At 62.6% G+C, this 224,008-nt stretch carries 194 protein-coding genes and 8 pseudogenes; 101 read left to right on the top strand and 101 right to left on the bottom strand.

From position 1 onward, the window contains the following. The 5 genes and pseudogenes from C8K58_RS26275 to C8K58_RS26255 all read right to left on the bottom strand — a co-directional run. A pseudogene (locus C8K58_RS26275) lies at positions 1-188 on the bottom strand (arabinose ABC transporter substrate-binding protein); the annotation flags it as partial. A 37-nt stretch (positions 189-225) separates the two neighbouring features. After that, positions 226-1,089 carry an SMP-30/gluconolactonase/LRE family protein gene (locus C8K58_RS26270; protein WP_027603622.1) on the bottom strand — a complete coding sequence of 288 codons (864 nt, stop codon included), beginning with the start codon at positions 1,087-1,089 and terminating at the stop codon, positions 226-228. A 19-nt stretch (positions 1,090-1,108) separates the two neighbouring features. Next, entirely contained in the window at positions 1,109-2,689 is a 1,581-nt protein-coding gene (locus C8K58_RS26265; protein ID WP_027603621.1) for an aldehyde dehydrogenase (NADP(+)), read from the bottom strand. Positions 2,690-2,699: 10 nt separating this feature from the next. Further along, on the bottom strand, positions 2,700-3,692 hold the full coding sequence (gene araD1 / locus C8K58_RS26260; protein ID WP_027603620.1) for an AraD1 family protein: 993 nt from the start codon (positions 3,690-3,692) through the stop codon (positions 2,700-2,702). Between the two features lie 15 nt (positions 3,693-3,707). Next, on the bottom strand, positions 3,708-5,030 hold the full coding sequence (locus tag C8K58_RS26255; RefSeq protein WP_027603619.1) for an MFS transporter: 1,323 nt from the start codon (positions 5,028-5,030) through the stop codon (positions 3,708-3,710). A 192-nt stretch (positions 5,031-5,222) separates the two neighbouring features. Here C8K58_RS26255 and C8K58_RS26250 point away from each other — a divergent pair, with 192 nt between their 5' ends. Next, positions 5,223-6,959 carry an IlvD/Edd family dehydratase gene (locus tag C8K58_RS26250; protein ID WP_027603618.1) on the top strand — a complete coding sequence of 579 codons (1,737 nt, stop codon included), beginning with the start codon at positions 5,223-5,225 and terminating at the stop codon, positions 6,957-6,959. A gap of 48 nt (positions 6,960-7,007) precedes the next feature. Next, a complete protein-coding gene (locus C8K58_RS26245) occupies positions 7,008-7,730 on the top strand; it encodes a FadR/GntR family transcriptional regulator (RefSeq protein WP_027603617.1) in 723 nt (240 codons plus the stop codon). A 36-nt stretch (positions 7,731-7,766) separates the two neighbouring features. Here the strand turns inward: C8K58_RS26245 and C8K58_RS26240 are convergent, their stop codons facing one another. Next, on the bottom strand, positions 7,767-8,327 hold the full coding sequence (locus C8K58_RS26240) for a hypothetical protein (RefSeq protein WP_027603616.1): 561 nt from the start codon (positions 8,325-8,327) through the stop codon (positions 7,767-7,769). An 87-nt stretch (positions 8,328-8,414) separates the two neighbouring features. Between C8K58_RS26240 and C8K58_RS26235 the strand changes: the two genes are divergently transcribed. Next, positions 8,415-9,455, top strand: coding sequence for a hypothetical protein (locus C8K58_RS26235; RefSeq protein WP_027603615.1), 1,041 nt, complete (start codon positions 8,415-8,417; stop codon positions 9,453-9,455). A 215-nt stretch (positions 9,456-9,670) separates the two neighbouring features. On the opposite strand, the gene C8K58_RS26230 is transcribed toward C8K58_RS26235, so the two are convergent. Beyond that, positions 9,671-11,797, bottom strand: a complete 2,127-nt coding sequence (locus C8K58_RS26230; protein WP_108574609.1) for a TonB-dependent siderophore receptor — start codon at positions 11,795-11,797, stop codon at positions 9,671-9,673. A 282-nt stretch (positions 11,798-12,079) separates the two neighbouring features. Continuing rightward, positions 12,080-13,171, bottom strand: a complete 1,092-nt coding sequence (locus C8K58_RS26225; RefSeq protein WP_108574608.1) for an NADH:flavin oxidoreductase/NADH oxidase — start codon at positions 13,169-13,171, stop codon at positions 12,080-12,082. Positions 13,172-13,249: 78 nt separating this feature from the next. Here C8K58_RS26225 and C8K58_RS26220 point away from each other — a divergent pair, with 78 nt between their 5' ends. Further along, entirely contained in the window at positions 13,250-13,561 is a 312-nt protein-coding gene (locus C8K58_RS26220; RefSeq protein ID WP_027603612.1) for a helix-turn-helix transcriptional regulator, read from the top strand. Between the two features lie 8 nt (positions 13,562-13,569). Here the strand turns inward: C8K58_RS26220 and C8K58_RS26215 are convergent, their stop codons facing one another. Genes C8K58_RS26215 through C8K58_RS26205 form a run of 3 tightly spaced genes read right to left on the bottom strand, consistent with a single transcriptional unit; the run spans position 13,570 to position 15,946 of the window. After that, positions 13,570-14,028, bottom strand: coding sequence for a metallophosphoesterase family protein (locus tag C8K58_RS26215; protein WP_092359080.1), 459 nt, complete (start codon positions 14,026-14,028; stop codon positions 13,570-13,572). After that, a complete protein-coding gene (locus tag C8K58_RS26210; RefSeq protein ID WP_027603610.1) occupies positions 14,025-15,071 on the bottom strand; it encodes a GGDEF domain-containing protein in 1,047 nt (348 codons plus the stop codon). Before C8K58_RS26210 ends, C8K58_RS26215 begins: the two co-directional genes overlap by 4 nt. Then, positions 15,056-15,946 (bottom strand): hypothetical protein, encoded by an 891-nt coding sequence (locus C8K58_RS26205; protein ID WP_256221057.1) that lies wholly within the window; start codon positions 15,944-15,946, stop codon positions 15,056-15,058. The genes C8K58_RS26210 and C8K58_RS26205 overlap by 16 nt, the downstream gene beginning before the upstream one ends. 249 nt (positions 15,947-16,195) lie before the next feature. Here C8K58_RS26205 and C8K58_RS26200 point away from each other — a divergent pair, with 249 nt between their 5' ends. The 4 genes and pseudogenes from C8K58_RS26200 to C8K58_RS26190 all read left to right on the top strand — a co-directional run bounded on the left by C8K58_RS26200 (position 16,196) and on the right by C8K58_RS26190 (position 20,087). Next, positions 16,196-17,086 (top strand): bestrophin family protein, encoded by an 891-nt coding sequence (locus C8K58_RS26200; RefSeq protein WP_027603608.1) that lies wholly within the window; start codon positions 16,196-16,198, stop codon positions 17,084-17,086. 144 nt (positions 17,087-17,230) lie between these two features. Then, a pseudogene (locus C8K58_RS33200) lies at positions 17,231-18,310 on the top strand (cache domain-containing protein); the annotation flags it as partial. 327 nt (positions 18,311-18,637) lie between these two features. Further along, positions 18,638-19,174 (top strand): annotated as a pseudogene (locus C8K58_RS33195) (methyl-accepting chemotaxis protein); the annotation flags it as partial. A gap of 91 nt (positions 19,175-19,265) precedes the next feature. Further along, complete coding sequence (locus C8K58_RS26190) at positions 19,266-20,087, top strand: DeoR/GlpR family DNA-binding transcription regulator (RefSeq protein ID WP_092359084.1); 822 nt, start codon at positions 19,266-19,268, stop codon at positions 20,085-20,087. Positions 20,088-20,404: 317 nt separating this feature from the next. Here C8K58_RS26190 and otnI read toward each other — a convergent pair whose 3' ends face one another. From otnI to ltnD, 5 genes are all read right to left on the bottom strand, one after another. Next, positions 20,405-21,190, bottom strand: a complete 786-nt coding sequence (gene otnI, locus C8K58_RS26185; RefSeq protein ID WP_092359086.1) for a 2-oxo-tetronate isomerase — start codon at positions 21,188-21,190, stop codon at positions 20,405-20,407. Between the two features lie 15 nt (positions 21,191-21,205). After that, the gene (locus tag C8K58_RS26180; protein ID WP_092359088.1) at positions 21,206-22,666 is read right to left on the bottom strand and encodes an SLC13 family permease; all 1,461 of its coding nucleotides are present in this window, start codon (positions 22,664-22,666) and stop codon (positions 21,206-21,208) included. Between the two features lie 96 nt (positions 22,667-22,762). Next, complete coding sequence (locus tag C8K58_RS26175; RefSeq protein ID WP_092359090.1) at positions 22,763-23,407, bottom strand: aldolase; 645 nt, start codon at positions 23,405-23,407, stop codon at positions 22,763-22,765. Further along, the gene (gene otnK, locus C8K58_RS26170) at positions 23,404-24,696 is read right to left on the bottom strand and encodes a 3-oxo-tetronate kinase (protein ID WP_092359092.1); all 1,293 of its coding nucleotides are present in this window, start codon (positions 24,694-24,696) and stop codon (positions 23,404-23,406) included. Before otnK ends, C8K58_RS26175 begins: the two co-directional genes overlap by 4 nt. A gap of 10 nt (positions 24,697-24,706) precedes the next feature. Next, on the bottom strand, positions 24,707-25,681 hold the full coding sequence (gene ltnD, locus C8K58_RS26165) for an L-threonate dehydrogenase (RefSeq protein WP_338137025.1): 975 nt from the start codon (positions 25,679-25,681) through the stop codon (positions 24,707-24,709). Between the two features lie 184 nt (positions 25,682-25,865). Between ltnD and C8K58_RS26160 the strand changes: the two genes are divergently transcribed. The 6 genes from C8K58_RS26160 (at position 25,866) to C8K58_RS26135 (ending at position 30,754) form a co-directional block, all read left to right on the top strand. After that, positions 25,866-26,456 (top strand): amino acid synthesis family protein, encoded by a 591-nt coding sequence (locus C8K58_RS26160; protein WP_027603604.1) that lies wholly within the window; start codon positions 25,866-25,868, stop codon positions 26,454-26,456. A gap of 39 nt (positions 26,457-26,495) precedes the next feature. Further along, the gene (locus tag C8K58_RS26155; RefSeq protein ID WP_108574607.1) at positions 26,496-27,329 is read left to right on the top strand and encodes an alpha/beta fold hydrolase; all 834 of its coding nucleotides are present in this window, start codon (positions 26,496-26,498) and stop codon (positions 27,327-27,329) included. Then, positions 27,326-28,807, top strand: coding sequence for an aldehyde dehydrogenase (locus tag C8K58_RS26150; RefSeq protein WP_108574606.1), 1,482 nt, complete (start codon positions 27,326-27,328; stop codon positions 28,805-28,807). Before C8K58_RS26155 ends, C8K58_RS26150 begins: the two co-directional genes overlap by 4 nt. A 12-nt stretch (positions 28,808-28,819) precedes the next feature. Continuing rightward, positions 28,820-29,305 carry a flavin reductase family protein gene (locus C8K58_RS26145; RefSeq protein WP_027603601.1) on the top strand — a complete coding sequence of 162 codons (486 nt, stop codon included), beginning with the start codon at positions 28,820-28,822 and terminating at the stop codon, positions 29,303-29,305. A 130-nt stretch (positions 29,306-29,435) separates the two neighbouring features. After that, the gene (locus C8K58_RS26140; protein ID WP_027603600.1) at positions 29,436-30,188 is read left to right on the top strand and encodes a GntR family transcriptional regulator; all 753 of its coding nucleotides are present in this window, start codon (positions 29,436-29,438) and stop codon (positions 30,186-30,188) included. Between the two features lie 2 nt (positions 30,189-30,190). After that, positions 30,191-30,754: an NUDIX hydrolase gene (locus C8K58_RS26135; protein ID WP_108574605.1), complete on the top strand. Its 564-nt coding sequence runs from the start codon at positions 30,191-30,193 to the stop codon at positions 30,752-30,754. Between the two features lie 139 nt (positions 30,755-30,893). Here the strand turns inward: C8K58_RS26135 and C8K58_RS26130 are convergent, their stop codons facing one another. Then, positions 30,894-31,187, bottom strand: coding sequence for a DUF1330 domain-containing protein (locus C8K58_RS26130; protein WP_027603598.1), 294 nt, complete (start codon positions 31,185-31,187; stop codon positions 30,894-30,896). A gap of 69 nt (positions 31,188-31,256) precedes the next feature. On the opposite strand from C8K58_RS26130, the gene ribBA reads away from it, so the two are divergent. From ribBA to C8K58_RS26105, 5 genes are all read left to right on the top strand, one after another. Continuing rightward, positions 31,257-32,366, top strand: coding sequence for a bifunctional 3,4-dihydroxy-2-butanone-4-phosphate synthase/GTP cyclohydrolase II (gene ribBA, locus C8K58_RS26125; protein WP_108574604.1), 1,110 nt, complete (start codon positions 31,257-31,259; stop codon positions 32,364-32,366). A gap of 228 nt (positions 32,367-32,594) precedes the next feature. Then, on the top strand, positions 32,595-33,620 hold the full coding sequence (locus tag C8K58_RS26120) for an ABC transporter substrate-binding protein (RefSeq protein ID WP_027603596.1): 1,026 nt from the start codon (positions 32,595-32,597) through the stop codon (positions 33,618-33,620). Beyond that, positions 33,617-34,534 carry an ABC transporter permease gene (locus C8K58_RS26115; protein ID WP_053139514.1) on the top strand — a complete coding sequence of 306 codons (918 nt, stop codon included), beginning with the start codon at positions 33,617-33,619 and terminating at the stop codon, positions 34,532-34,534. The genes C8K58_RS26120 and C8K58_RS26115 overlap by 4 nt, the downstream gene beginning before the upstream one ends. Positions 34,535-34,540: 6 nt before the next feature. Continuing rightward, the gene (locus tag C8K58_RS26110) at positions 34,541-35,350 is read left to right on the top strand and encodes an ABC transporter permease (RefSeq protein WP_108574602.1); all 810 of its coding nucleotides are present in this window, start codon (positions 34,541-34,543) and stop codon (positions 35,348-35,350) included. A gap of 17 nt (positions 35,351-35,367) precedes the next feature. After that, positions 35,368-36,522: an ABC transporter ATP-binding protein gene (locus C8K58_RS26105; protein ID WP_027603594.1), complete on the top strand. Its 1,155-nt coding sequence runs from the start codon at positions 35,368-35,370 to the stop codon at positions 36,520-36,522. 115 nt (positions 36,523-36,637) lie between these two features. Here C8K58_RS26105 and C8K58_RS26100 read toward each other — a convergent pair whose 3' ends face one another. Genes C8K58_RS26100 through C8K58_RS26090 form a run of 3 tightly spaced genes read right to left on the bottom strand, consistent with a single transcriptional unit; the run spans position 36,638 to position 39,053 of the window. Next, the gene (locus C8K58_RS26100; RefSeq protein ID WP_027603593.1) at positions 36,638-37,378 is read right to left on the bottom strand and encodes a PAS domain-containing protein; all 741 of its coding nucleotides are present in this window, start codon (positions 37,376-37,378) and stop codon (positions 36,638-36,640) included. Continuing rightward, complete coding sequence (locus C8K58_RS26095) at positions 37,379-38,038, bottom strand: response regulator (protein ID WP_027603592.1); 660 nt, start codon at positions 38,036-38,038, stop codon at positions 37,379-37,381. It abuts the gene before it with no gap. Beyond that, the gene (locus C8K58_RS26090; protein WP_027603624.1) at positions 38,007-39,053 is read right to left on the bottom strand and encodes an ATP-binding protein; all 1,047 of its coding nucleotides are present in this window, start codon (positions 39,051-39,053) and stop codon (positions 38,007-38,009) included. The genes C8K58_RS26095 and C8K58_RS26090 overlap by 32 nt, the downstream gene beginning before the upstream one ends. 249 nt (positions 39,054-39,302) lie before the next feature. Between C8K58_RS26090 and C8K58_RS26085 the strand changes: the two genes are divergently transcribed. The 9 genes from C8K58_RS26085 to folD (C8K58_RS26045) all read left to right on the top strand — a co-directional run bounded on the left by C8K58_RS26085 (position 39,303) and on the right by folD (C8K58_RS26045) (position 50,224). After that, positions 39,303-39,749: a dimethylamine monooxygenase subunit DmmA family protein gene (locus tag C8K58_RS26085; RefSeq protein WP_027603591.1), complete on the top strand. Its 447-nt coding sequence runs from the start codon at positions 39,303-39,305 to the stop codon at positions 39,747-39,749. Then, on the top strand, positions 39,746-40,675 hold the full coding sequence (locus C8K58_RS26080; protein WP_027603590.1) for a PDR/VanB family oxidoreductase: 930 nt from the start codon (positions 39,746-39,748) through the stop codon (positions 40,673-40,675). The genes C8K58_RS26085 and C8K58_RS26080 overlap by 4 nt, the downstream gene beginning before the upstream one ends. Positions 40,676-40,686: 11 nt before the next feature. After that, positions 40,687-41,703: a DUF3445 domain-containing protein gene (locus C8K58_RS26075; RefSeq protein ID WP_027603589.1), complete on the top strand. Its 1,017-nt coding sequence runs from the start codon at positions 40,687-40,689 to the stop codon at positions 41,701-41,703. Between the two features lie 30 nt (positions 41,704-41,733). Then, positions 41,734-42,864, top strand: a complete 1,131-nt coding sequence (locus C8K58_RS26070) for an aminomethyltransferase family protein (RefSeq protein WP_027603588.1) — start codon at positions 41,734-41,736, stop codon at positions 42,862-42,864. 30 nt (positions 42,865-42,894) lie between these two features. Further along, entirely contained in the window at positions 42,895-43,761 is an 867-nt protein-coding gene (purU, locus tag C8K58_RS26065) for a formyltetrahydrofolate deformylase (RefSeq protein ID WP_108574601.1), read from the top strand. Positions 43,762-43,781: 20 nt separating this feature from the next. Next, on the top strand, positions 43,782-45,149 hold the full coding sequence (locus C8K58_RS26060) for an NAD(P)-binding domain-containing protein (RefSeq protein ID WP_108574600.1): 1,368 nt from the start codon (positions 43,782-43,784) through the stop codon (positions 45,147-45,149). Between the two features lie 2 nt (positions 45,150-45,151). After that, a complete protein-coding gene (locus tag C8K58_RS26055; RefSeq protein WP_108574614.1) occupies positions 45,152-47,461 on the top strand; it encodes a DUF1989 domain-containing protein in 2,310 nt (769 codons plus the stop codon). Positions 47,462-47,535: 74 nt separating this feature from the next. Further along, positions 47,536-49,215, top strand: coding sequence for an APC family permease (locus C8K58_RS26050; RefSeq protein WP_098479811.1), 1,680 nt, complete (start codon positions 47,536-47,538; stop codon positions 49,213-49,215). Positions 49,216-49,231: 16 nt separating this feature from the next. After that, positions 49,232-50,224, top strand: coding sequence for a bifunctional methylenetetrahydrofolate dehydrogenase/methenyltetrahydrofolate cyclohydrolase FolD (gene folD / locus C8K58_RS26045; RefSeq protein ID WP_108574599.1), 993 nt, complete (start codon positions 49,232-49,234; stop codon positions 50,222-50,224). A gap of 541 nt (positions 50,225-50,765) precedes the next feature. Here the strand turns inward: folD (C8K58_RS26045) and C8K58_RS26040 are convergent. The 5 genes from C8K58_RS26040 to glnT all read right to left on the bottom strand — a co-directional run bounded on the left by C8K58_RS26040 (position 50,766) and on the right by glnT (position 56,558). Further along, positions 50,766-52,091: an ammonium transporter gene (locus tag C8K58_RS26040; RefSeq protein WP_108574598.1), complete on the bottom strand. Its 1,326-nt coding sequence runs from the start codon at positions 52,089-52,091 to the stop codon at positions 50,766-50,768. A gap of 181 nt (positions 52,092-52,272) precedes the next feature. Then, positions 52,273-53,595, bottom strand: coding sequence for an FMN-binding glutamate synthase family protein (locus tag C8K58_RS26035; RefSeq protein WP_027603581.1), 1,323 nt, complete (start codon positions 53,593-53,595; stop codon positions 52,273-52,275). Between the two features lie 14 nt (positions 53,596-53,609). Continuing rightward, entirely contained in the window at positions 53,610-54,284 is a 675-nt protein-coding gene (locus C8K58_RS26030; RefSeq protein WP_108574597.1) for a protein glxC, read from the bottom strand. An 11-nt stretch (positions 54,285-54,295) separates the two neighbouring features. Continuing rightward, the gene (locus C8K58_RS26025; RefSeq protein ID WP_027603579.1) at positions 54,296-55,201 is read right to left on the bottom strand and encodes a glutamine amidotransferase family protein; all 906 of its coding nucleotides are present in this window, start codon (positions 55,199-55,201) and stop codon (positions 54,296-54,298) included. Between the two features lie 22 nt (positions 55,202-55,223). Then, positions 55,224-56,558, bottom strand: coding sequence for a type III glutamate--ammonia ligase (glnT, locus tag C8K58_RS26020; protein WP_108574596.1), 1,335 nt, complete (start codon positions 56,556-56,558; stop codon positions 55,224-55,226). A 282-nt stretch (positions 56,559-56,840) separates the two neighbouring features. Between glnT and C8K58_RS26015 the strand changes: the two genes are divergently transcribed. From C8K58_RS26015 to C8K58_RS25985, 7 genes are all read left to right on the top strand, one after another. Then, on the top strand, positions 56,841-57,440 hold the full coding sequence (locus tag C8K58_RS26015; RefSeq protein ID WP_053139883.1) for a helix-turn-helix domain-containing protein: 600 nt from the start codon (positions 56,841-56,843) through the stop codon (positions 57,438-57,440). 344 nt (positions 57,441-57,784) lie between these two features. After that, positions 57,785-58,651 (top strand): formyltetrahydrofolate deformylase, encoded by an 867-nt coding sequence (gene purU / locus C8K58_RS26010; protein WP_027603576.1) that lies wholly within the window; start codon positions 57,785-57,787, stop codon positions 58,649-58,651. Beyond that, positions 58,648-59,553, top strand: coding sequence for a bifunctional methylenetetrahydrofolate dehydrogenase/methenyltetrahydrofolate cyclohydrolase FolD (folD, locus tag C8K58_RS26005; RefSeq protein WP_108574595.1), 906 nt, complete (start codon positions 58,648-58,650; stop codon positions 59,551-59,553). Before purU (C8K58_RS26010) ends, folD (C8K58_RS26005) begins: the two co-directional genes overlap by 4 nt. After that, positions 59,535-60,776: an FAD-dependent oxidoreductase gene (locus C8K58_RS26000; protein ID WP_108574594.1), complete on the top strand. Its 1,242-nt coding sequence runs from the start codon at positions 59,535-59,537 to the stop codon at positions 60,774-60,776. The genes folD (C8K58_RS26005) and C8K58_RS26000 overlap by 19 nt, the downstream gene beginning before the upstream one ends. Before the next feature lie 13 nt (positions 60,777-60,789). Then, the gene (locus tag C8K58_RS25995) at positions 60,790-61,089 is read left to right on the top strand and encodes a sarcosine oxidase subunit delta (protein WP_027603573.1); all 300 of its coding nucleotides are present in this window, start codon (positions 60,790-60,792) and stop codon (positions 61,087-61,089) included. After that, a complete protein-coding gene (locus tag C8K58_RS25990) occupies positions 61,086-63,983 on the top strand; it encodes a 2Fe-2S iron-sulfur cluster-binding protein (RefSeq protein ID WP_108574593.1) in 2,898 nt (965 codons plus the stop codon). The genes C8K58_RS25995 and C8K58_RS25990 overlap by 4 nt, the downstream gene beginning before the upstream one ends. A 3-nt stretch (positions 63,984-63,986) precedes the next feature. Continuing rightward, a complete protein-coding gene (locus C8K58_RS25985) occupies positions 63,987-64,553 on the top strand; it encodes a sarcosine oxidase subunit gamma (RefSeq protein WP_108574592.1) in 567 nt (188 codons plus the stop codon). Here C8K58_RS25985 and C8K58_RS25980 read toward each other — a convergent pair. Continuing rightward, positions 64,541-65,947: a cytosine permease gene (locus C8K58_RS25980; RefSeq protein WP_027603570.1), complete on the bottom strand. Its 1,407-nt coding sequence runs from the start codon at positions 65,945-65,947 to the stop codon at positions 64,541-64,543. The genes C8K58_RS25985 and C8K58_RS25980 overlap by 13 nt on opposite strands. A 322-nt stretch (positions 65,948-66,269) precedes the next feature. On the opposite strand from C8K58_RS25980, the gene C8K58_RS25975 reads away from it, so the two are divergent. Beyond that, entirely contained in the window at positions 66,270-66,755 is a 486-nt protein-coding gene (locus tag C8K58_RS25975; RefSeq protein ID WP_092359108.1) for a flavin reductase family protein, read from the top strand. Between the two features lie 194 nt (positions 66,756-66,949). After that, positions 66,950-67,993 (top strand): LLM class flavin-dependent oxidoreductase, encoded by a 1,044-nt coding sequence (locus tag C8K58_RS25970; protein ID WP_108574591.1) that lies wholly within the window; start codon positions 66,950-66,952, stop codon positions 67,991-67,993. A gap of 28 nt (positions 67,994-68,021) precedes the next feature. On the opposite strand, the gene C8K58_RS25965 is transcribed toward C8K58_RS25970, so the two are convergent. Continuing rightward, positions 68,022-69,242, bottom strand: coding sequence for an MFS transporter (locus C8K58_RS25965; RefSeq protein ID WP_108574590.1), 1,221 nt, complete (start codon positions 69,240-69,242; stop codon positions 68,022-68,024). Continuing rightward, entirely contained in the window at positions 69,239-69,913 is a 675-nt protein-coding gene (locus tag C8K58_RS25960; protein ID WP_108574589.1) for an RraA family protein, read from the bottom strand. Before C8K58_RS25960 ends, C8K58_RS25965 begins: the two co-directional genes overlap by 4 nt. A gap of 313 nt (positions 69,914-70,226) precedes the next feature. On the opposite strand from C8K58_RS25960, the gene C8K58_RS25955 reads away from it, so the two are divergent. The 4 genes from C8K58_RS25955 to C8K58_RS25940 all read left to right on the top strand — a co-directional run bounded on the left by C8K58_RS25955 (position 70,227) and on the right by C8K58_RS25940 (position 76,077). After that, positions 70,227-71,204: a hydroxyacid dehydrogenase gene (locus C8K58_RS25955; protein ID WP_108574613.1), complete on the top strand. Its 978-nt coding sequence runs from the start codon at positions 70,227-70,229 to the stop codon at positions 71,202-71,204. A gap of 82 nt (positions 71,205-71,286) precedes the next feature. Then, the gene (locus C8K58_RS25950; protein ID WP_027603564.1) at positions 71,287-72,612 is read left to right on the top strand and encodes an MFS transporter; all 1,326 of its coding nucleotides are present in this window, start codon (positions 71,287-71,289) and stop codon (positions 72,610-72,612) included. Between the two features lie 100 nt (positions 72,613-72,712). Next, entirely contained in the window at positions 72,713-73,459 is a 747-nt protein-coding gene (locus C8K58_RS25945; RefSeq protein ID WP_027603563.1) for an IclR family transcriptional regulator, read from the top strand. A gap of 209 nt (positions 73,460-73,668) precedes the next feature. Further along, a complete protein-coding gene (locus tag C8K58_RS25940) occupies positions 73,669-76,077 on the top strand; it encodes a glucose/quinate/shikimate family membrane-bound PQQ-dependent dehydrogenase (RefSeq protein WP_108574588.1) in 2,409 nt (802 codons plus the stop codon). Between the two features lie 86 nt (positions 76,078-76,163). Here C8K58_RS25940 and C8K58_RS25935 read toward each other — a convergent pair whose 3' ends face one another. Both C8K58_RS25935 and C8K58_RS25930 read right to left on the bottom strand, forming a co-directional pair. Further along, positions 76,164-76,835 carry a hypothetical protein gene (locus C8K58_RS25935; RefSeq protein WP_133822149.1) on the bottom strand — a complete coding sequence of 224 codons (672 nt, stop codon included), beginning with the start codon at positions 76,833-76,835 and terminating at the stop codon, positions 76,164-76,166. A 189-nt stretch (positions 76,836-77,024) separates the two neighbouring features. Beyond that, entirely contained in the window at positions 77,025-78,251 is a 1,227-nt protein-coding gene (locus tag C8K58_RS25930) for a XylR family transcriptional regulator (RefSeq protein ID WP_108574587.1), read from the bottom strand. A gap of 139 nt (positions 78,252-78,390) precedes the next feature. On the opposite strand from C8K58_RS25930, the gene xylA reads away from it, so the two are divergent. The 4 genes from xylA to C8K58_RS25910 all read left to right on the top strand — a co-directional run bounded on the left by xylA (position 78,391) and on the right by C8K58_RS25910 (position 83,795). After that, positions 78,391-79,707, top strand: coding sequence for a xylose isomerase (gene xylA / locus C8K58_RS25925; protein WP_108574586.1), 1,317 nt, complete (start codon positions 78,391-78,393; stop codon positions 79,705-79,707). Between the two features lie 399 nt (positions 79,708-80,106). After that, a complete protein-coding gene (gene xylF / locus C8K58_RS25920; protein WP_027603560.1) occupies positions 80,107-81,108 on the top strand; it encodes a D-xylose ABC transporter substrate-binding protein in 1,002 nt (333 codons plus the stop codon). A gap of 5 nt (positions 81,109-81,113) precedes the next feature. Beyond that, a complete protein-coding gene (gene xylG / locus C8K58_RS25915; protein WP_098480007.1) occupies positions 81,114-82,658 on the top strand; it encodes a D-xylose ABC transporter ATP-binding protein in 1,545 nt (514 codons plus the stop codon). Continuing rightward, positions 82,659-83,795, top strand: coding sequence for a sugar ABC transporter permease (locus tag C8K58_RS25910; RefSeq protein WP_065939703.1), 1,137 nt, complete (start codon positions 82,659-82,661; stop codon positions 83,793-83,795). It begins immediately after the preceding gene. 5 nt (positions 83,796-83,800) lie between these two features. On the opposite strand, the gene soxR is transcribed toward C8K58_RS25910, so the two are convergent. After that, the gene (soxR, locus tag C8K58_RS25905) at positions 83,801-84,253 is read right to left on the bottom strand and encodes a redox-sensitive transcriptional activator SoxR (protein WP_027603557.1); all 453 of its coding nucleotides are present in this window, start codon (positions 84,251-84,253) and stop codon (positions 83,801-83,803) included. A gap of 88 nt (positions 84,254-84,341) precedes the next feature. On the opposite strand from soxR, the gene C8K58_RS25900 reads away from it, so the two are divergent. Continuing rightward, positions 84,342-85,760 (top strand): MFS transporter, encoded by a 1,419-nt coding sequence (locus tag C8K58_RS25900; RefSeq protein ID WP_027603556.1) that lies wholly within the window; start codon positions 84,342-84,344, stop codon positions 85,758-85,760. Between the two features lie 73 nt (positions 85,761-85,833). On the opposite strand, the gene C8K58_RS25895 is transcribed toward C8K58_RS25900, so the two are convergent. The 6 genes and pseudogenes from C8K58_RS25895 to C8K58_RS25875 form a co-directional block, all read right to left on the bottom strand. Then, positions 85,834-86,754: a substrate-binding domain-containing protein gene (locus tag C8K58_RS25895; RefSeq protein ID WP_027603555.1), complete on the bottom strand. Its 921-nt coding sequence runs from the start codon at positions 86,752-86,754 to the stop codon at positions 85,834-85,836. 17 nt (positions 86,755-86,771) lie between these two features. Continuing rightward, entirely contained in the window at positions 86,772-87,527 is a 756-nt protein-coding gene (locus C8K58_RS33190) for a methyl-accepting chemotaxis protein (protein WP_371263347.1), read from the bottom strand. Positions 87,528-87,629: 102 nt separating this feature from the next. Beyond that, positions 87,630-88,049 (bottom strand): annotated as a pseudogene (locus tag C8K58_RS33185) (HAMP domain-containing protein); the annotation flags it as partial. Between the two features lie 920 nt (positions 88,050-88,969). Next, positions 88,970-90,220 (bottom strand): glycoside hydrolase family 68 protein, encoded by a 1,251-nt coding sequence (locus tag C8K58_RS25885; RefSeq protein ID WP_027603553.1) that lies wholly within the window; start codon positions 90,218-90,220, stop codon positions 88,970-88,972. Positions 90,221-90,471: 251 nt separating this feature from the next. Continuing rightward, positions 90,472-91,410, bottom strand: coding sequence for a pectate lyase (locus C8K58_RS25880; RefSeq protein ID WP_027603552.1), 939 nt, complete (start codon positions 91,408-91,410; stop codon positions 90,472-90,474). A 238-nt stretch (positions 91,411-91,648) separates the two neighbouring features. After that, positions 91,649-93,148 carry a CoA-acylating methylmalonate-semialdehyde dehydrogenase gene (locus C8K58_RS25875; protein WP_027603551.1) on the bottom strand — a complete coding sequence of 500 codons (1,500 nt, stop codon included), beginning with the start codon at positions 93,146-93,148 and terminating at the stop codon, positions 91,649-91,651. Positions 93,149-93,255: 107 nt separating this feature from the next. Here C8K58_RS25875 and C8K58_RS25870 point away from each other — a divergent pair, with 107 nt between their 5' ends. The 10 genes from C8K58_RS25870 (at position 93,256) to C8K58_RS25825 (ending at position 105,004) form a co-directional block, all read left to right on the top strand. Next, positions 93,256-94,194, top strand: coding sequence for a LysR family transcriptional regulator (locus C8K58_RS25870; protein ID WP_027603550.1), 939 nt, complete (start codon positions 93,256-93,258; stop codon positions 94,192-94,194). A gap of 141 nt (positions 94,195-94,335) precedes the next feature. Continuing rightward, on the top strand, positions 94,336-95,328 hold the full coding sequence (locus C8K58_RS25865; protein WP_027603549.1) for a transporter: 993 nt from the start codon (positions 94,336-94,338) through the stop codon (positions 95,326-95,328). Between the two features lie 39 nt (positions 95,329-95,367). Then, on the top strand, positions 95,368-96,564 hold the full coding sequence (locus tag C8K58_RS25860) for an MFS transporter (protein WP_027603548.1): 1,197 nt from the start codon (positions 95,368-95,370) through the stop codon (positions 96,562-96,564). 25 nt (positions 96,565-96,589) lie between these two features. After that, on the top strand, positions 96,590-98,035 hold the full coding sequence (locus tag C8K58_RS25855; RefSeq protein ID WP_027603547.1) for a carotenoid oxygenase family protein: 1,446 nt from the start codon (positions 96,590-96,592) through the stop codon (positions 98,033-98,035). Positions 98,036-98,226: 191 nt separating this feature from the next. Next, entirely contained in the window at positions 98,227-99,078 is an 852-nt protein-coding gene (locus C8K58_RS25850) for a fumarylacetoacetate hydrolase family protein (RefSeq protein ID WP_027603546.1), read from the top strand. 3 nt (positions 99,079-99,081) lie between these two features. Further along, a complete protein-coding gene (locus C8K58_RS25845) occupies positions 99,082-99,909 on the top strand; it encodes an IclR family transcriptional regulator (RefSeq protein ID WP_027603545.1) in 828 nt (275 codons plus the stop codon). Positions 99,910-99,930: 21 nt separating this feature from the next. After that, complete coding sequence (locus C8K58_RS25840; RefSeq protein WP_027603544.1) at positions 99,931-101,592, top strand: bifunctional 3-(3-hydroxy-phenyl)propionate/3-hydroxycinnamic acid hydroxylase; 1,662 nt, start codon at positions 99,931-99,933, stop codon at positions 101,590-101,592. Then, positions 101,589-102,437 (top strand): VOC family protein, encoded by an 849-nt coding sequence (locus C8K58_RS25835; RefSeq protein WP_027603543.1) that lies wholly within the window; start codon positions 101,589-101,591, stop codon positions 102,435-102,437. The genes C8K58_RS25840 and C8K58_RS25835 overlap by 4 nt, the downstream gene beginning before the upstream one ends. Before the next feature lie 49 nt (positions 102,438-102,486). Continuing rightward, entirely contained in the window at positions 102,487-103,965 is a 1,479-nt protein-coding gene (locus tag C8K58_RS25830) for an aldehyde dehydrogenase family protein (RefSeq protein WP_027603542.1), read from the top strand. Positions 103,966-104,023: 58 nt separating this feature from the next. Next, positions 104,024-105,004, top strand: a complete 981-nt coding sequence (locus C8K58_RS25825) for a helix-turn-helix domain-containing protein (RefSeq protein WP_027603541.1) — start codon at positions 104,024-104,026, stop codon at positions 105,002-105,004. 16 nt (positions 105,005-105,020) lie between these two features. Here C8K58_RS25825 and C8K58_RS25820 read toward each other — a convergent pair whose 3' ends face one another. Then, positions 105,021-105,644 (bottom strand): TetR/AcrR family transcriptional regulator, encoded by a 624-nt coding sequence (locus tag C8K58_RS25820; protein ID WP_027603540.1) that lies wholly within the window; start codon positions 105,642-105,644, stop codon positions 105,021-105,023. Between the two features lie 150 nt (positions 105,645-105,794). Between C8K58_RS25820 and C8K58_RS25815 the strand changes: the two genes are divergently transcribed. The 6 genes from C8K58_RS25815 (at position 105,795) to C8K58_RS25790 (ending at position 114,444) form a co-directional block, all read left to right on the top strand. Continuing rightward, the gene (locus C8K58_RS25815; protein WP_051429292.1) at positions 105,795-107,006 is read left to right on the top strand and encodes an efflux RND transporter periplasmic adaptor subunit; all 1,212 of its coding nucleotides are present in this window, start codon (positions 105,795-105,797) and stop codon (positions 107,004-107,006) included. An 18-nt stretch (positions 107,007-107,024) separates the two neighbouring features. After that, positions 107,025-110,186: an efflux RND transporter permease subunit gene (locus tag C8K58_RS25810; RefSeq protein ID WP_108574585.1), complete on the top strand. Its 3,162-nt coding sequence runs from the start codon at positions 107,025-107,027 to the stop codon at positions 110,184-110,186. Position 110,187: 1 nt separating this feature from the next. Further along, the gene (gene adeC / locus C8K58_RS25805) at positions 110,188-111,639 is read left to right on the top strand and encodes an AdeC/AdeK/OprM family multidrug efflux complex outer membrane factor (protein ID WP_108574584.1); all 1,452 of its coding nucleotides are present in this window, start codon (positions 110,188-110,190) and stop codon (positions 111,637-111,639) included. A gap of 113 nt (positions 111,640-111,752) precedes the next feature. Further along, positions 111,753-112,688 (top strand): ornithine cyclodeaminase family protein, encoded by a 936-nt coding sequence (locus tag C8K58_RS25800; protein ID WP_092359150.1) that lies wholly within the window; start codon positions 111,753-111,755, stop codon positions 112,686-112,688. Beyond that, entirely contained in the window at positions 112,685-113,818 is a 1,134-nt protein-coding gene (locus tag C8K58_RS25795) for an FAD-binding oxidoreductase (protein ID WP_108574583.1), read from the top strand. The genes C8K58_RS25800 and C8K58_RS25795 overlap by 4 nt, the downstream gene beginning before the upstream one ends. Then, on the top strand, positions 113,818-114,444 hold the full coding sequence (locus C8K58_RS25790) for a transcriptional regulator (RefSeq protein WP_027603534.1): 627 nt from the start codon (positions 113,818-113,820) through the stop codon (positions 114,442-114,444). Before C8K58_RS25795 ends, C8K58_RS25790 begins: the two co-directional genes overlap by 1 nt. Positions 114,445-114,499: 55 nt before the next feature. Here C8K58_RS25790 and C8K58_RS25785 read toward each other — a convergent pair whose 3' ends face one another. Next, the gene (locus C8K58_RS25785; RefSeq protein ID WP_027603533.1) at positions 114,500-115,276 is read right to left on the bottom strand and encodes an ABC transporter substrate-binding protein; all 777 of its coding nucleotides are present in this window, start codon (positions 115,274-115,276) and stop codon (positions 114,500-114,502) included. Positions 115,277-115,539: 263 nt separating this feature from the next. Here C8K58_RS25785 and C8K58_RS25780 point away from each other — a divergent pair, with 263 nt between their 5' ends. Further along, positions 115,540-117,222, top strand: a complete 1,683-nt coding sequence (locus tag C8K58_RS25780) for an AMP-binding protein (RefSeq protein WP_092359158.1) — start codon at positions 115,540-115,542, stop codon at positions 117,220-117,222. Between the two features lie 53 nt (positions 117,223-117,275). On the opposite strand, the gene C8K58_RS25775 is transcribed toward C8K58_RS25780, so the two are convergent. Then, positions 117,276-118,550, bottom strand: a complete 1,275-nt coding sequence (locus C8K58_RS25775) for a glucarate dehydratase family protein (RefSeq protein WP_108574582.1) — start codon at positions 118,548-118,550, stop codon at positions 117,276-117,278. After that, on the bottom strand, positions 118,547-119,911 hold the full coding sequence (locus C8K58_RS25770; RefSeq protein WP_108574612.1) for an MFS transporter: 1,365 nt from the start codon (positions 119,909-119,911) through the stop codon (positions 118,547-118,549). The genes C8K58_RS25775 and C8K58_RS25770 overlap by 4 nt, the downstream gene beginning before the upstream one ends. 106 nt (positions 119,912-120,017) lie before the next feature. Here C8K58_RS25770 and C8K58_RS25765 point away from each other — a divergent pair, with 106 nt between their 5' ends. Then, on the top strand, positions 120,018-120,920 hold the full coding sequence (locus tag C8K58_RS25765) for a LysR family transcriptional regulator (protein WP_027603529.1): 903 nt from the start codon (positions 120,018-120,020) through the stop codon (positions 120,918-120,920). A gap of 152 nt (positions 120,921-121,072) precedes the next feature. Here the strand turns inward: C8K58_RS25765 and C8K58_RS25760 are convergent, their stop codons facing one another. Then, positions 121,073-122,902 carry a methyl-accepting chemotaxis protein gene (locus tag C8K58_RS25760; protein WP_371921658.1) on the bottom strand — a complete coding sequence of 610 codons (1,830 nt, stop codon included), beginning with the start codon at positions 122,900-122,902 and terminating at the stop codon, positions 121,073-121,075. 488 nt (positions 122,903-123,390) lie between these two features. On the opposite strand from C8K58_RS25760, the gene C8K58_RS25755 reads away from it, so the two are divergent. The 5 genes from C8K58_RS25755 to C8K58_RS25735 all read left to right on the top strand — a co-directional run bounded on the left by C8K58_RS25755 (position 123,391) and on the right by C8K58_RS25735 (position 128,409). Then, the gene (locus C8K58_RS25755) at positions 123,391-123,849 is read left to right on the top strand and encodes a (2Fe-2S)-binding protein (protein ID WP_027603527.1); all 459 of its coding nucleotides are present in this window, start codon (positions 123,391-123,393) and stop codon (positions 123,847-123,849) included. Next, positions 123,849-126,080, top strand: coding sequence for a molybdopterin cofactor-binding domain-containing protein (locus tag C8K58_RS25750; RefSeq protein ID WP_108574581.1), 2,232 nt, complete (start codon positions 123,849-123,851; stop codon positions 126,078-126,080). The genes C8K58_RS25755 and C8K58_RS25750 overlap by 1 nt, the downstream gene beginning before the upstream one ends. Positions 126,081-126,096: 16 nt before the next feature. Next, entirely contained in the window at positions 126,097-127,437 is a 1,341-nt protein-coding gene (locus C8K58_RS25745; protein ID WP_108574580.1) for a cytochrome c, read from the top strand. A gap of 339 nt (positions 127,438-127,776) precedes the next feature. Next, entirely contained in the window at positions 127,777-128,058 is a 282-nt protein-coding gene (locus C8K58_RS25740) for a BrnT family toxin (protein ID WP_027603524.1), read from the top strand. 3 nt (positions 128,059-128,061) lie between these two features. Then, positions 128,062-128,409: a BrnA antitoxin family protein gene (locus tag C8K58_RS25735; RefSeq protein WP_027603523.1), complete on the top strand. Its 348-nt coding sequence runs from the start codon at positions 128,062-128,064 to the stop codon at positions 128,407-128,409. 41 nt (positions 128,410-128,450) lie between these two features. Here the strand turns inward: C8K58_RS25735 and C8K58_RS25730 are convergent. Then, positions 128,451-128,609: pseudogene (locus C8K58_RS25730) on the bottom strand (C4-dicarboxylate transporter DctA); the annotation flags it as partial. A 169-nt stretch (positions 128,610-128,778) separates the two neighbouring features. Here C8K58_RS25730 and C8K58_RS25725 point away from each other — a divergent pair. Next, on the top strand, positions 128,779-129,030 hold the full coding sequence (locus tag C8K58_RS25725; RefSeq protein ID WP_108574611.1) for a hypothetical protein: 252 nt from the start codon (positions 128,779-128,781) through the stop codon (positions 129,028-129,030). 105 nt (positions 129,031-129,135) lie between these two features. Here C8K58_RS25725 and C8K58_RS25720 read toward each other — a convergent pair whose 3' ends face one another. From C8K58_RS25720 to pstS, 15 genes are all read right to left on the bottom strand, one after another. Next, on the bottom strand, positions 129,136-130,632 hold the full coding sequence (locus C8K58_RS25720) for an aldehyde dehydrogenase (RefSeq protein ID WP_098479836.1): 1,497 nt from the start codon (positions 130,630-130,632) through the stop codon (positions 129,136-129,138). Next, a complete protein-coding gene (locus C8K58_RS25715) occupies positions 130,632-131,534 on the bottom strand; it encodes a dihydrodipicolinate synthase family protein (RefSeq protein WP_098479837.1) in 903 nt (300 codons plus the stop codon). Before C8K58_RS25715 ends, C8K58_RS25720 begins: the two co-directional genes overlap by 1 nt. A 36-nt stretch (positions 131,535-131,570) precedes the next feature. Beyond that, on the bottom strand, positions 131,571-132,902 hold the full coding sequence (locus C8K58_RS25710) for an MFS transporter (protein WP_098479838.1): 1,332 nt from the start codon (positions 132,900-132,902) through the stop codon (positions 131,571-131,573). Positions 132,903-133,063: 161 nt separating this feature from the next. Next, entirely contained in the window at positions 133,064-134,383 is a 1,320-nt protein-coding gene (locus C8K58_RS25705) for an FAD-binding oxidoreductase (RefSeq protein ID WP_098479839.1), read from the bottom strand. 84 nt (positions 134,384-134,467) lie between these two features. Continuing rightward, the gene (locus C8K58_RS25700) at positions 134,468-135,190 is read right to left on the bottom strand and encodes a GntR family transcriptional regulator (RefSeq protein ID WP_098479840.1); all 723 of its coding nucleotides are present in this window, start codon (positions 135,188-135,190) and stop codon (positions 134,468-134,470) included. 222 nt (positions 135,191-135,412) lie between these two features. Continuing rightward, positions 135,413-136,258, bottom strand: a complete 846-nt coding sequence (locus C8K58_RS25695; protein WP_098479841.1) for a proline/glycine betaine ABC transporter permease — start codon at positions 136,256-136,258, stop codon at positions 135,413-135,415. Continuing rightward, complete coding sequence (locus C8K58_RS25690) at positions 136,255-137,103, bottom strand: proline/glycine betaine ABC transporter permease (RefSeq protein WP_098479842.1); 849 nt, start codon at positions 137,101-137,103, stop codon at positions 136,255-136,257. The genes C8K58_RS25695 and C8K58_RS25690 overlap by 4 nt, the downstream gene beginning before the upstream one ends. Further along, the gene (locus tag C8K58_RS25685) at positions 137,100-138,212 is read right to left on the bottom strand and encodes a glycine betaine/L-proline ABC transporter ATP-binding protein (protein WP_108574579.1); all 1,113 of its coding nucleotides are present in this window, start codon (positions 138,210-138,212) and stop codon (positions 137,100-137,102) included. Before C8K58_RS25685 ends, C8K58_RS25690 begins: the two co-directional genes overlap by 4 nt. Before the next feature lie 88 nt (positions 138,213-138,300). Beyond that, on the bottom strand, positions 138,301-139,149 hold the full coding sequence (locus C8K58_RS25680) for a glycine betaine ABC transporter substrate-binding protein (protein ID WP_098479844.1): 849 nt from the start codon (positions 139,147-139,149) through the stop codon (positions 138,301-138,303). Positions 139,150-139,556: 407 nt separating this feature from the next. Then, complete coding sequence (locus C8K58_RS25675; protein ID WP_098479845.1) at positions 139,557-140,153, bottom strand: hypothetical protein; 597 nt, start codon at positions 140,151-140,153, stop codon at positions 139,557-139,559. Continuing rightward, the gene (locus C8K58_RS25670) at positions 140,153-140,851 is read right to left on the bottom strand and encodes a hypothetical protein (RefSeq protein WP_027603520.1); all 699 of its coding nucleotides are present in this window, start codon (positions 140,849-140,851) and stop codon (positions 140,153-140,155) included. The genes C8K58_RS25675 and C8K58_RS25670 overlap by 1 nt, the downstream gene beginning before the upstream one ends. A 55-nt stretch (positions 140,852-140,906) precedes the next feature. Continuing rightward, the gene (pstB, locus tag C8K58_RS25665; protein ID WP_010210300.1) at positions 140,907-141,668 is read right to left on the bottom strand and encodes a phosphate ABC transporter ATP-binding protein PstB; all 762 of its coding nucleotides are present in this window, start codon (positions 141,666-141,668) and stop codon (positions 140,907-140,909) included. 76 nt (positions 141,669-141,744) lie between these two features. Next, entirely contained in the window at positions 141,745-142,656 is a 912-nt protein-coding gene (gene pstA, locus C8K58_RS25660; RefSeq protein WP_027603518.1) for a phosphate ABC transporter permease PstA, read from the bottom strand. Beyond that, positions 142,656-143,621 (bottom strand): phosphate ABC transporter permease subunit PstC, encoded by a 966-nt coding sequence (gene pstC / locus C8K58_RS25655; RefSeq protein ID WP_027603517.1) that lies wholly within the window; start codon positions 143,619-143,621, stop codon positions 142,656-142,658. The genes pstA and pstC overlap by 1 nt, the downstream gene beginning before the upstream one ends. A 74-nt stretch (positions 143,622-143,695) precedes the next feature. Further along, entirely contained in the window at positions 143,696-144,724 is a 1,029-nt protein-coding gene (gene pstS / locus C8K58_RS25650; RefSeq protein ID WP_027603516.1) for a phosphate ABC transporter substrate-binding protein PstS, read from the bottom strand. A 188-nt stretch (positions 144,725-144,912) separates the two neighbouring features. Between pstS and ppk2 the strand changes: the two genes are divergently transcribed. Beyond that, positions 144,913-145,830: a polyphosphate kinase 2 gene (ppk2, locus tag C8K58_RS25645; protein WP_065939673.1), complete on the top strand. Its 918-nt coding sequence runs from the start codon at positions 144,913-144,915 to the stop codon at positions 145,828-145,830. Between the two features lie 923 nt (positions 145,831-146,753). Here ppk2 and C8K58_RS25640 read toward each other — a convergent pair. The 10 genes from C8K58_RS25640 to C8K58_RS25595 all read right to left on the bottom strand — a co-directional run bounded on the left by C8K58_RS25640 (position 146,754) and on the right by C8K58_RS25595 (position 158,288). Beyond that, positions 146,754-148,553, bottom strand: coding sequence for a glycosyl hydrolase family 28 protein (locus tag C8K58_RS25640; RefSeq protein ID WP_108574578.1), 1,800 nt, complete (start codon positions 148,551-148,553; stop codon positions 146,754-146,756). 42 nt (positions 148,554-148,595) lie between these two features. Next, the gene (locus C8K58_RS25635) at positions 148,596-148,964 is read right to left on the bottom strand and encodes a 5-carboxymethyl-2-hydroxymuconate Delta-isomerase (protein WP_092488313.1); all 369 of its coding nucleotides are present in this window, start codon (positions 148,962-148,964) and stop codon (positions 148,596-148,598) included. Between the two features lie 61 nt (positions 148,965-149,025). After that, positions 149,026-149,937, bottom strand: a complete 912-nt coding sequence (gene kdgD, locus C8K58_RS25630) for a 5-dehydro-4-deoxyglucarate dehydratase (protein WP_027603513.1) — start codon at positions 149,935-149,937, stop codon at positions 149,026-149,028. 197 nt (positions 149,938-150,134) lie between these two features. After that, positions 150,135-150,911 carry an ABC transporter ATP-binding protein gene (locus C8K58_RS25625; protein ID WP_065939670.1) on the bottom strand — a complete coding sequence of 259 codons (777 nt, stop codon included), beginning with the start codon at positions 150,909-150,911 and terminating at the stop codon, positions 150,135-150,137. Between the two features lie 11 nt (positions 150,912-150,922). Continuing rightward, the gene (locus C8K58_RS25620) at positions 150,923-151,762 is read right to left on the bottom strand and encodes an ABC transporter ATP-binding protein (protein WP_065923972.1); all 840 of its coding nucleotides are present in this window, start codon (positions 151,760-151,762) and stop codon (positions 150,923-150,925) included. Positions 151,763-151,776: 14 nt separating this feature from the next. Further along, positions 151,777-152,694, bottom strand: a complete 918-nt coding sequence (locus tag C8K58_RS25615; protein WP_027603510.1) for an ABC transporter permease — start codon at positions 152,692-152,694, stop codon at positions 151,777-151,779. Between the two features lie 42 nt (positions 152,695-152,736). Next, on the bottom strand, positions 152,737-154,347 hold the full coding sequence (locus C8K58_RS25610) for an ABC transporter substrate-binding protein (RefSeq protein WP_108574577.1): 1,611 nt from the start codon (positions 154,345-154,347) through the stop codon (positions 152,737-152,739). A gap of 45 nt (positions 154,348-154,392) precedes the next feature. Next, positions 154,393-155,430 carry an ABC transporter permease gene (locus C8K58_RS25605; RefSeq protein WP_065923970.1) on the bottom strand — a complete coding sequence of 346 codons (1,038 nt, stop codon included), beginning with the start codon at positions 155,428-155,430 and terminating at the stop codon, positions 154,393-154,395. A 20-nt stretch (positions 155,431-155,450) separates the two neighbouring features. Continuing rightward, positions 155,451-157,061 carry an ABC transporter substrate-binding protein gene (locus tag C8K58_RS25600; protein WP_027603507.1) on the bottom strand — a complete coding sequence of 537 codons (1,611 nt, stop codon included), beginning with the start codon at positions 157,059-157,061 and terminating at the stop codon, positions 155,451-155,453. A gap of 72 nt (positions 157,062-157,133) precedes the next feature. Beyond that, on the bottom strand, positions 157,134-158,288 hold the full coding sequence (locus C8K58_RS25595; RefSeq protein WP_027603506.1) for a mandelate racemase family protein: 1,155 nt from the start codon (positions 158,286-158,288) through the stop codon (positions 157,134-157,136). A gap of 359 nt (positions 158,289-158,647) precedes the next feature. Here C8K58_RS25595 and C8K58_RS25590 point away from each other — a divergent pair, with 359 nt between their 5' ends. Together C8K58_RS25590 and C8K58_RS25585 are read left to right on the top strand one after the other, a co-directional pair. Beyond that, positions 158,648-159,373 (top strand): oligogalacturonate-specific porin KdgM family protein, encoded by a 726-nt coding sequence (locus C8K58_RS25590; RefSeq protein WP_027603505.1) that lies wholly within the window; start codon positions 158,648-158,650, stop codon positions 159,371-159,373. Positions 159,374-159,454: 81 nt separating this feature from the next. Then, entirely contained in the window at positions 159,455-160,288 is an 834-nt protein-coding gene (locus C8K58_RS25585) for an NAD(P)-dependent oxidoreductase (protein WP_108574610.1), read from the top strand. On the opposite strand, the gene C8K58_RS25580 is transcribed toward C8K58_RS25585, so the two are convergent. Then, positions 160,228-161,007 carry a FadR/GntR family transcriptional regulator gene (locus tag C8K58_RS25580; RefSeq protein WP_027603503.1) on the bottom strand — a complete coding sequence of 260 codons (780 nt, stop codon included), beginning with the start codon at positions 161,005-161,007 and terminating at the stop codon, positions 160,228-160,230. The genes C8K58_RS25585 and C8K58_RS25580 overlap by 61 nt on opposite strands. Before the next feature lie 221 nt (positions 161,008-161,228). On the opposite strand from C8K58_RS25580, the gene C8K58_RS25575 reads away from it, so the two are divergent. Beyond that, positions 161,229-162,092 carry a sensor domain-containing diguanylate cyclase gene (locus tag C8K58_RS25575; protein ID WP_027603502.1) on the top strand — a complete coding sequence of 288 codons (864 nt, stop codon included), beginning with the start codon at positions 161,229-161,231 and terminating at the stop codon, positions 162,090-162,092. Positions 162,093-162,154: 62 nt separating this feature from the next. Here the strand turns inward: C8K58_RS25575 and C8K58_RS25570 are convergent, their stop codons facing one another. The 6 genes from C8K58_RS25570 to hpaA form a co-directional block, all read right to left on the bottom strand. After that, complete coding sequence (locus C8K58_RS25570; protein ID WP_043293242.1) at positions 162,155-163,603, bottom strand: amidase; 1,449 nt, start codon at positions 163,601-163,603, stop codon at positions 162,155-162,157. A 16-nt stretch (positions 163,604-163,619) separates the two neighbouring features. Next, positions 163,620-164,852: an MFS transporter gene (locus C8K58_RS25565; protein ID WP_027603500.1), complete on the bottom strand. Its 1,233-nt coding sequence runs from the start codon at positions 164,850-164,852 to the stop codon at positions 163,620-163,622. Positions 164,853-164,862: 10 nt separating this feature from the next. Further along, on the bottom strand, positions 164,863-165,795 hold the full coding sequence (locus tag C8K58_RS25560) for a transporter (RefSeq protein ID WP_027603499.1): 933 nt from the start codon (positions 165,793-165,795) through the stop codon (positions 164,863-164,865). A 68-nt stretch (positions 165,796-165,863) separates the two neighbouring features. Beyond that, positions 165,864-166,844, bottom strand: a complete 981-nt coding sequence (locus tag C8K58_RS25555; RefSeq protein ID WP_027603498.1) for a helix-turn-helix domain-containing protein — start codon at positions 166,842-166,844, stop codon at positions 165,864-165,866. 167 nt (positions 166,845-167,011) lie between these two features. Beyond that, on the bottom strand, positions 167,012-167,434 hold the full coding sequence (gene hpaR, locus C8K58_RS25550; protein ID WP_027603497.1) for a homoprotocatechuate degradation operon regulator HpaR: 423 nt from the start codon (positions 167,432-167,434) through the stop codon (positions 167,012-167,014). Between the two features lie 173 nt (positions 167,435-167,607). Then, positions 167,608-168,513, bottom strand: a complete 906-nt coding sequence (hpaA, locus tag C8K58_RS25545) for a 4-hydroxyphenylacetate catabolism regulatory protein HpaA (protein WP_027603496.1) — start codon at positions 168,511-168,513, stop codon at positions 167,608-167,610. A 161-nt stretch (positions 168,514-168,674) separates the two neighbouring features. Here hpaA and C8K58_RS25540 point away from each other — a divergent pair, with 161 nt between their 5' ends. From C8K58_RS25540 to hpaI, 8 genes are read left to right on the top strand one after another with little or no spacing between them, the layout of a single operon-like run. Beyond that, a complete protein-coding gene (locus C8K58_RS25540) occupies positions 168,675-169,343 on the top strand; it encodes a fumarylacetoacetate hydrolase family protein (RefSeq protein ID WP_065939659.1) in 669 nt (222 codons plus the stop codon). Then, positions 169,340-170,110, top strand: a complete 771-nt coding sequence (locus C8K58_RS25535) for a fumarylacetoacetate hydrolase family protein (RefSeq protein WP_027603494.1) — start codon at positions 169,340-169,342, stop codon at positions 170,108-170,110. Before C8K58_RS25540 ends, C8K58_RS25535 begins: the two co-directional genes overlap by 4 nt. Before the next feature lie 5 nt (positions 170,111-170,115). Further along, positions 170,116-171,576, top strand: a complete 1,461-nt coding sequence (gene hpaE, locus C8K58_RS25530; RefSeq protein ID WP_027603493.1) for a 5-carboxymethyl-2-hydroxymuconate semialdehyde dehydrogenase — start codon at positions 170,116-170,118, stop codon at positions 171,574-171,576. Positions 171,577-171,622: 46 nt separating this feature from the next. After that, positions 171,623-172,480, top strand: coding sequence for a 3,4-dihydroxyphenylacetate 2,3-dioxygenase (hpaD, locus tag C8K58_RS25525; RefSeq protein WP_027603492.1), 858 nt, complete (start codon positions 171,623-171,625; stop codon positions 172,478-172,480). Positions 172,481-172,525: 45 nt separating this feature from the next. Then, on the top strand, positions 172,526-172,918 hold the full coding sequence (locus C8K58_RS25520; protein ID WP_108574575.1) for a 5-carboxymethyl-2-hydroxymuconate isomerase: 393 nt from the start codon (positions 172,526-172,528) through the stop codon (positions 172,916-172,918). A 51-nt stretch (positions 172,919-172,969) separates the two neighbouring features. Then, entirely contained in the window at positions 172,970-174,274 is a 1,305-nt protein-coding gene (locus C8K58_RS25515; protein WP_108574574.1) for an MFS transporter, read from the top strand. Positions 174,275-174,286: 12 nt separating this feature from the next. Beyond that, positions 174,287-175,090: a 2-oxo-hept-4-ene-1,7-dioate hydratase gene (gene hpaH / locus C8K58_RS25510; protein ID WP_027603489.1), complete on the top strand. Its 804-nt coding sequence runs from the start codon at positions 174,287-174,289 to the stop codon at positions 175,088-175,090. A 13-nt stretch (positions 175,091-175,103) separates the two neighbouring features. Further along, positions 175,104-175,907: a 4-hydroxy-2-oxoheptanedioate aldolase gene (gene hpaI, locus C8K58_RS25505; RefSeq protein WP_108574573.1), complete on the top strand. Its 804-nt coding sequence runs from the start codon at positions 175,104-175,106 to the stop codon at positions 175,905-175,907. Between the two features lie 41 nt (positions 175,908-175,948). Here the strand turns inward: hpaI and hpaR (C8K58_RS25500) are convergent, their stop codons facing one another. Further along, positions 175,949-176,371, bottom strand: coding sequence for a homoprotocatechuate degradation operon regulator HpaR (gene hpaR / locus C8K58_RS25500; protein WP_027603487.1), 423 nt, complete (start codon positions 176,369-176,371; stop codon positions 175,949-175,951). Between the two features lie 239 nt (positions 176,372-176,610). On the opposite strand from hpaR (C8K58_RS25500), the gene C8K58_RS25495 reads away from it, so the two are divergent. The 6 genes from C8K58_RS25495 (at position 176,611) to C8K58_RS25470 (ending at position 181,486) form a co-directional block, all read left to right on the top strand. Beyond that, entirely contained in the window at positions 176,611-177,909 is a 1,299-nt protein-coding gene (locus tag C8K58_RS25495) for an FAD-binding oxidoreductase (RefSeq protein WP_027603486.1), read from the top strand. Between the two features lie 31 nt (positions 177,910-177,940). Continuing rightward, entirely contained in the window at positions 177,941-178,306 is a 366-nt protein-coding gene (locus C8K58_RS25490) for a cupin domain-containing protein (protein ID WP_027603485.1), read from the top strand. Between the two features lie 57 nt (positions 178,307-178,363). Beyond that, positions 178,364-179,023, top strand: a complete 660-nt coding sequence (locus C8K58_RS25485; RefSeq protein ID WP_065923952.1) for a LuxR C-terminal-related transcriptional regulator — start codon at positions 178,364-178,366, stop codon at positions 179,021-179,023. Between the two features lie 85 nt (positions 179,024-179,108). Next, the gene (locus tag C8K58_RS25480; protein ID WP_065923951.1) at positions 179,109-179,930 is read left to right on the top strand and encodes a molybdenum cofactor biosynthesis F family protein; all 822 of its coding nucleotides are present in this window, start codon (positions 179,109-179,111) and stop codon (positions 179,928-179,930) included. Next, complete coding sequence (locus C8K58_RS25475; RefSeq protein ID WP_027603482.1) at positions 179,923-180,723, top strand: SDR family NAD(P)-dependent oxidoreductase; 801 nt, start codon at positions 179,923-179,925, stop codon at positions 180,721-180,723. The genes C8K58_RS25480 and C8K58_RS25475 overlap by 8 nt, the downstream gene beginning before the upstream one ends. After that, on the top strand, positions 180,716-181,486 hold the full coding sequence (locus C8K58_RS25470; protein ID WP_027603481.1) for an SDR family oxidoreductase: 771 nt from the start codon (positions 180,716-180,718) through the stop codon (positions 181,484-181,486). The genes C8K58_RS25475 and C8K58_RS25470 overlap by 8 nt, the downstream gene beginning before the upstream one ends. Positions 181,487-181,509: 23 nt before the next feature. Here the strand turns inward: C8K58_RS25470 and C8K58_RS25465 are convergent, their stop codons facing one another. The 4 genes from C8K58_RS25465 to C8K58_RS25450 form a co-directional block, all read right to left on the bottom strand. After that, positions 181,510-182,139 carry a TetR/AcrR family transcriptional regulator gene (locus C8K58_RS25465; RefSeq protein WP_065923948.1) on the bottom strand — a complete coding sequence of 210 codons (630 nt, stop codon included), beginning with the start codon at positions 182,137-182,139 and terminating at the stop codon, positions 181,510-181,512. Between the two features lie 15 nt (positions 182,140-182,154). Further along, positions 182,155-183,117 (bottom strand): transcriptional regulator FeaR, encoded by a 963-nt coding sequence (gene feaR, locus C8K58_RS25460; protein ID WP_065939648.1) that lies wholly within the window; start codon positions 183,115-183,117, stop codon positions 182,155-182,157. A 116-nt stretch (positions 183,118-183,233) separates the two neighbouring features. Next, positions 183,234-183,854: a DUF3156 family protein gene (locus C8K58_RS25455; RefSeq protein WP_108574572.1), complete on the bottom strand. Its 621-nt coding sequence runs from the start codon at positions 183,852-183,854 to the stop codon at positions 183,234-183,236. Next, the gene (locus C8K58_RS25450) at positions 183,799-185,298 is read right to left on the bottom strand and encodes an APC family permease (protein ID WP_108574571.1); all 1,500 of its coding nucleotides are present in this window, start codon (positions 185,296-185,298) and stop codon (positions 183,799-183,801) included. Before C8K58_RS25450 ends, C8K58_RS25455 begins: the two co-directional genes overlap by 56 nt. A gap of 291 nt (positions 185,299-185,589) precedes the next feature. On the opposite strand from C8K58_RS25450, the gene C8K58_RS25445 reads away from it, so the two are divergent. Continuing rightward, complete coding sequence (locus C8K58_RS25445; RefSeq protein ID WP_092359662.1) at positions 185,590-186,918, top strand: hypothetical protein; 1,329 nt, start codon at positions 185,590-185,592, stop codon at positions 186,916-186,918. 46 nt (positions 186,919-186,964) lie between these two features. Here the strand turns inward: C8K58_RS25445 and C8K58_RS33180 are convergent. Beyond that, a pseudogene (locus C8K58_RS33180) lies at positions 186,965-187,246 on the bottom strand (methyl-accepting chemotaxis protein); the annotation flags it as partial. 15 nt (positions 187,247-187,261) lie between these two features. Beyond that, positions 187,262-187,504 (bottom strand): annotated as a pseudogene (locus C8K58_RS33175) (PAS domain-containing protein); the annotation flags it as partial. Positions 187,505-188,188: 684 nt separating this feature from the next. Between C8K58_RS33175 and C8K58_RS25435 the strand changes: the two are divergent. The 4 genes from C8K58_RS25435 (at position 188,189) to C8K58_RS25420 (ending at position 192,507) form a co-directional block, all read left to right on the top strand. Further along, positions 188,189-189,166 carry a helix-turn-helix transcriptional regulator gene (locus C8K58_RS25435; RefSeq protein ID WP_108574570.1) on the top strand — a complete coding sequence of 326 codons (978 nt, stop codon included), beginning with the start codon at positions 188,189-188,191 and terminating at the stop codon, positions 189,164-189,166. 132 nt (positions 189,167-189,298) lie between these two features. Further along, a complete protein-coding gene (locus tag C8K58_RS25430; protein ID WP_092359667.1) occupies positions 189,299-190,180 on the top strand; it encodes a transporter in 882 nt (293 codons plus the stop codon). Between the two features lie 22 nt (positions 190,181-190,202). Further along, the gene (locus C8K58_RS25425) at positions 190,203-191,366 is read left to right on the top strand and encodes a nitrate/nitrite transporter (RefSeq protein WP_108574569.1); all 1,164 of its coding nucleotides are present in this window, start codon (positions 190,203-190,205) and stop codon (positions 191,364-191,366) included. Positions 191,367-191,400: 34 nt separating this feature from the next. Next, the gene (locus tag C8K58_RS25420) at positions 191,401-192,507 is read left to right on the top strand and encodes a class II histone deacetylase (protein WP_108574568.1); all 1,107 of its coding nucleotides are present in this window, start codon (positions 191,401-191,403) and stop codon (positions 192,505-192,507) included. A gap of 50 nt (positions 192,508-192,557) precedes the next feature. Here C8K58_RS25420 and C8K58_RS25415 read toward each other — a convergent pair whose 3' ends face one another. Both C8K58_RS25415 and C8K58_RS25410 read right to left on the bottom strand, forming a co-directional pair. Next, the gene (locus C8K58_RS25415) at positions 192,558-193,490 is read right to left on the bottom strand and encodes a p-hydroxyphenylacetate 3-hydroxylase reductase component (protein ID WP_092359673.1); all 933 of its coding nucleotides are present in this window, start codon (positions 193,488-193,490) and stop codon (positions 192,558-192,560) included. A 56-nt stretch (positions 193,491-193,546) separates the two neighbouring features. After that, entirely contained in the window at positions 193,547-194,716 is a 1,170-nt protein-coding gene (locus tag C8K58_RS25410) for a p-hydroxyphenylacetate 3-hydroxylase oxygenase component (RefSeq protein WP_108574567.1), read from the bottom strand. A gap of 261 nt (positions 194,717-194,977) precedes the next feature. Here C8K58_RS25410 and C8K58_RS25405 point away from each other — a divergent pair, with 261 nt between their 5' ends. From C8K58_RS25405 to C8K58_RS25395, 3 genes are all read left to right on the top strand, one after another. Further along, positions 194,978-196,465: an aldehyde dehydrogenase family protein gene (locus C8K58_RS25405; protein ID WP_108574566.1), complete on the top strand. Its 1,488-nt coding sequence runs from the start codon at positions 194,978-194,980 to the stop codon at positions 196,463-196,465. A gap of 137 nt (positions 196,466-196,602) precedes the next feature. Further along, positions 196,603-197,664: an aromatic ring-hydroxylating dioxygenase subunit alpha gene (locus C8K58_RS25400; protein WP_027603468.1), complete on the top strand. Its 1,062-nt coding sequence runs from the start codon at positions 196,603-196,605 to the stop codon at positions 197,662-197,664. 29 nt (positions 197,665-197,693) lie between these two features. Then, a complete protein-coding gene (locus C8K58_RS25395; protein ID WP_108574565.1) occupies positions 197,694-198,644 on the top strand; it encodes a PDR/VanB family oxidoreductase in 951 nt (316 codons plus the stop codon). 6 nt (positions 198,645-198,650) lie between these two features. Here C8K58_RS25395 and C8K58_RS25390 read toward each other — a convergent pair whose 3' ends face one another. From C8K58_RS25390 to C8K58_RS25365, 6 genes are all read right to left on the bottom strand, one after another. Continuing rightward, on the bottom strand, positions 198,651-199,364 hold the full coding sequence (locus C8K58_RS25390) for a GntR family transcriptional regulator (protein ID WP_108574564.1): 714 nt from the start codon (positions 199,362-199,364) through the stop codon (positions 198,651-198,653). Positions 199,365-199,431: 67 nt separating this feature from the next. Next, on the bottom strand, positions 199,432-201,174 hold the full coding sequence (locus tag C8K58_RS25385; RefSeq protein ID WP_108574563.1) for an acyl-CoA dehydrogenase family protein: 1,743 nt from the start codon (positions 201,172-201,174) through the stop codon (positions 199,432-199,434). A gap of 35 nt (positions 201,175-201,209) precedes the next feature. Beyond that, complete coding sequence (locus C8K58_RS25380) at positions 201,210-202,451, bottom strand: thiolase family protein (protein WP_108574562.1); 1,242 nt, start codon at positions 202,449-202,451, stop codon at positions 201,210-201,212. Next, the gene (locus tag C8K58_RS25375; RefSeq protein WP_108574561.1) at positions 202,448-204,322 is read right to left on the bottom strand and encodes a feruloyl-CoA synthase; all 1,875 of its coding nucleotides are present in this window, start codon (positions 204,320-204,322) and stop codon (positions 202,448-202,450) included. Before C8K58_RS25375 ends, C8K58_RS25380 begins: the two co-directional genes overlap by 4 nt. Positions 204,323-204,384: 62 nt before the next feature. Continuing rightward, a complete protein-coding gene (locus C8K58_RS25370; protein ID WP_027603462.1) occupies positions 204,385-205,833 on the bottom strand; it encodes an aldehyde dehydrogenase in 1,449 nt (482 codons plus the stop codon). A gap of 76 nt (positions 205,834-205,909) precedes the next feature. Next, on the bottom strand, positions 205,910-206,740 hold the full coding sequence (locus tag C8K58_RS25365) for a p-hydroxycinnamoyl CoA hydratase/lyase (RefSeq protein WP_010567568.1): 831 nt from the start codon (positions 206,738-206,740) through the stop codon (positions 205,910-205,912). Between the two features lie 213 nt (positions 206,741-206,953). On the opposite strand from C8K58_RS25365, the gene C8K58_RS25360 reads away from it, so the two are divergent. Continuing rightward, positions 206,954-207,442, top strand: coding sequence for a MarR family winged helix-turn-helix transcriptional regulator (locus C8K58_RS25360; RefSeq protein ID WP_108574560.1), 489 nt, complete (start codon positions 206,954-206,956; stop codon positions 207,440-207,442). Between the two features lie 5 nt (positions 207,443-207,447). On the opposite strand, the gene C8K58_RS25355 is transcribed toward C8K58_RS25360, so the two are convergent. Continuing rightward, the gene (locus C8K58_RS25355) at positions 207,448-208,773 is read right to left on the bottom strand and encodes an OprD family porin (protein ID WP_178087841.1); all 1,326 of its coding nucleotides are present in this window, start codon (positions 208,771-208,773) and stop codon (positions 207,448-207,450) included. A gap of 308 nt (positions 208,774-209,081) precedes the next feature. On the opposite strand from C8K58_RS25355, the gene mhpT reads away from it, so the two are divergent. Beyond that, complete coding sequence (gene mhpT, locus C8K58_RS25350) at positions 209,082-210,290, top strand: 3-(3-hydroxy-phenyl)propionate transporter MhpT (RefSeq protein WP_108574558.1); 1,209 nt, start codon at positions 209,082-209,084, stop codon at positions 210,288-210,290. Here the strand turns inward: mhpT and C8K58_RS25345 are convergent. The 3 genes from C8K58_RS25345 to C8K58_RS25335 form a co-directional block, all read right to left on the bottom strand. Next, positions 210,268-211,215, bottom strand: coding sequence for a transporter (locus C8K58_RS25345; protein ID WP_108574557.1), 948 nt, complete (start codon positions 211,213-211,215; stop codon positions 210,268-210,270). The two genes, mhpT and C8K58_RS25345, sit on opposite strands and share 23 nt — an antisense overlap. Positions 211,216-211,296: 81 nt before the next feature. Next, positions 211,297-212,064, bottom strand: a complete 768-nt coding sequence (locus C8K58_RS25340; RefSeq protein ID WP_027603457.1) for a coniferyl-alcohol dehydrogenase — start codon at positions 212,062-212,064, stop codon at positions 211,297-211,299. Between the two features lie 37 nt (positions 212,065-212,101). Beyond that, complete coding sequence (locus C8K58_RS25335; protein WP_027603456.1) at positions 212,102-213,577, bottom strand: benzaldehyde dehydrogenase; 1,476 nt, start codon at positions 213,575-213,577, stop codon at positions 212,102-212,104. A gap of 270 nt (positions 213,578-213,847) precedes the next feature. Here C8K58_RS25335 and C8K58_RS25330 point away from each other — a divergent pair, with 270 nt between their 5' ends. Next, positions 213,848-215,605 (top strand): sigma-54-dependent Fis family transcriptional regulator, encoded by a 1,758-nt coding sequence (locus tag C8K58_RS25330; RefSeq protein ID WP_108574556.1) that lies wholly within the window; start codon positions 213,848-213,850, stop codon positions 215,603-215,605. 98 nt (positions 215,606-215,703) lie between these two features. Then, positions 215,704-216,315: a TetR/AcrR family transcriptional regulator gene (locus tag C8K58_RS25325; protein WP_027603454.1), complete on the top strand. Its 612-nt coding sequence runs from the start codon at positions 215,704-215,706 to the stop codon at positions 216,313-216,315. A gap of 19 nt (positions 216,316-216,334) precedes the next feature. Here the strand turns inward: C8K58_RS25325 and C8K58_RS25320 are convergent, their stop codons facing one another. The 5 genes and pseudogenes from C8K58_RS25320 to C8K58_RS25305 all read right to left on the bottom strand — a co-directional run. Beyond that, on the bottom strand, positions 216,335-216,814 hold the full coding sequence (locus C8K58_RS25320) for a DUF3237 domain-containing protein (RefSeq protein WP_027603453.1): 480 nt from the start codon (positions 216,812-216,814) through the stop codon (positions 216,335-216,337). Positions 216,815-216,856: 42 nt separating this feature from the next. Beyond that, on the bottom strand, positions 216,857-217,960 hold the full coding sequence (locus C8K58_RS25315; protein WP_027603452.1) for a polyamine ABC transporter substrate-binding protein: 1,104 nt from the start codon (positions 217,958-217,960) through the stop codon (positions 216,857-216,859). Between the two features lie 40 nt (positions 217,961-218,000). Further along, entirely contained in the window at positions 218,001-219,338 is a 1,338-nt protein-coding gene (locus C8K58_RS25310; RefSeq protein WP_108574555.1) for an alginate export family protein, read from the bottom strand. A gap of 99 nt (positions 219,339-219,437) precedes the next feature. Next, entirely contained in the window at positions 219,438-219,539 is a 102-nt protein-coding gene (locus C8K58_RS33170; RefSeq protein ID WP_368961871.1) for a hypothetical protein, read from the bottom strand. Next, positions 219,533-220,579: pseudogene (locus tag C8K58_RS25305) on the bottom strand (serine hydrolase domain-containing protein); the annotation flags it as partial. The pseudogene C8K58_RS25305 and the gene C8K58_RS33170, both read right to left, overlap by 7 nt. Positions 220,580-220,969: 390 nt before the next feature. Between C8K58_RS25305 and C8K58_RS25300 the strand changes: the two are divergent. After that, positions 220,970-222,112 carry a polysaccharide lyase family 1 protein gene (locus C8K58_RS25300; RefSeq protein ID WP_027603449.1) on the top strand — a complete coding sequence of 381 codons (1,143 nt, stop codon included), beginning with the start codon at positions 220,970-220,972 and terminating at the stop codon, positions 222,110-222,112. A gap of 52 nt (positions 222,113-222,164) precedes the next feature. On the opposite strand, the gene gspF is transcribed toward C8K58_RS25300, so the two are convergent. Continuing rightward, positions 222,165-223,376 carry a type II secretion system inner membrane protein GspF gene (gene gspF, locus C8K58_RS25295; RefSeq protein WP_027603448.1) on the bottom strand — a complete coding sequence of 404 codons (1,212 nt, stop codon included), beginning with the start codon at positions 223,374-223,376 and terminating at the stop codon, positions 222,165-222,167. Then, the coding region (locus C8K58_RS25290) for an ATPase, T2SS/T4P/T4SS family (RefSeq protein WP_166655330.1) at positions 223,376-224,008 on the bottom strand (633 nt) is incomplete at its 5' end. The genes gspF and C8K58_RS25290, both read right to left, overlap by 1 nt.

The raw sequence follows: 224,008 nt of genomic DNA, 5'->3' as shown, positions 1-224,008 counted from the left end.
AAGCCATGTTCCTTGCCGGCTTTTTCGGCAAAGGCCCATTCGGTCTGGAACCACGGTTCCTCGGCCTGCTTGACCAGGAAACCGATCTTCACTTCTTCAGCGGCCAGCAACAGCCCGCTCAAGCTCATGGCCGAGACCGCCACAGCGGCGCAGCACAGGGAACGGATACCACGACGACGATGATTCATACGGGTGACTCCTTGTTGTTGTTTTTAAGTCTTGGGGTTAACCGGCAAAGCGATGGCAAGGCATGCCGGGTACATCGACTTCGATGGCCAGCACCGCGCCGTCCAGAGGGTGATCCAATGGGCTGGCGGCGCTGGTGATATACAAAGTGGTGAGGTTGGGGCCACCGAATACGCAACTGGTGGGGCGACTCACGGGCAACTCGATAATGCGGTCCACCTCCCCCTCGGGCGTCAGGCGCAGCAGGCAACTGCCGTCCCAACGGGCGTTCCAGATGTAGCCTTGACTGTCCATGGCCGAGCCATCCGGCCCGCCGCGCAAGTGCGGCCCGAACCACGGCGTTGCGGGCTCGAGTTGGCCGTCGGCCTGGATCGAATACTGGTAGAGCGTGGCGTCCAGGCTGTCGCCGAAATGCACCTGGCGGCCGTCCTCGCTCCACAGCAAGGTGTTGGGAATGCCCAGGCCGTGGAGCAACGGCGTGACCTGGGCATCCGCATCGATGCGAAACAGGCCGCCGGAGCGCCGCGTGATCGGCAGGTCTTCGCCGTGTTCGCCGATGTTGTTCTGCATGGTGCCCAGCCACAGGCGGCCCTGGGCATCGCAGCGCGCTTCATTGCCACGGTTGCCCGGTTGTGGGTCGGCCACGCACAGCAGGGTCAGGGCTTCGGTGGCCAGGTCCAGGCGGTAGACACCGCTGCTCAAGGTCACCAGCGCATCACCGCGTTCACACGGGATAAACGCCGAAACGTGCTCGGGCAACTGCCAGATCTGCAGCTGTCCGCCCATCAGGCGCAGGGCCTGTTTGCCGGCGATATTGACCCAGTACAGCGCCTGGGTCGGCACGTCCCAGAACGGGCCTTCCCCCAGTTGCGCACGGTGCTCAGTGACAGCGGTACACGACATGACGCCTCCTGATAAGTGTTTACAGCGAGTCGCGGGATGGCGTGCCATCCACCAGGCGCTGGATGCGCAGGGGGTTGGCGTTTTTCAACGCGTCGGGCAGCAGGCTATCCGGGTAGTTCTGGAAGCACACCGGGCGCAGGAAACGGTCGATGGCCAAGGTGCCGACCGAGGTGCCACGGGCATCCGACGTCGCTGGATAGGGGCCGCCATGCACCATCGAGTCGCAGACTTCAACGCCGGTCGGGTAGCCGTTGAGCAGGATGCGCCCGACTTTCTGTTCCAGCAGCGGCGTGAGTTCGGCGAACTGTTGAAAGTCTGCCGGTTCGCCAATGATCGTCGCCGTGAGCTGGCCGTGCAGGCCGTGCAAGGCAGCGCTGAGCTGGGCTTGATCAGCCACTTCGACAAACACCGTGGTAGGACCGAAGACTTCTTCCTGCAGCACTTCATCGCCCTCGAGCAACAAGCGCACATCGGCCTTGAACAGCTGCGGTTGCGCCTGATTGCCCGCCTGGGTGCTACCGGCCACATGCTGAATGCCAGGGTGCGCCAGGAGTTTTTCCAGGCCTTTGCCGTAGCTGCTCAGGGTGCCGGCATTGAGCATGGTTTGTGCCGGTTGCTCACCGATCAGTTGAGCGACCTGTTGGGTAAACGCGGTGAACTGCGGCGAGGCGATACCGATCACCAGGCCAGGGTTGGTGCAGAACTGGCCGCAGCCTTGCACCACCGACGCGGTCAGATCCCGCGCGACCGCTTCCGCTCGCGCTTGCAGTGCTTGGGGCAGCACGATCACCGGGTTTATGCTCGACATCTCGGCAAACACCGGGATCGGCTGCGGGCGTGCCGCGGCCATATCGCACAAGGCGCGACCGCCCTTGAGCGAGCCGGTAAAGCCCACTGCCTGGATCGCCGGGTGCTTGACCAGCGCCTCGCCGACGCCGCCGCCGAAGATCATGTTGAATACACCCGCCGGCATCTCGGTTGCTTCTGCCGCACGAATGATTGCATTGGCCACCTGTTCAGCCGTGGCCATATGCCCGCTGTGGGCCTTGAATACCACCGGGCAACCGGCCGCCAGTGCCGCTGCGGTATCGCCGCCGGCGGTGGAAAACGCCAGGGGGAAGTTGCTCGCGCCAAACACGGCCACCGGGCCCAGGCCGATGCGGTATTGGCGCAGGTCCGGGCGTGGCAGTGGCTGGCGGTCGGGTAACGCCTTGTCGATGCGTGCGCCGTAGAAATCACCGCGACGCAGCACCATGGCGAACAGGCGCATCTGGCCACTGGTACGCCCACGCTCGCCTTTGATACGTGCGGCGGGCAGCGCGGTTTCGCGGCAGACCAGCTCGATGAAGTGATCGCTCAGGCCATCCAGCTCGTCGGCGATCGCGTCCAGGAACTGCGCACGGCGCGCGGCACTCAACGCACGGTAAGCCGGATACGCCGCAGCGGCGGCCTTGGCAGCGGCGTCGACTTCTTCCGGCGTGGCCTGGTAGAAATCCTGCGGCAAGGTTTCGCCCGTGCTGGCATCGACGCTGTGCAGCTTGACGCTGCCGTTGGCGCTGCGCTGGCCGCCGATGTAGTTGTGGCCGAGGAACTGGGTCATGTTGATCTCCTTAAAGGGGGGTGACTTGGCCGGGTTCAAAGGCCGCCTCGCTGCTGCCGACACCATTGACCAACGGCGCGCCGAACTCGGCCTGGCTGATCTCGAACACATCGCCCGGTTGGGAACGTATACCATCGGCGAATGACAGCGTGGCGGTGCCGAAGAAGTGAATGTGCACATCGCCCGGCTTGAGGAACTGGCGGTATTTGAAGTGGTGGTACTCGAGGTTTTCCAGGCTGTGGCACATATTGGCCTCGCCACTGAGGAATTCGTTCCGCCAGATTTCCTCGCCGTTACGCAGGATGCGGCTGGTGCCGGCCAGGTGCTGGGGCAACTCGCCCACGCGCAGTTCGGGGCCGTAGCTGCAACTGCGCAGCTTGGAATGGGCCAGGTACAGGTAGTTCTTGCGCTCCATGATGTGGTCGGAGAACTCGTTGCCCACTGCAAAACCCAGGCGATAGGGCTGGCTGTCCGGGCCGATCACATACAGGCCGCCGATTTCCGGTTCTTCACCGGCGTCTTCGGCAAACGGTGGCACCGGGAAGGCTTCGCCTGGGCGCACGACGATGCTGCCGTCGCCCTTGTAGAACCATTCCGGTTGCACACCGGCCTGGCCGGCAGCGGGCTTGCCGCCCTCGACGCCCCATTTGAAGATGCGCATGGTGTCGGTCAAGGCGCTCTCATCGCCGGCCTGCTGGTGCATTTTGTCCCGCGCCGAGGCGCTGCCCAGGTGGGTCAGGCCGGTGCCGCTGATGAGCATATGGGCCGGGTCCGGGTGGTCCAGCGGCGGCAAAATCTTCAGGTCGGCCAACAGTGCGGCGTAGTCATGGCTGTCGCCCAGGCCCAGGCTCTCGACCTGCTGCTGCAACTTGACGCCCGCCTCGATGGCGGCCAGCGCCAGTTCGCGCACGCTGCGCGCGGTACGCACTTCGCGCACTGTGGCGCCTTCTACAACGCCGACCCGGCGTTCACCGTTGCTTGACTCGAACTGAACTAAACGCATCAGACTTCTCCCAGATTAAGTACGTGTGGCGCCACGGGCGCTGGCGGCGAATTGATCGGCGGGCAGTACGTGCTTGCGCTCCAGCACGCGGTAGACCACGCCGGTCAGGACCAGCCCGAACACCATGACCGCGGACAGGAAGTACAAGCCCGAGGCGAGGTTGCCGGTGTATTCCTTGAGCGCACCGATCACGAACGGACCGATATAGCCGCCGAGGTTGCCCACCGAGTTGATCAAGGCAATGCCCGCCGCCGCACTGGCGCCGGCAAAGAAGCGCCCCGGCAAGGTCCAGAACACTGCGGTGCAGGAAAACAGCGCAAACGCCGCCAGGCACAGCGCGGCCATTTGCAGCACCGGCACACTCAGCCAGGCACTGCAGAACAGGCCGATGGCGCCGAGCACATACAGCACCGCCAGGTGACCGTAGCGATCATTCAGGCGGTCCGAACTGCGCGGGATGATCAGCAGGCCGATGATGCCGAAGATGTACGGCACGGCGGAGATAAAGCCGGTGACCAGGTCGGTGCCGCCGAACTGTTTGATCAGGGTCGGCAGCCATAGGCCCAGGCCATAGATGCTCAGGGTCACCGGCAGGTAGAACAGCGCCAGCAGCAACACGCGTTTGTCCTTGAGGGCATGCAGCGGGTTGCCGTGGCGGGTCTGGCCGTAGGCTTGCAGGTCTTTGTCCAGCTCACCGGTGAGCCAGGCCTTTTCGTCGTCGCTCATCCATTTGACCTGCCTGGGGCCATCCGGCAGGTAGCGCAGCACCGGCCAGGTCAGCAGGATCGCCGGGGTGCCGATCACGATGAACAGCCACTGCCAGCCATGCAGGCCGAGGATGCCATCCATGCCCAGCAGGCCGCCGGACACCGGGCCGGTGATCATCATCGCAATCGGTTGGGAGAGGATGAACAGCCCGAGGATCTTGCCGCGATGGCGCACCGGGAACCATTGGGTGATGTAGTACAGGACGCCGGGAAAGAATCCGGCTTCGGCCGCGCCGAGCAGGAAGCGCATCACATAGAAGCTGTGCGGCCCTTGCACGAAGGCCATGCCGATGGTGATCGCGCCCCAGGTGATCATGATCCGCGCAAACCAGCGCCGTGCGCCGAAGCGGTCGAGCATCAGGTTGCTGGGGATCTCGAAGAGGAAGTAGCCAATGAAGAACAACCCCGCGCCCAGGCCATAGGCCGCATCGCCGATACCGACGTCGGCGCCCATGTGCAGCTTGGCAAAACCTACGGCGGAACGGTCCACGTAGGCGATCAGGTACAGCAGGATCAGGAAGGGAATCAGTTTCAGCGTGATGCGCCGAATAAGCCGCAGTTCCTGGCTCATGGGGTCGATCTCCGATTGTTGTTTTTATAGAAGCTCGGGGGACGCCTCTCGCGGAAATCCGCCAGGGTCATACCTCAGTTATGCCAGACTATATAGTAGGACTATTTGCAAAACAACTCTTCCAAAGCATCGATTTTGCGCTTATGTTTAAGCACGCATAGAACATATAGTCATACAATAAGAGAATCGATCATGTCTGATAAAAAGCCCGGCCTACGCTCCGCCCAGTGGTTTGGTACCGCCGACAAAAACGGCTTCATGTACCGCAGCTGGATGAAGAACCAGGGCATCGCCGACCATCAGTTCCATGGCAAGCCGATCATCGGCATCTGCAATACCTGGTCGGAGCTGACCCCGTGCAACGCGCATTTCCGCCAGATCGCCGAGCACGTCAAACGTGGCGTGATCGAGGCCGGTGGCTTCCCGGTGGAATTCCCGGTGTTCTCCAACGGCGAATCCAACCTGCGCCCCACCGCCATGCTCACCCGCAACCTGGCGAGCATGGACGTGGAGGAAGCCATTCGCGGCAACCCGATTGACGGTGTGGTGCTGCTGACCGGCTGCGACAAGACCACCCCGGCCCTGCTGATGGGCGCCGCCAGTTGCGACGTGCCGGCCATCGTGGTCACCGGTGGGCCGATGCTCAACGGCAAGCACAAGGGCCAGGACATCGGCTCGGGTACCGTGGTGTGGCAGCTCAGCGAACAGGTCAAGGCCGGCACCATTACCCTGGATGATTTCCTCGCGGCCGAAGGCGGCATGTCGCGTTCGGCGGGCACCTGCAACACCATGGGTACTGCGTCGACCATGGCCTGCATGGCCGAGGCACTGGGCACGTCCCTGCCCCACAACGCGGCGATCCCGGCGGTGGATGCGCGGCGTTATGTGTTGGCCCATATGTCCGGCATGCGTGCGGTGGAGATGGTGCGCGAAGACTTGAAGCTGTCGAAGATCCTCACCAAGGAAGCGTTTGAAAACGCCATCCGCGTGAACGCCGCCATCGGTGGTTCGACCAACGCCGTGATCCATTTGAAAGCCATCGCCGGGCGCATCGGTGTCGAGCTCGACCTGGACGACTGGACCCGCATCGGTCGCGGCATGCCGACCATCGTCGACCTGCAACCGTCCGGGCGCTTCCTGATGGAAGAGTTCTACTATGCCGGTGGCCTGCCCGCCGTGCTGCGTCGTCTTGGTGAAGCCAACCTGATTCCGCACCCGAACGCCTTGACCGTCAACGGCAAGACCCTCGGCGAGAACACCAAGGACTCGCCGATCTACGGCCAGGACGAAGTGATCCGCACCCTCGACAACCCGATCCGCGCCGACGGTGGCATTTGCGTGTTGCGCGGCAACCTGGCGCCACTCGGTGCGGTGCTCAAGCCGTCGGCCGCCAGCGCCGAGCTGATGCAGCATCGCGGGCGTGCGGTGGTGTTCGAGAACTTCGACATGTACAAGGCGCGCATCAACGATCCGGAACTGGATGTGGACGCCAACTCGATCCTGGTCATGAAAAACTGCGGGCCCAAGGGTTACCCAGGCATGGCCGAAGTCGGCAACATGGGCTTGCCGGCCAAGCTGCTGGCCCAGGGCGTGACCGATATGGTGCGGATCTCCGATGCGCGCATGAGCGGCACCGCCTACGGCACCGTGGTCTTGCACGTGGCGCCGGAAGCCGCGGCAGGTGGACCGTTGGCCACGGTGAAGGAAGGTGACTGGATCGAACTCGATTGCGCCAACGGTCGCCTGCACCTGGACATCCCCGACGCAGAGCTGGCGGCGCGCATGGCCGACCTGAAACCGCCGCAGAACCTGATCGTCGGCGGCTACCGCCAGCTGTATATCGACCATGTGCTGCAGGCCGACCAGGGTTGCGACTTTGACTTCCTGGTGGGTTGCCGTGGTGCTGAAGTCCCCCGGCATTCCCACTAATTGGGATGCTATGATGCCGCGAATTTAAGTCGGAGCATCCCTGTCGTTATGGATCACCAGCCGTCCAAGCCGCGCAAGAGCATGCATGCCCAGATCGTTCAGGACTTGGGCATGCACATCGTTTCAGGTCGCTTCAAGCCCGAAGAACGGCTGCCCATGGAGGCCACGCTGTGCGAGGAGTACAAGGTCAGCCGTTCGGTGTTGCGCGAAGCGACCCGGGTGCTCAGCGCCAAGGGCCTGGTGTATTCCAAGCCACGGGTGGGTGCAGTGGTGCGGCCGCGCTTGAAATGGCACCTGCTCGACCCGGACGTATTGTCCTGGTTGATGCAGTCCACGCCCCACAGTGAATTCTTCAATACCCTGGCCGGTGTGCGGCGCATCCTCGAGCCGGAGATCGCCGCCATGGCCGCGACCACCGCCACCGATGAAGACATCGCCACCATCGAAAAAGCCTACCAGGGCATGGAAACCGCGCAGACCCACGAACAGCTGCTGCAGGCCGACCTGGACTTCCACCGCGCCATTGCCGATGCCACCCGTAACGACCTGCTCGCCTATATGTGCAACATGCTGTCGTTGCCGCTGCGCGAGTCGATCAACATCACCAACCGCCGCCCGGACATCCAGGGCCTGAGCCTGCCCCGGCACAAGGCGATCCTCACCGCGATCCAGAACCGCGACGCCCTCGGCGCGCGGCATGCGTCGCTGGTGCAGCTGGATGACACGCGGGTGGCGTTGGATACGGTGATGAATGTGCTGACGCCGCTATAACCCGATTGAGCCTCCACGCTCAACTCGGCGCAAGGGTCAACGCGTCGACATCACGGCCGACTTGACCGGTAGCTCGGAATATTGCGGGTGCTGCTTGACGAAGGTGCGAACGGACTGCTCCTGTCGATCCACCACACAGATGCCAATGCTGGGGTAATCAACGGTGCAGGTCCCCAACGCAAGGAGTCCGCAGTTTTTCACGCCATAGATCGCGGCCGGGCGAGCCGCGAGCGGGCAACCATAGGTCATTTCGCCCACGTAATTGATTTGTCCATTGGTGACGGTAAAGCGCAGCGGCTTCGAGTAGGGCCCCATCACGCCACGACGCGAGCCAAGGTCACTGACTTCATAGGTGCCTCCAGGCAACCATGCCGAGTAGTAGTCCTTGGGGCCCCAGCCATAGTCTTTTCCGGTGTCCACATTGTGAAAGCTCATCCAGGTTCCGTAGGGCCCACCCTCGATCAGTGCGCCCAGGACAAGACCTGCGTTTTCGGCGGAATAGACTTTCGAATCCAATGCCATTTCAGGTGGCAATGCCGAGCAGGCACTCATCAAGGCCACGGTTCCGATCACAAACAACTGACTTATTTTGCGCATTCAATCCTCGGTCCATCGAAAAAAGTTCAACTTTGCCAGTATCATGCGGCACTTCTCAACATCGGTGTTAAGGATGACCTCCCTTCCATGAGTAATTTATTTGCAGGCCGTGCGCTCGGCGCAACATTTTTCGCGTTGATATTGAGCGGCTGCAGCGTGTCGGGTACGTACCCCGATGCCACCGGACCGGATGCTGCCAAGCTACGATTTGTCAGCGACATGAGCAGTGCCACGCTGAGTGTAATAGATGCGCAACATTGCGATGGACAGACCACCGGCATCCTTAACAATCTGTTCCTGGCCAACACCCGCAGGCGGGCGGACATGTCGATGCCGCCGGTCTCCGAAAAAACGCCCTACCTGGAAATCCGCTTGCCCGCCAACAAAGAACTGTTCCTGCACTTGAATACCCAAGGCACAGGTTCGGTGTGCGGCATGGCTTTCACCCTCACTCCGCAAAACGGCGCGGAATACGAGGTGACGTTCACTGGCGCAGGAAGCCAGTGTGTGACGACACTCAAACGTCTGCATTCAGTAAAAGGCCAGGTGGTGCGCTCACCGGTCCCGGTGATCAATAAAGGACTGCCCAGCTGCGTAGGTGCCAATGCGCTGTTCCCCGCGCCGCCGAAAGGCCTCCCCGCCACCCCGGAGCGTGATGCCTTGGCCGAGCAGATTATCGCCCCGAGCATCATCGCGGAAATGAAACCCCAGGCCAGCCCGCTGGACGACAGCGCGCGCGATCACGCAACTGATCTGGTGGTCAACAAGCGCAAGGCCCAGATGAACCTTGATCTGCCGGATGCCTATTGGGCGCAGTATCGTCAGAACGTCGTGAACTACCTGGTCCAGGCTCAGGGCGTAAAGGCCAAGGCACTTGAGCAGTACAAGGTTGAGTACCGTGCGCGCCTCTCACGACTGGACACGCCCACATTAAGAACCCTGGTGCCCGATACCCCGGCCACCGACATCACTCAGGCATTGGCTGTCAACGGTGCGATGCTGCAGTTCTACCGCAGGCTCAATGAAGTGCTGGAAAAGGAAGCAATGGCCGACAACTGGGCACACATGGCCGAATTGGACAAACGTTATAGCGTGTGTGAGCGCTATGCGCAGTGCTGGCAGAATTGATAACAGACGCGGGATAGAAGATTCGACGGCGCCTGGTGAAACGCGCCGCCCCTGCCCTGAAATCAGGTGAAAGAACATGTGGGAGGGGCGGTGCGAGGATCTGACTTGCCCCCCACATTTGACTCCCATCTATCGGGTAGATCTTAGTGCCTTTTCTGCCGGGGCTGTGACGTGGCTTGCAATCACCTGGGCCATTGCAAGCCAATCAGGCGGCGTTACAGGGTATAGGCAATGCCTACCTGCACCGTGCGCGGTTCGCCGGGGTAGGCGTACACATTGCCGAACGCACCTTCTTCATACTCTCGATTAAACAGGTTTTTCACGTCCAGGTTCAGCCGCACCTTGTCGTTGACCTTGTAGTAGCTGAGCAGGTCGACCACGGTGTAGGCGTCCATCGAGAAGGCGTTGTTGGCGGTCTGCCCGGCCCGTTCATCCACATACTTGCTACCCGCGCCGAGGCCCAGGCCCTTGAGGGCGCCGTCCTGGAACTCGTAGACGTTGAGCAGGCTGAAGCTGTTGCGCGGGATGTTCAGCAAGCGCGTGCCGCTGCGCAGGGTGTTGTCCTTGGTCACTTCGGCATCCACGTAGGCGTAGCCACCGATCACACGCCACTCGGGGGTGATATTGCCCGCCACGTTCAGGTCGAAACCAAGGCTGCGCACCTGGCCGGCGGCGACGCTGAAGGTGGAGTCGAGAGGGTCGGTGGTGAGCACGTTTTTCTTCTCGATCTGGTAGATCGCGGCGTCGACACTCAGTTGACGGTCCAGGGCTTCCCACTTGATGCCCATCTCGTAGGATTTGCCTTTCTCCGGCTCAAAACCACCGCCCTGGCGACTGGCGCCGGTGTTGGGCTTGAACGAACGCGCGGCGTCGGCGTAGACCGCGACGGTGTCGGTGAGGTCGTAGATCACGCCCACGCGTGGGGTGACGGCGTTGTCGCTGGATTCCCAGCTTTTACCGCCCGGCACGTAGGTGTGGTAGTCGTGCTCGAAGCGCTCGAAGCGTGCGCCGGCGAGCACTTTAAGGCGCTCGGTCAGGGCCACCTGATCCTGCACGAAGGCCGCGTAGGTCTTGAGGTTTTCCTTGTCGTGGGTCGGCGTACGCGTGAGGTTCGGGCGCGCCTGGCCGTAGACCGGGTTGAAGATATCGATTGCATAAGCACCCACTGCGCCGCTGGAGCGCTGGATGATCGACTTGTAGTCGTAGTCTTCGAATTCGACGCCGGTGAGCAAGGTGTGGTCGAAACCACCGGTGGAGAAATGCCCGGTGAGGTTGAGCTGAGTGTCCTTGTCGGTCCACTCCAGTTTGCGGTAGTTGAAGTTGCGGCCCAGGGTGCGACCGTCGGCGGCCAGGCCGTTGGCTTCAATGGCATTGCCTTGCAAGGTGCCGTCCAGCCATTGGAAACCACCGCCCAGGGTCCAGCTGTCATTGAGCAGGTGCTCGAAACGCAGCTGGGCCATGCTGTTGTCGTTGTGCAGTTTGCCGGCGTCTTTTTCACCCCAGAAAGTGTCACGCGAGGCGGTGCCTTTTTGATTGGGGTAGCGCGTCAGGCCACGGTCCAGCGGGTGGTTGTTGCGCATGAAGTCGCCTTCGAAGATCACCTTGGTGTCATCGCTGGCCTGCCAGGTGATCACCGGGGTCACGCCATAGCGTTCGGTTTCGACATGGTCACGGAAGGTGTCACCGCCCTCGCCCACCACGTTCAGGCGATAGGCCAGGCGACCTTGTTCGTCCAGCGGGCCGGAAGCGTCGAGGGTGGCGCGCTGCATGCCCTGGTCATCCAGTTGGCTGCCGAGGGTCACGGTCGGCTCGGCCAGCGGTTGCTTGGACACCACGTTGAAGGTGCCGCCGGGATCGCCACGGCCATACAGCATGGTTGCCGGGCCGCGCAGCACTTCGAGGCGTTCGATGGTGTTGGCGTCGGGCATGTTCGGGTAGCCGCGGTTGATCGGGAAACCGTTGCGGTAGAACTCGCCGGTGGTGAAGCCACGTACGGTGAAGGTGGTGAGCCCCTGGCCGCCGAAGTTGTTGGCACGACCGACGCCACCGGCGTAGTCCAGGGCATCCTGCAAACGGGTGGCGCCGATGTCTTCGACCACATCCTTGGACACGACGCTGATGGACTGCGGGGTTTCATGAATCGAGGTGTCGGTGCGCGTCGCACTCGCCGAACGTGTGGCGTGGTAGCCCTTGACCGGCCCTTGCGCCGTCTCGTAGTCCGCCTCGCCAGTGACATTGGTGGCTTGCAGCTCAAGACTGGCCTTGTCGGCAGGGACAACCTCGGCCCAGGTAAACGGGGAAAACGCCTGAAGCACGCAGAGGGAAATCAGGGTACGACGCATGGATGTTGAACCTAGTGAATGAGCCAGATGGGGCGGCAAACCTGCCAAAAAACGCGGGAATGGTATATCAATCCATTCGCGTTTGACATCTATTCTCATTCACTATTTTTCAGGTAACAGCTTTGTATCGATCTGTAGGAAATTGGACGCGAGCCAAACGTGGGAGGGGGCTTGCCCCCGATATCGGTGTATCAGTCACAGCAACATCGACTGGTCTACCGCTATCGGGGGCAAGCCCCCTCCCACATTTGGATTTTTATACAACTTTAGAAATGGATCCGATCAGCGATAGCGCTCCAGCCAATGGGCGTAAGGCGCCGGCAAGGTCCAGGAGGATTTTTCCACGCCCAGCTCCTTGGCCGCAAAGTACGCCCAATGCGGGTCAGCCAGGTGCGCACGACCGACCGAGACCAGGTCCAGGTGCCCCGCCTGCAACGCACCTTCCGCCAGTTGCGGCGTGCCAAAGCCCCAGGCTGAGGTCACCGGGATGCCGGCTTCGCGGCGCACGCGCTCGGCGATCGGGCCCATGAAGGCCGGGCCCCACGGGATATTGGTGTCGGGGATGGTGAAACCGACGCTGACGCTCAGCAGGTCCAGGCCGCCGGCCTTGAAGTTGCGGGCCAGTTCGATGGATTCGGTCAGGGTCTGTTCGTCACGGCCGTCGTATTCGATTACACCAAAACGCGCGGTCAGCGGCAGGTTTTCCGGCCAGACCTCGCGCACGGCAGCGAGGGTTTCCAGGAGGAAACGGCTGCGGTTGTCGAAGCTGCCACCGTAGGCGTCGGTGCGCTGGTTGGAATGCTCGGAGAAGAAGCTCTGGCCCAGGTAGCCATGGGCGAAGTGCAGTTCGATCCATTCGAAGCCGGCGTCACGGGCACGGCGGGCGGCGTCGACGAAGTCCTGCTTGACCCGAGCGATGTCGTCCAGGGTCATGGCCCGTGGCACTTGCGGCAGGTTGGCACCGAAGGCGATGGCCGACGGCGCGATGGTTTCCCAACTGCGTACATCGGAGGCAGGCATATGGTCGTCCCCTTCCCACGGGCGGTTGGCGCTGGCTTTGCGACCGGCGTGGCCGATCTGGATGCCGGGCACCGAACCGGCGGCCTTGATGGCCTTGACCATGGGTACGAACGCCTGGGCGTGGGCGTCGCTCCAGAGACCGGCGCAACCTGGGGTGATACGTCCCTCAGGTGCTACAGCGGTGGCCTCGACCACCAGCAAACCGGCGCCGCCCCGGGCCATGCTGGCCAGGTGCACGAGGTGCCAGTCGTTGACGATGCCGTCATCGGCCATGTATTGGCACATCGGCGGGATGGCGATGCGATTGCGCAGGGTGACGTCTTTGAGTGTGAACGGTTCGAACAAAGCGGGCATTGAGAACTCCGGGAGCGAGTGGATGATTCGATAGTTCGATGGTAATCGAACTATGGTATTCGATGATAGCCCCCTGTTATGATTCGTTTCATGCGAGCCTTTAAACACCCCACCCCGGAAGACCTGACCCTCGAGCGCCTGTTGTACGCGCTGAGTGATCCGGTGCGCCTGGAGATTGTCCGCTGCCTGGCCGGCGTGCCCGAGGCCAGCTGCGGCGAACTGGACGGCGGGCGCCCCAAGTCCAGCATGTCCCACCACTTCCGGGTCCTGCGCGATGCCGGCCTGGTCCACACCCGCAGCGTGGGCACCACCCATATGAATTCATTGCGCGGCGAGGTGCTTGAGGAACGGTTTCCGGGATTGTTGCAGAGCATCCTGACGCAACGATAAAAGCCGGATCAGTCCAGCAGCGCGATCAGCCGCGACTCGATCGTCATGTCCCGCACGTCCAGCACCGCCAACGTCACCGGCAACTTGAAGCGCCGCCGCCCTGCACTGCCGGGGTTTACGTACAGTGTTGCGCCCCGCCATTCGATCAGGGGCTTGTGCGAATGGCCGGTGATCACCAGCCGAGTAGACGTGTCGAGTAAGGCGGGTACGTCGGCGATATCATGCACCACCAGCGTCCGCCATCCGTCCACCTCCAGCATCAGATGATCGGGCACCTGCTCCGCCCACGCCGCGTCCTGGTCATTGTTGCCACGCACCACGTGCAGGGGCGCGATCTGTGCCAATTGCTGAAGAATCTCAGGGCTACCGATATCACCGGCATGGATGATCTGCTCGCATCCCTGCAAGGCAGCGACAGCCTCAGGGCGCAGCAGGCCGTGGGTGTCGGAAATCACGCCAACTTTCATAGGGCCTCCGGGGTGGACATCGAACGGTGAAACACCGGCGCGCCATCCAGATATACACGGTCCTTGCCGTTGCCCTTGGAGGCGTAGAGATTGCGGTCGGCACGCTTGAGGACCGCCGACATATCGGCCCCGGTCGTAAAGCGTGTCATGCCCGCACTGCAGGTGTAGTGATGGGGCGGCGCGACACTGCAGCGGATCGCTTGCAGCAGGCGCAGCGCGTAATCGGTGGCGAGATCGGGGTCATCGACCAGCAGCAGCACGCCGAATTCCTCGCCGCCAATCCTGCCGAAACTGTGGCTGCCGGGGGTGGATTTCAGGCACGCGGCCATGGCGCAGAGAATCCGGTCGCCGACATCATGGCCGAACTGGTCATTCTTCAATTTGAAACTGTCGATATCCAACATCATGAAGTAACCGGTATCACCGGCCGCAATCAGTTTGGCGAAGCCCTCCATAAAGGCGCGCCGGTTCAGGATGGAGGTCAAGTAATCCGTCTCGGCCAATTCCCGAAACTCACTCTCGACCAGTAACACGGAGCGCAGGTTTTTCAGGTAGTAGACATTCAAGATAAAGCCGATCGACACCGACGCCGCACAAAAAATAAACACATAGGTGTCGACCCCGTCATAAAGGCTCAGCTGAATGTTGGGCCACGTCAGTAACCAGACCAGGGCGGCGCAGACCAGAAAATCCTGGACCACGATAAACAGGATTGCGCTGCTCATCACCAAGGTCACGGCCAGCGGCAAGGCGAACACCTGCAACGCGGGGCGGGTGTGCACCACATAGGCAAAACCTGCGGACAGCAGCACCATGTAGAACCCGCCCAGCGCCCGCCACAGCACATAATGCGTCACCACCCGGTGAACCCCATACACCACGCACAGCCCCAGCGTGACCAGCACCACCGGCCAACCGAACATCCCCCCACGATCCACCAGCAACACCGCCAGCCAGGCGAAAATCCCGATCAGTTCGGCCTGGGCGATGGCGGGCGACAACAGCCTCTGCATCCGAGGCCTGAGTTTCACATTTGCCGGCATCCCGTCACTCCCTGTGCATGGGTGGCCGTTGTGTCATCGGCATGACTCAGTTGAAGACTGTGCAGGCAGATCGCAAACGAATAGGCCATGAACCGTCTTACCAGCACGACAAAAGGTGGCAGGACCTCAAGTTGCGTCTTGGAATGAATCTTGAAATAGCCCCGCTCGGCCCCCTCTTGCACCAGACGAATGACGTGGGTCTTGGACACCGAAAGTTGCTCAGCGATGGAAAGATAGGACGATGACCTGAAACTTGCGCCCTGGTTATCCCGCGTACACGCATCGTTATAGATCGCCAGCATCAACATATGCCCGGCATCGCGTTTTACCAGCCAATAACAATCCGGTATCAACAGGTCAATGCTCAGGTTACGGCAGAGAAGCACCGAAAACCCTTTGAAATACCGGGCCAGATAGGCGCGATCATCCAACCCGGCCATTGAGGCGCACACCGCGGGTTCGGGGCACATCACGCCCAGCGGCTCGACCATGGACGTGAGCATCGGCCGGATCTCCGCGCAGGCTTGGGACGATGGGCTGAACAGCCGCAGACGGCTGTCGTCCGGATGCCTCGACACCGTCATGAACCCCAGTGCCCTGAACAGCAGGAAGATCGACTCCAGGCTGTTTCGCGAACAGAACCCGCGCGCCACACAAAACGCTTTCACCTCGGACAGCAAGGGGACCGGCTTGGTGAAATACGTGCTCAATAACGTAAAGGACACCATCAAGCGACTGAATTTCAGCGCCGTCTTGTAGAAAAACGGTCTTTTTGAATAGCACTCCAGCAGAGCCGAATAATGGGTACGAATACACCCGTCAAAATCCATATGGCGCTCAAACGCCCGCGCCGACTGTTCAATCGCCAGCTTCAACGAACCACTGCACATGAGAAAGAGCCCTGATCAAACAACTTGGATTCACTGATCTCAATTGCAGCACCGGTAATGGCGTTTTGCCTTGAGCGCAATCTAGCGTGATTAGCTCAGGGGACATCGTCGTTACCAAAATTGTTCCAAAAAACCCAGGCGGCTTAACCGTTTCAGTCGCCGCGGCGAACCTTCCCCGCAAGCCGGCGTCCGAGCTAAGGCACTGTTGCCTACCGTTCGCCGCGAGGTTGTCGTTTGAAAGCCGCCATCATCAAAAAGTACCGCCTGATCATCAAGACCATGGGCTATGTGGGCTGGTCACTGTTCTGGCTGTTGCTGTGGGACGTCGCCGTCACCGTGGACTTCATGCTGTTCCTCACCGCCAAGATCAATTTGCCGCTGATGCCCCTCACCCTGCTGGGCTCGGCACTGATCGTGCTCATCAGCTTTCGTAACAGCAGCGCCTATAACCGCTGGTGGGAGGCCCGCACGCTGTGGGGCGCGATGGTCAACAATTCACGCAGCTTCGCGCGGCAGGTATTGACCCTGCTGGACGACCCCGACGGCGAAGTGAACCCGGTCAAGGCCACCCTGCTGCGCCGCCACGTGGCCTACGTGAATTGCCTGGCTGCGCACCTCAAGGGCGAGCCGTGCCCTGATGAAGTACGCGCCTTTATCCCCGCCGAGGAATTCGCCCGCAACGGCGCCACCAATAATTTCGCCAATGACATCCTCACCGGCTCGGCGGCGTTGCTGGCCAGGGAATACAAGACCGGGCACCTGGACAGCATTCGCCTGGCACGGCTGGAATCGACCCTGGTGGATTTGTCCAATGCCCAGGGCGGCATGGAGCGGATCGCCAACACGCCACTGCCCTACCCCTACGTGTATTTCCCACGCCTGTTTATCTCGCTGTTCTGCCTGATCGTGCCCGTGGGCCTGGTGGAATCCCTGGGCTGGTTCACCCCGCTGGCGTCCACCGTGGTGGGCTTTATGCTGCTGGCCATCGAACGCATCGGCACCGACCTGCAAAGCCCGTTCCGCTCCAGCGAACACCAGATCCAGATGGAAGCCATCTGCGAAACCATCGAGAAAAACCTGCAATCGATGCAGCGTGATGCGCTGGGTGGCGAGCGCATCGGATAAACACGCCCTTCGGCCTAAAGTGCGTGCTCCCGCAGTCGATACAAAGGGAGTACGCATGGGCCACATCCCCTCAAAACAACACATGCGACGCTCGACGCCACTGTTTTCTCCTTGCCAAAAATATAAATACCCGCGGGTGAAGTCATGAATATCAAGCAAAAGTTGACCTGGGCGTTTGCCGCTATCGCGTGCCTGCCAGTCATCCTGGTGGCCGTTATGGTTGTGCTGAACTTGCGCGAGGGGGCCCTGGCCAATTTCCTCGACAGCAGCGGTCGCGAGATCCGTCAGATCGACAACGGCATGAAGCAGTTTTTCGATGGCATCAGCCAGAACGTCGACTTCGTCGCCAAGGACCCGCGCGTTGTCGCGGCCAAGGACCTCAAGAGCTACGCCGGCGCCGACGCCGCGCAAATCCCCCTGACCCAGACCAACAAAGACCTGCTGGCGATTTTCGATCAGTTCGCCAAGAGCCACCCGAGCACCGCCTACTTGTCCTTGGGCCTCGCCGACGGCGGTTATGCCAGCTGGCCTGACGACACCAAACTGAACAACTACGACCCACGCGTACGCCCCTGGTACAAGGCCGCCATCGCCGCCCCAGGCGCCACCGTGCGCACCGGCGCCTATTACTGGGCACCGGACGACGTGGTGCTGATCGGCACCGTGCACACCGTCGCCGACGCCACCGGCAATATCCTTGGCGTGGTCGGCCTGGACGTGTCGCTCAAGCAGCTCACCGAGCTGGTGCGCAACATCAAGCTGGGCGACAGCGGCTACCTGATGCTGGTGGAAGCCAACGGCAACGTGCTGGTGGACCCCAGCGACGCCAAGCATAACTTCAAGCCGATGGCCGACCTGGGCCCCAACTACGCCGAACTGGCCAAGCGCGGCGACGGCGTGACCCAGGTCGACATCAACGGCGTGGCCTACATGGCCAACGTGGTCAGCTCCAAGGATCTGGGCTGGCGCTTTATCGGCCTGATCAAACGCGATGAAGTCATGGCCGGCGCCACCAGCCTCACGTGGTTGATCGCCGCGATTGCCGCCGCCCTGGCCGTGGTGTTCGCGATTGTCGGCGCCAGTTTTGCGAGCATGATCGTGCGCCCGATTCGCGGGGTGGCCGACGGCCTGCAGGAGATTGCCGAAGGCGAAGGCGACCTGACGCGCCAACTCAAGGTGCAAGGCAAGGACGAAACCGCCAGCCTGGCGGGCTGGTTTAACCAGTTCCTGAGCATGATCGCGCAACTGGTGCAGCGCATCGGCAACGCCTCTTCCGACCTGCAAACCGCCGCCGCCGACACCAGCGAAGTCGCCAACAACATGAACCAGGCCGCCGGCCGCCAACGTGAAGCCGTGGAGCTGGTAAGCACCGCGTTCAACGAAATGGTGGCCACCGCCAACGAAGTCGCGCGTTCCTGCAGCGCCGCCGCCGCGAGTGCCGACGAAGGCTACCGCGACGTGCACAATGGCCAGCAGCACATCGGCGAAGCCACCGGCAGCGTGCTCAAGCTCAGCGAAGACCTGCAAAAGTCGACCCAGACCATGCAGTTGCTGGAGCAGGACAGCCAGAACATCAACACCATCCTCGACACCATCCGCTCGATCGCCGAACAGACCAACCTGCTGGCGCTCAACGCCGCGATTGAAGCCGCGCGCGCCGGTGACCAGGGCCGCGGTTTTGCCGTGGTCGCCGACGAAGTCCGCGCCCTGGCACGCCGCACAGCCGACTCCACCGGTGAAATCGACAGCCTGCTGGGCAACCTCGCCCGCCGCACCCAGGAAGTCACCCAGCAGATGCAGGGCAGCCTGCTGGTGTCCCACACCAGCGTGGAACGCATCCAGCAGGCCCGCGACAGCTTCGACAAGATCCAAGGCTCGGTGGACTCGATCCGCGACCAGAACACCCAGATCGCCACCGCGGCCGAAGAACAGCACCAGGTGGCCGAAGAGATCAACCGGCACATCGCGCAGATCCATGCCGATGCGCAACTGGTCGAAGGCTTTGCCCACTCGGCGCAGACCGGATCGGGGCGGTTGACGGATATTTCCGGTCAGCTCAAGGGGTTGGTGGGGCGGTTCAAGTTCTGACCGCTGTCACACCGGGGTCGCCGGCGGGGGCGTGTATTGGCTACTATAGCCACGCACTCCCCGCCTCTTACCCAACCACTGCGGAGCCTTAATGCCCAACCCGAAGGACACGGCCACCGACAGCAGCACCCCGATGATTCCCGAGCAGCGTCGCGAACAGATCCTGCGACAGTTGCGCAAGCATCAGGTGATGAGCGTGCACCAGTTGATGGAGATGTTCGACTGCTCGCACATGACCGTGCGCCGCGATATCGCCCTGCTGGAGCAGGAAGGCCGGGCGTACTCCGTCACCGGTGGGGTCAGGATCGCCAGCCAGATGCACAGCGAACCCAGCCATCAATCCAAAGCCGTGGTGGAGTTGCCGCAAAAGCAGGCCATGGCACGACTGGCCGCACGGTTGCTGCACGCGGACATGACGGTGTACCTGGATGCCGGCACCAGCACCCTGGAGATCGTCCCGTATATCAAGGCGCTGTCGGGGATGACGGTGGTCACCAACGACTTCGGGATCGTGCAGGCCCTGATGGATGCGACGCAGGTCACGGTGATCCACACCGGCGGCCAACTGGACCATGACAACCATTCTTCCGTCGGCGGGCTGGCCGTGGCGACCCTGCGCCAGGTGGTCACGGACATCGCCTTTGTCTCCACCAGCTCCTGGGATCTGCACCGAGGCATCACCACCCCCTCGGCGCTGAAAGTCGAGGTCAAGCAAGTGGCGATGCAATCGGCGTCCCAGGTGGTGTTGGTGGCGAGCAGCTCCAAATACGGCACCTTCAGCATGTACCGCATCGCCGGGCTGGAACCGTTCGACGTGATCATCAGCGACGACGCCCTGGCCCCGGCAGCGGCAGATGGCATCCGCAAGCGCGGGATTGAATTGATGCTGCCGGGTGATCCGTTGCCGGCCTGATCCCCTTCCTTTGTGGGTGATGTCGAGCTTTAGCTAGGCTTCGATAGCGGCGGCAGGGTTGGCAGATGTGTTGGCTGACACACAGCTATCGGGGGCAAGTCGAATCGTCGCACCGCCCCTCCCACATTTGATTGAGGTTGGCAGGTGGGAAGTTGGCCACCGCTGGTCCCCTGTGGGAGATGTCGAGCTTTAGCGAGGCTTCGATGGCGGCGGCATGGTTGGTAGTTGTGTTGGCTGACACACCGCTATCGGGGGCAAGTCGAATCGTCGCACCGCCCCTCCCACATTTGAACCTAACCAACACAGAGGCTCGTCGACTACCGAGCCGCTTTCCAGTCGCGCAACCACTGCAGGCCGGCCGAGGTATCGGCCTTTGGCCGGTATTCGCAGCCGATCCAGCCGTCGTAGCCCAACTGGTCCATCAGTTCGAACAGGAACCCATAGTTCAGCTCGCCCAGGTCTGGCTCGTGACGGTCCGGTACCCCGGCAATCTGGATATGGCCAATGCCATCGAAGTCGCGGCGCAGTTTGGTGGCCAAGTCGCCTTCGACGATCTGGCAGTGGTAGCAGTCGAACTGCACCTTGAGGTTGCGCGCGCCGACCTCCCGGCAGATGGCCTGGGCCTGGGCCTGGCGATTGAGGAAAAACCCCGGCATGTCGCGGGTGTTGATCGGTTCCAGCAACACGGTGACGCCGACCTTGGCCGCCGCCGCGCTGGCGTAGGCGAGGTTTTCCAGGTACACGGCCTGGTGGCGCTGGCGCAGGCTTTCCGAGGGCAGCAGGCCGGCCATGACGTGCACGCGGTCGTTGCCGAGCACGGCGGCGTATTCCAACGCGCGGTCGAAGCCACTGCGAAACTCCGCCTCACGCCCCGGCAGCGTGGCGATGCCGCGCTCCCCCGCCGCCCAATCGCCCGGTGGTGCATTGAACAGGGCCTGGACCAGGCCGTTGTCACTCAGGCGTTGCTTGAGTGCCTCGGCGCTGTAGTCGTAGGGGAACAGGTATTCCACCGCGTCGAAACCATCGGCCTTCGCCGCCGCGAAGCGCTCGAGAAAATCATGTTGCGGGTACAGCATGCTCAGGTTGGCAGCAAAACGAGGCATAAAAGCTCCCAAGAGTCAGACAAAAGGCCAGATCAGCAGGGTAATCAAGAAACCCAAGGTGCCGAGCAAGGTGGTGATCACCGTCCACGTGCGCAGACCGTCGGCCACGTTGAGCCCGGCGAGCTTGGTGAAGATCCAGTAGCCGGCGTCGTTGATATGCGACATCGCCAGCCCGCCACCGCCCATGGCCAGGCACAGCAGCGCCAGGTGGTTGGGCGTAAGGTTGAGGGTCACGATCAGCGGGCTGATGATCCCCGCCGTGGTCACCAGGGCCACGGTGGTCGAACCCTGCACCGCGCGCAGCAGCATGGTCAACAAAAAGCCCAGGGCCAGTACCGGCAGGCCGGTGGTGCGCAGCATGTCGGAGACTACCGCGCCGATGCCGGTGTCCACCAGCACCTTGCCGAACACACCACCGGCGCCGGCGATCAGGATCACCATCGCCACGCCCGGCAACGCCGAGCCGATCACGTCAGAGACCTGGCTGCGGCTCCAGCCACGGCGCGAGCCGAGCAGCCAGGCACACAGCAAGGTGTCGATCAGCAGCGCCACCAGCGGCGCGCCGAGTACGGTCATCACCCCACGCAGGGTCGAGTCGACCGGCAGCAGCGACGTGGCCAGGGTGCCCAGCAAAATCAGCACAATCGGCAGCAGGATCAGGCTGACAATCAGGCCAAAACCGGGCGCAGGCGCCGCCGGCAGCTTGGCGGCGATGGCGCTGGTGGACTCTTCCAGGCCCATAGGGGACTCGGCCACAGCGCTCTGTTGCACCGCCTGGTGATTGCCGTTGGTCCAGGCCCGCAGGTCTTCATTGGTCACGTGAGGGCCATAGACTTCGGCACGGATATCGTCGGTCATCGGATAGAAGCGTCGGGTCATGCGCCCCGCCACGCGGTAACCGATGTAGCACAGCAACGCGGTGATCGGCAGGCCGAACATCAGCACCCGGCCCAGGTCGGCGCCCAGTTGGCTGGCGGCGGCCACGGCGCCTGGATGGGGCGGCAGGAAGGCATGCACGGTGAGCAGCGCCGCACACATCGGCAAGGCGAACACCAGCAGCGGCTTGCGCGCCCGGCGTGCCACGCCATAGGCCAACGGCATCAGGATGATCACCCCGACTTCAAAGAACACCGGCACGCCGATGATGAACCCGGCGATGGTCAGCGCCAGCGGCGTACGGCTGTTGCCGAAGCGCTCGATCAGCGACTTGGCCAGGGCCTCGGCACCGCCGGACAGCTCGATGATCCGCCCGATCATCGCGCCCAGGGCAATGATGATCGCGATATGGCCAAGGGTCTTGCCCATGCCGCCCTCGATCGTCGCCACCAGGTCAGCCGGTTTCACCCCGGCCACCAGCGCCACCACGATACTCACCAGCATCAACGCGACAAACGGCTGGAATTTGTACCTGAGGACCAGAAACAGCAGCAGCGCGATACCCGCGCCAGCGGTCAACATCAAAATCAGTGGGCTCATTCAAGAATGTCCTGTTGTTATTGTTTTTCAGGCAAGCCGGGTCCGTCGAGCGTCAAACCAGGCACTCGGGCAGCACTTGCCGTGTCGTCTTGCGGGTTACCAGTGCGCGCCGAAGGTCTCGCGCAATTCATCCAGTGCCGCCTGATCCAGCGGCGCCGGCCGAGGGTTGCTCATCAACCACAGCCGTGCGGTTTCTTCCAACTCTTCCAGCGCGTAGCTGGCCTTGGCCACCGAGCTTTCCCAGACCACCGGACCGAGGCGTTCAAGCATCACCCCACGCACGCGGTTGGCCAGTTGCGCGACTTGCTCGGCGACGTTGGGCGAACCCGGACGCTGATAGCCGATCAAGGGAATGTGACCGACCTTCATCACCTGGTAAGGCGTGAGCGGCGGCAAGATATCCTCCGCACTCCACACGCCTGCCAGGGTCAGCGCAACCAGGTGGGTGGAGTGGGTGTGCACCACACCGCCCACCGAGGGGTTGCGGTCATACACCTGGCGATGCAGGGCCAAGGTCTTCGAAGGTTTGTCCCCGGACACCCACTCGCCTTTCAGGTTGACCTTGGCAATAGCACCTGGCACGAGGCGCCCGAGGCAGGCATCGGTGGGGGTGATCAGCCAGCCATCGTCGAGGCGCGCACTGATATTGCCGGCGCTGCCGACGGTGTAGCCACGTTGATACAGGCTGTGGCCGACATCGCAGATTTCTTCGCGCAGGGCCTGTTCGTCGATGCCAGTCACTGGGCACCTCCGGCCAACTGCGCGAGGGCTTTGGCGAAGAACTCACGGCCACCGAAGTTGCCGGATTTGAGCGCCAGTGCCAGGGGCTCGGCGGAACTGCTGACGGTGGCCGGCACACCAGGGTCGATCTGCGCACCAATCTGCAATAGGTTGACGCCGAGGGCCTTGACCACCGCGCCAGAGGTTTCGCCGCCGGCGATCACGAAACGCCGCACGCCTTGCTCGCGCAAGCCCGAGGCGATCTCGCCCAAGGCGTTCTCCACCAGGGCGCCAGCGCGTTCGACACCCAGCTGTTGCTGCACCGCCTTGACCTCAGCCGGGGTGCTGGTGGCGTAGATCAATACGGTGTGTGCACTGTCGCGGGCAAACGCCAGGGCCTGCGCCACCACCGGCTCACCGGCAGCCAGGGCCAACGGATCAATGCGCAACGCCGGGCGACCCGCCTCTAACCAGGCCGCAACCTGGCCGAGGGTCGCCACCGAAGCACTGCCGGCGAGCACCACCTCGCCACCGCTGATAGTCGGCAGCGTCGCCGCATCGAAGTCGCGCAGCTTACCGGCACGGCGGAAATTGCCTGGCAAACCCAAGGCCAGGCCCGAGCCACCCGTGAGCAAAGGCAAGTCGGCGCAGGCGCTGCCGAGGGTGTAGAGGTCTTGATCGGACAGCGCATCGGCGATGGCAATGCCCACGCCTTGCTCGCGCAGTTCGGCGATTTTTTTACGGGTCGCCTCGACGCCCGCGGCGATGCTGTCGTACCGCAGCAGCCCGACCGGCAGTTGCGTCTGGCTCTGCAGCACGCGCACCAGATTCGCGTCGCCCATGGGCGTCAGCGGGTGATGTTGCATGCCCGACTCATTGAGCAGCTGGTCCTGCACAAACAGGTGGCCACGGAAAATCGTCCGGCCGTTTTCCGGGAACGCCGGGCAGGCCAGGGTAAAATCACTGCCCAGCGCCTTGAGCAAGGCCTCGCTGACCTGGCCGATATTGCCGGCGGCAGTGGAGTCAAAGGTGGAGCAATACTTGAAAAAAATCTGTTCGCAGCCCTGCTCGCGCAGCCAGTCCAGCGCGGCCAGGGATTCCTCGACAGCCTCTGCGACCGGCGTGGTACGCGACTTGAGGGCGATGACGATGGCGTCCGCATCCAGCCCGTCCGCGACTTCGCGGCTGGGGATGCCAATGCTCTGCACCGTGCGCATACCGCCGCGCACCAGCATGTTGGCCAGGTCGGTGGCGCCGGTGAAATCGTCGGCGATGCAGCCCAGCAACGGGCGCGTGGTGTGATTAGTCATAAAGCGTTCCTTACACCGGCTCGGGCTTGGCGGTCGGCAGGTCGATGCCGGGGAAAATCTTGATCACCGCCGAGTCGTCCTCGCGGCCAAAACCGGCGCTGGAAGCCTGCATGAACATCTGGTGCGCAGTGGCCGACAACGGCAGCGGAAACTTGCTCGCACGCGCGGTATCCAGCACCAGGCCGAGGTCCTTGACGAAAATATCCACCGCCGACAGTGGCGTGTAGTCGGCCTTGAGAATGTGCGGCACGCGGTTTTCGAACATCCAGGAATTGCCGGCGCTGTGGGTGATCACCTCGTACAAGGCATCGGCGTCCACCCCTTCGCGCAGGCCCAGGGCCATGGCTTCGGCGGAGGCGGCGATATGCACGCCGGCGAGCAACTGGTTGATGATCTTGACCTTGGAGCCCAAGCCATGGACGTCGCCCAGGCGATACACCTTGCCGGCCATGCCCGCCAGCACTGCATCGGCCTTGGCATAGGCGGCCTGCGGGCCGGAGGTCATCATGGTCATCTCACCGGCGGCAGCCTTGGCCGCACCGCCGGAAATCGGCGCATCCAGGTACAGCAGGCCGTGTTCGCCCAGGCGCCGGCCGAGGTCCACGGCGTAGGTCGGGGCCACGGTGGCACAGCCGATCACCAGGCTGGCGGGACGCAGCGCCGCCACGGCACCGCCCTCACCGAACAGCACGGTCTCGGTCTGCTCGGCGTTGACCACCACGGTGATGATCACATCACAGGCCTCGGCCATCTGCGCCGGTGACGCGCACGCCACCCCGCCTTCGCTGGCGAACTGCTGGGTCACCGCGTCGCGCACATCACAGGCATGCACATTAAAGCCTGCGCGCAACAGCGAGCGGGCAATGCCCAGCCCCATCGCGCCCAGACCGATCACACCGACATTCTTATTATTCATGGGGTACTCCAGGGGTAAACGGCGGCTGACACCACACCGGCGAGCCGCGTTGGAATTGGGATCGATCATCCACCAATGAACAGATTATGTGAAGTATTTTTTCAATCTAACATTTTTTAACATCGCCCCAAGAAGAGTTTCACCCCCCCTTTATCGCCGTCCCCCACGCAAACTCATTTGCGACCCTTGTGCTTTGCGTATTATGGTATACCATCATACGAAATCCACTCCCCCACACCTGATGGAGCCGCTCATGAGTTTCGAAATCCGCAAGATCGTCAGCTACGTAGAAGAAACCTTTATCGAAGGCGGCAAGGCCTCGGACACCCCGGTGAAGATGGTCGGCCTCGCCGTGGTGCTGAAGAACCCATGGCTGGGTCGTGGCTTCGTCGAAGACTTGAAGCCCGAGATCCGGGCCAATTGCTCCGACCTCGGCGCGCTGATGGTCGAGCGCCTGGTGGGCATCATCGGCGGCGCCGAAAACATCGAGGCGTATGGCAAGGCTGCCGTGGTCGGGGCCGATGGCGAGATCGAACACGCGAGCGCGATCATCCATACCCTGCGCTTCGGCAATCACTACCGTGAAGCGGTCAAGGCCAAGAGCTACCTGAGCTTCACCAACAAGCGCGGCGGGCCGGGCACCTCGATCCAGATCCCGATGATGCACAAGGACGACGAAGGCCTGCGTTCGCACTACATCACCCTGGAAATGCACATCGAGGATTCGCCGCGCGCCGATGAAATCGTCGTGGTATTGGGCTGCGCCGATGGCGGCCGCCTGCACCCTCGTATCGGCAACCGCTATATCGACCTGGAAGAGCTGGCCGCTGAAAAAGCCCAGTAAGCAAGACCGGCCAAAACAAAAAGCATGCAGGAGCGCTCCATGATTCGGCTCACCGCTGAACGCACCCCGGCTGGCACCAGTTATCTGGCGACCGGCCAAGGCCAGCCTGTGGTTTTGATCCACGGCGTGGGCCTGAATAAAGAAATGTGGGGCGGGCAAGTCGTTGGCCTGGCCACGAATTACCGCGTGATCACCTACGACATGCTCGGCCATGGCGCCAGCCCGCGCCCGGCCGCCGGCACGCCGCTGCTGGGGTATGCCGACCAGTTGCTGGAGCTGCTCGACCACCTGCAATTGCCCCAGGCCACGGTGATCGGTTTTTCCATGGGCGGCCTGGTCGCCCGGGCGTTTGCCCTGCACTACCCCGAGCGCCTCACATCCCTGGTAGTGCTCAACAGTGTGTTCAATCGCAGCCCCGAACAGCGTGCCGGCGTGCTCGCACGCACCGCCCAGGCCGCCGAACACGGCCCGGATGCGAATGCCGAAGCTGCGCTGTCGCGCTGGTTCAGCCGTGAATACCAGGCGGCCAACCCGGCGCAGATCGCCGCCCTGCGTGAAACCCTGGCGGGCAATGACCCCCAGGGCTACCTGACCACCTACGAACTGTTTGCGACCCAGGACATGTACCGCGCCGACGACCTCAAGGGCTTGCGCGTACCGACCCTGGTCGCCACCGGCGAACTCGACCCCGGCTCAACCCCGGAAATGGCCCGGCAACTGGCCGATCGTATTCCCGGCGCCACCGTTGCGGTGCTGGCCGAGCAACGGCATATGATGCCGGTAGAATCGCCACGCCTGGTCAACCAGCTGCTGCTGGGCTTCCTCGACACGGTGTACGCCCAAAACAATCCAATCAAGGGGATCGTTGCATGACACTCGCACGCTTCCAGATGTGCATCGGCGGTGAATGGGTCGATGCCCTGTCCGGCAAGACTTTCGACAGCCTCAACCCGGCCCTGGCCGAACCCTGGGCGCAACTGCCCGACGCCGATGAAGCCGATGTGGAGCGCGCCGTGCAGGCCGCCCAAACCGCCTTCGACAGCCCGGCCTGGCGCGGCCTCACCGCCACCGCACGGGGCAAATTGCTGCGCCGCCTGGGTGACCTGATCGCCGAGAACAAGGAGCAACTGGCCCAGCTGGAAAGCCGCGACAACGGCAAGTTGATCCGCGAAACCCGTGGCCAGGTCAGCTACCTGCCGGAGTTCTTCCACTACACCGCCGGCCTGGCCGACAAGCTCGAAGGCGGCACCCTGCCGCTGGACAAGCCGGACCTGTTCGCCTACACCGTGCACGAAGCCATGGGCGTGGTCGCCGCGATCATTCCGTGGAACAGCCCGCTGTACCTGACCGCGATCAAACTTGCGCCGGCCCTGGCGGCGGGCAATACCATCGTGATCAAACCGTCGGAACACGCCTCGGCGACCATCCTCGAACTCGCGCGCCTGGCCCTTGAAGCCGGGATCCCAGCGGGCGTGGTCAACGTGGTCACCGGCTACGGCCCCAGCACCGGCGCCGCCCTCACCCGCCACCCACTGGTGCGCAAGATCGCCTTCACCGGCGGCGCGGTCACGGCCCGCCATGTGGTGCGCAGCAGCGCGGAGAACTTCGCCAGGCTGTCCCTGGAACTGGGCGGCAAGTCACCCAATATCATCTTTGCCGACGCCGACCTCGACAGCGCCATCAATGGTGCGATTGCCGGGATTTATGCGGCGTCCGGGCAGAGCTGCGTGTCCGGTTCACGCCTGCTGGTGCAGGATGAAATCTACGACGAATTCGTCGAGCGCCTGGTGGCACGCGCCCAGCGCATCCGCATCGGCAACCCCCAGGACGACGCCAGCGAAATGGGGCCCATGGCCACCGCGCAGCAACTGGCCGTGGTCGAGGGCTTGGTCGCCGATGCCATCGCCGAAGGCGCGCGCCTGCGCACCGGCGGCAAACGCCCGCAGAACCTCGGTGAGGGCTGGTTCTATGAGCCGACCTTGTTCGAGTGCGACAGCAACTCGATGAAGATCATGCAGGAAGAAGTGTTCGGCCCGGTGGCCTCGGTCATCCGTTTCAAGGACGAAGCCGAAGCGCTGGCCATCGCCAACGACTCGCAGTTCGGCCTCGCCGCCGGCATCTGGACCCGCGATCTCGGCCGCGCCCACCGCCTGGCGCGGGACGTGCGCTCGGGGATCATCTGGGTCAACACCTACCGCGCCGTGTCGGCCATGGCGCCTATCGGCGGCTTCAAGAACAGCGGCTACGGACGCGAAAGCGGCATCGATTCGGTGCTCGCCTACACCGAGCTGAAGACGGTGTGGATCAACCTCTCCCAGGCGCCCATGCCTGATCCTTTTGTGATGCGTTAAGAGACCCCGACCATGATCGAACCCGGCATTTACAAAGACGTCATGAGCTCATTCCCTTCGGGCGTCACGGTGGTCACCACCCTCGACCCGGACGGCGGCATCGTCGGCATTACCGCCAGTGCGTTCAGCGCGCTGTCGATCGACCCGGCGCTGGTGCTGTTCTGCCCCAACTATGGGTCGGACACCTACCCGATCCTGCGCGACAGCAAGCGCTTCGCGATCCACTTGCTGTCCGCCGACCAGACCGCCGAGGCCTATGCTTTCGCCAGCAAAGGCAAGGAAAAGGCCAAGGGTATCGAGTGGCACCTGAGCGAGTTGGGCAACCCGCTGCTGGCCAAGGCCACGGCGATCATCGAGTGCGAACTGTGGCGCGAATACGACGGCGGCGATCACGCGATCATCGTCGGCGCGGTGAAGAACCTGATCCTGCCCAAGGAACCGGTCACGCCGATGATCTACCACAAGGGCAAGCTGGGCCCGCTGCCGGCCCTGGCCTGAGGCGCGCGGGGGCCGTGAGGGTTTGTCGCTTAAGGAACGCAGCATGATAAACTTGGGCACGATTTTCGGCCCTCAATCGGCCCCGGCCGGCCGAGGCCTCCAGTTAACCGCCAAATTCAGAGCAGACCCCATGAAACGCGCGCCCCTCGACGACAGCTTCAAGGTCAATCACAACCCGGTCACCCTGCGCGAAATCGTGCTGGAAAAACTGCGCAGCGCCATCATGAACTTCCAACTGCTGCCCGGTGACCGCCTGGTGGAGCGCGACCTGTGCGACCGCCTCGGCGTCAGCCGCACCTCGGTACGCGAAGCCTTGCGTCACCTGGAGTCCGAAGGCCTGGTGGAATTCGCCGATGCCAAGGGCCCGCAGGTGGCGATCATCACCCTGGCCGACGCCGTCGACATCTATGAACTGCGCTGCGTGCTCGAAGGCTTGATCGTGCAATTGTTCACCCTGCGCGCCAAGGCCAAGGACATCAAGGCCCTGGAAAAAGCCCTGGAAGAAAACCGCAAGGCCCTCAAGGACGGTGAGCTGCAACAGGTCATCGACTCGGTCCAGGGCTTCTACGACGTGCTGCTCGAAGGTTCGGGCAACCATGTGGCGGCCACCCAGTTGCGCCAGCTGCAAGCGCGCATCAGCTACCTGCGCGCCACCTCGGTGTCCCAGGAAAACCGTCGCGGCACCAGTAACCAGGAAATGGAACGCATGGTCCAGGCGATCAAGAGCGGCGACCCGCTGGCGGCCCACCAGGCCTGCGTCGATCACGTGCGTGCGGCCGCCGCCGTGGCCCTGGACTACCTCAAGCGCAAACAGGAAGAAACCGGCAAGATTCCGGAAATCACCCTGCCCATCGCGCTGAAAGAACCGCGCATAGGTCACTGACCTTGGCCAGCCCCAGCTTTTGCCCGACATGCGGCGGCAGTGACCTCGGTCACCAGCTGCCACCGGGCGATACCCATGAGCGCCTGATGTGCCGGGGCTGCGGCTATATCCACTACATCAACCCCAAGATCATCGCCGGCTGCATCATCGAGCAGGACGGCAAATACCTGCTGTGCCAACGGGCGATCCCGCCCCGCCCGGGCACCTGGACCTTGCCTGCCGGCTTTATGGAAGGTGGCGAAACCACCGAGCAGGCGGCGTTGCGTGAAGTCTGGGAAGAAAGCGGCGTACGCGCCGAGATCGTATCGCCCTACTCGATCTTCAGCGTGCCGAAAATCAGCGAGGTGTACATCATCTTCCGCGCCATCGCGCTGGAGATCACCGGCCAGTTCGGCCCGGAAACCCTCGACTACAAGTTCTTCGCGCCCGAGGAGATTCCCTGGGAGAGCATCTACTACCCGGCGATCCGGCAGATTCTCGAACGGTATATCGAGGAACGCCAGGCTGGGGTGTATGGCATTTACATCGGCAATGATGACAGCGGCAAGATTCATTTCATCCGCTGACCGCACGGCCAAACACGGATCAACATGTGGGAGGGGGCTTGCTCCCGATAGCGGTGTATCAGTCAGCATCCTTGTAGCTGACAGATCTCTATCGGGAGCAAGCCCCCTCCCACATTTGGCCCATGTTCGGCCTGATGACCTAGGGCGCCAGCCCTTCCACGATGATGATCTGCGCCAGCCCCACCCCTTCACGGTGCGCCTTCGCCTCCTGATATTCAGCGGACTCATAACACGCCACCGCCTGCTCATAGCTCTCAAACTCAATCACCACATTACGCTGACGTGCCGGCCCGCCTTCCATTGCCTCGCTGCGCCCGCCCCTGGCCAGGAACCGTCCGCCAAACTTTGCAAACGCCGCCGGCGCGCGCTGGGTGTACTGCGTGTATTGCTCGGCATCGGACACATCCACATGGGCAATCCAGTAGGCCTTCATCGTGACATCCTCTTGTTGAGTTTTTGTGGTATACCATAATACATACAACCAACAAATCGAGCACTCTCCATGTCCTTCAACAGCATCGCAGACATCATCGAAGACTACCGCCAAGGCAAGATGGTGCTCCTGGTGGACGACGAAGACCGGGAAAACGAAGGCGACCTGTTGCTGCCTGCGGCCTGCTGCACCGCCGAGACTATCAGTTTCATGGCCCGCGAAGCCCGTGGCCTGATCTGCCTGACCCTTACCGACGAACACTGCCAGCGCCTTGGCCTGGAACAGATGGTGCCGAGCAACGGCAGCGTGTTCAGCACCGCGTTTACCGTGTCCATCGAAGCCGCCAGCGGCGTGACCACCGGCATCTCCGCCGCCGACCGCGCACGCACCGTGGCAGCGGCCGTCGACAGCAATGCCGGGCCGGCCGACATCGTGCAGCCGGGGCATATCTTCCCGTTGCGCGCCAAGGACGGCGGCGTGTTGACCCGCGCCGGCCACACTGAAGCCGGCTGCGACCTGGCGCGCCTGGCCGGGCACACCCCCGCATCGGTGATCGTCGAAGTGATGAACGATGACGGCACCATGGCCCGCCGCCCCGACCTGGAAATCTTCGCGCGCAAGCACGGCATCAAGATCGGCACCATCGCCGACCTGATCCACTACCGCCTCAGCACCGAACGCACCGTGGTGCGCATCGGTGAACGCGACCTGCCCACGGTGCACGGCACGTTCCGCCTGATCACCTTTGAAGACCGCATCGACGGCGGCGTGCACATGGCAATGGTGATGGGCCAGTTGCGCCGCGATACCCCGGCGCTGGGGCGCGTGCATGTGATCGACCCGCTGCGCGACCTGGTCGGTGCCGACTACAGCGGCCCGTCCAACTGGACGCTGTGGGCGGCCTTGCAACGTGTCGCCGCTGAAGGCAGCGGCGTGGTGGTGGTGCTGGCCAACCATGAGTCGTCCCAGGCGCTGCTGGAACGCGTGCCGCAACTGACCCAGGCACCGCGCCAGTTCAACCGCTCGCAGTCGCGCATCTATTCCGAAGTGGGCACCGGGGCGCAGATCTTGCAGGACCTCGGCGTCGGCAAGCTGCGTCACCTCGGCCCGCCCCTCAAATACGCCGGGCTGACCGGCTACGACCTGGAGGTGGTCGAGAGCATTCCCTTCACCGAATGACGGATAACCGGTAAGGCAAAATGCTTGCACAAAGTTTGGAATACCATAATATGATATTCCATAGACCGAACGCTTCCGCCAAGTGCGCCCGCCAGGGAGAGCACCAATAACAGCCCTTGGCACGGTCGCCTTTCGGGGTCTCGATTAGAGGCCCCCGATGGACCTACTGCTCCCGATAGGCGGGCATTACCAAGCCCGCTCAATAACAAAACAAATGAGGGCGTGAAAATGGTGTTGAACAAACGTGCAACCGCGGTGCTGTTCGCGGGTTTATTGGCCACGGCCACTCACGCGGCCATGGCGGCCGAAAGCGTCAACTTCGTGAGCTGGGGCGGTAGCACCCAGGATGCGCAGAAGCAGGCCTGGGCCGACCCGTTCAGCAAGGCCAGCGGCATTACCGTGGTCCAGGATGGCCCCACCGACTACGGCAAACTCAAGGCCATGGTCGAAAGCGGCAACGTGCAGTGGGACGTGGTGGATGTCGAGGCCGACTTCGCCTTGCGCGCCGCCGCCGAAGGCCTGCTCGAACCCCTCGACTTCTCGGTGATCCAGCGCGACAAGATCGACCCGCGCTTCGTCTCCGACCATGGCGTGGGCTCGTTCTTCTTCTCTTTCGTGCTCGGCTACAACGAAGGCAAGCTCGGCGCCGGCAAGCCCCAGGACTGGACCGCGCTGTTCGACACCAAGACCTACCCCGGCAAACGCGCCCTCTACAAATGGCCAAGCCCCGGCGTGCTCGAACTGGCGCTGCTGGCCGACGGCGTCCCGGCCGACAAGCTCTACCCCCTGGACCTGGACCGCGCCTTCAAGAAACTCGACACCATCAAGAAAGACATCGTCTGGTGGGGCGGCGGTGCGCAGTCACAACAGTTGCTGGCGTCCGGCGAAGTCAGCATGGGCCAGTTCTGGAACGGTCGCATCCACGCCCTGCAGGAAGACGGCGCGCCCGTGGGCGTGAGCTGGAAGCAGAACCTGGTCATGGCTGACATCCTCGTCGTGCCTAAAGGTTCGAAAAACAAAGCGGCTGCGATGAAGTTCCTGGCCAACGCCAGCAGCGCCAAGGGTCAGGCGGATTTCTCCAACCTGACCGCCTATGCACCGGTGAACATCGACAGCGTGCAGCGCCTGGATTCGGTGCTCGCGCCGAACCTGCCGACCGCCTACGTCAAGGACCAGATCACCCTCGATTTCGCCTACTGGGCCAAGAACGGTCCGGCCATTGCGACACGGTGGAATGAATGGCTAGTCAAATGAAAATGACGGCAACCACACCGACCGGGAGCGCCCTCGGCGCTGCCGGCGCGGTTTCGCCCAAGGCCGGGGCGCCCTCCCTGGCGCAGCGTTGGCGGGGGTCGAGCAACCTGATCCCGGCCCTGCTGTTCCTCGGCCTGTTCTTCCTGGCGCCGCTGATCGGCCTGTTGCTGCGCGGCGTACTGGAACCCACGCCGGGCCTGGGCAATTACGAACAGCTGTTCGCCAACTCGGCCTATGCGCGGGTGCTGCTCAACACCTTTTCGGTGGCGGGCCTGGTGACCCTGTTCAGCCTGCTGCTGGGCTTTCCGCTGGCCTGGGCGATCACCCTGGTGCCGCGCGGCTGGGGACGCTGGATCCTGAATATTGTGCTGCTGTCGATGTGGACCAGCCTGCTCGCCCGCACCTATTCCTGGCTGGTCTTGCTGCAGGCCTCCGGGGTGATCAACAAGGCGCTGATGGCCATGGGCATCATCGATGTGCCCCTGGAGATGGTGCATAACCTCACCGGCGTGGTGATCGGCATGAGCTACATCATGATCCCGTTCATCGTGCTGCCGTTGCAGGCGACCATGCAGGCCATCGACCCGATGATCCTGCAGGCCGGCTCGATCTGCGGCGCGAGCCCGTGGACCAACTTCTTTCGCGTGTTCCTGCCGCTGTGCCGGCCGGGGTTGTTCTCCGGCGGCCTGATGGTGTTCGTGATGTCCCTCGGTTACTACGTCACCCCGGCGCTGCTCGGCGGTGCGCAGAACATGATGCTGCCCGAGTTCATCATCCAGCAGGTGCAATCGTTCCTCAATTGGGGCCTGGCCAGTGCCGGCGCCGCGTTGCTGATCTTCATCACCCTGGTGCTGTTCTACTTCTACCTGAAGCTTCAGCCGGAATCCCCGGTTGGCGCCAGCAACGCGAGGTAAGCCGTCATGCTCCTGACTCCCAATGCCATGAGCCGCAGGATGCGCTTGGGCCTCTACACCACCACCGGGTTGATCGGCCTGTTCCTGCTGCTGCCGATCGTGTTTATCGTGCTGCTGTCGTTCGGCTCGTCGCAATGGCTGGTGTTCCCGCCGCCGGGCTGGACGCTGAAATGGTACGGCCAGTTCTTCTCCAACGCCGACTGGATGAACGCGGCCATGGCCAGCCTCAAGGTGGCCGTGCTGACCACCGTATTCGCCGTCGCCCTCGGCCTGCCCACCGCCTTTGCCCTGGTGCGCGGGCGCTTCCCCGGCCGTGAATTGCTCTACGGCCTGTTCACCCTGCCAATGATCGTGCCGCTGGTGATCATCGCCGTGGCGGTGTACGCGCTGTTCCTGAAGCTTGGCTACACCGGCACGCTGTTCGCCTTTGTGGTCAGCCATGTGATCGTGGCGCTGCCGTTCACCATCATCTCGATCATCAACTCGCTGAAACTGTTCGACCAGTCGATCGAAGACGCGGCGGTGATCTGCGGCGCCTCGCGGTTGCAGGCAGTGTTCAAGGTGACCTTTCCGGCGATTCGTCCGGGGATGGTCGCCGGTGCGCTGTTCGCTTTCCTGGTCTCGTGGGACGAAGTGGTGCTCAGCGTGATGATGGCCAGCCCGACCCTGCAAACCCTTCCCGTAAAAATGTGGACCACCCTGCGCCAGGACCTGACGCCTGTGATCGCCGTCGCGTCGACGCTGCTGATCGGCCTCTCGGTGCTGGTCATGGTGATTGCCGCCGCCGTTCGCCGGCGTACCGAAACCCGCGCTTGAGCGCCGAGGAGAAGAACATGAGTGCAGTGATCAACGATGTCGCGCAGAGCCATGGCCAACCCCTGGTCAGCCTGCGCAACCTGAACAAGCACTACGGCGAATTCGCTGCCGTGGACAACATCTCGCTGGACATCCGGGACGGCGAATTCCTCACCTTCCTCGGCTCCAGCGGCTCGGGCAAAAGCACCACGCTGTCGATGCTTGCCGGCTTCGAAACCCCAAGCAGCGGCGAGATCCTGGTCAGCGGCCAATCGCTGGTCAACGTACCGCCGCACAAGCGCGACATCGGCATGGTGTTCCAGCGTTACTCGCTGTTCCCGCATTTGTCGGTGCGCGACAACATCGCCTTCCCCCTGGCGATTCGCAAACTGGCCAGCGCCGAACGCGACAAGCGCGTCGACGCCATGCTCAAGCTGGTGCAGTTGGAACAGTTCGCCCATCGCCGCCCTTCGCAATTGTCCGGCGGCCAACAGCAACGGGTCGCCATCGCCCGCGCGCTGGTGTACGAACCACGCATCCTGCTGATGGACGAACCCCTCGGCGCACTCGACAAGAAGTTGCGCGAAGACCTGCAGGACGAACTGCGTCAACTGCACCGGCGCCTGGGCATCACCATCGTCTACGTGACCCACGACCAGGAAGAAGCCATGCGCCTGTCCCAGCGCATCGCGATTTTCAGCCACGGCAAGATCGTCGGCCTGGGCAGCGGCTTCGACCTGTACCAGAACCCGCCGAACGCGTTCGTAGCGTCGTTCCTCGGCAACTCCAACTTCCTCAAGCTCAAGGCCCAGGGCAATGCCGTGGCGGCGTTCGAAGGCCAATCCGTGTCGATCCGCCTGACCAGCGGGTTGCACACCGAGCAGGAGGTGCTGCTGATGGTACGCCCGGAAAAAGCCCTGGCGCTGAGTGTCGAACAGGCCGCAGAGCAATCGTTGGCAGCGGGCTGGAATGAAGTGTCGGCGATTGTGGGTGAGGTGCTGTTCCTCGGCGAGAGCCAGACCTGCACAGTGAAAACCCTCGGCGGCACATCGATGACGGTCAAGGCGCTGTCCGCTGCGGGCATGCCCCTCAAGGCCGGCGACCCGGTGCGTGTGCGCTGGGCGACGGCGGATGCGTGCGTGTATACGCAGTGGGCGGAGAGTGATCTGAACAAGGCCGCAGGCGCGCATTGAATTCCATGTGGGAGGGGGCTTGCCCCCGATAGCGTTGTGTCAGTTAAAGATGCATTCACTGACACGCCCTCATCGGGGGCAAGCCCCCCTCCCACATTTGAAGCGCGTTTATCCGTCAACTCTTGCGCTCGAAAATCGCCCCCTCGATCCCCAACACCTCACGGGTATCCGCATAAATCCCCACGCCCTTCTCCCACACGTGCTTGATCGAGCGGTCGGCGCAGCGAATCCGGTAATTGAGCTCGAACGGCTCCTGCCGTGACAACGCATATTGCACCTCGCGCCACACATAATCGGCGTCCTGCGCCAGGATCAGGCTGTTGTAGGTGAACTCATGGTTGTCCACCAGTCGCTCAGCGGGGTAACCGGTCAACTCCAGGCAGCCGGCGCTGACGAATTCCATGGTCCAGTCGCGGTTGTTGCGGCCGCGATAGATCAGGCCCGGCATGCTGTCGAGCAAGCTCATGCTGCTGCGCTGGCTGGCCTGCCAGGCGATTTCGCGGCGCTTGTGGGCAGTAACGTCCCCGGCCACCAGGTAGAAGCCTTGGGGGCCGCGCTTGAGGCTGATCTCGAACCAGCGCAGTTCGCCACTGGGGTGCACAAAGCGCAGCCGCTGGTTGAATGAGGTGTCGGGGCGGCGACGCAGTTCATTCAGGGCCTGGCGCCATAGCGGGCGGTCTTCCTGGTGCACGTAGTCCATCAGGTTGCGCTCCGCGCCCGGCGCGCCCATCAACTCGGCCCAGGCCAGGTTGAAGTGGGCGATCTGACCGTTGTCGCGCAGTTGCAATAAGGCGGCGGGAAAGCAATCCATCAGGTCAATCGGCGGCGGCGCAAACGCTTCGGGGCTGTCCCTCATCTAGTGGCGCTCCTCGTGTTTCATCAAGGCACCGCTGTGCACCCAGGCCGCCAGCTCCAGGCGCGAATGCAGGCCGAGCTTCTGCAACAGGCTGCGCACGTAGATTTTCACCGTGCCGTCGCTGATCCCCAGTTCCCTGCCGATCTGTTTGTTACTCATGCCGGCGGCGATCAGCGCCAGGGTCTGGCCTTCGCGCTCGGTGAGGTTTTCGCTGCCCACAGCTTCACACGCTTGCGTGGGCTCGGCCTGGTCGGCGAGCAAGGCAATCAGGCTCGAGTCCAGTACGATCGCGCCCTTGTGGCAGTTGCGCATATACGCCAGCAACGCATCCGGCTCGGTTTCCTTGAGCACATAACCGCTGGCGCCCAGGCGCAAGGCCGTGAGCAACTCGGCGCGGTCCATGGAGGCGGTGAGCACCACCACCTGGCAATCCAGATGCAACTGGCGCAGTTCATCCAGCACCTGCAAACCGCTGAGGCCAGGCATGTGCAAATCCAGCAGCACCTGTTGCGGCGTCAGGCTCACGGCCAGGTTGATGCCCTCGCGGCCGCTGGCCGCCTGCCCCACCACTTCGAAGTCGCCGCTGGCATCGAACAACTGCGCCAGGCCCTTGCGAAACAACGGGTGATCATCGATCAGTAATAAGGTCGTGCAGCCCATCGAGACTCCCCTGTGGCAGATCGTGGTGGCGGCGCAGGCCAAGGTGCACGCGCACCCCGTGCGGGCGGATCGCTTCTATGCTCAGCCGCGCGCCGATGCTGGCGGCGCGCTCGCGGATAATCGCCAGGCCGAAATGGTTGTGCTCGTCGCAGGCCGGGATCAAGCCGATGCCATCGTCTTCCACCGACACCGAGGCGTCGCCGTCCTGGGTCTGGCGCAGTTCGATGCGCACGTGGCGCGCGTGGGAATGCCGCACCGCATTGGCCAGGGCCTCGCGAATGATCTGCAGGATCTGCAATTCGGTTTCCGGGCTCAGGGCGTCGTCGGCCAGGCGGTTGTCGAGTTCGAAGACGATGATGCAGCGCCGCGAGAACTCCGCGACGGAGTCGGCCAGGGCCTGACGCAGCGAGCGCCCGTCCATGGTCAGGCGCGCACTGGTGATCAGCTCGCGCACCTGGCGTTGCAGTTGGCTCAGGCCGGTGCACAGGTCCTGCAGTGCCGGCTCGCCCAGTTGCGACTGCAAGCCATGGGCCTGGAACGACAGGTAACCCAACTGCTGCGCCACCGAATCGTGCAGTTCACGGGCCAGGGCACCGTGGCGGGAGGTCGCCTGTTTGCGCTGCTGTTCACGGGTTTGACTGCGCAGGCGCACGCTCACACCTACCGCCTGCGCCGCCTCTTCCAGTAGCTGGCGCCAACTGCCACCGGCGCGCCGGGGAGTGTCGAGCAGCAATGCGCCCTTTTCACCCTCGGGCAAGGCGCACACCAGACGGTGCACGCCCCGTTGCCGGCACGGTCCGCAGGCTTGGGGGGCGTCCGTCACGCTGGCGTCGCGCCAGGGGCAACGCGCGACCGCCTGGCAGCCGTCGACCCACCCTCGTCGCGTCGGGCCCAGGTCTTCGCCGCCGAGGATCAGGTTGAGCCTGGCAGGCGGCAGCAGTGCGTCGAAACGGTCCAGGAAACCTGACAAGGCACCGTCAGCGTGCAGGGGCAACCCGGCCAACAACCTGCGCACGCTGCGCGCCTGTTCGGGGCGTACAGGCCCCAACCAGAGCGGCCAGCCTTTTGGTCGTGTCAGCACTCTTCGATAACTCCCCGTCCGGTTGCGCTGCGTGGTCGAAAGGCCCAGCAACTTCCATGCCCCGAATGGTCGGCGCGCAAGGCTTATCTCCAAAGGCATAGCCCTTTTTCCAGATTGAGAAGATTTTCCCCATAGGAAAGTATCTCTCCCAACAGGAAACAAAACTCACCGTGGAGAGCCCCCATGACCCACACCCGCAGCCGCCCCATCGTGGTGATGCAATCAGCCGCCGCCAGCGCAGGGTTCATCAGCGAACTGCACATGCCCGTGCTGTTGAACGGCGAACACCCCGACTTTGCGCGACGCCTGCAACAGGCGCTGGCCAGCGCCACCGTGGGCTGCCGGCTCTACCTGCTGGGCGACGAAGCCTTTATCTGGCGTGTGCACGGCGAGGCCCGCGCCGCTGGCCTGGAAGACGACGAGATCGACATGACCTGCACCACACCCGGCCTGCGCCAGGTGTATTGCGCACACTGCGGCCTGACCCAGGCGGCCGGGCCGGAGCCGCTGTTGAACTGCATCGGCTGCCACGTCGGGCTGGAGGTCCGCACGCATTTTTCCCGGCGCCTGGGGGCGTATCTCGGCGTGTGCATCAACCCCGACCAGCCCTACGCGGGGTTCCAGCCATGAGCGCGGCCCTCAAGGTCCAGGTCAGCGCCGCACGCATGCTCACGCCGGTGGTGCGCGAATTCACCCTGACGCCCGCCACGGGCAGCCTGCCCGGCTTCTCGCCCGGCAGCCATGTGCAGGTGCACCTGCCGCTGGCCGAAGGCACGGTGCGCAACGCCTATTCACTCACCAGCGACCCGGCGCAGCCCCAGCACTACCGCATCGCCGTGCGCCTGCAAGACGCCTCGCGCGGTGGCTCGCAGTACCTGCACAGGCAGGTGCAGGTCGGCGACACCTTGCAGATTTCACCACCGGCCAATCTGTTCGCACCCCATGGCACCGCGCGCCTGCATATCCTCATCGCCGCCGGGATCGGGATCACGCCGTTCATGGCCTATATCGCCGCGATGGAACAACAGCAGGCCGACTTCGAACTGCATTACCTGTTCCGCCGGGGCCTCAGCGACGCCTATCTCGACGAGCTGCAACAGCGTCTCGGCCCGCGCCTGCACACCTACGACCGGCGCCCGGACCTTAACCCAATCCTCGGCAACCGGCCGCTGGGCAGCCACGTCTACACCTGCGGTCCGCAGCCCTTGCTCGAGGCGGTTGAGCAACACGCTGCACGCCTCGGTTGGCCGAGCAGACGTGTGCATTCGGAAGCCTTCAAGGGCGCACAACCCGGCCAGCCATTCGACCTGCAGCTGCTGCGCAGCGGCCGGCGCCTGCGGGTCGAGGCCGAGCAAAGCCTGCTCGAAGCCCTGGAACACGCCGGACTACAGGTGCCCAACCTGTGCCGTGGCGGGGTCTGCGGCCAGTGCATCACACGCCACCAGGGCGGCGCCATCGAACACCGCGACAGCTTCCTCAGCCCGGCCGAGCAGGCCGACTTTCTGATGCCCTGCGTCTCGCGCGGCAGCGGCCCCTGCGTTTCGCTGGACCTATAGGAGTGAGTGCCATGCCCCTGCAAACGAGCCCCGTGCTGAGCTATCGCGACGATTTCAGCTTTCGCAACAGCCCGGCAGCGATCCGGCGTTTCCCCTTTCCCTTTATCGAGGACAGCTACCTGTACTCGGTAAACATCGAACCGGCCATCTCCCGCGACCCCGGCTCGATCTATGAGCACGCCTTCGACATCGACGAGCACTACCGCTCGGAAATGGCCGAGCGCGCCCTGGTGCTGGACAAGGACCCGCGCCGCTACCTGGTGATGCCCCACATGCAAGTGGCGGCCTGGGATGCGCTGCAGATGATCATGGAGCACCTGGCCGCCGACTACCCGCAGGCGTTCAGCCTGACGCAAAACGGCGAGCGCTGGCAGTGGCGCAACCACCTGCTGGACATCGACCAGGCCTTCATCTTCGGCGATGCCAGCAGCCTGCCCTGCGCGCCGCTGGAGTACATCGGCCGCCAGGTGCAGGGGGATTTCGCCCTGCTCGACCAGCGCGACGGCGACCTGTACATGGACGCCGGCCTGGTCACCAGCCCGGCCGACTGGTCGCTGGCGTTCGACGCCGGCATGAGTTTCAAGCAATGGCACGCACCGGTGCCCATGGCCCATCAGATGGGCGTGTTCGAACGGGCGCTGAAGTACCTGCTCAACCTGCAGGTCGGCCAGCCGGTACGGCGCTTGAACTGGACCCTGACCATCAACCCGCGCCTGGATTCGTCGCCGGAAACCTTCCATGAGTGGGGCGCCGATCGCGGCCGGATCACTGCGCAGAATGTCGGCCAGCAGGTGCACCTGCGGGTCGAGCTGCAAGTGATGGCGCGCCTGCCGCGCAGCCACGCGGTGATGTTCAGCATCCGCACCTACCTGATCAGCCTGGACGATCTGGTCACACAACCCGGCTGGGGCTGTCGCCTGCACCGCGTGCTGCGCGACCTGCCCGACCCCATCGCCGACTACAAGGGCATGACCCGCTACCGCCATACGCTGGTCGAGTGGCTGAGCCAGTTCGACCCACAGGCCTGACGCCCCTTCTTCTACGACAAGGAACCTCACATGACCCACTCATGGCGTATTTCTGCATTGGCCGACCGGCACCGCGCCCTCGGCTCCCACCTCGAAGACTGGAACGGCATGGGCACTGCCTGGACCTACAGCAGTGACCTCGCCGACCACCACCAGGCGATCCGCACCCGCGCCGGCCTGATGGACGTATCCGGCCTGAAAAAAGTCCATTACGTGGGCCCCCACGCCGAGAGCCTGTTGCAGTGGGCCACCACCCGCGACATCGCCAAGCTCTACCCGGGCAAATCGGTGTACGCCTCGATGCTCGACGAGGACGGTAAGTTCGTCGATGACTGCATCGTCTATCGCACCGGCCCCAACGCGTTCATGGTGGTGCATGGCGCCGGCACCGGGCATGAAATGCTCGTGCGCTCGGCCCAGGGCCGGCAAGTGGCGGTGCTGTTCGATGACGACCTGCACGACCTGTCGCTGCAAGGTCCGCTGGCGGTGGATTTCCTCGCCGAACACGTGCCCGGCATCCGCCAGCTGGCGTACTTCCACCACCTGCAAACCCGCCTGTTCGACCGCCCGGTGATGATCTCGCGCACCGGCTACACCGGCGAACGTGGCTATGAGATTTTCTGCAAGGCCGCCGATGCGCCGTTCCTGTGGGACAGCATCCTCGAACAAGGCGCGAGCCTGGGGATCATTCCCTGCGCCTTCACCGCCCTGGACTGGCTGCGGGTGGAAAGCTCGCTGATGTTTTTCCCCTACGACAACTCGCAGATGTACCCCTTCGCCGACCAGAAGGCCGGCGACACCCTCTGGGAAATGGGCCTGGATTTCACTGTTTCACCTGGCAAGAACGCCTTCCGTGGCGCCGAAGAACACCTGCGCCTGCGCGGCCAGGAGCGCTTCAAGATCACCGGCGTGCTGCTTGAGGGCGTCCGCGCCGCCGAGGCCGGCGACACCGTGTGGCAGGGCAACCAGCAAGTCGGCGTGATCACCTGCGGCATGTATTCGCGCCTGAGCAAACGCTCGATGGCCATCGCGCGCATGAGCGTCGCCTGTTCCGAACCCGGTATTGCCTTGCAGGTTCGCGGCAGCCTCGAGGCCAGCGCCAGCACCCACGCCCTGCCCTTCGACGACCCGCAAAAAACCAAGCGCACGGCCAAGGGCTGAGCCTTCCTTCACGCAATTCAGGAGCCTTCGATGGACGCCTCCCGCGAACATTACATCCTCAAGATCACCTGCCCGGCGACGTCCGGGATTGTCGCCGCGATCAGCGCGTGCCTGGCCCGACAGCAGTGCTACATCAGCGAGCTGGCGCAGTTCGACGATGAGTTCACCGGGCAGTTTTTCATGCGCGCGGTGTTCCGTTTCAACACCGGCGTGACCGGCGACATCGGCGCCCTGCGCAAAGGCCTCGGCGACCTGGCCGGTGGTTTCGACATGCACTGGCAGTTGTTCAGCTCACGCCAACCGACCCGCGTACTGCTGATGGTCAGCAAGTTCGACCACTGCCTCACCGACCTGCTCTACCGCCACCGCAAGGGCGAGATGGACATGCACATCACCGCCGTGGTCTCCAACCACCTGGACCTGCGGGCGATGGCCGAGCGCGAAGGCATCCGCTTCATCTACCTGCCGATCACCCAGGACACCAAGGCCGGCCAGGAAGCCGAGCTGATGCGCATCGTCGAAGACACCCAGACCGACCTGGTGGTGCTCGCGCGCTACATGCAGATCCTGTCCGACGGCCTGTGCCAGCAACTCTCGGGCCGGGCGATCAATATCCACCACTCGTTCCTCCCAGGGTTCAAGGGCGCCAAGCCCTACCACCAGGCCTATGACCGTGGCGTCAAGCTGATCGGCGCCACCGCCCACTACGTCACCAGCGACCTGGATGAGGGCCCGATCATCGAGCAGGAAATCCAGCGCGTCGATCATACCCACCTGCCCGACTCGCTGGTCGCCATCGGCCGCGACACCGAAACCGTGGCCCTTTCCAAAGCCCTGAAATACCACCTGGAACACCGGGTGTTCATCAACCAGGACAAGACAGTGATCTTTCGCTGAAACCTTCAGGAGGCACGCTCATGACCCTACGTGTTGCAATCATCGGCGCCGGCCCATGCGGCCTGGCGCAACTTCGCGCGTTCCAGTCGGCCCGTGACAAAGGCGCCGCCATCCCTGAGCTGGTGTGCTTTGAAAAACAGCAGGACTGGGGCGGCATGTGGAACTACACCTGGCGCACCGGCCTCGACGAGAACGGCGAGCCGGTGCACGGCAGCATGTACCGCTACCTGTGGTCCAACGGCCCCAAGGAATGCCTGGAGTTCGCCGACTACACCTTCGAAGAGCATTTCGGCCGACCCATCGGTTCCTACCCGCCGCGTGAAGTGCTGTGGGACTACATCAAGGGCCGCGTGGAAAAGGCCGGCGTGCGCGACTACATCCGCTTCAACAATGTGGTGCGCCAAGTCACCTTCGACGAACAGAGCCAGCGCTTCACCCTCTACGCCCACGACTACACCAGCGACACCTTGACCTGCGAAACATTCGACTACGTGATCAACGCCTGCGGCCACTTCTCCACGCCCAAGGTGCCGTACTTCCAAGGCTTCGAACAGTTCGCCGGGCGCATCCTGCATGCCCACGATTTCCGCGAGGCGCTGGAGTTCAAGGACAAGGACCTGCTGATCGTCGGCAGCAGCTATTCGGCCGAGGACATCGGCTCGCAATGCTACAAATACGGCGCGCGCAGCATCACCAGTTGCTACCGCAGCGCGCCCATGGGCTATGCCTGGCCGGATAACTGGGAAGAAAAACCGCTGCTCCAGCGCCTGGAAAACAACCGCGCGTACTTTGTCGATGGCAGCAGCAAGCACATCGACGCGGTGATCCTGTGCACCGGCTACAAGCACCACTTCCCGTTCCTGCCCGATGCACTGAGCCTCAAGACCGACAACCGCCTGTGGCCGATGAACCTCTACAAGGGCGTGTTCTGGGAACCCAACCCCCGCCTGGTCTACCTCGGCATGCAGGACCAGTGGTACTCCTTCAACATGTTCGACGCCCAGGCCTGGTATGCCCGCGACGTGATCCTCGGGCGCATTCAGTTGCCCGGCCACGCCGACATGGTCGCCGACAGCCAAGCGTGGCACGCACGGGAACAGGCCCTGGAAACCAACCAGCAGATGTTCGAGTACCAGGGCGCCTATATCCAGCAACTGGTGGACGCCACCGACTACCCGAATTTCGACATCGCCGCCGTCAACGAAACCTTCCTGCACTGGAAGCACGACAAGGCGGAAAACATCATGGGCTATCGCGACAAGTCCTATCGCTCGCTGATGACCGGCACCCAGTCGCCGCCGCACCACACACCGTGGTTGCAGGCCCTGGATGACTCGATGGCGGCGTACCTGGGCGAGCCCGCGACACCCATCAAGTCGGTCGGCTGATGATGAATGCACCACGTGTTTCCCATCCCCGCGAACCCGGGCTGTTTGCCCGCGCGCCGAACCTGGAACGCTACCGCGTGGCCGCCGGCGGCGTGACCCTGGTCGACTTGCAGCCCGGCGACGGCCTGCAAGTGATCGACGTCGAAGGCCGGCAAACCTGCGCACTGCTGGCCCTCGACGCCGGCGGCCGCAGCGCCCTGGCGAGCTGGGGCCTGAGCGGGTCAACGGCGTGCAGCGTGCCTGGGCGTATCGGCCAGGCGCTCCAGCGGCGCGGCATCGATGCACAGGCCTTGCCGCTGGCGGCCTCGCTATGGGACGCCGACAGCCCGCCCGGCCACAGCCGACAGTTTGTCGCCGAGGACGCGCTGCTGGTGATCGTCGCCGCACCCGCCGAGGCCACCGCCGTGGACCGGCAATACCGGCCCAGCGAGCTGCGTCTGATAGTGACGCGGGCCAATCCGTCGCCGCTGCTGCTGCCGGCCCTGCCCGAGCCGTTGGGCGAAGTACTCGACGAATTCACCCTGCGCGCGGGCACCGCCCACGGCTACACCGTCGCCAAAGGGCAGTACATCCAGGTGCTGGACGTCGCGGGCCGCCAGTGTTCGGACTTCGTCGCCCTCGACCGGCGCGCCCTGGATCGCGGCGTCGAGCTGGACCTGGACCAGACCGTCACGCGCACCCTGAACGGCAGCGCCTACCCGGCACCGGGGCTGTTCTCGAAGTTTTTCGACCGCCATATGCAACCGATGCTGGAGGTGGTGCAAGACACCGTCGGGCGCCACGATTCATTCGCCCTGGCCTGCGCGGCGCGCTACTACGAAACCCATGGCTATTTCGGGCACGACAACTGCAGCGACAACCTCAGCCGCGTCCTCGCCCCCCATGGCGTGCAGGCGCGCAACGGCTGGCCGGCGATCAATTTCTTCTTCAACACCGGTATCGATGCGCACCAGCAGATGACCCTGGATGAACCCTGGTCACGGCCCGGCGATTACGTGCTGCTGCGGGCCATGACCGACCTGCTGTGTGGCAGTACCTCGTGCCCGGATGACATTGACCCGGCCAATGGCTGGAACCCGACCGACATCCATGTCCGCATCTACAGCGAGAAGGAGCGTTTTTCCATCGCCATGAGCACTCGAACCACGGCGGATGCCGACCCGATCCTCACCCGTGAGTCCGCGTTTCACTCACGTACCCGCGCCCTCACCGGCAGCTTCACCGACTACCGCAATTGGTGGCTGCCGCTGCGCTACGACGGTTACGGCGTCACCGAGGAATACCTCGGTTGCCGCGAACGGGTGGCGGTGATGGACCTGACTGCCCTGCGCAAATTCGAAATCATCGGCCCCGACGCCGAAGCCCTGTTGCAGTACTGCCTGACCCGCGACATACGGCGCCTGGCGGTGGGCCAGGTGGTGTATTCGGCGATGTGCCACGCCCACGGCGGCATGCTCGACGACGGTACCCTGCTGCGCCTGGGCCCGGACAACTTCCGCTGGATCTGCGGCGAAGACTACGCCGGCGTGTGGTTGCGCGAGCAGGCACAGAAACTGGGCATGAAGGTGTGGGTCAAGTCCGCCAGCGAGCAGATTCACAACCTGGCGGTGCAGGGGCCGCTGAGTCGCGAGCTGCTCAAGCAGATGGTCTGGACCCCGCCCACACAACCGAGTGTGGAAACCCTCGGCTGGTTTCGCTTCCTGGTCGGTCGATTGGACGGTTTCGACGGCTGCCCGTTGATGATTTCGCGCACCGGCTACACCGGCGAACTGGGCTTTGAGGTGTGGTGCCAGCCCGAAGACGCCGAACGGGTCTGGGACCGCATCTGGCAACTCGGCCAACCCTTGGGCCTGGTGCCCCTGGGCCTGGAAGCCCTGGACCTGCTGCGCATCGAAGCCGGGCTGATTTTCGCCGGCTACGAGTTCAGCGATCAGACCGATCCGTTCGAGGCCGGTATCGGTTTCAGCGTGCCGCTCAAGAGCAAGACCGACGACTTTATCGGGCGTGACGCCCTGCTGCGGCGCAGTGCCCATCCCAGCCACAAGCTCGTTGGCCTGCACCTGAGCGGCAACGAGGCCGCCCACCATGGCGACCCGGTGTACCAGGGCCGGGCCCAGGTCGGGGTGATCACCAGTGCCTGCCGGTCACCGCTACTGGCCAGCAATATCGCACTGTGCCGGGTCGACGTGAGCTGCGCCGAGCCCGGCACTGAACTTGAGATTGGCAAAGTCGATGGCCTGCAGAAGCGCATCAGCGCCACGGTCAGCGCAGCGATTTTCTACGACCCGGACAAAAGCCGGGTGCGTAGCTGATCGTCCCGAAACGTGTGTGCCACCCCATTTTGACTGCCCCAACCTAACCGCTATTCAGACATGGGAATACGAAGATGGAAGCGACGACGTTCGAGGCTGTACCGCAGGCTGCCGGCTCGGTGGGCAGCCTGCACCGCAAGATCGACTGGCGCGGGGCCTTCTGGGTCGCCAGTGGCGTGCCCGCGCTGGTGTTGTTCTCCATCGGTGCGATTGCCGCCACGGTGGGCAAACCGGCATGGATCGTGTGGATCGTGTCGATCCTGTTCGGGTTTATCCAGGCCTTCACCTATGCCGAGATCGCCGGGCTGTTCCCGCACAAATCCGGCGGCGCCTCGGTGTACGGCGCGGTGGCCTGGGTGCGCTACAGCAAGCTGATCGCACCGGTGTCGGTGTGGTGCAACTGGCTGGCCTGGTCGCCGGTGCTGTCCATCGGTTCGGGGCTGGCGGCGGGGTATATCCTCACGGCGCTGTTTCCCGCCGATGCGTTGATCAACACCTGGCAACTGACCCTGCTGGACCTGGGCTGGGTCAAGAGCGGCCTGTCGTTGCGCATCAACGCGACGTTCGCCATTGGTTTGTTGATTTTGCTCACGGTGTTTGCCGTGCAGCACGGCGGCATCCTGCGGTCGGCGCGCCTGACCCTGGTGCTCGGCGTCACCTCGTTGATTCCGCTGCTGCTGGTGGGCGTGGTGCCGTTGTTCACCGGGGATGCGACCCAGGCCAACTTCCTGCCGCTGTACCCCCTGGCCCATGACGCGGCCGGTCAAGTCATCGATGGGCCGTGGGATATGTCCGGCTGGTCACTGATGGCCGGTGGGCTGTTCATGGCGGCGTGGTCCACCTATGGCTTTGAAACGGCGGTGTGCTACACCCGTGAGTTCAAGGACCCCAAGCGTGACACCTTCAAGGCAATCTTCTACGCCGGCCTGCTGTGCATCCTGGTGTTCACCCTGGTGCCGCTGGCATTTCAAGGCAGCCTCGGGCTGGGCCAACTGGTGACGCCGGCGGTGCTCGACGCCAGTGGCGCAATCGTGACGCCCGCGGTGTACAGCGGCCTGCTCTCGCCCGCGATCTACAGCGGCATGGGCGTTGGCCAGGTGATGGCCGACAGCATCGGCGGCGGCAAGGTGGTGGCCAATATCGTGCTGATCATGCTGGTGCTGGCGACGTTGCTGGCGATCATGACCTCGATGTCCGGTTCGTCGCGCACCCTGTACCAGGCCTCGGTGGATGGCTGGCTGCCCAAGTACCTGGGGCGCACCAACGAACATGGCGCGCCGACAGCGGCAATGTGGACCGACCTGTCGTTCAATCTGCTGCTGTTGCTGATGTCGGACTACGTGTTCGTGCTTGCGGCGTCCAACGTCAGCTACATCATCTTCAACTTCCTCAACCTCAATGCCGGCTGGATCCACCGCCTGGACCGCCCCGACTGGGTGCGCCCGTACAAAGCCCCCACCGTGCTACTGGCAGCCGGCGCCGTGCTGAGTTTCGTCAACCTGGCCTGCATGGGCCTGGGCGCGGACATCTGGGGCGCAGGCACGCTGGTCACCGGCTTGCTGTTGGCGCTGCTGATCCTGCCGGTGTTCTGCTACCGCCACTATGTGCAGGACAAGGGCCGCTTCCCCGCCGCCATGCTCACCGACCTGTATATCCAGGCCGATGACGGCCAGCGCCGCGCCGGCTGGCTGCCCTATGCCACGCTGGTCGCCGGTGTGCTGGTGGTGTATGCCTGCCATCAACTGGTAGCCTGAGCCTTCTGGCCTGCCTATGGCTGAGGGATTCCTATCCCTCAGCGCCTTATTTCCCCAGACAACGGTGACGCTTTTGACCAGCTCTCTGCCCACGCCTGCCTGCGATATCGACGGCAAGGCCATCTCTGCCCAGGTGCTCGACGAGGTTCGCGAAGAGGTCCTGCTGCTTGCCTCGCAGCAAATCTACCCGGCCCTGGCGGTATTGCTGGTGGGCGATGACCCGGCCAGCCACGTCTACGTGCGTAATAAGCTGCTGCGGGCCAAGGAAGTCGGGATTCGCTCCCTGGAATACCGGCTGCCGGAAGATGCCAGCCAGACGCAGGTGCTCGACCTGCTTGCCCGCTTGAACGCCGATGCGACGGTCAACGGCATCCTCGTGCAGTTGCCGCTGCCGGCGCATATCGACGAGGCGGCAGTGATCCACGCGATCGACCCGATCAAGGACGTGGATGGCTTCCACCGCGAAAACGTCGGTGGCCTGGTGCAAGGCATCGAAGTGCTGACGCCCTGCACGCCCAGCGGCTGCATGCGCCTGCTGCACGAAACCTGCGGCGACTTGAGCGGCTTGCACGCGGTGGTGATCGGGCGTTCGAACATTGTCGGCAAACCCATGGCAACCCTGCTGCTGCAGGCCAACTGCTCGGTCAGCGTGGTGCACTCGCGCAGCGTCGATGCACCGGCGTTGTGCCGTTTGGCCGACATCGTCGTCGCCGCCGTAGGCCGGCCGCAGTTGATCGATGCCAGTTGGCTCAAGCCCGGCGCAGTGGTGATTGATGTGGGGATCAACCGCATCACCACCGAGACCGGCACGCGGTTGGTGGGGGATGTGGACTATGCCAGCGCACGCACCGTAGCCAGCGCGATCACGCCGGTGCCCGGCGGTGTGGGACCGATGACGATTGCCTACCTGCTGAAGAACACCCTGGTGGCGAGCCAGCTGCAACGCAGCAAGGCAAATGCGGGAGGAGACTTGCCCCCGATGGCCGTGGCTCAGCTACAACCCAGCTGACTGGCAGACCGCTGTCGGCGCATAGGTATCCACAACGGTAACCACGATGCGAAGCGAGCCGCTCTTGCTCTTGCTCTTGCTGTAGATCTTGATCTTGATCTCAGGCGCCCCGTTAACCACGCTGGCCGGAATCCGATAGTGATGTGGGGGGTAAACCGGCAGGGATGCCGGTTTAGCCGCCCCGCGCCATGGATGGCGCGTGGCGGCGGCCCCCCACATCACTGTCGGATTACGGGCACACCGAGCCTGGGCGAGGTGCCGAGTGGTGGGGCAAGAGCCCTTTGCTTACTTTGGGGCTTTTCCAAAGTGAGCCGCCGTAAGGGCGGAACCAATAGCCGCCTTTACCGCAGCAACGGATATGTACTCGATCCGATCCAACATCCTGGTCGGCTGTCAGGCCGCCATCGGGGGCAAGCCCCCTCCCACATTTCAGTCCCGGGGCACCCGTTAGAGAGTCGTCGGCTCCCCAGCCGCCACGGGGCAAGTCGAATCGTCGCACCCCCCTCCCACATTTTGAGCTGCGTTTACTCAGGGGGAATGATCAGTGGTTGTAGGCCCGCTCATTATGCTCGGCCAGGTCCAGCCCCATCTCCTCCACCGACTCATGGGCACGCAAGCCGACCAGGGCATTGACCCCCTTGAGGATGATCCAACTGATCACAAAGCAGTACACCGTAGTCAGCAGCACCCCCTTGAGCTGGGCAACCACCTGCCCGCCCATGGTCACACCTTCCACCAGGCCCCCCATGGACGGTACACAGAACACCCCGGTCAACACCGCGCCGATCATCCCGCCAATGCCGTGCAGGCCGAACACGTCGAGGCTGTCGTCGTAGCCGAAACGGCGCTTCAACACCGTCACGCTCAAGTAGCAGAACACCCCGCACAGCAAGCCGATGGCCAACGCACCGCCGACGCCCACGTAGGCACACGCCGGGGTGATCCCCACCAGGCCGGCCAACGCGCCGCTGGCCAGGCCGAGGGCACTGGGCTTGCCGACCTTGAACCACTCGGTGAACATCCAGCCCAGGATCCCGGCGCAGGCGCCCAACTGAGTGTTGAGCATGACGATGCCCGAGGTGCCGCTGAGGCCGCCACCGGAGCCGATATTGAAGCCGAACCAGCCGACCCAGAGCATCGCCGCACCGGCCATGGTCAGGCTGAGGTTATGCGCCGGCATCGGCGTGTTCTGGTAGCCCTTGCGCTTGCCGAGGATCAGGCACGCAGCGAGCGCAGCCACACCGGCATTGATGTGCACGGCGGTGCCGCCGGCAAAGTCGAGCACGCCCCAGTTATGCATCAAGGCCCCCGAACCGCCCCAGACCATATGCGCCACCGGGGCATAGACCAGGGTGAACCAGATGGCCATGAACAGCAGCGCCGCCGAGAACTTCATGCGTTCGGCAAAGGCGCCGGCGATCAGGGCCGGGGTGATGATGGCGAAGGTCATCTGGAAGGTCACGAACACCCCTTCCGGAATATCCCCCACCAGGCTCTCCGGGGTCATGCCCGCCAGGAAGGCGCGGCTCAGGCCACCGACAAAACTGTTGAAGGTCACCTGCCCTTCGACCATGCCGGTGGTGTCGACCACCATGCTGTAGCCGTAGATCACCCACAGCACGCCCACCAGGCCAGCGATGCCGAAGCACTGGGTGAACAACGAGAGCATGTTTTTCGCACGGACCAGGCCACCGTAGAACAACGCAAGCCCCGGCAAGCACATGAACAGCACCAGCACGGCGGCGGTGACCATCCAGGCGGTGCTGCCGGTGTTCAAGGTGGGGGCGTCAGCGGCCTGGGCCAAGGGTGCAAAGGCACTGGCCAGCAATAAACCGAAGAGGGATTTGCCGAGAAGACGATTGACCATGTTCAAAGCTCCTGCAAAAGAAATGGGAAGTGCCTGGGTGGAGTGAGCGGGCTTGCCCCGCGCTGGGTGGCGAAGCCGCCCGTAAACCAACCGCCGCATTTCTACCTCAATGAATGCGGCGGCTTTATTGGGGTGGCTTCGCCACCCGGCGCGGGGCAAGCCCGCTCACTACAGGGGCCCGCTAGTAACCGGAACCCGGCACCCAACTGGTCCCCGCCAGCGGCACCCGGGCCATGGCGGCCGATTCCACCGTCAGCGCCACCAGGTCCTCGGGGTCGAGGTTGTGCAGGTGCGATTTGCCGCACGCACGGGCCATGGTCTGCGCTTCCAGCACCATCACCCGCAGGTAGTTGGCCAACCGCCGCCCGCCTTCCACCGGGTCGAGGCGCTTGGACAGCTCCGGGTCCTGGGTGGTGATGCCGGCCGGGTCGCGGCCGTTCTGCCAGTCGTCGTAGAAACCGGCGGCCGAGCCGATCTTTTTCAGTTCCGCGTCCAGCCGTGGGTGGTTGTCGCCCAGGGCAATCAGCGCCGCCGTGCCGATGGCGACCGCATCCGCGCCCATCGCCATGGCCTTGGCCACATCGGCACCGTTGCGGATCCCGCCCGACACGATCAACTGGACCTTGCGGTGCATGCCCATCTCTTGCAAAGCCTGTACCGCTTGCGGGATGGCCGACAAAATCGGGATGCCCACATGCTCGATAAACACTTCCTGGGTCGCGGCAGTACCGCCTTGCATACCGTCAAGCACGATCACATCGGCACCGGCCTTGACCGCCAGCTTCACGTCGTAATACGGCCGGCTCGCGCCGATCTTCACGTAGATCGGTTTTTCCCAATCGGTGATTTCGCGCAGCTCGGCAATCTTGATCGCCAGGTCATCGGGGCCGGTCCAGTCCGGGTGGCGGCAGGCGCTGCGCTGGTCCACGCCGATCGGCAAGGTGCGCATGCCGGCCACACGCTCGGTGACTTTCATGCCGAGCAACATGCCGCCGCCGCCGGGCTTGGCGCCCTGGCCGAGGACGATCTCGATGGCGTCGGCCTTGCGCAAATCATCCGGGTTCATGCCGTAGCGCGACGGCAGGTACTGATACACCAGGTGCTGGGACTGGCCGCGCTCTTCCGGGGTCATGCCGCCGTCACCGGTGGTGGTGCTGGTGCCGGCGATGGTCGCGCCACGGCCCAGGGCTTCCTTGGCGTTGGCCGACAACGCACCGAAGCTCATGCCGGCGATGGTCACCGGGATCTTCAGGTGGATCGGCTTCTTGGCGAAGCGGTTGCCGAGGATCACATCGGTGCCGCACTTCTCGCGATAGCCTTCCAGCGGATAGCGCGACACGCTGGCGCCGAGCAGCAGCAAGTCATCGAAGTGCGGCAGCTTGCGCTTGGTGCCGCCACCGCGAATGTCGTAGATGCCGGTTTCGGCGGCACGCTGGATTTCCTGGATGGTCAGGCGGTCGAAGGTGGCCGACTCGCGCAGGACCGGAGGGGTTTGTTCAGTCATGGTGAAGCTCCTGATCAGTACGCGGAGGCGTTATCGACTTTGAAGTTGTAGAGTTGACGGGCCGAGCCGTAGCGCTTGAAATCCGCCGCCTGGTGGGCGAAGCCGGCGCGGTCGAGCAGTTCCTGCAACTCTTGCAGGTGCTCGCTGCGCATCTCTTTTTCAACGCAGTCCGAGCCCAGGGACTCCACCGTGCCTTTCACGTAGATTTGGGTTTCGTAGAGCGAATCCCCCAGCGCATCGCCGGCGTCGCCGCACACCACCAGGCGCCCGGCCTGGCCCATGAAGCAGCTCATATGGCCAATGCTGCCGCCGACGACGATGTCGATGCCCTTCATGGAAATCCCGCAACGCGCGCCCGCATCGCCCTCAATCACCAGCAAACCGCCATGGGCCGTGGCCCCGGCGGCCTGGGACGCGCTGCCTTTGACGCGCACCGAGCCGGACATCATGTTCTCGGCGCAGCCCACGCCGACATTGCCGTGCACGGTAATCGAGGCCTGCTGGTTCATGCCCGCGCAGTAGTAGCCGGCGTGGCCCTCGATATCGATGGACACGGCCTGGTTCACCCCTACCGCAAGGTTGTGCTTGCCGTTGGAATGGGTCACGCGCCACTCGTTGTCGATGGCCTGGGCGTGCAGCGCCTGGTTGAGGTCACGCACGGTGGCGGTGGAAAGATCGATGGTTTTCATGTGTGCGCTCCTTAAGCTGACGGGCGTTCCCAGATGTACAACGTGGCCGGTGCCGGCTCCCAGATCCGCGCGTTCTCGATGCCCGGCAGGCTCGACAGCGCCTGGTACTCGGAGGCCATGGCGACGTAGTCGTCGGTCTCGGCCAAGATCGCCGGCTTGCACGCAATCGGGTCGCGGATCACCGCAAAGCCGTTGCGCGTGCCGATGGCGAAGGTGAAGAAGCCGTCGAGGTCTTCCAGGGAGTGGTCCAGCGCCTCTTTGAGCGAATCACCCTGTTGCAGGCGCCAGGTCAGGTAGCCGGCGGCGACTTCGGTGTCGTTGTCGGTTTCGAAGTGGATGCCTTCGCGCTTGAGTTCCTGGCGCAGGCGGAAGTGGTTGGACAGCGAGCCGTTGTGCACCAGGCACAGGTCGGCGCCGGTGGAGAACGGGTGGCTGCCTTCCATGGTCACCGCGCTTTCGGTGGCCATGCGCGTGTGGCCGATGATGTGGCTGCCCTGCATGTTTGCCAGGCCGAAGCGTTGGGAAATTTCCTGGGGCAGGCCCATACCCTTGAGGATCTCGATGCTCTGCCCGGCGCTCATGATGCGCACGCTCGGCGCCAGTTCGGCCAGGGCCAGGCGCACCGGGGCTTCGTCGGCGTGGATCTTCAATACGGCGGCGCTGGCGTTCTGGAACCAGTCCAGGGAACAGCCGAGGCGCCCTTCCAGCTCGCCCATCAAGCCTTTCCAGTCGAAGGCTTCGGTGGTGGCTTGCAGGGTCAGCTTGACCCAGCCATCGGCGACTTCATCGCCGTAGATGGCGAAACCGGCGCTGTCCGGGCCACGGTCGGTCATGGCTTGCAGCATGGGTTCAAACAGCTGGCCGAGCTGGGGTTCCAGCTGCGGATTCTTCAGGTACAGGCCTACGATTCCACACATAACAAGTCTCCGTCACACGGTGTCAGAAAAATTCGGTATAGCGCTGGATTTCCCAGTCGCTCACATGGCGGCTGTACTCCACCCACTCCATGCGCTTGAGCTTGATGAACTCGCCCACGATCTGCGGGCCGAGCACTTCGGCGAACAGCGCGTCGGCTTCCAGCGCGTCGCAGGCTTCCTTGAGGGATTGCGGCAGGGTCTTGATGCCGCGCTCGGCGATCTGCTCGAGGCTCAGGCTGTAGAGGTTTTCGTTGCAGACGTGGTCGATTTCCAGCTGGCGATCGATACCGTCCAGGCCCGCGGCGATGATCGCAGCGCTGACCAGGTAGGGGTTGCAGCCGGCATCCGGCAGGCGGAACTCCAGGCGGCCATACGGCACGCGGACCATGGCCGAGCGGTTGTTGGCGCCAAACGCAATAAAGGCCGGGGCCCAGGTGGCGCCGGACAACGAGTTGCCGACCACCAGGCGCTTGTAGGAGTTGACCGTGGGCGCGGCGAACGCACACAGCGCCGGGCCATGGGCGAGCAAGCCGGCGGCGAAGTGATAGGCGAGTGTCGACAGGCCCATGCCGCTCGGGTCGCTGGCGTCATGGAACAGGTTTTTGTTCTCGGCGCTGCTGATCGACAGGTGAAAGTGCATGCCGTTGCCGGCGCGTTTCGGGTCGGGCTTGGGCATGAAGGAGCAGATCATGCCCAGCTCATTGGCGATCTCGCCGGCGGCCATGCGGAAGAAGGTGAAGCGGTCGGCGGAGGTCAAGGCATCGCTGTAGGTGTAATTGATCTCGAACTGGCCGTTGGCGTCCTCGTGGTCGATTTGATAGACCTCGAAATCCACCGCCTGCAAGGCTTCGGTCAGGCGCTCGAGGAACACCCGCGAACGCGACAGGCCCTTGTAGTCGTAGCAAGGCTTGTCAAGGTTGTCGCTGGGGTCCACCAGTTGCAGCTTGCCCTGCTCGTCGCGGCGCATCAGGTTGAACTCGGGCTCCAGGCCAGTGTTCAGCGTCCAGCCCTTGTCCTGCAGGCGCTGCACTTGTTGCTGCAACACGTAGCGGCTGTCGTAGGGATGGGGCTTGCCGTCGACATGCCCGACGCACACCACGCGCCCATAACCCGGCTGCCAGGGTACCGGGGTCAAGGTCGACAGATCGCCGCGCGCCATGAAGTCCGGGCCATGGGGTTCCATGCCCATGCCGCTGATGGCAAACCCGGCAAACCCCGCGCCCTCTTCGGCCACGGTCTTGAGCCCGCAGATGGGCACCGACTTGGTCTTGGCCGCACCGTGTATATCCACAAACTGCGCAAGCACGTATTTGATCCCGTGCTTGTCGATGATGCGCTGGGTTTCTGCTGGCAACATTGCGTGTCACTCCTCGCGAAAGGCAAAACCGTGTGGGTGGGCCTAGGCTGTCTTTTTATTCCTAAAAAGAAAGTTAGTTTCCTTACAGGAATGCAATACCCTTGCCAGAATCGCGATCGACACATCGAAGTGGGTGGAGCTGCGCTTTTGTGCTGTATATATGGGAAAATTCTTTTCCCCGCAGGAATACGCACAGCGGGGTGGCCTTCAAGCGCCAGACCTTGCACTTTCCCAGTGCGAAAATAATATTACTGAACGGAAACCGTGCAGGAGCCGATGATCATGTCCACCGAAACCGCCCCGCGCCTCAAGCTCGAGCAATACCTGGGGCTGCAGATCAAACGCCAGCGCCAGGCCCAGGACCTGAAGCTGTCCGACGTGGCGAAGATTGCCGATATCAGCCAGGGCATGTTGAGCAAGATCGAGAACGCCCAGGTCTCCACCAGCCTCGATACATTGAGCCGCCTGTGCGATGTGCTCGGGCTGCCGCTGTCGAAGTTATTCAGCGAATACGATCAGCAGGATGGCAGCGCCTTGCTGGTCAAGGCCGACCAGGGCATGGAAGTGGTGCGCCGTGGGACGGAGAAGGGGCATACCTATCACCTGCTCAACCACACGCGCGGTCCGAAGAAGAGCTTCGAGGCGTACATGGTCAGCATGGATGACGCCAGCGAGGAGTTCCCGACCTTTGCTCATCCGGGGACGGAGTTTCTGCATTTGCTGGAGGGGGAGTTGATTTACCGGCATGGCAACCAGCTGTATCGGATGGAGGCCGGGGACAGCTTGACGTTTGAAGGCGAGATTCCACACGGGCCGGAGCAGTTGGTACAGGTGCCGATTCGGTTGTTGTCGATCATGAACTACGGCAACGACAAGGAATAATCCGAACTCGCGATACACCTGAAGCACAGAGATTCAACTGTGGGAGGGGGCTTGCTCCCGATAAGGGAATGTCAGTGAATGCATTTGTCATTGACCCACCCTTATCGGGAGCAAGCCCCCTCCCACATTTTTGACTGCATTCGATGCCGTCCTGCCCGCTAAAAATTTCTCCTCAGTTAAAAAACTTTCCCAAAACCCCTGGACGCCCTGCCCCCATTCCCCTATAAAGCCACTTCAGGAATATTTTATTCCCCACAAGAAAACGCGCTCAAGGAATGAGCCTGCTGTCCTCAGACATTTTTTCGCTATGCGATGAGCTGCCGCCATCATCCCGAGGACGTGTCATGCAACACGAAAAAAACCATTTCATCATCAAGGTGACGTGCCCCGCCGTGTCCGGCATCGTCGCTGCCGTCACCACTTACCTGGCGGACAAGGCGTGCTACATCGGGGAAATGGCGCAGTTCGACGATGACTTCAGCGGCCGCTTTTTCATGCGTGCGGTGTTCCGTTTCAACGATGGCCACACAGGCGACCTGCAAGCGATCAGAGACGGTTTCGCCGATGTCGCCCAGGCCTTCGACATGCAGTGGGAGCTGTATGACACCCGCGAGCCGATGCGCGTGATGCTGATGGTGAGCAAGTTCGACCACTGCCTCACCGACCTGCTCTACCGCTACCACAAGGGCGAGATGGACATGACCATCACCGCCATCGTCTCCAACCACCTCGACCTGCGGCCGATGGCCGAGCGCGAGGGCATTCGCTTTATCTACCTGCCGGTGTCCAGGGACAACAAGGCCGCGCAGGAAGCCGAGCTGATGAAGATCGTCGACGACACCCGCACCGAGCTGGTGGTGTTGGCGCGCTACATGCAGATCCTCTCCGACGACCTGTGCCGGCAACTGTCGGGGCGGGCGATCAATATCCACCATTCGTTCCTGCCCGGTTTCAAGGGTGCCAAGCCCTATCACCAGGCGTATCAACGCGGCGTGAAGTTGATCGGTGCCACCGCGCACTATGTGACCAGCGACCTGGATGAGGGCCCGATCATCGAGCAGGAAGTGCAGCGCGTCGACCACGTGTACAAGCCCGACGACCTCGTCGCCATCGGTCGCGACACCGAAACCGTGGCCCTGTCCAAGGCGGTCAAGTACCACCTGGAGCACCGGGTCTTCCTCAATCAGGACAGAACGGTGGTGTTCCGGTGAGCGCGCATAAACTGATCGACGGCAAAGCCGCCGCGGCGCGCGTGCTGCTGCAAGTGCGCGAGGACGTGGCGCGGCTGCATGGGCAGGCTATTCAACCGGCGCTGGCGGTGATCCTGGTGGGCAGCGACCCGGCCAGCCAGGTCTATGTGCGCAACAAGATCCTGCGCGCCGAAGAGGTGGGCATCCGCTCCGTGGAGCATCGCCTGCCCGGCGATACCAGCACCGAACACTTATTGATCCTGATCGGCCAATTGAATGCCGACCCGGCGATCCACGGCATCCTCCTGCAATTGCCGTTGCCGGTGCAGATGGACGAACTGCGCGCCCTGGAGGCCATCGCGCCGGAGAAGGACGTCGACGGGTTTCACAGCCAGAACGTCGGCGGCCTCAGCCAGGGCCGCGCAGTGCTCACGCCGTGCACCCCGAGCGGTTGCCTGTATCTGTTGGAGCAAACCTGCGGCGACCTGCGTGGCAAACACGCGGTGGTGATCGGCCGTTCGAACATCGTCGGCAAGCCCATGGCCGCGCTGCTGCTCAAGGCGGATTGCTCGGTGACCGTGCTGCATTCGCGCAGCCACGACGCCCAGGCCCTGTGTCGCCAGGCCGATATCGTGATCGCCGCCGTGGGCCGCGCCCGCTTGATTGACGCGAGCTGGTTGAAGCCCGGCGCGGTGGTGATCGATGTCGGCATCAACCGCATCGACGACGACGGCCGCAGCCGCCTGGTGGGTGATGTCGACTTCGACAGCGCCCTGCCCCATGTCGCCGCCATCACCCCGGTGCCCGGCGGTGTCGGGCCGATGACCATTGCCTTCCTGATGAAAAACACCGTGGCCGCCGCCCTGGCGCAACACCACGCCCTACGCAGCCAATCGGAGGCCGTATGCCATTTAATCTATTGAAATACGGGCTGAGTTCGGAGTACCCGGTGGAGGTGGACCTGCCACCGCCCAAGGAACTCAAGTCGAGTTACGACGTGGTGATCATCGGCGCCGGTGGCCATGGCCTGGCGACGGCCTACTACCTGGCCAAGTACCACGGCATCACCAACATAGCGGTGCTGGAAAAGGCCTACCTGGGCGGCGGCAATACCGCGCGCAATACGGCGGTGATCCGCTCCAACTACCTCACCAGCGAAGGCGTTCGTTTCTACGCCGAGTCGGTGAAGATGTTCCAGTCGCTGTCCAACGAATTCGATTTCAACATCATGTACTCCGAGCGCGGCCAACTGACCCTGGCCCACACCGACGCCACCGTGCGTTCGTTCCGCCAGCGCGCCGAGGTCAACAAGCACTTCGGCGGGCGTACCGAGATGATCGACCGCCAGCAGATCCACGAGCTGGTGCCCAGCCTCAACCTCGACCCCGGCCACTTGCCGGTGATTGCCGGGCTCTGGCATATCGACGGCGCGACCGCGCGTCACGATGCCGTGGCCTGGGGCTACGCCAAGCAGGCAGCCAAGCGCGGCGTGGAAATCCATCAGCTCACCGAAGTGCAGGACCTGGTGATCGAGAACGGCGCCATCACCGCGGTGAAGACCAATCGCGGCACCATCCGGTGCGGCTGCGCGGTGCAGGCGATTGCCGGGCACAGCTCGCTGCTGATGGCCAAGGCCGGTATCCGTTCGCCGATCCAGACCTTCCCGTTGCAGGCCATGGTCACCCAGCCGTTCAAGCCGTTCCTCGACCCGTTGGTGAGTTCCTCGGCCCTGCACTGCTACGTGCAGCAAACCAGCCGGGGCGAAGTGGTGTTCGGTGGCGGTTCCGACCCGTACCCGCTGTTCAACACGCGCTCGACCCTGGACCTCAAGGAAAGCCTGTTGGCCCATGCCATCGAGATGTTTCCGTTCCTGGCCAACGCCAAGCTGATGCGCCAGTGGGCCGGGATCACCGACATGACCCCCGACTACAGCCCGATCATGGGCCTGTCGCCGCTGAAGAATTACTACCTCGACGCCGGCTGGGGCACCTGGGGCTTCAAGGCCACGCCGATCTGCGGCAAGACCATGGCCGAGCTGGTCGCCAGCGGCGGCAAGGTCCCGGACTTGATCAAGCCCTTCGGCCTCGAACGTTTCTCGACCTTCCAGCAAGTCAACGAAATGGGCGCCACAGCGGCCAGCCACTGACGGAGAGCAGACGATGAAAATCATGATTTGCCCGCTCAACGGGCCGCGCAATATCAGCGAGTTCACCTACGGCGGTGAATTCAAACCGATGCCCGATCCGGTGACCTGCAGCGATGCCGAATGGGCCGACTACGTGTTCAACACCGATAACCTCGCCGGTGTGGTGCGCGAATGGTGGATGCACACGCCGTCCAGTTACTGGTTCCTCGCCGAGCGCCACACGGTCACCGACGAGATCCTGCGCACCTTCGATCCGCGCGAAGTGTTCACTACCCGCGTCGACTTCACCACCGCCAAGGAGATCGCCGGATGAACCGCCTCCCCGCCCCCATGGGCCTGCTGATCCAGCGTGACCAGCCACTCGATTTCAGTTTCGACGGCCTGCCCTACCAGGGTTTACAGGGCGACAGCATCGCCAGCGCGCTGCTCGCCAACGGGCGCTTCCTGATGTCGCGGTCGTTCAAGTACCACCGCCCACGCGGCCCATTGACCATGGCCGGCCATGACGCCAACAGCCTGGTGCAACTGCCCCGCGAACCCAACGTATTGGCCGATGCCCACGCGCTGTCCGCCGGCCTGGCGGTGACGGCGCAGAACGTCAACGGCTCGCTGGATAACGACAAGGACGCCTACCTGGGCAAGTTCTCCAGGTTCATGCCGGTGGGTTTCTACTACCGTTCGTTCTACAAGCCCAAGGGCATGTGGAAAGTCTGGGAGCCGATCATCCGCAAAAAGGCCGGCCTGGGCGTGCTCGACTTGACCTTCCAGCCCGAGTACTACGACAAGGCCTACCTGTTCACCGACCTCGCCGTGATCGGCGCCGGTCCCGCCGGCTTGCAGGCCGCGCTGACCGCTGCGAATGCCGGCGCCAAGGTGCTGCTGATCGAGCAGCAGCCGATTCTCGGCGGGTCGCTGACCTACGCGCGCTTCGATATTGCCGGCACCCGTGCCGACACCCTGCGCCGCGAGTTGCTCGGCGCGGTGCAGCAACACGCGAATATCCAGGTGCTCACCGACGCCACCTGCAATGCCTGGTTCACCGACAACTACCTGCCGGTGATCCAGGGCAAGCGCCTGTACAAAGTGCGCGCGCAGCAGTGCCTGGTGTGCAGCGGTTCGTTCGACCAACCGGTGGTCTTCCGCAATAACGACCTGCCGGGGGTGATGCTCACCAGCGCCGCGCAACGCCTGATGAAGCTGTATGCAGTCAAGCCCGGCAAGCGCGCGGTAGTGCTCACCGGCAACGATGACGGCTACCTCGCCGCCCTCGACCTGCATGACCAGGGCGTGGACGTGGCCGCCGTGATCGACCTGCGTAATGCCCCGGCGGACAAAGCCCTGCCGGGCGCGCTGGCCCAGCGCAAGATCCCGTGCCTGAGCAACAGCACGGTGTTCGAGGCCCTGCATGAAAAAGGCCTGCGCCATGTGAAGGGCGTCGACGTGCGCCAGATCACCGGCCAGGGCCAGGTCAGCGCCAGCGGGCAAGTGATCGACTGCGACCTGCTGTGCATGTCGGCCGGTTATATGCCGGTCTATCAATTGCTGTGCCAGGCCGGTGGCAAACTGGCCTATGACGACGCACGAGCGGAGTTCAGCCTCAGTGGCCTGCCGCGCAACCTGGGCGTGGCCGGCTCCGTACACGGTCGGCATCTACTGGACAATGTACTGGCGGATGGGACCAACGCCGCCGCCGACAGCCTGCGCGCCCTCGGTTTGAACAGCACCAGCCCGCCTGCAGCGCTGCGCAGCGAAGCCCAGGTCAACTTCCACTGGCCGATCTTCCCGCACCCCAAGGGCAAGGATTTCGTCGACTTCGACGAAGACCTGCAAGTGGCAGACATCGTCAACGCCACCCGCATCGGCTACCGCGATGTGCAGTTGGTCAAGCGTTACTCCACGGTCGGCATGGGTCCGTCCCAGGGACGTCACTCGGCGCTGCCGACCGCACGGCTGGTGGCCTGGGCGACCCAGCGCACGATCAGCGAAACCGGGGTCACCACCGCACGGCCGCCGTTCGTGGCGGAGAAACTCGCCCATGTCGCTGGACGCGCCTTCGACCCCTACCGGCAAACGCCGATGCACGCGCGCCATGTGCAAGCCGGGGCGAAGATGATGCCTGCCGGTATCTGGCAGCGCCCGGCCTATTACGGCAAGCCCCAGGACCGCGAAGCGTGCATGCAGGCCGAAGCGCTGCACGTGCGCAACAAGGTCGGGCTGATCGATGTGTCCACACTCGGTGGCCTGGACGTGCGCGGCCCGGACGCCGCCGAATTGCTCAACCGCATGTACACCTTCGCGTTCCTCAAGCAGCCGGTGGGCCGTTCGCGTTATGCGCTGATGACCAACGAACACGGCGTGGTGATCGACGACGGCGTGTGCGCGCGGCTGGCCGACAAGCATTTCTACGTCACCGCCACCACCAGCGGCGTCGACCGCATCTACCAGCAGATGCTCAAGTGGAACGCACAGTGGCGCCTGGACGTGGACGTGACCAACGTCACGGCAGCGATTTGTGCGGTGAACCTCGCCGGGCCGGATTCGCGCAAGGTGCTGGAGCAGGTGTGCAGCGACCTCGACCTGAGTGCCGAAGGCTTCCCCTACCTGGGCGTGCGCCAGGGCACGGTGGCCGGGATCAAGGCCCGCTTGCTGCGGGTCGGGTTCGTCGGCGAACTGGGCTATGAAATCCACGTACCGGCACGCCACGGCCTGGCGTTGTGGGACGCGTTGATGACGGCCGGCAAGGCCTTTGACATTCGCCCCTTCGGCGTCGAAACCCAACGCCTGCTGCGCCTGGAAAAAGGCCATGTGATCATCAGCCAGGACACCGACGGCATGACTCACCCGGCAGAAATCGACATGGGCTGGGCGGTCAGCCGCAACAAGCCGTTCTTCGTCGGCCGCCGCTCGGTGGACATCCTCGAAGCCCAGCCGCTGAAACGCAAACTGGTGGGCTTCAGCCTGCCCAAGGGCAGCGTGCAACCGCTGGAAGGCCACCTGGTGCTCAACGGCGCGGACATCAGCGGCAACGTCACCTCCTGTGAATATTCCGCCAGCCTGGGCCGCATCATCGGCCTGGCCTACGCCGGGATCGACCAGAGCACACCGGGGCAGCGCATTCCGATTCGCGTCGAGGGCGGCATCGTCGTCCAGGCCGAGGTGGTGCAACTGCCGTTCTTCGACCCCACTAACCAACGCCAGGAGGGTTAAGCCATGACCAGTCTGAAAGCCCACGAATTGTTCACGCCGCCCTGCCAACTGCAGGACCAGACCGACCTGCCCCGGGTCGGCTTTCGCGGCGCACAAAGCGCCGAGTACCTCACGGCGCGCGGCTTCACGTTGCCGGGCGCGCCCAACCAAGCCAGCGCACAAGCGGACGGCAGCTGGGTGGCGCGCCTGTCGCAGAACGAATACCTGGTGCTGGGCAGCCCGCAGGATCAGGGGCAACGGATTGCCGATGAAGAAGCGCGTTGGGAACTGGACCACCGCACCAACTACCTGCTGCCGCGCCAGGACAGCCATGCCTGTGTGCGACTCAGCGGGGGCGTGATTGCGCAGGTGATGGCCAAGCTGTGCGGGGTTGACTTGAGCGACCCGGCGTTCAAGCTCGGGATGGTGGCGCAGACGTCAGTGGCGCGGGTCAATGCGATTGTCATCCACACAGGGAGTGTGGAGCTGCCGGCGTTTCATATCCTCTGGGATCGCGCCTCGAAGGAATACTTCGAGGGCGCGTTGCGGGATGCGTTGGAGGAGTTCGGCGGTGTGGCTCAGTCGGTGTAGCCCAACCGCACCGCCCTGATCTTCCGGGTGTGTTGACGTGTCGCCAGGCAGTAATACAACGGGCACGTCACCACCAGTCCCATCAGCCACGACAGGTCCGCGCCTTCTACCAGGTTGGCCCACGGCCCCACATACAGCGACGTATTGGCAAACGGCAGTTGCACGATGATGCCGATGCAGTACGCCACGATTGCATGCAGGTTGAAACGCCCATACACCCCGCCATCCGCCTGGAAAATCGAGGCAATGTCATAGACCCCGCGCTTGATGATGTAGAAGTCGATCAGGTTGATCGACGCCCACGGCACCAGCACCAGCAACAGCGCGAGGATCAGGCCGATGAATTGCGAGATGAAGTCCGCCGACGCGCCCAACGCCACCACGCAGCAACCGGCCAGGACCACGCCCGACAGCAGCACGCGCACCTTGATGCTCGGGGTCCAGTGGCTGGCGAAGGTCTGCACCGAGGTGATGATCGACAGCACCGCGCCGTACAGATTCAGGGCGTTGTGGCTGATGATATTGAGCAGGAACAGCACCATCAGGATCGGCCCCAGCCAGCCGGTGGCTTGCTTGACCGCGACCATGGCTTCGGTGCCTTCGGGCGTGGCCAGTGCGGCTACCAGGCCAAAGGCGAAGGACAGGATGGTGCCGAGGGTGGCGCCCAGGTAGGTCGCAATGAACGGCCGGGTGATGCCAATATCCGCCGGCAGGTAGCGCGAGTAGTCGCTGGTGTAGGGCGAAAAGCTGATCTGCCAGATCACCCCCAGCGACACGGTGGCCAACCAGCCAGCGGCGTTGAAGCCGCCACGGGTCAGGAAATCTGCCGGCAGGTCATGGGCGAAGATGTAGATAAAACCGGCCAGCAACGCGCTGCCCATCACCCAGGTGCCGATGCGGTTGAGGCTATGGATAAAGCGGTAGCCGATCACGCCGATCGCGGTGGCGCTGAGGGCGCCGATCAGGATGCTCGCCGGCACCGGCACCGACGGCACGATGCCGACGATGGACTTGCCGGCCAGGACGATATTGGAGATGAAAAAGCCGATGTAGATCAGCGCGGCAAAGAACACGATCAGCAGCGCGCCGTAACGGCCGAACTGGCCACGGCTCTGCACCATCTGCGGGATGCCCATGCGCGGGCCCTGGGCTGATGCGAGGGCAATCACGATGCCGCCGAGCAGATGCCCGAGGGCAATCGCCAGCAGCCCCCACGCCAGATTGAGATGGAACACCTGGGCCACCATGGCACCGGTGACAATCGGCAGCGGTGCGATGTTGGTGCTGAACCATAAGGTGAACAGGTCGCGGGCCTTTCCATGGCGCTCTGCGAGGGGGACGTAATCGACCGTGTGATGCTCGATCAGGGGGTCTTGCCGGGACATCTGGGGCATGGAAATGAACTCGCGTTTGTCTGATCTTATAGTTGTTTGACGCCACACCGGGGGAGCTCTCTGGCCGCCACTCAGATGAACACCATATTATGGTATTCCAACATTTTCACAAGGCTGATCCGTAGTTTCAGCGCCCATCTGATCCGCAAGTGTGCCACAGGGCACCCCGTTATTTCCTGCCATGGCGCCCGTATTTATTGGCTATTAGACCCAGCCTTGACGTTCATCGGGCGACTGAAAAAGCGGTTGCATCGATTGTATTACGGTATACCATCAGACCTACAAACCCATAAAAACCGCTTTATCCGCAGAGGACCGCCCCATGATCGATGCCGCTATCTACAAACAAGTGATGGGTTCGTTTCCGTCCGGGGTCACCGTGATCACCACGCTCGATGACGACGGGCAAATCGTCGGGTTGACCGCCAGTGCCTTCAGCTCGTTGTCCATGGACCCGGCCCTGGTGCTGTTCTGCCCCAACTACAGCTCCGACTCGTACCCGGTGTTGATCAAGAACAAACGCTTTGCCATTCATGTGCTTTCCGGTGGGCAGCAAACAGAAGCCTATGCCTTTGCGCGCAAGGGCAAGGACAAGGCCCAGGGCATTGAATGGACCCTCAGTGAGTTGGGCAACCCGATCCTGGCGAATGCCACGGCGGTGATCGAGTGCGAGTTGTGGCGCGAATACGAAGGCGGCGATCACGCGATCATGGTCGGCGCAGTGAAGAACCTGATCGTGCCCCGGCAGAACGCCGGGCCACTGGTGTATTGCCACGGCAAGATGGGCGCCCTGCCGCTGCCGGCCTGAGCCCCTCCCACAGTTTGATTGCAGGTGTCAGCCCGGTAACCGGTTGAGAGAAAAATTTTGCGGACATTCCGTATTATGGTATACCAATAATCAATCCGCCGAACCGCCGTCATCACTGGCAGGCTTCACATTGGCGAGAGCACTTAAGGGCCCGCAGTCGACAGGCCGATCACAATAGATCCGAGGTAAGCGTCATGAAGTTTTCCCTGTTCGTACACATGGAACGTTGGGACGAAAGTGTCAGCCACCGTCAGTTGTTCGAAGACCTGACTGAACTGACCTTGATGGCGGAGGCTGGCGGTTTCAGCACCGTATGGATTGGCGAACACCACGCCATGGAATACACCATCTCGCCAAGCCCGATGCCGCTGCTGGCTTACCTCGCGGCCAAGACCACCACCATTCACCTGGGTGCCGGCACCATCATCGCGCCGTTCTGGCACCCGTTGCGAGTCGCCGGTGAATGCGCCCTGCTCGATGTGATCAGCAACGGGCGCATGGAAGTCGGCCTGGCCCGTGGCGCTTACCAGGTGGAGTTCGACCGCATGGCCGGCGGCATGCCCGCCTCCAGCGGCGGCCAGGCGCTGCGCGAGATGGTGCCGGTGGTGCGTGCGTTGTGGAAAGGCGACTACGCCCACGACGGCGACATCTGGAAATTCCCCACCTCCACCAGCGTGCCCAAGCCGATCCAGCAGCCCAACCCGCCGATGTGGATCGCCGCCCGCGACCCGGACTCGCACAACTTTGCGGTGGCCAACGGCTGCAACGTGATGGTCACGCCGCTGATGAAGGGCGACGAAGAAGTCCTCGACCTGAAAAACAAATTCCAGGCCGCCCTCGACAACAACCCCGGCGTACCACGCCCGCAACTGATGGTGCTGCGCCACACCCACGTGCATGCCGCCGATGATCCGGACGGCTGGAAAATCGGGGCCAAGGCGATCTCGAAGTTCTATCGCACCTTCGATGCCTGGTTCGGTAATAAAGAGGTACCGGTGAATGGCTTCCTGGCACCGAGCCCGGAAGAAAAATTCGCCGCCCGCCCGGAGTTCGAACTGGACAGCCTGCACAAGACCGCGATGATCGGCACCGCCGAAGAAATCATCCCGCGCATCCGTTACTACCAGGAGCTGGGCGTGGATGAGTTCAGCTTCTGGTGCGACAACAGCCTGCCCCATGCCGAGAAGAAGAAGTCGTTGGCGTTGTTTATCGAGCAGGTGGTGCCGGCGTTTCGTTGAGAGACACGCGGCGCAGGCGTGGTTGCTGTCAACCACGCCTGCGGCTGATGTACCCACTGACACCCTGATAAACCCCCAGCAACAGCCCCGCCAGCAGCAATGTCCATTGCACGCTCAGCGCTGCCGCCAGCAGGCCGGCCAACAATCCGCCGATGGCTTCAAAGCCGAAACGCATGGCGATATAGAACGCAATCACCCGGCCGCGCAACGCTTCCGGCGCCGCGCTTTGCAGGGTCATATTGCTGCTGACATTGCTCACCGTGATGCCGAAGCCCAGCCCGGCAAGCGCCGCCAGGGTGAACCACAGCGGCGGGTTGGCCGCCACCGCGCACAGCGACACCGCACAGACCAGCGTGCCGAGCACGATAATGCGGCCCAGGTTCGAAGCACTGCCGGCAAACGCCAGGAAGATCGTGGCCACAAACGCACCGGCACCGGCTGCGCCCCACAGCCAGCCGAGGGTTTGCGCATCGCCGCTGAACGCATGCTTGGCCAGGATCGGCAGCAGTACGGTGTAGCAGGACGCCAACAGGTTGACCATCACCACACTGACCAGCAGCCGCCGAATCGCCAGGGTGGTCCACAGGTAGCGCAGACCTTCGCGGAAAATCTCCCCGGTAGACCCTTGGGCCCTGGCCTGCGCTCGGCTTTGCACCCTGCCCAGGCCGATCAGCAACATACCGAACGCGATGGAAGTGAGCACAAAGCAACCGGCCTCGCCGCTCCAGTTGATCAGCAAGCCGGCCAACGGCGGGCCGATAAAGCGTGCGGCATTGATCAGCATCGCGTTGAGCACAAGGGCGTTGGGCAGGTCTTTGGGCTCATCGACAAAGCTCGCGATCAAGGCTTGGCGCAGCGGCGTTTCCAGGGCGTTGAGCAAACCCAGCAGAAGCGCCATGGCGATGATCACTTCACGGCCCATCCACTGCTGCCAGGTCAGCACGGCCAGGGCCAACGATTGCAGGGCCAGGGCGGCCTGCACCGCCATCAACAGGCGGCGTTTGTCATGGCGGTCGGACCAGGCGCCCGCCAGCGGTCCCACCAGCAGCTGAGGCAACAGCGTCAGAAACGCAATCGCCCCCAGCAGCACGGCCGAGCCCGTCAAATGATAGGCGAGCCAGGACAGCGCGACCTGTTGCACCCACTTGCCCAGGGTGGAAAGGCCCTGGCCGACAAAGTAGATCTGGAAATTTCGATGGCGCAGCGCGCGCACAGGCGCCGGCCAACGGGAGTGGGAAGCAGGATTCAAATAAACTCGCAGCCCTTTTGTGTGAGCGATTTCAGGACCCAGGTGCGATCGTTCTCGCCCAGCGCGATCTGTTCAAGCTGCTTCTGTTCAGCGGCATGCTTGGCGTAGGCGCGATCATACACCTCGCCGACCTGATCGAAGGGCACGCAGATCAAGCCATCTTCGTCACCCATCACCAGATCTCCCGGTTCGATCACCATGCCCGCCAAGGCAATCGGTACGTTCACCTCGCCCGGGCCGTCCTTGTACGGGCCGCGATGGGTGATGCCGGCGGCAAACACCGGGAAGTCACCGGCACCGATACTCGCAGCATCGCGAATGGCGCCATTGATCACAATGCCGGCCACGCCTTTCTTGATCGCGTACGCCACCATCATTTCGCCGATCAGTGCGTTGCTCAAGTCGCCGCCGGCGTCGACCACAATCACGTCGCCAGGCTGGGCGATATCCAGGGCGTAATGCAGCATCAGGTTGTCCCCAGGCCGCGCTTTGACGGTCAGCGCCGGCCCCACCAGCACGCCCTGGTGGTGCATCGGTTGCAGGGCGGCGCCACCGGCGGTCATGCGGTTCATCGAATCGCTGATATTGGCGACGGGCATTGTCCGGTACCGCTCGACCCACTCGGCAGCGACTTTACGTTGCTGCTTGAGCACTCTGAATCCGATGGACATGGGGCATTCCTCTTGTGGTTTTTATTAAGCGTGAAAATTCATAAAATGAAATGGCATTTCGAAATTAACACTGCAATTTAAAACTGACAAGACTCACCCACAGCGGCTTCGGCACATGAAAAACGGTTTAAGGCTGAATAAATCCCTTAATTCGTTGAATAACACGGGGTTGCACGCATGCACTCAACCGTTTCGCGCAAATCAACAAAAATTATTTATTGCAACGCCATTTCATTATGTTAGGTTTCGAGCACTGTTGAGCGACATCACGAACCGCCAACTGCACACAGATAAGAAAACCAAGGTGCGCCAAATGACCCGAACTCTCCTGCTGACCGGCCCGCAATTAACTGCCGAAGCCATGGCCCACGCCGCCGCCCATGGCGTGCGCGTAATCCCTACCACCCCGTATGCCCCGGTCGACGAACTCACCGCGATCATTGCCCGCGAACAGCCGGACGCAATCATCGTGCGCCAGGGCAAACTGACCCGGGACATGATCAATGCATCGCCCGCGCTGAAGATCATCGCCAAGCACGGCGTGGGCTACGACACCATCGACATCGCCGCCGCCGCTGAACGCGGCATCCCCGTCACCATCGCCCTGGGCGCCAATGCGCAATCGGTGGCTGAGCATGCCCTGGCGCTGATGTTCAGCGTCGCGCGCCAGACTGCCCTGCTCGATGCGCGCATGCGTGACGGCCATTGGGACAAAGCGACCGCCGTGGGCATCGAGCTGTCCGGCAAGACCCTGGGCCTGGTGGGCCTGGGCGCTATCGGGCGAATCCTGATGGAACTGGTAACGCCGCTGCGCATGACCATCAAGGTATTTGATCCCTACTTGAGCAACCTGCCCGACCTGCCGAATGTCGAGCGCGCCGAGGACTTCGATGCCTTGCTGACGAGCTGCGATATCATCAGCCTGCATTGCCCGCTGACCGAGCAGAACCGCAACCTTTTCGGCGCGGCGCAGTTCAAGCGCATGCGCCCAGGCAGCCTGTTGATCAACACCGCACGCGGCGAACTGATCGATACCGAAGCGCTGGTGCAGGCGCTGAGCACCGGCCAGATCGCCGGCGCCGGCCTCGACACCTTCAACCCCGAACCGCCACCCACCGACTCAGCGCTGTGGGGCCTGCCGACCCTGGTCGCCACCCCCCACGTAGGCGCCAACACTGCCGAGGCGCGCGATCGCGTGGGCCTGCTGGCCGTGCAACAGATCATCGACTTCTGGGACGGCTGCGCACCGGAGCCGCGTTCGGTGGTCAACCGCCACCTGTTCGCACACTGATTGAACGCCCATCGCCCGGCCTTCACCCAAGGAAGGTCGAGCTCATTACGCTTCTCCAAAAAAAACAAAATGGGAGAGAGTCATGCCTATCAGTTCTACCGACATCAGCGCGATCGAGCGCTCAACCATGCGCAAGGTGGCGTGGCGACTCCTGCCGTTCCTGATCCTTTGCTACCTGCTGGCGATCATTGATCGCGGCAATATCGGCATGGCATCCCTGCAGATGAACCAGGACCTGGGCCTTACGCCAGCGATCTTCGGCTTTGCCAGCAGCCTGTTCTTCGTGTCGTATTTCCTGGTGGAGGTGCCAAGCAACCTGGCGCTGCAACGTTTCGGCGCACGGGTGTGGATTGCACGGATCATGATCACCTGGGGACTGATTTCCGCCGGCACCGCGTTTGTGACCGGAGCCAATTCGCTGTACGTGATGCGCTTTTTGCTGGGTGCGGCCGAAGCAGGCTTCTTCCCGGGCGTGCTGCTGTACCTCACCTACTGGCTGCCAGCGGCATACCGTGGACGCATGGTCGCTATCTTCATGGTCGCCATTCCCGGCGCCAACTTCATTGGTTCGCCGCTGTCCGGCCTGTTGCTGAGCCTGGACGGCTGGTTCGGCATGCGCGGCTGGCACTGGCTGTTCATCATCGAGGGCATCCCCGCCGTACTGCTGGGCATCGCCTGCCTGTTCGTACTCACCGACCGCCCCGAACAGGCCAAGTGGCTGAGCAACGAACAACGCAGCTGGCTCACCGGCCGCCTGGACGAAGAGCGCAGCCGCAAGACCGCCATCGGGCATATCTCGCTGTGGAAACTGCTGCGCCACAAGCACATTTGGGTACTGGCACTGATCTACTCCGGGGCGTCGGCGGCCGGCAGCACCATGAGCGTGTGGGCGCCGCAATTGCTCAAGACGTTTGACCTGAACAACCTGGAAATCGGCCTGGTCAATGCCATTCCCTACGGACTGGCTTCGGTGCTGATGATTCTGTGGGGACGCAGCTCCGACAAGAGCGGTGAACGCCGCTGGCACACCGCGATGACCTTGCTGCTGATCACCGCCGGTTTGCTGCTCGCACTGGTCACCTCCTCGCTGGTGGCGACGGTGTTCATGCTGTCCATGGTGTTGATCGGGGCGTACTCAATGAAGGGGCCGTTCTGGGCACTGGTTTCGACCTGGCTCTCGTCCTCCACTGCCGCCGCCGGTCTGGCCGCCGTGGGCGCGATGGCCAATCTGATTGGTGGCGGCATCATGGTGAATGTGTACGGCACCATTCACCACGCCACCGGCAGTTACGCCCTGGCCCTGTTGCCGCTGGCGGCGCTGTGTGCCGCCGGTGCCGTGATGGTGCTGCTGATGGGGCGCAGGCAGATGCGGGATTTGAGCGGCACAGGCGAACTGATCGCCCGGTAACGCGCTGAAATCGCTGTACGCTCAATCGCTTGGCATTGCTCCCTGCGGGCAATGCCAGTATTTTGCAGCGTACCCGCCCCCCCCCTTCAAGGAGCCCCCCATGGTAAAAACACGCCCACGCCCCGCCGTCACCGGAGTTGCTTCGGCTGATCGGGTGCTGACCGTGCTCACCGCCTTCAAGATGGGGGACACGGCCCTGGAACTGGCCGAGCTGGCCGCGCGCACCGGGCTGATCAAGAGCACCATCATGCGCCTGATGGTGTCACTGGAAGACCACGGCCTGATCACTCGCCTGGCGGACGGTCGCTACCAGCTGGCGACCGAGATCATGCGCTTGAACACGGTGTATCAGGACGGCCTCGACCTTGAGCGCCATATCACCCCGCTGCTGCATCGCCTGACCCAGGAAACCGGCGAAACAGCTTCATTCTATGTGCGCCACGGCGCCTACCGAATGTGCCTCTACCGGGTCAACTCCCCGCATCACCTGCGCTTGCACCTGCAACCGGGCGACACCCGCCCCATGGACGGTGCAGCCGGTGCCGAAGCGTTACGCACGCCGTATTCGCTGGCGGCGAAGATGATCAAGCCGTTGTTTTCCCATGGCGCCACCGACCCCCACGCCGCGTCGATGGCATTGCCGATCTTCGGCCCAGGGGAAAACCTGATCGGTGCCCTGGTGCTGTCCGGCCCGGCCAGTCGCCTGACCGCCGAGCAGGCGCAGACATTGCACCCCCTGTTCCAGCAGGCCGCCGTCGAGTTGACGCGCAGCCTGGGGGGCGACGCACTGGAGGATGGGGAAACTGCGCAGAAAAAACCTCGCGGCAAAAAACCAGCCGAGGCGTAAAACCAAACCCACCCCGTATGTGGCAACCCGCTTACGCGCTGCCACATATTGCCCAAGGCGTGCCTACACTTCAGTGACACGCGCGACATTTAGCCCCAGCCCATCATCGCAGCACCTGTAATAGTCTATTGCAGGACTATAATGTACTAACCAGTTAATTATCTTGCTAAAATCGCGTCTTTGCCCTCTCTCACTCGAGTCCTTTCGACATGAAACGAGCATCGCGCGCCACTGGCGTCTCTAGATTCCTACTCTTGGGCCTGGGCGTAATCATCGCCCTGCTCGGCCTCGCGCTGGCCGTTGGCGGCGCCAAACTGGTGAGCCTTGGTGGTTCCTGGTACTTCCTGGTCGGCGGCGTGGCCATGGCGGTTTCCGGCCTGCTGATTGCCCGGCAAAAAACCGCAGGTGCATGGCTGTTCGCGGCGTTCCTGATCGGCACGGCCATCTGGGCGGTGGCGGATGTGGGCCTGGTGTTCTGGCCGCTGTTCTCGCGGCTGTTCATGTTCGCGGTCATCGGCCTGGTGGTGGCGCTGGTGTATCCGCTGCTGGCCGGCCGGCCCGCGCGCGGTGCCTATGGCGTTGCCGCCGTGCTGGCGGTGGGCGTGGCGGTGGCGGCGGGCAATATGTTTGTCGCCCATCCCAGCGTCGCGCCGACCGGTGCAGGCCCAGGCATCACGCCCGTGGCCGCGGCCGACGCGCAGAAAGACTGGGCCCACTACGGCAACACCGAAGGGGGCAGCCGCTTCGCCGCGCTGGACCAGATCAACCGCGACACTGTCGACAAGCTCAAGGTGGCCTGGACGTATCACACCGGTGACGTGGCCCTCAGCGACGGCAACGGCGCCGAAGACCAGCTCACGCCCCTGCAGATCGGCAACAAGGTGTTTATCTGCACGCCCCACAACAACCTGATCGCCCTCGACGCCGACACCGGCAAAGAGCTGTGGAAGAACGAAGTCAACGCCAAGTCGGCGGTGTGGCAGCGTTGCCGGGGCATGGCGTATTTCGACGCCACCGCGCCGATTGCCCAGCCTACCCAGCCCAACAGCTCGCCGATCATCGCCGCCAGCGTTCCAGCCGGTGCGCAGTGCCAACGCCGCTTGCTGACCAACACCATCGACGCGCGCCTGATCGCCGTGGATGCCGACACCGGCAAATTCTGCGAAGACTTCGGCACCCACGGCCAGGTGGACCTGAAAGCCGGCCTGGGCAATGTGCCGGACAGCTACTACCAGCTGTCGTCCGCTCCGTTGATCGCCGGGACTACCGTGGTGGTGGGCGGCCGCGTCGCGGATAACGTCCAGACCGACATGCCCGGCGGCGTGATCCGTGGCTTCGATGTGATCAGCGGGCAAATGCGCTGGGCCTTCGACCCGGGCAACCCGGAAGACAAACAGGCCCCGACCGGCGACAAGACCTACGTGCGCAGCACCCCAAACAGCTGGGCGCCGATGTCCTACGACCCGTTGATGAACACGGTCTTCCTGCCGATGGGCAGCTCGTCCACCGACATCTACGGCGTGGAACGCACCCCGCTCAACCATAAATACGGCGCGTCCGTGCTGGCGCTGGATGCCTCGACCGGGGCTGAAAAGTGGGTGTACCAGACCGTCCACAATGACCTGTGGGACTTCGACCTGCCGATGCAGCCGAGCCTGATCGACTTCACCCCACCGGGCAGCGACAAGGCGGTACCGGCGGTGGTGATTGGCACCAAGGCCGGGCAGATCTATGTACTCGACCGCGCCACCGGCACGCCGCTGACCGAGGTCAAGGAAGTACCGGTCAAGGCCGCCAACATTCCAAACGAGCCTTATTCGCCGACCCAGCCCAAGTCTGTGGGCATGCCGCAGATCGGCGCGCAGACCCTGAGCGAGTCGGACATGTGGGGCGCCACCCCGTACGACCAGTTGCTGTGCCGCATCGACTTCAAGGGCATGCGCTACGACGGCCTGTACACTGCGCCGGGTACGGATAAATCCCTGAGCTTCCCGGGTTCCCTGGGTGGCATGAACTGGGGCAGCATTTCCACCGACCCGGTGCATGGCTTTATCTTTGTCAACGACATGCGCCTGGGCCTGTGGATCCAGATGCTGCCGTCGCAGAACAAGGCCCAGTCTTCGTCCGGTGGCGAAGCGCTGAACACCGGCATGGGCGCGGTCCCGCTCAAGGGCACGCCGTATGCGGTGAACAAAAACCGCTTCCTGTCGGTGGCCGGCATTCCGTGCCAGGCGCCGCCGTTCGGCACCCTCACCGCCATCGACATGAAGACCCAGAAAGTCGCGTGGCAAGTGCCGGTGGGCACCGTTGAAGACACCGGCCCCCTGGGCATCCGCATGCACCTGCCGATCAAGATCGGCCTGCCGACCCTCGGCGGCACGCTGTCGACCCAGGGCGGCCTGATCTTTATCGCCGGCACCCAGGACTTCTACCTGCGCGCTTTCAACAGCGGCAACGGCGATGAAATCTGGAAGGCCCGCCTGCCCGTCGGCAGCCAGGGTGGCCCAATGACCTACGTGTCGCCGAAAACCGGCAAGCAGTACATCGTGATCACCGCCGGCGGTGCGCGCCAGTCCACCGACCGTGGCGACTACGTGATCGCCTACGCCCTGCCATAACCCCTCCTGGCGCGGTGCCCCGGTACCGCGCTGTCTGGACTGGATCGCTCTTCGAGCAAGCAATGCTCGCGTTCAAGTGCAGGCGGTCACCTCTGGACCGTATTCGCATCATTGTTTCTATCGGTCGTTATCAAAAGATAAACAGCTACCAGGAAACAGTACGCAAGCATCACCAGAGCACCCAACACCAAAATGCCATATCGGGCCATGCTCGCTTCAAACCCTATGAAATCCTCATACACCCGAACTTGCGCAACGCCGTCACTGTAACCGATGTACACGTCCTGCTCTTTTAGCGTTTTTAAATCACCCTGAAAATGAATCCAGAGCGTGTACACACCGTTTTGCACAATCGAAGGAATGACAACACTGCTGACCGGATCAGGCATCACCGTATCAGAGCGCGAATCATCCCTGATCTGGACCAGTCCCTTTGCAGGCAGCTTGATGTGTACATCCTTGATGACCTTGCTGCCGCTGTTCCTCAGCGTAATCAACAGGCTTATGGGGTAATTGTCCGGCCCTTTTTCGAACGGCGCATCGAGTAGCGCGAGGTAAGGCGCCTGGCTCAGGTTGACCATTTTATCGATCTGTTCATGGCTGAGCGCACCGTCGCCAATGCGCTTGATGCTGTCATACAAATCGGCGTACTTGAGCTTTTCAGCAGTACTGCCTAAACGCTCAGAGAATTGACGGGGTGCACTTTCATACCGGTAGGACAGATCAGCCTCGAGCTTAGTGTCATCCTTGAAAGCCACGTATATCCCGGTAATTGATCCCAGACCCGTCACTAGGGCCAACAGAAATTTTCCAACGTTTCCCCAACTCAATGTAATGCTTCCTTATTGATCATCCTGGCGTACTCACTCACCGTTTGAGCGTGCCAAGTTCCGCTACGCAGAGCAAGCGAACAGGTTGCACTTGCACACGGACAGCAGCCTAGCGAGCTAAATGACACTGTGGTTGAACGTTGTGGATGAGTGCGACGCAGGCATCGTCCCCCCCGCGCCCTGCTGATACTCGCGGGGCGTGCAGCCAAACTCTCGCCGAAACACCGTATGCAGGTACTGCGCCGATTTGAACCCGCACTTGGCGGCAATATCGGCAATCGCCAGTTCGTGGCTTTCCAGGCCCTTGGCGGCGGCGGCGAGTTTGAAGCGCAGGATCTCGTCATGCACGCTGCAGCCGCGTACCTTGCGAAAGTGCGCTTCCAGGGATGAACGCGACACGCCGACATAGGCCGCCACCTGCGCGGTCTTGATGCCCTGGCAGGCGTACTGGCGGATAAACAGCAGCGCCTGCATCACGTACGGATTACCCAAGGGTTGATGCAGGCTGGAGGCCTGAACGTTGATCGCCTCCGGCGGCACCAGGACCTGCGTGCCCAGGCACGGTTTGCCGTGCAGCATCTGGTGCAGCAAGGCGGCGGCCGTGCGCCCCATGGTTTCCGTGCCCTGGATCACCGAACTCAGCGGCACCCGCGTGAGGGTGCGGGTCAGGGGGTCGTTGTCGATGCCGATCAACGCCACTTGCTCCGGCACGGCGATGCCGGCAGTCAGGCAGGCTTGCAGCAGTTGCCGGGCGCGGGCATCGGTGACGGCGATGATGCCGATGGGCTTGGGCAGGCTGTGCAGCCAGGCAATCTGCTGTTCCACCGCGCTGTCCCACAACGGCGCGCTGGTGCCCAGGCCGCGATACACCTCGACGTGCAAACCATCCCGTTGCAGCAGGCGGCGAAAGGCTTTTTCACGCTCCTGGGCCCAGCGATTGGCCTGGGCCTCGGGCAGGCTGAAACAGGCGAATCGAGTCAGGCCAGCTTCGATCAAGTGTTCGTAAGCCAACTTCATCAATGCGTGGTTATCGGTCGCCACATAGGGAATGCCCTTGGGATAGGCGCGCGCGTCTTCATAGGAGCCACCCACCGCCACCACCGGCAACGTGCTGTCGGCCAACGCTTCGCCGATCAGCGGGTCGTCGAAGTCGGCAATGATGCCGTCGCCCTGCCAGCGCTCGATGCCGCGCAGGCGACAGAGGAAATCCTCCTCGAGGAACAAATCCCAGGACGCACGGGTGCTGCTCAGGTAATTGCCGATACCGGCGATGATGCCGCGGTCGTAGATTTTGCTGCCGTTGAACAACAGGGCAATACGGTGCACGGGCGGTAGGGTTTTCATTGTTTTTGTCCTCGGGCCTGTGGCAACAGACTAGCCCTCGCCGGTCAAAATCGCACCACCCCTTGGTGATTTTCATAATCAGCGGGCCCGGTGCCGTTGCTAGTATCCAGACACCGCCAAGAACAATAAGGAAAACGCCATGCCGTACTTCCCCGGTGTCGAGAAGGTTCGCTTCGAAGGCCCCAGCAGCGATGCCCCCCTCGCCTTTCGCCATTACGACGCCAACAAGCTGATCCTCGGCAAACCGATGCGCGAGCACCTGCGCATGGCCGCGTGTTACTGGCACACCTTCGTGTGGCCCGGCGCCGATATGTTCGGCATGGGCACCTTCAAGCGCCCGTGGCAACGCAGCGGCGAGCCCATGGACGTGGCCATCGGCAAGGCAGAGGCGGCCTTCGAGTTTTTCTCCAAGCTGGGCATCGACTACTACAGCTTTCACGACACCGATGTGGCGCCGGAAGGCAGTTCGCTCAAGGAGTACCGCAACCACTTTGCGCAGATGGTCGACCACCTGGAGCGCCATCAGGAACAGACCGGCATCAAGTTGCTGTGGGGCACCGCCAACTGCTTCAGCAACCCGCGTTTTGCCGCCGGTGCCGCCAGTAACCCGGACCCGGAGGTGTTTGCCTACGCCGCTGCCCAGGTGTTCAGCGCGATGAACGCCACGCTGCGGCTCAAGGGCACCAACTATGTGCTGTGGGGCGGCCGTGAAGGTTATGAAACCCTGCTCAACACCGACCTCAAGCGCGAGCGCGACCAGCTCGGGCGCTTTATGCGCATGGTGGTGGAGCACAAGCACAAGATCGGCTTCAAGGGCGACCTGCTGATCGAGCCCAAGCCCCAGGAGCCGACCAAGCACCAGTACGATTACGACAGCGCCACGGTGTTCGGCTTTTTGCATGAGTACGGCCTGGAGCATGAAATCAAGGTGAATATCGAGGCCAACCACGCCACCCTGGCCGGGCACAGTTTCCATCACGAGATCGCCACCGCCGTGTCCCTGGGCATCTTCGGCAGCATCGACGCCAACCGGGGCGACCCGCAGAACGGCTGGGACACCGACCAATTCCCCAACAGCGTCGAGGAGATGACCCTCGCCACCTATGAAATCCTCAAGGCCGGTGGCTTCAAGAATGGCGGCTACAATTTCGACTCCAAGGTACGCCGCCAGAGCCTGGACGAGGTCGACCTGTTCCACGGCCATGTCGCCGCCATGGATGTACTCGCCCTGGCGCTGGAACGTGCGGCGGCGATGGTGCAGAACGACCGGCTGCAGCAGTTCAAGGACCAGCGCTATGCCGGCTGGCAGCAGCCGCTGGGCCAGGCCGTGCTGGCCGGTGAGTTCAGCCTGGAGTCACTGGCCGAACACGCGTTTACCCACCAACTGAACCCGCAGGCCGTGAGTGGTCGGCAGGAGATGCTGGAGGGGGTGGTCAACCGGTTTATTTATCGGTGACAGTGTGGCGAGCAGGTTTGTTGTGATGAGCGGGGTTGGTGTGGTGAGGGGCTTGTTGTGGTGAGCGGGCTTGCCCCGCGTTGGGCTGCGAAGCAGCCCCAAACCCAGGCACCTCGGTGTGTCAGCTAAAAACACATCGCCTGCAATGGGGCCGCTTCGCGCCCCAGCGCGGGGCAAGCCCGCTCACCACAACAAGCCCCTCACCACACCAAACCCATTCACCACAATAAGCCCGCTCACCACACTAAACCCATTCACCACGACAAGCCCATTCACCACAAAAGTCCTGTTCACCACAAAAGCCCGGCTTGCCACAACACGCCGGTTAGCCACACCTACAGTGTTCGCCTAGAGTCTTCACCCAGTGTCTTTCCAACAACAATAAAAGGACGCACCACCATGAAGTCATTCAAACGTACCCTGCTCGCCACCGCCCTGGCCCTGTTCGCACTGCCGGTGATGGCCGACTCCGCCCACCCGAAAATCGGTTTTTCCATCGACGACCTGCGCCTGGAACGCTGGTCCCGGGATCGTGACTACTTCGTCGCCGCTGCGGAAAAACTCGATGCCAAGGTCTTTGTGCAGTCCGCCGATGCCAACGAGCAGAAGCAGATTTCGCAGATCGAAAACCTGATCTCCCGGGGTGTCGATGTGATCGTGATCGTGCCGTTCAACGCCACGGTGCTGACCAACGCGGTCGCCGAAGCCAAGAAAGCCGGGATCAAGGTGGTGTCCTATGACCGCCTGATTCTCAACGCGGACATCGATGCCTACATCTCCTTCGATAACGAAAAAGTCGGCGAGATGCAGGCCAGCGGCGTGCTGCAGGCGGCGCCCAAGGGCAATTACTTCCTGCTCGGCGGCGCGCCCACCGACAACAACGCCAAGGTGCTGCGCGAAGGCCAGATGAAGGTGCTGCAACCGGCCATCGACAAGGGCGACATCAAGATTGTCGGCCAACAGTGGGTCAAGGAATGGAACCCCACCGAAGCCCTGAGCATCGTCGAGAACGCCCTGACCCGAAACAGCAACAAGATCGACGCCATCGTCGCCTCCAACGACGCCACCGCCGGCGGTGCGATCCAGGCCCTGGCCGCGCAGAAACTGGCAGGCAAGGTGCCGATCTCCGGCCAGGACGCCGACCTGGCCGCCGTCAAGCGCGTGATCGACGGTACCCAGACCATGACCGTGTACAAGCCACTCAAGCTGATCGCCACCGAAGCCGCCAAGCTCTCGGTGCAACTGGCGCGTAACGAGAAGCCCACCTACAGCTCGCAGTACGACAATGGCAGCAAGAAAGTCGACACCATCCTGCTCACCCCGACCCCGCTGACCAAGGCCAATATCGACCTGTTGGAGAAGGACGGGTTCTATACCAAAGAGCAGATCGGCGGGCAGTGATCGCCATGGCCGACTACCTGCTGCAAATGAACGGCATCGTCAAAACCTTTGGCGGTGTCCACGCGCTGAACGGCATCGACATCAAGGTGCGGCCGGGGGAATGCGTCGGCCTGTGCGGCGAGAACGGCGCCGGTAAATCCACCCTGATGAAGGTGCTGTCGGCGGTCTACCCCCATGGCACCTGGGAGGGGGAAATCCTCTGGGACGGGCAACCGCTCAGGGCCCAGTCCATCAGCGAAACCGAGGCCGCCGGCATCGTCATCATTCACCAGGAACTGACCCTGGTGCCTGACCTGTCGGTAGCCGAGAACATCTTCATGGGCCACGAGCTGACGTTGCCCGGCGGGCGTATGAACTACCCGGCGATGCTGCACCGCGCCGAAGCGTTGATGCGCGAGCTCAAGGTGCCGGACATGAACGTGGCGCTGCCGGTGTCGCAGTACGGCGGCGGCTACCAGCAACTGGTGGAAATCGCCAAGGCCCTGAACAAACAGGCGCGCCTGCTGATCCTTGACGAGCCTTCCTCGGCCCTGACCCGCTCGGAAATCGAAGTGCTGCTGGACATCATCCGCGGCCTCAAGGCCAAGGGCGTGGCCTGCGTGTACATCTCCCATAAGCTCGATGAAGTGGCGGCCGTGTGCGACACCATCACGGTGATCCGCGATGGCAAGCACATCGCGACCACGGCCATGGCCGACATGGACATCCCGCAGATCATCACGCAGATGGTCGGCCGCGAAATGAGTAACCTCTACCCCACCGAGCCCCATGCCATCGGCGAGGTGATTTTCGAAGCGCGCAATGTCACCTGCTATGACGTCGACAACCCCAGGCGCAAGCGCGTCGACGATATTTCCTTCGTGCTCAAGCGCGGCGAAATCCTCGGCATAGCCGGGCTGGTGGGCGCCGGGCGCACGGAGCTGGTGTCGGCGTTGTTCGGCGCCTACCCCGGCCGCTACAGCGCCGAGGTGTGGCTCGACGGCCAGGTGATCGACACGCGCACGCCGCTCAAATCGATCCGCGCCGGACTGTGCATGGTGCCCGAGGACCGCAAGCGCCAGGGCATCATCCCTGACCTGGGCGTGGGCCAGAACATCACCCTGGCGGTGCTCGACACCTATGCCCACCTGACCCGCATCGACGCCGAGGCCGAACTGGGCAGCATCGACCAGCAGATCGCGCGCATGCACCTCAAGACCGCCAGCCCGTTCCTGCCGATCACCAGCCTGTCCGGCGGCAACCAGCAAAAGGCCGTGCTGGCGAAAATGCTGATGGCCAAGCCCAAGGTGCTGATCCTCGACGAGCCCACGCGCGGGGTGGATGTGGGCGCCAAGTATGAGATCTACAAACTGATGGGTGCACTGGCGGCCGAAGGCGTGTCGATCATCATGGTTTCCTCGGAGCTGGCCGAAGTGCTCGGCGTGTCCAACCGCGTGCTGGTGATCGGCGACGGCCAGTTGCGTGGCGACTTCATCAACGAGGGGCTCACCCAGGAACAGGTGCTCGCCGCCGCGCTCAGCCAAAACAATAACAATCGGAAAACCGCGTAGATGAATCAGGTCAAACAGCTGTTCACTCGCTACAAAATGCTCGCCCTGGTGATCGCCGTGGCGTTTATCTGGCTGTTTTTCAGCTGGCAGACCGAGGGCGGCTTCCTCACCCCGCGCAACCTGTCCAACCTGCTGCGGCAGATGTCGATCACCGGGATATTGGCGTGCGGCATGGTGCTGGTGATCATCAGCGGCGAGATCGATTTGTCGGTGGGTTCGTTGCTGGGACTGTTGGGCGGGCTCGCAGCGATCCTGGATGTGGTCTATCACATTCCGCTGCTGGCCAACCTCAGCCTGGTGGCGTTGTGCGGCCTGATGATCGGTTTGGCCAACGGCTACATGACCGCTTACCTGCGCATTCCGTCGTTTATCGTTGGCCTCGGCGGCATGCTCGCGTTTCGCGGGATTCTGCTGGGGATCACCGGCGGCACCACCATCGCGCCGGTGTCGCCGTCGCTGGTGTATGTAGGCCAGGGGTATTTGCCGCATTCGGTGGGGGTTGGCCTTGGGGTCTTGCTGTTTGCCCTGACTCTGTTTTTGACCTGGAAACAACGGCGCAACCGCGCGCTGCATGGCTTGGCGCCGCACGCCCTGATGCGCGATGTGCTGCGCGTGGGGGTGATCGGCGCGGTGCTCGCCGGGTTCGTTACTACCCTCAACAGCTACGACGGCATCCCCGTACCGGTGCTGCTGTTGCTGGTGCTGCTCGGCGTGTTCAGCTACGTCACCAGCCAGACCGTGTTCGGCCGCCGCGTGTACGCGGTGGGCAGCAACATGGAAGCCACGCGGCTGTCGGGCATCAACGTGCAGGCGGTGAAACTGTGGATCTTCGGCATCATGGGCGTGATGTGCGCCCTCGCCGGCCTGGTCAATACCGCACGCCTGGCGGCGGGTTCACCGTCGGCGGGCAATATGGGTGAGTTGGATGCCATCGCTGCGTGCTTTATTGGGGGGACGTCGATGCGCGGCGGCTCGGGCACGGTGTATGGCGCTTTGCTCGGGGCATTGGTGATTACCAGCCTGGATAACGGCATGTCGATGCTGGACGTGGACAGTTACTGGCAGATGATTGTGAAGGGCAGCATCCTGGTATTGGCGGTGTGGGTGGATGTGAGTACGCGCACGGGTCGGCGCTGACTGTCTCACTTTCCGAGCAATACGGCCCCATCCCCCAGCCGTCCCAACTGATCCCCCGGATTGCGCAACGGGCAATCATCCAGGGACAGGCATCCACAGCCGATACAGCCATCGAGCTGGTCGCGCAGTTGAGTGAGGCTGTTGATACGCTCACTCAACAGGTCGCGCCAGTGTGTGGAGAGTTGGGTCCAGTCCTTGGCCGTCAACGGCCGTCCTGAAGGCAGTTCGTCCAACGCGTCCTTGATGGCCGCCAAGGGAATGCCCGCGCGCTGCGCGACCTTGATCACCGCGATCCGGCGCAGTACGTCACGCTGATAGCGACGCTGATTGCCGGCGCTGCGTTGGCCGTGGATCAGCCCCTTGGCCTCGTAGAAATGCACCGTGGCCACGGTCACGCCGCTGCGCCGGGCCAGTTCGCCCACGCCGAGGGGGATGCGCACATCGATTTTCGCTTCCATCCAGCTCTTGACCTCATCTAAACATGAGGTTTTATAAAGGGTGTCGGCTTGCCTTGGCAAGCCTTCAGCCCTTTGAATCGGAGCCTGCATGGACACACCTCAACCCTCCCCCTCCAACTGGGCCGCGCTGTTGTCCGGTACCAACGGCGTACGTTCGCTCGCACTGGCCGGCGGCGTGGTGCTGCATGCGATCAACGTGTACATCGCCACCACGATTCTGCCGTCGGTGGTCCAGGACATCGGCGGCATCGACTACTACGCATGGAACACCACGTTATTTGTCGCCGCCTCGATCCTCGGCTCGGCGTTGTCGGCGCGCCTGCTCGGCAGCCTCGGGCCGCGTGCGGCGTACCTGGCCGCCAGCCTGGTGTTTGCCGGCGGGGCCTTGGCCTGTGCGTTTGCGCCGTCCATGCCGGTAATGCTCGTTGGGCGGTTGGTGCAGGGGCTGGGCGGTGGGTTCTTGTTCGCGCTGTCCTACGCGATGATCCGCTTGGTGTTCGATGAAAGCCTGTGGCCGCGCGCGATGGCGTTGGTGTCGGGGATGTGGGGCGTGGCGACGCTGGTCGGCCCGGCGGTGGGCGGAGTGTTTGCCGAGCTGGGCATATGGCGCGCGGCGTTCTGGTCGTTGATTCCGGTGGCCGGGTTATTCGCGGTGCTGGCGGCGGCGGTCCTGCCCAGGCGCAGCACCGAGAGCGCTGCGCCGACCGCGTTGCCACTCGCCCAACTGGTGCTGCTGACGGCGGCGGTACTGGCGGTGTCGGCCGGCAGTGTCTCGTCCACCCTGCCCCTGAACCTGCTGGGGCTGGCCGTGGCTGCGGTGTTCACCGCGCTGCTGATCGTCACGGAAAGCCGCGCCCGCCATCGACTGTTGCCCGCCGGAGCGTTTCGGATCACCACGGCACTCGGCGCGCTGTACGCGACGATGTCATTGCTGGCGGTGGCGGTGACCAGTGGCGAAATCTTCGTGCCGTTGTTTCTTCAAGTCCTGCACCACCAGTCGCCGCTGGTGGCCGGTTATCTGGCGGCACTGATGGCGGCCGGCTGGACGCTGGGGTCAATCGCCAGCGCGGGTGTGACGGGCAGCAACATTCGACGGGCGATCCTGGCCGGGCCGATCCTGGGCGTGGTGGGCATGGTGGCGCTGGCCATCTTGATGCCCGTCGAAAGCAACGGCAGCGGGCAGACGCTCACACCGATCTGCCTGGCGCTTATCCTGATTGGGTTGGGCGTGGGGCTGGCTTGGCCGCACTTGCTGACGCGGGTGTTCCAGGTGGCGCCGGCCGGTGAGCAGGACCTCGCCAGCGCCTCGATTACTACCGTGCAACTGTTCGCCACCGCATTTGGCGCGGCACTGGCGGGGATGGTCGCGAACGTCGCCGGCCTCACTGAGCCCGGCGGTGTCGAAGGCACCGCGAGCGCGGCGGTGTGGTTGTTTGGGGTGTTTGCACTGGCGCCCGTGGTGGGTGTTCTGATTGCCAGGCGGGTGGTTCGCATGATCGGTCAGTAGCATGCCAAGCTCACCAAACCCCCTGCCTGAGCACATTTGACTGCACTCCAAGGTTGGATCGAGGTGCCCAGTGCTATTCAAACGCCTGGCGATTCTCAGGCGTGATCAACTTGAACGGCACCCAGACCACCGCCGACTCCAGCACCTCGCCGCGTACCAGGCGCAGTGCGGTGTCCACTGCGCCGCCGGCCTGGCCGGCGGCATCCTGGAACACGCTGACCGCCATCTTGCCCTCAGCCATCAATTTCAAGCCGTCCGGTGTGCCGTCGATGCCGCCGACCCAATAGTCCTTGGCCTGCTTGCCGGCCTTTTCCAGGCCCATGATCGCGCCGATCGCCATTTCATCGTTATTGGCCGCAATGATCGAGAAATCGACGCCCTGCTTGACCCAGTCAATGACAATCGTGGCGGCCTGGCTACGCTCCCAGTTGCCGACTTTTTTCTGTACGACTTTCATACCGGGGTATTTGGCGACGACTTTCTCCACGTCCTCGGTGCGCATCAAGGAGGACGCGTTGGCGGGGTCGCCCACCAGAATCACCACGTTGCCCTTGTAACCGGCGCGGCGCGCCAGCTCTTCCATCTGCAACGTACCCGACTCCAGCTCGTTGGAGCCGACAAACGCGGTCTGCGCCGGCCACGTTTGCGGGTTCGGGTTGCGGTTGACGAACACCAGCGGGATCTTTGCATCCGAGGCCAGCTGCATCATCTGCGCCGCACTTTTGCCGTCGACCATCGCGACGATGATCGCATCCACCTTGGAATTGACCAGGTTGCGGAATTGGCGCATCTGCAGATCGACGCTGTCCTGCCCGTTCTCCATAAAGATGTCGGCGTTCATGACGCTGGCCTGTTGCTGCACCCCGTTGCGCAGCAGGGTCTGGAAGTTATCGTCGTACTTTGCCATGCCCACACCCAGCAAGGGCGTGGCGGCCTGGGCCGGGCCCGGAATGAACAGCGTCGCCCCCAAGGCGAGGATTAACCATGCTTTCATGTTCTGACTCCCACGGCTCAAACGCTGAAATGATGGAGCAGCTCGCGCTGCACCTTGGCCATGTCCGCCAGCTCGTGGCTGCTGATGGCGGACTGCTCGGCGCCGTCTGCCGTCTGCTGGGCCGAATCGTTGATCTGGATGACCATCCGACTGGTTTCCTGCACCGTGGCGCTCTGCTCCTCGGTGGCGGCGGCGATCTGGATATTCATGTCGCGGATACTGTCGACCGAGTCGCTCATCGACAGCAGCAAGTCACCCGCGCCCGAGGCCAGGGACACGCATTGGGTGGACTGCGCCTGGCTTTCGTTCATCACGTGCACCACCGAGTGAATCTTTTCCTGCATGAGCCCGATCATGTCCTGGATTTCACTGGTCGAGGTCTGGGTACGGCTGGCCAGGGAGCGCACTTCATCGGCCACCACCGCAAAACCGCGTCCCTGCTCGCCGGCACGGGCCGCTTCGATCGCCGCATTCAGGGCGAGCAGGTTGGTCTGTTCGGCAATGGTGCGAATGGCGACAACAATGCCCTCGATATTCTGTCCGTACTTCTGCAACTCATCGGTCACCTGCGTGGCCTTGTTCACCTGGTCGGCCTGCTGGCGGATATTGACGATGGTCTCGGCCACACGCGCCTGCACCTTGTGCGTGAGCTCACTCGTGTCGTCCACGGCCTGGCGGGTGTCCTGCGCACGCCGGGCCACCTCTTCGACCGTGCTTTCCATCTGCGTCATGGCCGAAGCCGCCGATTGCAAGCGGTCCTTCTGTTCATCCACCACCCGGGTGGTCTGCTCGCTGTTCAGGGCGTTGCTGCCCGCGGTAACGGCCAGCGCATCGGCAGAGCCGATCAATTCACGGAAGGTTTTGCGCAGGGCCGTGGTCAGTTCGTTCAGGTAACCGCCCAACTCTCCGAACTCGTCTTTACGGCTGACATCGAAACTGACCCGCATGTCTCCCGCCGTGAGCGTCTTGAGGACTTCGCGAAACGCCGCCAGCGGACGCCGCAGGCTGAAGGCGACCCAGGTACCAATCGCCACCGCCGCCAGCACCGCCAGCACACACGCGATCAACAGCAAGCTGCGGCTGGTGCCGATGGTGGCATTGGCCGACTGGCTGGCCTGGTTGGCGACCTCCAGGGACTGGCTGCCGAACTCGCCAATCCTGTCCAGGGTGGCTTTCAGCGCCGCGTCAACCGCACTGCGTTGCTGCTGCACCTGCGTGGCCAGTTTTGCCTCCACCTGATAAGCCTGGAACAGGCCGTCAGGGGCGGTCAGGTCAGTCAGCAGGCGATTGACCATGACGCCGGCAATCCGCCCGACCCTGGGGTCAATCGCCGCCAGGGCCTGGGCCCGGGTGCTGATCACTTCGTCCTGGAGATTGAGCACACGCTGTAATTTATCAATGGCCGGCGTGACGGTATGAGCCGCGAAGCCATCGTAGGATTTGTTGACTTCCAACAGCAGCTTTTCCGCTGCGGCCACCTGTTGCGGTTCGCCGACACTGCGTGCATGGGCAATGTAATCGCGCAGATAGCTGGTCAGCTGTATCGCCTGTGCACTGCTGTAGCCTTGCAGTTGGCGGGTCAGCGCCAATTGCTGCACGTGTTGCACGTGGGACGCCATCAGCGCCTGCGCCTGTTCGGCGTAGGCCGCGACCTGTTGGCGCTGCTGCGCCAGGTTCGCCCGCAGCGCCTCATGCTCGCCCGTATAGGCAACGGTGCTGTCGAGCAATTGATTGAACTGGGCGATGCTCTCGGTGAACGGTCGCTTGCCGTCCTCGATCTGCTTGGGGTCGGTGCTGATCTGAAGGGCCAGCAACGCCTGGTTGGCGCGCAGGATGTGCACGTATAGCTCACTGGCGGCCCGGCTCAAGGGTGCCGACTCGCCGGTGATAATGTTCAAGCGACTGCTGATGGACTGGGTGTTCTGATAACTGATCCCCGCCATGACTAGCAGTAACAGCACCAACACCGCAAACCCGCCGATCACACGCTGCAATATGGTCATGGCCACCCCTTTTGATTTTTATTCGTTGACCTGAGCGACGACCAGGCGTGCACCTACGAGTTCGGGATCACTCGTGCTGCTAGTGCCTGTATCGGCCAGGTGGGCGAGGACTTGAGCCTTGAAGGCAGGCTGAAATGCGGTCAAAAAAAAGTGGGAGGTGGCAAGCCCCCTCCCACCTACCTGATGAAATCAGGCTGGGTTTTGCACTGCGGTCACTGGCTCAACACCACATCCCGCATCGCCGGAATATAGCCATAGTCATAAGCCTCCTGCACAAACGAACGTGCGCCCTTCAACACGATCCTGACCGTCGGCGCTTCGGTGCCGCCGATGCGATAGTCATCGCCGGTGGTGGGCACGCTGTCGATAAACGACGTCACCAGGCCGTTGGGCATCACGCAGTGGGAATACGTCTGGAACGGTTGCGACGGCGGATTGCCGAGGACCAGCCCGGACGCGTTCATCGGCGTATAGGGCCCGAACAGATGATCGCTGACAAACCCATAGACGCCATCCGGCCCCGTCACGCCATCGGCATAGGTGAACTTGTGGCTGATGGTGAACAGGTAGTACTTGTTGTCCTGGAACACATAGTGCGGCCGTTCGGTCTGGTCGTTCACGCCGACGGCCGTGACCAGTGGCGGCAGGATTTCCCACTCGTCACCGTTGAGGTCCTTGGCCACGGCGATGCCGATGCAGCCCACCTGGTAGCGGGCACCGCCCACGTCCTCGTGCCCCGGCGGCACCAGGCCCAGCTCGTTCGGGCCCACTTCGTGAGTGCCGCGCTCACCGGCGACATTGCCTTCGAACACCATGTACAACTTGCCATCGACGGGATCGATAAAGGGGCTGGGATCGCGAAAGTTCCAGGTCGCATTCTGCGCTTCGGTTTGATAATAGGTGCCGTCGGCGTCGAACAACGACTTGACCTGATCAAAGCCCTGGAGGGTGACACCGGTGTCGGACGTAATGACCTGGCCCCGGACTTTGGCAATCGTGGCACCCGGCGTGACGCAGGTGTAGTACAGGTCGATATCGCCGTTGTTGTTCAGCAGGATCGGCGTACCCGCCCATTCACGGGTGGTCGGCGAAACCCCTTCGGCCATGACCCGGCCGCCGAAGATCCAGTCCTTGCCGGTGCGCGAATACCAGTAGCAGATCCGCGCATGACCATGACGGTCTTCCCAATCGCGCTTGATGTCGTAGCGGCCATCGGCATTGATGAATTGTGGATCATGGGGGCGACGATCGGCGGTCAGGGTGAAGATCACCGACCAGCCATCCACCGATACCACCGTGCCATCCAGTTCACGCAAGGGCATGGTGTCCCAGATAAAGACCGTGTCACTCATGACAGGAAAGTCAGGACTCACTAACGGCTGTGTCGTCGTCGGGTCATTTTCATTAACTTTCAGCGCATCGGCCCGTGTCCAGCGAGTGGGTGTGTGATTCGCATGTTTCATGATGATGTCCTTTTGCTGACGCTTAAGTGACAAGCGAAGATTAAATAGCACCTGGCAGCCAGCAACTTAATACTGACTGAAAGAGCAAGAGATAGTTGGCCCTGCAAGTGCGCCCCAAGGTTTAACATGGGCACTTGCTTATCGCAACATGAAGAATTATTTAGATTACAAAGGCCATCACTGTATTTATATCCTTGATATAAATACAGTGGCACTTGCAATAAATGACAGCTCAATAGAAAGCTAGCTACTCAACTACCGAATACCAGCGCCGCAGCCTGGGCACCGGCATTCTTCTGGGTGAAGTCCTTGGCTTGCGTCGCGGTCTTCAAGGTATAGGCGTAGTTGGAACTGGCCGTCCATTGTGCTTTGGGCGACTTCTGGTTGGTGATCGGCGGCACACTGTTTATATCAGTGAACGTCCCGGTGCCTTTGTCATCCAACATGCCTTTATTCTGGCTGCCTTCGCCAAAATAGTTACTTTCAGACAGGATATTGGCGTTCTGCGCCAGGGTAAAACCGAGGTGGAAGTTATTGATGTAGTTGTTGTACACATGGAAGTAACCGTAGCGCATCAAGCCGGGTGCGCGCACTTCCATATTGTCGAAGCGGTTATGACACAACGTCAGGCGCGGATAACCGTTGAACTCTGCCTTATTATCATCCGCCGGGTGACCGAAGATCAGCCCGTACTTGTGGCTGCCAAAGAAGCAGTTGCTGATGGTGGCATAATCGGCTTTTTCACCGATATACAGCAGTTTATCTTCACTGCCGTCAGTGGTTGACCAGCTGTGACCGACAAAGGAGCAATGATCAATCCAGTACTTGCTGCCGTAGTTCAGGTAGACCTGAATATCGTCATTGGCCTTAATACTTGCCGAATGCTTGAAGATAATATTCTGCAGGATGATGTTCTGCGACTGCGCGGTTGCACGCAGGTGAATATTCTCCAACGTGCGGTTCTGGAAGGAACCGATCAGGGTCTTGTTGGCGCCCAAGTTGACTTTGGTCAGGCTCGACGCCGAGATATTACTGTTGATCACCAATACCCGAGGCGTGGTGTCGCCGATATTGGCCTTGAGTTGATCCAGGGTAGTAATGCTGACCACAGGGCCGGACCAGCCACCGGTGACTTTTGCCGCGAGGGCGAAACCGGTCAAGCCGGTGAGTTTGCTTTCTGGATAGGACATGAGTTCCCTCTCTATCAATAAAAACGACTCGGTATAACGAGCCTGCGCATTAAGTTAATCCATTAACTTGCACACAGTGTTTGGCGTGGCTGATGTTGCCATCCTGGTTGATCAGCGCTTAAACACTGTGTTTATGTACAGTATTCGTCATTCGCCTGGCCGTCAACCCTCAAGTGAAAAACAACCAAAAGTGGGAGGGAGCCTGCCCCCTCCCACCTTTGCCCTGCGGTGCCAAGCGTTATTTGGACACCGGCATCGCAAACTCCGCGCCCTGCTCGATGCTCTCCGACCAGCGCTGCATGATCGATTTCTGCTTGGTGTAGAAGCGCACACCCTCAGTGCCGTAGGCATGCATGTCGCCGAACAGGCTCTTCTTCCAGCCACCAAACCCGTGCCAGGCCATCGGCACCGGGATCGGCACATTGATGCCGACCATGCCTACTTCGATACGCCGGGCAAATTCGCGGGCAATGTTGCCGTCGCGGGTAAAGCAGCTGACGCCGTTGCCGAATTCGTGGTCGTTGACCAGCTTCACCGCCTCGGCGAAGTCATTCACGCGCACGCAGGCCAGTACCGGGCCGAAAATTTCTTCGCGGTAGATGCTCATCTCCTGGGTCACGTGGTCGAACAGGGTCGCGCCGAGCCAGAAGCCGTTTTCCAGGCCAGCCTCGGTGGGTACATAGTCACGTCCGTCGAGCAGCAATTGCGCGCCGGCCTGCACGCCTTGTTCGATGTAGCCGCTGATGCGCTCCAGTGCGGCGCGGGACACAATCGGGCCCATCTCGGCCTTGAGGTCGCGGCCGTCGGTGATGCGCAGGTGCCTGGCGCGTTCGGTCAGGGCGGCGATGACCTTGTCACCGACATCGCCGACCAGCACCGCTACGGAAATGGCCATGCAGCGTTCGCCGGCACTGCCGTAGGCGGCGCCCATCAAGGCATCGACGGTTTTTTCGATATCCGCGTCCGGCATCACCACCATATGGTTCTTCGCGCCGCCCAGGCCTTGCACACGCTTGCCGTTGCGCGCACCGGTTTCGTAGATGTACTGGGCAATCGGCGTGGAGCCGACAAAGCTCACAGCCTTGACGTCCGGGTGCGCGATCAGCGCGTCCACCGATTCCTTGTCGCCCTGCACCACGTTGAACACGCCTTTGGGCAGGCCGGCTTCACGCAGCAGTTCAGCCATGAACAGCGAAGCACTTGGATCGGTCGGGCTTGGCTTGAGGATGAAGGTGTTGCCCGCCGCAATGGCGATCGGGTACATCCACATCGGCACCATCACCGGGAAGTTGAACGGCGTGACGCCGGCCACGACACCCAGCGGCTGGCGCATCGTCCAGTTGTCCATGCCACGGGAGACCTGGTCGGAATGCTCGCCCTTGAGCAGGTTGGGGATGCCGCAGGCGAATTCGAGAATGTCGATGCCACGGTCGACTTCGCCCTGGGCATCGGTGAAGACCTTGCCGTGTTCGGCGACGATGATGCGCGCCAGGTCGTCCTTGCGCTCACGCAGCAGGTGCAGGTATTCGAACAGCACGCGGGCGCGACGGATGGGTGGGGTGTCGGCCCAACCGGCAAAAGCGGCCTGGGCAGCGGCGACGGCTTCGGACACGGTCTGGCTGCTGGCCAGGGCAACGCGGCCGGTGATTTCGCCGGTGGCCGGGTTGTAGACGTCCTGATAGCGATCATCGCGGCTGACGCGCTGGTCGTTGATGTAGTGCTCGATGGTTGTAGTCATGGCAGTCGATCCAGGTGGTTGCGTTGGGACACACGATAGGCTTTCGGTTTGTTCCAAACCAGAGCAGAATCAAGAACTGATTGTCCTCACAAGCGAACAATAAACCCATGGAAAAATCCGAGATCGAAGGGCTGTGGACCCACATTCACTGGCTCTCAGTGCTGGAGGAACACGGCACCTACACCGCCGCCGCCGCGCGCCTGGGGGTGAGTAAATCCGCAGTCAGCCAGCGCATTTCCGACCTCGAGAAAGCCACCGGCACGCGGCTGGTGACCCGCACCACGCGCAGCGTGCGCTTGACCGATGCCGGGTTGTCGCTGACCCGTGAAGTGCGCGGTGCCTATGAGCAAATCGCGCGCAGCTTCTCGTCGGTGCGCGATTCCGCCGGGGAGATTCGTGGCCTGGTGCGCTTGACCGCCCCCGTGGCATTCGCCCGGCAACAGCTGGTGCCGCACTTGGCGGAATTCCTGCAGCAGTACCCGCAGGTGCGTATCCAGCTGGATGTCTCGGATGCCCTGAGTTCGCTGGCGGCCGAGGGCTACGACCTCGCCGTGCGCCACGGCTTCCAGGTGCCGGAAACCCATGTGGCCTGGAAGCTGTGCGACACCGGTTCGGTGCTGGTCGCCAGCCGCGATTACCTGCAACGCCACGGCGAACCCCGCGAACCCGGCGACCTGTCGGCGCACAACTGCCTGTTCTACCCGCGCGGCACCGACCAGCCCGCCTGGACCTTCGAGCGTGGCAGCAAAAAGGTCGAACGCCTCACCGTGCCCATCGCCGGCAGCTTCGCCACCAACAACAGCGAAGCCCTGCGTGATTCGGCGCTCAACCACTTGGGCATCGCCCTGCTCCCGGACTTCAGCGCCCACGCTGCGCTGGCCAGCGGCAAGCTGGTACAGGTGCTCAAGGGCTGGACACTCAAGGGCGCGTTTGCCGATGAGATCTACCTGATTCGGCCATATTCGCCCCATGTGCCGAAGTCGGTGAGTGCGTTGGTGGGGTATTTGAAGGGCAAGTTGTCGGGTGGGTTTCGCTACGAGGGTTGACAGCGCCGGCGTTAAAACGAGCCCCGTGGCGCTATCAGTCAACTCTGGCGGTACCGCGCAAGTACGCCGGCGGGGTTTGGCTTAGGGTGATTGTGCGAGGGAGTTCCCTCTGCTCACAATTCCAATAATAGAGCCACGTCAATGAGCCCACTCAAATACTTGCCAGCGAGCCTGGTGCTCAGCTTCGCCTCGTCAATTGTATTCGCCGCCGATGGGCCGCCAGCGCCCTCGGTGACCGAGCCCAGTGGCATCAACCTCGGCGGCACCAGTTTCTACGATGGTTTTGCCGGGCCGCCCGGCCTGTCCCATCTCACCTACTTGAAGTTCAGCACCGCCAGCAGTCTCAGGACCAACAGCGGCAAGGCCAACGGCGCCTTCGACAATCCCAAAATCAACGTGATCACGCTGATCAACCAGCTCAGCTACTACTCGCCCGACACCATTGGCGGCGGCGCGCACCTGGGCTGGAGCTTGCTGGTACCCGTCGTGTCACTGGATGCCACCTTTGGCAGTAATGGACCGGCGCTGCAAGACAACGCCACGGGGCTTGGCGATGTCACCGTCGGGCCGCAGATCCAATTCGATCCTATCGTCGATGCGCACGGGCGCCCGGTGTTCGTGCAGCGGGTGGCCTTTGACACGATCCTGCCGACCGGTAAATACGACAAACACAAAGACCTCAACCCAGGGTCGAACTATTACTCCCTGAACCCCTACTGGGCCGCAACCTGGATGCCGGCACCGCGCTGGGAAGTCAGTTGGCGCCTGCATTACCTGTACAACTTCAAGAACCGCGACCCGGCCAGCAGTTCGCAGGATTCCTTCGAGGGCAAACCGGTGAGCGACAGCCGCGCCGGGCAGTCGGCCTGGGCCAACTTCACGGCGTCCTATGAAGTCATCCCCAACGTGTCGGTGGGGATCAACGGCTATTACTTCCGGCAGATCACCGACGACCAGATCAACGGCGACCGGCTGAGCGACTCGCGGGAAAAAGTGCTGGGCATAGGCCCCGGCATGTTCTGGAAAATCAGTGAAGGCCAAGGCTTCTGGCTCAACACTTACAAGGAAACCGGTGTCGAGAACCGCTCCCGGCAGGACTATGCCGTGCAGGTTCGTTACGCCCACACCTTCTGACCGACAAGCGCTCGCTCACCCTATAGAGGTACTGCATTCATGAATGCATCCGCTGGCATCGACAGCAAAACATCCCTGGCGGCTATTTGCCTGATGATGGTCACGTCCCTTGGCACCTTGCAGATTCAACCGATTCTGGGCGGGGCTTTTATCGATCAGCTCGGTATCCCGCTCAATGCCATCGGTAGGATTTTCGCAGGCGAACTGATTGCCATGGCGCTCACCTGCGGGGTGTTTGCCCTGTTGATGACCCGCGTCAATCGCCGCTGGGTGGCGCAGCTCGCCTTGCTGGTGCTGGTCTGCGCCAATCTGGCGAGTACCCGGTTCCACAGCGAAACATCGCTGCTGCTGTGCCGCATCGTCTCTGGCGCCAGCGGCGGCGCGGTGATGGCGGTGGTGTATGCCTCGGCGGCACTGCGCACAGCCAAGGACGCGACGTTCGCGGTGATCAATATCGGCAATCTGTTCTGGGGCATGTTGCTGGTGACCTCGATGCCAGCGGTGCTCATGGCCTTTGGCGTCAACGGCGCGTTTTACCTGCTGGCCGGCGCCAGTGCCTTGGCCCTGCTCGGCTGCGGGCGCGTGCCTGCGCAGTACACCCCCGCCGACGGTGCGCCGGCGCGGCTGGCCCAGCCGTTCGGCCTGACGTCACTCTTGTTGATCGGGCTGTTTGCGCTGTTGTTTTTTGGCCATTCTGCGCTGTGGGTGTATCAGGAGCGCATCGGCAAAAGTATCGGCCTGGAGCCCCAGCAGATCGGCGCCATCCTGGGTGGCAGTATTCTTGCCGGGGCACTCGGTGCTGCGCTGGCGGGCCTTATCGGGCGACGCCTGGGGCTGCTGTTTCCGCAGTTGCTGGGGTTCGGCACGGCGGTGATGGCCACGCTGATCATGGTCTACGGCGACAGCCCCATGGCGTTCGCCACCACGGCATGCCTGATCCATATGGTCTGGTTCTTCAGCCTTCCCTACCTGCTCTCGATGGCGGCCGAGTTGGACGCGAGCGGCCGACTCGCAGGCCTGGGCAATGCTGCGATCTTCGTGGGCCAGGGCCTCGGCCCGTTTGGCGCGGCCCTGGTCGTCGGTGACGGACACTTCCGTGCGGTCGGCTGGCTGGCGGCCTCGGCGTATATCGTCGCCCTGGTCATCTCCTGCTGGATGGTTGCCCGTTTTCGCCGCGCGTCCGGCCCTTCAACACCCGACGCGCCTGCGCTGCCCGCCGGCCTGCTCGATAAATAAATACTGCGCACATGAGGTCGTAGCCATGAGTACCCGATTCCCGCAAACCCCTGAATTTTCCGGGGCGCTGTATAGCCCCAGTCGTGTCGAAGCCGAGGTGCTGGACCTTGAGGTCGAAGGCACCCTTCCCACGTCCATCCTAGGCGTCTTCTATCAGGTGGCCCCCGACCCGCAATACCCGCCCATGCTGGGCAGCGATATGTTTTTCAACGGTGACGGGATAGTCAGCGGTTTCTATTTTGCTGACGGCAAGGTGTCCCTGCGGCGACGCTACGTGAAGACCGATCGCTTGCTCGCGCAGCGCCGTGAAGGCCGCTCCCTCAATGGCGTCTATCGAAACGCGTACACCAATGACCCACTGGCGGCCAAAAACAACACCACCGCCAATACGTCGGTGATCCCTCACAACGGCAGGCTGCTCGCACTCAAGGAGGACGCCCTGCCCTGGGCCATGGACCTGCAAACCCTGGAAACCCTGGGCGAATGGGATTTTGCCGGGCAAATCAAGTCGGCGACCTTTACCGCCCACCCCAAGATCGACCCCGTCACCGGCAACCTGCTGGCCTTCAGTTATGAAGCCAAAGGTGACGGCACGCCGGATATGGCGTATTTCGAACTCTCACCCGACGGCAATCTGCTCAAAGAGATCTGGTTCCAGGCACCTTATGCGGCGATGGTGCATGACTTTGCGGTCACCGAGCACTACGTCGTGTTCCCACTGATTCCGCTGACCGTCGATGTAGAACGCATGAAAAACGGCGGGCCGCATTTTCAGTGGCAACCTGATCTGCCGCAGTTGTTTGCCGTGCTGCCGCGCAATGGCAACGCGCAGGCTATCCGCTGGTTCAAAGGACCCAAGGACAGCTTTCAAGGCCACACCCTCAATGCCTTCGATCAAGACGGCAAAGTGTACGTGGACATGCCGGTTACTGGCGGCAACGTGTTTTATTTCTTCCCCCAGGCGGACGGTGCGGTGCCCGCCCCCGAGGACCTGCCTTCGAGCCTGATGCGCTGGACGTTTGATCTGAACGACGCGCGGGATGACGTCGAGCCGCAACCGTTGACCGACTACATGTGTGAGTTTCCCCGCTGCGATGAGCGCTATCTGGGTCGCCCGTACGAACACGGCTTTGTGCTCGCTTTTGATCCGACACTGCCCTACAACCCCGCAAACGGACCCATGCCCTTTCAGTTTTTCAACCAGTTGGCCCATCTGAACCTCAAGACGGGCAGCACCGACGCCTGGTTCCCAGGGGACAACAGTTGCTTCCAGGAGCCCATATTCATCCCTCGTTCCGCGGATGCCGAAGAGGCCGACGGTTACGTGGTCGCACTGCTGAATGTGCTGGACCAGGCGCGCAGCGAACTGGTGATCCTGGATTCGCGAGACATGGCCAGCGGGCCCATTGCGCGGATCAAGGTTCCGTTACGGATGCGCATGTCCCTGCACGGCTGCTGGGCACAGGGATAACCCTGGGCTAGACCCGACCGCCAGCACACCGAATGGCCTGCTCCCGAAGGCAGGCACGCGGCTGCGCGAAGGCAAAAAATATACATTTTTTCTGCAATTTGGGATTTAAGAAAAATCCCGCTTTACAGGATTTTTAAGCGCGAATAGAGTGAAATTCTGTCCACGCTTCCCTCGCCAACAAGGACTATCGAATGAAACTTGCAAGCTTCACCGTTGAAGGCCGTCCCACCTATGGCATCGTCGAAGGCGACCAGGTGGCTGATCTGGAATCGATGAAAAATACCCTCGGCGCGGATCTCAAGCAGGCGCTTGCCCTCGGCCGCCTGGGGTCGGTGAGCGATGAGCAGGTGTCGAGCCTGCCGCGCCGGGCACTGGCCGGCGTGACGCTGCTGCCGGTCATTCCAAACCCCGGCAAGGTGCTGTGCATCGGCATCAACTACGCGACCCACGTGCGCGAAACCGGGCGTGACATGCCGGTTTACCCAATGATTTTCACGCGATTTGCCGACAGCCAGACCGCTCACCTGCAACCCATCGTGCGGCCGACGGTCTCGCACAAGCTGGATTTCGAGGGCGAACTCGCCATCATCATTGGCAAGACCGCGCGCCACATCCGCAAAGCCGACGCCCTCGATTACGTCGCCGGCTACGCCTGCTACAACGATGGCAGCGTGCGCGATTGGCAAAAGCACACCCTTCAATTCGTCCCCGGCAAGAACTTCCCGAGCACCGGCGGGTTTGGCCCGTGGCTGGTAACCCGTGACGAAATCAGCGACCCGCAGAACCTCGAATTGACCACCCGGCTCAACGGCGAGGTCATGCAGCACACGTCCACGCGCGACATGATCTTCGACGTCGGCGCACTGATCGAATACTGCTCCACCTTTACCGAACTCGCCCCCGGTGACGTGATTGTCAGCGGCACCACCGGCGGGGTTGGAGCCTTCCGCGAGCCGCCGGTGTGGATGCAGCCCGGTGATGTGGTGGAAGTGGAGATCTCGCGCATCGGCACCCTGCGTAACACCATCGTCGACGAGCAATAAACCATGACCCTGATCGATGAATCATCCCAACCACCAGAGCGCGACACCAAGGGTTCCAGCCTGGAGCGCATGCTGCGCGTGCTGGATCTGTTTACCGAGGCGCAGCCGATCTGGGCGGTCGACGACATGGTCAGCGCGCTGGGGTTTACCCGCTCCACCGCCTACCGCTACGTGCGTGAACTGGCCGAGACCAATCTGTTGTTCCAGGTCGAGGCCGGGCGCTATGCACTGGGAGCCAGGATCATTACCTGGGACCGTCAACTGCGGCTCAGCGACCCGCTGGTACGCGCCGCTCAGCAACTGGAGGCCAACCTGCCAGGCTGGAGTGAGCAACAAGTCTGGCTGATCTGCCGGTTGTTCAAGGACCAAGTGGTGTGTGTTCACCAGTGCGGTGAATTGGCCAGCACCGTCAGCTATTCCCGTGGTTCGCCACGGCCGTTGTTCATGGGCGCGACCTCAAAAGCCATCCTTGCGCACATGAACGCCCGCCAGCACAGCCAGCTGTTTCTCGAGCACCCTGACGAGGTGCGCGCCAGCAACCTGGGTGCCACCTGGGAAGACTTCCGCCGCTCGCTGCAACGCTTGCGGCGCCAGGGCTATGTGGCCAGTGCAGGCGAAGTCGACCCCGGCGTGTACGGCCTGGCCGCACCGATATTCGACGGCGACGGCAAGGTGGTGGGCAGCCTCAGTTGCGTGCGCCCGGCAGCCGAGCGGCACAAGGCGCTGGAGCAGGAACAGGGTGAGCAGATGGTCGCGCTGGCCCACACCCTCTCGCGGCACATGCTCGCGCTGACCCACAGCGCCAACCCATCCTCCAAGCCATTGGACTGATGCAGTCGTAGGGGAACAACAATGACAACCCTGAACAGTATCAATACCCGTGTCCTGATCGTCGGTGCCGGCCCTACCGGGCTGACCCTGGCCAACCTGCTGGGCCAGGCCGGCGTGGATGCCTGGATTATCGACAGCAAACCGGGCACCGTCACCGAGCCTCGCGCGGTCTCGATCGATGATGAGTCGTTGCGCACCATGCAGGCCATGGGCTTGAGCCAGGCGGTGCTGGCGGACGTGGTGGCCGGCTATGGCGTGCATTACTTTACGCGCCCTGGCGGGCGGTGCTTCGGCAAGGTCGAACCCAGCGGCAAGCTATACGGTTTTCCCAAGCGCAATGCGTTCCGCCAACCGCTGTTCGAAAGCACGTTGAGGGCCGGCCTGCAGCGTTTCGCTTGCCTGACTGCACGCTTCAGCCACGAACTGCTGGAGTTCACCCAGGACGAGCACGGCGTGCGCGCGCTGGTCGTGGACGCCAACAAGGAACTGCTGGAAGTGCAGGCCGACTACCTGATCGCCTGTGATGGTGGGCGCAGCCCGGTGCGTAAACAGCTTGGGATCAATATGGTCGGCTCCAGCTTCGCCTCGCGCTGGCTGGTGGTGGACACCGATCAGGACGATGACCCGTTCTGGCAAACCCGCGTGTACTGCGATGCGCGCCGCCCGATCGTCGAGGTCCCCGGCCCGCATCGCACGCGGCGCTTCGAGTTCATGCTCAAGGACGGCGAAAGCGACGCGCAGATGCTCAGCCAAGCGCGATTGCAAGCTTTGCTACGCCCGTTCAAGGGCGATGCACCGCTCTCCATCGTGCGTAAAACCGTGTACACCTTTCACGCCCGCATCGCCGAACGCTGGCAAGTCAACCGTGTGTTGCTCGCCGGTGACGCGGCACACCTCACGCCGCCCTATGCCGGACAAGGCATGAACAGCGGCGTGCGCGATGCCCATAACCTGGCCTGGAAACTGATCGGCGTACTGACCGGGAAAATGGCCCCGGCCGTTTTGCTCACCTACGAAAGCGAACGCCGCGATCACGCGTGGGCATTGATCAAGCTCGCGCTGAACCTCGGGGTGGTGATGGCGCCCGCTACCGTGCTGCGGGCGCGATTGATCAGTGGTGCATTCTCGCTGATCGGGCGGGTACCGCCGCTGCGTGACTACTTCCTGCAGATGCGCTTCAAGCCAAAACCACGGCTGCGCCAAGGCCTGGTGCTCACCGCCGGTGCCGCGGGCGGCGTGCGCAGCGGGCAGATGTTCCCCCAGCCCAGCCTCACCGACAGCCAGGGCACTGAACGTCTGCTCGACGATTACATCGGTGCAGGTTTCGCCCTGGTCCAATACGGAGACCCTCATCGCGAACGCCTGGATCAATTGCAACACCCGCTCTGGGCGCACTTGGAGGTGAAGCGGATTCTGATCCTGCCAGGTTCCGTCAGCAAGCCGCCTGCCCTGCCGGGCTGCACGGTATTGCACGATCACGCCGGGGCGCTCGAGGCATTGCTCGGCGCCAGCGCCAGCTTCTTCCTGCTGCGGCCTGATCGCTACATCGCCGCGATTTTCCACAGCGCCACCGAGACAATCACTGCCGAGGCCTTGCAGTCCTTGCTGGGTGCCGTGCCCGCGGGCGATCGCACGCCCCGACCGTCCATCACAACGCCCGTTACGCTCGAGAGGTGCGTATGAACACATTGCAAACGTCCACCCCGGCTCGCCTGTGCTACTTGCACCTGGCGAGCAAAGACCCGCAACGGCAGATCGACTTCTATCAACGCATGATGGACATGCAGGGCCAGCCTCAAGCCGACGGCCACTGGCTACTCAGGGGACCTAATCGCGCCATGCTGCTCTCCCCGGCCGAGCACAGCGGCCTGCTGGCGGCGGCGTATGACCTGGCATGCCCAGAGAAACTCGCCATGCTGTACCGCCGCCTGCGCGAGCGCAACTGCACCACCGAAGACATCAGCTCGCCACTGCTCGCCCCGGGCGCCTTTGCAATACGCGATCCTCAAGGTCGCCAGACGATTTTTGGCGTATCCCAGGCACACACCCATGCCACCCCACCCGGCATGCCCGGCCGCCTGCAGCATGTGGTGTTCCAGACCACCGAGCTGGAAGCGATGATTGAGTTCTACGTCAACACCGTTGGCTTCACGGTGTCCGACAGCGTGGTCGACCAACAGAGCGGCCTGTTGATGGTGTGCTTCCTGCGTTCGGACGATGAGCACCATTCGCTGGCGTTCTTCCGCGGCTCGAAAAACGAGTGGGATCATCACTGTTACGAAACCAATGAATGGAATGACATTCGAGACTGGGGTGATCGCTTTGCCAAGGAGCGCATCAGCATTTTCTTTGGCCCCGGTCGTCATGGGCCGGGCGACAACCTGTTCTTCATGGTGGTGGATGCCGATCGCAACCGGCTGGAGTTCTCGGCGGAGCTGCAAATCACCGAAGCGAGCGACCCTCCTGGCACTTGGCCGCAAGAAGAACACACCCTCAATTCCTGGGGCCGCGCGTGGATCAGAACCTGAGCCCGTCTCGCTCTGAAACCACGTGCCCCACTGACCCAAAGGTAAAACCATGACTGCCCAACGCCCAACCCCTTACGCCCTCAATGGCGACCAGTTCATCGACGGCACCTGGCACACCGGTCGTTCCTCAGCACGGCTGGACGATCGCAATCCTTTCAACGGCGAGACATTGCTCGAAATGCCCCTGGCCAGCGTTGCCGACCTCGACGCGGCCTACGCAGCAGCACAACGCGCACAAACCCCGTGGGCGCAGTTGCATCCAACCACACGGGGCGCCCAGCTGGAAAAGCTCGCTCACGTCATCCAGCAACGCCGCGAAGAGATCATCGACTGGCTGATTCGCGAGTCCGGCAGTACCCGTATCAAGGCGACCATGGAGTGGCAATTCACCCTGAACCTGGTGCGTGAATGCATTGCGCTGCCCATGCAGGTGGAGGGGCGCATCCTGAGCAGCTACAAGCCCGGCGAACAAAGCTTCGTGTTCCGTGAGCCGCTCGGGGTGATTGGGGTCATCAGCCCCTGGAACTTCCCCCTGTACTTGAGCATGCGTTCGGTGGTTCCGGCGTTGGCACTGGGCAATACGGTGGTCCTTAAACCGGCCAGCGACACGGCCGTGACCGGCGGCCTGCTGATTGCGCACCTGTTCGAAGAAGCGGGTTTTCCCGAGGGCACGCTCAATGTAGTGGTCGGCGCCGGCTCGGAAATCGGCGATGCCTTTGTGGGGCACCCCGTTCCCAGCCTGATCTCATTTACCGGGTCTACCGATGTCGGGCGCAATGTCGGGCGCATCGCCACCGGCGGCCAGCACATCAAGCGGGTCGCCCTGGAGCTTGGCGGCAACGCGCCGCTGGTGGTGCTCGATGATGCGGATATCGACCTTGCCGCGCATGCAGCAGTGGTCGGACGCTTCCTGCATCAGGGCCAGATCTGCATGAGCGTCAATCGGGTGATTGTGGACCGTTCGCTCTACGCCGACTTCAGCGCGTTGGTGGTGGAGCGCGTGCGCAACTTGAAAACCGGCAACCCTAACCTCGCCGATACAGTGATTGGCCCGGTGATCAACCGCAGCCAGTTGGACGGCCTGCTGCGCAAGGTCAATGCCGCCGACAGCGCGAGCCTGAAGAAACTGCACGGTGGCCCCGCGTCCGGGCTGGTGCTGCCGCCCCATGTATACGGGGATGTCCCTTTCGACCACGAACTGGCGCACGATGAAACCTTCGGGCCCTTGCTGCCAATATTGATCGCCGACAATGAGGCACATGCCCTGACCCTGGCCAACGCCAGCGAATATGGGCTGTCCAGCGCCGTGTTCAGTAAAGATATGGCCCGCGCGCTGAATTTTTCCCGTGGCATCGTGGCTGGGATGACGCACATTAACGACATCACTGTGGACGACCAGCCCAATGCTCCGTTCGGTGGCGAAAAGAACTCCGGGCTGGGACGCTTCAACGGTCACTATGCCCTGGATGAATTCACCCGTGCGCACTGGGTGACCTGGCAAGCCGGGAGCCACCACTACCCCTTCTAGGAAACAGGGTGGGCCCACCCGGTGTGGCCCACCCCATAACAATAAAAAGAGGCGAACCATGAGCAATCTAGCCTGCGTTTCTACCGATCAAGTGATGCGCTCCGACCGCCTGATGAAGTGGAAGGAGTTTATGAGTGACAACCTCGGCCGCACGCCGGAGTACATCAAGCGCCTCGAGTCCACCTACATCGAACCTTTGCACGATGCCGATTTCCAGGGCCGCCTGGAATACGGCGATCTTGGAAAACTGCGTTTTTGCCGCATGACCGCCAGCGCGCACCGCTACTCCCGTCACCTGAGCAAAGCAGTCGAGGCACCCGATACGTCACGCATGTTGATTCTGCAAACCGCCGGCGTCAGTCATTTCCAGCAAGGCAAGCACAGCAACGCCTTGGCGCCCGACGAGTTGCTGGTGGTTGACTGCGCCCAACCATTCAACGTCAGCAGCCCACAAGGCTGTGAGCACTTCATCCTGTTGTTCAACGAAGGCGCCGGGCAGGCACTGGACGCTGACGACCTGCATATCAGCGCACGCAACGGGCTTGGGCGGATGTTGATGCACCTTATCGTTGACGCCTACAGCCAATATCCGCTGCTGAACAGCCAGTCGGCGGCGCTGATCGGCGACAGTATCGTCGGGCTTTTGAACAATGCGCTGGGCAACAAGCAGGAAGAGAAGAAGCTCGAACACGACTTCCGTCACTACAAGCAGAACCGCCTCAAGCGCTATATCGAACTTCACCTGGCCGACCGCGACCTGAGCATCGAGCGCATCGCGTTTGCCGAACACTGCTCCGTGCGCAGTCTGCATCGGGCATTCCAGGACGAATTCGGTTGCAGTGTCAGCGAGTACATCTGGCAACGCCGCGTGGCGCGCTGCGCGCAAGACCTACGCAACCGTGACCTCAGCCATCGCTCGCTCACCGACATTGCTTACGCCTGGGGCTATGGCAGCAGCGCTCACTTCAGTCGCCATTTCAAGGCAGCATTCGGCATGCCGCCCAGGCTCTACCGTGAAACGGCCAGCGCCGCCCAATGAGCCAGGCCGCGTTTCCCTAGGGGACAACGCTGTGAGGCCCGAGCGCATAGCCCGCCAGAAAGGTATCCAGCGCACGACTTACCGCTGCTCGTATATGGGCGGTCGAAGGCTTGCGGTTGACGCCCAACAGACAAGGAGTGACGGTCTCCGAATCCAACAGTGCCATCAGGTGGCAGGCTGCGACCTCCGGGTCGCACGGCCTGAGCTGGCCCGCCTCGATCCGGCGCGTCAGGAAACTGGCCACTTCGCGCATGCCTTTTTTCGGGCCCCGCTCGTAGAACCGCAAGCCGATGTCACTGCGACCCGACTGCGCGATGATCGCGCGGCGTGCCTGAATGGAAGCTTCCAGGCACAACACGGCCAGGGTGCGCTCGCCGAACTGCTGCAATGCATGCCGCAAGTCATCATGGTCCTTCTGCAACGCTTCGAAGATGGGCTCCAGGAAACGCTTGGCCATGCCATGCATGACCTCGACAAACAACTCCTCCTTACTGCTGAAGTACCCGTACAACGTCCCCTTTGATCCGCCCACTCGCGTGGCGATCTGCGTCATGGACGCACCATCAAAGCCGAACTCCAGAAAAACCTGCGCTGCAGCCTCGACGATGGACTCGCGTTTGGCTTCAGTCTTGACTCGCATAACCCTTGCTCCACTGCTTCCACAAACGCCCGGATGATACCCCAGGGGCGTTCATCCCGGTTGACGGCGCAAATTTACCTCAATACATTACCGTACGGTACGGTATTTAAATAACTAATCCGCTTCCTCCTTCCCGCCCTGGAGAATGCCTTGCGCCCGCCCCTGACTTACTTCTTAAGCTTCTTCGCAGCCTGTACTGCTGCTTGCTTTCTCACCGCCTGCGGCAAGCCGCCGGGTGGTCCTCCACCTGCACAGGGCAAACCGACCGTGGGGGTGATCACCGTGCAACCCCGGCATCTGGCGCTGACGACACAACTCCCCGGCCGCACCTCAGCGTACCTGGTCGCGCAGGTACGCCCGCAAGTTGCCGGGATCATCAAGACTCGCCTGTTCAAGGAAGGCAGCGATGTCACTGCAGGCCAGGCGCTGTATCAAATCGACCCGGCCACCTACAAGGCCACCCACGACAGCAATCTAGCAGCGCTCGCCAAAGCGCAAGCAACCCTCAAGACTGCGCGGCTCAAGGCCGAACGCTATAAGCAATTGCTGGCCATCCAGGCGGTCAGCCAACAGGACTACGATGATGCAAGCGCCTCCCTCGGCGAGGACGAAGCCCAGGTAGCATCAGCCAAGGCTGACGTTGAAAGCAGCCGTATCAATCTGTCTTACGCCCGTGTGGATTCACCGATCTCCGGGCGCATCGGCAAGTCGAGCGTCACCCCCGGCACACTGGTTACCGCCAGCCAGACCACGGAACTGGCGACGGTCCAACAGCTGGATCCCCTGTACGTCGACCTCTCCCAATCCAGCACCGCGCTGCTGCAACTCAAACACGCGATGGCCCGAGGCGAACTGCAAAAGAGCGGCGCCAACTCGGCCAAGGTGCAATTGCTGCTTGAAGATGGCAGCGCTTATCCGCACGAGGGCACCCTGGAATTCTCGGATGTCACCGTGGACCAGAACACCGGCACGATCACCTTGCGGGCGGTATTTCCCAACCCCGACGGCGAGCTGCTGCCCGGCATGTATGTGCGCGCGATACTGCAGGAGGCCGTCAAGGAAAACGCCCTGTTGGTGCCCCAGCAAGCGGTCTCCAGGGATGGTGCGGGCAAGCCGTTCGCCTATGTCGTCGACAGCGAGAAAAAACTGCAGCGTCGACCACTACAGACCGAGCGGGCAGTAGGCGATCAGTGGTTGGTGCAGGCCGGACTTGAGCCGGGGGACCAGCTTGTAGTCGACGGCCAGCAAAACGCCGCGCCGGGCCTGGAGGTGAATGTCACACCGTGGGTAACCAAACCGACTGACGACGCCTCCCACGTTGCCCCCCCTGCGCCAGCCATCAAGGCCACCGCGTCAAACTGACCTGCGAGAGAGCTACTCATGGCACGTTTTTTTATTGATCGCCCGGTGTTCGCATGGGTGCTGGCTATTCTCGTGATGCTGGCCGGCATCCTTTCGATCCTCACGCTGCCGATCGCGCAGTACCCGGATATCGCGCCTCCCGCCGTGGCAATTACTGCCACCTATCCCGGCGCGTCGGCCAAGACACTGGAAGACACGGTCACCCAGATCATCGAGCAGAAGATGAAGGGGCTGGACCGGTTGAGCTACATGTCATCCACCAGTGAGTCCTCCGGTTCGGCCACCATCACACTCACGTTCGAGAACGGCACCAACCCCGATACCGCGCAGGTGCAGGTTCAGAACAAGCTCGCGCTGGCAACACCGCTGTTGCCGCAAGAGGTGCAGAACCAGGGCCTGACGGTGACAAAGTCAGCGACGAACTTCCTCAATGTCCTGGCGTTTACTTCCGAGGACGGCAGCATGAGCGGCTCCGACCTCTCGGACTACGTGGCCGCCAACGTGCAGGATGCGATCAGTCGGGTTGAAGGGGTGGGCGACACCACGCTGTTTGGCTCACAGTACGCCATGCGCATCTGGCTCAACCCCGACCAGTTGGCCAACTTCAGCCTTACGCCAACCGATGTGAAAACCGCGATCCAGGCGCAGAACGTCCAGGTCTCCGCCGGGCAGTTGGGCGCCCTCCCCGCTACCAGCAACCAGCAGATCAACGCGACGATCACCTCGCAGACCCGCCTGAGAACGGCGAAAGAATTCGAGGACATCCTGCTGCGCACCCAGACTGATGGCTCTCAGGTGCGCCTGCGTGACGTTGCGCGCATAGAACTGGGCAGTGAAAGCTACACCAGTGCCGGACGTTACAACGCCAAACCCGCTGCGGGCCTGGCTATCAAGCTCGCCGCGGGTGCCAACGCCCTGGACACCGTCAAGGCGATAGACGCCCGGGTAGCAGAGCTTGAGCAATTCTTCCCGCCCGGCATGGCCGTGCAAAAGCCCTATGACACCACGCCCTTCGTGCGTATTTCGATCGAGGAGGTCGTACGTACCCTGGTTGAAGCCGTGGCACTGGTTTTCCTGGTGATGTACCTGTTCCTGCAAAACTTCAGGGCCACGTTGATTCCGACGATAGCTGTACCTGTGGTGCTGCTCGGCACCTTCGGCGTGCTCGCGACGTTCGGTTTCACGATCAATACGCTGACCATGTTTGCCATGGTACTGGCCATCGGTTTGCTGGTGGACGATGCCATTGTCGTGGTGGAAAACGTCGAACGGATCATGGCCCAGGAAGGGCTATCGCCGAAGGAGGCCACTCGCAAGTCAATGGGCCAGATCACCGGAGCCTTGGTGGGCGTCGCCCTGGTGCTGGCCGCCGTATTTGTGCCGATGGCGTTTTTCAGTGGTTCCAGCGGCGTGATCTACCGACAGTTTTCCATCACCATCGTCTCGGCCATGACGCTGTCGGTACTGGTAGCGCTGGTGCTCACACCCGCCCTGTGCGCAACGTTACTCAAACCCATTGAGCAAGGCCATGGCGCTGCTACCACCGGTTTCTTCGGCTGGTTCAACCGTTCGTTTGACCGAGGCAACCTTGGCTACCAAGGCATCGTGCGCCACATCGTGGGCAAGGGTTGGCGGTACATGCTGGTGTACGCCGTGGTGCTGGGCGCGGTGGTCTTCGGCTTCATGAAGTTGCCGGTCGGCTTCCTGCCCGATGAAGACCAGGGCACCCTGTTCGTACTGGTGCAATTGCCACCCGGTGCGACAGGCGCGCGTACCGATGAAGTCATTCATCAGGTCGAGCAACACTTCCTGGTCGATCAGAAAGATGCGGTCTCCGGCGTGTTCACAGTGTCCGGCTTCAGCTTTGCCGGCAGTGGCCAGAACACCGGCCTGGCGTTCGTCAAACTCAGGCCCTGGGATGAGCGCAAGGGTGACGCGCTCAGTGTGTCTGGTGTGTCCAGCAAAGCCATGGCTTACTTTTCGACGCTCAGGGACGCACGGGTATTTGCGTTCGCCCCGCCGGCCGTGGCGGAGTTGGGCAATGCCACCGGCTTCGACCTGATGCTGCAAGACCGCGCCAACCTTGGCCACGCAGCCTTGATGAGTGCGCGTAACCAACTGCTCGCCGAGCTCGCAAAAGACAAGCGCCTGGTGGCGGTGCGGCCCAACGGCCAGGAAGACGCGCCTGAACTGCAGCTCGAGATTGACCCGGACAAGGCCCAGGCACTGGGTGTGTCGATCGCCGATATCAATGACAATTTCTCGGCTGCCTGGGGCAGCAGTTACGTCAATGACTTCATCGACAAGGGCAGGGTCAAAAAGGTCATGCTGCAGGCGGATGCCACCTACCGCATGCTCCCCGATGACATCAATCGCTGGTACATCCGCAACAGTGACAGCGGCATGGTGCCCTTCTCTGCCTTTTCAAAGGCGGTGTGGGCCTCGGGGTCGCCTCGGCTTGAACGCTATAACGGCGTCCCGTCCGTAGAGATATTGGGCATGGCCATGCCTGGAGCCGCGTCCAGCGGCGAAGCACTGGCGATCGTGCAAGACGCCGTTGCCAAGTTGCCGACCGGCATCGGCTACGAATGGACTGGCCTGTCGCGCCAGGAAAAAGCCTCGACCGGCCAGACCGGCTTGCTGTACAGCCTGTCGATCCTGTTCGTGTTCCTGTGCCTGGCCGCACTGTATGAGAGCTGGGCGATTCCATTGTCAGTGGTGCTGGTAGTACCGCTGGGGGTGCTGGGGGCCCTGGTCGGCGCAATCCTGACGTGGAAAATGAACGACGTGTACTTCCAGGTCGGGATATTGACCACCATTGGCCTCGCCTCGAAAAACGCCATCCTGATCGTGGAGTTCGCCAAAGACCTCTACGCCGGCGGTCAGAGCCTGGTGGATTCAGCACTCGAAGCCGCGCGCATGCGCTTGCGTCCGGTACTCATGACGTCCCTGGCATTCATTCTTGGCGTGTTACCGATGGTATTGGGCAGCGGCGCGGGGGCCGGTGCACAGCACGCGTTGGGCAGCGCAGTGATCGGCGGCATGCTCTCCGGCACGCTCCTGGCGATTGTCTTTGTTCCGCTGTTTTTTGTACTGGTGATGCGCCTGTTCAAACCAAAAACCGTTGCGCCGACATCCACGCAATCCCCTGCCCAACCAGCCCCTGCACAAGGTCTCTGATATGCAACGGTTTACACGTTCTGTACTGGTAGTGGGGGCTCTGTTGAGCGGTTGCAGCCTGATACCGGCCTACCAGCCTCCACCCTCGCCCGTCCCGGCGACGTTCCCCGAAGACCAGGGCGTAGTGCCCACCGTGCCGGTCGCTGACCTGGGCTGGCGCGATGTGTTCACCGACCCGTCCCTGCAAAAGGTCATCGAGCTGGCCCTGGCCAACAACCGCGATCTGAGGGTGGCGGTGCTCAATATCGAAAAGGCTCGCGCCACCTACCGCGTTCAAGACGCGGCGTTATTTCCCAGCGTCGATGCCAGCGGCAGCTCCAGCGCCAGCCGCACACCGGCCGATCAATCCCAGACGGGCCAGGCCATGGTCACGCACAGCTACAGCGCGACGCTGGGCTTCAGTGCCTACGAACTGGACCTGTTTGGTCGCTTGCGCAGCCTCAGCGCGCAGGCACTCGAGCAATACTTCTCCACGGCTGAGAATCGCCGAAGCACTCAAATCAGCCTGATCGCGGAAGTCGCCACGGACTACCTCACACTGGCGTCCGACCAGGACCGACTCAAGCTGGTGCACGATACGCTCACCAGCCAGCAAGACAGCTACGCACTCGACCAGCGCATGTTCGACCTGGGTTCATCTTCCGCCCTCACCCTGAGCCAGGCACAGACCAGCGTCGAAACGGCACGCGTCGATGTGGAAAAATATACCGCTCAAGTCGCCGAGGACCTGAACGCATTGCGCCTGGTAGTCGGTGCCGATCTGCCAGCCGCGCTGCTGCCCAAGACCCTGCCCGAACGCTCGACAGCCGAAGCGAGCCCTTTGGCCAACATCCCGCCCGGCTTGACCTCGGACCTTCTGCAACGCCGCCCCGACATACTCAAGGCCGAGCGCGACCTGAAGGCCGCCAATGCCTACATCGGCGCCGCCCGTGCGGCGTTTTACCCAAGCATTACCCTCACGGCTTCGGCGGGGACTTCAAGCGCGAGTTTGTCGAACATGTTCAAAGGCGGTTCGGGAACCTGGAGTTTCGCGCCGCAACTCTCGCTGCCGATCTTCGATGGCGGTACCAACCAAGCCAACCTGGCCAGCGCCACAGCGGATCGAGACATCTATGTAGCGGACTACGAGAAGGCGATTCAAACGGCGTTTCGCGAAGTCAGCGATGCGCTCGCGCAACGCGGCACACTGGGGCGCCAGCTTGATGCACAGCAAGCGCTGGTAGATGCGACCGCCAGAAGCTATCGGCTGTCACAGGCACGCTTCAGTCAGGGGATCGACAGTTACCTCACGGTATTGGACTCGCAACGTTCGCTCTACACCGCGCAACAGGACCTGATCGGCACGCAGTTGTCGCGCCTGACAAACCTGGTGACCTTCTACAAAGTGCTTGGAGGAGGATGGGTCGAAACTCGCGGGGCCGTGGTCGCCAAGGTGAGCTCAGTGACAAACTGACCACCGTTGCTTCTAACGTAGGGGAGAAGGTCTGCAGATTTTTTGCGCCCAGTGGTTGCCCAATAAAACTAAAAGTCCATAATGGACAAATTAGTTTAATTTGGAAGCTCTCCATGTCCAGCCCCCCTTTTGTCATCAACCAAGCCCAGGCCCGCGAATTGCTCGCCCAAGTCGATGTACCGCAGATCCTGCTCACGCTGTTCCGCGCCCTGGCCGCCGGGCATGCGGTGCAACCGGCGCAGCAGTTAGTGGCGTTCCCCCACGGCGCGGGCGACTTCATCAATTACCTGGGCGTGCTGGCTGCAGAGGGGGTGTACGGGGTCAAGACCTCGCCGTATATCGTGCGCGAGCAAGGGCCGCTGGTAACGGCCTGGACGCTGTTGATGTCGATGCAAACCGGCGAGCCCCTGTTGCTGTGCGATGCCGCCGAGTTGACCACCGCGCGCACCGCCGCGACCACTGCGCTGGCGGTGGAGGCGTTGGCCCCGCAGGCAGCACGGCGCCTGGCGATCATCGGCAACGGCAAGGTGGCCCAGGCGCATCTGCACTACGTGAAAAACCTGCGGGACTGGCAGAGCATCAGTGTGTTTTCGCCCAGCCTGGCCACTGCCAATACCGACGCCATCAAACGCCTGGATCCACGCTTGAGCGTCGCCGACAGCTGCGATGCGGCGGTGGCCGACGCCGATGTGATCCTGCTGTGCACCTCATCGGCCGGCCCGGTGATCGACCCGTCGCGCTTGAGCAAGCCGGCGCTGATCACCTCGATCAGCACCAACGCCCCGCGTGCCCATGAAGTGCCGCCCCAGAGCCTCAACGCCATGCAGGTGTTCTGCGACTATCGCCAGACCACCCCCGGCTCGGCCGGCGAGATGCTGATCGCCGCTGAACAGCACGGCTGGGACAAAAACGCCATCGTCGGCGACCTGCCCGAACTGCTCAGTGAGCAGGTACAGCGCCCGCCCTATGACCGCCACGTATTTTTCCGTTCCATCGGCCTGGGCCTGGAAGACATCGCCCTGGCCAATGCCCTATGGAGACTGTTATGAGCCACGCCGACTTCATCATCATCGGCGGCGGCATTGCCGGCGCGTCCACGGGTTTCTGGTTGTCGCAGCATGCCAAGGTGCTGGTGCTGGAGCGTGAATCCCACCCGGCCTATCACTCCACCGGACGCTCGGCGGCGCTCTACACGGCGGCGTATGGCACCCCGCAGGTGCGGGCGTTGACCCAGGCCAGCCGCGCGTTTTTCGATAACCCGCCGCCGGGTTTCTGCGAGCACCCGCTGCTGACGCCGCGCGGCGAAATGACCGTGGACTTCAACGGCGACGCTGCCGAATTGCAGGCCCAGTACCTGAGCGCCAAGGCCACGGTGCCCCAGGTCGAACGGCTCACGGCGGATGAAGCCTGCGCGCGCCTGCCGATCCTGCGCCGGGAAAAAGTCCATGGCGCGCTGTATGACCCGACCGCCAGCGACATCGACACCGACGCCCTGCACCAGGGCTATCTGCGCGGTATCCGACGCAATCAGGGCGAAGTGCGCACCGACAGCCACGTGCTGGGCTTGAGCCGTGACAGCGCGGGCCTCTGGCACGTAAGCACCCAGGACGGGACCTACACCGCGCCGATCATCATCAACGCCGCCGGCGCCTGGGCCGATCATATCGGCGGGCTGGCGGGCGCCGCGTCCATCGGCCTGCAACCCAAGCGGCGCTCGGCATTTATCTTCGCCGGCCCCGAAGGCGTGGACAGCCATGCCTGGCCGATGCTGGTGGCCCTCGACGAAGCCTTCTACATGAAGCCCGACGCCGGCATGTTCCTCGGCTCGCCGGCGAATGCCGACCCGGTGGAGCCCCAGGATGTACAGCCCGAAGAGCTGGACATCGCCATGGGCATCTACCAGATCGAAGAAGCCACCACCCTGAGCATCCGCCGCCCGACGCGCACCTGGGCCGGCCTGCGCAGCTTTGTGCACGATGGTGATTTGCTCAGCGGCTTCGACCCGCTGGTACCCGGCCTGTTCTGGGTGGCGGCGCAAGGCGGTTATGGGATCCAGACATCGCCCGCCATGGGCCAGGCCAGTGCAGCGCTGGTGCGCGGTGAAGCGTTGCCGGAGGCACTGACACGGTTCGCCCTCGACGCTGGTATGCTCTCCCTCGCCCGCCTGGAGCCCCATTGATGAACAGCGCCGAACACGAAAAAGTCCTGCAGAATTTCCGTGCGATTGCCGATGCAATCGCCACGCTGTTCTTCCCCCACGCCGAAGTGGTGCTGCATGACCTGCGCACGCAAAAAGTCGATTACATCGCCAATAACCTGTCCAAACGGGGCATTGGCGACGACTCGGCGCTGGAGGACATGCTCAGCGCCGACGTCAGCGACGTGAATATCGGCCCCTACGAAAAGCTCAATTGGGATGGCCAGAAAATCCGCAGCCTGAGCACCGTGCTGCATGACCACACAGGTCGCCGGCTGGCAGTGCTGTGCATCAACCTGAATATCTCACTGTTCGAAAACGCCAAGGCCGCGCTGGACCTGTTCCTGTCGCCGAGCAAGCTGATCCCGCAACCGGACTCGCTGTTTCGCGATGACTGGCAGGAGCGCATCAACACGTTCCTGCATGCCTGGATGCGCGAGCGCCAACTGAGCCTGAACCTGCTCACCCGTGACCACAAGCGCGAGTTGGTACTGGCGCTGCATGCCGAAGGCGCGTTCAAGGGCAAGAGCGCCTCGAACTATGTGGCCAATGTGCTGGGCATGGGGCGGGCCACGGTCTACAAGCACTTGAAGGAACTCAAGGGCTGATCAAATGTGGGAGGGGGCTTGCCCTCTCCCACCACATTTTGCCCGCGCAGGACGCTCAATCGCCGTAGATATCGGCCTTGAAGTACTGCTGTGAAATCTTCTGGTATTCCCCACTGGCGCGAATGCCGTCGATGGCGCTGTTCAGTTCGCTGACCAGCGCGGTATTACCCTTGCGCACCGCGATCCCGGCGCCCTCGCCCACGTATTTCGGGTCCTTGAGTTCCGGGCCGACAAACCCATAGCCCTTGCCCCGAGGCATCTGCAAAAAGTCATTCAAGGGAATGGTGTCGGCAAAGATCGCATCCAGCCGGCCTGCCGCCAGGTCCATGTAGATCTCTTCGTTATTGCTGTAGCGCTTGACGTTGATGCCCTTGGGTTCGAACACCTCGGTGGCGTAACGGTCGGTGGTGGTGGCGCGCTGCACACCCACGGTCTTGCCCTTGAGGCTGGCGTACTGGTCGTCCACCACGGCACCGTCCTTCATCACCAGGCGCGACGAGGTGAAGTAGTACTTGTGGGAGAAATCCACCGACTTCTTGCGATCGTCATTGATGGTCATGGACGACAACGCCATGTCGATTTTCTTCACCTTGAGGGAAGGAATCAGGCCGTCGAATTCACCTTCGACCCACACACACTTGACCTTCATCTGCGCGCACAGCGCATTGCCGATGTCGTAGTCGAAGCCGACGATCTTGCCCTCTTCGGTCTTGGACGCAAACGGCGGGTAAGCCGCTTCGATGCCGATACGCAGGGTTTTCTCGGCGGCCAGCAGCTGGCTGGAGGCGATCAGGCCCAAGGCCAGGGCGGTGATGAGGGAGAGTTTCTTCATGGTCGTGTCTCGCGAGTTGTTATTGGTTTTGGCAAGCGTGAAGAAAAAGCTGGAGCGGGTATTTTGTACTTATAATTCCATACTGGACTTTTACGTATCACCCGTCAATCACTCCTCGCCAGCCCTTATCGCCCATGACTTTTTTGCACAACGCTCCGGTGTTTTTGAGCGTTTTGCTCTTATTTATGCGTGCCTATACTCGGTCCAGCCTCTCGGTGCACCCGAAGGGCCAGTCCCCACAACAATAATTAAGGACACCGACCATGACCCAGTCCTTCCTGGCTGCCCGGGATTTCCTGCTCGCGCACCGCACCGACTACGCCACCGCCGCCCGGGATTTTCGTTGGCCACAGCTGAGCGAATTCAATTGGGCCCTGGACTACTTCGATGCCATCGCCGAGGGCAATGCCGCCGACGCGCTGTGGATCGTCGAAGAGGACGGCAGCGAGCAGCGCTACAGCTTCCAGCAACTGGCCGCGCGTTCCAACCAGGTGGCCAACCACCTGCGCGCCCTCGGCGTGAAGCGTGGCGAGCGCGTGCTGCTGATGCTCGGCAACGATGTGGCGCTGTGGGAAACCATGCTGGCGGCCTTCAAGCTCGGCGCGGTGGTGATCCCCGCCACCGCCCTGCTCAACCCCGTCGACCTGCACGACCGCATCGAGCGAGGCCAGGTCCGCCACCTGGTGGTCGGCGCGGCGCATGTCGGCAAGTTCGAGGGCCTGGGCGAAGGTTGCAGCCGCGTCTGCGTGGGAGCGGCGCCGACTGGCTGGGTCGCGCACAGCGCCGCCTTCGAATACCCCGAGCGGTTCGAGGTCGAGGGCCGTACCTTGGCCACGGACCCGATGCTGCTGTATTTCACCTCCGGCACCACCTCAAAACCGAAGATGGTGCTGCACAGCCACCAGAGCTATCCGGTCGGCCATCTGTCGACCATGTACTGGATCGGCCTGCAACCCGGCGACCTGCACCTGAACATCTCCTCGCCGGGCTGGGCCAAGCATGCCTGGAGCTGCCTGTTCGCGCCGTGGAATGCCGGCGCCTGCATTTTTATCCATAACGTCGCGCGGTTCAGTGCCCAGGCATTGCTCGGCGCGCTGGAGCAGTACCGGGTGACCAGCCTGTGCGCCCCGCCCACGGTGTGGCGCATGCTGATCCAGGAAGACCTGGCCAGCTACAAAACACGCCTGAACCTGCGCGAACTGGTGGGCGCCGGTGAACCGCTGAACCCGGAGATCATCGAGCAGATCCAACAGGCCTGGGGCCTGCCGCTGCGCGACGGCTTCGGCCAATCGGAAACCACCGCCCTGGTCGGCAACACCCCGGGCCAGTTGCTCAAGCCAGGCTCCATGGGCCGCCCGTTGCCGGGCTATCAGGTGGCCCTGCTGGACGCCGACGGCGTGCCGGGCACCGAGGGTGAAGTCGCCCTGCCCCTGGATATACGCCCACTGGGCCTGATGCTCGGCTACGAAGACAGCCCGGAGAAAACCGCCGAGGTGATGCGCGACGGTTACTACCGCACCGGCGACACCGCGCAGATCGACGCCGACGGCTACATCACCTTCGTGGGGCGCGCCGACGACGTGTTCAAGGCCTCCGACTACCGGATCAGCCCCTTCGAGCTGGAAAGCGCACTGATCGAACACCCGGCGGTGATGGAAGTGGCCGTGGTGCCCAGCCCCGATCCGTTGCGCCTGGCGGTGCCCAAGGCGTTCCTGATCCTGGCCCACGACGCCCCGGGCAGCGCCGAGCTGGCACGCCACATCCTTGAGTTCGCCCGCGAGCACCTGGCGCCCTACAAGCGGGTGCGGCGGATCGAGTTTGTCAGCGAATTGCCCAAGACCATTTCCGGCAAAATCCGCCGGGTGGAGTTGCGGCAGATGGAGGTGGTGCGACGCCAGAGTGATACACGGGGTGAACAGGAGCACTTCGAAGAAGATTTCAGCTAAAAAAACCCCGGCGGCCGCTAAAGGCTCCACCGGGCAAAACGAAGCGACCAGCTTCAGAAACGCGGTTTGACGGTCTTCCAATCCGGTTGATAGCGCTGCATCTGCTTCACGTCGTCGCGCTGGCGAATGCCGCAGCTGAGGTATTGGTTATGCAGCTTGCCCAGTTGGTCAGGGTCCAGTTCCAGGCCCAGCCCCGGTGCGCGGGTGATCTTCACGCAGCCGTCGACAATCGGCAGTTTGCCGCCCTTGATCACTTCTTCGTCCGGTTCTTGCCAGGGGTAGTGGGTGTCACAGGCGTAGTCGAGGTTGGGCACCGACGCGGCCACGTGGGCCATGGCCATCAGGCTGATGCCCAGGTGTGAGTTGGAGTGCATCGACACGCCCAGGCCAAAGGTCTGGCACATCTTCGCCAATACCTGGGTGTCGCGCAGGCCGCCCCAGTAATGATGGTCGGCGAGCACGATCTGCACGCTGTCCAGGGCCACGCTGCGGCGGAACTCATCGAAATCGGTGACCACCATGTTGGTCGCCAGGGGCAAGCCGGTGCGTTTGTGCAACTCGGCCATGCCTTCCAGGCCGGGGGTCGGGTCTTCGTAATACTGCAGGTCATCGCCGAGCAGTTCGGCCATGCGGATCGAGGTTTCCAGGGACCAATTGCCATTCGGATCGATGCGCAGCGGCACACCGGGGAAGGCCTTTTTCAAGGCCTTGATGCACGCCACTTCATGCTCAGGGTCCAGCGCACCGGCCTTGAGCTTGATGCTTTTGAAGCCATAGGTGTCGATCATCCGCCGCGCCTGGGCGACGATCTGTACTTCGTTGAGGGCTTCGCCCCAACTGTCGGGTTTATAGGGCGAGTCGATGTGCTCGGCATACTTGAAGAACAGGTAGGCGCTGAACGGGATCCGGTCGCGGATCGCGCCGCCCAGCAGGTCCACCAGCGGCACATTCAATGAGTGCGCCTGCAGGTCGAGAAACGCCACCTCAAACGCCGAATAGGCATTGCTCACTGCCTTGCTCGCATGGGAACCGGGGGCCAGTTCGGCGCCGGCAATGCTCGCGGGTTTGTGCGCCGCCACGGTGGCCTGCACGATGGCGCGCAGTTGGTTGAGGTTGAACGGATCGAGGCCGATCAGTTGGTCCTTGACCTGTTGCTGGATCGCCAGCGCCGGGGCATCGCCGTAGCTCTCGCCAAGGCCGATGTAGCCGGTGTCGCTCTCGATTTCGATGATCGAGCGCAGCGCGAAGGCTTCGTGGATACCGCTGGCGTTGAGCAGCGGCGGGTCGCGGAACGCGATGGGGGTGACGGTGACGCGGACGATTTTCAAGAGGCGGCTCCCTGTGGGCCTGGACGCAAGGCGTGATGATGAGTCGGTTTGGAGGTGGGCGGCACACCGGGCCGTGGTGCGGTGCGCGCAAAAAACACCACCACCGCGGCCACCAGCGAGGTCGCGGCCAGGCCATACAGTCCGCCTTCAATCGAACCGGTGGTCTGCTCCAGCAGGCCGAAGGTGGTGGGTGCAACAAAACCGCCGAGGTTGCCGACCGAATTGATCAAGGCGATCACCGCCGCGGCGATGCGCGCATCCAGGTAACCCTGGGGGATCGGCCAGAACAGCGCCGAGGCGGCCTTGAAGCCAATCGCGGCAAAACAGATGGCCACAAACGCAAACACCGGCCCGCCGGTGGTGGACATGAACATGCCGACGGCGGCGATCACCAGCATCAGCGCCACCCACGCCTGCTGGTGTTTCCACTTGCTCGCCAGGGCAGCGAACCCATACATGGCGACGATGGAAATCAACCACGGGATCGAGTTGAACAACCCCACCTGGAAGTCGCCCAGGTTGCCCATTTTCTTGATCATGCTCGGCAGCCAGAACGTGGCGCCGTAGATGGTCAGGGCGATGGAAAAGTAGATAAAGCAGAACAGCGCGATCTGTTTGTCGGCCAGCAGCTTGAAAATCGACGGCCGCACGCTCCGGGTGGCTTCGCGGGCCGTTTGCTCAAGCGCGATGGCCGTCACCAGTGCGTGCTTTTCTTCGGCGCTGAGCCACTTGGCCTGATGGGGATGAGACTGCAACCAGAACCACACAAACCCGCACAACAGGATGGAGGCAAAGCCCTCGATCAGGAACATCCACTGCCAGCCATGCAGGCTCAAGCCGCTGACGTTGAGCAACGCCCCCGACACCGGCCCGGAAATCACCGAGGCGATGGCCGAACCGCTGAGGAAAATCGCCATCGCCTTGCCGCGCTCGGCGGCCGGCAGCCATTGGGTGAAGTAGTAGATGATGCCGGGGAAAAAACCGGCTTCGGCCGCGCCGAGCACGAAGCGCAGGATATAGAAACTGGTTTCGCCTTTGACAAAGGCCATGGCCATCGCGGCCGCGCCCCAGGTGAACATGATGCGCGTCAACCAGGCCCGTGCGCCGTAGCGCTGCAGCAGCAGGTTGGACGGCACTTCGAAGATCGCGTAACCGATGAAAAACAACCCGGCACCCAGGCCATAGGCGGCGGCGCCAATGCCCAGGTCGGTCTCCATATGGCTGCGCACAAAGCCGATATTGACCCGGTCGATGTAATTGACGATGAACATCACCACGAACAACGGCAGCACATGGCGCTTGACCTTGGCGGCTGCGCGGGCGAGCACGCTCGGGTCGGGCGGATTCTGGACGGTATCCAAGGGCAACTCCCACTCATTGTTTTTTTAGGGACGCACCGATGATGGACGCCGGGGATTGTTCCCGTCTAATCTAACTTGGCATTCGATTGATACCTGGATTAGATCAATGTTCGAACTGACACAACTGCGCTGCTTCACCACCGTGGCCACCGAGCTGAATTTTCGCCGCGCCGCCGAACGCCTGAACATGACCCAGCCGCCCCTCAGCCGGCAGATCCAATTGCTCGAACATCATCTGGGCGTAGAGCTGTTTACCCGCACCACCCGCAGCGTCGCCCTCACCGCCGCCGGGCGCGCATTTTTCATCGAGGCGCAGAACCTGCTGGAGCGCGCTCAGCAGGCAGCCGTGACCGCCCGGCGGTTTGCCGAGGGCGATATCGGCACGGTGAATATCAGCTTCGTCGGCAGCGCGGTGTATGAGTTTTTGCCCAGGGTGATTGCCGAGGCAAGGCTCAAGCAGCCCCAGGTCAGGATCGACCTCTCGGAGATGAACACCTACCAGCAATACGAAGCCCTGCGTGCGCGGCGCATCGACCTGGGCATCGTCCGCGCGCCCCTGCTGGAACCCGGTTATGCCACCGAATGCCTGGTGCGCGAGCCCTTCGTGCTGGCGGTGCCGAGCAGCCATCGACTGGCCAGTGCCGACAGCGTCAGCGTCCACGACCTCGACGCCCAGCCCTTCCTGATGTACGCCCATGCGGCCTACCCGCCGTTCAACGAACTGCTTACCGGCCTGCTGCGCTCGGCCCGTGTCGCCCCCGAATATGTGCAGTGGCTGGGCTCGTCCCTGACCATCCTGGCCCTGGTCAACGCCGGCATGGGCTTGGCGCTGGTACCGCGTTGCGCCAGCAGCGTGGTGTTCAAGAACGTGGTGTTTCGCGATATCGACCTGGGCGAAGGCGCGCAAAGTGAACTGCACCTGATCTGGCGCGAGAACAATGACAACCCGGCGTTCGCGATGTTGCTGGAGGGGATTCGCAGTGCGGTGCGTGACGGCTGGGCGGACTGACTGCAGGAGCAGGCTTGGACGACATCAAGGCCTTGCTGCCATCCATCCATCGCCACCAAACAACTGTGGCAGGGGGCTTGCTCCCGATAGCGGAGTGTCAGTCACTGTAGAGGTCGACTGACCCACCGCCATCGGAGCAGGCCGCCCTCGCCTCATGCCACCTTGAACCGATTGACCAGCCGCTGCTGGTGCTCGGCCAGGCGCGCCAGTTCCTGGCTGGTGATTGCGGTTTGCTCGGCGCCGGCACTGACCTGGATGACCAGGTCGTTGATCTCGTTGACGTTACGGTTGATGTCTTCTGAAACCGCACTCTGCTCTTCGGCCGCCGAAGCAATCTGCAGGTTGCGATCACTGATACTGGCCACGCCTTCGGCGATCTCCAACAACAATTCACCCGCACGTTCGACCTTGCGCGCGCCGTCCTGGGCCTTGCCCAGAGTCTCCTGCATGGACGAGCTCGCCCGATCCGAACCACTTTGCAGGTTGCTGATCATCTGCTGAATGTTCCCGGTGGACTCCTGGGTCTTCTGCGCAAGTACCCGCACCTCGGACGCCACCACGGCAAATCCGCGCCCATGATCCCCCGCCCGCGCCGCTTCGATGGCCGCGTTCAAGGCCAGCAGGTTGGTTTGCTCGGCAATGCCGCGAATGACGTCGAGCACGGAGGAAATCCCATCGCTTTCCTGCTTGAGTTCACCAATGATCAGCGCGGTGTCCTCGGCCTGCCCCGAGAGCTGGCGGATCAGGGTGATGGTGCCTTCGATCTCGGTGCGTCCTTGGGTGGTGCTGGTATTGACCCGCTGCGACAGCTGCGCCGCATCGTTGGTGCTGTGCGCCACCTCGCGCACGGTGGCGCTCATCTGGTTGATCGCCGTGGCCACCAGTTCGGTGCTTTGACGCTGTTGCTCGACGCTCTGGCTGGTCTGCATCGTCACCGTGGAAGACTCCTCCGCCGCCGTTGCAACCTGCGCGGTGGCGTTGCCGATTTCCTGCACCACGCCACTGATCTCTTGCGCCATGCGGTTGAGGTTGCGCGAGATCTGACCGAATTCATCCTTGCTTTCATAAGTCGCCCGCGCGCTGAGATCGCGCTCTGCCAGGTCATTGAGCACGCGGTTGAGGTCGCGCACCGCCGAATCGATCATGCGGATGATCAGCCAGGACAACACCGCCACCGCCAGCAGGGACACGATCACCGCGCCAACGGTCAGCCACAGGGCGCGGCGGGCGTCATCCCGCTCGTGCATCGCCAGGCTGCTGACACTTTGGCCCAGGGCTTCCTCCACTTGGCTCATCAGGTCAATGCGTTGGGTAGAGGTTTCAAACCAGGCTTCGGGTTTGATCCCCAGCGCCTGCCCCATCGGCACCTCAAACGCCAGGCGCTGCAACTTGCCGACTTCGACGGCGGCAGGTTGTTGCATTTGCGTATCGAACTGCGCCAGCGAGGCCGCGGGCGCCTTGCGCCGGAACGCATCGTAATAGGCGCCGAACTCGCCCAGGTTGCGGCTGAAGCGCGACAACAGCGCCTCATCGAAATGCCCCTGGCTGAAGACCAGGCCCAGCACCACGCGCTCGCGCCCGGCCCGCTCTTTCATTTCGATAAATTGATTCAGGGCCCCCAGGGCGTAGACGATGGTCGCGTTGTTGACGCTCGCTTCCAGGGAATGGGTGTAACCGGTCAGCACTTGAATGATCTCGGTATACCGCGCGCCGGATTCGGTGCTGTTGATACTCAGCTTGTCGACCTGCCCACGCATCGCCGGCAACTGGTCCAGGGCCCGCAGGACGTTGTCCAGGTTCGCACCGCCGGAGGTGGACAAACCGCGCACCACCTCGACGGCCGCGCTGGAATCCCTGCGCATCTGCACCATCCGCTCGCCCATGGACTTGCCGCCACTGCCGAGGAACACGCCACTGGCACCACGCTCACGCTGCAAGGTGGTAATCAACTGGCTCAACTTCTGGGCGGTGGCGCTGGCCATCACCGTGGTGTTCATGTCGCGCAGCGTTTTGTAATTGTCCACCACAAACACGCCGGCCAGGGTCAGGAACCCGAGCATGGGCAGCAGCAGAATCAACAACAGTTTCAGACGCAGCGGAGCGTTCTTAAGCATTTCCCTAAAGCCTCATGTCCATGGATCAGACTGGCGCCTGTCACGCCAAGATAGTGGCGCCATAATATCACCCATGAAAACGGCGCTACCGCTCTCGGACGGTCATCTGGAGCCAATAGGGGGTTGTACTGACCCAGATCAATAAACCCTCACAAACCAATCGGCTGCCGGCCCCTGTGTTGATCGAGCACCTGCCTGACTGACTCAATCCTCTCGAATACTTGCCTGATCCTCCGAATGTTCGGTTTTTTCATGGATGGCCCTTGTGCCCTGATCTAGAGTTCGACAATGGGCGCCCATCGCCTTTCTTATAAGAAACACGCTATCCCGACCGATGATCAGCAGGTGAGCCAGCCATGGAATTACGCATCAATCAAAAGACCTATCAGGTCGACGCCGACGCCGACACGCCGCTGCTGTGGGTGATCCGCGATGACCTCGGGCTGACCGGCACCAAGTACGGCTGTGGCCTGGCCCAATGCGGCGCCTGCTCGGTGCTGGTGGACGGCAATGTCGTGCGTTCGTGCGTCACGCCGGTGGCCGGGGTGGTCGGGCGTGAGATCACCACCATCGAGGCCATCGAAGCTGATGAAGTGGGCAAGCGGGTGGTCAGTGCCTGGGTCGAGCATCAGGTGGCGCAATGCGGTTACTGCCAGTCCGGGCAGGTGGTGGCAGCCACCGCGCTGCTCAAGCACAGCCCCGCGCCGACCACTGCGCAAATCGACGCGGCCATGGTCAACCTGTGCCGCTGCGGCACCTACAACGCCATCCATGCCGCCATGCATGACCTGGCCGCCGGGAAGGAGAGCGCCTGATGAACACGCCATCCGTCATCCCCGGCCTCACCCTGGGCGAGCCGATCAACCTGTCGCGTCGACGCTTCCTCGCCAGCACGGCGGTGGGTGCACTGGTCATCGGTTTTGGCCTGCCACTGGGTTCGGCCAGGGTGCAGGCCGCTGCCGCCGCAGAACGCGGCACCCAGGTACCGGCGTTCCTGGAGATTCGCCCGGACGGTACGGTGCGCCTGCTCAGCCCCTTTATGGAAGGCGGCCAAGGTACCCACACCGCCATGGCGCAGATCGTCGGCGAAGAGCTGGATGCCGACCCCGCCACCTTTATCGTCGAAGCCGCGCCACCCGGTGAGGCCTATGTGGTGATGGAGAACGGCATGCGCATCACCGGCGGCAGCATGTCGGTGCGCATGAGCTACCCGGTCATGCGCCGCCTGGGCGCCCTCGCCCGCGCCATGCTGTTGCAGGCCGGCGCCGAGCAGCTTGGTGTGCCGGTGGCCCAACTGACCACCCAACCCGGCCGCGTGGTGCACGCCGCCTCCGGCCGTTCCCTGGGCTACGGCGAGTTGGCCGGCCGCGCCCTGGACATGCCGGTGCCCGACCCGGCCGGCATCACCCTGCGCGACCCGAGCCAGTTCCGCTGGATCGGCAAACCGGTCAAGCGCCTGGATGCCTATGACAAATCCACCGGCAAGGCGCAGTACAGCATCGACATCAAGGTCGACGGCATGCTCCACGCCGCCGTGCAGCACGCGCCGCGCCTGGGCATGACCGTGGGCAGCCTGCGCAATCAATCCCAGGTCGAAGCCATGAAAGGCGTGCACTCCGTGCACGTGCTGCCCGGCGCGGTGGCCGTGGTGGCCGAACGCTGGTGGCACGCCAAGCGTGCGGTGGAGGCGATCCAGGTCGACTGGCAGGAACCGACGGCCGACTCAAAAGTGCGCGGCATGCCCGCTGATTTTTCCAGCGACGGCTTTCGCGATTTCCTCGCGGCCCAGCAAGGCCCGGCCCGTGACGACGAGAACGAAGGCGATGTGGCCGGCGCGTTGAAAAACGCCAAGACCCAGGTCGAGGCCACCTACCACAACCAATACCTCAACCATGGGCAACTGGAGCCACCGTCAGCCCTGGCGCGCTTCAACCCCGACGGTTCGTTGGAGATCTGGCTGCCCAACCAGGCACCCGATCTTTTCCGCGCCGACATCGCCAAGCGCGCCGGGCTCGACCCCGCGCAGGTGACCCTGCACTCGCCGCTGCTGGGCGGTTTTTTCGGCCGGCACTTCCTGTATGACTCGGCCAGCCCCTACCCCCAGGCGATTGCATTGGCCAAGGCGGTGGGTCGTCCGGTCAAGCTGATCTGGAGCCGTGAGGAAGAGTTCCTGCGCGACGTGTTGCGCCCGGTGGCGGTGGTCAAGTTCCGCGCCGCGCTGGACGCCGACGGCCTGCCGGTGGCGATCGAAGCGGTGAGCGCCACCGAAGGCCCTACCGAGGCCATCGCCGGCAAGCAGGGCGAAAAACTCGACCCCACCGCCCTTGAAGGGTTGTCGGGCAAGAGCTACGCCATCCCCAACAAACGCATCGCGCAGATCTACGTCAAGGGCCCGGCCATGCTCGGCTACTGGCGTTCGGTGGGCAATTCGCTGAATGACTTCTTCTACGAAGCGTTCCTTGATGAGCTGGCGGACAAAGGCGGCCGCGATCCCTATGAGCTGCGCCTGCACCTGCTGCGCGACAACCCACGGCTGACCACCCTGCTCAAGGCCGTGGGCGAGTTGTCCGGTGGCTGGAAGCGTGGCCCCTACACCGCCGAAGACGGCACCCGGCGCGCACGCGGCGTGGCCATGGCCTCGCCGTTCGGCTCCCACGCGGCGGTGATCGCCGAAGTGTCGCTTGAAAACGGCCAGGTCAAGGTGCACCACATCTGGGAAGCCATCGACCCCGGCAGCATCGTCAACCCGGCGATTGTGCAAGCCCAGGTCAATGGCGCGGTGGCCTTGGGCTTATCGCAGACATTGCTGGAGGAAGCGGTGTACGTGGACGGTAAGCCACGGGCACGCAATTACGACCTTTACCCGATCCTGCCGCCCTCACGGATGGCGCAGGTACACGTGAAGATCGTCGAGAGTGGCGAGAAGATGGGCGGTATCGGTGAGCCGCCGCTGCCCGCCGTGGCACCGGCCGTGGCCAATGCGGTCGCGCAATTGACGGGGCAGCGAATTCGCAGCCTGCCATTAAGCCGATACACCTTCAGCTGACTCACAGGGAACGCCCATGAACAACCGTCGATTCGTAAGAACCGCAGGCTGGCTGGCGCTGCCCTGCCTGGTCGCGGCAGCCCTGCTGGCCTGGTATGTCACCCGCCAGCCCGCGTCACCGTTTGAGCAGGAACAGGCCGCCAGCGTCGACCCCGCACAGGTCAGTCGCGGCGAGTATGTCGCCCGCCTCAGTGACTGCGTCGCCTGCCACAGCCTGCCGGGCAAGGCGCCCTTCGCCGGGGGCCTGGAAATGGCCACGCCGCTGGGGGCGATTCACGCCACCAACATCACCCCGGACCGCACCCACGGCATCGGCACCTACAGCCTCGCCGACTTCGACCGTGCAGTGCGCCACGGCGTAGCACCGGGCGGCCGCCGGCTCTACCCGGCGATGCCCTACCCGTCTTACGCCAAGCTCAGCGACGACGATATCCGCGCGATGTATGCGTTCTTCATGCAAGGCGTACAACCGGCCAACGAGCCCAACATCCCCAGCGATATTCCCTGGCCGCTCAATCTGCGCTGGCCCATTGCCCTGTGGAACGGCCTCTTCGCGCCGACCGCCACTTACGCGGCCAAACCCAACCAGGACGCGCGATGGAACCGTGGCGCCTACATCGTCCAGGGCCCTGGCCACTGCGGCAGCTGCCACACGCCGCGCGGCCTGGCCTTCAACGAAAAAGCCCTGGACGAGTCCGGCAAGCCGTTCCTCGCCGGCGCCCTGCTCGACGGCTGGTACGCTCCGAGCCTGCGCCAGGACCCCAACACCGGCCTGGGGCGCTGGAGCGAGGCGCAGATCGTGCAATTCCTCAAGACCGGGCGCAACGCCCATGCGGTGGTCTACGGCTCGATGACCGAAGCGTTCAACAACTCCACGCAGTTCATGGAAGACGCCGACCTGGCCGCCATCGCCCGTTACCTCAAGTCACTGCCCGGCGACCCACAGCGTGACGGCACGCCCTGGCAGTACGTAGCCGCCGATACACGCCAGGACGTCCCCGGTGCCCACACCTACGCGACCCGCTGCGCCTCCTGCCATGGCCTTGACGGCAAGGGCCAACCCGAATGGATGCCACCCCTGGCCGGCGCCACCTCGGCATTGGCCAGGGAAAGCGCCTCGGCGATCAACATCACCCTCAACGGCTCACAGCGGGTAGTGGCCGCCGGCGTACCGGACGCCTACCGCATGCCGGCGTTTCGTGAGCAACTGTCCGATGCGGAAATCGCCCAGGTACTGACCTACGTGCGCAGCACCTGGGGCAACCACGGGGAGGCGATCGACGCCAAGGCAGTCGGCAAGCTGCGCGGGCATACCGACCCGGCCAGCAGCAGTCCGATTATTTTGCATATGCGTTAAAAGTCGCTGTCCTGATCTTTTCCCCGGCGTGGTCAGTGAAATGAGCATGCCGGGGAATAAGGGTTGATGTGAACAAACTTAGTATTGATCCGGCCCCGCGAACGTTGATCTGTCCGATTACTCACCTGTTCAAGCTCGCCTCTTCCGACAATCAAAACAGAATCCTTCTACGTAACGGATTAACCATTACGCACGGAAATATGTTGGCAACCTCAGCAAGATCGAGACCCAACTGACCGAGCGGAACATGGCAAATTCACACTACCGCTATTTATGGCGGGCCATCTTCCTGACTGACGGTTCCTTCAACCGCTTTTTCATACATATAAAGTATGCATAATGAAGACGTTCAGGATTCAATACGATGAGGCAAAAAACATCGCCAATCAGCAGAAGCACAAGGGCATAAGCCTGGCGGAGGCAGAGCCGGTGTTCAACGATGAGATCGCCCTGACGATACAAGACCACGATCACGATGAAGAGCGCTGGGTGACCATGGGCACTGACGCGAGGGGACGAATTTTGGTAGTGACATACACTTACCGCGATCCGAATTTCGTACGCGTTATCAGCGCCAGGCTCGCATCAAAAAATGAACGGCGCCGTTATCTGGAGGCTTGAACAATGAAAGACGAATACGATTTCACCCACAGCAAACGCGGTGCTGTCGCCAGCAACAAGGGCAAGACCCGCATCACCATCATGCTTGACGATGCGGTTATCGATGCCGCCCGTGAACGCGCAGAAAGCGCCGGTACGGGCTATCAAACCGTGATCAACAATCTGTTGCGTCAGGCGTTGATTTCGCAACAAGCACACAATCTGGCGCCCGCCCCAAAGAAGCGGGCTAAAACCCTGCAAGTTATCAACAATGGCATTAGCCTCTCTGAAGTTGAAGCACTGGAACAACAACTCATCGCTGTCGCTGGCGAGTTGAATCGCGTGCTGGGCACAGCCAAACCGGCCGATTGACCAAGGCTTTCTGCGACCTACCCCAACTCCCGCTTGAGTGGCTAACGGTCCAGCGCCCCATCCCAGCGGGCAATGAACAGGGTGGCCACGCCGTTGCCGATCACATTGATCAGTGCACCGCCTTCGGAGCTAAACCGGTAGACGCCCAGTACCAGCACCAGACCTGCTGCCGGTATCACATAGATCGAGCCGAGCGTGCGGCCCGCCCCCGAACTAATTTGAACGAACCCCCACGTTTATCCATCAACATTGAAGGACCTATCAGACACGAGAACGGCTTGTGTCGCTCCTACGCGAGCAACGAACCCGGCGGCCTCGACCAGGCCCCTGCACTCTTCGCTCGCACATGACGACCTTGGGGTGAAGGCCATGGCAGCGAATAGGCGTGAAGCGTCGAAACAAACCGGCTGGGAAGCAGAGCTGGCCACAAACACCGAACTGTTCTACGAGGCCGACCGCCTGGAAACACAGGCCTACGCCATCATAGGCAGCAGCCTGGCCGACGCCGGTGACTGGCTGCGCTTTACCGAAGCGAAACAGCTAGCCGATGCAAAGCGCACCGAGGCGTATCAGGACCTGATGCGGATCCGGCGCGGCATGGAGGCTGCGCGCTCCGACTGAGGCCTCCGGGCGTGCAGCGGCGGGTGAGCTGCCCTCGCCCTGCTCCGCTGACACAGACGCCCCGCCCCTGCGTTGAGCGTTGAAGCGAGGCGCTGCCTGTGTGTCTCAGCCTTGGGACACGTCGATCCAGATGGTCTTGATCTCGGTGTATTGGTCATGGGCCCAGATGGATTTGTCACGCCCACCGAACCCTGACTGCTTGTAGCCGCCGAATGGGGTGGAGGCGTCGCCTTCGCCAAAGCAGTTGACGGTGACAATGCCGGCGCGGATCTCGCGGGAGAGCTTGATCGCGTTGCGCAGGTTGTCGGTATAGACCGATGCGGCCAGGCCGTAGATCGTGTCGTTGGCCAAGGTGATGGCTTCTTCCAGGGTATTGAACGTCGTGACGGTCAGCACCGGCCCGAAGATCTCTTCCCTGAACAGCAGGCTGTCGGCACCTACCCCATCGACCACGGTCGGTTGCACGTAAATGTCGTATTCGGTCTTGCCTCCGAAGACCACGCGCAGTTGTTCGTTGCCGGCCTGTACCAGGTATGAACTGACTTTATCGAAGTGCGCTTTGCTGACCATCGAACCCAATCGGTTGTCCGGATCAAGCGGGCTGCCCATCTTCCAGGCCTGCAGTTGCACGCCTATGCGCCTGAGCAGTTCATCCTTGATATCGGCGTGGACGATCAGGCGCGAAGACGCCGAGCAGTTTTCCCCCATATTCCAGAACGAACCGTTGACGATATGCCCCGCCACCAGATCCAGGTCGGCCACATCGTTCATGACCACGGCCGGGTTTTTACCACCGAGTTCAAGCACGATGCGCTTGAGGTTCGATTCTGCCGCGTACTGCAAGAACAGGCGGCCGGTGTCGGTGGAACCGGTGAAGCTGACCATGGTGACATCCATGTGACGACCCAACGGCTCGCCCACTTCGCGACCACCACCGGAGACCACGTTGAACACGCCATCCGGAATGCCGGCCTGGGACGCCAGCTCGGCGACGCGTAACGCCGTCAACGTGGTCTCCTTGGCAGGCTTGACCACAATCGAACAACCGGCCGCGAGCGAGGGAGCAATTTTCCAGGCCAGCATCAGCAGCGGGAAATTCCACGGCAGCACCAGGCCGACCACGCCGATGGCTTCGCGCACCACCAGGGTCAGTGCATCGTGGCCGACCGGGGCGGTGTTGTCGTAGATCTTGTCGATCAGTTCGGCGTGCCAGCGGATCATGTGGATGGTTTCCGGCACGTCAGTCAGCTGGCATTCACGCACCGGCTTGCCACTGTCGAGGCTTTCGAGCACGGACAATTCGTGGGCGTGCTGCTCCAGCAGGTCCGCAAAGCGCAGCAGCACTTTCTTGCGTGTGCCAGGGCTGAGCGTGTGCCAGCGGCCATCGTCGAAGGCCTGCTTGGCCGAGGCCACGGCAACATCCACATCGTCGCTGTTGCACGCGGTGATTTGCGCCAGCACTTCGCCGGTGGCAGGGTTGGTGGTGGTAAAGGTCTTGCCCGAACCTGAGGTGTAGGACGCGCCATTGATGAAAGACGTAGTGGGGAATTTCATGTCCTTTGCAATCGCGGCGTATTCGACGGCACTGAGCAGTTGGGTCATCATGCACCTCCAACGATGTGGGCAACGTCGCGCTTGAGGGTGGTAATGACCTGCTCCAGCGCGTGCTTTTCATGTTCGTAGAGCGGTTGCAGCGGCGAACGCACGCTGCCGGTACGCAGGCCGTTTAAAGCGCAACCGGCCTTGATGGCCTGGACGAATTTGCCGCCTTCGAGGAAGTCCATCAACGGCATGAACGCGCCCATGATCCTGCGGCCTTTGTCGAAGTCTTTTTCGATCACGCAGGCTTCATACAGCGCGATGTGCTCACGCGGCACAAAGTTGGAACCGGCGCACACCCAACTGCGCGCGCCCCAGGCGAAGAACTCCAGGGCCTGGTCATCCCAGCCACAGGACAGGGCGATGTTCGGGTATTGTGTGGCCAGGCGATGCACCTGGGCCATGTCGCCTGAACTTTCCTTGATGGCCACGACGTTTTTTGAGGTGGATACGGCCTTGAAGTACTCGTCACCCATATTCACGCTCATCCGGCCCGGGTAGTTATAAAGCATGATCGGCAGGTCGGCGGCCTTGTCGACGGTCAACGCGTGGATGGCGTTTTCCTGCTCGGTCGGTAACGCATAAGGCGGCGAGCCGACGAGGATCGCATCGGCCTTGATCGCACGCGCCGCCTTGGCATATTCCACCGAGTCTTCGGTACGGATGGCGCCGGTACCGATCACCAGGGGCAGGCGATTGCCGATCACTTCCCTGGCGTGCCGGGCCAGCTCAACGCGCTCCTGAGCGGTGTGCGCGTAGTATTCACCGGTGGAGCCACCGATGATGATGCCGTGGACCTTGGATTCGATCAGGTATTCAAGGACGTCGGCGAACGCCGCGTTGTCGATCTGGCCGGCAGCGGTCAGCGGGGTGATGGCCGGTGTATAGATGCCTTCAAACTTCATGAGTGTCTCTCCAACAGTAAAAGGGATGTTTTCAACTCAGCGGCTTAACGCCGCTGCATCGCGCAAGTTCAAGGAACGTGTTTCAGGCGCCATGGCCCAGGCCGCAGCCAGGCCGATAAAGGTCACGCCGGCCGCGACATACATGGTGTTGCCGATACCCAATGTATGCAGGGACAGCGGGACCAGATACGTACCCACGGCCGCGCCGACCCGCGACAACGAGGTGCCGATGCCGACGGCAAAGGCGCGGATTTCCGTGGGGAACAATTCATTCGGGTAAACCAGTTGCAGCACTTGTGCGCCGCCGATGAACACGGCGTAGGCGCCAAACAGCAACAGCACCAGCACTTCATGGCTGTTGGAAAAGGCCGCCAACAGCAACAGCGCAAGCCCTGACCAGAGGAAGCTGTGGATCAACATGCTGCGCCGGCCAAGGGTGTTGATCAGCCGGGTTGCCAGCACGCAACCGACCACAAACAGCAGCGTGATGAACATCGAGCCATAAGAGGCCCATTCACCTTTCAAGTTGAGCGCCAGCAGTACCTTAGGGGCGAACGCGTACACCGCGAACACGGGAATGATCGAGCAGGACCAGAACACCGAGACAAAGAACAGGCGCTTGCCATAACCGGAGCGCAGCAGGTCGCACAAGGTCATCTTGCGTTCGTCAGGCTGCTCCGGCAGGTCCCGCAGCGAATAGTGCGGCCCGTAGATTCGCTTGATGACCTGATCGGCTTCGGCATCGCGGCCCTTGCTGAGTAACCAGCGCGCCGACTCCGGGGTGCCCAGGCGCAGGACAAGCAGCGCCAGGCCGATCACCGAGGCACTCGCCAACGCATAGCGCCAGGCATCATCGGTACCGGTGTTGAGGATCGCGTTGCCGACCACGTAGGCAAAGGCCGCACCGGCGAACCAAAGGATGGTCAGCGCGGCGAGACGCGGCCCGCGTTGTTGTTTCGGGAGGAACTCCACCAACAGCGAAGTGGCGACCGGGTATTCAATGCCGACCGCCAGGCCGATGATGAAACGCAAGATAAATAACGCCCACGCCGACTCGACCCAGAACTGCGCCAGCGAACACACGATAAATAGCGACGGGCCCATGAAATAGACTTTCTTGCGACCTAATTTATCGGTCAGCCAGCCGCCGATAAAACCGCCAAAGAACACGCCGATCAACGCCGAAGCGGCAATCAGGCCTTGCCAGAACTCGCTGAGCTGCAAGGCGCCGGCTAATTGCACCATGGCAATACCGATAATACTTAATACATAACCATCGACAAAAGAACCCCCCCCCGAACGCACGGTTAGCAGGCGGTGAAAGTTATTAAGCGGTACATCTTCAACTGAGGCATTCGGACTTGTCATTATTGTCTCCTACTTCGCTTAGTTCATTCGCCGAGGTACGGCGCACACTTGAAATTCAGGCGAATGAAAGCCGTCTCAATCAGAAACCGCAGTCGCAAGCGCCTGCTGTTTACTCATTGATAGATTAAGTTCGGTATTGCCTATCTAGCGTGTTGCGACGCTCAACTTTCCTGGCCGGCGCGGCTTTGTCCCCATAGCAAGTTCATGTTCACACCCGCTGACAACAGAGGTTCCGGTGGGTTTCTGCTCGGTCCCGGGGACGTCAACAGGAAGTCCACCAAATGATTGGTGTTGCCCGCCAGCCAATCGGCCAGCAAGGTGCCGGTGACGGTGCCACGGGTTACACCGAGGCCATTGCAGCACAGGGCGCCGTAGACGTTTTTGGCCAATTCGCCGAAGTGCGCCATATGGTTGCGCGACAGGCTGAGGGAACCGCCCCAGGTGTATTCGAAATTGACCTCGCGGTGCAGCGGGAACCGCCGGTCGAAGGACGCTTTATGCCGTTTTACGAAGCGCTGCAGGTACTTGGGATTGCTGCGCCCATCGGCGTTGAAACTGAAGCTGTTGCGCACCAGCAGGCGGTTATCGACGGTACGGCGCAGCGTGGTGCCAAACGGATCGGCGGGGATCACGCCCCAGGAGGCCTGCCCACCGAGGCGTGCTTGTTCTTCTTCGGTCAACGGTCGGGTCAGGCTGGCATAGGTGAAGATCGGCAGCATGCGGCTTTTGAGGAAGCCGAAACTCATGGCGAAGGCGTTATTCGTCAGCAAAAGCTTGTCGGCGATGATGCGCCCGTGGGGGTGGATCAGCACGGTTTTGTCGCCGTACTCTACGGCAGTAATCGGCGTGTTTTCGTAGAGCGTCACATTGGACGGCAGGCTGTCCGCCAGGCCTTTGACCAGCGCCGCCGGCTGCACCAGCGCAGTACCGGGGGTGAACAATGCCTTGCGATAGAAACCGGTGCCGATGTGGCTGGGCAAGTCATTGGCTTCGATCACCTGGTAGGGCTGGCCAAGCTTATCGAGGCCCCTGCGATAGGCGTCCAGCACGGCAATGCCACGGTCTTCGACGGCGGCCTGATACTTGCCGCAGTCGCGCCACTGGCAGCGGATGCCGTGTTGCTCCACCAGCGCACGCAGCATGGATTGCCCGGCGAGGTTCAGCTCCATGCTGATCCTGGCGGTGGCGATATCGCCGATATAGTCTTCGGCACCAATGTCATGGGGCAGGTCAATGGCGAAGCCTGCGTTGCGCCCGGAGGCGCCGTAACCCACTTCCTGCGCTTCGATCAGCACGATCTCGTCATCCGGAAAATTCAGCGCCAACTGGCGTGCTGCAGCCAGGCCGGTGAACCCCGCCCCGACCACTGCCCAGCGGGCCGTCCGCATGCCGCTATGGGCCGGGCGTGCCACGCGAGGGGGGCTGAGGTGAAACCAGCCACAGGTTGAATCGTCTGCCGGTGTGTTTCTGATGAGTGCCATTTTCGCGACCTGGGTTCTTTTATAGTTGTAAGTATTAAAAGCTGCCCGTCTGTTGATCGCATCACACTGGCCGTCATTGAGGGATCAGTAGTTAAGCGTCACATCCAGGCCTTCGGGGGCCGCGTACTCAGACATCCGCCGACGGGACAGTTCGAGGTGGGCCCGCACGATTTCACCGGCCAAGACCGGGTCGTGGTTTTCGATTGCGCTGATCATGTCGTCATGCTGTCGGGCGGCCACTTCCAGGTCTTCCTGCATGTCCACCGTGGTGGGGTGGCGGTAGAAGATTTTGCCCAGGCGAGCGTGGTCGATCAGCAGGCGCTGCAAGCTCGGCATCAGGTAGGCGTTGTGGGCCATCTTGCCGATTTGCAGGTGGAATTCGTCGTTGTAGAGCACACGCTTCTCAACATCTTTTTCCTCGATGGCGGAACGGAAAAACGCTTGTATCCGCTTTAACTCCACCACCTCCGCCGGCGTTGCGTGGGAGCAGGCCAATTGCGTGGTCGCGATATAGATCAACGGCGCCGCCAGGAAAAAACTGCGCAGCGACTGGTAGCTCATCGCCGAGACCCGGGCAGCGCGGTTAGCTTCAAGGTCGATGTACCCTTCTGCCGCCATCTGCCGCATCAGTTCACGCACAGGTGGGCGCGACAAACCGAACTCGTCGCACAGGGCCAACTCATCCACCACGGCGCCCGGCGCCAGTTCCATGCTGAGAATGCGGCGGCGCAGCGCCTCGCCCAATACCGCCTTGCGGTCAACGGGCGACTCGGCGGGAGCCTGCAGATCGAGTTCTTTCGTAGCCATCGTGAAAACCTTCCTGGGATTAAGTGAACACGGTCTACTACCTGTATTCGCACTATAAAACAACAATATTCTTAATGTCTACAATTTATATACACAACTAAAATAGAAACCAAGGCCCAGTATCCATGCGGCTTTGAGGGTATTTTCCTGGTGAATATTCGGGGCCAACAGTGACAACAACAGGCACCTTAATACTGGCTGGAGAGGTGGCGTTCCAGGGCATCACGTACGACGCGCCTGGCGCTGCAAGGCACCGCGTGACAGGCGATCGAGCAACAAGGCCACGGCCACAATGGCCAGACCTGCACGCAGGCCCAGTCCCATTTCCATACGTGTCAGCCCGCGCGTTACTTCGGCGCCCAGTCCACCTGCCCCCACCAGACCTGCAAGCACCACCATCGCCAGCGACAACAGGATGCATTGGTTCAATCCCACCAGCAGCGTGGGCGCCGCCGTGGGCAATTCGATCTTGAACAGGATATGCCGTGGCGACGCGCCCATGGCCTGGCCTAGCTCCAGCAGGTCCTTGGGCAGTTGCTTGAAGGCCAGCGTGGTTAAGCGCAGCATCGGCGGGATGCCATAGACGATGGTGGCGATAATTGCCGGCACACGGCCCAGGCTGAACAGCATCACCGCCGGAATCAGGTACACCCACGGCGGCACGGTTTGCATGATATTGAGGATCGGCAGCAACGCTGCGTCCACACGCTTGACCCGCGCGGCCAGGATGCCCAGGGGGAAGGCGATGCTCACCGAAATCAGCACCGCCACCGAGACCAGCGCGATGGTCTGCATCGACGCCACCCACAGCCCGGCGAACAGGCAGAACGCCAACATCCACCCGGCGAATACGGCAACGCGCCAGTTGGCGAAGACCCAGGCCAACAGCACCACCACGGCAATCAACACGTAGGCATGGGGCGCGAGCAGGCAGCCCTCGATTGCGCCCAAGCAGGCCTCGATAACCTTGCTGATTACCACGAACAAGCCATGCAGGTTGGCATTCAGCCAATCGATGGCGGGCGCCAGGAACGCACCTGGCGAAAACCGCAAATCCTGCAGGTTCATTGGCTTGCTCCCTCGCGCGACTCGGCGGCACTCTGGGCGAGACGGTCGAGAATCATGGTGAGGATGACGATGGCCAGCGCTGCGTTGATCGACTTGGCGATGTCCAGGGTACGGACGGCGCCGTAGATCGATTCGCCGAGCCCGCCGGAACCAACGATCCCGGCGATCACCACCATGCCGAACGCCATCATCAGGCTTTGATTGACCCCTGCCATGATGCTCGGCATGGCGAAGGGCAAGCGGATCTTGAAAAACATCTGCCAGCCGGTGACACCACTGGCTTCACCCAACTCGATGAACTCCTTGGGCGTCATGCGGATCCCCAGGGCTGTCAGGCGCAACGCCGGTGGTACCGCGACGATAAAAGTCGCCAGCAGTGCCGTCGCAGGGCCGTAACCGAGCAACGCGATGGCCGGCAACAGGTAGATATAGGGAGGCAGGGTCTGCACCAGGTCCAGGCAGGGGTCGACCACTCGATCGAATCTCGGCGCCAGCCCTGCCAGTACGCCCAGCGGCACGGCAACCAGCAGCGCCAGCACCGTCGCCGTGAGCACCAACGCCAAGGTACTGACCGTCTCGAACCACAAACCAATGAACGCACATACCAGCAATGCAAGCATCGACAACACGCCGAAACGAGCGCCCACCATGCGCCAGCCCAGCAGGCCGATCAGCACGGCAATCACATAAAAGGGCGGTGTGCCGATGCACCATGCCACCCCTTTGAACACCCCCGAGAGCAACGCATTGGCAGCGTCGAAGAATGACTCACCGTTGTCCTGCAGCCACATCAGGCCCGAATCCACGGCAGCGTCGAACTGTACCGAAAAGTCTGGAATACTCATGCCAAGGGCTCCAGAAACGGGGCGGTGGCGTGGGCATCATTGGGAATGCCCTGCACGCCGCGCAGCAGGTCCTTGGCTGTGATGATACCGACCACCACACCCTGCTCGACTACTGCCAGCGGCTCAAGGTTGGCGCCGATAGTCAGACCGATCAGCGCGTTGATATCGGCATCCAACGACGTCTGCGTCAAGCGCGAAAAATCGCATTGCGCAAAGGCCTGCGTGTAGATCGCCACCGGCGTCATCACCGAATGCGCCTTGACCAAGTGCAAGCGTGAAATGCCTGCGACGAACTCGGCCACATAGTCATCGGCCGGGTTCAACACGATCTCTTCGGCGGTGCCGACCTGAATAATCACCCCGTCCTTCATAATGGCGATGCGATCACCGATACGGATCGCCTCTTCCAGGTCGTGGGTGATAAATACCGCAGACTTGCCCAGTTCCTTGGTGAGCTGGCGGAACTCGTCCTGCAGTTGACGACGGATCAGCGGGTCGAGTGCACTGAACGGTTCGTCCATCAGGATAATCTCAGGGTCCGCGGTCAGTGCCCGCGCCAACCCGACACGTTGTTGCATGCCGCCCGACAACTCGCTGGGATAACGCGATGACCAGTCAGTGAGGCCGACCTTGGCCAACGCACGTTCGGCCACCTGGTACCGCTCGGCCTTGCCCACGCCCTGTACTTCCAGGCCGAAGGCGGTGTTTTCCAGCACCGTGCGGTTGGGCAACAGCGCCACACTCTGGAACACCATGCCGATATGCCGGGCTCGTACTTCCCGTAGCTGTGCGGGGGACAATGCGGACAAATCCTTACCCTTGACCAGCACCTTGCCGGCGCTGGGGGTGATCAACTTGTTAAGCAACCGAATCAGGGTCGATTTGCCACTGCCGGACAACCCCATGATGCAAAAAATCTCACCGCGGCGAACCTGCAGACTTACATCCGACACCCCGACCACGCAGCTGAAATCCTGCAGGACCTGGGTTTTGCCAAGGCCCTTGTGCACCACCGCCTCCATCGCTGCCTTGGCATTCTGACCGAAGATCTTCCAGACCGACTGGCAATCCACAAGCACTTCGTTAATGTCGATTTTGAACGTTGTCATTTCTAAGCCTATTGAACCAGTCGAGCTGGTTTTTCTAATTGATCAGAGCGCTTTTTCAGAACGTGGCAGTGGCAAAGAACAGCAGTGCTTATTGTTTGATATTGGCCCAGCGCTTCATCAGGTCGGCGTGCTTGTCGGCCCAGCCGGCGACGGCCTGGTCCATGGTCTTGCCATCCTTGACGTCGCCGTTGATGGCGGTGATATCGGCCAGGGGTACATACACGCTGGCGATGACTTCACGGGCGTGGGGGTATTCGGCAGCGAAACCTTTATGCCCGATCCAGTAGTAAGCCTGCGGCGGAGCGAAAGAACCCTTGGGATCCTTGAGGAACTTGAGGTCGAACTTCTGGGCCATCCACGACGGCTCCCAGATGGTCACGGCAACCCACTCTTTGCGGTCGACGGCGGACTTCAGGGCGGCGGTCATGGCGGCGGTGCTGCCTTCAAGCAATTGCAGCTTGAAGCCATAATCCTTCACCGCTTTGTTGGCATCGCTCATCAAGCCTGAACCGGGTTCGATGCCGATGATCTTGCCGCCAAACTTGTCGGCGTTGTCGTTGAGTTGCTCCAGCGAATCGATGTCTACGTACTTGGGTACCGCGATGGCCTGGTACAAGCCATAGGAAACCGGAGAGAGTTTTTCCAGGCGGTTCTTGTTCTTGTTCCAGTAATCCTGGGTGGCGTAATCGGTCTGCGAAGCCAGGACTTGTACGTCGCCCTTGGTCAACGCCGCATACGCGATGCCGATCTCGGAAAACTCCACCACTTTCACGGTATAGCCCGCGTTCTCCAGCACTTTTCGGGTGATGCCGGTAATCGGCGTCAGATCCTCCCAGGACATGGTCCCGACAGTGATGGTTTTTTCTTCCGCCTGCACAGGCAGAACCACCATCCCCACCAGCGCAATCGCACAAACGGTTTTCCAGAATTTCTTCATGGCGTGCCTCGATCTCGTTCTATTTTTAGTTTCAAACCTCTGATTGCCAGAGGCAGGGGTGATGCGACAACAAGGGGCGCAGCGTTGGAAAAAGCTGCTTGCTGAATCCAGACTGGCATGGGCGAAAGTGCCGGTCAATAGGATGTATTTTCTGTGTATACAAATTGAATTCAGATAAAACACAAATTAAATAATATTTTTACTATTAGATTCAGGTAGTTACTGAAGCACAGCCGAAAGCTGACAGGTCGCTTACAGGAACGTATCGCGTCGCTTTTGGAATACCCGGTCGACACCAAAAAACGGCACAAGCCGAGAGCCTTCGCGAAAAATGCAAAAAAAAGCCACTCGTCTGAGTGGCTTGTTCTGCGATTGGAACGGGTAACGACCTGTGGATTGAGTGAGCCTCAGGAGGAAAATACTTGCGCAGGCTGCTTGTGCCTGACTGGCTGCTGTCGAGCGAGCTGCGCCTGAACCTGCGCGACCGCATCCAACACCCGCTGCGCCCAGTTTTCGTCCTGAGGGTCCACCACTACCACGCGAAAACCGTGGTCATGGCCTTCACTGCGCACGCCTTCGGAGTCATCCACATGCAGGTCGATGTCGAAGGCCGGGGGGAATTTCGAGGGTGCGTTCGACAGCCCGCGTGCCGTCAGGGCATGGTTGTGCAGCACGCTGTTGACCACGCCGTCGACGCGGATGCCGTAGAGCATCAGCCAGCGGCGGATATACGACGGCGTGCGACCGGACGAGGTGTAGACCCAGATGCTGCAGCCCTGGCGACGTAGCTCACGGGTCAGGGAACGCGTGCCGATCCGCAAGGGCTCACCCAGCCAACGGTGCACGCAGGCCGGCAGCCGGCTCGGCTCGACGTCGCAGTGGTGCAGCTGGCAGGCCAGGGTGTCGTCGATATCGAAGGAAATACGGATACGCGGGCGCTGCTGCATCGGCAGGATGCGCTGGAGGACCCGCCCTGCCCTGGCGAATAGGGGAGAACCACTCATCAATGGCCTCCTTGAAAAACGGGCGGGCGCGGGTCCTTGAGAAAAAACTTGTGCGGATCCGGCGCCTGTTCTTCCAGGAAGGCGGCGTATTTTTTCTTGATCTTGGGCAATTCGTACAACGCCTTGACTCCATGTTTGGCTGAGTTGCGGATCACCGACGAAGGGTTGAAGTAGCCCTCGGCGTTCTCCAGCGTCAGCACGAACGGCGGCAGGCCTGCACGCATCAGCAAATAGCTGACGATCAGCGAACCGCTGCGGTTGTTGCCTTCAATGAACAGCTGCGGCTTGCTGAGGATGCGTACATACACCCCGGCGGCGCGCTTCCAGACTGATTCACTGCGATACGCGCAGTACCAGTTGTACAAGTCCTTGATGCCGCCTTCGACATTGTTGAAGAAGTGTTCTTCGGTCGCCGCCAGGTGGTGGGCGTATTCCAGGCGCCGTGCCGGGTCGCTGCCACAGAGCACGGTGGCGTTGATCTCCAGCATCAGGTCCAGCTGCTGCAGGTCGAACAGGTCGACGCCCCGCGCGACATAGTCGTCAATCAGCGCGTAGCCTTCAAGCACGTTGTGCAGCACTTCGTCGGTCAACGGGTCGCGCGGCTCGGTAAAGTCCCGGCTGAGCTCGGCAAAGCGCTGTTGCACCTCACGCAGTGCGCGTTCAATCGCGGGCAAATCAAGGCGTCGTGTTGCAGGCATCGGCATTCCCATAAGCAGTTGAAAATACGGGAGCATCCCAGCTCCCGCAGGGGCATCAGCTGAACTTGCCGCTGATGTAGTCCCCGGTCATTTGTTCACGCGGGTTCTCGAAGATCTGCGCCGTCGGGCCCATCTCCACCAGGTAGCCGGTGCGCGTGCCCTGGGAAATATCCACCGAGAAAAACGCCGTGGTGTCGGCCACGCGGATGGCCTGCTGCATGTTGTGGGTCACCAGGGCGATGGTGTAGTCCTTCTTCAGCTCGACCATCAGCTCCTCGACCCGGCGCGTGGCGATCGGGTCAAGCGCCGAGCACGGCTCATCGAGCAACAGCACTTCCGGCTCGGTGGCGATGGCACGGGCGATGCACAGGCGTTGCTGCTGGCCACCGGACAGCGACAGGCCGCTGACCTTGAGCTTGTCCTTGACCTCATCCCACAGCGCGGCGCCTTGCAGGGCGTGCTTGACGCGGTCGCCCAGGTCGCCTTTGTAGCGGTTCAGGCGCAGGCCGAAGGCGACGTTGTCGAAGATGCTCATCGAGAACGGGTTCGGCTGCTGGAATACCATGCCGATGTAGCGGCGCACGACCACCGGGTCCACGCCCTTGCCGTAGACGTCCTGGCCGAGGAAGTGCACATGGCCCTCGAAACGGAAGCCCTTGACCAGGTCGTTCATGCGGTTGAGGCTACGCAGCACGGTACTTTTACCGCAACCGGAAGGCCCGATGAAGCCGGTGATCTTGTTCTTTTCGATCGGCACATGGCTGTCACGCACGGCCATGAAGTTGCCGTAGAAGATCTTGTCCAGCTTGCAGTCCATGACCACAGGCGCCTGGGTGACAAACGGAGCGGCTATTTGCGCAGTTGATACGTTCAAGATTCAGATGCTCCCGTTTTCAATACTTTGGCTTGCCGAAGATACGGCTCACGATATTCACGACCAGCACGATCATTACCAGTACCAGCGACGCCGCCCATGCGAGTTCAAGCTGGTTGTCGAAGGGCATGCCGGAGAAGTTGTAGATCAGCACGGCCAGGGAGGCCGTCGGGTTCATCACCGCCAGGCTGCCGTCGTGGTAGATCCAGTAGTTGCTGAACAGCGCGGTAAACAACAGCGGCGCGGTTTCGCCGGCGGCGCGGGCCACGGCGAGCATCACGCCGGTGAGGATTGCCGGCAGGCCGGTGGGCAGGACGATTTTCCAGATCACCTGGGAGCGGGTGCAACCCATGCCGTAGGCGGCGTCCTTCATGATCTTGGGCACCATGCGCATCGACTCTTCAGCCGTCAGCACCACGATCGGCAGCATCAGCACCGCCAGTGCCACGCCACCGGCCGGGGCCGAGTAGGTGCCGGTGGTCATCACCACCAGGGCGTAGGCGAATACACCGGCCAGGATGGAAGGCAGGCCGGTGAGCATCTTCGCGGCAAAACGCGCGGCGTTCGCCAGCTTGCTGTCCGGGCCCAGTTCGGCGAGGAAGATTGCCGCCATGATGCCGACCGGCACGGCGATGGCAGCGGCAATGCCGACCATCACGAAGGTACCGGCCATCGCGTTGCCGAAACCGCCGCCGGTCTCGAAACCGGTGGGCGGCAGCTCGGTGAACACTTCAAGGCTCAGGCGCGCACCGCCGCGGGTGATGAGCATGTAGAGCACGGAAATCAGCGGTACGCTGGCCAGCAGCGCGCCCGCCCAGACCAGGGTGGTCAACACCAGGCTGCGCAGGGCACGGCCTTCGAACCGGCGCTGGAGGCTGGGCATTGCGCCTGCGGGGGACGTCAGGTCAGTTGCAGCAGTGAGGTCAGTCATCACTTATTACCCCGTTGGGCGTACATCATGATCATGGAGCCGAAGATGTTGACGATCAGCGTGATCAACATCAGCACCAGTGCGGCGTACATCAATACTTCGATCTCGTTCGGCCCGGCTTCGGGGAAGTTCAGCGCCAGCAAGGCCGCCAGGGTGTTGGCCGGGGCGAACAACGACAGCGAGATGTTGTTGGCGTTGCCCACCAGCATGGCCAGGGCCATGGTTTCACCGAGTGCGCGGCCCAGGCCCAGCACCAGGGAACCGAAGATGCCGGTGGCGGCGGACGGCACCATCACCTTGAGAATCGCTTCCCAGTGGGTGGTCCCCATGCCGTAGGCGGCTTGCTTGGTTTTCATCGGCACGGCGGTGAGCGCATCCTGCGACACGGCGGCGATGGTCGGCAGAATCATGATGGCCAGTACCAGCGCCGCCGGGAGCAACCCAGGGCCGCTCAGGGACGTGCCGAAAAAGGGGATCCAGCCAAGTTCAGTGTTCAACCATGCGGTCAACGGCCGGATCGCCGGGATGACCACGTAAATGCCCCAGAGGCCGTAAACGACGCTGGGGATGGCCGCGAGCAGTTCGACGATGGTACGAAACACCGCCGCCAGCTTCGCCGGCAAAAAATCCTGGGTGAGGAAAATCGCCATGCTGACGCCGAAAACACCTGCGATCAGCAACGCGATAAAGGCACTGTAGAGCGTGCCCCAGATGGCCGGCAGAATGCCGTACTTGCCTTGGTTGACATCCCAGACGCTGCCCAGCAGCACGTCAAAGCCGTGCTTTTCCATGCCTGGAAGGGCCTTGCGCCCGACTTCGAACACCAGGGCAAACACCAACGCCAGCACCAGAACCACGCCTATTCGTGCAAGCGCACGGAAGGTGCGGTCAACCAGAAAATCCTTCGCAGAAGGTGGCTGGCAGGCAGAATCCGGGTTACCCGGTACGACAAACGGTGTGTTCATTGGCTGATTCCGGAACAGGGGGGTAACCCTCCCGGCCGGGCTGACAGCGCCCGCCGAGAGAGGCCTCACAAGCGTTACTGGATGTTGGCGGACGCTTTACGAACCTGATCGACCACCGACTTCGGCAGCGGGATATAGCCCATCGAATCGGCGATTTTCTGCCCTTCGGTCAGGCTGTACTCGACCATTTCACGCATGGCCTTGGCCTTGGCCGGGTTGCCGTTGTCCTTGCGGAAGATCATCCAGGTGTAGGACGTGATCGGGTAGGACTTGGCGCCGTCCGGGTCCGGCAGCCAGGCCACCAGGCTTTCCGGCATTTTCACCGCTGCCAGGGCTTCGGCACCGCTTTCGGCGTTAGGTACCACGTACTTGCCGGCCTTGTTCTGCAGCTGGGCAAAGTCAACCTTGGCCAGCTTGGCGAAACCGTATTCGATGTAGCCAATCGCGCCTGGGGTCTGGCGTACGGTGGCGGTCACACCATCGTTCTTAGGCGACTTGATGAATTTGTCGCTGGCTGGCCAGTTGACGGTGTTGCCTTCACCCAAGTCCTTCTGGAACTGCGGGTTGATGGCCGCCAAGTGCTTGGTGAATACGGCAGTGGTGCCGCTGGAGTCTGCACGCACGACCACGGTGATCGGCATGTCCGGCAGTTTCAGGCCAGGGTTGGCGGCGACGATCTGCGGATCGTTCCACTTGGTGATCTTGCCCAGGAAGATGTTGGAGTACACATCCCGTGGCAACTTAAGTTCTTTAGGATTGCCCGGCAGGTTGAACGCCAGGACGATTTCGCCTGCGGTCATCGGCAGCAACTGCACGCCTTCGGCGACCTTGGCGATGTCTTCGTCCTTCATGGCCGAGTCACTGGCGGCGAAGTCCACGGTTTTGTTCAGGAAGTCCTGTACACCCGCGCCACTGCCTTTGGACTGGTAGTCAACCGTGACGCCTTCGGTCTTCTTGCTGAAATCCTTGAACCAGGTGAGGTAGATCGGCGCTGGGAAACTGGCGCCAGAACCTGTCAGACGGACGTTCTCGGCAGCAAATACCGAGGTGGCACTTAGAGAAACCGCAACGGCGAGTGCAGCTGACTTCATCAGACGTTTCATTCAGGGAAATCCTTGTGATTACGGGCTCCCGGAACTTTGCAGCAGCTTTGTTACGCTTTTATGAAAATTGGGTGGCAAACCGCTATTTCGTCCCGTCTTTCCGCCACAGCCACGTATTTCGATGTAATTGGTTGGTAACAAAATGCGACTAAGACTTTGCCATCTCCCCCACGACGCGAGTGCCTCCCATGTCTGCAGTAGACGACGCCTTGATCCAGCGCATCCACCGAGAGCTGCTGGATCACAGTGACGAAGAGCTGGAACTGGAATTATCCGAAGACGGGCACGACCTCAACGCGCTGTTCGACGAGCACGTCGAGGAAAGCCCCGAGAAGGCCGCGCGCAGGATTTACTTCAGCGAACTGTTCCGCCTGCAAGGTGAACTGGTGAAGCTGCAAAGCTGGGTGGTCAAGACCGGCGCCAAGGTGGTGATCCTGTTCGAGGGGCGCGATGCCGCCGGCAAAGGCGGTGTGATCAAGCGCATTACCCAGCGCCTCAACCCACGGGTCTGCCGCGTCGCCGCCCTGCCCGCGCCCAACGACCGCGAACAGACGCAGTGGTACTTCCAGCGGTATGTCTCGCACCTGCCGGCCGCCGGTGAAATCGTGCTGTTCGACCGCAGCTGGTACAACCGCGCCGGCGTCGAACAAGTCATGGGCTTTTGCAACGAAGACCAGTACGAGGAATTCTTCCGCACCGTGCCGGAGTTCGAACGCATGCTCGCCCGCTCCGGCATCCAGTTGATCAAATACTGGTTCTCCATTTCCGACCAGGAACAGCACCTGCGCTTTCTCAGCCGCATTCACGATCCGCTCAAACAGTGGAAACTCAGCCCCATGGACCTGGAGTCGCGCCGGCGCTGGGAGGCGTACACCAAGGCCAAGGAAGTCATGCTCGAGCGCACCCACATCGCCGAAGCGCCATGGTGGGTAGTGCAGGCCGACGACAAAAAGAAAGCCCGCCTCAACTGCATCCACCACCTGCTCGGGCAGATGCCTTATGAGGAAGTGGAACTGCCGGTGATCGAGCTGCCGCAGCGGGTCAGGCAGGAGGACTACTCGCGCAATCCGACGCCGGTGGACATCATCGTGCCGCAGGTCTATTAACGCAGGACGCAATAGATTCCCCAGGGGTAGTTAAGAGCGAACACCATACCTGTGGTGAGCGGGCTTGCCCCGCGCTGGGCTGCGTAGCAGCCCCAATAAGAACGCCGCAGTGTGCCAGACAGTTCCTGGGCTGTGTTTTTGGGTTGCTGCGCAGCCCAGCGCGGGGCAAGCCCGCTCACTACGAGGGTCCATTCGCCATAACGTTTGCGCTTACGGTGCCGGGCTCCACCTCCTTGAACACCAGCCCTTGGCTATCACCCAGGGATAGTTAAGAGCGAACACCGGACCTGTGGTGAGCGGGCTTGCCCCGCGCCGGGCTGCGCAGCAGCCCCAATAAGAACGCCGCAGTGTGCCAGACAGTTCCGGGGCTGTGTTTTGGGGCTGCTGCGCAGCCCAGCGCGGGGCAAGCCCGCTCACTACGAGGGTCCATTCGCCATAACGTTTGCGCTTACGGTGCCGGCTCCACCTCCTTGAACACCAGCCCTTGGCTATCACCCAGGGGGAGTTAAGCGCGAACACCGGACCTGTGGTGAGCGGGCTTGCCCCGCGCCGGGCTGCGTAGCAGCCCCAATAAGAACGCCGCAGTGTGCCAGACAGTTCCGGGGCTGTGTTTTGGGGCTGCTGCGCAGCCCAGCGCGGGGCAAGCCCGCTCACTACGAGGGTCCATTCGCCATAACGTTTGCGCTTACGGTGCCGGGCTCCACCTCCTTGAACACCAGCCCTTGGCTATCACCCAGGGATAGTTAAGAGCGAACACCGGACCTGTGGTGAGCGGGCTTGCCCCGCGCCGGGCTGCGTAGCAGCCCCAATAAGAACGCCGCAGTGTGCCAGACAGTTCCGGGGCTGTGTTTTGGGGCTGCTGCGCAGCCCAGCGCGGGGCAAGCCCGCTCACTACGAGGGTCCATTCGCCCTAACGTTTGCGCTTACGGTGCCGGCTCCACCTCCTTGAACACCAGCCCTTGGCTATCGCTGACCTGCCATGGGTTGGCAGCGCCGGTCTGGCTGAAGACCACGTGGTCGAAGCGTGAGTCTTTCAGTCCATCGATACGCGCCTTGGCCGCGCCGCTGAAACGCACGCGCTCGAACACCAGGCCCTGATGGTAGGCGTTGTGCAAGGCATCACCCTTGACCTCGATCGCCGCTCCCTGGGCATTCTCGACGCTCACGTCGCTCACCCGGATGTCCTTGAACTGCCCCGCGATGGTTGAGCGCTGATAGTCGAGCTTGGCGTTCGGGTCGTTGTAGTCGAGGGTAAAAATGAACGCCTGCTTGACGGTATTGCGGATCGCCGAGTCGCGGAATGTGACGTTGCGCGCGCCGCCGCCCATGAAGTTGGTGCTCTTCATGCGCAACCCGGCATCGGTGCCGTCCGACACGTTGTCTTCGGCCAGGATGTTCTGGATCCAGGCACCGGTGTGGCTGCCGGCGACCACCATGCCATGACCCTTGCGGAAGTAGTTGTTGAAAATCCACGCGTCTTCCTGCGGCGGCTGGTGCACGGCGTCGGCACCGGTGCCGGCCGCAAAGTTCACGCAGTCATCACCGGTGTCGAAGAAGTTGTTGAACACCATCGCGCCCTTGCTGTTGGCGAACTCGATGCCGTCGCCGTTGTTGGCGTCGTAGGTCGTGTGGGTGGTGTTGGCCAGCACCACGTTTTCGGTCTCCAGGTTCATGATGCCGTGGAACGCCGGGTTCACCACGGTGAAGCCGCCGTAGAACACATTCTTCACATTGCGCAGGGTAATCAGCGAGGAGCGCATCTGCCCGTAGGCGTCCTTGACGTTCATGCCGCGTGCCACGGCCTGTTCCACCTGCGCCTTGGCGAGGATGCCGTCCCGGGCATAGCGGGTATTGTCACTGGGCAGGTAGAACGGCAGTGCCTGGCCACGTTCGTCGACGACATCGGCGTTGCGCTTCCAGCCATTGCCATCGAGGGTGCCCTGGCCGACGATGCGGATGTTTTCGAATGACTGATGCTGGCGCGGATCACGGGGCAACGCGTTGATCAGCGAGGCCGGGCGCACAGTGGTGGAATACGGGTACTGGATGTAGCCGGCCAGCGGGTAATCTTCGGCGCGCTCGGAGCCGAGCAGGGTCGCGCCTTCGGCGATCTCCAGGGTCATGTTGCTCTTGAGGTAGAGCGCGCCGCTTTTGTAGGTGCCTTCAGGCAGCAAGACTTTGCAACCGACGGTGCAGGCATCGATGGCGTTCTGGATCGCCTGGGTATCGAGGTGACTGCCGTCGCCTTTGGCGCCGTATTTTTTCACGTCAAATACCGCCGCAACCGGGGTGGTGCGTTGCAGCACCGGGGCGCTGTCGGCGGACTCCTTGCCGTTGCCGTCCACCGAACGCACGGTGAAACGGTACACAGTGTCGGGCTTCAAGCCTCGGGCAGTGAAGCTATGAATGCCGATGCGATGGTGGAAGTTGGCGGTGTCTTGCCGATAAAACTGGTCGATGTAGGGTTTGGCCGGTGACACCTGGTCATTGTTGGCATTCGCGCTGCCCAGCAGCGTGCCGTTGGCGTAGACCCGGTAATCCTTGATGCCGGCATGCTCGGCAGGTTTTTCCCACACCAGGATGATTTGCCGGTCATCAAAGGCCAGCGTCGGTACCTGCAGGTTTGACGGGGCTTGCAGCGCCCATGACAGCGGGCTGCATCCAACTGCCATCAGGGCCAGTGCGCAACGCACCGAGATGTTTTTCGAGGGTTGATACGGCATGTTGTTCTCCTTGTTTTTTGCCGGTATTCACACCGAGGGGCGCTACCTCTGCCGCCCGGATTCTTCGAGGTATTGGCTGCGATTGACGAAGGTCTCGCGGGGCATTTCGCGTACGTCCATGGACAGCGCGTCGACCTGCGGCAGCAGTTCAATCAGGGCGCCCAGCGTCGCCGAAGCCAGGCTGCGCTGTTGTTCGGCAGTGCGCCCGGCGAACAGGTACAGGGCGACGTGCACGAAGTCGTCTTGAGTGCTGCCGCAACGGTAATGGGTAAAGCCGTTGAGCCGCACCTTGATGTCGCCGGGCTTGAATACGCCGAAGCTGTCGAGGGCATCGTGTACGGTGGCCAGCAGGGTGTGTTCGCCGATGCGCTGGGCCAGGGCCGCCGGGCAATCGATGATGCAGTGGGGCATGGTCAAACCTCAGGTTGATGAAAGGACAGCGGCGCCACACAGGGCGCCGCAGACTGACAGCTTACTGGGCGCCCAGCGCCTTGATCAGCACGTCCAACTGCTCCACTTCTTGAGGCAGCAAGTCGGTCAACGGCGCGCGCACCGGGCCGGCGTCGTGGCCGACCAGGCGTGCACCGGCCTTGACGATACTCACGCCATAACCTTCGCAGCGGTTGCGGATCGCCAGGTACGGCAGGAAGAAATCATCGATCAAGCGGCCCACGGTGGCGTGGTCGTCGGCGGCCACGGCACGGTAGAAATCCATCGCGGTTTTCGGGATGAAGTTGAACACCGCCGAGGAATACACCGGCACGCCCAGGGCCTTGTAGGCCGCGGCATAGACTTCGGCGGTCGGCAGCCCGCCGAGGTAGGTCAGGCGATCGCCGAGGCGACGACGGATCGACACCATGGATTCGACTTCACCGATGCCGTCCTTGAAACCGATCAGGTTCGGGCAGCGCTCGGCCAGCTGCTCGAGGCTGTCGGCATTGAGACGGCACAGGTTGCGGTTGTACACCACCACGCCGAAATCCACCGAATTGCACACCTGCTCAACGTGGGCCACCAGGCCTTTCTGGCTGGCTTCGGTGAGGTAGTGAGGCATCAGCAGAATACCGGCGGCACCGAGGCGCTCGGCCTCCTGGGCGTAGGCGATGGCCTGACGAGTCGGCCCCCCTGCCCCGGCGAGGATGGGCACCTGGCCCCTGCAGGTGTCCACGGCAGTCTTGATGATCTGCGTGTATTCCTTGGCTTCCAGGGAGAAGAATTCCCCGGTGCCCCCGGCCGCGAACAACGCGCTGGCGCCGTAGGGTGCCAGCCATTCCAGGCGGCGGGCATAGGTGTCGGCACGGAAGTCACCGGCCGCGTCAAAATCGGTAACCGGGAACGAGAGCAAGCCGGAAGACAGGACTGTTTTTAGTTCTTGTGGCGTCATGTTCGCAAACCTCAAATCAAAAAATAAAGGGATACCTTAAGAGGTACGTCATCGTACAACTACAAATGATTGTTAGCTAGTCCTAAGTGCCTTAGTTCGCACCTTTAGATTTAACTCAATAAAAACAGCACATTAATCGCATTTCATAGTAATCAGCGCATGACCAATCAAGCATAGTCATACGATGACTACAGAAATCAGCCGACCCGCCGTCGCTCAGACTCCTGGCTGAAGTCACGACTGGCCTGCACCAGCATGCGCGTGTAGTCGTGCACGGCCTGGTCCTGGCTCAAGGCCTGGCAGTCGAGCAATTCGACGATCCGGCCGTGCTGCATCACCGCCACCCGGTCGCACAAGTGAGTGACCACCCCCAGGTCATGGGTGACCAGCAGATAGGTGAGTTTCTCGCGCTGGCGCAGGTCCGCCAGCAGGTTGAGGATCTCGGCCTGGACCGACACATCCAGGGCCGAGGTCGGTTCATCCAGCAACAGCACGCGGGGCTCAAGGATCAACGCGCGCGCGATCGCCACCCGTTGGCGCTGCCCACCGGACAACTGATGGGGATAGCGAAAGCGGAAGCTGTCGTTGAGGCCGACCTTGAGCAGGATCTCGTTGATCCGGTCGTCCTTGTCCCCTACCCCGTGGATAATCAGCGGCTCGCGCAGGGCGGTGTCGATGGTGTGCCTGGGGTGCAGGGAGCCGTAGGGGTCCTGGAAGACCATCTGCACTTTGCGAAAGTGCTCCTTGGGAATCTTGTGCTGCAACGGCGCGCCGGCGATGCTCAGCTCGCCGTTCCAATGCCGGTATTGCCCGGCCAGGCAGCGCAGCACGGTGGTCTTGCCCGAACCGGACTCCCCCACCAGGCCGAACGATTCGCCGTCGGCGACACTCAGGCTCACATCGTGCAGCACCTGGTTGATGGCAGCGCCGGTGCCGAAACTCAGGTTCAAGGCGTGCGCTTGGATCATAGGCATGGTCAGGTTCCTTATTGAGTCAGCCAGAGTGGATCGCGCTTGAGCACCGGCAGGTGCACGCGACGGTTATCCATGCTCGGCAGCGCGGCCAGCAGGCCACGGGTGTAGGGATGCTCGGCGTATTGCAGGTCGCAGGCAGCCAGGGATTCGACGACGCGCCCGGCGTACATCACTAGCACGCGGTCACAGTAGTTGCGCACCAGGTTGAGGTCGTGGCTGACAAAAATCAGCCCCATCTGCTGCTGGTCTACCAGTTCTTCCAGCACGTTGAGCACTTGCTGGCGCACCGAGACATCCAGCGCCGACGTAGGCTCATCGGCAATGATCACTTCCGGACGCGTGATCACCATCATCGCGATCATGATGCGCTGGCCCATACCGCCGGACACCTCGTGGGGGTACAGGTTGTAGACCCGCTTCGGATCGCGGATGTGCACCTGCTCGAGCATCTGCATGACTCGCTCGCGCGCATCACTGCGACTGGCCTTGTGGTGGGCCAGGTAGGCTTCGGCAATCTGGTCGCCCACCTTGACCACCGGGTTCAGCGAGTACTTGGGGTCTTGCATGATCATCGAGATACGCTGGCCGCGAATCTTCTGCATCGCCTTTTCACTGGCCGAGAGCAGGTCGACCTCGCCAAACGCCATGGCCTTGGCGGTGATTCTGGCGCTGGGCGGATGCAGCTTGAGCAGGCTGCGCCCGACGGTGGACTTGCCTGAGCCGGACTCACCGACAATCGCCAGTTTCTCCCGACCCAAGGTAAAGGACACATCGCGCACGGCGTGGGTTTCTTTCTGGCCACTGACGAAGCGCACATTCAGCCCTTCGACATTCAGCTTGATGGCAGACATAAGGTGTTCTCCGATTATTCGCTGCGCGGATCAAGGATGTCCCGCAGGCCATCGCCCAACAGGTTGAAGGCCAGGCTGACCAACATGATCGCCGCCCCGGGAACCGCCACAAGCCACCAGCACTCGAGCATGTAGCGGCGCCCGGTGGAAATCATCGCGCCCCACTCCGGCAGCGGCGCCTGGGCACCCAGGCCGAGGAAGCCCAACGCGGCGGCGGTGAGGATGATCCCGGCCATGTTCATGGTCAGGCGGATGATCACCGAGGACAGGCACATCGGCACGATATGGCGCAGGATAATCCGCGCCGGCGACGCGCCTTGCAGCTCCACGGCGACGACAAAGTCGGCGTTGCGCAGGGACAGGGTTTCAGCCCGCGCGAGCCGCGCAATCGGTGGCCATGAGGTCAAGGCAATCGCCACCACCGCATGCTCCAGGCCAGGGCCCAGGGCGGCGATAAAGGCCAGCGCCAGGACCAGGCTGGGGAAGGAAATAAAGATATCGGTCAGGCGCATGAACACGGTGTCGACAGCCCCGCCGAAGTAGCCCGAGACGGTGCCGATAAACAGCCCGATGGGACCGACGATCACGGTTACCAGGGCAATGATGTACAGCGTGATCCGCGAGCCATAGACCAGCCGACTGAAAATATCCCGACCGTATTCGTCGGTGCCGAACCAGTGCGCCGAGCCCGGCGCTTGCAAGGCTGTGGCGAGGTTTTGCGCGACCGGGTCGTGGGTGGCGATCCACGGCGCAAAGGCCGCGACCACCACCAAGAGCAGCGCAACCAGCAGGCCCGCCAGGGTCATGGGGTTGCGCAACAGGTGACGCAGCACCCGCAGGCCGCTCTTGCAGAAGGCATCGAAACTGGAGCCCGGCGAGCGATCCACCGGCCGCTTCGCCGCCGTGTCGATGGAAGACAGATTGGCATTCATAAGCATCTTCTCTGTGTGAATTCTGAAGGGCCGCAGCCCCACTCAACGCTGCTTGTAGACACCCAGGTAGCGGGTGGCCTCGGCATCGTCACCACTGAAACCCTTGACGTCGGCAGCGCTGACCACGGTGTCGGTCATCTGCGAGATCATCAGGATCGGCCCCACCTGCTGGTCATAGAGCGTCTGCGCCTGGTGATACAGGCTGACCCGCTGTGCCGAATCGCGCGTCACGCCCGCCTGGTCGATCAGGCTGTTGAGCTGCGGATTGAAGAACGAAGCGCGCCAGCCCTGGAAGTTCGGCAAGCCGGCGTCATCGCTGTTGTCGGGGTTGTAGGCGAAGGTGCGCAGGCTGAAATACGGATGGGGATAGCGCTCGGCGCCACGGGCCACGATGATCTCGAAATTGCGCGCGCGCATGGCGCCGTAGACCTGGTTGCCGGTGCCGGTGACGATGCTGGCCTTGATCCCGCCTTCGGCCAGGGTCGCTTGCAGGCGCGCGGCGATGTCAATGAACGGCGGCTCCGACAATGTACGAATGGTGGTGTTGAAACCGTCGGGGTAACCCGCCTCGGCCAGCAGCTTTTTCGCCTTGGCCACGTCCATGTGATAACCCGGATCCGGCAAGCGCGCTTCCAGCCCCAACTGCATCGGCTGCTGATTGAGCTTGCCGTAATACGGCATCACCTGTTCATCCAGGCCCTTGTAGTCGATCAGGTTGCGCACGGCTTCCCGCACCTGAGGCTTGGCAAACTCGGGTTGCTTCATGCTCATCGCCACGTAGTACATGGTGCCGCGTGGCAATGACTGCACCTGGATCTTGTCCGAGCCGTCGATGGCGCGAATGTCCGGCGCCGCCATGCCGTAGGCCAGGTCGAGGTCGCCGCGTTCGAGCATCAGGCGCAAGGATTGGGATTCGGTCATGTGCCGCACCACCACGCGCTTGAGCTTGGCCGCGCCGCCCCAGTAGCCGTCGAAACGGGTCAGCAGCAGCGAATCGTTGGCGCTCCACTTGGTCAGCACGAAGGGGCCACTGCCGGCCTCGTTGGTCACCAGCCAGCCGGCGCCGAGGTCGCCGTTTTTCTCATGGGCCAGGGCCGTCTTGCGGTCCACTACCACGGCGCTCGGCGAGATCGCCAGGGAGTCCACCAGCAGCAGCGGGTCCATGGTCTGCGGCAGGTCGATGACCAGGGTGTGGGCGTCCGTGGCGCGGATCAGCGACTGGATATTCTCGACGCTGTAGCCGTAGGCCTTCCAGGTGGTGGCCAGGCCGAAATTGAGCTTCATCACCCGGTACAGCGACCACGCCACGTCCTCGGCGGTCAGCGGGTTGCCCGAATGGAATTTCACATCCTGGCGCAGATGAAAGGTCACCTGCTTGCCGTCTTCGCTGATGTCCCAGCGTTCGGCCAATTGCGGCAGGTGTTTTTCCGGGTTGCCCTGGTCACGCTTGATCAGGGTGTCGTAGAGGTTGGCGTTGACGCCGGAGGCATCCAGGCCAGGCGCATTGGCTGGGTCGATGGAGAACAGGTTGACCATGCTCATGCCGACGATCAATTGATCGGCGGGGGTCTTGGCGCTGGCCGTTGTCATCGGCCCAAGGGCGAGCATCGCCGTCAACAGGCCAAGGTGCAGTGTTGAAAATACCGTCTTCATGCAAAATTCCTTCTTTTTATAGTTTTATCGGTACGGCGCAGTGCGTTAACGGGTGCGGGGGTCGAACACCTTGTACAAGGCGTCGCTGATCAGGTTGAGCGCGACGAAAATCAAGCCGATCACCAACACGCAGCCCATCACCGCGTTCATGTCGCCGAGCATCAGGCTGCTGGTCAGGTACTGGCCGAACCCCGGCCAGGCAAACACGGTTTCGATCAGCACCGCGCCCTCCAGCAACGAGCCGTAGGCCAGCGCAACCACCGTCAGCAACTGCACGAGGATGTTGCGAAACGCATGCCCCCACACCACCTGGCGCCGGGACAAGCCCTTGACCCGCGCGGTGATGATGTACTCCTGGGACAGCTGCTCGAGCATGAAGCTGCGGGTCATGCGGCTGATATACGCCACCGAGTTCAGGCCGAGGATCAGCGCCGGCAACACGATGTGGCGCAGGGCGCTGGCGAAGGCCTCCCAGTCACGTGCCAGGGTCGAGTCGATCAGCAGCAGGCCGGTGACCTCGGGCACCATGCCGTCATAGGCCAGGTCGATGCGCCCCGCTCCACCGGCCCAGCCGAGCCAGGCGTAGAACACCAGCAACCCCATCATGCCCAGCCAGAAAATCGGCGTGGAGTAGCCGAACAAGGTGATCACCCGCGCCACGTGATCGCCGAGGCGCCCCTGGTTGCTGGCGGCACAGACGCCCAGGGGCAAACCGATCAGCACGCCGAACAGAATCGCCAGGGTGGCCAGTTCAATCGTCGCGGGGAATACCCGCAGGATATCGTCCAGTACCGGGTGGCCGGTCAACAGCGCATTGCCGAAGTCACCGTGGAGCAGGTCATTGAGGTAAAGACCGAATTGGGTCCAGATCGGCTTGTCCAGGCCCATCGACCGGTACACCTGATCATAGGTGGAACTGTCGGCATCCGGCCCGACGACCGCCAGCACGGGGTCGAGCGGCATGACCCGGCCGATGATGAACGTCAGGGCCAGCAGGCCGAGCAAGGTCACCAGCACCGTACCCGCGCGCCGGGCCGTGTTGGACGCGCGAGCGCCCATGACAGAGGCAGTCATAACAAACATAGTGAGCTCCTGATAATCGGTCAGCGCTTCTTGTAGACGTCTTTGTAGCGCGTGGTCGCGGCGGTATGGCCCTGGAAGTCGGCCACGTCTTCGTACACCACCACGGTGTCGGTCATTTGCGAGACCGGCAAAATGGCCCCGACCTGCCGGTCGACCTGCTCCTGAATGTCGCGGTACTGGGCCAGTTGCTTGCCTGTGTCAGGCTCGACTTCCGCGCGCTCGATCAGCTGGTTCAGCTCGGGGCTGTAGAAGGATGTGCGCCAGCCCTGGAAGTTGGTGAGCTTGGCCTCATCGCGGTTATCCGGGTTGTACACCAGCGTACGCAGGCTGGAGTGCGGATGCCGTTCGGCCCCGCCACCGCCGCGGCCGACGATGATGTCGAAGCTGCGCTCACGCATTGCGCCATAGATCTGGTTGCCCGTGCCGGTGATGATGCTGGCGTCGATACCGGCCTGGGCCAGGGTCGACTGCAGGTTGGAGGCAATGTTGATAAACGGCGGTTCGGCGAGCACGCGAATGGTGGTCTTGAAACCGTTCGGGTAACCGGCCTCGGCCAGCCAGGCCTTGGCCTGCTTGACGTTGAGCGTGTAACCCGGATCCGGCAGGCGCGCGGCCAGGCCCAGGGGCAGCGGCCGTTGGTTGATCACGCCGTAATGGGGCATGACGGTCTGGTTGATGCCCTGGTAATCGATCAGCGCACGCACGGCCTTGCGCACGCGCGCATCGGCAAACATCGGTTGCTTCACACTCAGGGCGACGTAGTACAGGGTGCCGCGCTGCAAGGTCTGGGTGCGGACCTTGGCGCTTTTCTGCAGGGCTTCGATATCCGGCGCAGACATGCCTTTGGCGATGTCCAGGTCGCCGCGCTCGATCATCAGGCGCAACGACTGCGACTCGGTCATGTTGCGCATGACGATGCGCTTGAGCTTGGCCGGGCCGCCCCAGTACCCGTCGAAACGGCTCATCAGGATCACGTCGTTGGCGCGCCAGTCATTGAGCACGAACGCACCGCTGCCGGCGGCGTGAGTCACCAGCCAGGCGGCGCCCATGTCGTTGTTCTTCTGGTGTTCGAGGACTTTTTTGCGATCGAGGACAAACGCACTCGGCGAGGTCGCCAGGGTGTTGAGCACCAGCAGCGGGTCGGTGGGCCGGGGCAGCTCGATCAGGAAGGTCGAGGCATCCGTGGCACGCATGTAGCGCTCGACGTTCTCGGCGGTAAAGCCGTAGGCCTTCCAGGTGGAGGCCAGTGCGAGGTTGAGCTTGAGCACGCGCTGCAACGACCAGGCAACGTCTTCGGCACTCAGGTCATTGCCGGACTGGAATTTCACGCCGGTGCGCAGGTTGAAGGTCAGGGTCTTGCGGTCATCACTGACCTGCCAGCGCTCGGCGAGCGCCGGTACCAGGCGATCCGGCTGGGCGACGTCCTGCACCAGCAACATGTCATAGAGGTTGGCGTTGATCTCCGACACGTCCAGGCCGGTGGCCGCCGCCGGGTCGAGGGACAGCAGGTTTATCATGCTCATGCCGACGATCAATTGATCGGCCGGGGTTTTTGCGAAGCTTGCAGGTACAGCGGTGACAGCCAGCGCGGCGACGAACACCCGCGCCCACAGCGAAGGGAAAATGCTCATAACAAGAGTGCCTTTTTTATATTTATAGGGCTCTTGATCAGCCCGACTGATGCCGGACTGACCCTGTACACGTCAGAAGCTTTTAAGCGTATTGGTCTCGATGAAGTTGAAATCGATGTCTTCACCCAGGCCCGGCAAGTCGGACAGGTGCACAAAACCGTCGTTGTCCATCGGGTCTACCAGACGCTTGAGGTAGGCCGGCACTTCGTCGTAATCCAGGTACGGGTGCAACAGGCCACGCTCATACCAGGTGCAGTTCTTGATCGCGCCGACCACGGCCAGGTTGGCCGCACCGTTGCCATGAATCTCGCAATCCATGCCGAAGGATTCAGCCAGGTGCGCAACCTTCAGGCACGGCGCAATGCCGCCGACGCCCGCCACACCGGCGCGCAAGATATCGCACACATCGTGCTTGACCCAACTGGCACGGGCGAGGTGTTTGCCGGACAGGGTTTCCGGGCCCAGCACCGGAATGTCCAACTGCCCCGCCAGCCAGGCATAGGACTCGGCGGACTCTTCCATCATCGGCTCTTCGAACCAGGCGAAGTCGAGCTTTTCCAGCTCACGCCCGATGTACAGCGCTTCGGTGCGGCTGTACCAGTGATAACCGTCGAGCATCAGGGCGATGTCCGGGCCGACCGCTTCGCGTACCGCCGCACAAGCCTGCACGTCGATGCGCGGGCTCGGGGCGAAGGACACCGGCGGCATCCAGGTGTGCAGCTTGATGGCCTTGTAGCCGCGTTGCACCAGGGTCTCGGCAAAACGCCCGTAGTCTTCAGGGGTGGCCAGGCCACCGGGCAGTTCGTCGCCACACATGGTGGAGCCGTAGGCCGGCACCTTGTCGCGGAAACCGCCAATCAACTTGTGCACCGGCACACCCAGTTTGCGCCCGGCCCAATCCCACAGGGCCTGCTCCACCAGCGCCAGGGCGCGGTCGGTCAACTGGCTGGCACTGCCGCGCTGCCAGTGCGCGAGGTCGTGCCAGATCTTTTCGCGATCGAAGGCGTTCTGCCCCACCAGCACTTTGCGCACGAAACCATCCAGTACATACGGGCGAATCAGTTCAGGGGCGCCGAAGGCATAACCCTCCTGGCCGTCTTCGGTCTGGATGCGCAGCAAAGCCATCTGCGCCTGGGTGACATCACCCGGGTGTGCATGGCCGGCACTGTCCACTGCGCGGCGGGTCGGGTAGGAAAATACCTGGACGTTGACTGCTGTGATTCTCATGGACGTCGTAAGCCTTCTTATTGGATTTGTGACGGAAGTGTCGTCTGTTGCGACCGATCATAGGTCATCGTACAACACTTGAAAAGACCCAATAACCCGCCCCTCTTCTGCATGCATTTTCAGTAAATCCCGGCAAAACCCTTATTTTTAAAGACAACCAAGGAATAACCTGGATTGCTGTAAAGCCCTATTCACTGGGCACATATATTTCGAGATGTTTCAAAACCATCAATAACCCATAGACGAGTCATCTTGTCGTACGATAACGTATGTCGGCACCTTAGATGAGAGCCATACGCAACAACCCACTGCCGTAGCAACCGTCAAACGACCCTAACAAAAACAAAAAAGAAGACCGTATGAACACCACCCTACGCACGCTCGTTACTGCCCTGACCCTCGGCCTGCCGCTGTATGTCAGCGCTGACTCCGCCAGCATCAACTACCGCCACCAGTTCACCGAGGAGGACAGCGCCCACGCTGACCGAATCAAGCTCAACTACCGCCTGGACAGTGGCCTGGGATTTGAAGCGGAAATGAAATACCGCACCGCCGGAGACCGTGAAGACGTCGCCTACGACAACATGGTCAACAACGGGCACGAGTTCACCGTGAGCTACAACTACAAACTCAGCGCGCAATCGACGTTGACCCCGGCGTTCCAGATGGACAGCTCGAAAGACTCGACCACCTACAAGTTCGGCCTCAAGTACAACTACAAGATCAACGACGCCTTCTACGCCGCCACGCGCTATCGCCTGGATGCCAAGAAGCTGGACCGCGACCAGGTCAACAAGGACTTGCCCGACCACATCAAGGATGACCAGACCACCCATCGTTTCGAGGGCTGGCTCGGCTACACGCCGGCCAGTAAGTGGGCGTATGAATATCAGTTCATCTACTTCAAGACTGACTACATCCGCTACGACAACAAGAAGAGCGATTACGAACAGAACCTGATCGTCAAATACAAGCTCAACAAGGAATGGGCCCCGTTCATGGAGATTGGTGATGTGAAGGTCAACGCCACGTCCGAAGACCGCCAGGCGCGGTGGCGCCTGGGCATCCAGTACAACTTCATGTAAAGCCCCCACGACTTGCCTGGCGAGTGCGCATCGCTCGACAGGCAAGCCACCTGCATCCAGCTTTCAATGGAAGACCTGACCATGACCACACCACCCAAACCCTTCACGCGCATCTTGCTCACCGGCGCTGCCGGCGGCCTGGGGCAAATCCTGCGGAACACCTTGCAGGCCCATGCCGACATCGTCCGCGCATCGGACATCAGCCCCATGGCCCCCAGCCGTGGAGAGCACGACGAGGTGATCACCTGCAACCTGGCCGACAAGGCCGCCGTGGCGGCACTGGTCACCGGCGTCGACGCCATCGTTCACCTGGGCGGGATTTCCGTGGAGCGGCCGTTCGAGGAGATTCTCGACGCCAATATTCGCGGCACATTCCACATTTACGAGGCGGCGCGACAGCAGGGGGTCAAGCGGATTGTGTTTGCCAGTTCCAACCACGTCACCGGTTTCTATCCCCAGGACGTTGAACTGGACGTGCACTCACCGCGCCGTCCGGATGGCTACTACGCCCTCTCCAAGGCTTACGGCGAAGACCTGGCGGCGTTCTACTTTCACCGCTATGGGATTGAAACCGTGAGCTTGCGCATCGGCTCGTCGTTCCCCGAGCCGCGCAACCGGCGGATGCTGTCGACCTGGCTGAGCTACACCGACCTGGACCACCTGGTGGCGCGCGCCCTGCTGGCCAAGGATGTGGGACACAGTGTGGTGTATGGCGTCTCGGCCAATCGCGATCGCTGGTGGAGCACCCGGCACACCGAGCACCTGGGCTTTGCGCCCAAGGACAGTTCGGAAGCGTTTCGCGCCAAGGTCGAGCAACAACCGCCAGCGCCGGCCGATGAACCGGGCAGCCGGCTTCAGGGCGGCGCGTTCACCGCGGCCGGGCCGTTCGACAATTCGGCGGCGGCGGCTTCATAGGCCCGACGCATACGCTCGCGGCTGTTGGACAGGTGCAGGCGCATCGCCGCCCGAGCCGCATCGGCGTCACGGCGCAGGATGGCTTTGTAGATGTCCTCATGCTCACGGCTCAAGCGCTCCAGGAAGGGCTCCTTGTTGGCGTTGGCCAGGCGTTTGGAGTGCAGGCGTGTACGCGGCAGGATGTTGAGCCCCAGGTGCAACATGATGTCGGTGAAATAGCGATTGCCCGTGGCCAGCGCGATCTGCTGATGGAACTGAAAGTCTGCCGACACCGCGTAGTCGGCACTCACCGCCCGTGAGTTGAGCGCATCCAGCGAGTCGCGCATCACCTGCAATTGCTCATCGGTGCGCCCCACGCACGCCAGGCCGGCAGCCTCCACCTCCAGGCTGATGCGCAACTCCAGCACGGCCAGCACATCCTGCAAGGTCACGATGCTGTCCGGGTCGATGCGAAACCCGCTGGGGCTCGGGATATCCTTCACAAAGGTGCCGACGCCGTGCCGGGTTTCCACCAGGCCCGAGGCCTGCAGGCGCGAAATGGCCTCGCGCACCACCGTGCGGCTCACCCCATGTTCGGCCATCACTTCGGATTCGGTGGGCAGCTTGGTGGCACGCGGCAGCTCACCGGAACAGATGCGCCGGGAAAGCTCGGTGACCAGTTCTTCGGCCAGGCTGCGGTGCCGGCGGCGAACGGTGGGCTGGACGTTCGGGTTGTCCATCAAGAACGGGTATCTCGGTTGGCGGAGGAACGCGCATCATAGCGCATTCGGTTGTACGACAACTCTCCCTGTGGCTCCCAGCGCGTCCCACAACGCGAAAAGCCCCTGCCAGACCGCCCTCGGCAACTGCCGAGCGGACTAAAAAATGTGCAGGATTGCTCGACGCCCCAGCTCATGATCGGGCTATGATCGACCGATATGAACCGGACGCCCGATGCCCCATGCCCGTTGACCTGCAAGCGCTGTACCCGAAACTGATCCACCTGATGCTGGATACGGTATTTGTCGTCGACGGCGACAGCCAGATTGTCTTCGTCAGCGATGGCTGCGAGGCCCTGCTCGGCTACCGTGCCGACGAACTGGTCGGCACCCTGATCACCCAATACATGCACCCGGAAGACCTGGCGCGCACCCGAGCCTCGATTGTGCGGGTCATGAATGGCCACTCCCATGTCGACTTTCGCAACCGCTACATACGCAAGGACGGCAGCGTGGTGCACATCCTGTGGGCGGCCTTCTGGTCCAAAGAGGTGGGCGCGCGCATCGGCGTCGCACGGGACGTGACGGCGCTCACCCAGGCCGAAGAAGAACTGCGCTTCCTTGCCCACCATGATCCGCTGACGGGCCTGACCAACCGCTCACTGTTCAATGATCGGCTGGACCAGGCCCTGCACAGTGCGCAGTCCCACAACCGCGGCCTGGCATTGCTGTTCCTGGACATCAATGACTTCAAGGGCATCAACGATGTGCATGGCCATGCCATGGGCGATCGCGTGCTGTGTGCGATTGCCCGACGCCTGGAACGCTGCGTACTCGACAGCGACCTGGTGGCGCGGATGGGCGGTGATGAGTTCACGGTGCTGTTGACCGACATCCCGTCGCGGGAGGCTATTTCTGCCAGGGTGGTGCAGATACTCGTGGTCATGGCCGAGCCGCTGGGGCCCGAGTTTGGTGGGGTGAAGATGCCGTCCTGCAGCATCGGCGTGGCGGTTTATCCCCAGGACGGGGAAGATGCCGATACCCTGCTCAGCCATGCGGACGGTGATATGTACCGGATAAAACGGCAGCGATTCGCGGCTGAATGACCAGAAGGCGTTTTGCATCAGGCAGGTCGGTCCACCCGCCCGATGCAGAAGCCCTCAGAGGCTCACAACCGACAGGCGTTGACCGGCGGAACCCGGCCGCGCCAGGGCTGGGCCCGCTCCAGCTGCCCCGCAAGGGCCAGCAGGGTACTTTCTTCGCCAAAGCGAGCGGCGAAGTGGGCGCCCATCGGCAGGCCGGCAGCGCTCCAGTGCAACGGCACCGACATTGCCGGTTGCCCGCTGGCATTGAACAGCGCCGTGAACGGTGAGTAGCTGTGGAACCGTTCGATCAGTTCCTCCAGGCTCAAGCGATCGTCTTGCAGGTCCAGCTCCCCGATCGGCACCGGCTCGCGGGCCAGGGTCGGCGTGAGGATCAGGTCGTAATCCTGCATGAACACCGCCAACTGCCGGCCCAAGGCATGAATCCATTCCACGGCACCGGCGTACTGCGCACCGCTGACAGCCCCTTTGCAGCGCAGGATAATGCGGGTGCGGGCTTCCAGCTCCTCAGGCTGTACGGCGAAACCGCGCATCTGCCCCAACACATCGACGTAGTGACGCGTGCTTGCACCGATGATGGTGAAGACCTGATCGAGAAATGCCGGCAGCGCCACCGGCAAATTGACCGGTTCAACGCGGTGGCCCAGGGATTCGCACAACCTGGCGGCCTGGCGTACGGCTTGCACACTTTCGCCGGAGGTCGGCCAAGGCCCGAGCTGCTCGACCAGGGCGATCCGCAGCGGCCGAGGGTCCTGCTGCAGCGCGGTGACATAGGGCTGCGCCTGCAGCGGCGCGGCATAAGGTGCGCCCAGGTCGATCCCGGCCGTGGCATCCAGCAGCGCGGCGCTGTCACGTACCGACAAGGTAATCGCATGGGGGCTGCCCATGCCGGCCCAGCCCTCGCCGATCATCGGCCCGGAAGGCAACAGCCCACGGCTGGGCTTGAGGCCGAACACCCCACAGCAGGACGCCGGCACACGCAAGGAACCGCCGCCATCGTTGCCATGGGCAAACGGTACGACGCGCGCCGCCACCAAGGCTGCCGCGCCGCCGCTGGAACCGCCGGCACTGTGGCCGATATTCCAGGGGTTGCGCGTGGCGCCAAAGCGGTTCGACTCGGTGGAATACGAGGTGCCGAATTCGGGTGAGGTGCTGGTACCGACAATCACGCACCCGGCACGGCGGATACGGCTTACGTGTTCGGCGTCAAAGTCAGCGCGAGCGCCTCCCAACGCCTGCGAGCCATGGGTCATCGCCGCGCCGTTGACCGGCGAAAACAGATCCTTGATCAGGGTCGGTACCCCGGCAAACACACCGGGGCCGGGGCGCGACGCGCGTACCGACTGGCGGGCCGAATCGTAAAGCCGCTCGGCCACCGCATTCAGCTGCGGTTCGACCCGTTCGATACGCTCGATCACCGCTTCCAGCAGTTCGCCGGGCTGCACCTCACCGCGCCTGACCCATTCGGCCAAACCGGTGGCGTCTTCGCTGTCCAGCAGGTTGTGGATGTCCATGCCTATCTCCTCTTGATTACGAATGACTTGATCCGAATGCCTGGGTCAGCGCTTTGCGCCGTGCTTGCAGGCCTGCCAGTGCCCAGGCCAGGGCCGAGGCAAAACTGGCGCAGGCCAGCCACAGGATTGAACGACGCACGTCACCCGAGTAAACGCTGAGCACGGCCACCACCAGCGGGCTGACAAATTGACCGAAATACAGAAACGCCGTGAACCCGCCCAAGCCGCGCCCGCGGGTTTTCGCGCTCAGGGCATTCATCACCGGCGCCATCGCGTTGGGCACCAGCAGCCCGGCGCCCAGGCCATGGATCAGCACGGCCACCAGCACCATGCTGTAGCTCGGTGCGCGCATCAGCAGCCACAACCCCAAGCCCAGCAGGCTCAGCAACAGCGCATTGCAACCGGGGATACCGATGCGCCGGCGCAGCAGCGGCCAGGCTAACGAACCGCCCAGGGTCGCCAGCAGACTGCCCCCCGCCGACAGCCCGATCATCGTGCTTGAAGTGATGCCGAGGCTGACGAGTAAAACCGGCGCCTGGATCGGCACGATAAAACTCAGCACCATCCCACTGAGGATCAGCAGATAACCGAGCACCAACGGCAGCACGGCCACCCTGCCCTGTTCAGCCACCTCGACGGGCTGGCGAGCGGCGGCGGGTTCCCACAGCACCTTGATCATCATCGGCACCAACAGCAGTGGCAGCAGGTACAGCAGGAATGGCAGACGCCAGGAGTGTTCGCCCAACGCGCCGCCCACGACATAGAACAGCGAGCCGACCAAACCGATGGTGACCACTTGCCGATTGATGTAGCGCAGCCGTTCCTCGCCGTGCCAATAGTCGGCAATCAGCGTCGCGCAACAGGTCATCACCGCCGCCTCCGCCGCGCCGAACAGCAGGCGTACAGCGACGATGGCGGGCAAGTTATCCAGCAGCGCCGGGATGGCCCCGAGCACGGCATACAACAGCGTGGCGATTATCAGCAACGCCTTGCGCCCGACCCGGTCGGCCAACCAGCCGGCCAGGGGCGCGCACAGCGCAATCGCGAGTGCCGGCCCGGTGACCGCCAAGGGCACCAGCAGGTCGGCGCGCGGTTCCAGTGCACCGAACTCGGCGCCCAGCTTGGGCAGGATCGGCGCGACCATGGCCGCGCCCATGATGGTCAGGCTGCTGCCCAACATCAGCACCAGCCCTTCACGGCGCCCGGTGGCTTGCCGCGGCGAGGGGGAATCGGAATGTGATGAGTTCATGGCCAGCCCCTTAGAAACTTTGAGAAATGCGCAGTGCCACGGTGTAACCCTCGGCACGGTTGCGGGCATCGGTTTCCTTGTAGGCGTGCAGCCAAATGGGCGGCAGGCCGGGCTTGAAGTAACTCACGGCCGGCCCGACAGCCAGCACCCGCGCCCGGTTGCCCGATTGCAACCCCGGGGCGTCGTCATCGCTGAACTGGCGGTAGTAGTAACCACCCAGGCCCAGGGTCCACGGCCCTACATGCTGGCCCACGGCAAATTCGTGGCGGTATTCGACACCGTTCTTGTAGTCGGTCGCGGGGTTGCGGGTATTGACGTCCACCTCAACGCTTGAGGAAACCTCGAAGCCACTGTCGGTGATGTAGGTGGCGTTGACGATCGGCGAGAACGTCCAGTGATTGAGCCCTGGGGAAATCAAACGATTCTTGTCGTAGTCACCGGTGGGCGCCTGGATCTGCAGTTGCGTGTTGATAAACAGGTTCGGCGACAGGTTCCATTGCAGGATCACCGGCAGAAACTGCATGTCGGCCATTCGAAACGGATCGGCCTCCAGGCTCAGCGGGCCGGCCGGGGTCGGTACCTTGACGGAAGCGTCCATCTTGAAGAACGGTACCACCACCCCGAAACCATAGTTGGCGCCCAGCACCGTGTGATCGGTCATGCGCATGTAGGCGACGCCGATGGACAACACATCCAGTGAGAAGTGGTTGTCGACGGAGCGACCGTTACGGTCCTTCTGCACATTGGCCGAGTAAAACGCCGTGCGCAGTCCCACGGTCCCGAACGGCGTGGCCGGCGGCATCATCCCCGCGCCGAAATCGTACACGCCGACAGCGGTGGTCGGCGCACCGTTCTCGGTGGCCTGGACACCGGCGCAGCAACCCAGCAGCCCCAGGGTGAACAGCGTCATGCGTGTGGCGCTTGCATTATTGTGGTGAATCATCGAATGCCCCTCCCATCAAGTGGTGTGGGCCATCCTAGTAACGCGCAGAGTGAGGCGGTTATCCGTTTTCAGCAGAGTTGCGTGCGACGCAGGGTCTGGGAAGGGCTTTCGCCGAACATGGTGCGGTAATCGCTTGCGAACCGGCTCAAATGCCAGAAGCCCCAGCGCGCCGCCACTTCCTGTACGCCGTGGGCTTGGGTGCTGGTTCGCAGTTCGCGGCGCACCGCATTGAGGCGCAGTGCCCGCAGATAGGCCACCGGGTTGATGCCCAGCGTCTCCTGAAAACAGTACTGGAGTTTGCGCCGGCTGGCGCCGATGTGGTTGCACAGGTCGAGGATCGACAGCGGCTCGTCGAGGTGACTCAATGCATATTCGCGGGCGCGATCGACCATCCTTTTGCGCGCCGTGGGGTTGAGGGGTGGCGCCTGGTCCGGGGCGATCAACTCCAGCATATGCAGCATCACCGCATCGCGGATGCCGCGGCGGATCGAGTCATGCCCGAGCACGGCATCGCAGCCCGCCAGCTCGTCGAACAACGCCGCGAGGTCACGTTGCACGGGTGAATCACCCAAGCGGTAACACCTGGGAAGATCGGTAATTCGAAACTGAATGCCCTGGCACTCCAGCACATGTTCCAGGGCGTGCTCTTCGATGGCCACGCCGAGCAGGTCCAAGTGCTGTGGAGTGTGCAGCTCGGGCAGGTTTTCACCGTGGGCCACCAACAGGCTGGGCTCGTGGATCGGATGCCCCGAGCAATACACCGGGCCGTCGGCACTCAAGGGAATGCTGAAGGTGATCGCACCTTTCCAGGCCACACCACTCTTGACCATGGCCTGATTAGAGCGGTCGCGCACCAGTTGCATCCAGTCCGAGCGGAACTCCAGCAACTCACCGGCAAAGGAGCCAGGTGACAACTGATCGTAGCGAACCTGCCAGCCGCCCATATTGCGAGCGTGCTCGTCGATGTCGCTGGTCAGGAAACGCTGGAGGGGTAACGCCGGTGGAAGCACCACCGAGGCCGCAGGCATCTGCACATTATTATTGTTCATTGACCTAACCTTTTTCAGTTGCAAGGCTTACAGGTCGTATCGCACGCAAGTTCCATTCCGAACCCGGGGCAGCGCGTGCATGTGTGCCGAAAATGGATAGTGAGGATGTGCGCCGGCGATGCCAGCCTCGGGCAAATACGTTCACCTGTTAATGAATTTTTTCACCTTCAAGGCTTGATGTTTTTCAGCTCATTGAGCAAGTCCAGCAACTGCTGCATTTTCTCCGCGCCAAACTGCGCTTCGATTTTCTGGTAGTTGCTTTCCATGCCCTCGCTCATGGAGACGAAACACTGCTGGCCGCGCTCGGTGAGGCCCACGAACACCCGGCGCTGATCCTGGCTGGACTTCTGCCGGCGCACCAGGCCGTCGCGCTCCAGGCGGGTCAACACTCCGGTCATGCTCGGTTTCAGGATGCAGGCCTGCTGGGCGAGCTGGTGGCTTTCGAGTTCGCCCTGCTGGCGCAGGATCCGAATGACCCGCCACTGTTGCTCGGTCAGGGCATGCTTGTTCAGTGCCGGGCGGAAGAACGCCATTGCGGCTTCACGGGCTTGCAGCAGGGTCAGGGTCAGCGAAGGTCTGGGGTTGGCCATATCGGCACCAATTGGATGGGCGAGTCGGCAGCTTAGTGTCGCCGGCCAACCGCTGCAAGCAGCCTGGGGGCTGTGAAAAGTACAATCGGTTCGGCGTAAAAGCCATTCTGTTGCACCGCGGCGATGCTCATGATGATCCGCACAAGATCAACAAGACCTCCCTTATGCCTGGCTCAACGCAATCCCGATTGGCGCTGGCGGTACTCCCCCGGAGTGAGCTGGGCGTAACGCTGGAAAAAACGGCTGAAATAGGCTGGGTCCTTGAACCCCAGCTGATAGCAGATCTCGTTGGCCGAGCTGCCGGTAAACAGCAGCAGGCGCTTGGCTTCCTGCATCAGGCGCTCCAGGATCAGGCGCTTGGACGGCAGGTCGGCAATGCGCCGGCACACATCATTGAGCCGTGCTTCTGTCACCCCAATGCCCTGGGCATACCGCGACAACGGCCAGTGTTGCTGGTAGTGCGCTTCGATCAGCTCGTTGAAGCGGTGGAAGATTTTCAAGTCTTCGTGACGGGCGGGCGTGGCTTTCAACGAGTTCGAACACAGCCGCAACAGGCTGATCATGATCAACCGCGTCAGGCTGTCCAGGGCTGCGCTGCGCCCGGAACGCTGGGCTTTTACCTCTTCGCGCAGTTCCTCGAACAGATAATCCAGGCGGCGGATATCGCCCGCGTATTGCGGCGCCAACTGCGTCAGGGCGACACACGCGGCCGGCAATTGCACACCGGCCGGCGCCAGGCTGGCGTCGGCTTCGATCAGTTGCCACACCAGTTGCTGACGCACCGTCAGCACATGCCCGTCACTGTCGGCTTCGGTCACAAACGAGTGCGGCACCGTGGGTGGCGTGAGGAAGAACATCGGCCCGGACTCGACGTATTGCTGGTCGTCCAGGTACACGCGCACGGTGCCGCTTTTTACGTAGTGAACCTGGAAGAACCGGTCATGCCGGTGAACGGGCATGTTGCGCCCGAAGAAATCCGCCAGGTTGGCCAGCTTGTCGTAATGGACTTCGGCGTCGCTGTAGCGCTGGTCGTACACCTGGCCAATGTTGATGTTCGGGATGGGTTGACGGTCGCTCATCGCACGCTACTCGTTTTTATTGTGATTGCCCTGATGCAGCGGTGCTCACCCTGCAAGCACCCCGTGGACAGTCTACACCCTTGACGATAGTTAACATCTTAATTATAACTGTTAACACATTAACTAAATGCAAGGCCGCCATGGCCCTGCCAGGAGAACCCATGAGCCGTGCCTTGCATGACATCGCGACCGGCACCCTTTTCGGTGTCGCGCTGAACTACCAGGGGTTGCTCAAGCAGCGCCTCGCCGAATTCGAACAGCCGCCGTACCAGAAACCGCCGGTCAAGCCGGTGCTGTTCATCAAGACGCCCAACACCCGCAACCAGCACGGCGCCGAGGTGGTGCATCCCGGCCAGGGCGAGCGCCTGCAACCTGGGCCGGCATTGGGGGTGGTGATGGGCAAGAGCGCCAGTCGCGTCAGCGCGGCCGAAGCCCTCGACTACGTGGCCGGCTACACCCTCGTCAATGAGTTCAGCCTGCCGGAAGACAGCTACTACCGCCCCGCCGTCAAAGCCAAATGCCGCGATGGGTTCTGCGCCATCGGGCCCGAGCTGATACCCACCGCACAGGTGTCGAACCCGCACAATCTCGCGATCACGCTGTACGTCAACGGCGAGGTTCGCCAGCACAACACCACGGCCAACTTCGTGCGCAATATTCCATTGCTGATCGCCGAGATCAGCGAATTCATGACCCTGCACGCGGGCGATGTGCTGATCACCGGCACGCCCGAAGGCCGGGTGGATGTGCAGCCAGGCGACACCGTGGAGGTCGAGATCAGTGGCCTCGGCCGCCTGGTCAACCACATCAAGGCAGAGGAGCTCCCATGAAACACGCCCGTATTCGCTTTGAAGGTGAAGTCCATTCGGTACAGGTCGAAGCTGAAAACGCCGTGCGCCTGGCCGACGGCCGCCTGCTGGCCGAAGACCAGGTGCAATGGCTGCCACCGGCCACCGGCAGCATGTTCGCCCTGGGCCTGAACTATGCCGACCACGCCGCTGAACTGGCGTTCAAGCCGCCGACCGAACCCCTGGCCTTCATCAAGTCCGTGGGCACCTACACCGGCCACAACCAGGTGACCTGGCGCCCGGATAACGTCGCCTACATGCACTACGAGTGCGAGCTGGTGGCCGTCATCGGCAAGCCGGCGCGCAACGTCAAGCGCGAAGACGCCCTGGATTACCTGGCGGGCTACACGGTGTGCAACGACTACGCGATTCGCGACTACCTGGAAAACTACTACCGGCCCAACCTGCGCGTGAAAAACCGCGACGCCACCACGCCCGTCGGCCCATGGATCGTCGATGTGGCCGATGTGCCGGACCCGAGCAACCTGAAACTGCGCACCTGGATCAACGGCGAGTTGCGCCAGGAAGGCAGCACCAGGGACATGATTTTCGACATTCCCTACCTGATCGAATACCTGTCCAGCTTCATGACCCTGCAACCCGGCGACATGATCGCCACCGGCACGCCCGAAGGCCTGGCGGACGTCGTGCCGGGCGATGAAGTGATTGTGGAAGTCGAAGGCGTAGGCCGCCTGGTTAACCGAATTGTCAGCGAAGCGGCGTTCTTCAGCGCCCGTAAAGAGGCTTGAGCAGCATGATCAAACATTGGATCAACGGCCGTGAGGTCGAAAGCAAAGACGTGTTCGTCAACTACAACCCGGCCACCGGCGAAGCCATCGGAGAAGTCGCCAGCGGCGGCGCCGAGGAAGTCGCGCAAGCCGTGGCGGCGGCCAAGGAAGCCTTCCCGAAATGGGCCGGCACCCCGGCCAAGGAACGGGCGCGCTTGATGCGCAAGCTCGGCGAACTGATCGAACAGAACGTGCCGCACCTGGCCGAACTGGAAACCCTCGACACCGGCCTGCCGATTCACCAGACCAAAAACGTGTTGATTCCCCGCGCCTCGCACAACTTCGATTTTTTCGCCGAAGTCTGCACGCGCATGGACGGCCACAGCTACCCGGTCGATGACCAGATGCTCAACTACACCCTGTATCAGCCGGTGGGTGTCTGCGCGCTGGTGTCGCCGTGGAACGTGCCGTTCATGACCGCCACCTGGAAAACCGCGCCGTGCCTGGCCCTGGGCAATACCGCCGTGCTGAAGATGTCCGAGCTGTCGCCGCTGACCGCCAACGAACTGGGGCGCCTGGCGGTGGAGGCCGGGATTCCAAAAGGCGTGCTCAATGTCATCCAGGGTTACGGCGCGACCGCCGGCGATGCCCTGGTGCGTCACCCCGATGTCCGCGCGATTTCCTTCACCGGCGGCACTGCCACCGGCAAGAAAATCATGCAGACCGCCGGGCTGAAGAAGTACTCCATGGAACTGGGCGGCAAGTCGCCGGTGCTGATCTTCGAAGATGCCGACCTGAAACGCGCCCTCGACGCCGCGCTGTTCACCATCTTCTCGCTCAACGGCGAACGCTGCACCGCCGGCAGCCGGATCTTTATCCAGGAAAGCGTGTACCCGCAGTTCGTCGCCGAGTTTGCCGCGCGCGCCAAACGCCTGATCGTCGGCGACCCGCAAGACCCGAAGACCCAGGTCGGCTCGATGATCACTCAGGCCCACTACGACAAGGTCACCGGCTACATCAAGATCGGTCTCGAAGAAGGCGCCACTCTCCTCGCCGGTGGCCTCGAGCGCCCGGCCAACCTGGCGGCGCATCTGAGCAAGGGCCAGTTCATCCAGCCCACGGTGTTCGCTGACGTGAACAACTCCATGCGTATCGCCCAGGAAGAGATCTTCGGCCCCGTGGTGTGCCTGATTCCGTTCAAAGACGAAGCCGAAGCCTTGCAACTGGCCAACGCCACCGAGTACGGCCTGGCGTCTTACATCTGGACCCAGGACATCGGCAAGGCGCATCGTCTGGCCTATGGCATCGAAGCGGGCATGGTGTTCATCAACAGCCAGAACGTGCGCGACCTGCGCCAACCGTTCGGCGGCGTGAAGGGCTCCGGCACCGGCCGTGAAGGCGGCCAGTACAGCTTCGAAGTGTTCGCCGAGATCAAGAACGTGTGTATCTCGATGGGCAGCCATCACATTCCACGTTGGGGCGTCTGAGCAACACCAGTCCCCCGATGACAACAACAATTTCAGGAGCATCATCATGGGCGAAGTCGTCCTGGCGGCGAAAATCTGCCACGTACCCTCGATGTATTTGTCGGAGCTGCCTGGCAAGCACCACGGCTGCCGCGAAGCGGCGATTGCCGGGCACAAGGAAATCGGTCGGCGCGCCCGCGAGCTGGGCGCCGATACCGCCGTGGTGTTCGACGTGCACTGGCTGGTCAACAGCGCCTATCACGTCAACAGCGGCGAGCACTTCAAGGGCATCTACACCAGTAACGAACTGCCGCACTTCATCAAGAACATGGCCTACGAATACCCCGGCTGCCCGGAGCTGGGCGAACTGATCGCCGCCGAGGCCAACGCCGCCGACGTGCGTACCCTGGCCCACAACATCCCGAGCCTGGAGCTGGAGTACGGCACCCTGGTGCCGATGCGCTACATGCACATGGGCGTACCGGACGAGCAGAGCTTCAACGTCGTTTCGATTGCCGCCTGGTGTGCCTGGCATCGCCTGCAAGACAGCTTCACCTTCGGCGCCGCCGTGCGCCGGGCCATCGAGAAGAGCGATCGCAAAGTCGTGGTGCTGGCCTCGGGTTCGCTGTCGCACCGCTTCTCCGACGACCGCAATGCCGAAGCCAATATCCATAACTGGACGCGCGAATTCGACAAACAGGTCGACCTGCATGTGGTGGAACTGTGGCGCCAGGGCCGCTGGAAAGAGTTCTGCGCCATGCTCCCGGACTACGCCGAGCATTGCTTTGGCGAAGGCAAGATGCACGACACCGCCATGCTTCTCGGTTTGCTCGGCGGGCCGGACTACGACAAGCCGGCCGAGATCATCACCGAACCCTTCGGCAGCTCGGGCACCGGGCAGATCAACGCCATTTTCCCTGTTTGACCGCATGGCCGCGCGGCATCCCCGCGCGGCCTGAAGGAGCCGTTCATGCCCCACTTCATCGCTGAATACACCGACAACATCGAACAGCAGGCAGACCTGCCGGGCCTGTTTGAAAAAGTCCACGCCAGCCTGGGCGACAGCGGCGTGTTTCCCCTGGGCGGCATCCGCAGCCGTGGCGTGCGCCTGGACACCTGGCGCATGGCCGACGGCAAGCATGACTACGCGTTCGTGCACATGACGTTGAAGGTCGGCCATGGCCGCGACCTGGCCACCCGCCAGCAAGTCGCCGAGCGCCTGTTCGAGGTCATCACCGAGCACTTCGCCGCGCTTCAGGCCCAGCGCCTGCTGGCCTTGTCGTTTGAAATGCTCGAACTGCACGAGCAGCTCAATTTCAAGCAGAACAACGTGCATGCGTTCCTCAAGGCGCAGGTCGGTTAAGGCGCCCTGCCCGTTCACACCCTCGGCCTCTCAGATAAAAAGTATAAGACCATGAGCACAGCCCATACCGCCGACAACCTCGGCCAGGTCGCACGCGACCGTACTCACAGCACCATCACCTGGCGGCTGATGCCGCTGTTGCTGGTCTGCTACCTCTTCGCCCATCTCGACCGCATCAACATCGGCTTCGCCAAGATGCAGATGAGCGCGGACTTGAACTTCAGCGACACGGTCTATGGCTTCGGCGCCGGCCTGTTCTTCGTGGCCTACGCGCTGTTCGGCGTCCCCAGCAACATGGCCCTGGACCGTGTCGGCCCAAGGCGGTGGATTGCCACGCTGATGGTGGTGTGGGGCGTGCTGTCGACCTGCATGTTCCTGATCGACAGCGCCATGGGCTTCTATGTGCTGCGCTTTTTGCTGGGGGTGGCCGAGGCCGGTTTCTTCCCGGGCATCCTGGTGTTTCTGAACCGCTGGTACCCGGCCGGGCGTCGCGCGCAAGTCACCGCCCTGTTTGCCATCGCGGTGCCGATGGCCGGGGTAATCGGCGGCCCGCTGTCCGGCGGCATCCTTGAACACTTCCACGACCTGGGCGGCCTGCGCGGCTGGCAATGGATGTTCGTCATCGAAGGCGCCCCCGTGATTCTGCTCGGGCTGGTGGTGCTCAAGTGCCTGCCGGACAGCTTCGAGACGGTCAAGTGGCTGGCGCCGGAACAGAAGCAACACCTGCGCGAGCAACTGCACCGGGAAGAACACCGCAAATCCATCACCTCGTTTTCCGCCATTCTCAGCAACCCACAGGTGTGGCTGCTGGTGGCGGTGTACTTCGCGGTGATGCTGGCGGTCAACACCCTGGCGTTCTGGATGCCGACGCTGATCCACGGCGCCGGCATCGGCAGCGACGGCAAGGTCGGCCTGCTCAGTGCGGTGCCGTACCTGGCCGGGTGTTTTTTCATGATCGGCTGCGGGCGCTCGTCCGACCGCCAGCGTGAACGCCGCTGGCACCTGTGCGTGCCCTTGCTGATGTCGGCCGTGGGCATCGCCATCGCCGGGCTCGCCCCCGCCAACCCGGCCGTGGTGCTGGGTGGCCTGATCGTCGCCGGCATGGGCGCCAGCGCGGCGTTGCCGATGTTCTGGCAACTGCCTCCCGCGTTCCTCTCCAATAACACCCAGGCCGCCGGGATCGCCCTGATCAGCTCGTTCGGCAGCATCGCGTCATTCTTCGCGCCCTACCTGATCGGCTGGATGCGCGACACCACCCAGAGCGCCAGCCTGGCCCTGTACGTCCTGGCGCTGCTGATTGCTCTCGGTGGCCTGCTGGTGCTGCGCACACGGGCGGCCATCGTCAACCCTCAATAAGAGACTCTTGCCATGCTTGATCAATCGCTCATTTTGCAAGCCGCCGCGCGCCTCGACCAGGCCGAACGTTCACGCGAACAGGTGCGTCAGTTTTCCCTCGATCACCCGGCGATCACCCTCGAAGACGCCTACGCCATCCAGCGCGCCTGGGTGGAACAGAAAATCAGGGACGGGCGCAAGCTGGTCGGCCACAAGATCGGCCTGACCTCCCGGGCCATGCAGGTCTCGTCCAATATCACCGAGCCGGATTACGGCGCGTTGCTGGACGACATGTTCTTCGATGAAGGCACCGACATCCCCTTCGAGCGCTTTATCGTGCCGCGCGTCGAGGTGGAGCTGGCGTTTATCCTGGGCAAACCGCTGAAAGGCCCGAACGTGACGGTGTTCGACGTGCTCGACGCCACTGAATGGGTGATCCCCGCGCTGGAGATCATCGATGCGCGCATCCAGCAGGTCGACCCGCACACCAAGGCGACCCGCAAGGTGTTCGACACCATCTCCGACAACGCCGCCAACGCCGGCGTGGTCATGGGCGGGCGGGCCGTGCGGCCCACCGAGATCGACTTGCGCAAGGTGCCCGCGGTGCTCTACCGCAATGGCGTGATCGAAGAGTCCGGCGTCTCCGCCGCCGTGCTCAATCACCCGGCCAAGGGCGTGGCCTGGCTCGCGAATAAACTGGCCGCCTATGACGTCACCCTGCAACCCGGACAAATCATCCTGGGTGGCTCCTTCACCCGCCCGGTGGCGGCCAACCCTGGCGATACCTTCCATGTCGACTACGACATGCTGGGTTCGATTGCCTGCCGATTCGTTTAACGGGAGAGTGCTCATGGACATGCCTGTCAACACCTTCAAACGTCGCCTGCGCAGCGGTGAAGCCCAGATCGGCCTATGGCTGGGTCTGGCCGATGCCTATTGCGCGGAACTGGCCGCCAATGCCGGTTTCGATTGGCTGCTGATCGACGGCGAACATGCGCCCAACGACCTGCGCGGCCTGCTCGGCCAGCTCCAGGCCGTGGCGCCCTACCCCAGCCAGCCGGTGATTCGCCCGGTGATCGGCGACACCGCGTTGATCAAGCAAGTGCTCGACATTGGCGTACAGACCTTGCTGGTGCCCATGGTGGAGAGCGCAGAACAGGCGCGTACGCTGGTGAACGCCATCCACTATCCGCCCAAGGGCGTGCGCGGCGTCGGCAGTGCGCTGGCCAGGGCTTCACGCTGGAACAGCATTGCCGGTTACCTCGACCACGCCGATGAGCAGATGTGCCTGCTGGTGCAGATCGAAAACCGCGAGGGCCTGGCCAACCTGGAGGCGATTGCGGCGGTGGAAGGCGTCGACGGGGTGTTTATCGGGCCGGCGGACCTGAGCGCCTCGATGGGCCATCGCGGCAACCCCGGCCACCCCGAGGTGCAGGCCGCCATCGAAGACGCCATCGCGCGCATCCGCAACGCCGGCAAAGCCGCCGGCATTCTCAGCGCCGACCAGGCACTGGCGCGGCGCTACATCGAACTGGGCGCGGCGTTCGTGGCGGTGGGCGTGGACACCACCGTGCTGATGCGCGGGCTGCAAAGCCTGGCGGCGGCCTTCAAGGACTCACCGGCGCCTGCCGTCACAGCCGGCGGCGTCTACTGACGCAGCCTCGCTTGCGCTCGGCAGCTGTGGGGCTAGCTCAACTAGCGCTTGAGGGTTTTCAGTTCGTTGAGCAAGGTCAGCAAGGTCTGCAACTTCTCTTCGCCAAACCCCGCCTGCAAGCGCTGGTAATTGGCTTCCATGCTCTGGCTCATGGAGTCGAAACAGGCTTGCCCCTTCTCGGCCAGCCGCACCAGCACGCGGCGTTGGTCCTGTTGCGCCTTGCGCCGCTCCACCATGCCTGCCGCTTCCATGCGCACCAGCACCCCGGTCATGCTCGGCTTGAGGATGCACGCCAGCTCGGCCAGGCGGTTGATCTCAAGCTCCTCATGCTGGCTGAGAATCCGAATGACCCGCCATTGCTGCTCGGTCAGTCCGTGTTGATTGAGCGAAGGGCGAAAAAACCCCATGGCGGCTTCACGCGCATGGAGCAAAGTGAGGGTCAGGGATTGGCGCGGTTTGGACATGGATGGCGGCGTCGCAATTGGTTAACAGATTAACAACATTCTAGCATTGGCGATTGTTGCCCGTGTGCGGCTTTACCGCGCGGCCGGATTCAGGGTGGATGATTGGCAGCCACGGTCAAGAGCGGCGGCACACAGAATCAAGACACCTACCGCGCGGAAGGCACCTAATACACCCCAACAGGCACAGAGCTTCGTGTCGGCTCTGCAGTGAGTTTCCCTTCACTTTTCCAGGCTGCGCCATGATCAATATCGAAACGCCGACCTACTACTCGGCAACCAAGAAATACAACCTCAGTTTCCCCACCCTCGAACAGGACGTGGAAGCCGATGTGGTGGTGATTGGCGGCGGTTTCTCCGGCATCAACACCGCATTGGAACTGGCCGAAAAAGGCATCACCAACATTGTGGTGCTCGAAGCGCGCTACCTGGGTTTCGGCGGCACGGGTCGCAATGGCGGGCAGATCATGGCGGGGATCGGCCATGACCTGGAGAAAATCAAGAACCAGGTCGGCGACGAAGGCCTGCGCCAGATCTTTGAAATCAGCGAGCTGGGCGCCGGCATCATCAAGGATCGCATCGCCAAGTACGCGATCGACGCCGACTTCTGCCACGGCTACGGCTACATGGGCTTCAACGCCCGCCAGGAAAAAACCCTGCGCGCCTGGGAGAAGGACTTCAAGTCAATCAACACCAAGGACGAAATCCGCTTTATGGCGGGGTCCGAGGTCAAGCAGATCATCGGTTCCGACGCCTACACCAGCGCGCTGCTGCACATGGGCGGCGGGCACGTGCACTCGCTGAACCTGCTGCTGGGCGAAGCCAAGGCCCTGGCCGGCCACGGCGTGCGCATCTTTGAGCACAGCCCGGCCCTGGAAGTCAGTTATGGCGAACGCATCACCGTGCGCACCGGCCGAGGCTCGGTCAAGGCCTCCAAGTTGCTGTGGGCCTGCGACAGCTTCCTCAACAAGCTGGAACCGGAACTGCACAAGACCACCGTCAATACCTATGCCTTCCAGTTGATGACCGAACCGCTATCCGACGAGCTGATCAACCGCATCAGCCCGATTCGCGGCGCCTACAGCGATATCCGCCCGGTGATCGACTACTACCGGGTCACCAACGAAAACCGTTTGCTGTTCGGTGCCGCCACGCCTTTCGTCGAGCACATCCCGCTGGACCTCAAGGCCTGGAACCGCAACCTGATGCTGAAGATTTTCCCCTACCTCAAGGACGTGAAGATCGACCTGGCGTGGGGCGGGCCGATGGCCACCGGGGCCAACCTGTTCCCGCAGATCGGCACGCTCAGCGGGCGCCCGAATGCCTTTTATGTGCAGGGCTACGCCGGCTTCGGGGTCACGCCCAGCCACATCATCTGCAAGGTCCTGGCCGAAGGCATGAGCGAAGGCTCGTCGCGCTACGACCTGATCAGCGCGGTCAAGCATGCGCAGATCCTGGGCAAGGACCATATCCGCCCGCTGCTGCTCACGGCCGGCAAAAGCCTTCATCAACTTTCGGGCTACTTCAACGGTCGCCGTTGAGCCCCGCTGTTTCATTCACAGGAGAACTGCCATGCCCGTTACCCCCCTGAAGAAAGACATCCAATTATCCGACCTCGATGCCTGGGGCACCGTTGCCGACCTCGGATCCGAGATCCTCGAGGGCGAAGTCAAAGCCTTTGGCAAAATGACCTTCGGCGCCCCGACCGACGCCGTCAGCAGCGCCTATTTCGGCACCACCCAAGGCAAGTTCCGGATGGTCTACCCGTTCGCCGAACAGGCCACGGTGGTCACCGGCGAAGTGGTGCTGACCGACGAAAGTACTGGCCAGAGCACCCGTTACAAGGCGGGCGACAGCTGGTTCGTGACCCAGGGCACGCCGGTGCTGTGGGAGGTGGTAAGCGAGAGTTTTGTGAAGCACTATTTCGCGGTAGTCTGATCGCTCCCCTCTGCCGGCTTCGGCCGGCAGCGTTTGTTCCGGCGCAGGTGACTGACCATGCACGCCATCCCCGCTCAGGAAGTCGCCGGCCATTGCCTGCAGGCTTTCACTCAACTGGTGCCCGCCAGCCAGGCAGCGTTCTATTGTGTCGACCGCCAGTTGCAGGCCCGTGATTTCAGGCTGCAAGGCATGAGCGGTGAAATGCACCGCGACTACCTGGACAACTACCGCCAATTCGACCCGTTGCAACCGCGCAATTGCCTGTCCAGCGGGCTGGCGGTGGTGCCGCTGGGGTTCGCCATGGCCCGCCAGCCCCTGCGTGACAGCCGCCGCTATCAAGACTTCCTGCAACGCTATGGTGTGGTCGATGTGGTGGAGATCGTCGCCCATCGCGCGGACCAGCCCCAGGCGGCCATCTCCTTGCTGCGCACGGCGGAGCAAGGGGTGTTTACCCCCGACCAACTGGCTCAGCTCAATGCCTTGCAGGCGTTGCTGCAAATGGCCGTGGCCAATATGCAGCCCTGCGACGATGCATTGGCCGGGCTCACGCCCAAGGAACGCCAGATTGCTTGGTTATTGCGTCAGGGTGCGAGCAACAAGCAACTGGCCCTGGAGCTGGATGTCGGCCTGCCGACCATCAAGACGCACTTGATCCACCTGTTTCGCAAAACCGGTGTGAGCAGCCGTACCGAACTGGTCGCCGCGCTGTTTCTTTAAGTTGCCTCAACCCTTTGGTTGATAGGCACGCCAGGTTGCCAACCGCATGATCCGGGGTGTCCATTCCCTCAACCGGAGCCATGCAATGACCACTTCATCCGACTGGATCACCGTAGGCGCTCTCGCCGACGGGTTTGCCCCCGACGCGTTTATCCTGCCCAACCTGGCCGACCTCAACGGCAAGGCCTTCACCCTGCACTTCGCCAACGGCTGGCAGATCGAGCATCGCTTCGACACCGAGCAGTTGCACTGGCACGCCGCCGACGGTCACTCCAGCGGTTCGGCCGCCTACCGCGCCACCTCGGTCCGCCCGGGCCTGTACCTGGTCGACTTCATCAAGCATGAAGCCGGCCAGGCCTGGTCGATCAGCCTGGTGCTGGACACCACCACGTCGTCGTTCACCGCCGTGATCGGGCGCATGCCGGACCGCGAACAAACCGAGCAAGGCCTCTACAGCCGCGCCCTGGCCGGCAAGGCCCTGACCTCGGTGGACGTGGACTTCCTCCACGGCAGCCTGGATCAACCCTGGCAGCCGGGCCAATGCCCCCACGCGCCCACCCAGGAACTGACCGGCCTGCGCAACCTGTATCGCTACAGCCCCAGCGAAGTCTACGAGCACATCTACCTGAACGATCAGTTCTATGCCTGGCAATGCCTCAAGGGCGTGGAGCAAGGCCTGTGCGATACCGATCGCTGCCACTACTACAAGATCGCCGATCAGCTGTACCTGTTCGTCTGGCGCGAAAAGATCATCCCGACCCTCGGCCTGGTGCTGATCGACCTGCAACAGCACCGCAGCGACGGCAAGATCTTCGGCTATGCCGGCGCGTCGTTCGATGAGCTGTCGAACTTTCCAGTCAGCTCCTACTGCCAAGTGCTCAACCGCACGGAGTATCCCGATGCCTGATCCACGTACCGTTGTCATCACCGGTGCCGGCACGGGCATCGGTGCCGCCTGCGCACGCTTGTACGCCGCGGAAGGCGCCAACCTGGTGCTCATCGGCCGCCGCCGCGAGCCGCTGGAACAGGTTGCGCAGGACACCGGCGGCCTGGTGCTGGTCGGCGATGCGGCCTGCCCGGCCACCTGGGAGGGTTTCGTTGCGCAGATTGCTCAGCGCTACGGCCGCCTCGATGTGCTGCTGGCCTGCGCCGGCGGGCATGGCGTGGGCAGCGCCACCCAGACCAGCCCACACACCTGGGAGGCGGCCTTGCGCAGCAACCTGGACAGCGCGTTCTACAGCGCTCGCGCCTGCCTGCCGCTGCTGATCGAAAGCGCCGGCAATATCGTGCTGCTCGGTTCCATCGCCTCGCTGGCCGCCGGACCCGACGTATGCGGCTACACCACCGCCAAGCATGCGCTGCTCGGGCTCAATCGCTCCCTGGCGCGGGATTACGGCCCACGCGGCGTGCGGGTGAACGCGGTGTGTCCCGGCTGGGTTACCACGCCCATGGCCGACGAGGAAATGCAGCCGCTGATGAGCTTCCACGGCGACACCCTGCCGCAAGCCTATGCCCGCGTATGCGCCGACGTGCCGTTGCGGCGCCCCGCCAGCGCCGAGGAAATCGCCAAGGTGTGCCGCTTCCTGGCCAGCCCGGATGCCGCGATCATCACCGGCGCCAGCGTGGTCGCCGATGGCGGTTCGAGCATTGTCGATGTACCCACGCTGGCTTACGTCCATATGGAGCGTGCACATGCCTGAAGACTTGGATTTCAGCGGCAAGACCGTGCTGGTCACCGGCGGCGCCCAGGGTATCGGCCAGGCCATCGTCGAGGCGTTCGCCTGGCGTGGCGCCCGCGTCATGATCGCCGACCTGCGCCTGGCACAAGCCCAGGCATTGGCCGAGGGCTTGCGTGCGCGCGGCTGCCGGGTCGAAGCCATCGCACTGGACCTGGCCGAGGCGACGGCGGTGTTCGAAGGCATCAAGGCTATAGAACAGGACTGGGGCCGCCTGGATATCCTGGTGCACAACGCCGGCTACTTTCCGCTGACAGCGTTCGCGCAGATCACCCCGGCCGTTCTTGAACGCACGCTGGCGGTGAATCTCTCGGCCCTGTTCTGGCTGTCCCAGGCCGCCTTGCCGATGTTTCAACGCCAAGGCGGTGGCTGCGTGCTGGTCACCTCATCGGTCACCGGGCCACGGGTCGCCTATGCGGGGCTCAGCCACTACGCGGCGTCCAAGGCCGGGGTCAACGGTTTTATCCGCAATGCCGCGCTGGAGCTGGCGCCTTACCAGGTGCGCGTCAACGGCGTCGAGCCAGGGATGATTGCCACGCCGGCCATGGATAACCTGGGCGACAGCCAGGTCAATGCCGACATCGCCAGCCGCGTGCCCCTGGGACGCCTCGGTGCCGCTCAGGATATTGCCGGGGCCATGCTGTTCCTGGCCTCCGACCTGGCGACCTACATCACCGGGCAGACCATCGTGGTGGACGGCGGCTCGACGTTGCCTGAGGTGAAATGACCTCTGTCGGGATGTAAACCGGATCAAATCTGGGAGGGGCGGTGTATCCGTTGAATAGCGCTCGCCCCTTCAAGCAGCGACAGTGAATCACTGAACACCCGCGACAACGCCGCAAGCCGTTTGACGTAACCCTGGGGCGTCGAATAGATCAGCTCCACATGCAGGCTGTCGACGATACCCAGGTAAGCGTCACAAAACACCTCAAGCGCCTCGGGTCGTACCATCCGGTACCGCCCTTGCGCGGCACGCTGGAAATCCTCGCGAATGCTCGCCAGGTACCCCTCAAATCCTGCCGTAATGACGCTGCGAATATCCGCCGGCGGAAAGTAGGCCGTGCGCAACAGGAAGCGCAGGTGCGCCGACCCTGCATAGCGCCCGCGCAATCGCTCAAGGTGTAATTGCCCAGGCACGCCGGGGTGCCCGGCCTCTTCCTTGAAGCACTGCGCGATGTACTGGTGTTCATGGGCCAGGGCAATCTCGAAGACCGTCTGAAACAGCGCGTCCTTACTGACAAAGTGCGCGTACAGCGAGGCCTTGCGCATGCCCGCCCCGACCGCGATTTCGTTCAGCGATGAAGCGTCGTAGCCATAAGCGGCAAAGTGTTCGACCGCGACTGCACAAATGTTATGGGCCGACAGGGTGAGCGGTTTCATTGATCCATCGATACCCTATGCCGCACCGACCGCTTGCTGCAGATGAGTGGAACGAAAATCCTTGGGCGACAGCTCGAATTGCTTCTTGAACGAGCGGCTGAAGTGCGCGGAATCGGTGAAGCCCCACTTGTAGGCAATCGAGGTGATCGACTCGCTCTTGAGGAACGGGTTGGTCAGATCGTCCGCGCTGCGCTTGAGCCGCGCACGCTGGATGTAGCGGCAGACGCTGTCGTCCTGCTCTTCAAACAAGCGGTACAAATGCCGCACCGAGATGTTCAGGCGGCTGGCCAGGCCTACCGGACTGAGGCCGGGTTGGGTCAGGGACTCGTCGATGACTTTCTGTACATAACTGCGCAGGTTACTGCCGTGCAAGGATGTGGCGCTGTCGCCTGGAGCGTCATGCAGTTCGAAGGCTGAACCGAGCAGCGAAACAAACGCCGCTTGCAGCGCCTCGGCCTCTTCAATCGAATCCTGACCCTCCAGGCCCTCGCGGCACAGCTGGTCCATCAACACGTGGAGCATGCGCCCGCAGGCCTTGCTCGAAGAGATCTTGCCGAAGGTTTTCGAGGCGCTGCCCAGTTGCTTGCACACTTCGTTGCGCGAGAGTGACAGCGAGGCATGTTCGATAAGGCCAAAGGGGCTGATCTCGATCGAACCCGTGGAGTCCATCAGCAGCATATCGCCGGGGGCCAATTGAATGACCTGGCCGTTCTGGGTGATCTGGCAATAGCCACTGCGCTGGCTGACCAGGAAACAATGCTGGTCCATATCGTGATCGGCATTGGGTCGCTCGCGTTTGATCAGGCCGGCGTTGGTGCGCAGGTTGGCCAGTGACAGGCCGCCCCGGGAGTGCTTGGACACCTCACCGATGAACAGTGAGCGGTTGAAGGCCAGTTCCGTGTCGAAATGGCCGCAGGCCGCTCGCAGATCCCGAGTCCAGGTTTCCAACCCATAGTGCGCAGACTGATAGGTGCTCATGGCATCTCCACAATGGTTTCTTGTTTTTGTTGGCTAATAGTTAACATGTTATCTATATAGGCGCAACAAGTCCGTGATACCGACTGTAGAAGCACTAATGATGCCAATTCCTCAACTCAGATCGCGCCCAATACCCGCTGCAAACCCGCCAGCACCGTCAACAGCCCATCACGCTGCGCGCCGCTCAAGGGGATGTAGCGCCGGAACGCCGGCATGCGGTTGACCACCTCGCTGCCACCCATGTGTTCAAGCCGTACGTGCCATTGCTGCCCGCTCAAATCGAGGTGCAGGCGCTTGAAGTCCAGCCCCATCAACGCTTGATGCAGGTCGGGGTCATCGTTCAAGGCCGCCTGGAGCCTGGCCAGCAAATCCGGCGCTCCCGCCCGTTGCCGGCAGGCCAGCCCCGTGCGCCGGATCGACCCGCTGTGGTGCAGTTCAAAGCGCGCACTGCCCTGCTCTGAGGCGGGCACCGTGAACATGAATTCGGTCATGACCAGGTGCATCAGCAATTGCGCTTCGGTGCGCTCGGCCACGTCGACCTGAAGGCCGATGTCGTCCAGGCAAAACCTTGCCTGGGCTGGCCCCGTCGAGGTGAAACTCGCCAGCCCGAGGTTGCGCCGCACGTACTCAAGCGTGACCCCAGGCCGGTAACCGGACGGGGCCCGTTGGGCGCTGAACAGCTCAGACAGCTTTTGCAGCCTGCTCGAGATAAGGGTTGTGAGGGTTGCCAGGCTCATGGGAAAACTCCTTGGCCAGCACTTCTTCTACCGAAGCCGGCTTGAATGGATTGACCTTCTGTACCACCAGTGTCCAGAACAGCGCGTATGAAGCCGTGATCCCGAGCATCACCCCGAACGGCACATAAATGTCCGCAGGGTTCATGCCCGGCGGGGTAATGAACCACATGCCCAGCAAGATGCCGACGCTGGAAAGAATCTGTGGCAACGGGAAGAACGGCGAACGATAGGCCCGTGGCAGGTCCGGACGACGAATGCGCAGGATCACCACCGACAGCGTCACCAGCAGATAAGAGAAACTCCACGCACACACCGCCGCCAGCACCAGGTGCATGATGTTATCGGTGTTGCCGCCCAACCACAGGGCATACAGGCACGGAATCAGCATCGCTACCAGGATGCACAGCAGCGGCGTCTTGAAACGCGGGTGCAAATATGTGAAGACCTTGGGCAACGCGCCGTCCACCGCCATGCCGTAGAGAATCCTCGGCACGCCCGCCATCAGCGTGTTGATGGTGGCGGCACCGGCGAACAGGAAACCGATCCCCAGCCACAGCGGGCCAATATCGCCCATGACCTGCTGGGCAAAGCGTGGGATTGCCATGGGCGTGTCGAGCAGGTGCACGCCCGTGGCGGCATCCAGCACCACGTTTTCCACCTGGCGCTTCATTGCCGCGCCGTAGATAAACATGCAGGTCGCAACGCTCATCAAGCCGAAAATCATGGCCTTGGGCATGACCTTGGCCGAATTGCGCAGGTCCGGGGCCAACGGTGTGACGAACTCGCAACCGACGAACATGAACATGGCCATGCCCACCAGCGACAGAATGGTGACCAGGTCGGTACCCACCAGCGACACGCCGAACCAGCCCTCCAACTGCACCGCCGGGGCCGCGATCAGGCCGAGCACGCCGAACACCATCAGGGTGGTCCACATGCCGAAGGTCAGGATGATCTCGGCCCTGCCGAAGGCGCTGACGCCAAAGGCATTGAGAACACCGAACACCACGACAAACCCCACCCCCAGCAACCAGGAGCCGCCAGCGGACTCCGCCAGGGTATTGAGGTGTTCGAAGTTCACCAGGGCCATGACCCCGGACAGAATCGTCTCGGCCGTGCCGGCGAACACGTGCACGATCAGGTACGCCGACAGGGTGCCGGTGATCGCAAAGAAACGGCCCATGCCGCAATTGATGTAGTCGTAGACCGAGCCGGTGGTCGGCAGGATCGAGGCGGCCTCGGCGAAGGTGGTCGCCTGGGCCAGCATCATCACCACCGCAATCAGCATGGCCACCGCGAAGGCGCTGCCGCCGATACCGAAGCCCATGGTCGCGGTGAGAATCACCGGGCTGGCCATGATCAGGCCGATGGTGCTGGCCAGCGCGGTCGGAAACCCGACGCTGCCGCGTTTCAAATGCTGTGTGAGCCGGTCATTGATCGACATGGTGCGGATCCTCGAAAGCGGATTTCTGAGTGGATGCATCGAGCCGTTCAAGGAGCCGGCGATAAAGCCCTCCCCAGCCAGTCCCTGATCGAAACGGCATCGTGCGCAAAATCACTGTGCACTTCCCGAGCACCGAGCGTCTTGCCCATGTCTGCCGTGGCTTTTGTTGCTGCCTGCCAAGGCATGCGGCTTGGCGGGCAGGATCAATTACGTGGCACGCAGGTGAAAGACTTCCTCCGCCTGGGGTCATCTTAATGCGCCCTCGACTTAACCAAGCTGGGGACTATAACAATGGAGCACACCTTGAAAATACGCACGCAATCCTTGGCCGTCGGCCTGGGTATCGCGCTGTTGATCGGCCATTCACCGGCCCAGGCCTATGAGCTGTACGCCGACGAGGACACCCACCTGAATGCGGACTTCCTGGCGGTCTACGGCCTGTTCAACAGCCGTCACAACTACGACGGCACAGCGGGCGGCTCGACCTGGCGCGAGGGTTTCATCAAGTACGGGGTGAGCGGCGACCAGGGCCTGGCCGGGCACGGCACCGCGTATGGCGCGCTCAATTGGGTCAGCTCCGGCACCTGGGGCGATGGCGATGCGGCGGGCAACACCGATGGCAGCGAACGCACCACCAAAATCGAAGACGCCTACCTGGGATGGCGCTCGGCCGACCTGTTCCCGGCGCTGGGCAAGGACGGTGTGGATTTTTCCGTCGGGCGCCAGGTGGTCAAGATCGGCCGGGGTTTCCTGATCAACGACGACGGACCCAACCTCGGCAAAGGCCCGGCTGACGGTGCACTGAACCGTGGCGGCGCCTATTACCTGGCGGCACGCCACGCCTTCGACCGCACGGCGGTGCTGCGCCTGGGCGGGCAAGAGGGCCTGCACGGCTCGGCGCTGTGGCTCAAGTCGGACAACCGCGCCCAGGCCGAAACCGAACTGGCGGCGGGCACCCTCGACTACACGGCCGCCGCCGGAACGCTGGGGCTGACCTGGGTCCACGGCATGAACGTCACCGACCAGTGGGCCAGCGACTTCCAGAAACAGCGTGAGGGCCTGGACACTTACAGCGTGCGCGGCGAAGGCAGCGCCGGTATCGACAACGCCAGCTTCGCCTTCGAATACGCCTGGCAAGACAAGGACGCGGGGCCGGAAAAAGCCTGGTACGCCGAGGCCGGCTACACCTTCGCCGATGTCGGTTGGTCGCCAAAAGTGACCTACCGCTACACCCGCTACTCGCAAAAATGGGACCCGCTGTTCACCGGGCTCAGCACCGGCTACGGCACCTGGTTCCAGGGTGAAGTCGCCTCCAACTATGCCGGCCCGTTCAACAGCAATACCGGCATCCATCACGTCGGCCTCAAGGCGACGCCCCTGGAGAACCTGACGGTCGGCGCGCTGTACTTCGACTTCAATACCCTGCGCAAACACGACGCGCTGAACCTCGACGCCCGGGAGCTGGACCTGTACGCCGAATGGGCGGTCAACAGCCACCTGATCATCAGCCCGCTGGTGGGCATCTACCAACCCAAGAAGGATGCCGACACCGGTGGTAACCAGGTGGGTGGCAACGGCACCAACCTCTACAGCCAGCTGACCGTGGCCGTGCCCTTCTGACCCCGTTTCAGGAGCTGCGCGACGCAGCTCCGTCCTAACGTTCGTGCTGGTGCAGCATCGTCTGGATCTGATGGGTCGCCTGACGGGTGTTTTCCGCCAGCTTGCGCACCTCATCGGCCACCACCGAGAACCCGCGCCCGACCTCGCCGGCCCTGGCCGCCTCAATGGCGGCGTTCAAGGCCAGCAGGTTGGTCTGGTCGGCAATGCCCTTGATCACACTCACCACCGTGGCGATCTGGCCGTAGGTGGCCTGATTGTGTGCGAGCAGCTGTTGATGGGTGGTCTTCGCCGACTGCTCATCGCTGATATCGCGTACCGCGCCGATCACCCGCGTCAAACGCCCCTGGGCATCGCGCACCGCTCGCCCACGCTCGCGGCACCAGATGTAGTCACGGGTCTTGTGGCGCATCCGGTATTCAAACACGTACTCACCGCTGCCCTGGGGCGCAAGGATTTCCCGGTCGAAGATCGCCATGATCTTCGGCAGGTCATCGGGGTGGGTGATGCTGACCTGCGCGTCCCAGCCGTCGGGCAGCTCATGGGGCGCGTAGCCCAGGAGCAGGCGGAACTGATTGAAAATCCGCATGCGGCTGGCGGGATCCTGCACGTCACCGTTGACCACGGTGATGTCCCAGCAGCCTTCGGTCATGGTGCAGAGCAGCAGCTCCCAGATCTGCGTCTCGTGTTGATGCGCAAGGGCGCGCTGCGCATGCTCGCGCAACTCGGCTTCCAGCGCCTGTTCACGCTGCCCGGCCTGCTCCAGTTGCCGGCGAAGCACGGCAAGTGCCTGTTCGCCGCGCGCCCCTTCGGCAGCCTGATCGCGGGCTGATTCCTCGAGCAACAGCAACTGCCGCGTAGCCTGCGCACGTTGTGTGGCGAGTTGCTCCAGGTCGGCCTGCACCGACGGATAAGCGTGCAGTGCCTGGGTTCCCAACACCTCCCCCGCCAGCAGTTGCTTGAGGACGGCGGCAAGGTCCTGCATCGGCTGTTTTTTCTTGAAGAACATCGGCCTGGCCCTTTCTGATCGAGTCGAAACCCCGGATCTGATCGCAAACCGAGCGTGATTGCTTGTACGAGCCTGCAAGGCCTTTGCGCGTGGCTGCCATCCAAACAAGCCCTGCGTCGGGCGCTATCGTGCATCTGTAGGATGGTGATCGGCTTTCAACCCGTCGATACTTGTCCCCAGGCCCTGCCCACGTCCAAACGACGTTCCGGCCCTTAATGACTTCGTGACGAAAACAATAAGAATGTCGCACAGAGGTACATACGAATGAGCCGTCATGATCATGGTCACGCCAGCCTGCTGGAGGCATTCAGCGCGATGACACTGGAGCTCCAACGCCTGGCGCAGGACAAAGACATAGAACACTTCCACGAAGCGGCGCTGAGCTGCATCCGCCAGTTGCTGCCCTTCGACAGCGCCTGGTGGGGCCGGGCTGCGCTGATTGACGGCCTGCCCGAAGAACACAGCGCCTACCTCTACAACCTGCCCCGCAGCTACCTGGCCGATTGGCAATCGATTCGCCATATCGATGTGACCATTGCCAGGGTCAACGACGTGCCGGGGCAAGCGGTCATCGTCGACATGCGCAACCCCGCCAACGGCCCGGGGCTCAACTGGCTCGGCTCGTGCTACGCGATCGGTGAGTTACTGTGCGTGGTGTACATCGACCCGCAAACCCACCTCAGCGATCACCTCACGCTCTACCGTGCGCCCCACGCCCCACGCTTTACCGAGCAGGACTGCCTGCTGCTGAACAACCTCATGCGGCACCTGGTGGCGGCGGTCTCGGCCAATCAGATTCGTACCCTGGTCGCCATGCGCGAAGCCCTCACCCACCCGCGCAATCTCGCACTTGCCGTGTGCGACCAGCGCGGCACCCTGCACTGTACGGAACGTGGCTTCGTCGACTTGCTGCTGAGCGAATGGCCGGACTGGACCGGCCCTTGCCTGCCGGTCGCGATGGACGCCGAGGGCTATGACGGCAAGCACCTGCAGGTCGAGGCCTCGACGGTCGGCGACCTGCTCCTGCTGGCTGCCCGCAGCCGTACGGTGCTGATGCAACTGAGCCCTCGGGAGAATGCGGTGGCCCAGGGTTTCGGCGAAGGCAAGACCTACAAGGAAGTCGCCCGCGACCTGGGCATGTCGCCCAATACCGTGCGCCATCACATCCGCGCCATCTACAGCAAACTCGGGGTCAAGGACAAAGCCCGAATCGCCCACCTGCTGCACGCCCCGCCTGATTGATCGGCACCACTGACCCGCGCTGACTTTTTCGCTGTCGTTTTGACGGCCACGGGACACCTTTGCGCTTTTTTTGTCCCCCCTGCCACCCACGGGCGAGCCGTTCGCCACACAACACCTCAAAGAAGAGATGCCATGCCCATGATCCACACCTTCACCCGCACCACCACACTGGCCCTGCTCGGCGGCCTGTCGAGCCTGCACGCCAGTGCGGCCGACCTCAACGCCCGGGACTTTTTCGGCGCCCCCTCGGGCACCAGCCTGGGCGTGCTGTACCTGCCGGCAAGCCGCGCCAGTGACTTCCATGGCCCGGCCGACAGCACCGGCAAGGCCGACCTGAAGGTCAACGCCGTGGCGTACCGCCAAGTGTTCTTCACCGACCTCTGCGGCACCCTCTGTACCCCACAGTTCATCGTGCCTTTCGCCGACATCAACGCCCGCCTGCCGGGTGCCGGCCAGCACAGCGCAGAAAGCGGTTTCGGTGATCCCCAGGTCGGCGGCACGGTGTTTTTCATCAACGATCCGGCCTCGCGCACCTACAGCGGCCTACTGACCCTGATCACCCTGCCTGTGGGCGAATACCACGGTAACAATCCCGATGTATCGCCCGGTGCCAATCGCTGGGGCACCACCTTTGTCTACAACTACACCCAGGGCATCGGCGAAAAGTGGGTGCTGGAAGCCAACCTCGAAGCCCAGCTCTACGGCAAGAACGACAACTACTTCGGCAGCGACCTGAAACAGGACCCGCTGTACCGCCTGCAAGCCTTTGCCTCCTACGACTTCACACCCAGCACCTACGGCGCACTGCGACTGATCCACGCCGATGGCGGCGAATTGCGGATCAATGACCAGCGCATCGACAACACCCACAAGCGCTACACCCAAGTGGGCTTCGAGGTTGGTCACTGGCTGGATAAACAGAACCAGTTGATGTTCGGCCTCTCGCAGAACGTCGCCACCGACAACGGCTATCACGGTACCGACGCGCTGCTGCGCCTGGTCCATGTGTTCTGAATCCCCTCATCGGAGCTTGCCCATGAACACCCAGACCCAACCGCTGACCGATGAACGCGCCCACGCCTCATCCCCATTGGCATTGCTGGCCGCCATTGTGCTGTTCGCTGCCATCACCCCGACCATTCTCATGACCGCACCGGCCGTGGCTGCGCAACTGGCGACGCAATGGCAGTTGAGCCCGTCACAGATCGGGGACCTGTTCTCCACCGAACTCGGCGCCATGAGCCTGGCCACCCTGCCCGCACTGTGGTGGCTCAAGCGTGTCGACTGGCGCCGCGCCGCCTTGCTGGCCGGGTTGCTGTTCATCGCCGCCAACCTGCTTTCAATGCTGGCCCACGACTACCCGATACTCCTGGCACTGCGCTTTTGCAGCGCCCTGGCCGGTGGCTCGTTGATGATCATCTGCCTGTCCAGTGCGGCCTCCACGGCCAATCCCGGGCGTGTCTACGGGTTATGGGTGATGGGGCAACTGGTGGTCGGGGCGATCGGTCTGAGCATCCTGCCCCGGCTGTTCGAGCACTACGGGCTGTCAGCCTGCTACCTGATCCTCGCCGCCTTGATGACGCTCTTGCTGCCCCTGGCACGGCACTTTCCCCAGGGCAGCCCGGCGCCTGAAAAAGCCGCCGAGCGCATCGCCCTCGCCTCCCGGTGGAAAGCCGCACTGGGCATTCTGGGCCTGCTGAGTTTCTACGTCAGCCTGAGCGGTGTCTGGACCTTTATCGGTTCCATCAGCAGCCATGCCGGCCTCTCTGCCGAGGCCAGTGGCGAGATTCTGGCGCTCGCCACGGTGATGGGCATCGTCGGGGCCGGTTGTACCTCGCTGATCGGCGACCGTCTGCCACGCCTGTTGCTGTTACTGCTGGGGTACGCGTTGATGGCAGGCGCCGTGCTGTTGCTGCTGGGCCAGCCCGACATGCTGCGTTTTGCCTTGGCGGCGCTGCTCTTCAAGTTCACCTGGACCTTCATCCTGCCGCTGGTCCTGGCCTGCCTGGCCGACCTCGACCGCTCCGGAAAATTGATGAACACCTCCAACCTGGTGATCGGTGGCGGCCTGGCCATCGGCCCGACCGTGGCTGGCCGGATGATCGAAGCCAGCGGCGGCTTCCAATCACTGCTGATCGCAGGGGCGTGCATCACCGTGCTGTCCCTGGTGTTGATACTGGGCAGCCGCCCGAATGCCTGACAGGCCCTTTTACCCCAACGAAAATGGAAAGACGATGAGCCGAAAAAGTGCATTTTTCTTCGACGAACTCAGCCTCTGGCACAGCGCCGGGTTGCACGCCTTGACCTTACCGGTGGGCGGGTGGGTGCAGCCGCCTGCCGCCGCCGGCCACGCCGAGTCACCGGAAACCAAGCGTCGCTTGAAGAGCCTGCTGGACGTTTCCGGCCTGACCCGCCACTTACAGGTGCGCAGTGCCAACGCGGCCACCGATGAAGACCTGCTGCGGGTGCACACGCCCAACTACCTGCAACGCTTCAAGGCGATGAGCGATGCCGGGGGCGGCGAATTGGGGCCCCACGCGCCCATCGGGCCAGGCAGTTATGAAATAGCCAGGCTCTCCGCCGGGCTGGCCATGGCGGCAGTGGATGCGGTGCTGTGCGGCGAAGTCGACAATGCCTATTCTCTGTCACGCCCACCCGGCCACCACTGCCTCGCCGACAACGCCATGGGCTTCTGCTTCCTGGCCAACATCGCCATCGCCATCGAAGCCGCAAAAGCACGGCGTGGCCTGGGCAACGTCGCGGTGATCGACTGGGACGTGCACCACGGCAACGGCACCCAATCGATCTTCGAAGAGCGCGGCGACGTGCTGACGATTTCCCTGCATCAGGACGGCTGTTTCCCGGCAGGTTACAGCGGTGAAGCGGATCGCGGGCGCGGCGCGGGGCTGGGCGCGAATATCAATATCCCGCTGCCCCCCGGCAGCGGTCATGAGGCGTATCTGCACGCGATGGAGCGTATCGTGATTCCGGCGCTGGAGCGCTTCGAGCCGGAATTGATCATCGTCGCCTGCGGCTACGACGCCAACGCGGTCGACCCACTGGCGCGAATGCTGTTGCACAGTGACTCGTTCCGGCACATGACCCGTCTTGTACGCCAAGCAGCCGAAAGCCTGTGCCAGGGCCGCCTGGTGCTGGTGCACGAAGGCGGCTACTCCGAAGCCTATGTACCGTTTTGCGGGCTGGCGACCATTGAGGAATTGGTGGGCGTCAGGACACAGGTCGGCGACCCCATGCTGGAGTTTGTGCAGTTGCAGCAACCGAACGCGGCGCTGGCGGCGTTTCAGTTGCGCGTAGTCGATGAGTTGGCCGAAGCCCGCTGAGCGTGACGCAAAAAAATCCGATGCCGTTGCCGGCATCGGATCTTGGCCAGTCAGCAGTGGCTGATCAGTCCCTTCAACACCGTCTTGAAGGTGTCGATCTGGTCCTGGCTGAACTCGGCGAACACCTTCTCCTGCTGTTCCCGTGCAATGGCCCAGAGGTCTTCGGTCTGCTCGATACCCGCCGCGGTCAGGCGCACGCCGTGCTCGTCGTCATCGACCAGCCCCTTGCGCTTGAGGTTGGCCACGGCGTCGTCGATTTCCCGCACCGGCATCGCCACTTCACGCAGCAGGTCGCCAGCGCTCAGGCAGGCGTCGTTCTCCAGCACCATCAGCATCCGCGCCTCGTTGGTGCGCAGGCCGGTGGACAGTTGCCGGGGCTGGTAGCTGGACTGGTAGGCGCGTACCGCCTGGGTCATCAGGTAATACAGGTTATGGCTCAGGCGCCCCTGGAAGTGGCTGCTCGGCGGCTGGCTTTCGTCGCGCCTGGTCATGCGCGTGTGGGGCAGGACCATGGAGTAGGCGCCCTGGTGGTAGAGCAGCGGCGAGCGCCCGAAATCGTCGAAGGCCACCACCTTGCCGATCATGATCCAGTGATCGCCGCCATCCACCTGCTGGTATTTCTCGCAGTGAAAACGTGCCGCACAATCGGCGAACACCGGCGCCCCGCCCTCCCCCGGTGCATAGGCGATCTCGGCGAAGCGGTCGTCCTTGGGCCGGGCAAAATTGTTCGAGAGGTCGATCTGGTCCGCCGCCAGCACGTTGACCGCGAAGTGGCTGGCCTCCTCGAATACCCCGTGACTGCTGGAGCGTTTGTCGATGCTCCACAGCACCAGCGGTGGGTCCAGGGACACCGAGTTGAAGCTGTTGGCGGTAACGCCCACCTTGCGGCCGGAGGCGTCGGCGGCGGTGACCACGGTCACGCCCGTGGCAAAGTTGCCCAGGGCCCGGCGAAAGGCGCGTGGGTCGAAGGTCGATTCAGACATGCAAGACTCCCGGGCTGCGTCAGGCGCAGCCCTGATTGTTGTTTTCAAAAGCAGCTTCAGATCATGCTCGGATCGGGCTCCAGGCCCATCAGCTCGCGGCCGAGGATCTGTGCACAGACGTCGTAGTCGGTGTAGGCATGGGCGCCGGTCATGTGCGAGTCGCGGAACAGGCGCTGCATCTCGTTGTGCTCGAACCAGGCGTTGCCGCCGGCGGCTTCGAACAGACGGTCCACCGCCTGGATGCACATCTTGGTCGCGTAGGCCTGGTTGGTGCGCCAGAACGCCAGGGTCTGGCGGCTGGGGTAGCGCTGCTGCTCACTGTGTTCAGCGTGTTCGTCCCAGGTTTTTTCGAGGAAGGCGCGCGCGGCGGCCACCTGGTGCGTCGACTCGGCCAGGCGCATCAACGCCGGGGTCGCGGCACCGACCGCCGCGCCGGTGTAGGCGCGCACGCGGGTCTTGGTCTTTTCGCGGAACACCTCGAGCATCCGCTCGGCGACGCCCAGGCTGACGGTGGAAAAACCGCTGGCAAAATACGGCCGGTACGGCGAATAGAAAATCCTGCTGTCGGGGTACAGCCCGAAGCCGGCGGACTTGCCTTCCATCATGTCCTTGGCTTTCTGGATGCGGTGTTCCGGCACCCAGGCCTTGTCGATGATCAAGGTCTTGGTGCCGCTGCCCTTCATGCCGGCGGCAAACCAGTCATCGCGGATCTGGTAGTCACTGCGCGGCAGCACCGCGAAGCAGTAATCCTGGGTGCCCTGGGGGTTGTTGCGGCGGAAACCCACGATCGCCCACTCGGCGTGATCACAGCCGCTGCTCCAGCCCATTTCCCCGCTGAACAGCACGCCGCCCTCGACTTCCTCGGTGCGCCCGAACGGCGCGATGCTGCTGCTGGCCGTGGCATCCGGGTCAGTGCCCCAGACCTCCTGCTGCAGTTGGGCCGAGAACAGTGCCAATTGATGGCTGTGGGTACACAACAGGCTCATGGCCCAGGCCGTGCTGGCGCAGGCCCCGGCGAGCAAGGCGATGCAGTCGGCAAACTGCGGCAGCGACAACTCCATGCCGCCGAACACTTTCGGCTGAAACACACGGTGCATGCCGATGCTCTTGAGCAGCGCAATATTCTCGGCGGGCACCTGGCGGTCCTGCTCGGCCACGAAGGCATTGGCGGCGATGGTCGGCAGGATGGACTTGAGATCTTCAAGGAGCGGGTTTGGCTTTTTCATGGATGGCCCTGCTTATTATTGGATGTCCGGGCAGCGCCAGAAATCAAGGCGCGGCACCGGATGCAGGGCCAGTATGGAGCGTGCCTTCCTGGCAGGACATGCACCTTCCAGAGTCAAGATTGTACTTTCCAAAGGCTGCGGCTGATCCGTCGTGCACAGGCGCTGGCAGCCACAGACATGCCACTGGGCAGCCACAGTCAAGCCCGTTCCGGCCACTGGGATTAACCTCGGGCTTTTCAATCTCTGCCACCAGGAAACCCCATGAGCGATATTCCACTGCTGCCCCAGGTTGAAGCCTTCCTCCGTCGAACCCATGGGTTGTTCATTGACGGTGGCTACGTCGAGAGCCATTCCAGCCAGCGGTTGGAGGTGATCAACCCGGCCACCGGCCAGGTCATCGCCGATGTCGCCGACGCCGACCCGGCCGACATTGACGCGGCCGTGGCGTCCGCGAGCCGAGGCTTCAAACAGTGGTCGCAGGTCGCACCGGCGGTGCGCGGCAACGTGCTGTTCAAACTGGCCGACCTGCTGGAGCAACACCGCGAAGAACTGGCACAGATCGAAACCTGCCAGTCAGGCAAGATCATCCAGATTTCCCGCGCCTTCGAAGTCGACCAGGCCGCGCACTTCCTGCGTTACTACGCCGGCTGGGCCACCAAGATCAGCGGCCAGACCATCACCCCATCGTTGCCCTCCTTCGCCGGCGAGCGCTACACCGCGTTCACCCTGCGCGAGCCGGTCGGAGTGGTGGTCGGCATCGTGCCGTGGAATTTCTCGACCATGATCGCCATCTGGAAACTCGCCTCGGCGCTGGTGACCGGTTGCAGCATCATCATCAAGCCCAGCGAGTTCACGCCGCTGACCATCCTGCGCATCGCCGAACTGGCGATTGCCGCCGGCCTTCCCGCCGGTGCGCTGAACGTCTTGACCGGTGGCGGCAGCGTCGGCAAAGGCCTGATCGAACACCCCGGCACCGACAAGGTGTCGTTCACCGGCTCCGTGCCGACCGGGATTGCGGTGGGCCAGAGTGCCATGGGCGCCGGGCTGACCCGCGCCACCCTTGAACTGGGCGGCAAGAACTCGGCCGGGTTCCTGCCCGATGTGGACCTGGACAAGGCCGTCAACGGCATCATCGAAGCAGGCTTTTTGCACTCCGGGCAAATCTGCGCCGCCGCCGAACGCTTCTTTGTGCATCGTTCACAGATCGAAACGGTGATGGACAAACTGGCCCAGCGCCTGAGCACGCTGAACATCGGCTCGCCCCTGGATGAGCGCACCGAATTCGGCCCGGTCACCAACCGCCAGCACCAGCTCAAACTCGGCGAGTTCTTCGCCAAGGCCCGTGCCGAAAACAACCGCATCATTCACGGTGGCAACCTGATCGACCGGCCGGGCTGTTACGTCGAGCCGACGATCATCCTCGCCAACAGCGTCAACGACACCCTGCTCAACGAAGAGACCTTCGGCCCCATTGCCACGTTCTTGCCGTACGACAGCGAAGAAGAACTGCTGGCCTTGATGAACAACACCCCCTATGGCTTGAGCGCCAGCCTGTGGACCAACGACCTCAGCAAAGCCCTGCGCATGGTGCCCGCCATCGAGGCCGGCACAGTGTGGGTGAACATGCACACGATGCTGGACCCGGCGGTGCCGTTTGGCGGCAACAAGTCCTCGGGGATAGGCCGGGAGTTCGGCAGCGCCTTCATCGAGGACTACACCGAGTTGAAGTCAGTGATGATTCGCTACTGAATCCAACCAGTGGATCCATTGAAACGTAATCGTCCGATAATCGCCCAATAAAACAACCACAATAGATTGACTCTCCATAAGGCCAGCCATTTAATGGATCCATTAAATAAAAACAATCCGCCGCCTGGAGAGTCATCATGTACCCCAAGAACACCTGGTATGTCGCCTGTACCCCCGATGAAATCGCACACAAGCCCCTGGGTCGACAGATCTGCGGCGAAAAGATGGTGTTTTATCGTGGCCAGGAAGGCGCCGTGGTGGCGGTCGAGGACTTCTGCCCCCATCGCGGCGCGCCGCTTTCACTGGGGTATGTCGAGAACGGCAACCTGGTCTGCGGCTACCACGGCCTGGTCATGGGCGGCGACGGCAAGACCGTGGAAATGCCCGGCCAGCGGGTACGTGGTTTTCCCTGCAACAAGACCTTTGCCGCCGTTGAACGCTACGGCTTCATCTGGGTATGGCCCGGCGATCAGGCCCAGGCCGACCCGGCGCTGATCCACCACCTGGAATGGGCCGTGAGTGACCAATGGGCCTATGGCGGCGGGCTGTTCGATATCCAGTGCGACTACCGCCTGATGATCGACAACCTGATGGACCTGACCCACGAAACCTATGTGCACGCCTCCAGCATCGGCCAGAAGGAAATCGACGAAGCGCCGCCCGTGACCACGGTGGACGGCGATGAAGTGGTCACGGCCCGGCACATGGAAAACATCATGGCCCCGCCGTTCTGGCGCATGGCCCTGCGCGGCAATAACCTGGCCGATGACGTGCCGGTGGACCGCTGGCAGATCTGCCGCTTCACCCCGCCCAGCCATGTATTGATCGAAGTCGGCGTGGCCCACGCCGGCAAAGGTGGCTATAACGCCGCCCCCGAACACAAGGCTGCGAGCATCGTGGTCGACTTCATCACCCCGCAAACCGAGACCTCGATCTGGTACTTCTGGGGCATGGCGCGCAACTTCAACCCCCACGACGAGGCACTGACCGCAAGCATTCGCGAGGGCCAGGGCAAGATTTTCAGCGAGGACCTGGAGATGCTCGAACGCCAGCAACAGAACCTGCTGGCCCATCCGCAGCGCAACCTGCTCAAGTTGAATATCGACGCGGGTGGCGTGCAGTCACGCAAGATCCTGGAGCGACTGATTGCCAAGGAACGCGCCCTCGAACCGCAACTGATCGCCACCACCACCGCCTGAACAGCGCGACAACTTTGCGAGGACTGAACATGATCGATGTGGTGGTGGTATCCCGTAACAACGAAGCCCAGGACATTTGCAGCTATGAGCTGGCCAGTGTCGATGGCCAGCCGCTGCCGGCCTTCAGTGCCGGCGCGCATATTGACGTGCACCTGCCCGATGGGGTTATCCGGCAATATTCCCTGTGCAATCACCCCGAGGAACGTCATCGCTACCTGATCGGCGTGCTCAAGGACCCGGCGTCCCGGGGTGGCTCGCGCAGCTTGCACGAGCAGGTTCACGAGGGCGCCCGCCTGACCATCAGCGCACCGCGCAACCTGTTTCCCCTGGCCGACAACGCGCGACGCAGCCTGCTGTTTGCCGGCGGCATCGGCATCACCCCGATCCTGTGCATGGCCGAGCGCCTGGCCCATACGGGAGCCGACTTCGAGCTGCATTACTGCGCCCGCGCCCGTGAGCGTGCGGCGTTTGTGCAGCGGCTCAAGGCGTCGCCGTTTGCCGCGCGGGTGTTCCTGCATTTCGATGAGCAGCCCCACACCGCGCTGAACATCGCCGAAGTGCTGGCAGCGCCCGCCGATGACGTGCACCTGTATGTCTGCGGCCCTGGCGGGTTCATGCAGCATGTGCTCGACAGCGCACGCGCGCAGGGCTGGCAGGAAGATTGCCTGCACCGCGAATACTTCAGCGCGGCACCGGTGGACAGCAGCCTCGACGGCGGCTTTTCGGTGAAGCTCGGCAGCAGCGGCCAGGTCTTTGAAATTCCCGCCGACAAGACCGTGGTCCAGGTCCTGGAAAGCCATGGCATCGAGATTGCTGTGTCCTGCGAACAAGGGATTTGCGGCACCTGCCTGACCCGTGTGCTGGAGGGCATACCGGAGCACCGCGACCTGTTCCTCACCGAACAGGAACAGGCCCTGAATGACCAGTTCACCCCCTGCTGCTCGCGCTCGAAAACCCCGCTGCTGGTACTCGATATCTGACAGGGTTCACGACGCGGGCAAAATCACCTTCATGCGCGCGGCGGTGGTGGCTGAACTGAAGATCTCGGCATAGCGCAACGTCGCGTTGGCGTGTTCGCGCATGATGGCTTCGGCCCGCGCGCCCTGGCGATTGACCAGGGCATCGAAAACCGAATGATGCTGCATGTGGGCATAGTTGAAGCGTCGGTACTCGCGGGCCATGTCCTCGCGATCCACCGCCAGCGCGGTCACCGAAGCGAACGGCAAGTGATCATTGCGGGCCAGCGCGTCGGCGATCGCCGGGTTGTGGCTGCCTTCGACGATGACCTGGTGAAAGCGCATGTTCAGGTCGTGATAGACCTCAAGGTCATCCTCGGTCACATAGCCCTTTTCGAACAGTTGATCGCCTTCCACCAGGCAGCGCTCCAGCGCCGCACGCGCCGCAGTGGACAAGCCCTGCTCGGCGGCTTGCCGTGCCGCCAGGCCTTCCAGGACGCCGCGCACTTCGACGGCGCCGGCAATGTCGCTGGGGCTGACCGAGCGCACCTGATAGCCGCGCCCGCCAAACGGCACCAGCAGTCCTTCTTGTTCGAGGGTACGAAAGGCCATGCGCACGGGCATGCGCGACACGCCGAACAGCTGCGCCGTGGGAATCTCCATCAGCCGCTCGCCCGCCGCCAACTCCCCGCTGGCAATCATCTTGCGCAGTGCAACCAGCACCAATTGACCGGGTTTACTCATCCAGGCAACTTCCAGAAAACGTGAGCCGCCATGGTACCGCAAGTAGTACCGCAAGCACCTGGCCGCGTCAGATGAACGCCAGCGCTGCCCGTGCCCCGTCTATGGCGCCCAGGTGCTGCGCCAGCCGCGAGGGCAGGTAATCGAAAAAGAAACCGGCGCTTTGCAGCTTGGCGGCACGCAGCGGATCGTCTTCGCGCAGGGCCCTGGAGACCCGCGCGGCCCGCGCCCAGGCAAAGGCCAGCAACGCCACGCCACAGAGCTGGAGGAAATCCGGCGCCGCCCGATAGGGGTATTCACTGTCTTCGTGCGCGCGTTCACGAATGGCGTGCACCACACTGGCCAACGCGTCGCACAGGCTGGCCAACGCAGCGGAAAAGCCTGCGCATTCCTCATACTGTCTGCCCTGCGCGGCCTCGGCGCGCAACTCGGCCAGCAGCAGGCCAAAGGCTCGGCCGTCATCCCCCAGCACCTTGCGCAGCAACAGGTCATTGGCCTGGATCTCGTTACTGCCCTCGTAGATCATCGCGATGCGACTGTCCCGCAGGGTTTGCTCGATGGCGAACTCGGTGACGTAGCCGTAACCGCCGAACACCTGCAGCCCCTGGCTGGCCTGGCGAAAGCCCTGTTCGGTGAAAAACGCCTTGATGATGGGGGTCAGCAGCGGCGCCAACTGCGCCGCCGACGGGTCCTGGCCGTGCTCGGCCTGATCAAGCAGGTGCGCCGCCCAATAGCCGATGGCGCGCATGCCCTCGCTGGTGGTGCGCAGCTCCAGCAACACGCGGCGCATGGCCGGGTGATAACGGATCGGGTCAGCCGCCTGGGCCACCACCTCTTCCGGCCTTGACGGCGCACGCATCTGCAAGCGCTCGGCGGCGTACTGGCGGGCGTTCTGCCAGGCCGCCTCGACATGCCCCAGGCCTTGCAGGCCCACATGCAGGCGCGCCGAATTCATCATCACGAACATCGCCGCCAGGCCGCGATTGGGCTCGCCGACCAGCCAGCCCTGGGCGGCGTCGAACACCAGGGAGCAGGTGGCGCTGCCCTTGATGCCCATCTTGTGTTCGATGCCGTCGCAGTGCACGCCATTGGCCTGGCCATCGTCCAGCTGCCTGGGCACCAGGAACAGTGAAATGCCACGGCTGCCCGGCGGCGCATCGGGCAGGCGCGCCAGCACCAGGTGCAGGATATTCGCCGTGAGGTCGTGCTCGCCGCCGGAGATAAACAGCTTGCTGCCGCTGAGGCGATAACTGCCATCCGCCTGGGGTTGCGCGCGACAGCGCAGCAAGCCGACATCGCTGCCGGCCTGGGGCTCGGTCAGGCACATGGTGGGCAAGGCCTGGCCGCTGACGATGTCGGGCAGGTAGCGCGCCTGCAACCATGGGGCGGCGTGGGCCTTGAGACACAGGTAGGCACCGTGGGCGATCCCGGTGTACATGGCCCAGGCGTGGTTGCTGGCATAGAGCATCTCTTGCAGCGCCGCATCGAGCAGTTGCGGCAAGCCCTGCCCGCCCTGCTCCTCAGCACACGCCAGCGCCGGCCAGCCCCCCTCGACATAGGCGCGATAGGCCTCGACGAAGCCGTCCGGGGTGCTGACCCGGCCCGCCTGCCAGCGGCAGCCCTGGCGATCACCGCTGCTATTCAACGGCGCCAGCACGCCCTGGCTGAAGCGTGCCGCCTCCTCCAGCACCTGTACTGCCAGCGGCAGGTCCAGGGCCGCGAATGCCGGGTGGCGCTGCCAGGTATCGGGCGCCTGCAGCCAGTGTTCCAGGACAAATTGCATATCGCCCAGGGGCGCCTCATAGCTCCACATCGGAACACCTCATCGACAAAAAAGAATCGTGCGCTTCAAGCCCGGTAGGCAGGGTTCTCGATCAGCAACGCCATGCCCTGCCCGCCGCCCACGCACGCCGCAGCAATCCCGTAGCGCAGGTTGTGCTGGCGCAGTTGCCGGGCCAGGGTCATCACCAGGCGCAGGCCGGTGGCAGCCAACGGATGCCCCAGGGCAAGGGAACCGCCCTCGACGTTGAGGCGGCTGCTGTCCAGCTCCAGTTCATGGGCAACCGCCAGTACCTGGGCGGCCTGGGCTTCGTTGATTTCGAAGCGGCCGATGTCGCCCAGGTTCAAGCCGCTGCGTTGCAGCAGCAGGCGGATCGCCGGTGCCGGGCCGATGCCCATGAACTCGGGGGCCACACCGACCACCGCGCTGGCCAGCAGCCGCGCCAGGGCCGGGCGCGTGCAGGCCGAGGCACGCCCCACCAAAGCCGCCGCCGCACCATCGACCACCGCGCAACTGTTGCCGGCGGTTTGCACGCCGCCTGGATGCACGGCGCGCAAGCGCGTCAGGGCCTCAAGGTCGGTAGGACGTGGGTGGCTGTCGGCGCTGACGGCACTCGCCCGGCGCGCGAGGCTGATGCCCCTGGGCTGGTACCCCTCAAGCTCGAACACCTGGTTATCGACCGTGACGATTTCTTCCGCCCACGCGCCGTCACGTTGCGCCTGCAAGGCACGCTGATGGCTGTCGCAGGCGTAGCGGTCCACGGCCTTGCGGCTCAGGCCATAACGGCGCGCCAGGTTGTCGGCGGTGGCGATCATGTCCAGGCCGGGGGCCGGGTCGTACAGGGCCTCCCAGAGAAAATCCTTGAATTGCACCTCGCCGCCGAGGCGAAACCCATCCCGATGGGTGTAGGCCGCAATCGGGTTGCGCGACATGGATTCACTGGCCACGCACAGCGCCAGTTGCACCTCGTCGCGCAGTTGTTCAGCGGCCTGGCGCAGCAGCTCGAAACCGGTGGCGCAGATGCGCTGCACCCCCAGTGCCGGGACTGCTTGCGCCACCCCGCTGTACAGGCCGATATGCCGGGGCAGCAAGTAGGCATCGAAACTGGCCTGGGCCATGGAGCCGGCCAGCACGCTGTCCACGGCCTGTGGCTCGATGCCGGCCCGGGCCAGTACTTCGCGGCCCACCTTGATTCCCAAATCGATAGGCGACACCTGGGACAGTGCACCGCCAAGGTCGACCCACGGCGTGCGCACCGCCGCGAAAATCGCCGCATCGGCAAACGCCGAGTACTGCCCGGCGCTGTTCAAGGCTTGGGCCCGGCGCGCAGGATCGCAGGGTCTTCACCGCGATACAGCGCCTCGACCCTGGCCGCACGCCATTGCAGCACGGCGCGCTGGTTGATCGAACCCTTGTCGGTGATTTCCCCGCGATCGATAGACGCTGGCTCGTCGAGCAGGGCAATCCATTCCAGGCGACTGGCATTGCCGGTGGCCTCGCGGTTGAGGCGCTGCAACCAGTCGCCGAACCACTGGCGTACCGGTGCGCTGCCCAGCACCTCAGCGTCGCTGGCGTCGGCGCTCAAGCCGGCCAGCCGACGGCACTCGTAGAGCCGGGGGAATACCAGGGCGCCCAGGCATTCGCGGTCCGGCGCGGCAATCACCAGGTCCTGCACATAGGGCGCGCCGTCGAGCACCGCGCGATTGCGCAACGGGCCGACACTGACAAACACCCCGGAAGACAACTTGAAATCCTCGGCAATCCGCCCGTCGAACATCAGCCCCAATTGCGGCTGGTGCGGGTCGGCGAGCTTGATCGCGTCACCTGAACAGTAGAAACCCTGGTCGTCGAACACCTCGGCGGTTTGCTCCGGCGCCCGCCAGTACCCCGGCATGATGTGCGGCCCGCGAAAGCGCCCTTCGAACTTGCCGTCCAACGGCACCAGGCGCACCTCGCAGCCCGGCGCGGGCAAGCCGATGTAGCCGGCCATGGACAACGGCCCGGTGGTGAAGGTGCAGGACGGCGCGGCTTCGGTCATGCCCAGCCCGGCCATCATGCGGATACGTTCACCGCAGTGCTGTTCGGCCACGCGGTCGAGGCGATCCCAGATACTTTGCGACAGGCCGGCGGCGGCGAAGAAGAACAGTTTCATCCGCGCAAAAAAGCGTTCACGCAACTCGGCGTCCTGTTCCAGGGCGTTGACCAGTTCTTCCCAGCCCTTGGGCACCGTCAGGTAGGCCGTGGGCGAGACTTCCTTGAGGTTGCGCAAGGTCTCGGCAAAGCCCTGGGCCGTGGGCTTGCCGTCGTCGAGGTAAAAGGTGCCGCCGTTGTAGAGCACGATGCCGACGTTATGGCTGCCACCGAAGGTGTGGTTCCACGGCAGCCAGTCCACCAGCACCGGCGGTTCCTCACCGAACACCGGGAACGTCTGCAGCAGCATTTGCTGGTTGGCACAAAGCATGCGCTGGGTGGTGATCACCGCCTTGGGCAACTTGGTCGAACCCGAGGTGAACAGGAACTTGGCGATGCTGTCGGGGCCGGTGGCCTGGAACGCCGCGTCGGCCTCGGCGGCGCCCGGCGTTTGCAGCAGGCAGGCGAAGCTGGCCTGAGTGCGCCCAGGCACGTGGCCGCGCACGCTGATCAGCGGGGTCTCGGCCGGCAGGACGGCGTCGATGGCACGCTGGTAAGCCGCCGCATCGCTGACGAACACCAGCCCCGGTTGCAGCAGGTTGCACACATGCCGCAGCTTGGCGAAATCCTGGGACAACAACGAATACGCCGGCGACACCGGGCAATAGGGAATGCCGGCGTACATCGCGCCGAGGGCGACCTGCAAATGCTCGATGTCGTTGCCCGACAGCAAGGCCAGCGGCTTATCCGCCGACAACCCGTAACGCAACAGGCCCTGGGCAATCGCACGCACGCTGTCGAGCATCTCGCGGTAGCTGACCCGGCGCCAATCACCACCGGCCTGGCGGGCCGCGATAAACGTCTGCTCGGGGCGCACCCGGGCCCAATGCACCAGGCGATCGAGCAGGCGCGCCGGCAACTCGGCCAGGGGCTCCAGGGAGCGCATATGCAGCACGCCGTGTTCTTCAGTGACCGCCACCGCTGCGTGGCCGATGGAGACCTCGCGGTATCGCGGTGCGGGCTGGGGTTGCGGTCTGAATTCGGAACTCACAAGGGTGTCCTCCAGCAAGGCGGGTCAACGCCGCCTTGTTATTGTTATGTCGCGACGCCTGCTCAGATCGGGTAATGCCGTGGCCCGTTCTGCAAGGTCACCCAGCGCAATTGCGTGAAGTGCTCGATCGAGGCCTTGCCGCCGAAGCTGCCGTAGCCGCTGGACTTGACCCCGCCAAACGGCATCTGGGCCTCGTCATGCACGGTCGGGCCGTTGATATGGCAAATGCCCGACTCGACACGCTGGGCCAGGGCCAGTGCACGCCCGGTGTCACGGCTGAAGATCGCCGCCGAGAGGCCGAACTCGGAGTCGTTGGCCAGGCGCAACAAGGCTTCATCCCCGTCACCGCGCAGCAGTACCGCCACCGGACCGAAGGATTCTTCGCGGTACAGGCGCATATGCTCGGTAACGCCATCGATCAGGGTCGGCTGCAGGATGCTGCCGTCCAGTTGGCCACCCACCACCAGCCGCGCGCCCTTGGCGAGGGCATCGTCGATCAGGGCCTTGATGCGTGTGCCGGCGCCGGCGTCCACCAGGGAACCCAGAACCGAATCCGCTGCAATGGGATCGCCTGCGCGCAGGGTCGCGACCTTGGCCGCCAGCTTGGCGGTGAACGCATCGGCGACCTTGGCATCGACAATCAGGCGCTCGGTGGACATGCAAATCTGGCCCTGGTTGAAATAGGCGCCAAAGGCCGCCGCTGCCACCGCCGCGTCGAGGTCGGCGTCGTCGAGCACCAGCAACGGCGCCTTGCCGCCCAGTTCCAGCAAGGCCGGCTTGAGGTGACGCGCCGAGAGTTCGCCGACAATCCGCCCCACATGGGTCGAGCCGGTGAAGTTGACCCGGCGCACGGCCGGGTTGGCGATCAGCCGCTCGACAATCGCAGCGGCATCCGCCGGGGCATTGCTGATGACATTGACCACGCCATCGCCCAGGCCGGCGTCCTGCAACACCTGGCCAATCAGGCGGTGCACCGCAGGGCTCAGCTCCGAGGCCTTGAGCACCACGGTATTGCCGCAGGCCAACGGCATGGCGATGGCGCGGGTGGCGAGGATCACCGGGGCATTCCACGGCGCGATGCCCAGTACCACGCCGCAAGGCTGACGCAAGGCCATGGCGAAACTGCCGGGGACATCGGAGGGGATCACTTCACCGGTGATCTGGGTGGTCATCGACGCCGCTTCGCGCAGCATATTGGCCGCCAGGCGCACGTTGAAGCCATACCAGTTGGCCATGGCGCCGGTCTCGCCGGCGGCGGCAATGAATTCGGCGCTGCGCGCCTGCAATTGCTCGGCGGCATTGAGCAGGCGGGTGCGGCGTTCGTTGGGTGCCAGCGCCGCCCACGCGGGGAACGCGGCGTGGGCGGCCGCTACGGCGGCGTCGGCATCTTCCAGGGTGGCGGCGGCCACCCGCGAGACCACTTCACCGGTCACCGGGTTGCGGCGCTCGAAGGTTCGACCGTCACGGGCGGGGCACGACTGGCCGCCGATCAACAGGGGCACGTCCAGCATGGTGATTCCTCTTTATTGTCTTTATCGGGAATACGTTCAAGCAGGGTACAACGGCGCGGCCAGGCGGCCGCGCCCTTCAGCGTTTATACGCCTGCAGGCCAGGCTTGATGCTCTTGTCGTCGAGGAACTGCTTCATGCCCTGCTCGCGACCGCCCTCGGTATCGAGCAGGCGCGACTGATCGAGCTTGGCGTAGAGGTAATCCTCGTTCTGCTCCCAGGTCAATTCGCGGCAGCGCTTGAAGCCATGCTTGGCGGCACGCAACACCACCGGGTTTTTCTCCAGCAGGTTGCGCGCCAGTTCGATGGTCACTTCACGCAGTTGAGCCAGCGGCACGCTTTCGTTGACCAGGCCCATTTCGGCGGCTTTCTGCCCGCCAAAGGTCTTGCCGGTCATGATGTAGTACAGCGATTGGCGATGGCCCACAGTGTCGGCCATGGCCTTGCTCACCAGGTTGCCCGGCGGGATGCCCCAGTTGATTTCCGAAAGGCCGAAGGTCGCTTCGTCCGCACAGATCGCCAGGTCGCAGGCCACCAGCGGGCTGAAGCCACCGCCGAAGCACCAGCCATTGACCATGGCGATGGTCGGCTTGGCGTACATGCGCAGCAGTTTCCATTGCCATTGCGAGGCTTCGCGGCGAATTTTTTCCTGGAGGATTTCCGGGCCGGCGTCCACCTCGCGAAAGTATTCCTTGAGGTCCATGCCGGCGGTCCAGGCTTCACCCGCGCCAGTCAGCACCAGCACGCCGGCGGCAGGGTCCTGCTCGAGGGTTTCGAGGACGTCGATCATTTCCCGGTTCAGGGTCGGGCTCATGGCGTTGCGTTTTTCCGGACGATTGAGAATGACCCAGGCGATGCCTTCTTCGATCTCAACCTTGACGGTGGTCCAACGGCCTTCGTAATTGCTCATGGCGGTACGCTCTTGTTCTGGGTTTGAAGATGAGTCGAAATTAAACCGCAAATATAGTTATGTCAATTAACTATTAATCCGGATAACCAATATTTTTAAGCGATGAAACCTGCGTTTTCCAGGCGCTGTGAAAAGCCGGCATAGCCATGGCGCGCCAACCCCGGCAAACTAGATAGCCTTCTTAACCTCCACCTTCTGAGGATTGCACTGCCAATGGCCAAGCCTTCCACCATCGCCGCCACCAGCCAGGCCCTGCCCGACAACGACGAGGTACGGCCGCCGCTGGATTCAGCCCTGGACGATCTGATCGGCTACGCCATGCGCCGCGCCCAGCTCAAGCTGTTCCAGAACCTGATCGGCCGGCTGTCGGACCACGACCTGCGCCCCGCACAGTTCTCGGCCCTGGCAATCATCGAGCAGAACCCCGGGCTGATGCAGGCCGACCTGGCCCGCGCCCTGGCCATCGAGCCGCCCCAGGTAGTGCCGTTGCTGAACAAGCTGGAAAGCCGCGCCCTCGCCGTGCGGGTGCGCTGCAAGCCGGACAAGCGCTCCTACGGGATCTTCCTCAGCAAGAGCGGCGAAATCCTGCTCAAGGAACTCAAGGCCATCGCCGCCCAGAGTGACCTGGACGCCACGGCCGCCCTTGACGCCCAGGAACGCGAAGAGCTGCTGCGCCTGCTGAAGAAGGTCTATCAGGACTGAGCGGCCTACCAGAGCGCCACGGTGTAGAGGACCAGGAAACGGGTCTGGTTTTCATCGCGAAACGCCGCGCCGCTCGGGAAGTCATTGCGGTAGATCGACTTGCGCGCCATGAACCCGACGTTCTTCAGCGGGCCGTCCTGGATCACATACCCCAACTCCATCTGGAACTCGCGCTCCTTGCGGTCCTCGGCATTGAAAGCGGCCAGTTCGATGTTGTCGCCGCGCACATAGCGCAGCCGACTCTTGAGCCCCGGCACACCCGCTGCGGCGAAGTCGTAGTCATAGATGGCTTGCCAGGTGCGCTCCTTGGCGTTAAGAAAGTCCGAGCTCATGGTCAGCTCGCTCATGCCCATCAACTCGGTGCCGGAGATATAGGGTGTGGCCGTCTCCCCGCTTGAGTGCATGTAGCCAAGGCTGACGCGATGGCCGCCGAGGCGGTAGCCGAACAGCGCCGAGAGGTTGCGGTTATCCACCTTGCCCGCCTTGGCACTGCCGTCCTCGCGGCTGAAAAAGCTGCGCAGGTCGCTGGTGAGCACGCCATCGCCCAGCGGCAGGTTGTGCAGCAGTGCCAGGGTGTCCTGCTGGTAGAGGTCGGCGACCTGGGAGTGATAGACGCGCAGGCTGAGGTCTTTGTTGACCTGATAGTCCCCGCCCACATACGCCAGGTGCGACGTGGTGGCGGTGGCGTTGAAACGCCGGTTGGGCGAAGCGATGGTCATGGCCTGGTAGTCGGTGGAGTCGCGCTTGTTGATGCGGTCGATGTAGCCGGTGTTGAAGGTCAGGCCATCGATGTCCTTGGAGCTCAAGGTGGTGCCGCGAAAGGTTTGCGGCAACAGGCGCGACGGGCTGGCAAAGGCGAACGGCAGGAAGATCGACACATCGCCGGCCTTCACCGTGGTTTGCGCAAACCGCAGCTTGGCAGTCGGGGCCAGGCGCGAGTACTCATCGGCGGCGCGCTTGTCGCTGGCCGACACCGGCAGCAACTCGGTGCCGCTGCGGTCCGGCGAGGAGTCGAGCTTGACCCCCATCAACCCGCGCACATCCAGGCCGAAGCCCACCGGGCCCGGGGTGTAGCCCGATTCCAGGTTGAGGATGAACGCCTGGGCCCATTCCCGCGCGGCGGTCTTCGCCCCGTCGTCCTTGTAGTCGCGGTCCAGGTAGTAATTGCGCAAGGTCAAGGTGCCGTGGCTGTCGTCGATAAAGCCTGCGGCCCATAGCGAAGTGGGCAACACGCTCAAGGCCAGGCATGCCATGAGCAGGCGTGGGGTATTGTTCGACACACAGGCGACGGGCGCCGCTGCAACGGCGTGCTCCATAGGGAGTTCTGGCATGTTCGATGTCCATTTTTTGTTGTTGTTTTTGGGGTGGCACACGCTCGGCCCGGTCGGCTTCGCGAGCCAAGAATGGAAACAGCCGGCGGTGCCCGTCAACCACAACTGAGCGATAATCGAACATTAATAAAGCTATCTATTTTTTAGTTGCATATGGATCAACATCGCAAGCCAATGAATTACATGGATTTATTCATGCTTTATGGGCGAATTAATCCACGATTCATTTTTTAGTTATCTTTGTTATCTTAATCACCAGCAGCCACTCGCGCTCGTCACCACAACAAAAACAACAATGAGGTTTGCCCATGGACAGTCCATCGCGTCGTTCGACGCTGACTATTGCGTTGTGCTTTATCGTTGCGCTGATCGAAGGGTTCGATCTGCAGGCCGCCGGCACTGCCGCCGCCGGGTTACGTCAAACGTTCGCCCTGGATCCGAAGATGCTCGGCTGGGTGTTCAGCGTCGGCATCATCGGCCTGCTGCCGGGGGCGTTCTTCGGCGGCTGGGTCGCCGACCGCATCGGGCGCAAGAAAATCCTGGTGGGTGCCGTGCTGCTGTTCGGGCTGTTTTCCCTGAGCACCGCGTTTGTCGACAGCTACGCCAGCCTGTTGCTGGTGCGCTTTCTCACCGGCCTGGGCCTGGGCGCCGCACTGCCCAACCTGATCGCGCTGTGCGCCGAAGCAGTGAGCGAACGCAACCGGGGCACGGCCATCAGCGTGATGTACTGCGGGGTGCCGCTGGGTGGCGCATTGGCCGCGGTGGTGGCGATGTTTTCCAGTGAGCACTGGCAGACCACCTTTATCATCGGTGGCCTGGCGCCGTTGCTCGCCGTGCCGTTGATGATCCTGCTGCTGCCGGAGTCCAGCGCCTTTCGCCAACAGCGCGACACTACGCACGGCGCCCGCCCTTCTACCGGCCAGGCGCTGTTCGGCGAAGGTCGCGCCCGCACCACGTTGGCGTTGTGGCTCAGCTATTTCTTCACCCTGACCGTGATGTACATGCTGCTTAACTGGCTGCCGTCGCTGTTGCTGGAGCAGGGTTTCAGCAAACCCCAGGCGGGCATGGTGCAGATGCTCTTCAATATCGGCGGCGCCCTCGGCTCGCTGCTCGGCGGCGTGCTGCTGGACCGCTGCAATGCCGTCAAAGTGGTGCTGGGTGTGTATGCCGGGTTGCTGGCGGCATTGGCCGGAGTCGGGTTGTCGGTGGGCATCGTGCCCATGGCCATCGCCGGTTTTGCCGCCGGCCTGTTCGTGATGGCCGCGCAGTTGGTGCTGTACGCATCGGCACCGCCCTCCTACCCGACCTCGGTACGCGCCACCGGTGTCGGTGCCGCGGTGGCCGTCGGCCGCCTGGGTTCGGTGGCCGGGCCGCTGGCGGCCGGGCAACTGCTCGCCGCCGGCGCCGGCACCGCCGGGGTACTGCTGGCGACCTCCCCCGGGGTGGTGATTGCCACACTGACCATCATCAGCGTGATGGTGCGTACGGCGCCCACTAGAACTTATGCAGCCAATTGAGCACCAGTTTGTTGCCCTGCGTGCGGTTCTCCGCCTGCTGCTCGAAGTAGGCGTTTACCGATAGCACGTCTTCCTTGCTGAACCCGTAGACCAGGCCTGGGCCGATGGCCCAGACCTTCTCCCGACGCCCGCTCACGGCGTGCCCATCGACCTGGGTGTCGGTGATCTGCTTCAACCAGTAGCCGTTAACCCCCACGCTCAGTTGCTGGCTCACGGCATATTGCAGGGTCAGGTTGGCATGCAACGCCTGCCCGGCCTGGGTATCGGAAACATCCCCGAAGCCTGCCTGCGGATCATCGTTCTTGCCATTCCACAGGTACATGAACCGCCCGCTCGTCGACCACTTCGGGCTGAACCAGTACGTCGCCGCGTAATACGGGTTGAATGACCAGAAGTTGCTGCCTGGGTTGATCGAGCGCTTGCGGTCATAGGCGCCCACCGGCACCGAGATATCGGCTTCGATACGTTGGGTCAACAGCGGGCTGCCATCGGCGCGGCTCAGGGTCGGCAGTTGCACGAAGGGCCCCACAATCACATCACCAAAGCCGGCGCGAGAACTCAGGGCCGCATTGTTCAACCCGTCGTCGACATCCACATGGGCCAGGGAGGTGTTGATCAGGGTGAATCCGGGCATCGCGCCATTCGCCAAGGGTTGGCCGAGGTAGATGATCTGTGTGGTAGGCGCCACCACTTCCACGTCCTGGTTGGGCAGTGCCAGCTTGTGGCCGTTGGCATCATTGAAACGGCTGGCCCGGGAGTACGTCAGGTATTCCTCCAGGTACCAGCCCGGGCCGGCGGGTGCCGGTGAGCCGTCGTAGAAACTGGTGCTGCCCAGGTTGAGGCCGGGCAAGTCGTAAGCATGTGCAGTCGATGACAGTGCGATAAAGGTCCCGGCCGCAACCGTCCGCAAGATAGGCTTGAGCATCTTGTATGTCCTGTATTTTTGTTGTTGTTCAAGACCCCCGGCACGGTGGATCCGCACCGGGGTTTACCGCTGTAGCACCCCCTACACGTAGGTCGCCGCCAACCCACCGTCCACCGGCAGATTGACCCCGTTGACCCAGCGCGCGGCGTCGGAGCACAGGAAGGCGATCACCGCCGCCACCTCATCGGCCAGGGCCGGACGGGTCATGCGCTGGCTGTCCGCGGCCACCCGCTCCGGCCCGAGCATGCTGACAAAATCGTCGAGAATCGGGGTAAACACCGGCCCCGGCGCCACGCAGTTGATACGCACCGCGTGATCGCGAAACCAGCCTTGGGATTGCTGGAAGCTCCACACGATCAGCGCCTCCTTGAAGTACTGATAACAGCTGGCCTGCTCCACCGGATTGGCCGCCAGCCACTGCTGCCCGGCCTCGAAGCTGTGCGTCGCGGCCAGGGCCTTGTGCAGCTCCAGGCGTTGCGGCCACTGCGCACCGAGCACCGAAGCGACATTGACGATGCTGCCGCCCGCCGCCATGCGTGGCAGCAGCGCTTGAGTCAGGTGCCGCAACCCCAGGTAGTTGACCGTGGCCACCGCTTGCACGGGCGCGGTACCGGGCACGCCGGCAATGTTGCACAGCCCGTCGACCCGTGCCGGCAGGCGCGCCACCAGGGCATCGATGCTGGCCGGATCGCCCAGGTCAGCCTGGAAAAAGCCATCCAGGGTCAGTTGCGGTGCATGGCGATCAACGCCGATCACCGTGGCACCCTGGAAGCGCGCGAGCCGCGCCAGCTCGGCGCCAATGCCGGAGGCGACGCCGGTGACGACCAGGGTTTTGTTGTGCAGGTTCATGTTCAAGCCCTCTTGTTTTTGTATAGGCATAGGTGGATCAAAACGGATAGGCAGGTGCAGTGTTCTTCACCGTGACCCACTGCCACTGGCTGTACTCGTCCCAGTCGGCCGGCCCGCCTACGCTGCCGCCATTACCGGAAGCGCCGCGCCCACCAAAGGGGTTGATGCATTCGTCGGCGACGGTCTGGTCATTGATGTGCAGCAGGCCGCAGTCAAGCCGCTCGCCGATGGCCATGGCACGCCCGACCGAAGGCGAGATGATCGCGGCCGAGAGGCCGTACTCGGTGCGGTTGGCCAGCTCGATGGCCTCCTCGTCGGTGGCAAAACTGACCACCGTGGCCACCGGCCCGAAGATTTCATCCTCAAACGCGCGCATGCCTGGCCGCACACCGCTGAGCACGGTGGGCTGGTAGAACAATTGGTCGTATTCGCCACCCGCCTCCAACCGTGCGCCCGCTTGCAGGCTGTCGCTGACGATCTCGTGCACGCGCTGCAATTGCCGTTGGTTGATCAACGGGCCGAGCGCGGCTTCACCGCGGGCGGCATTGCCCACGGTCAACGCCCGGGCCTTGTCCACCAACTTGCGCGTGAGGCGTTCGGCGATGGATTCATGGGCGAGAATCAAGCCGGTGGCCATGCAGATTTGCCCCTGGTGCAGCCAGGCGCCCCAGGCGGCATTGCTCGCGGCCAGGTCGAGGTCGGCGTCTTCGAGAATGATCAGCGGGTTCTTGCCGCCCAGTTCCAGCGCGACTTTTTTCAGGTGTCGTCCGGCCACTTCGGCGACTTTGCGCCCCGCCGCCGTCGACCCGGTGAACGCAATCATCTGCACATTCGGATCGCGGCACAGCGCCTCACCCGCCGGCGCGGCACCGGGCAATACCTGCAGCAGGCCCTTGGGCAAGCCCGCCTCTTCGAACAGCCGGGCGATCAGAAAACCACCGCTGACCGGGGTCTGCGGGTCGGGCTTGAGCACCACCGCATTGCCCGCCGCCAGGGCCGGGGCCACCGAGCGCAGTGAGAGCACCAGCGGAAAATTGAACGGTGAAATCACCCCGACCACGCCATGGGGCTGACGCCGGGCATAGGACAGGCGACCTGCCGCACTGGGCAGCACCAGCCCGTGAGGTTGGGACAACAGCCCCGCCGCCTGATGCAGCAGCACAATCGCCTCGCGCACTTCGTGCTCGCCCTTGAACAACGCGCCGCCGGTTTCCCGCGCGACGTACAGCGCCAGTTCGGCAAAGGACTGCTGGGCCAGGTCCGCCGCCTTGCGAAACACCTCGGCGCGCTCCCGTGGGCCGAGTGCTGCCCAGGCCGGCTGCGCCAGGGCCGCGCTGCGGCAGGCGACGGCGATGTCGGCCGGGTTGGCCATGGCACAGCGCATCAGGGGTTCGCCGGTGGCGGGTTCGATCACCGCGATCACGGACCCCGAGGCAGGTATCCAATCGCCGTTGAACAGGCATTCGGACGCAATGGCCCGCTGTAGCAAGTGGGTGGTTTCAGGTACTGACATGGCAACTCCCGGTTCTTGTAATTGTCATCGCCTGCACAGGGTGCAAACGCCGCATCAAGCCTTGAGCAAAGGCTGTGCCGCTTGCACCCAACGACGCAGACATAAAGGACCGAGGGCTCTGGGACGAGGCCTGCCACGGGGCGCCCACGCCTCACCGCCCCATCGGCTGCAAAAACCGCGGCACCGCCACTTGTTCAATTGATAAGGTTATGTTTAATAACTATCTGAGCAGTTACTCATATCGATCACTCGCTTTGCAGGGGCATAACAATGACTAATCCCCACAGCGCGCTGCCCGACGACCGGGTGGCCAGCGCGCCCTACCATCCGCGCGGCGACAGCCGCCAACTCAGTGAGAGCAGTTCGCCCACCCCGGCGGAACTGACCGATTGCCTGTTCTTCTCGCCCGAAGACGGGCGTATCTGGCTCAACGATCAACGCATGGTGTTGCTGCACGGTTCGTCGTTCGGTGCCCTGCGCGCGGAGGTCATCGAACGCCTGGGGCTGGAGCAGGCGCGTGGCCTGTTCACCCGCACCGGTTATGTCTCCGGCGCGCGGGACGCGCGGTTGATCCGCGAGCGCTGGCCACAGGCCGATGCCGCCGCCGTGTTTCGCGCCGGGACCCACCTGCACACCCTGGAAGGCATGACCAAGGTCGAACCGCTGCACTTCAAGTTCGATGCCGACTCGGGGTTCTATGAAGGCGAGTTCCTCTGGCACCACTCCTGCGAGGCCGATGAACACGTGGGTGCCTACGGCATCGGCCAGGACCCGGTGTGCTGGACTGAAACCGGCTATGCCATCGGTTTTGTCAGTGGCCTGTTCGGGCAAATGGTGATTTTCCGCGAGGTGGAATGCCGGGGCATGGGCCACCGCTGTTGCCGGGTGATCGGCAAGACCGCGGAGCAATGGGGTGACGTCGAGCAGGACCTGCGTTACCTGAATGTGTCCCAGGCCGTCGCCAACGCCACGGTCGCGCCCACGCCCGACCACCCGGTGAACCACAGTGCCAGGGCCAACCCGCCGCAAACACTGGTGGGTGCGAGTGCGGCCTTCAACGCCGCGACACAAGCCCTGCAACGTGTCGCACTGACCCCGGCAACGGTGTTGATCAGCGGCGAGTCAGGGGTCGGCAAGGAGATGTTTGCGCGCCAGTTGCACCGGCTCAGCCGCCGCCAGGACAGCCCGTTCGTGGCGCTCAATTGCGCCGCCATTCCGGACAACCTGATCGAGGCCGAACTGTTCGGTGTCGAACGCGGCGCCTATACCGGCGCGACGCACTCGCGGCCTGGACGTTTCGAACGGGCCCAGGGCGGCACGCTGTTTCTGGATGAGATCACCAGCCTCAGCCTGGCCGGGCAAAGCAAGTTGCTGCGGGCCTTGCAGGAACGGGAAATCGAACGGGTCGGCGGGGTGCGCGGGATCAAGGTGGATGTGCGCGTGGTGGCCGCCACCAATATCGACCTGCGTAAAGCCGTGGCCGACGGCAGCTTTCGTGAAGACCTGTTCTACCGCCTGAATGTCTACCCCATCGTCCTGCCCCCGCTGCGCGAACGCCGGGACGACATCCCGCTGTTGATCAATGCGTTCCTCACGCGCTTCTGCCAGGAATACGCGCGAACGCCGGCGGGCCTGACCATGCGCGCCCTGAAGGTGTTGCTGCGCTATGACTTCGCGGGCAATGTGCGCGAACTGCAAAACCTGATCGAACGCGGCCTGATCGCCAGTGACGAAGGCCAACCCATCGACCTGGTGCACCTGTTTCGCAACGAACCGATGCCGGCCGATCCCTACGGCCTGGACGACCACGGCAGCCTGTCCAACAGCGCACCGCCGCCGTGCCTGGCACTGTTCGACACCCTTGGCCAACTGGAACCGGGGTTTTCCATCGAAGGCCTTGAATCGCGCCTGCTCAACGAAGCCCTGCAACGCAACGCCGGCAACCTGGCCGCCGCTGCCAGGCTTGTGGGGCTCAGCCGCGCTCAATTTGCCTACCGGTTGAAGAAGCATCAGCGGCAAATCCCTTGAATGCCAATTAGTGCTTTAAAAGCTTTACCCAATTAAGTATTTTGCAGGGATACCGGGGCGATAAGTGCCCCTCTTTTTACTCGTGACAAGGATCTCCTGTGAGCGGACTGCGTGAACGTCAGAAAGCCGAACGCCGGCAAGCTATCAGCCAGGCCGCGATCGAGCTGTTTGAACGCCAGGGTTTCCAGAACACCACCATCGAACAGATCGCCAGCCAGGCCGGGGTGTCGCCGCCGACGGTGTTCAAGTACTTCGGCAACAAGCAGGAAATCATCCTGGAAATCCTGCATCACGCCGATCAGCGCGCAATCAGTGACACCCGCCGCGAGATCCACACAATGGACGATCCGGTCGAAGCGCTGTGCCACCTGGAAAGCCTGCTCACCGGCTATGCCCTGGAAGTCATGCACCCCAGCCTGTGGCGTGAACTGCTGCCGCTGATCCTGTTCGGCGGCAGCAATGAACTGCCGGCTGGTTATCGCGCCATGAACGATGCGCTCAGGGCGGAAATCAGCGAACTGCTGCGGGAACTGCAACGGGCCGGCAAGCTGCGCCCGCAACTCGATGTGGAGTTGGCCGCGTTCCTGTTGAACGACTATTCGCACCTGCAACTGTTCAGGCTGGTGAACCAGGAACAGCCGGATATCGACGCGCACTCGACGCAGGTACGGCGCATCACCGAGCTGCTGTTCTACGGCATGCAGGCCTGACAGCTTCCAGGGCCGGGCCTCAGTAAAAGCGATAGCAACGAATCACCACCTGGTCGGCGCCCGGGTAATGCACCAGGCCGATAAAACTTGAACGGGTGAGCCAGTCCAGCCGCCCCTTGGGCACCTGAAACAGCGGGGTGCAGGTGCAGCGGTACTCCGTCTCAGGAATCGGCCATTGACCGTCGCGCTCCAGCTGGCGCCCGTACTCAGTCATGGTCAATACGCCGCGGTTACGGATGTTGATCACCTCGCCTTCGTCGGTCCTCAGGCTGTAGCGGGCATCCAGTTGACCGATGCCATCCGGGCGCAAAACAAAACAATCGTCTCCGCCCGCCAGGACCTGGCCGCTGATGCCGACCCCATCGAAGTCCCCGCCCATAATCGGGTAGTTGCAGCGCAGGCCTTCAACGCTGTCGCCCAGGGTCACACCCGGCCCTATCGCGACGCGCAGGGTCAGCACCCGCTGCAAGTTGGGGGCAATGTCCATCCGTTCAGTCATGGCAAGCTCCAGGCCCGGCGCGCACGCACCGGGCCACACTGATCAGCGGTTGCTCTTGATGGCCGTCCAGGTGCGGGTACGGATGCGCTCCACGGCGGCCGGAATCGGTTCCAGGGCGAACAGGGTCTTGCGCGCTTCCTCCGGCACATACATGTTGGGGTCGTTGCGGATGCTGGCGTCCACCAGCGCAGTGGCGTCCTTGTTCGGGTTGGGGTAGCCGATCTTGTTGCTGATGCGCGCAATCACGTCCGGGCGCAGGATGTAATTGATGAACGCATGGGCCTCCGCCAGATCGGGTGCCTTGGCCGGGATCATCATCACGTCCGCCCACATCGGCGCGCCTTCCTTGGGCAGTGCCATCTCGACCTTGACGCCCTTGCCGGCGGCATCTGCCAGTCGCGTGGCCAATGCGACACCGCCGGACCAGCCCACGCCCACACAGATATCACCGTTGGCCAGGTCCATGCCGTAGCGCGACGAGTTGAAGTAAGTGACGTAAGGGCGAATCTTCATCATCACGGCCTGGGCTTGCACATAGTCTTCACGCTTCTGGCTATTGGGGTCGAGGCCCTTGTAGTGCAGGGCAATCGGCAGGATCTCGTTGCCGGCGTCGAGGAAACCCACGCCACAACTGGCGAGCTTGGCGAGGTTTTCTTCCTTGAAGATGATGTCCCAGCTGTTCATCTGCACGTCGGGGCCCAGGGCCTTGCGTACCTTGTCGACGTTGTAGCCGATCAATGTGGTGCCCCATAGGTAAGGCACGGCGTAGCGGTTGCCGGTGTCACCCACGGCTTCCAGGGATTGCATGAACTGCGGGTCCAGGTGCTGCCAGTTCGGCAACTGCTGGCGGTCCAGCGGCTGCACGGCCCCGGCCGTGATCAGGTGCCCCAGGTTGGCGGTGCCGGGAAACACCACGTCATACCCTGAGTTGCCCGTCAGCAGCTTGGACTCCATGGTTTCGGCACTGTCGAACACATCGTAAATCGGGCGAATGCCGGTTTCTTCCTGGAAACTCTTGAGCACTTCGGGTGGCAGGTATTCGATCCAGTTGTAGATCCGTACGGTGCGTTCTTCAGCCAGGCAAAAACCACTGATGAGCAACGAGGCGACAGTGCCCAGCACGGTGTTACGCAAAAATCTGTTCATGATCAAAACACTCCAGCGCGGCCGCGATGGCTCGCAGCACTTAATAGCGGTAGGTGAAATACAGTTCCAGCGCACTGAACATCTGGTCGTTACCGAACACCTGTTTGGCGGCGGCCAGTGGCTTGACCCAGTTGTAGGACAGCGACGTATAGAACGACGGCGTGGGTGTCCAGTCGAGGAAAACCACACTTTCGTCAGCAAAGCGCCGATCGCTGACCGGTGCGCCCATGTAGTTTTTCTCGTCCAGCCAGAACTGGTAGTGAATCGCGCCGAGGGTCAGGGTGTCGTTGAGGTGGGTCTTGAGGGAGAACTGCTGGACGTTTTCGTTGCTGTTGAACAGCAGGTAGTTGCCGACCACGTCCCCGACCAGCCAGGTGCTCCAGTCAACGAAGCCCTTGCTCAGTGAATCCCAGGCTTTCTGGCGGTTGTCGGTGAGGTTGTCGTCGCCGGAAAAGCTCGCGTAGCGATAGCCGAGGATCGGTGTCAGCGGCACGGTGCTGAAGGCGTAGTCGGCCTGGGCGTACCAGGCGTTGGCATCGTAGTCGACGCCCTCGCCGCTGCCGCGCTCCAGCGCGTACTCGGCATTCAGCGTCAGCGCCTGTACGCCGGGTACCTTGGCGTTGAGCGCCCGCAGGTTGTACACCTGCATGCCGTCCCGACGGCGCGGGAGCGTGCTGCCTCGGGGGCCAAGGGCATTGACCTTCATGGCCATGGCGCCGAGCGTCACCTGGTCATCGAGGTTGTAGTCGAGGTTGACGCCGGTCATGCGGAAATCGCCCAGGTCATCATCGGTGCGCAGGGTGAATACCTGGGACTTCAGCGCGCCATGGTCCCAGGCCAGGATCGCTGAATCCTTGAAGGCGGTTCGCGGGCCGAGCCAGTAGGCGCCGTCTTTGTACTGGTCGAGGTTACCGTCCATGACGATGAACCCCGTACCGATCATGTAGTTCTGGCGGCCGGCGGTGAACTTCCACTCGCCGGCGCGAAAACCGCCGTAGAGTTCTTCGGCGGCAACCTTGCCGTCGGAGCTGCGGGTGAAGCCTCCCGCATCGCCATCGCCGAAGGTACTCGCCCCCACCAGGGAGCCGCCGGCCAGCAGGCTGAAATCCGGTTGCAACGCATACTCGAGCTTGACCCCCGGCTTTACGTAGACCTCTTGCCAGTTGATGCGGGCGCCGCCGTTCTTGCCGCTGCGTGCATCGACCTGGCCGCTGCCGAAGTTGACGCCACGGGTAAACAGCGTCGCCCCGCCCACGGTAAGATTGACTTCACCCTTGAGATCGCCGTCCTCAAAGGTGTAGCCCGCCAGCGCGACGTGGGTGGTCAAGGGTAAGCCGAGCGCTAACAGCGCTCGAGAGAAACGCTTGGTGAAAACCATAAGAAGCTCCTGTGGAATTATTGTTGTTACAGGGCAGTCAATGGCGACGCAGGGCGCCGCCAACACCTGGGCAAGCCAGGTGAATAGAACGCAAGACTCTTATTGTTTGGCGTGGATCAGCGACTCAGGTGGGCGGCGATCGCGCGCAGCATGCGCACGCTGTCGGTATCGAACGGGCTGACCGCATCGGTGAGTGACGATTGCTTGACGATCACCACGCCGGACGGCTTGTCGATGAACAGGTATTGGCCGTGGATCCCTCCGGCCATCAGGGCTTGGCTGTGGTCGTTGAACACGTACCACTGGCTGCGATAGGACGCACCCGGCGTCCAGCTGGAGAACTCGGCATTTTGCGCGTAGATCGCCGGATCAGAACCGGCGGCGATACGCGCTACGGTCTCGGGCGACAACAGCTCGACCCCGTCCTGGCGACCGTCGTTGGCGAGCAGGCGACCGAAGCGCGCCATGTCTCTCAAGGTGGCACTGAAGCCCGCCCCGGCAACGTTACGGCCCCAGGGATCGGCCATGAAATAACCGTCGCGCTCGCAGCCCAAGCGCCCCCAGATCTGTTCCAGCATCTGACTGCACGCCTGGCCCGAGGCCCGTTCCATGACCCATGCCAGGACTTCGGTGGTGGCGGTCACGTAATGGAAAAAGCCGCCGTGTGCGCCACGTTTTTTCAGTGACGGCAGGTATTGGTACAGCGATTCAAACTGGGCGTATGGCGCCGGTGCCGGCTGGAAACCGCAGGCATAACCGTACTGCGAACTCTCGGAGGCGGGATCGTCATACACCTCGTTGTAGTCGATGCCCACGGCCATATCGAACAACTGGCGCACGGTGGCATCGCCAAACGCACTGCCCACCAGCTCAGGCACGTAGTACGCGGCAGACAGCTCGGGCTTGAGCAGGCCGTTGGAAACCAGTTGTTCGCCGAGGGTGCCGATCAGCGACTTGGTCACCGAGAACATGATGTGCCGGTCATCCGCGCGCTGGCCGTTGAAGTAGCGCTCGAACAACACCGTGTCGCCCTGCATCACCAAAAAGGCGTCGGTCTGGCTGGCAACAAGGTGTTCGATCACGCTGATGCTGAGCCCGCATTCGCTGTCAAAACACAGTTGGTCCAGCGCTGTGGGCGCTTCCTTGAGCTGAGCGGCAGGCCTTGAACCCGCCGCCACATCAATCGTGGGACGCAGCCGCGCCAGATGACGGAACCCCCACTGGCTGAAGGGCGCGCGCATCCAGTTGTGCCACGTTACCCGGTGTTTCGGCTCGGCCGGGAAGCCCTGCATCAGCGCAGGTGCCACGGGGGTTGCAAAGCACGACTCATTGGCCTCGACGTAAAGAGTCGCCAGTACAGACGGGGTTTTAACACTCATCGGGATAACCCTGAAAATGACTCTGCGTGGGAGCAGATGCACAGGAATAATTATCCGATATTTTATTTTAGTCAATAAAACTTTTTACTCGTTAATTTTACAAACAGTTGTACGACAACAAAGACACACATGATAGTATTTCTCATGCAGCGGACGTTCGATTCGCTGCACCAGTGGCAAGGACGTCCGCTCGAGAAACGCGCATGCCTGTGCGCGTTTAAACACTCAAGTTAATCAAGGATCTGATTACTCATGACAAAACCCTCAACCTTCACTGCCTCCAAACTGGCCAGTGCCGTTATCGGTGCCCTGCTGTTTTCCAGCGTTCCTGCGCATGCCGCGGACATCTGGCTGGATTCGGCCACCACCGGTTGGGCCACTCAGAACGGCGGCACTAAGGGCGGCTCGCGAGCTGCGGCGAATAATATCTACACGGCAAAAAACGCGGCTGAGCTGAAAACCGCACTGAGCGCTTCGGTGGGCACCAACGGCCGTATCATCAAAATCACCGGCATCATCGATATCAGCGAAGGCAAGGCTTATACGACGACTGCTGATATGAAGGTACGCGGTCGCCTGGATATTCCTGGCAAAACCACCATCGTCGGTACCACCAGCAATGCCGAGATCCGTGAGGGTTTCTTCTATGCCAAGGAAAACGACGTCATCATCCGCAACATCACCATCGAAAACCCGTGGGATCCCGAGCCGAAGTGGGACCCCACGGACGGCAGCGCCGGCAACTGGAACTCGGAATACGATGGCCTGACCATCGAGGGCGCCAATAACGTGTGGGTCGATCACGTGACCTTTACCGATGGCCGCCGTACCGATGACCAGAACGGCAGCGCCAACGGCCGTCCGAAGCAGCATCACGACGGCGCGCTGGATGTTAAAAACGGCGCCAACTACGTGACCATCTCGTACTCGGCATTCAAGTCGCACGAGAAGAACAACCTGATCGGTTCCAGCGACAGCCGCACCACCGACGACGGCAAGCTCAAGGTCACCATCCACAACAGCCTGTTTGAGAATATCTCTGCCCGTGCGCCGCGCGTGCGTTTCGGCCAGGTGCATCTGTACAACAACTACCATGTGGGCAGCACCAGCCATAAGGTGTACCCGTTCTCGTACGCTCACGGTGTGGGCAAGAACTCGAAGATCTTCTCCGAGCGTAACGCCTTCGAAATCGCCGGTATCAGCGGTTGCGACAAGATCGCCGGCGACTACGGTGGCAGCGTCTACCGCGACACCGGCTCGACCCTCAACGGCAGCGCATTGAGCTGCTCGTGGAGTTCGAGCATCGGCTGGACCCCGCCGTACAGCTACACTCCGCTGGCTGCCGATAAGGTCGCCGCCGACGTCAAGGCCAAGGCCGGCGCCGGTAAGCTCTAAGCAACACTGTCACCTGTGAAATGAAAAGCCCTCGGTGACGAGGGCTTTTTTGCTACTGCACCAGTTGGTTGATCTCGATGATCGGCAACAGCACCGCCATCACGATCACCAGCACCACCGCGCCCATCACCACGATCATCAGTGGCTCCAGCAGTGCGGTCATGCCCATCGCCCGGCGCTCGATATCGCGGGACAGTGTCTGCGCGGCGCGATCGAGCATAGGCGGCAGCGAGCCGGTCTTTTCGCCGCTGGCTATCAGGTGGATCAGCAGGGGCGGAAATACTTTTTCCGCCGCCAGCGCCGTGGCCAGGCTGACGCCTTCGCGCACCTTGGCAGTGGCGTCGTTGACGCACTGGCTCAGGCAGTCGTTGGACAAGGTCTGGCGTGCCGCTTCCAGTGCACGCAACAGCGGCACCCCGGCGCCGCCGAGAATCGCCAGGGTCGAGGCAAACCGTGCGGTATTGAGCCCGAGTACAAAACGCCCGATCAGCGGCAGGCGCAACACGCGACGATGCCAACCCAGACGCGCCAGCGGGTTGCGCAGGTACACACGCCAGCCCCAGAAACCCGCGATCAAAGCACTGAGGCACAGCCAACCCCAACCGCGAATGAAATCACTGGCATTGAGCATCGCCAATGTCAGCCCGGGCAAGTCCTGGCGCGCCTGGGAAAACGCACTGACCACCTGGGGCACCACGTAGCTGAGCAGGAAGATCACGATGGCGATCGAGACCAGCCCTACCACTCCAGGATAGATAAACGCGGTGAGGATTTTACTGCGCAGGTTATTGCGTTCTTCGATGTAGTCGGCCAACCGCTCCATCACCTGGGCGAGGTCGCCGGACTCCTCTCCCGCCGCAATCAGCGCGCGGTAGATCTCCGGAAAGTCCCGTGGCCGCGCGGCCAAGGCATCCGCCAGGCGCATGCCGCTGCGTACATCGGCACGCACCGCACTCAGGGCCTGGACGATGTGTTTGCGCTCGGCTTGTTCCACCGTGGCACTCAACGCGGCCTCCAGTGGCAGGCTGGCGCTGAGCAGGCTCGCCAGTTGCCGCGTGGCCCAGGCCAGGTCGTTGTCCGACAGCTTGGCGCTGAACAGGCCCGCGCCAGCCCCTGAGGCCGTATTTTGCTCAAGGTGCACCGACAAGGCCGTCAAGCCACGCCGGCGCAGAATCCCGAACGCCTCGCGCTGACTGTCGGCTTCCAGGTGTCCGCTCTCGATCTTGCCCATGGCGTCGGCGGCTTCGAAACGGTAGCGATTCATCAGGCGTCCCGTGTCACGCGGAGCACTTCTTCGGGTGCCGTCACGCCGCTGTTGACCCAGCGTTCGCCATCCTCACGCATGCTGCACATACCGGCGCTGCGGGCTGCGGCCCTGAGCGCCTGCTCACCGGCGCCCTGGTGAATCAGCGCGCGAATCGCGTCGTCAATGCAGAACAGTTCATGAATGCCGGTGCGACCGCTGTAGCCGGTGTGGTTACACGCCAAACACCCCAGTGGACGCCAGGTGCCCGGGCTGGCCGGGTCTTCTTCCTTGCATTGCGGGCAGAGACGACGCACAAGGCGTTGCGCCAGAACCCCAAGCATTGAAGACGCCAGCAAAAACGGCTCGACGCCCATGTCCAGCAGGCGGTTGACGGCGGATACCGCGTCGTTGGTGTGCAACGTAGCGAGTACCAAATGCCCGGTGAGCGAAGCCTGCACCGCGATTTGCGCGGTCTCCAGGTCGCGGATTTCACCGATCATGATGATGTCCGGGTCCTGGCGCAGGATCGCCCGCAGGGCCAGGCCGAAAGTCATATCGATCTTGGCATTGACCTGGATCTGGCTGATGCCCGGCAGGTCGTATTCCACCGGGTCTTCCACGGTGAGGATATTGCTGGTACTCGCATCCAG

Source organism: Pseudomonas sp. GV047 (genome assembly GCF_003058245.1).
Taxonomy (GTDB): Bacteria; Pseudomonadota; Gammaproteobacteria; order Pseudomonadales; family Pseudomonadaceae; genus Aquipseudomonas; species Aquipseudomonas marginalis.
The sequence above is the reverse complement of the archived record's forward strand: the minus strand, read 5'-3'. Positions and strand labels throughout refer to the sequence as shown.

Excerpts from the sequence above, each read along its gene's own strand:
- C8K58_RS26105 (WP_027603594.1), top strand. The coding sequence starts at position 35,368 with ATGAGTGCAGTGATCAACGATGTCGCGCAGAGCCATGGCCAACCCCTG.
- C8K58_RS26025 (WP_027603579.1), bottom strand. The coding sequence starts at position 55,201 with ATGTGTGGAATCGTAGGCCTGTACCTGAAGAATCCGCAGCTGGAACCC.
- hpaH (WP_027603489.1), top strand. The coding sequence starts at position 174,287 with ATGCTTGATCAATCGCTCATTTTGCAAGCCGCCGCGCGCCTCGACCAG.
- C8K58_RS25725 (WP_108574611.1), top strand. The coding sequence starts at position 128,779 with ATGGCAGCGAATAGGCGTGAAGCGTCGAAACAAACCGGCTGGGAAGCA.
- gspF (WP_027603448.1), bottom strand. The coding sequence starts at position 223,376 with ATGAATCGCTACCGTTTCGAAGCCGCCGACGCCATGGGCAAGATCGAG.
- C8K58_RS25420 (WP_108574568.1), top strand. The coding sequence starts at position 191,401 with ATGAGCCGAAAAAGTGCATTTTTCTTCGACGAACTCAGCCTCTGGCAC.
- pstB (WP_010210300.1), bottom strand. The coding sequence starts at position 141,668 with ATGGACTGCAAGCTGGACAAGATCTTCTACGGCAACTTCATGGCCGTG.
- C8K58_RS26245 (WP_027603617.1), top strand. The coding sequence starts at position 7,008 with ATGGATCACCAGCCGTCCAAGCCGCGCAAGAGCATGCATGCCCAGATC.
- C8K58_RS25365 (WP_010567568.1), bottom strand. The coding sequence starts at position 206,740 with ATGAGCAATTACGAAGGCCGTTGGACCACCGTCAAGGTTGAGATCGAA.
- C8K58_RS25720 (WP_098479836.1), bottom strand. The coding sequence starts at position 130,632 with ATGACCCAACTGCTCAGTGCCGTCGAATACGCCGCGATTGCAAAGGAC.
- C8K58_RS25670 (WP_027603520.1), bottom strand. The coding sequence starts at position 140,851 with ATGCCTGCAACACGACGCCTTGATTTGCCCGCGATTGAACGCGCACTG.
- purU (WP_108574601.1), top strand. The coding sequence starts at position 42,895 with ATGGACGCCTCCCGCGAACATTACATCCTCAAGATCACCTGCCCGGCG.
- C8K58_RS26085 (WP_027603591.1), top strand. The coding sequence starts at position 39,303 with ATGACCCACACCCGCAGCCGCCCCATCGTGGTGATGCAATCAGCCGCC.
- C8K58_RS25390 (WP_108574564.1), bottom strand. The coding sequence starts at position 199,364 with ATGAGTAAACCCGGTCAATTGGTGCTGGTTGCACTGCGCAAGATGATT.
- mhpT (WP_108574558.1), top strand. The coding sequence starts at position 209,082 with ATGGACAGTCCATCGCGTCGTTCGACGCTGACTATTGCGTTGTGCTTT.
- C8K58_RS25940 (WP_108574588.1), top strand. The coding sequence starts at position 73,669 with ATGAAACGAGCATCGCGCGCCACTGGCGTCTCTAGATTCCTACTCTTG.
- feaR (WP_065939648.1), bottom strand. The coding sequence starts at position 183,117 with ATGAGCACCTATCAGTCTGCGCACTATGGGTTGGAAACCTGGACTCGG.
- C8K58_RS25810 (WP_108574585.1), top strand. The coding sequence starts at position 107,025 with ATGGCACGTTTTTTTATTGATCGCCCGGTGTTCGCATGGGTGCTGGCT.
- C8K58_RS26180 (WP_092359088.1), bottom strand. The coding sequence starts at position 22,666 with ATGAGCCCACTGATTTTGATGTTGACCGCTGGCGCGGGTATCGCGCTG.
- xylG (WP_098480007.1), top strand. The coding sequence starts at position 81,114 with ATGGCCGACTACCTGCTGCAAATGAACGGCATCGTCAAAACCTTTGGC.
- C8K58_RS25690 (WP_098479842.1), bottom strand. The coding sequence starts at position 137,103 with ATGAGTATTCCAGACTTTTCGGTACAGTTCGACGCTGCCGTGGATTCG.
- C8K58_RS26035 (WP_027603581.1), bottom strand. The coding sequence starts at position 53,595 with ATGACTGAACAAACCCCTCCGGTCCTGCGCGAGTCGGCCACCTTCGAC.
- C8K58_RS26060 (WP_108574600.1), top strand. The coding sequence starts at position 43,782 with ATGACCCTACGTGTTGCAATCATCGGCGCCGGCCCATGCGGCCTGGCG.
- C8K58_RS25470 (WP_027603481.1), top strand. The coding sequence starts at position 180,716 with ATGCCTGAAGACTTGGATTTCAGCGGCAAGACCGTGCTGGTCACCGGC.
- C8K58_RS26255 (WP_027603619.1), bottom strand. The coding sequence starts at position 5,030 with ATGAGCCAGGAACTGCGGCTTATTCGGCGCATCACGCTGAAACTGATT.
- C8K58_RS26235 (WP_027603615.1), top strand. The coding sequence starts at position 8,415 with ATGAGTAATTTATTTGCAGGCCGTGCGCTCGGCGCAACATTTTTCGCG.
- C8K58_RS25895 (WP_027603555.1), bottom strand. The coding sequence starts at position 86,754 with ATGAAAGCATGGTTAATCCTCGCCTTGGGGGCGACGCTGTTCATTCCG.
- C8K58_RS25930 (WP_108574587.1), bottom strand. The coding sequence starts at position 78,251 with ATGAAAACCCTACCGCCCGTGCACCGTATTGCCCTGTTGTTCAACGGC.
- C8K58_RS25845 (WP_027603545.1), top strand. The coding sequence starts at position 99,082 with ATGACCCTGATCGATGAATCATCCCAACCACCAGAGCGCGACACCAAG.
- C8K58_RS25410 (WP_108574567.1), bottom strand. The coding sequence starts at position 194,716 with ATGAAAAAGCCAAACCCGCTCCTTGAAGATCTCAAGTCCATCCTGCCG.
- C8K58_RS25435 (WP_108574570.1), top strand. The coding sequence starts at position 188,189 with ATGAGCCGTCATGATCATGGTCACGCCAGCCTGCTGGAGGCATTCAGC.
- C8K58_RS25685 (WP_108574579.1), bottom strand. The coding sequence starts at position 138,212 with ATGACAACGTTCAAAATCGACATTAACGAAGTGCTTGTGGATTGCCAG.
- C8K58_RS26155 (WP_108574607.1), top strand. The coding sequence starts at position 26,496 with ATGATTCGGCTCACCGCTGAACGCACCCCGGCTGGCACCAGTTATCTG.
- purU (WP_027603576.1), top strand. The coding sequence starts at position 57,785 with ATGCAACACGAAAAAAACCATTTCATCATCAAGGTGACGTGCCCCGCC.
- C8K58_RS25755 (WP_027603527.1), top strand. The coding sequence starts at position 123,391 with ATGGAATTACGCATCAATCAAAAGACCTATCAGGTCGACGCCGACGCC.
- hpaI (WP_108574573.1), top strand. The coding sequence starts at position 175,104 with ATGGACATGCCTGTCAACACCTTCAAACGTCGCCTGCGCAGCGGTGAA.
- glnT (WP_108574596.1), bottom strand. The coding sequence starts at position 56,558 with ATGTTGCCAGCAGAAACCCAGCGCATCATCGACAAGCACGGGATCAAA.
- C8K58_RS25635 (WP_092488313.1), bottom strand. The coding sequence starts at position 148,964 with ATGCCCCACTGCATCATCGATTGCCCGGCGGCCCTGGCCCAGCGCATC.
- C8K58_RS26225 (WP_108574608.1), bottom strand. The coding sequence starts at position 13,171 with ATGCCCGCTTTGTTCGAACCGTTCACACTCAAAGACGTCACCCTGCGC.
- C8K58_RS25885 (WP_027603553.1), bottom strand. The coding sequence starts at position 90,220 with ATGAAACATGCGAATCACACACCCACTCGCTGGACACGGGCCGATGCG.
- C8K58_RS25900 (WP_027603556.1), top strand. The coding sequence starts at position 84,342 with ATGGACACACCTCAACCCTCCCCCTCCAACTGGGCCGCGCTGTTGTCC.
- C8K58_RS25715 (WP_098479837.1), bottom strand. The coding sequence starts at position 131,534 with ATGAAGTTTGAAGGCATCTATACACCGGCCATCACCCCGCTGACCGCT.
- C8K58_RS25560 (WP_027603499.1), bottom strand. The coding sequence starts at position 165,795 with ATGATTCACCACAATAATGCAAGCGCCACACGCATGACGCTGTTCACC.
- C8K58_RS25970 (WP_108574591.1), top strand. The coding sequence starts at position 66,950 with ATGAAGTTTTCCCTGTTCGTACACATGGAACGTTGGGACGAAAGTGTC.
- C8K58_RS25700 (WP_098479840.1), bottom strand. The coding sequence starts at position 135,190 with ATGGCTACGAAAGAACTCGATCTGCAGGCTCCCGCCGAGTCGCCCGTT.
- C8K58_RS25600 (WP_027603507.1), bottom strand. The coding sequence starts at position 157,061 with ATGAGCATTTTCCCTTCGCTGTGGGCGCGGGTGTTCGTCGCCGCGCTG.
- C8K58_RS25855 (WP_027603547.1), top strand. The coding sequence starts at position 96,590 with ATGAGTACCCGATTCCCGCAAACCCCTGAATTTTCCGGGGCGCTGTAT.
- C8K58_RS25430 (WP_092359667.1), top strand. The coding sequence starts at position 189,299 with ATGCCCATGATCCACACCTTCACCCGCACCACCACACTGGCCCTGCTC.
- otnK (WP_092359092.1), bottom strand. The coding sequence starts at position 24,696 with ATGACTAATCACACCACGCGCCCGTTGCTGGGCTGCATCGCCGACGAT.
- C8K58_RS25355 (WP_178087841.1), bottom strand. The coding sequence starts at position 208,773 with ATGCCAGAACTCCCTATGGAGCACGCCGTTGCAGCGGCGCCCGTCGCC.
- C8K58_RS26270 (WP_027603622.1), bottom strand. The coding sequence starts at position 1,089 with ATGTCGTGTACCGCTGTCACTGAGCACCGTGCGCAACTGGGGGAAGGC.
- C8K58_RS26120 (WP_027603596.1), top strand. The coding sequence starts at position 32,595 with ATGGTGTTGAACAAACGTGCAACCGCGGTGCTGTTCGCGGGTTTATTG.
- C8K58_RS25680 (WP_098479844.1), bottom strand. The coding sequence starts at position 139,149 with ATGAAGAAATTCTGGAAAACCGTTTGTGCGATTGCGCTGGTGGGGATG.
- C8K58_RS25835 (WP_027603543.1), top strand. The coding sequence starts at position 101,589 with ATGAACACATTGCAAACGTCCACCCCGGCTCGCCTGTGCTACTTGCAC.
- C8K58_RS26000 (WP_108574594.1), top strand. The coding sequence starts at position 59,535 with ATGCCATTTAATCTATTGAAATACGGGCTGAGTTCGGAGTACCCGGTG.
- C8K58_RS26110 (WP_108574602.1), top strand. The coding sequence starts at position 34,541 with ATGCTCCTGACTCCCAATGCCATGAGCCGCAGGATGCGCTTGGGCCTC.
- C8K58_RS25385 (WP_108574563.1), bottom strand. The coding sequence starts at position 201,174 with ATGTGGAGCTATGAGGCGCCCCTGGGCGATATGCAATTTGTCCTGGAA.
- C8K58_RS25475 (WP_027603482.1), top strand. The coding sequence starts at position 179,923 with ATGCCTGATCCACGTACCGTTGTCATCACCGGTGCCGGCACGGGCATC.
- C8K58_RS25485 (WP_065923952.1), top strand. The coding sequence starts at position 178,364 with ATGCACGCCATCCCCGCTCAGGAAGTCGCCGGCCATTGCCTGCAGGCT.
- C8K58_RS25610 (WP_108574577.1), bottom strand. The coding sequence starts at position 154,347 with ATGAAGACGGTATTTTCAACACTGCACCTTGGCCTGTTGACGGCGATG.
- C8K58_RS25880 (WP_027603552.1), bottom strand. The coding sequence starts at position 91,410 with ATGTCCTATCCAGAAAGCAAACTCACCGGCTTGACCGGTTTCGCCCTC.
- C8K58_RS26015 (WP_053139883.1), top strand. The coding sequence starts at position 56,841 with ATGTCCACCGAAACCGCCCCGCGCCTCAAGCTCGAGCAATACCTGGGG.
- C8K58_RS26160 (WP_027603604.1), top strand. The coding sequence starts at position 25,866 with ATGAGTTTCGAAATCCGCAAGATCGTCAGCTACGTAGAAGAAACCTTT.
- C8K58_RS25570 (WP_043293242.1), bottom strand. The coding sequence starts at position 163,603 with ATGGACATCCACAACCTGCTGGACAGCGAAGACGCCACCGGTTTGGCC.
- C8K58_RS25705 (WP_098479839.1), bottom strand. The coding sequence starts at position 134,383 with ATGGCACTCATCAGAAACACACCGGCAGACGATTCAACCTGTGGCTGG.
- C8K58_RS25850 (WP_027603546.1), top strand. The coding sequence starts at position 98,227 with ATGAAACTTGCAAGCTTCACCGTTGAAGGCCGTCCCACCTATGGCATC.
- C8K58_RS25425 (WP_108574569.1), top strand. The coding sequence starts at position 190,203 with ATGAACACCCAGACCCAACCGCTGACCGATGAACGCGCCCACGCCTCA.
- pstC (WP_027603517.1), bottom strand. The coding sequence starts at position 143,621 with ATGAACACACCGTTTGTCGTACCGGGTAACCCGGATTCTGCCTGCCAG.
- C8K58_RS26230 (WP_108574609.1), bottom strand. The coding sequence starts at position 11,797 with ATGCGTCGTACCCTGATTTCCCTCTGCGTGCTTCAGGCGTTTTCCCCG.
- C8K58_RS26220 (WP_027603612.1), top strand. The coding sequence starts at position 13,250 with ATGATTCGTTTCATGCGAGCCTTTAAACACCCCACCCCGGAAGACCTG.
- C8K58_RS25310 (WP_108574555.1), bottom strand. The coding sequence starts at position 219,338 with ATGGTTTTCACCAAGCGTTTCTCTCGAGCGCTGTTAGCGCTCGGCTTA.
- C8K58_RS26070 (WP_027603588.1), top strand. The coding sequence starts at position 41,734 with ATGACCCACTCATGGCGTATTTCTGCATTGGCCGACCGGCACCGCGCC.
- hpaR (WP_027603487.1), bottom strand. The coding sequence starts at position 176,371 with ATGTCCAAACCGCGCCAATCCCTGACCCTCACTTTGCTCCATGCGCGT.
- C8K58_RS25320 (WP_027603453.1), bottom strand. The coding sequence starts at position 216,814 with ATGACTGAACGGATGGACATTGCCCCCAACTTGCAGCGGGTGCTGACC.
- hpaA (WP_027603496.1), bottom strand. The coding sequence starts at position 168,513 with ATGAGCGACCGTCAACCCATCCCGAACATCAACATTGGCCAGGTGTAC.
- hpaE (WP_027603493.1), top strand. The coding sequence starts at position 170,116 with ATGATCAAACATTGGATCAACGGCCGTGAGGTCGAAAGCAAAGACGTG.
- C8K58_RS25840 (WP_027603544.1), top strand. The coding sequence starts at position 99,931 with ATGACAACCCTGAACAGTATCAATACCCGTGTCCTGATCGTCGGTGCC.
- C8K58_RS26265 (WP_027603621.1), bottom strand. The coding sequence starts at position 2,689 with ATGACCCAGTTCCTCGGCCACAACTACATCGGCGGCCAGCGCAGCGCC.
- C8K58_RS25465 (WP_065923948.1), bottom strand. The coding sequence starts at position 182,139 with ATGAAACCGCTCACCCTGTCGGCCCATAACATTTGTGCAGTCGCGGTC.
- C8K58_RS25540 (WP_065939659.1), top strand. The coding sequence starts at position 168,675 with ATGAGCCGTGCCTTGCATGACATCGCGACCGGCACCCTTTTCGGTGTC.
- C8K58_RS25480 (WP_065923951.1), top strand. The coding sequence starts at position 179,109 with ATGACCACTTCATCCGACTGGATCACCGTAGGCGCTCTCGCCGACGGG.
- C8K58_RS25870 (WP_027603550.1), top strand. The coding sequence starts at position 93,256 with ATGGAAAAATCCGAGATCGAAGGGCTGTGGACCCACATTCACTGGCTC.
- xylA (WP_108574586.1), top strand. The coding sequence starts at position 78,391 with ATGCCGTACTTCCCCGGTGTCGAGAAGGTTCGCTTCGAAGGCCCCAGC.
- C8K58_RS25740 (WP_027603524.1), top strand. The coding sequence starts at position 127,777 with ATGAAGACGTTCAGGATTCAATACGATGAGGCAAAAAACATCGCCAAT.
- C8K58_RS25760 (WP_371921658.1), bottom strand. The coding sequence starts at position 122,902 with ATGGCCAGCGCCACCGCCCAGAAGTTGAGCCAGTTGATTACCACCTTG.
- folD (WP_108574599.1), top strand. The coding sequence starts at position 49,232 with ATGGCTGAGGGATTCCTATCCCTCAGCGCCTTATTTCCCCAGACAACG.
- C8K58_RS26030 (WP_108574597.1), bottom strand. The coding sequence starts at position 54,284 with ATGAAAACCATCGATCTTTCCACCGCCACCGTGCGTGACCTCAACCAG.
- C8K58_RS26240 (WP_027603616.1), bottom strand. The coding sequence starts at position 8,327 with ATGCGCAAAATAAGTCAGTTGTTTGTGATCGGAACCGTGGCCTTGATG.
- C8K58_RS25490 (WP_027603485.1), top strand. The coding sequence starts at position 177,941 with ATGCCCGTTACCCCCCTGAAGAAAGACATCCAATTATCCGACCTCGAT.
- C8K58_RS25995 (WP_027603573.1), top strand. The coding sequence starts at position 60,790 with ATGAAAATCATGATTTGCCCGCTCAACGGGCCGCGCAATATCAGCGAG.
- C8K58_RS26190 (WP_092359084.1), top strand. The coding sequence starts at position 19,266 with ATGCCCAACCCGAAGGACACGGCCACCGACAGCAGCACCCCGATGATT.
- C8K58_RS25590 (WP_027603505.1), top strand. The coding sequence starts at position 158,648 with ATGAACACCACCCTACGCACGCTCGTTACTGCCCTGACCCTCGGCCTG.
- C8K58_RS25950 (WP_027603564.1), top strand. The coding sequence starts at position 71,287 with ATGCCTATCAGTTCTACCGACATCAGCGCGATCGAGCGCTCAACCATG.
- C8K58_RS25980 (WP_027603570.1), bottom strand. The coding sequence starts at position 65,947 with ATGCCCCAGATGTCCCGGCAAGACCCCCTGATCGAGCATCACACGGTC.
- C8K58_RS25575 (WP_027603502.1), top strand. The coding sequence starts at position 161,229 with ATGCCCGTTGACCTGCAAGCGCTGTACCCGAAACTGATCCACCTGATG.
- C8K58_RS25300 (WP_027603449.1), top strand. The coding sequence starts at position 220,970 with ATGACAAAACCCTCAACCTTCACTGCCTCCAAACTGGCCAGTGCCGTT.
- C8K58_RS25710 (WP_098479838.1), bottom strand. The coding sequence starts at position 132,902 with ATGACAAGTCCGAATGCCTCAGTTGAAGATGTACCGCTTAATAACTTT.
- ltnD (WP_338137025.1), bottom strand. The coding sequence starts at position 25,681 with ATGATCGATCCCAATTCCAACGCGGCTCGCCGGTGTGGTGTCAGCCGC.
- C8K58_RS26210 (WP_027603610.1), bottom strand. The coding sequence starts at position 15,071 with ATGCCGGCAAATGTGAAACTCAGGCCTCGGATGCAGAGGCTGTTGTCG.
- C8K58_RS25695 (WP_098479841.1), bottom strand. The coding sequence starts at position 136,258 with ATGAACCTGCAGGATTTGCGGTTTTCGCCAGGTGCGTTCCTGGCGCCC.
- C8K58_RS25345 (WP_108574557.1), bottom strand. The coding sequence starts at position 211,215 with ATGCTCAAGCCTATCTTGCGGACGGTTGCGGCCGGGACCTTTATCGCA.
- C8K58_RS25765 (WP_027603529.1), top strand. The coding sequence starts at position 120,018 with ATGTTCGAACTGACACAACTGCGCTGCTTCACCACCGTGGCCACCGAG.
- C8K58_RS25735 (WP_027603523.1), top strand. The coding sequence starts at position 128,062 with ATGAAAGACGAATACGATTTCACCCACAGCAAACGCGGTGCTGTCGCC.
- C8K58_RS25875 (WP_027603551.1), bottom strand. The coding sequence starts at position 93,148 with ATGACTACAACCATCGAGCACTACATCAACGACCAGCGCGTCAGCCGC.
- C8K58_RS25960 (WP_108574589.1), bottom strand. The coding sequence starts at position 69,913 with ATGTCCATCGGATTCAGAGTGCTCAAGCAGCAACGTAAAGTCGCTGCC.
- C8K58_RS25335 (WP_027603456.1), bottom strand. The coding sequence starts at position 213,577 with ATGTCAGTACCTGAAACCACCCACTTGCTACAGCGGGCCATTGCGTCC.
- C8K58_RS25495 (WP_027603486.1), top strand. The coding sequence starts at position 176,611 with ATGATCAATATCGAAACGCCGACCTACTACTCGGCAACCAAGAAATAC.
- hpaD (WP_027603492.1), top strand. The coding sequence starts at position 171,623 with ATGGGCGAAGTCGTCCTGGCGGCGAAAATCTGCCACGTACCCTCGATG.
- araD1 (WP_027603620.1), bottom strand. The coding sequence starts at position 3,692 with ATGCGTTTAGTTCAGTTCGAGTCAAGCAACGGTGAACGCCGGGTCGGC.
- C8K58_RS25580 (WP_027603503.1), bottom strand. The coding sequence starts at position 161,007 with ATGGACAACCCGAACGTCCAGCCCACCGTTCGCCGCCGGCACCGCAGC.
- C8K58_RS25615 (WP_027603510.1), bottom strand. The coding sequence starts at position 152,694 with ATGAATGCCAATCTGTCTTCCATCGACACGGCGGCGAAGCGGCCGGTG.
- C8K58_RS25415 (WP_092359673.1), bottom strand. The coding sequence starts at position 193,490 with ATGTCTGAATCGACCTTCGACCCACGCGCCTTTCGCCGGGCCCTGGGC.
- C8K58_RS26040 (WP_108574598.1), bottom strand. The coding sequence starts at position 52,091 with ATGGTCAATCGTCTTCTCGGCAAATCCCTCTTCGGTTTATTGCTGGCC.
- C8K58_RS25800 (WP_092359150.1), top strand. The coding sequence starts at position 111,753 with ATGTCCAGCCCCCCTTTTGTCATCAACCAAGCCCAGGCCCGCGAATTG.
- C8K58_RS25455 (WP_108574572.1), bottom strand. The coding sequence starts at position 183,854 with ATGAGCCTGGCAACCCTCACAACCCTTATCTCGAGCAGGCTGCAAAAG.
- C8K58_RS26100 (WP_027603593.1), bottom strand. The coding sequence starts at position 37,378 with ATGAGGGACAGCCCCGAAGCGTTTGCGCCGCCGCCGATTGACCTGATG.
- C8K58_RS25535 (WP_027603494.1), top strand. The coding sequence starts at position 169,340 with ATGAAACACGCCCGTATTCGCTTTGAAGGTGAAGTCCATTCGGTACAG.
- C8K58_RS25975 (WP_092359108.1), top strand. The coding sequence starts at position 66,270 with ATGATCGATGCCGCTATCTACAAACAAGTGATGGGTTCGTTTCCGTCC.
- C8K58_RS26130 (WP_027603598.1), bottom strand. The coding sequence starts at position 31,187 with ATGAAGGCCTACTGGATTGCCCATGTGGATGTGTCCGATGCCGAGCAA.
- C8K58_RS25865 (WP_027603549.1), top strand. The coding sequence starts at position 94,336 with ATGAGCCCACTCAAATACTTGCCAGCGAGCCTGGTGCTCAGCTTCGCC.
- C8K58_RS25860 (WP_027603548.1), top strand. The coding sequence starts at position 95,368 with ATGAATGCATCCGCTGGCATCGACAGCAAAACATCCCTGGCGGCTATT.
- C8K58_RS26055 (WP_108574614.1), top strand. The coding sequence starts at position 45,152 with ATGAATGCACCACGTGTTTCCCATCCCCGCGAACCCGGGCTGTTTGCC.
- C8K58_RS26215 (WP_092359080.1), bottom strand. The coding sequence starts at position 14,028 with ATGAAAGTTGGCGTGATTTCCGACACCCACGGCCTGCTGCGCCCTGAG.
- ribBA (WP_108574604.1), top strand. The coding sequence starts at position 31,257 with ATGTCCTTCAACAGCATCGCAGACATCATCGAAGACTACCGCCAAGGC.
- C8K58_RS26150 (WP_108574606.1), top strand. The coding sequence starts at position 27,326 with ATGACACTCGCACGCTTCCAGATGTGCATCGGCGGTGAATGGGTCGAT.
- xylF (WP_027603560.1), top strand. The coding sequence starts at position 80,107 with ATGAAGTCATTCAAACGTACCCTGCTCGCCACCGCCCTGGCCCTGTTC.
- ppk2 (WP_065939673.1), top strand. The coding sequence starts at position 144,913 with ATGTCTGCAGTAGACGACGCCTTGATCCAGCGCATCCACCGAGAGCTG.
- C8K58_RS26050 (WP_098479811.1), top strand. The coding sequence starts at position 47,536 with ATGGAAGCGACGACGTTCGAGGCTGTACCGCAGGCTGCCGGCTCGGTG.
- pstA (WP_027603518.1), bottom strand. The coding sequence starts at position 142,656 with ATGACTGACCTCACTGCTGCAACTGACCTGACGTCCCCCGCAGGCGCA.
- C8K58_RS25370 (WP_027603462.1), bottom strand. The coding sequence starts at position 205,833 with ATGCTGGACGTGCCCCTGTTGATCGGCGGCCAGTCGTGCCCCGCCCGT.
- C8K58_RS25750 (WP_108574581.1), top strand. The coding sequence starts at position 123,849 with ATGAACACGCCATCCGTCATCCCCGGCCTCACCCTGGGCGAGCCGATC.
- C8K58_RS25405 (WP_108574566.1), top strand. The coding sequence starts at position 194,978 with ATGAGCGATATTCCACTGCTGCCCCAGGTTGAAGCCTTCCTCCGTCGA.
- C8K58_RS26075 (WP_027603589.1), top strand. The coding sequence starts at position 40,687 with ATGCCCCTGCAAACGAGCCCCGTGCTGAGCTATCGCGACGATTTCAGC.
- C8K58_RS25450 (WP_108574571.1), bottom strand. The coding sequence starts at position 185,298 with ATGTCGATCAATGACCGGCTCACACAGCATTTGAAACGCGGCAGCGTC.
- C8K58_RS25825 (WP_027603541.1), top strand. The coding sequence starts at position 104,024 with ATGAGCAATCTAGCCTGCGTTTCTACCGATCAAGTGATGCGCTCCGAC.
- C8K58_RS26095 (WP_027603592.1), bottom strand. The coding sequence starts at position 38,038 with ATGGGCTGCACGACCTTATTACTGATCGATGATCACCCGTTGTTTCGC.
- C8K58_RS25945 (WP_027603563.1), top strand. The coding sequence starts at position 72,713 with ATGGTAAAAACACGCCCACGCCCCGCCGTCACCGGAGTTGCTTCGGCT.
- C8K58_RS25675 (WP_098479845.1), bottom strand. The coding sequence starts at position 140,153 with ATGAGTGGTTCTCCCCTATTCGCCAGGGCAGGGCGGGTCCTCCAGCGC.
- C8K58_RS25340 (WP_027603457.1), bottom strand. The coding sequence starts at position 212,064 with ATGAACCTGCACAACAAAACCCTGGTCGTCACCGGCGTCGCCTCCGGC.
- C8K58_RS26250 (WP_027603618.1), top strand. The coding sequence starts at position 5,223 with ATGTCTGATAAAAAGCCCGGCCTACGCTCCGCCCAGTGGTTTGGTACC.
- C8K58_RS25555 (WP_027603498.1), bottom strand. The coding sequence starts at position 166,844 with ATGAACAATAATAATGTGCAGATGCCTGCGGCCTCGGTGGTGCTTCCA.
- C8K58_RS25515 (WP_108574574.1), top strand. The coding sequence starts at position 172,970 with ATGAGCACAGCCCATACCGCCGACAACCTCGGCCAGGTCGCACGCGAC.
- C8K58_RS25585 (WP_108574610.1), top strand. The coding sequence starts at position 159,455 with ATGACCACACCACCCAAACCCTTCACGCGCATCTTGCTCACCGGCGCT.
- C8K58_RS25565 (WP_027603500.1), bottom strand. The coding sequence starts at position 164,852 with ATGAACTCATCACATTCCGATTCCCCCTCGCCGCGGCAAGCCACCGGG.
- C8K58_RS25780 (WP_092359158.1), top strand. The coding sequence starts at position 115,540 with ATGACCCAGTCCTTCCTGGCTGCCCGGGATTTCCTGCTCGCGCACCGC.
- C8K58_RS25820 (WP_027603540.1), bottom strand. The coding sequence starts at position 105,644 with ATGCGAGTCAAGACTGAAGCCAAACGCGAGTCCATCGTCGAGGCTGCA.
- C8K58_RS26140 (WP_027603600.1), top strand. The coding sequence starts at position 29,436 with ATGAAACGCGCGCCCCTCGACGACAGCTTCAAGGTCAATCACAACCCG.
- C8K58_RS26080 (WP_027603590.1), top strand. The coding sequence starts at position 39,746 with ATGAGCGCGGCCCTCAAGGTCCAGGTCAGCGCCGCACGCATGCTCACG.
- C8K58_RS25330 (WP_108574556.1), top strand. The coding sequence starts at position 213,848 with ATGACTAATCCCCACAGCGCGCTGCCCGACGACCGGGTGGCCAGCGCG.
- C8K58_RS25395 (WP_108574565.1), top strand. The coding sequence starts at position 197,694 with ATGATCGATGTGGTGGTGGTATCCCGTAACAACGAAGCCCAGGACATT.
- C8K58_RS26115 (WP_053139514.1), top strand. The coding sequence starts at position 33,617 with ATGAAAATGACGGCAACCACACCGACCGGGAGCGCCCTCGGCGCTGCC.
- C8K58_RS25605 (WP_065923970.1), bottom strand. The coding sequence starts at position 155,430 with ATGTTTGTTATGACTGCCTCTGTCATGGGCGCTCGCGCGTCCAACACG.
- otnI (WP_092359086.1), bottom strand. The coding sequence starts at position 21,190 with ATGCCTCGTTTTGCTGCCAACCTGAGCATGCTGTACCCGCAACATGAT.
- C8K58_RS25595 (WP_027603506.1), bottom strand. The coding sequence starts at position 158,288 with ATGAGAATCACAGCAGTCAACGTCCAGGTATTTTCCTACCCGACCCGC.
- adeC (WP_108574584.1), top strand. The coding sequence starts at position 110,188 with ATGCAACGGTTTACACGTTCTGTACTGGTAGTGGGGGCTCTGTTGAGC.
- C8K58_RS25400 (WP_027603468.1), top strand. The coding sequence starts at position 196,603 with ATGTACCCCAAGAACACCTGGTATGTCGCCTGTACCCCCGATGAAATC.
- C8K58_RS25955 (WP_108574613.1), top strand. The coding sequence starts at position 70,227 with ATGACCCGAACTCTCCTGCTGACCGGCCCGCAATTAACTGCCGAAGCC.
- C8K58_RS25640 (WP_108574578.1), bottom strand. The coding sequence starts at position 148,553 with ATGCCGTATCAACCCTCGAAAAACATCTCGGTGCGTTGCGCACTGGCC.
- C8K58_RS25745 (WP_108574580.1), top strand. The coding sequence starts at position 126,097 with ATGAACAACCGTCGATTCGTAAGAACCGCAGGCTGGCTGGCGCTGCCC.
- C8K58_RS25785 (WP_027603533.1), bottom strand. The coding sequence starts at position 115,276 with ATGAAGAAACTCTCCCTCATCACCGCCCTGGCCTTGGGCCTGATCGCC.
- C8K58_RS25620 (WP_065923972.1), bottom strand. The coding sequence starts at position 151,762 with ATGTCTGCCATCAAGCTGAATGTCGAAGGGCTGAATGTGCGCTTCGTC.
- C8K58_RS25315 (WP_027603452.1), bottom strand. The coding sequence starts at position 217,960 with ATGAACAGATTTTTGCGTAACACCGTGCTGGGCACTGTCGCCTCGTTG.
- C8K58_RS25830 (WP_027603542.1), top strand. The coding sequence starts at position 102,487 with ATGACTGCCCAACGCCCAACCCCTTACGCCCTCAATGGCGACCAGTTC.
- soxR (WP_027603557.1), bottom strand. The coding sequence starts at position 84,253 with ATGGAAGCGAAAATCGATGTGCGCATCCCCCTCGGCGTGGGCGAACTG.
- C8K58_RS25795 (WP_108574583.1), top strand. The coding sequence starts at position 112,685 with ATGAGCCACGCCGACTTCATCATCATCGGCGGCGGCATTGCCGGCGCG.
- hpaR (WP_027603497.1), bottom strand. The coding sequence starts at position 167,434 with ATGGCCAACCCCAGACCTTCGCTGACCCTGACCCTGCTGCAAGCCCGT.
- C8K58_RS25790 (WP_027603534.1), top strand. The coding sequence starts at position 113,818 with ATGAACAGCGCCGAACACGAAAAAGTCCTGCAGAATTTCCGTGCGATT.
- C8K58_RS25520 (WP_108574575.1), top strand. The coding sequence starts at position 172,526 with ATGCCCCACTTCATCGCTGAATACACCGACAACATCGAACAGCAGGCA.
- pstS (WP_027603516.1), bottom strand. The coding sequence starts at position 144,724 with ATGAAACGTCTGATGAAGTCAGCTGCACTCGCCGTTGCGGTTTCTCTA.
- kdgD (WP_027603513.1), bottom strand. The coding sequence starts at position 149,937 with ATGACGCCACAAGAACTAAAAACAGTCCTGTCTTCCGGCTTGCTCTCG.
- C8K58_RS26145 (WP_027603601.1), top strand. The coding sequence starts at position 28,820 with ATGATCGAACCCGGCATTTACAAAGACGTCATGAGCTCATTCCCTTCG.
- C8K58_RS25625 (WP_065939670.1), bottom strand. The coding sequence starts at position 150,911 with ATGCCTATGATCCAAGCGCACGCCTTGAACCTGAGTTTCGGCACCGGC.
- C8K58_RS25360 (WP_108574560.1), top strand. The coding sequence starts at position 206,954 with ATGGCCAAGCCTTCCACCATCGCCGCCACCAGCCAGGCCCTGCCCGAC.
- C8K58_RS25910 (WP_065939703.1), top strand. The coding sequence starts at position 82,659 with ATGAATCAGGTCAAACAGCTGTTCACTCGCTACAAAATGCTCGCCCTG.
- C8K58_RS25990 (WP_108574593.1), top strand. The coding sequence starts at position 61,086 with ATGAACCGCCTCCCCGCCCCCATGGGCCTGCTGATCCAGCGTGACCAG.
- C8K58_RS25985 (WP_108574592.1), top strand. The coding sequence starts at position 63,987 with ATGACCAGTCTGAAAGCCCACGAATTGTTCACGCCGCCCTGCCAACTG.
- C8K58_RS25445 (WP_092359662.1), top strand. The coding sequence starts at position 185,590 with ATGGAGCACACCTTGAAAATACGCACGCAATCCTTGGCCGTCGGCCTG.